Source organism: Nonomuraea sp. NPDC051941 (assembly GCF_044593615.1).
This window is the reverse complement of the sequence record NZ_JBIUCF010000003.1, coordinates 1-225,258: the sequence shown is the minus strand read 5'-3', so window position 1 is coordinate 225,258 and position 225,258 is coordinate 1. Positions and strand designations below refer to the sequence as shown.

At 71.5% G+C, this 225,258-nt stretch carries 220 protein-coding genes and 3 riboswitches (1 of these 223 only partly in view); of the genes, 90 read left to right on the top strand and 130 right to left on the bottom strand.

Translation table 11 applies throughout. The features are described 5' to 3' along the window. From ACIHFD_RS07560 to mraZ, 3 genes are all read right to left on the bottom strand, one after another. On the bottom strand, window positions 1-49 hold the start of the coding sequence (locus tag ACIHFD_RS07560; protein ID WP_397366035.1) for a hypothetical protein. The gene continues 578 nt to the left of window position 1, outside the view; 49 of the gene's 627 nt are visible here — the first part of the coding sequence; the start codon lies at window positions 47-49; its stop codon lies beyond the left edge, outside the window. After that, complete coding sequence (rsmH, locus tag ACIHFD_RS07555) at window positions 39-1,004, bottom strand: 16S rRNA (cytosine(1402)-N(4))-methyltransferase RsmH (RefSeq protein WP_363963677.1); 966 nt, start codon at window positions 1,002-1,004, stop codon at window positions 39-41. Before rsmH ends, ACIHFD_RS07560 begins: the two co-directional genes overlap by 11 nt. 219 nt (window positions 1,005-1,223) lie before the next feature. Next, entirely contained in the window at window positions 1,224-1,655 is a 432-nt protein-coding gene (mraZ, locus tag ACIHFD_RS07550; protein ID WP_090930667.1) for a division/cell wall cluster transcriptional repressor MraZ, read from the bottom strand. Window positions 1,656-2,063: 408 nt separating this feature from the next. On the opposite strand from mraZ, the gene ACIHFD_RS07545 reads away from it, so the two are divergent. The 3 genes from ACIHFD_RS07545 to ACIHFD_RS07535 are packed head-to-tail and all read left to right on the top strand — an operon-like array spanning window position 2,064 to window position 6,789. Continuing rightward, window positions 2,064-3,104 (top strand): AAA family ATPase, encoded by a 1,041-nt coding sequence (locus ACIHFD_RS07545; protein ID WP_397366034.1) that lies wholly within the window; start codon window positions 2,064-2,066, stop codon window positions 3,102-3,104. Beyond that, on the top strand, window positions 3,101-4,363 hold the full coding sequence (locus tag ACIHFD_RS07540) for a DUF58 domain-containing protein (protein ID WP_350729155.1): 1,263 nt from the start codon (window positions 3,101-3,103) through the stop codon (window positions 4,361-4,363). The genes ACIHFD_RS07545 and ACIHFD_RS07540 overlap by 4 nt, the downstream gene beginning before the upstream one ends. Continuing rightward, window positions 4,360-6,789: a transglutaminaseTgpA domain-containing protein gene (locus ACIHFD_RS07535; protein WP_397366033.1), complete on the top strand. Its 2,430-nt coding sequence runs from the start codon at window positions 4,360-4,362 to the stop codon at window positions 6,787-6,789. The genes ACIHFD_RS07540 and ACIHFD_RS07535 overlap by 4 nt, the downstream gene beginning before the upstream one ends. A gap of 232 nt (window positions 6,790-7,021) precedes the next feature. On the opposite strand, the gene ACIHFD_RS07530 is transcribed toward ACIHFD_RS07535, so the two are convergent. The 11 genes from ACIHFD_RS07530 to ACIHFD_RS07480 form a co-directional block, all read right to left on the bottom strand. Next, a complete protein-coding gene (locus ACIHFD_RS07530) occupies window positions 7,022-7,429 on the bottom strand; it encodes a DUF3040 domain-containing protein (protein ID WP_350729151.1) in 408 nt (135 codons plus the stop codon). A gap of 229 nt (window positions 7,430-7,658) precedes the next feature. Continuing rightward, complete coding sequence (gene dinB, locus ACIHFD_RS07525) at window positions 7,659-8,900, bottom strand: DNA polymerase IV (RefSeq protein WP_397366032.1); 1,242 nt, start codon at window positions 8,898-8,900, stop codon at window positions 7,659-7,661. 47 nt (window positions 8,901-8,947) lie between these two features. Beyond that, window positions 8,948-9,763: a methyltransferase domain-containing protein gene (locus ACIHFD_RS07520; RefSeq protein WP_397366030.1), complete on the bottom strand. Its 816-nt coding sequence runs from the start codon at window positions 9,761-9,763 to the stop codon at window positions 8,948-8,950. A gap of 136 nt (window positions 9,764-9,899) precedes the next feature. Continuing rightward, entirely contained in the window at window positions 9,900-10,238 is a 339-nt protein-coding gene (locus tag ACIHFD_RS07515; RefSeq protein ID WP_397366029.1) for an MmcQ/YjbR family DNA-binding protein, read from the bottom strand. A 271-nt stretch (window positions 10,239-10,509) separates the two neighbouring features. Continuing rightward, the gene (nusB, locus tag ACIHFD_RS07510) at window positions 10,510-10,920 is read right to left on the bottom strand and encodes a transcription antitermination factor NusB (protein ID WP_397366028.1); all 411 of its coding nucleotides are present in this window, start codon (window positions 10,918-10,920) and stop codon (window positions 10,510-10,512) included. Window position 10,921: 1 nt separating this feature from the next. Next, complete coding sequence (gene efp / locus ACIHFD_RS07505) at window positions 10,922-11,482, bottom strand: elongation factor P (RefSeq protein ID WP_350729143.1); 561 nt, start codon at window positions 11,480-11,482, stop codon at window positions 10,922-10,924. 26 nt (window positions 11,483-11,508) lie between these two features. After that, complete coding sequence (locus tag ACIHFD_RS07500; protein WP_397366027.1) at window positions 11,509-12,546, bottom strand: M24 family metallopeptidase; 1,038 nt, start codon at window positions 12,544-12,546, stop codon at window positions 11,509-11,511. Between the two features lie 70 nt (window positions 12,547-12,616). Beyond that, complete coding sequence (locus tag ACIHFD_RS07495) at window positions 12,617-14,332, bottom strand: protein kinase (protein ID WP_397366025.1); 1,716 nt, start codon at window positions 14,330-14,332, stop codon at window positions 12,617-12,619. Window positions 14,333-14,443: 111 nt separating this feature from the next. Further along, window positions 14,444-15,733 (bottom strand): dicarboxylate/amino acid:cation symporter, encoded by a 1,290-nt coding sequence (locus tag ACIHFD_RS07490; protein WP_355191708.1) that lies wholly within the window; start codon window positions 15,731-15,733, stop codon window positions 14,444-14,446. A 91-nt stretch (window positions 15,734-15,824) separates the two neighbouring features. Continuing rightward, a complete protein-coding gene (locus ACIHFD_RS07485) occupies window positions 15,825-15,887 on the bottom strand; it encodes a putative leader peptide (protein WP_350729229.1) in 63 nt (20 codons plus the stop codon). Between the two features lie 72 nt (window positions 15,888-15,959). Further along, window positions 15,960-17,000, bottom strand: a complete 1,041-nt coding sequence (locus tag ACIHFD_RS07480; protein WP_397366024.1) for an LLM class F420-dependent oxidoreductase — start codon at window positions 16,998-17,000, stop codon at window positions 15,960-15,962. A 94-nt stretch (window positions 17,001-17,094) separates the two neighbouring features. Between ACIHFD_RS07480 and ACIHFD_RS07475 the strand changes: the two genes are divergently transcribed. Then, window positions 17,095-17,982: an endonuclease/exonuclease/phosphatase family protein gene (locus ACIHFD_RS07475; RefSeq protein ID WP_397366023.1), complete on the top strand. Its 888-nt coding sequence runs from the start codon at window positions 17,095-17,097 to the stop codon at window positions 17,980-17,982. Here the strand turns inward: ACIHFD_RS07475 and ACIHFD_RS07470 are convergent. The 33 genes from ACIHFD_RS07470 to pyrR all read right to left on the bottom strand — a co-directional run bounded on the left by ACIHFD_RS07470 (window position 17,968) and on the right by pyrR (window position 52,930). Beyond that, the gene (locus ACIHFD_RS07470) at window positions 17,968-18,546 is read right to left on the bottom strand and encodes an NTP transferase domain-containing protein (protein WP_397366022.1); all 579 of its coding nucleotides are present in this window, start codon (window positions 18,544-18,546) and stop codon (window positions 17,968-17,970) included. The two genes, ACIHFD_RS07475 and ACIHFD_RS07470, sit on opposite strands and share 15 nt — an antisense overlap. After that, a complete protein-coding gene (locus ACIHFD_RS07465) occupies window positions 18,543-19,634 on the bottom strand; it encodes an XdhC family protein (protein ID WP_397366021.1) in 1,092 nt (363 codons plus the stop codon). The genes ACIHFD_RS07470 and ACIHFD_RS07465 overlap by 4 nt, the downstream gene beginning before the upstream one ends. Further along, window positions 19,627-20,703, bottom strand: coding sequence for a VWA domain-containing protein (locus ACIHFD_RS07460; RefSeq protein ID WP_397366020.1), 1,077 nt, complete (start codon window positions 20,701-20,703; stop codon window positions 19,627-19,629). The genes ACIHFD_RS07465 and ACIHFD_RS07460 overlap by 8 nt, the downstream gene beginning before the upstream one ends. After that, window positions 20,696-21,562: an AAA family ATPase gene (locus ACIHFD_RS07455; protein WP_397366019.1), complete on the bottom strand. Its 867-nt coding sequence runs from the start codon at window positions 21,560-21,562 to the stop codon at window positions 20,696-20,698. The genes ACIHFD_RS07460 and ACIHFD_RS07455 overlap by 8 nt, the downstream gene beginning before the upstream one ends. Window positions 21,563-21,657: 95 nt before the next feature. Then, window positions 21,658-22,110, bottom strand: coding sequence for a PH domain-containing protein (locus ACIHFD_RS07450; protein WP_397366018.1), 453 nt, complete (start codon window positions 22,108-22,110; stop codon window positions 21,658-21,660). Between the two features lie 19 nt (window positions 22,111-22,129). Next, window positions 22,130-22,597 carry a 6,7-dimethyl-8-ribityllumazine synthase gene (gene ribH, locus ACIHFD_RS07445; protein WP_192792225.1) on the bottom strand — a complete coding sequence of 156 codons (468 nt, stop codon included), beginning with the start codon at window positions 22,595-22,597 and terminating at the stop codon, window positions 22,130-22,132. A gap of 67 nt (window positions 22,598-22,664) precedes the next feature. Next, window positions 22,665-23,882, bottom strand: coding sequence for a bifunctional 3,4-dihydroxy-2-butanone-4-phosphate synthase/GTP cyclohydrolase II (locus tag ACIHFD_RS07440; protein ID WP_355191694.1), 1,218 nt, complete (start codon window positions 23,880-23,882; stop codon window positions 22,665-22,667). Beyond that, window positions 23,879-24,538 carry a nicotinamide mononucleotide transporter family protein gene (locus ACIHFD_RS07435; RefSeq protein ID WP_350729123.1) on the bottom strand — a complete coding sequence of 220 codons (660 nt, stop codon included), beginning with the start codon at window positions 24,536-24,538 and terminating at the stop codon, window positions 23,879-23,881. Before ACIHFD_RS07435 ends, ACIHFD_RS07440 begins: the two co-directional genes overlap by 4 nt. Further along, window positions 24,535-25,125, bottom strand: coding sequence for a riboflavin synthase (locus ACIHFD_RS07430; protein WP_397366016.1), 591 nt, complete (start codon window positions 25,123-25,125; stop codon window positions 24,535-24,537). Before ACIHFD_RS07430 ends, ACIHFD_RS07435 begins: the two co-directional genes overlap by 4 nt. Beyond that, window positions 25,125-26,333 carry a bifunctional diaminohydroxyphosphoribosylaminopyrimidine deaminase/5-amino-6-(5-phosphoribosylamino)uracil reductase RibD gene (gene ribD / locus ACIHFD_RS07425; protein WP_397366015.1) on the bottom strand — a complete coding sequence of 403 codons (1,209 nt, stop codon included), beginning with the start codon at window positions 26,331-26,333 and terminating at the stop codon, window positions 25,125-25,127. Before ribD ends, ACIHFD_RS07430 begins: the two co-directional genes overlap by 1 nt. A gap of 111 nt (window positions 26,334-26,444) precedes the next feature. Further along, window positions 26,445-26,575: riboswitch (FMN riboswitch) on the bottom strand. A 75-nt stretch (window positions 26,576-26,650) separates the two neighbouring features. Further along, window positions 26,651-27,460 carry an oxygenase MpaB family protein gene (locus ACIHFD_RS07420; protein WP_363963646.1) on the bottom strand — a complete coding sequence of 270 codons (810 nt, stop codon included), beginning with the start codon at window positions 27,458-27,460 and terminating at the stop codon, window positions 26,651-26,653. Window positions 27,461-27,490: 30 nt separating this feature from the next. After that, entirely contained in the window at window positions 27,491-28,153 is a 663-nt protein-coding gene (gene rpe, locus ACIHFD_RS07415; protein WP_355191686.1) for a ribulose-phosphate 3-epimerase, read from the bottom strand. Window positions 28,154-28,172: 19 nt separating this feature from the next. Further along, window positions 28,173-29,405 carry an RNA-guided endonuclease InsQ/TnpB family protein gene (locus tag ACIHFD_RS07410; RefSeq protein WP_397366014.1) on the bottom strand — a complete coding sequence of 411 codons (1,233 nt, stop codon included), beginning with the start codon at window positions 29,403-29,405 and terminating at the stop codon, window positions 28,173-28,175. A 200-nt stretch (window positions 29,406-29,605) separates the two neighbouring features. Continuing rightward, entirely contained in the window at window positions 29,606-31,084 is a 1,479-nt protein-coding gene (locus ACIHFD_RS07405; protein WP_397366013.1) for an RsmB/NOP family class I SAM-dependent RNA methyltransferase, read from the bottom strand. 42 nt (window positions 31,085-31,126) lie between these two features. Continuing rightward, entirely contained in the window at window positions 31,127-32,053 is a 927-nt protein-coding gene (gene fmt, locus ACIHFD_RS07400; protein ID WP_363963641.1) for a methionyl-tRNA formyltransferase, read from the bottom strand. A 4-nt stretch (window positions 32,054-32,057) separates the two neighbouring features. After that, on the bottom strand, window positions 32,058-32,606 hold the full coding sequence (def, locus tag ACIHFD_RS07395) for a peptide deformylase (RefSeq protein WP_350729109.1): 549 nt from the start codon (window positions 32,604-32,606) through the stop codon (window positions 32,058-32,060). Window positions 32,607-32,634: 28 nt separating this feature from the next. Continuing rightward, on the bottom strand, window positions 32,635-33,969 hold the full coding sequence (locus tag ACIHFD_RS07390) for a hypothetical protein (RefSeq protein WP_397366012.1): 1,335 nt from the start codon (window positions 33,967-33,969) through the stop codon (window positions 32,635-32,637). Window positions 33,970-34,006: 37 nt separating this feature from the next. Then, a complete protein-coding gene (locus tag ACIHFD_RS07385) occupies window positions 34,007-35,440 on the bottom strand; it encodes a hypothetical protein (protein ID WP_397366011.1) in 1,434 nt (477 codons plus the stop codon). 49 nt (window positions 35,441-35,489) lie between these two features. After that, window positions 35,490-37,613: a primosomal protein N' gene (locus ACIHFD_RS07380; protein WP_397366010.1), complete on the bottom strand. Its 2,124-nt coding sequence runs from the start codon at window positions 37,611-37,613 to the stop codon at window positions 35,490-35,492. Between the two features lie 256 nt (window positions 37,614-37,869). Beyond that, a complete protein-coding gene (metK, locus tag ACIHFD_RS07375) occupies window positions 37,870-39,057 on the bottom strand; it encodes a methionine adenosyltransferase (RefSeq protein WP_397366009.1) in 1,188 nt (395 codons plus the stop codon). A gap of 128 nt (window positions 39,058-39,185) precedes the next feature. Then, window positions 39,186-39,509, bottom strand: coding sequence for a hypothetical protein (locus ACIHFD_RS07370; protein WP_350729099.1), 324 nt, complete (start codon window positions 39,507-39,509; stop codon window positions 39,186-39,188). Between the two features lie 180 nt (window positions 39,510-39,689). Continuing rightward, the gene (gene coaBC / locus ACIHFD_RS07365) at window positions 39,690-40,997 is read right to left on the bottom strand and encodes a bifunctional phosphopantothenoylcysteine decarboxylase/phosphopantothenate--cysteine ligase CoaBC (RefSeq protein WP_397366008.1); all 1,308 of its coding nucleotides are present in this window, start codon (window positions 40,995-40,997) and stop codon (window positions 39,690-39,692) included. An 8-nt stretch (window positions 40,998-41,005) separates the two neighbouring features. After that, window positions 41,006-41,275, bottom strand: coding sequence for a DNA-directed RNA polymerase subunit omega (gene rpoZ / locus ACIHFD_RS07360; protein ID WP_043638590.1), 270 nt, complete (start codon window positions 41,273-41,275; stop codon window positions 41,006-41,008). A gap of 5 nt (window positions 41,276-41,280) precedes the next feature. Continuing rightward, window positions 41,281-41,874 (bottom strand): guanylate kinase, encoded by a 594-nt coding sequence (gene gmk / locus ACIHFD_RS07355; protein WP_185072975.1) that lies wholly within the window; start codon window positions 41,872-41,874, stop codon window positions 41,281-41,283. A gap of 116 nt (window positions 41,875-41,990) precedes the next feature. Next, a complete protein-coding gene (gene mihF / locus ACIHFD_RS07350; RefSeq protein ID WP_020541698.1) occupies window positions 41,991-42,314 on the bottom strand; it encodes an integration host factor, actinobacterial type in 324 nt (107 codons plus the stop codon). An 894-nt stretch (window positions 42,315-43,208) separates the two neighbouring features. Beyond that, window positions 43,209-43,904, bottom strand: coding sequence for an orotidine-5'-phosphate decarboxylase (gene pyrF / locus ACIHFD_RS07345; protein ID WP_397366291.1), 696 nt, complete (start codon window positions 43,902-43,904; stop codon window positions 43,209-43,211). Window positions 43,905-43,953: 49 nt separating this feature from the next. Further along, the gene (locus ACIHFD_RS07340; RefSeq protein WP_350729093.1) at window positions 43,954-44,931 is read right to left on the bottom strand and encodes a dihydroorotate dehydrogenase; all 978 of its coding nucleotides are present in this window, start codon (window positions 44,929-44,931) and stop codon (window positions 43,954-43,956) included. Further along, window positions 44,921-45,772 carry a dihydroorotate dehydrogenase electron transfer subunit gene (locus tag ACIHFD_RS07335; protein ID WP_350729091.1) on the bottom strand — a complete coding sequence of 284 codons (852 nt, stop codon included), beginning with the start codon at window positions 45,770-45,772 and terminating at the stop codon, window positions 44,921-44,923. The genes ACIHFD_RS07340 and ACIHFD_RS07335 overlap by 11 nt, the downstream gene beginning before the upstream one ends. A gap of 38 nt (window positions 45,773-45,810) precedes the next feature. After that, window positions 45,811-49,098, bottom strand: a complete 3,288-nt coding sequence (gene carB / locus ACIHFD_RS07330) for a carbamoyl-phosphate synthase large subunit (protein WP_397366007.1) — start codon at window positions 49,096-49,098, stop codon at window positions 45,811-45,813. After that, window positions 49,085-50,191 (bottom strand): glutamine-hydrolyzing carbamoyl-phosphate synthase small subunit, encoded by a 1,107-nt coding sequence (gene carA, locus ACIHFD_RS07325; RefSeq protein WP_397366006.1) that lies wholly within the window; start codon window positions 50,189-50,191, stop codon window positions 49,085-49,087. The genes carB and carA overlap by 14 nt, the downstream gene beginning before the upstream one ends. Next, window positions 50,188-51,474 (bottom strand): dihydroorotase, encoded by a 1,287-nt coding sequence (locus tag ACIHFD_RS07320; RefSeq protein ID WP_397366005.1) that lies wholly within the window; start codon window positions 51,472-51,474, stop codon window positions 50,188-50,190. The genes carA and ACIHFD_RS07320 overlap by 4 nt, the downstream gene beginning before the upstream one ends. Further along, complete coding sequence (locus ACIHFD_RS07315) at window positions 51,471-52,388, bottom strand: aspartate carbamoyltransferase catalytic subunit (RefSeq protein WP_350729083.1); 918 nt, start codon at window positions 52,386-52,388, stop codon at window positions 51,471-51,473. Before ACIHFD_RS07315 ends, ACIHFD_RS07320 begins: the two co-directional genes overlap by 4 nt. Continuing rightward, a complete protein-coding gene (gene pyrR / locus ACIHFD_RS07310) occupies window positions 52,385-52,930 on the bottom strand; it encodes a bifunctional pyr operon transcriptional regulator/uracil phosphoribosyltransferase PyrR (RefSeq protein WP_185072969.1) in 546 nt (181 codons plus the stop codon). The genes ACIHFD_RS07315 and pyrR overlap by 4 nt, the downstream gene beginning before the upstream one ends. A gap of 204 nt (window positions 52,931-53,134) precedes the next feature. Between pyrR and ACIHFD_RS07305 the strand changes: the two genes are divergently transcribed. The 5 genes from ACIHFD_RS07305 (at window position 53,135) to ACIHFD_RS07285 (ending at window position 58,410) form a co-directional block, all read left to right on the top strand. Further along, window positions 53,135-54,379: an arginine deiminase gene (locus ACIHFD_RS07305; RefSeq protein WP_397366004.1), complete on the top strand. Its 1,245-nt coding sequence runs from the start codon at window positions 53,135-53,137 to the stop codon at window positions 54,377-54,379. An 11-nt stretch (window positions 54,380-54,390) separates the two neighbouring features. Next, window positions 54,391-55,326: a carbamate kinase gene (arcC, locus tag ACIHFD_RS07300; RefSeq protein WP_397366003.1), complete on the top strand. Its 936-nt coding sequence runs from the start codon at window positions 54,391-54,393 to the stop codon at window positions 55,324-55,326. Window positions 55,327-55,336: 10 nt separating this feature from the next. Beyond that, window positions 55,337-56,758: an amino acid permease gene (locus ACIHFD_RS07295; RefSeq protein ID WP_397366002.1), complete on the top strand. Its 1,422-nt coding sequence runs from the start codon at window positions 55,337-55,339 to the stop codon at window positions 56,756-56,758. After that, window positions 56,759-57,616, top strand: coding sequence for a universal stress protein (locus tag ACIHFD_RS07290; RefSeq protein WP_397366001.1), 858 nt, complete (start codon window positions 56,759-56,761; stop codon window positions 57,614-57,616). 299 nt (window positions 57,617-57,915) lie between these two features. Then, window positions 57,916-58,410: a transcriptional regulator gene (locus ACIHFD_RS07285; protein WP_026214021.1), complete on the top strand. Its 495-nt coding sequence runs from the start codon at window positions 57,916-57,918 to the stop codon at window positions 58,408-58,410. Window positions 58,411-59,143: 733 nt separating this feature from the next. On the opposite strand, the gene ACIHFD_RS07280 is transcribed toward ACIHFD_RS07285, so the two are convergent. The 3 genes from ACIHFD_RS07280 to ACIHFD_RS07270 form a co-directional block, all read right to left on the bottom strand. Then, complete coding sequence (locus ACIHFD_RS07280) at window positions 59,144-59,530, bottom strand: SAV_6107 family HEPN domain-containing protein (RefSeq protein ID WP_350729075.1); 387 nt, start codon at window positions 59,528-59,530, stop codon at window positions 59,144-59,146. 473 nt (window positions 59,531-60,003) lie between these two features. Continuing rightward, window positions 60,004-60,195 (bottom strand): ferredoxin, encoded by a 192-nt coding sequence (locus tag ACIHFD_RS07275; protein ID WP_185072964.1) that lies wholly within the window; start codon window positions 60,193-60,195, stop codon window positions 60,004-60,006. Between the two features lie 6 nt (window positions 60,196-60,201). Beyond that, window positions 60,202-61,395: a cytochrome P450 gene (locus ACIHFD_RS07270; RefSeq protein ID WP_397366000.1), complete on the bottom strand. Its 1,194-nt coding sequence runs from the start codon at window positions 61,393-61,395 to the stop codon at window positions 60,202-60,204. Between the two features lie 96 nt (window positions 61,396-61,491). Here ACIHFD_RS07270 and ACIHFD_RS07265 point away from each other — a divergent pair, with 96 nt between their 5' ends. Beyond that, window positions 61,492-62,109, top strand: a complete 618-nt coding sequence (locus tag ACIHFD_RS07265; RefSeq protein ID WP_363963615.1) for a TetR family transcriptional regulator — start codon at window positions 61,492-61,494, stop codon at window positions 62,107-62,109. Window positions 62,110-62,159: 50 nt separating this feature from the next. Continuing rightward, window positions 62,160-62,678, top strand: coding sequence for a hypothetical protein (locus ACIHFD_RS07260; protein WP_350729069.1), 519 nt, complete (start codon window positions 62,160-62,162; stop codon window positions 62,676-62,678). Between the two features lie 55 nt (window positions 62,679-62,733). Here ACIHFD_RS07260 and ACIHFD_RS07255 read toward each other — a convergent pair whose 3' ends face one another. Together ACIHFD_RS07255 and ACIHFD_RS07250 are read right to left on the bottom strand one after the other, a co-directional pair. Continuing rightward, a complete protein-coding gene (locus tag ACIHFD_RS07255) occupies window positions 62,734-64,431 on the bottom strand; it encodes a hypothetical protein (protein WP_397365999.1) in 1,698 nt (565 codons plus the stop codon). Between the two features lie 123 nt (window positions 64,432-64,554). After that, window positions 64,555-65,283: a peptidoglycan-binding protein gene (locus ACIHFD_RS07250; RefSeq protein WP_397365998.1), complete on the bottom strand. Its 729-nt coding sequence runs from the start codon at window positions 65,281-65,283 to the stop codon at window positions 64,555-64,557. Window positions 65,284-65,482: 199 nt separating this feature from the next. Between ACIHFD_RS07250 and ACIHFD_RS07245 the strand changes: the two genes are divergently transcribed. Together ACIHFD_RS07245 and ACIHFD_RS07240 are read left to right on the top strand one after the other, a co-directional pair. Then, window positions 65,483-65,959, top strand: a complete 477-nt coding sequence (locus ACIHFD_RS07245; RefSeq protein WP_350729065.1) for a YbaK/EbsC family protein — start codon at window positions 65,483-65,485, stop codon at window positions 65,957-65,959. 10 nt (window positions 65,960-65,969) lie between these two features. Continuing rightward, window positions 65,970-66,530 (top strand): GNAT family N-acetyltransferase, encoded by a 561-nt coding sequence (locus ACIHFD_RS07240; protein ID WP_355191648.1) that lies wholly within the window; start codon window positions 65,970-65,972, stop codon window positions 66,528-66,530. 916 nt (window positions 66,531-67,446) lie between these two features. Here the strand turns inward: ACIHFD_RS07240 and metF are convergent. Then, window positions 67,447-68,367 (bottom strand): methylenetetrahydrofolate reductase [NAD(P)H], encoded by a 921-nt coding sequence (gene metF / locus ACIHFD_RS07235; RefSeq protein ID WP_363963605.1) that lies wholly within the window; start codon window positions 68,365-68,367, stop codon window positions 67,447-67,449. 169 nt (window positions 68,368-68,536) lie between these two features. Here metF and ACIHFD_RS07230 point away from each other — a divergent pair, with 169 nt between their 5' ends. Further along, on the top strand, window positions 68,537-69,604 hold the full coding sequence (locus ACIHFD_RS07230) for a polyprenyl synthetase family protein (protein WP_397365997.1): 1,068 nt from the start codon (window positions 68,537-68,539) through the stop codon (window positions 69,602-69,604). A gap of 185 nt (window positions 69,605-69,789) precedes the next feature. Here ACIHFD_RS07230 and thiE read toward each other — a convergent pair whose 3' ends face one another. The 3 genes from thiE to ACIHFD_RS07215 are packed head-to-tail and all read right to left on the bottom strand — an operon-like array spanning window position 69,790 to window position 71,980. Continuing rightward, window positions 69,790-70,428, bottom strand: a complete 639-nt coding sequence (gene thiE, locus ACIHFD_RS07225; protein WP_350729060.1) for a thiamine phosphate synthase — start codon at window positions 70,426-70,428, stop codon at window positions 69,790-69,792. After that, window positions 70,406-70,780 (bottom strand): Rv2175c family DNA-binding protein, encoded by a 375-nt coding sequence (locus ACIHFD_RS07220; protein ID WP_350729058.1) that lies wholly within the window; start codon window positions 70,778-70,780, stop codon window positions 70,406-70,408. The genes thiE and ACIHFD_RS07220 overlap by 23 nt, the downstream gene beginning before the upstream one ends. A gap of 30 nt (window positions 70,781-70,810) precedes the next feature. Continuing rightward, entirely contained in the window at window positions 70,811-71,980 is a 1,170-nt protein-coding gene (locus ACIHFD_RS07215; RefSeq protein WP_397365996.1) for an NAD(P)/FAD-dependent oxidoreductase, read from the bottom strand. A 53-nt stretch (window positions 71,981-72,033) separates the two neighbouring features. Beyond that, a riboswitch (TPP riboswitch) is annotated at window positions 72,034-72,151 on the top strand. Here ACIHFD_RS07215 and thiO point away from each other — a divergent pair. The 4 genes from thiO to pknB all read left to right on the top strand — a co-directional run bounded on the left by thiO (window position 72,141) and on the right by pknB (window position 76,301). Further along, window positions 72,141-73,256: a glycine oxidase ThiO gene (thiO, locus tag ACIHFD_RS07210; protein WP_397365995.1), complete on the top strand. Its 1,116-nt coding sequence runs from the start codon at window positions 72,141-72,143 to the stop codon at window positions 73,254-73,256. (Overlaps the previous riboswitch by 11 nt.) Beyond that, window positions 73,253-73,453 (top strand): sulfur carrier protein ThiS, encoded by a 201-nt coding sequence (gene thiS, locus ACIHFD_RS07205; protein ID WP_350729053.1) that lies wholly within the window; start codon window positions 73,253-73,255, stop codon window positions 73,451-73,453. The genes thiO and thiS overlap by 4 nt, the downstream gene beginning before the upstream one ends. Beyond that, the gene (locus ACIHFD_RS07200) at window positions 73,446-74,201 is read left to right on the top strand and encodes a thiazole synthase (protein WP_397365994.1); all 756 of its coding nucleotides are present in this window, start codon (window positions 73,446-73,448) and stop codon (window positions 74,199-74,201) included. The genes thiS and ACIHFD_RS07200 overlap by 8 nt, the downstream gene beginning before the upstream one ends. Before the next feature lie 195 nt (window positions 74,202-74,396). Continuing rightward, window positions 74,397-76,301: a Stk1 family PASTA domain-containing Ser/Thr kinase gene (gene pknB, locus ACIHFD_RS07195; protein WP_397365993.1), complete on the top strand. Its 1,905-nt coding sequence runs from the start codon at window positions 74,397-74,399 to the stop codon at window positions 76,299-76,301. Between the two features lie 131 nt (window positions 76,302-76,432). Here the strand turns inward: pknB and alc are convergent, their stop codons facing one another. From alc to ACIHFD_RS07180, 3 genes are read right to left on the bottom strand one after another with little or no spacing between them, the layout of a single operon-like run. Continuing rightward, on the bottom strand, window positions 76,433-77,383 hold the full coding sequence (gene alc / locus ACIHFD_RS07190; RefSeq protein WP_350729049.1) for an allantoicase: 951 nt from the start codon (window positions 77,381-77,383) through the stop codon (window positions 76,433-76,435). 2 nt (window positions 77,384-77,385) lie between these two features. Beyond that, the gene (gene allB / locus ACIHFD_RS07185; protein ID WP_397365991.1) at window positions 77,386-78,690 is read right to left on the bottom strand and encodes an allantoinase AllB; all 1,305 of its coding nucleotides are present in this window, start codon (window positions 78,688-78,690) and stop codon (window positions 77,386-77,388) included. Beyond that, complete coding sequence (locus tag ACIHFD_RS07180) at window positions 78,691-79,842, bottom strand: glycerate kinase (protein ID WP_397366290.1); 1,152 nt, start codon at window positions 79,840-79,842, stop codon at window positions 78,691-78,693. A gap of 293 nt (window positions 79,843-80,135) precedes the next feature. Between ACIHFD_RS07180 and ppk2 the strand changes: the two genes are divergently transcribed. Continuing rightward, window positions 80,136-81,020 (top strand): polyphosphate kinase 2, encoded by an 885-nt coding sequence (gene ppk2, locus ACIHFD_RS07175; protein WP_350729045.1) that lies wholly within the window; start codon window positions 80,136-80,138, stop codon window positions 81,018-81,020. A gap of 56 nt (window positions 81,021-81,076) precedes the next feature. On the opposite strand, the gene ACIHFD_RS07170 is transcribed toward ppk2, so the two are convergent. The 7 genes from ACIHFD_RS07170 to uraD are packed head-to-tail and all read right to left on the bottom strand — an operon-like array spanning window position 81,077 to window position 85,722. After that, window positions 81,077-81,289 carry an EF-hand domain-containing protein gene (locus ACIHFD_RS07170; protein ID WP_350729043.1) on the bottom strand — a complete coding sequence of 71 codons (213 nt, stop codon included), beginning with the start codon at window positions 81,287-81,289 and terminating at the stop codon, window positions 81,077-81,079. 48 nt (window positions 81,290-81,337) lie between these two features. After that, window positions 81,338-82,729 (bottom strand): 8-oxoguanine deaminase, encoded by a 1,392-nt coding sequence (locus ACIHFD_RS07165; protein WP_397365990.1) that lies wholly within the window; start codon window positions 82,727-82,729, stop codon window positions 81,338-81,340. Beyond that, a complete protein-coding gene (locus ACIHFD_RS07160; protein WP_350729040.1) occupies window positions 82,726-83,199 on the bottom strand; it encodes a (2Fe-2S)-binding protein in 474 nt (157 codons plus the stop codon). The genes ACIHFD_RS07165 and ACIHFD_RS07160 overlap by 4 nt, the downstream gene beginning before the upstream one ends. Continuing rightward, entirely contained in the window at window positions 83,199-84,059 is an 861-nt protein-coding gene (locus ACIHFD_RS07155) for a xanthine dehydrogenase family protein subunit M (RefSeq protein ID WP_350729038.1), read from the bottom strand. Before ACIHFD_RS07155 ends, ACIHFD_RS07160 begins: the two co-directional genes overlap by 1 nt. A 5-nt stretch (window positions 84,060-84,064) precedes the next feature. Further along, window positions 84,065-84,925 carry a factor-independent urate hydroxylase gene (gene pucL / locus ACIHFD_RS07150; RefSeq protein WP_397365989.1) on the bottom strand — a complete coding sequence of 287 codons (861 nt, stop codon included), beginning with the start codon at window positions 84,923-84,925 and terminating at the stop codon, window positions 84,065-84,067. Beyond that, window positions 84,926-85,225 (bottom strand): hydroxyisourate hydrolase, encoded by a 300-nt coding sequence (gene uraH / locus ACIHFD_RS07145; protein WP_185072939.1) that lies wholly within the window; start codon window positions 85,223-85,225, stop codon window positions 84,926-84,928. After that, window positions 85,222-85,722, bottom strand: coding sequence for a 2-oxo-4-hydroxy-4-carboxy-5-ureidoimidazoline decarboxylase (gene uraD / locus ACIHFD_RS07140; protein ID WP_355191621.1), 501 nt, complete (start codon window positions 85,720-85,722; stop codon window positions 85,222-85,224). The genes uraH and uraD overlap by 4 nt, the downstream gene beginning before the upstream one ends. 167 nt (window positions 85,723-85,889) lie before the next feature. On the opposite strand from uraD, the gene ACIHFD_RS07135 reads away from it, so the two are divergent. After that, a complete protein-coding gene (locus ACIHFD_RS07135; protein WP_397365987.1) occupies window positions 85,890-86,729 on the top strand; it encodes a deoxyribonuclease IV in 840 nt (279 codons plus the stop codon). 338 nt (window positions 86,730-87,067) lie between these two features. On the opposite strand, the gene ACIHFD_RS07130 is transcribed toward ACIHFD_RS07135, so the two are convergent. From ACIHFD_RS07130 to ACIHFD_RS07110, 5 genes are all read right to left on the bottom strand, one after another. Next, window positions 87,068-88,558, bottom strand: coding sequence for a cation acetate symporter (locus tag ACIHFD_RS07130; protein WP_397365986.1), 1,491 nt, complete (start codon window positions 88,556-88,558; stop codon window positions 87,068-87,070). 60 nt (window positions 88,559-88,618) lie between these two features. Continuing rightward, window positions 88,619-88,912, bottom strand: a complete 294-nt coding sequence (locus tag ACIHFD_RS07125; protein ID WP_397365985.1) for a hypothetical protein — start codon at window positions 88,910-88,912, stop codon at window positions 88,619-88,621. Continuing rightward, window positions 88,909-89,649, bottom strand: coding sequence for a LytR/AlgR family response regulator transcription factor (locus ACIHFD_RS07120; RefSeq protein ID WP_397365984.1), 741 nt, complete (start codon window positions 89,647-89,649; stop codon window positions 88,909-88,911). The genes ACIHFD_RS07125 and ACIHFD_RS07120 overlap by 4 nt, the downstream gene beginning before the upstream one ends. A 66-nt stretch (window positions 89,650-89,715) precedes the next feature. Then, a complete protein-coding gene (locus tag ACIHFD_RS07115; RefSeq protein ID WP_397365983.1) occupies window positions 89,716-90,873 on the bottom strand; it encodes a sensor histidine kinase in 1,158 nt (385 codons plus the stop codon). 54 nt (window positions 90,874-90,927) lie between these two features. Beyond that, complete coding sequence (locus ACIHFD_RS07110; RefSeq protein WP_397365982.1) at window positions 90,928-91,524, bottom strand: molybdopterin-dependent oxidoreductase; 597 nt, start codon at window positions 91,522-91,524, stop codon at window positions 90,928-90,930. 239 nt (window positions 91,525-91,763) lie between these two features. Here ACIHFD_RS07110 and aroF point away from each other — a divergent pair, with 239 nt between their 5' ends. Both aroF and ACIHFD_RS07100 read left to right on the top strand, forming a co-directional pair. Further along, window positions 91,764-92,795, top strand: a complete 1,032-nt coding sequence (aroF, locus tag ACIHFD_RS07105; RefSeq protein ID WP_397365981.1) for a 3-deoxy-7-phosphoheptulonate synthase — start codon at window positions 91,764-91,766, stop codon at window positions 92,793-92,795. 156 nt (window positions 92,796-92,951) lie between these two features. Then, on the top strand, window positions 92,952-93,239 hold the full coding sequence (locus ACIHFD_RS07100) for a YiaA/YiaB family inner membrane protein (protein WP_397365980.1): 288 nt from the start codon (window positions 92,952-92,954) through the stop codon (window positions 93,237-93,239). Window positions 93,240-93,244: 5 nt separating this feature from the next. Here ACIHFD_RS07100 and thiI read toward each other — a convergent pair whose 3' ends face one another. The 3 genes from thiI to macS all read right to left on the bottom strand — a co-directional run bounded on the left by thiI (window position 93,245) and on the right by macS (window position 96,304). Next, window positions 93,245-94,444: a tRNA uracil 4-sulfurtransferase ThiI gene (gene thiI, locus ACIHFD_RS07095; protein ID WP_397365978.1), complete on the bottom strand. Its 1,200-nt coding sequence runs from the start codon at window positions 94,442-94,444 to the stop codon at window positions 93,245-93,247. A gap of 63 nt (window positions 94,445-94,507) precedes the next feature. Beyond that, on the bottom strand, window positions 94,508-95,149 hold the full coding sequence (locus tag ACIHFD_RS07090; protein WP_319710515.1) for a response regulator transcription factor: 642 nt from the start codon (window positions 95,147-95,149) through the stop codon (window positions 94,508-94,510). A 9-nt stretch (window positions 95,150-95,158) separates the two neighbouring features. Continuing rightward, a complete protein-coding gene (gene macS, locus ACIHFD_RS07085; protein WP_397365977.1) occupies window positions 95,159-96,304 on the bottom strand; it encodes a MacS family sensor histidine kinase in 1,146 nt (381 codons plus the stop codon). Between the two features lie 111 nt (window positions 96,305-96,415). On the opposite strand from macS, the gene ACIHFD_RS07080 reads away from it, so the two are divergent. Together ACIHFD_RS07080 and ACIHFD_RS07075 are read left to right on the top strand one after the other, a co-directional pair. Continuing rightward, window positions 96,416-97,282, top strand: coding sequence for an MHYT domain-containing protein (locus ACIHFD_RS07080; protein WP_350729018.1), 867 nt, complete (start codon window positions 96,416-96,418; stop codon window positions 97,280-97,282). Window positions 97,283-97,488: 206 nt separating this feature from the next. Beyond that, window positions 97,489-98,163, top strand: a complete 675-nt coding sequence (locus tag ACIHFD_RS07075; RefSeq protein WP_397365976.1) for an MHYT domain-containing protein — start codon at window positions 97,489-97,491, stop codon at window positions 98,161-98,163. A 142-nt stretch (window positions 98,164-98,305) separates the two neighbouring features. Here ACIHFD_RS07075 and ACIHFD_RS07070 read toward each other — a convergent pair whose 3' ends face one another. Continuing rightward, on the bottom strand, window positions 98,306-99,331 hold the full coding sequence (locus tag ACIHFD_RS07070; RefSeq protein ID WP_397365975.1) for a 6-phosphofructokinase: 1,026 nt from the start codon (window positions 99,329-99,331) through the stop codon (window positions 98,306-98,308). A gap of 111 nt (window positions 99,332-99,442) precedes the next feature. Between ACIHFD_RS07070 and ACIHFD_RS07065 the strand changes: the two genes are divergently transcribed. Next, a complete protein-coding gene (locus ACIHFD_RS07065; protein ID WP_397365974.1) occupies window positions 99,443-100,900 on the top strand; it encodes an FGGY family carbohydrate kinase in 1,458 nt (485 codons plus the stop codon). A gap of 17 nt (window positions 100,901-100,917) precedes the next feature. Here the strand turns inward: ACIHFD_RS07065 and ACIHFD_RS07060 are convergent, their stop codons facing one another. Both ACIHFD_RS07060 and ACIHFD_RS07055 read right to left on the bottom strand, forming a co-directional pair. Further along, window positions 100,918-101,505, bottom strand: coding sequence for a DJ-1/PfpI family protein (locus ACIHFD_RS07060; protein ID WP_397365973.1), 588 nt, complete (start codon window positions 101,503-101,505; stop codon window positions 100,918-100,920). Window positions 101,506-101,548: 43 nt separating this feature from the next. Then, window positions 101,549-101,956 carry a hypothetical protein gene (locus ACIHFD_RS07055; RefSeq protein ID WP_397365971.1) on the bottom strand — a complete coding sequence of 136 codons (408 nt, stop codon included), beginning with the start codon at window positions 101,954-101,956 and terminating at the stop codon, window positions 101,549-101,551. A gap of 107 nt (window positions 101,957-102,063) precedes the next feature. Between ACIHFD_RS07055 and ACIHFD_RS07050 the strand changes: the two genes are divergently transcribed. Beyond that, a complete protein-coding gene (locus ACIHFD_RS07050; RefSeq protein ID WP_397365970.1) occupies window positions 102,064-102,789 on the top strand; it encodes a Clp protease N-terminal domain-containing protein in 726 nt (241 codons plus the stop codon). Between the two features lie 29 nt (window positions 102,790-102,818). Here ACIHFD_RS07050 and ACIHFD_RS07045 read toward each other — a convergent pair whose 3' ends face one another. Then, window positions 102,819-104,168: a N,N-dimethylformamidase beta subunit family domain-containing protein gene (locus ACIHFD_RS07045; RefSeq protein WP_397365969.1), complete on the bottom strand. Its 1,350-nt coding sequence runs from the start codon at window positions 104,166-104,168 to the stop codon at window positions 102,819-102,821. Window positions 104,169-104,220: 52 nt separating this feature from the next. Continuing rightward, entirely contained in the window at window positions 104,221-105,123 is a 903-nt protein-coding gene (locus ACIHFD_RS07040; RefSeq protein ID WP_397365968.1) for a lactonase family protein, read from the bottom strand. A gap of 94 nt (window positions 105,124-105,217) precedes the next feature. On the opposite strand from ACIHFD_RS07040, the gene ACIHFD_RS07035 reads away from it, so the two are divergent. After that, window positions 105,218-106,066, top strand: a complete 849-nt coding sequence (locus tag ACIHFD_RS07035) for a GNAT family N-acetyltransferase (protein ID WP_397365967.1) — start codon at window positions 105,218-105,220, stop codon at window positions 106,064-106,066. Here ACIHFD_RS07035 and ACIHFD_RS07030 read toward each other — a convergent pair. Continuing rightward, entirely contained in the window at window positions 106,035-108,218 is a 2,184-nt protein-coding gene (locus tag ACIHFD_RS07030; RefSeq protein WP_397365966.1) for an MMPL family transporter, read from the bottom strand. The two genes, ACIHFD_RS07035 and ACIHFD_RS07030, sit on opposite strands and share 32 nt — an antisense overlap. 97 nt (window positions 108,219-108,315) lie before the next feature. Here ACIHFD_RS07030 and ACIHFD_RS07025 point away from each other — a divergent pair, with 97 nt between their 5' ends. After that, complete coding sequence (locus tag ACIHFD_RS07025; RefSeq protein WP_350729002.1) at window positions 108,316-108,909, top strand: TetR/AcrR family transcriptional regulator; 594 nt, start codon at window positions 108,316-108,318, stop codon at window positions 108,907-108,909. 135 nt (window positions 108,910-109,044) lie between these two features. On the opposite strand, the gene ACIHFD_RS07020 is transcribed toward ACIHFD_RS07025, so the two are convergent. Then, window positions 109,045-110,067 carry an alkaline phosphatase PhoX gene (locus tag ACIHFD_RS07020; protein ID WP_397365965.1) on the bottom strand — a complete coding sequence of 341 codons (1,023 nt, stop codon included), beginning with the start codon at window positions 110,065-110,067 and terminating at the stop codon, window positions 109,045-109,047. A 259-nt stretch (window positions 110,068-110,326) separates the two neighbouring features. Next, the gene (locus tag ACIHFD_RS07015; RefSeq protein WP_350728998.1) at window positions 110,327-110,794 is read right to left on the bottom strand and encodes a DNA starvation/stationary phase protection protein; all 468 of its coding nucleotides are present in this window, start codon (window positions 110,792-110,794) and stop codon (window positions 110,327-110,329) included. A gap of 108 nt (window positions 110,795-110,902) precedes the next feature. Between ACIHFD_RS07015 and ACIHFD_RS07010 the strand changes: the two genes are divergently transcribed. The 5 genes from ACIHFD_RS07010 (at window position 110,903) to mmuM (ending at window position 116,393) form a co-directional block, all read left to right on the top strand. After that, window positions 110,903-111,856 (top strand): MerR family transcriptional regulator, encoded by a 954-nt coding sequence (locus tag ACIHFD_RS07010; protein ID WP_397365964.1) that lies wholly within the window; start codon window positions 110,903-110,905, stop codon window positions 111,854-111,856. Beyond that, window positions 111,853-114,237 (top strand): VIT domain-containing protein, encoded by a 2,385-nt coding sequence (locus tag ACIHFD_RS07005; RefSeq protein WP_397365963.1) that lies wholly within the window; start codon window positions 111,853-111,855, stop codon window positions 114,235-114,237. The genes ACIHFD_RS07010 and ACIHFD_RS07005 overlap by 4 nt, the downstream gene beginning before the upstream one ends. Window positions 114,238-114,310: 73 nt before the next feature. After that, the gene (locus ACIHFD_RS07000; RefSeq protein WP_397365962.1) at window positions 114,311-114,559 is read left to right on the top strand and encodes a Crp/Fnr family transcriptional regulator; all 249 of its coding nucleotides are present in this window, start codon (window positions 114,311-114,313) and stop codon (window positions 114,557-114,559) included. Between the two features lie 88 nt (window positions 114,560-114,647). After that, the gene (otsB, locus tag ACIHFD_RS06995) at window positions 114,648-115,487 is read left to right on the top strand and encodes a trehalose-phosphatase (protein ID WP_397365961.1); all 840 of its coding nucleotides are present in this window, start codon (window positions 114,648-114,650) and stop codon (window positions 115,485-115,487) included. A gap of 39 nt (window positions 115,488-115,526) precedes the next feature. After that, entirely contained in the window at window positions 115,527-116,393 is an 867-nt protein-coding gene (mmuM, locus tag ACIHFD_RS06990) for a homocysteine S-methyltransferase (protein ID WP_350728992.1), read from the top strand. An 80-nt stretch (window positions 116,394-116,473) separates the two neighbouring features. On the opposite strand, the gene ACIHFD_RS06985 is transcribed toward mmuM, so the two are convergent. Continuing rightward, on the bottom strand, window positions 116,474-116,899 hold the full coding sequence (locus ACIHFD_RS06985) for a DoxX family protein (protein ID WP_350728991.1): 426 nt from the start codon (window positions 116,897-116,899) through the stop codon (window positions 116,474-116,476). A gap of 82 nt (window positions 116,900-116,981) precedes the next feature. Between ACIHFD_RS06985 and ACIHFD_RS06980 the strand changes: the two genes are divergently transcribed. Continuing rightward, window positions 116,982-117,443 (top strand): MarR family transcriptional regulator, encoded by a 462-nt coding sequence (locus ACIHFD_RS06980; protein WP_350728989.1) that lies wholly within the window; start codon window positions 116,982-116,984, stop codon window positions 117,441-117,443. A 2-nt stretch (window positions 117,444-117,445) separates the two neighbouring features. Here the strand turns inward: ACIHFD_RS06980 and ACIHFD_RS06975 are convergent, their stop codons facing one another. After that, window positions 117,446-118,153, bottom strand: coding sequence for a lysophospholipid acyltransferase family protein (locus tag ACIHFD_RS06975; protein ID WP_363963527.1), 708 nt, complete (start codon window positions 118,151-118,153; stop codon window positions 117,446-117,448). 162 nt (window positions 118,154-118,315) lie between these two features. Between ACIHFD_RS06975 and ACIHFD_RS06970 the strand changes: the two genes are divergently transcribed. Together ACIHFD_RS06970 and ACIHFD_RS06965 are read left to right on the top strand one after the other, a co-directional pair. Beyond that, window positions 118,316-119,074, top strand: a complete 759-nt coding sequence (locus tag ACIHFD_RS06970; protein WP_350728987.1) for an alpha/beta fold hydrolase — start codon at window positions 118,316-118,318, stop codon at window positions 119,072-119,074. 46 nt (window positions 119,075-119,120) lie between these two features. Continuing rightward, window positions 119,121-119,579: a hypothetical protein gene (locus tag ACIHFD_RS06965; protein WP_350728985.1), complete on the top strand. Its 459-nt coding sequence runs from the start codon at window positions 119,121-119,123 to the stop codon at window positions 119,577-119,579. Between the two features lie 10 nt (window positions 119,580-119,589). Here ACIHFD_RS06965 and ACIHFD_RS06960 read toward each other — a convergent pair whose 3' ends face one another. The 7 genes from ACIHFD_RS06960 to ACIHFD_RS06930 form a co-directional block, all read right to left on the bottom strand. Then, window positions 119,590-120,735 carry a hypothetical protein gene (locus ACIHFD_RS06960; protein ID WP_397365959.1) on the bottom strand — a complete coding sequence of 382 codons (1,146 nt, stop codon included), beginning with the start codon at window positions 120,733-120,735 and terminating at the stop codon, window positions 119,590-119,592. Window positions 120,736-120,772: 37 nt separating this feature from the next. Next, entirely contained in the window at window positions 120,773-121,420 is a 648-nt protein-coding gene (locus ACIHFD_RS06955) for an endonuclease/exonuclease/phosphatase family protein (RefSeq protein WP_397365958.1), read from the bottom strand. A 44-nt stretch (window positions 121,421-121,464) separates the two neighbouring features. Then, the gene (locus ACIHFD_RS06950) at window positions 121,465-122,397 is read right to left on the bottom strand and encodes an ROK family glucokinase (RefSeq protein WP_397365957.1); all 933 of its coding nucleotides are present in this window, start codon (window positions 122,395-122,397) and stop codon (window positions 121,465-121,467) included. Between the two features lie 14 nt (window positions 122,398-122,411). After that, on the bottom strand, window positions 122,412-122,837 hold the full coding sequence (locus ACIHFD_RS06945) for a DUF5304 family protein (protein ID WP_397365956.1): 426 nt from the start codon (window positions 122,835-122,837) through the stop codon (window positions 122,412-122,414). A gap of 42 nt (window positions 122,838-122,879) precedes the next feature. Beyond that, complete coding sequence (locus ACIHFD_RS06940; protein WP_350728977.1) at window positions 122,880-124,040, bottom strand: ArsA family ATPase; 1,161 nt, start codon at window positions 124,038-124,040, stop codon at window positions 122,880-122,882. Window position 124,041: 1 nt separating this feature from the next. Then, window positions 124,042-124,476: an SRPBCC family protein gene (locus ACIHFD_RS06935; protein ID WP_350728975.1), complete on the bottom strand. Its 435-nt coding sequence runs from the start codon at window positions 124,474-124,476 to the stop codon at window positions 124,042-124,044. Between the two features lie 67 nt (window positions 124,477-124,543). Then, on the bottom strand, window positions 124,544-125,311 hold the full coding sequence (locus tag ACIHFD_RS06930) for a metallophosphoesterase (RefSeq protein WP_350728974.1): 768 nt from the start codon (window positions 125,309-125,311) through the stop codon (window positions 124,544-124,546). 103 nt (window positions 125,312-125,414) lie between these two features. Between ACIHFD_RS06930 and ACIHFD_RS06925 the strand changes: the two genes are divergently transcribed. Then, entirely contained in the window at window positions 125,415-127,163 is a 1,749-nt protein-coding gene (locus ACIHFD_RS06925; RefSeq protein WP_397365955.1) for an AMP-dependent synthetase/ligase, read from the top strand. Window positions 127,164-127,183: 20 nt separating this feature from the next. Here the strand turns inward: ACIHFD_RS06925 and ACIHFD_RS06920 are convergent, their stop codons facing one another. Further along, window positions 127,184-127,963 (bottom strand): DeoR/GlpR family DNA-binding transcription regulator, encoded by a 780-nt coding sequence (locus tag ACIHFD_RS06920; RefSeq protein WP_397365953.1) that lies wholly within the window; start codon window positions 127,961-127,963, stop codon window positions 127,184-127,186. Window positions 127,964-128,137: 174 nt separating this feature from the next. Between ACIHFD_RS06920 and ACIHFD_RS06915 the strand changes: the two genes are divergently transcribed. Genes ACIHFD_RS06915 through ACIHFD_RS06905 form a run of 3 tightly spaced genes read left to right on the top strand, consistent with a single transcriptional unit; the run spans window position 128,138 to window position 131,210 of the window. Next, window positions 128,138-129,424 carry an ABC transporter substrate-binding protein gene (locus ACIHFD_RS06915; protein WP_397365952.1) on the top strand — a complete coding sequence of 429 codons (1,287 nt, stop codon included), beginning with the start codon at window positions 128,138-128,140 and terminating at the stop codon, window positions 129,422-129,424. After that, window positions 129,424-130,296, top strand: a complete 873-nt coding sequence (locus tag ACIHFD_RS06910; RefSeq protein WP_350728967.1) for a sugar ABC transporter permease — start codon at window positions 129,424-129,426, stop codon at window positions 130,294-130,296. The genes ACIHFD_RS06915 and ACIHFD_RS06910 overlap by 1 nt, the downstream gene beginning before the upstream one ends. Beyond that, entirely contained in the window at window positions 130,293-131,210 is a 918-nt protein-coding gene (locus tag ACIHFD_RS06905; RefSeq protein WP_397365951.1) for a carbohydrate ABC transporter permease, read from the top strand. The genes ACIHFD_RS06910 and ACIHFD_RS06905 overlap by 4 nt, the downstream gene beginning before the upstream one ends. Window positions 131,211-131,216: 6 nt before the next feature. Here ACIHFD_RS06905 and ACIHFD_RS06900 read toward each other — a convergent pair whose 3' ends face one another. From ACIHFD_RS06900 to ACIHFD_RS06875, 6 genes are all read right to left on the bottom strand, one after another. Next, window positions 131,217-132,338 (bottom strand): glycosyltransferase family 4 protein, encoded by a 1,122-nt coding sequence (locus ACIHFD_RS06900; protein WP_397365950.1) that lies wholly within the window; start codon window positions 132,336-132,338, stop codon window positions 131,217-131,219. Window positions 132,339-132,370: 32 nt separating this feature from the next. Next, window positions 132,371-133,642 carry a M48 family metallopeptidase gene (locus ACIHFD_RS06895; protein WP_397365949.1) on the bottom strand — a complete coding sequence of 424 codons (1,272 nt, stop codon included), beginning with the start codon at window positions 133,640-133,642 and terminating at the stop codon, window positions 132,371-132,373. A 269-nt stretch (window positions 133,643-133,911) separates the two neighbouring features. Further along, window positions 133,912-134,718, bottom strand: a complete 807-nt coding sequence (locus ACIHFD_RS06890) for a hypothetical protein (protein ID WP_397365948.1) — start codon at window positions 134,716-134,718, stop codon at window positions 133,912-133,914. Between the two features lie 323 nt (window positions 134,719-135,041). Beyond that, on the bottom strand, window positions 135,042-135,557 hold the full coding sequence (locus ACIHFD_RS06885; RefSeq protein WP_397365947.1) for a C40 family peptidase: 516 nt from the start codon (window positions 135,555-135,557) through the stop codon (window positions 135,042-135,044). Between the two features lie 73 nt (window positions 135,558-135,630). After that, window positions 135,631-135,795, bottom strand: a riboswitch (cyclic di-AMP (ydaO/yuaA leader). Between the two features lie 394 nt (window positions 135,796-136,189). Then, window positions 136,190-137,164 (bottom strand): NlpC/P60 family protein, encoded by a 975-nt coding sequence (locus ACIHFD_RS06880; protein ID WP_350728958.1) that lies wholly within the window; start codon window positions 137,162-137,164, stop codon window positions 136,190-136,192. Window positions 137,165-137,295: 131 nt separating this feature from the next. After that, the gene (locus ACIHFD_RS06875; protein ID WP_397365945.1) at window positions 137,296-138,618 is read right to left on the bottom strand and encodes an NYN domain-containing protein; all 1,323 of its coding nucleotides are present in this window, start codon (window positions 138,616-138,618) and stop codon (window positions 137,296-137,298) included. 144 nt (window positions 138,619-138,762) lie between these two features. Between ACIHFD_RS06875 and ACIHFD_RS06870 the strand changes: the two genes are divergently transcribed. Beyond that, window positions 138,763-139,824: a phosphotransferase family protein gene (locus ACIHFD_RS06870; protein ID WP_397365944.1), complete on the top strand. Its 1,062-nt coding sequence runs from the start codon at window positions 138,763-138,765 to the stop codon at window positions 139,822-139,824. Here the strand turns inward: ACIHFD_RS06870 and ACIHFD_RS06865 are convergent, their stop codons facing one another. Together ACIHFD_RS06865 and ACIHFD_RS06860 are read right to left on the bottom strand one after the other, a co-directional pair. Further along, window positions 139,825-140,472 carry a response regulator gene (locus ACIHFD_RS06865; protein ID WP_397365943.1) on the bottom strand — a complete coding sequence of 216 codons (648 nt, stop codon included), beginning with the start codon at window positions 140,470-140,472 and terminating at the stop codon, window positions 139,825-139,827. Further along, window positions 140,469-141,680: a sensor histidine kinase gene (locus tag ACIHFD_RS06860; RefSeq protein ID WP_397365942.1), complete on the bottom strand. Its 1,212-nt coding sequence runs from the start codon at window positions 141,678-141,680 to the stop codon at window positions 140,469-140,471. Before ACIHFD_RS06860 ends, ACIHFD_RS06865 begins: the two co-directional genes overlap by 4 nt. 105 nt (window positions 141,681-141,785) lie before the next feature. Between ACIHFD_RS06860 and ACIHFD_RS06855 the strand changes: the two genes are divergently transcribed. From ACIHFD_RS06855 to ACIHFD_RS06845, 3 genes are read left to right on the top strand one after another with little or no spacing between them, the layout of a single operon-like run. After that, on the top strand, window positions 141,786-142,013 hold the full coding sequence (locus ACIHFD_RS06855; RefSeq protein WP_350728950.1) for a hypothetical protein: 228 nt from the start codon (window positions 141,786-141,788) through the stop codon (window positions 142,011-142,013). Further along, window positions 142,010-142,510: a PH domain-containing protein gene (locus ACIHFD_RS06850; RefSeq protein WP_350728948.1), complete on the top strand. Its 501-nt coding sequence runs from the start codon at window positions 142,010-142,012 to the stop codon at window positions 142,508-142,510. Before ACIHFD_RS06855 ends, ACIHFD_RS06850 begins: the two co-directional genes overlap by 4 nt. Then, window positions 142,507-144,189: a PH domain-containing protein gene (locus ACIHFD_RS06845; protein WP_397365941.1), complete on the top strand. Its 1,683-nt coding sequence runs from the start codon at window positions 142,507-142,509 to the stop codon at window positions 144,187-144,189. The genes ACIHFD_RS06850 and ACIHFD_RS06845 overlap by 4 nt, the downstream gene beginning before the upstream one ends. A gap of 210 nt (window positions 144,190-144,399) precedes the next feature. Here the strand turns inward: ACIHFD_RS06845 and ACIHFD_RS06840 are convergent, their stop codons facing one another. The 3 genes from ACIHFD_RS06840 to ACIHFD_RS06830 all read right to left on the bottom strand — a co-directional run bounded on the left by ACIHFD_RS06840 (window position 144,400) and on the right by ACIHFD_RS06830 (window position 149,029). Next, window positions 144,400-145,956 (bottom strand): hypothetical protein, encoded by a 1,557-nt coding sequence (locus ACIHFD_RS06840; RefSeq protein ID WP_397365940.1) that lies wholly within the window; start codon window positions 145,954-145,956, stop codon window positions 144,400-144,402. Between the two features lie 141 nt (window positions 145,957-146,097). Further along, on the bottom strand, window positions 146,098-147,534 hold the full coding sequence (locus ACIHFD_RS06835; RefSeq protein WP_397365938.1) for a serine/threonine-protein kinase: 1,437 nt from the start codon (window positions 147,532-147,534) through the stop codon (window positions 146,098-146,100). Continuing rightward, window positions 147,524-149,029, bottom strand: coding sequence for a serine/threonine-protein kinase (locus ACIHFD_RS06830; protein WP_397365937.1), 1,506 nt, complete (start codon window positions 149,027-149,029; stop codon window positions 147,524-147,526). The genes ACIHFD_RS06835 and ACIHFD_RS06830 overlap by 11 nt, the downstream gene beginning before the upstream one ends. A gap of 75 nt (window positions 149,030-149,104) precedes the next feature. Between ACIHFD_RS06830 and ACIHFD_RS06825 the strand changes: the two genes are divergently transcribed. Both ACIHFD_RS06825 and ACIHFD_RS06820 read left to right on the top strand, forming a co-directional pair. Continuing rightward, window positions 149,105-150,829, top strand: coding sequence for a DEDD exonuclease domain-containing protein (locus tag ACIHFD_RS06825; RefSeq protein WP_397365936.1), 1,725 nt, complete (start codon window positions 149,105-149,107; stop codon window positions 150,827-150,829). Window positions 150,830-150,846: 17 nt separating this feature from the next. Then, a complete protein-coding gene (locus tag ACIHFD_RS06820) occupies window positions 150,847-151,134 on the top strand; it encodes an Lrp/AsnC family transcriptional regulator (RefSeq protein WP_080041188.1) in 288 nt (95 codons plus the stop codon). A 468-nt stretch (window positions 151,135-151,602) separates the two neighbouring features. Here the strand turns inward: ACIHFD_RS06820 and ACIHFD_RS06815 are convergent, their stop codons facing one another. The 4 genes from ACIHFD_RS06815 to ACIHFD_RS06800 are packed head-to-tail and all read right to left on the bottom strand — an operon-like array spanning window position 151,603 to window position 155,844. After that, window positions 151,603-153,261: a cytochrome bc complex cytochrome b subunit gene (locus ACIHFD_RS06815; RefSeq protein ID WP_397365935.1), complete on the bottom strand. Its 1,659-nt coding sequence runs from the start codon at window positions 153,259-153,261 to the stop codon at window positions 151,603-151,605. Then, on the bottom strand, window positions 153,258-154,370 hold the full coding sequence (locus ACIHFD_RS06810) for a Rieske 2Fe-2S domain-containing protein (RefSeq protein ID WP_350728937.1): 1,113 nt from the start codon (window positions 154,368-154,370) through the stop codon (window positions 153,258-153,260). The genes ACIHFD_RS06815 and ACIHFD_RS06810 overlap by 4 nt, the downstream gene beginning before the upstream one ends. Further along, window positions 154,367-155,176, bottom strand: a complete 810-nt coding sequence (locus ACIHFD_RS06805) for a c-type cytochrome (RefSeq protein WP_397365934.1) — start codon at window positions 155,174-155,176, stop codon at window positions 154,367-154,369. Before ACIHFD_RS06805 ends, ACIHFD_RS06810 begins: the two co-directional genes overlap by 4 nt. Before the next feature lie 14 nt (window positions 155,177-155,190). Next, window positions 155,191-155,844, bottom strand: coding sequence for a heme-copper oxidase subunit III (locus ACIHFD_RS06800; protein ID WP_350728934.1), 654 nt, complete (start codon window positions 155,842-155,844; stop codon window positions 155,191-155,193). 210 nt (window positions 155,845-156,054) lie between these two features. Here ACIHFD_RS06800 and ACIHFD_RS06795 point away from each other — a divergent pair, with 210 nt between their 5' ends. Together ACIHFD_RS06795 and trpD are read left to right on the top strand one after the other, a co-directional pair. Next, window positions 156,055-156,453: a hypothetical protein gene (locus ACIHFD_RS06795; RefSeq protein ID WP_090930538.1), complete on the top strand. Its 399-nt coding sequence runs from the start codon at window positions 156,055-156,057 to the stop codon at window positions 156,451-156,453. 6 nt (window positions 156,454-156,459) lie between these two features. After that, a complete protein-coding gene (trpD, locus tag ACIHFD_RS06790; RefSeq protein ID WP_397365933.1) occupies window positions 156,460-157,506 on the top strand; it encodes an anthranilate phosphoribosyltransferase in 1,047 nt (348 codons plus the stop codon). A 588-nt stretch (window positions 157,507-158,094) separates the two neighbouring features. Here trpD and ACIHFD_RS06785 read toward each other — a convergent pair. The 4 genes from ACIHFD_RS06785 to ACIHFD_RS06770 all read right to left on the bottom strand — a co-directional run bounded on the left by ACIHFD_RS06785 (window position 158,095) and on the right by ACIHFD_RS06770 (window position 162,381). After that, the gene (locus tag ACIHFD_RS06785; RefSeq protein WP_397365932.1) at window positions 158,095-159,297 is read right to left on the bottom strand and encodes an Ig-like domain-containing protein; all 1,203 of its coding nucleotides are present in this window, start codon (window positions 159,295-159,297) and stop codon (window positions 158,095-158,097) included. A 200-nt stretch (window positions 159,298-159,497) separates the two neighbouring features. Beyond that, window positions 159,498-159,911 carry a cytochrome c oxidase subunit 4 gene (locus ACIHFD_RS06780; RefSeq protein ID WP_350728931.1) on the bottom strand — a complete coding sequence of 138 codons (414 nt, stop codon included), beginning with the start codon at window positions 159,909-159,911 and terminating at the stop codon, window positions 159,498-159,500. Further along, the gene (gene ctaD / locus ACIHFD_RS06775; protein WP_397365931.1) at window positions 159,911-161,575 is read right to left on the bottom strand and encodes a cytochrome c oxidase subunit I; all 1,665 of its coding nucleotides are present in this window, start codon (window positions 161,573-161,575) and stop codon (window positions 159,911-159,913) included. Before ctaD ends, ACIHFD_RS06780 begins: the two co-directional genes overlap by 1 nt. After that, window positions 161,572-162,381 (bottom strand): cytochrome c oxidase subunit II, encoded by an 810-nt coding sequence (locus ACIHFD_RS06770; RefSeq protein WP_397365930.1) that lies wholly within the window; start codon window positions 162,379-162,381, stop codon window positions 161,572-161,574. Before ACIHFD_RS06770 ends, ctaD begins: the two co-directional genes overlap by 4 nt. A gap of 163 nt (window positions 162,382-162,544) precedes the next feature. Here ACIHFD_RS06770 and ACIHFD_RS06765 point away from each other — a divergent pair, with 163 nt between their 5' ends. The 3 genes from ACIHFD_RS06765 (at window position 162,545) to ACIHFD_RS06755 (ending at window position 164,427) form a co-directional block, all read left to right on the top strand. Continuing rightward, window positions 162,545-163,687, top strand: coding sequence for a cysteine desulfurase family protein (locus tag ACIHFD_RS06765; protein WP_397365929.1), 1,143 nt, complete (start codon window positions 162,545-162,547; stop codon window positions 163,685-163,687). Beyond that, entirely contained in the window at window positions 163,684-163,929 is a 246-nt protein-coding gene (locus ACIHFD_RS06760; RefSeq protein ID WP_043638353.1) for a sulfurtransferase TusA family protein, read from the top strand. Before ACIHFD_RS06765 ends, ACIHFD_RS06760 begins: the two co-directional genes overlap by 4 nt. Window positions 163,930-163,992: 63 nt before the next feature. Then, window positions 163,993-164,427 (top strand): CBS domain-containing protein, encoded by a 435-nt coding sequence (locus tag ACIHFD_RS06755; RefSeq protein ID WP_350728925.1) that lies wholly within the window; start codon window positions 163,993-163,995, stop codon window positions 164,425-164,427. A gap of 55 nt (window positions 164,428-164,482) precedes the next feature. Here ACIHFD_RS06755 and ACIHFD_RS06750 read toward each other — a convergent pair whose 3' ends face one another. Both ACIHFD_RS06750 and erpA read right to left on the bottom strand, forming a co-directional pair. Continuing rightward, window positions 164,483-165,469 carry a carbohydrate kinase family protein gene (locus ACIHFD_RS06750; protein WP_350728923.1) on the bottom strand — a complete coding sequence of 329 codons (987 nt, stop codon included), beginning with the start codon at window positions 165,467-165,469 and terminating at the stop codon, window positions 164,483-164,485. Between the two features lie 98 nt (window positions 165,470-165,567). Beyond that, a complete protein-coding gene (gene erpA / locus ACIHFD_RS06745; protein ID WP_192792115.1) occupies window positions 165,568-165,921 on the bottom strand; it encodes an iron-sulfur cluster insertion protein ErpA in 354 nt (117 codons plus the stop codon). Window positions 165,922-166,086: 165 nt separating this feature from the next. Here erpA and nadA point away from each other — a divergent pair, with 165 nt between their 5' ends. Continuing rightward, window positions 166,087-167,238, top strand: coding sequence for a quinolinate synthase NadA (gene nadA, locus ACIHFD_RS06740; RefSeq protein ID WP_397365928.1), 1,152 nt, complete (start codon window positions 166,087-166,089; stop codon window positions 167,236-167,238). A 10-nt stretch (window positions 167,239-167,248) separates the two neighbouring features. On the opposite strand, the gene ACIHFD_RS06735 is transcribed toward nadA, so the two are convergent. Together ACIHFD_RS06735 and ACIHFD_RS06730 are read right to left on the bottom strand one after the other, a co-directional pair. Further along, a complete protein-coding gene (locus ACIHFD_RS06735; RefSeq protein WP_397365926.1) occupies window positions 167,249-168,094 on the bottom strand; it encodes an alpha/beta fold hydrolase in 846 nt (281 codons plus the stop codon). A gap of 26 nt (window positions 168,095-168,120) precedes the next feature. Continuing rightward, on the bottom strand, window positions 168,121-168,957 hold the full coding sequence (locus ACIHFD_RS06730) for an NAD(P)H-binding protein (protein WP_364251148.1): 837 nt from the start codon (window positions 168,955-168,957) through the stop codon (window positions 168,121-168,123). Window positions 168,958-169,037: 80 nt separating this feature from the next. On the opposite strand from ACIHFD_RS06730, the gene ACIHFD_RS06725 reads away from it, so the two are divergent. The 7 genes from ACIHFD_RS06725 to ACIHFD_RS06695 all read left to right on the top strand — a co-directional run bounded on the left by ACIHFD_RS06725 (window position 169,038) and on the right by ACIHFD_RS06695 (window position 177,974). Continuing rightward, window positions 169,038-169,640, top strand: coding sequence for a TetR/AcrR family transcriptional regulator (locus ACIHFD_RS06725; protein WP_397365925.1), 603 nt, complete (start codon window positions 169,038-169,040; stop codon window positions 169,638-169,640). A gap of 197 nt (window positions 169,641-169,837) precedes the next feature. Continuing rightward, window positions 169,838-171,457, top strand: coding sequence for an FAD-binding oxidoreductase (locus tag ACIHFD_RS06720; RefSeq protein ID WP_397365924.1), 1,620 nt, complete (start codon window positions 169,838-169,840; stop codon window positions 171,455-171,457). A gap of 120 nt (window positions 171,458-171,577) precedes the next feature. Beyond that, entirely contained in the window at window positions 171,578-172,270 is a 693-nt protein-coding gene (locus tag ACIHFD_RS06715) for an EthD domain-containing protein (RefSeq protein WP_397365923.1), read from the top strand. After that, entirely contained in the window at window positions 172,270-173,781 is a 1,512-nt protein-coding gene (locus tag ACIHFD_RS06710; protein ID WP_397365922.1) for a GMC family oxidoreductase, read from the top strand. Before ACIHFD_RS06715 ends, ACIHFD_RS06710 begins: the two co-directional genes overlap by 1 nt. A gap of 11 nt (window positions 173,782-173,792) precedes the next feature. Further along, window positions 173,793-175,373 carry a GMC family oxidoreductase gene (locus ACIHFD_RS06705; protein WP_397365921.1) on the top strand — a complete coding sequence of 527 codons (1,581 nt, stop codon included), beginning with the start codon at window positions 173,793-173,795 and terminating at the stop codon, window positions 175,371-175,373. A gap of 127 nt (window positions 175,374-175,500) precedes the next feature. Then, window positions 175,501-176,589: a transposase gene (locus tag ACIHFD_RS06700; RefSeq protein WP_355191511.1), complete on the top strand. Its 1,089-nt coding sequence runs from the start codon at window positions 175,501-175,503 to the stop codon at window positions 176,587-176,589. Continuing rightward, window positions 176,568-177,974 (top strand): ATP-binding protein, encoded by a 1,407-nt coding sequence (locus ACIHFD_RS06695; RefSeq protein ID WP_397365919.1) that lies wholly within the window; start codon window positions 176,568-176,570, stop codon window positions 177,972-177,974. The genes ACIHFD_RS06700 and ACIHFD_RS06695 overlap by 22 nt, the downstream gene beginning before the upstream one ends. Window positions 177,975-177,978: 4 nt before the next feature. On the opposite strand, the gene ACIHFD_RS06690 is transcribed toward ACIHFD_RS06695, so the two are convergent. After that, entirely contained in the window at window positions 177,979-179,607 is a 1,629-nt protein-coding gene (locus ACIHFD_RS06690) for an FAD-dependent oxidoreductase (RefSeq protein WP_397365918.1), read from the bottom strand. A gap of 152 nt (window positions 179,608-179,759) precedes the next feature. Here ACIHFD_RS06690 and ACIHFD_RS06685 point away from each other — a divergent pair, with 152 nt between their 5' ends. Genes ACIHFD_RS06685 through ACIHFD_RS06650 form a run of 8 tightly spaced genes read left to right on the top strand, consistent with a single transcriptional unit; the run spans window position 179,760 to window position 188,925 of the window. Beyond that, a complete protein-coding gene (locus ACIHFD_RS06685; protein WP_350728903.1) occupies window positions 179,760-180,584 on the top strand; it encodes a type 1 glutamine amidotransferase domain-containing protein in 825 nt (274 codons plus the stop codon). Between the two features lie 2 nt (window positions 180,585-180,586). Continuing rightward, entirely contained in the window at window positions 180,587-182,188 is a 1,602-nt protein-coding gene (locus tag ACIHFD_RS06680; RefSeq protein WP_363963441.1) for a thiamine pyrophosphate-binding protein, read from the top strand. Window positions 182,189-182,198: 10 nt separating this feature from the next. Continuing rightward, window positions 182,199-184,595 (top strand): AGE family epimerase/isomerase, encoded by a 2,397-nt coding sequence (locus ACIHFD_RS06675; RefSeq protein ID WP_397365917.1) that lies wholly within the window; start codon window positions 182,199-182,201, stop codon window positions 184,593-184,595. A gap of 7 nt (window positions 184,596-184,602) precedes the next feature. Beyond that, window positions 184,603-184,938, top strand: coding sequence for an STAS domain-containing protein (locus tag ACIHFD_RS06670; RefSeq protein WP_355191502.1), 336 nt, complete (start codon window positions 184,603-184,605; stop codon window positions 184,936-184,938). Then, window positions 184,935-186,950: a glycogen debranching protein gene (locus tag ACIHFD_RS06665; RefSeq protein ID WP_397365916.1), complete on the top strand. Its 2,016-nt coding sequence runs from the start codon at window positions 184,935-184,937 to the stop codon at window positions 186,948-186,950. The genes ACIHFD_RS06670 and ACIHFD_RS06665 overlap by 4 nt, the downstream gene beginning before the upstream one ends. Before the next feature lie 16 nt (window positions 186,951-186,966). Beyond that, entirely contained in the window at window positions 186,967-187,272 is a 306-nt protein-coding gene (locus ACIHFD_RS06660; protein WP_350728893.1) for an STAS domain-containing protein, read from the top strand. After that, complete coding sequence (locus tag ACIHFD_RS06655; RefSeq protein ID WP_397366289.1) at window positions 187,272-187,730, top strand: ATP-binding protein; 459 nt, start codon at window positions 187,272-187,274, stop codon at window positions 187,728-187,730. Before ACIHFD_RS06660 ends, ACIHFD_RS06655 begins: the two co-directional genes overlap by 1 nt. Then, window positions 187,696-188,925, top strand: a complete 1,230-nt coding sequence (locus tag ACIHFD_RS06650; RefSeq protein WP_364251113.1) for a SpoIIE family protein phosphatase — start codon at window positions 187,696-187,698, stop codon at window positions 188,923-188,925. The genes ACIHFD_RS06655 and ACIHFD_RS06650 overlap by 35 nt, the downstream gene beginning before the upstream one ends. Window positions 188,926-188,969: 44 nt before the next feature. On the opposite strand, the gene ACIHFD_RS06645 is transcribed toward ACIHFD_RS06650, so the two are convergent. Further along, the gene (locus tag ACIHFD_RS06645) at window positions 188,970-190,298 is read right to left on the bottom strand and encodes a hypothetical protein (RefSeq protein ID WP_397365915.1); all 1,329 of its coding nucleotides are present in this window, start codon (window positions 190,296-190,298) and stop codon (window positions 188,970-188,972) included. 149 nt (window positions 190,299-190,447) lie between these two features. Here ACIHFD_RS06645 and ACIHFD_RS06640 point away from each other — a divergent pair, with 149 nt between their 5' ends. The 3 genes from ACIHFD_RS06640 (at window position 190,448) to ACIHFD_RS06630 (ending at window position 195,515) form a co-directional block, all read left to right on the top strand. Continuing rightward, a complete protein-coding gene (locus tag ACIHFD_RS06640; RefSeq protein ID WP_350728889.1) occupies window positions 190,448-191,278 on the top strand; it encodes a helix-turn-helix transcriptional regulator in 831 nt (276 codons plus the stop codon). Window positions 191,279-191,430: 152 nt separating this feature from the next. Further along, the gene (locus ACIHFD_RS06635; protein WP_397365914.1) at window positions 191,431-194,445 is read left to right on the top strand and encodes a type I polyketide synthase; all 3,015 of its coding nucleotides are present in this window, start codon (window positions 191,431-191,433) and stop codon (window positions 194,443-194,445) included. Window positions 194,446-194,579: 134 nt separating this feature from the next. Beyond that, complete coding sequence (locus ACIHFD_RS06630; RefSeq protein ID WP_397365913.1) at window positions 194,580-195,515, top strand: hypothetical protein; 936 nt, start codon at window positions 194,580-194,582, stop codon at window positions 195,513-195,515. Here the strand turns inward: ACIHFD_RS06630 and ACIHFD_RS06625 are convergent. Next, on the bottom strand, window positions 195,476-196,765 hold the full coding sequence (locus ACIHFD_RS06625) for a sugar phosphate nucleotidyltransferase (protein ID WP_397365912.1): 1,290 nt from the start codon (window positions 196,763-196,765) through the stop codon (window positions 195,476-195,478). The two genes, ACIHFD_RS06630 and ACIHFD_RS06625, sit on opposite strands and share 40 nt — an antisense overlap. Before the next feature lie 202 nt (window positions 196,766-196,967). Between ACIHFD_RS06625 and ACIHFD_RS06620 the strand changes: the two genes are divergently transcribed. From ACIHFD_RS06620 to ACIHFD_RS06585, 8 genes are all read left to right on the top strand, one after another. Further along, entirely contained in the window at window positions 196,968-197,966 is a 999-nt protein-coding gene (locus ACIHFD_RS06620; protein WP_397365911.1) for an alcohol dehydrogenase catalytic domain-containing protein, read from the top strand. Between the two features lie 13 nt (window positions 197,967-197,979). Next, on the top strand, window positions 197,980-199,263 hold the full coding sequence (locus tag ACIHFD_RS06615) for a ferritin-like protein (RefSeq protein WP_397365910.1): 1,284 nt from the start codon (window positions 197,980-197,982) through the stop codon (window positions 199,261-199,263). A gap of 106 nt (window positions 199,264-199,369) precedes the next feature. Then, a complete protein-coding gene (locus ACIHFD_RS06610; protein WP_355191484.1) occupies window positions 199,370-200,029 on the top strand; it encodes a hypothetical protein in 660 nt (219 codons plus the stop codon). Continuing rightward, window positions 200,026-201,135, top strand: coding sequence for an NAD(P)-dependent alcohol dehydrogenase (locus tag ACIHFD_RS06605; RefSeq protein WP_350728880.1), 1,110 nt, complete (start codon window positions 200,026-200,028; stop codon window positions 201,133-201,135). Before ACIHFD_RS06610 ends, ACIHFD_RS06605 begins: the two co-directional genes overlap by 4 nt. Before the next feature lie 19 nt (window positions 201,136-201,154). Further along, window positions 201,155-202,150, top strand: a complete 996-nt coding sequence (locus tag ACIHFD_RS06600) for an alpha/beta fold hydrolase (protein ID WP_397365909.1) — start codon at window positions 201,155-201,157, stop codon at window positions 202,148-202,150. Between the two features lie 2 nt (window positions 202,151-202,152). Then, window positions 202,153-202,455: a hypothetical protein gene (locus ACIHFD_RS06595; protein ID WP_397365908.1), complete on the top strand. Its 303-nt coding sequence runs from the start codon at window positions 202,153-202,155 to the stop codon at window positions 202,453-202,455. After that, window positions 202,452-202,772, top strand: coding sequence for a Nif11 family protein (locus ACIHFD_RS06590; protein ID WP_397365906.1), 321 nt, complete (start codon window positions 202,452-202,454; stop codon window positions 202,770-202,772). Before ACIHFD_RS06595 ends, ACIHFD_RS06590 begins: the two co-directional genes overlap by 4 nt. Beyond that, on the top strand, window positions 202,769-203,659 hold the full coding sequence (locus ACIHFD_RS06585; RefSeq protein WP_350728872.1) for an alpha/beta hydrolase: 891 nt from the start codon (window positions 202,769-202,771) through the stop codon (window positions 203,657-203,659). Before ACIHFD_RS06590 ends, ACIHFD_RS06585 begins: the two co-directional genes overlap by 4 nt. A 144-nt stretch (window positions 203,660-203,803) precedes the next feature. On the opposite strand, the gene ACIHFD_RS06580 is transcribed toward ACIHFD_RS06585, so the two are convergent. From ACIHFD_RS06580 to ACIHFD_RS06555, 6 genes are read right to left on the bottom strand one after another with little or no spacing between them, the layout of a single operon-like run. Next, the gene (locus ACIHFD_RS06580; RefSeq protein WP_363963410.1) at window positions 203,804-204,406 is read right to left on the bottom strand and encodes an SIMPL domain-containing protein; all 603 of its coding nucleotides are present in this window, start codon (window positions 204,404-204,406) and stop codon (window positions 203,804-203,806) included. A 47-nt stretch (window positions 204,407-204,453) separates the two neighbouring features. Continuing rightward, window positions 204,454-205,869 (bottom strand): alpha/beta fold hydrolase, encoded by a 1,416-nt coding sequence (locus ACIHFD_RS06575; protein ID WP_397365904.1) that lies wholly within the window; start codon window positions 205,867-205,869, stop codon window positions 204,454-204,456. A 29-nt stretch (window positions 205,870-205,898) separates the two neighbouring features. Then, complete coding sequence (locus ACIHFD_RS06570) at window positions 205,899-206,459, bottom strand: hypothetical protein (protein ID WP_397365903.1); 561 nt, start codon at window positions 206,457-206,459, stop codon at window positions 205,899-205,901. Between the two features lie 8 nt (window positions 206,460-206,467). Continuing rightward, the gene (htpX, locus tag ACIHFD_RS06565) at window positions 206,468-207,367 is read right to left on the bottom strand and encodes a zinc metalloprotease HtpX (RefSeq protein ID WP_363963404.1); all 900 of its coding nucleotides are present in this window, start codon (window positions 207,365-207,367) and stop codon (window positions 206,468-206,470) included. A 3-nt stretch (window positions 207,368-207,370) separates the two neighbouring features. Continuing rightward, window positions 207,371-207,649 carry a hypothetical protein gene (locus ACIHFD_RS06560; protein WP_185072836.1) on the bottom strand — a complete coding sequence of 93 codons (279 nt, stop codon included), beginning with the start codon at window positions 207,647-207,649 and terminating at the stop codon, window positions 207,371-207,373. Beyond that, the gene (locus ACIHFD_RS06555) at window positions 207,646-208,464 is read right to left on the bottom strand and encodes a PspA/IM30 family protein (protein ID WP_350728863.1); all 819 of its coding nucleotides are present in this window, start codon (window positions 208,462-208,464) and stop codon (window positions 207,646-207,648) included. The genes ACIHFD_RS06560 and ACIHFD_RS06555 overlap by 4 nt, the downstream gene beginning before the upstream one ends. 125 nt (window positions 208,465-208,589) lie before the next feature. On the opposite strand from ACIHFD_RS06555, the gene ACIHFD_RS06550 reads away from it, so the two are divergent. After that, a complete protein-coding gene (locus ACIHFD_RS06550; RefSeq protein ID WP_397365902.1) occupies window positions 208,590-209,198 on the top strand; it encodes a DUF3043 domain-containing protein in 609 nt (202 codons plus the stop codon). Between the two features lie 28 nt (window positions 209,199-209,226). Here ACIHFD_RS06550 and ACIHFD_RS06545 read toward each other — a convergent pair whose 3' ends face one another. After that, entirely contained in the window at window positions 209,227-210,147 is a 921-nt protein-coding gene (locus ACIHFD_RS06545; RefSeq protein WP_397365901.1) for a hypothetical protein, read from the bottom strand. Between the two features lie 57 nt (window positions 210,148-210,204). Here ACIHFD_RS06545 and ACIHFD_RS06540 point away from each other — a divergent pair, with 57 nt between their 5' ends. Then, window positions 210,205-211,203 carry an aldo/keto reductase family protein gene (locus tag ACIHFD_RS06540; RefSeq protein WP_397365900.1) on the top strand — a complete coding sequence of 333 codons (999 nt, stop codon included), beginning with the start codon at window positions 210,205-210,207 and terminating at the stop codon, window positions 211,201-211,203. A gap of 69 nt (window positions 211,204-211,272) precedes the next feature. Here ACIHFD_RS06540 and ACIHFD_RS06535 read toward each other — a convergent pair whose 3' ends face one another. Next, on the bottom strand, window positions 211,273-211,479 hold the full coding sequence (locus ACIHFD_RS06535; protein WP_185072832.1) for a hypothetical protein: 207 nt from the start codon (window positions 211,477-211,479) through the stop codon (window positions 211,273-211,275). Between the two features lie 82 nt (window positions 211,480-211,561). Between ACIHFD_RS06535 and ACIHFD_RS06530 the strand changes: the two genes are divergently transcribed. Continuing rightward, complete coding sequence (locus ACIHFD_RS06530) at window positions 211,562-212,206, top strand: SCO2322 family protein (RefSeq protein ID WP_397365899.1); 645 nt, start codon at window positions 211,562-211,564, stop codon at window positions 212,204-212,206. A gap of 49 nt (window positions 212,207-212,255) precedes the next feature. Continuing rightward, a complete protein-coding gene (locus ACIHFD_RS06525; RefSeq protein ID WP_397365898.1) occupies window positions 212,256-213,311 on the top strand; it encodes a bifunctional adenosylcobinamide kinase/adenosylcobinamide-phosphate guanylyltransferase in 1,056 nt (351 codons plus the stop codon). Window positions 213,312-213,314: 3 nt separating this feature from the next. Here the strand turns inward: ACIHFD_RS06525 and ACIHFD_RS06520 are convergent, their stop codons facing one another. After that, window positions 213,315-214,115 (bottom strand): ABC transporter ATP-binding protein, encoded by an 801-nt coding sequence (locus ACIHFD_RS06520; protein ID WP_397365897.1) that lies wholly within the window; start codon window positions 214,113-214,115, stop codon window positions 213,315-213,317. 33 nt (window positions 214,116-214,148) lie between these two features. On the opposite strand from ACIHFD_RS06520, the gene ACIHFD_RS06515 reads away from it, so the two are divergent. Continuing rightward, entirely contained in the window at window positions 214,149-214,886 is a 738-nt protein-coding gene (locus ACIHFD_RS06515; RefSeq protein WP_350728851.1) for an adenosylcobinamide-GDP ribazoletransferase, read from the top strand. Window positions 214,887-214,898: 12 nt separating this feature from the next. On the opposite strand, the gene ACIHFD_RS06510 is transcribed toward ACIHFD_RS06515, so the two are convergent. Genes ACIHFD_RS06510 through ACIHFD_RS06500 form a run of 3 tightly spaced genes read right to left on the bottom strand, consistent with a single transcriptional unit; the run spans window position 214,899 to window position 217,098 of the window. Then, window positions 214,899-215,795, bottom strand: a complete 897-nt coding sequence (locus tag ACIHFD_RS06510; protein WP_397365896.1) for a CPBP family intramembrane glutamic endopeptidase — start codon at window positions 215,793-215,795, stop codon at window positions 214,899-214,901. Beyond that, window positions 215,792-216,754: a hypothetical protein gene (locus ACIHFD_RS06505; RefSeq protein ID WP_397365895.1), complete on the bottom strand. Its 963-nt coding sequence runs from the start codon at window positions 216,752-216,754 to the stop codon at window positions 215,792-215,794. Before ACIHFD_RS06505 ends, ACIHFD_RS06510 begins: the two co-directional genes overlap by 4 nt. Beyond that, window positions 216,751-217,098: a GntR family transcriptional regulator gene (locus tag ACIHFD_RS06500; RefSeq protein ID WP_397365894.1), complete on the bottom strand. Its 348-nt coding sequence runs from the start codon at window positions 217,096-217,098 to the stop codon at window positions 216,751-216,753. Before ACIHFD_RS06500 ends, ACIHFD_RS06505 begins: the two co-directional genes overlap by 4 nt. A 97-nt stretch (window positions 217,099-217,195) precedes the next feature. Here ACIHFD_RS06500 and ACIHFD_RS06495 point away from each other — a divergent pair, with 97 nt between their 5' ends. The 7 genes from ACIHFD_RS06495 to ACIHFD_RS06465 all read left to right on the top strand — a co-directional run bounded on the left by ACIHFD_RS06495 (window position 217,196) and on the right by ACIHFD_RS06465 (window position 225,105). Further along, window positions 217,196-218,665 carry a leucyl aminopeptidase gene (locus ACIHFD_RS06495; RefSeq protein WP_397365893.1) on the top strand — a complete coding sequence of 490 codons (1,470 nt, stop codon included), beginning with the start codon at window positions 217,196-217,198 and terminating at the stop codon, window positions 218,663-218,665. A gap of 51 nt (window positions 218,666-218,716) precedes the next feature. Beyond that, window positions 218,717-220,081 (top strand): dihydrolipoyl dehydrogenase, encoded by a 1,365-nt coding sequence (gene lpdA, locus ACIHFD_RS06490; RefSeq protein WP_350728843.1) that lies wholly within the window; start codon window positions 218,717-218,719, stop codon window positions 220,079-220,081. A 39-nt stretch (window positions 220,082-220,120) separates the two neighbouring features. Next, window positions 220,121-221,578 (top strand): 2-oxoglutarate dehydrogenase, E2 component, dihydrolipoamide succinyltransferase, encoded by a 1,458-nt coding sequence (gene sucB, locus ACIHFD_RS06485; RefSeq protein WP_397365892.1) that lies wholly within the window; start codon window positions 220,121-220,123, stop codon window positions 221,576-221,578. A 125-nt stretch (window positions 221,579-221,703) separates the two neighbouring features. Beyond that, a complete protein-coding gene (locus ACIHFD_RS06480; RefSeq protein ID WP_355206103.1) occupies window positions 221,704-222,597 on the top strand; it encodes a TIGR01777 family oxidoreductase in 894 nt (297 codons plus the stop codon). Between the two features lie 37 nt (window positions 222,598-222,634). After that, window positions 222,635-223,372: a Type 1 glutamine amidotransferase-like domain-containing protein gene (locus tag ACIHFD_RS06475; RefSeq protein WP_397365891.1), complete on the top strand. Its 738-nt coding sequence runs from the start codon at window positions 222,635-222,637 to the stop codon at window positions 223,370-223,372. A gap of 37 nt (window positions 223,373-223,409) precedes the next feature. Then, window positions 223,410-224,102, top strand: coding sequence for a lipoyl(octanoyl) transferase LipB (gene lipB / locus ACIHFD_RS06470; RefSeq protein ID WP_363963382.1), 693 nt, complete (start codon window positions 223,410-223,412; stop codon window positions 224,100-224,102). A 22-nt stretch (window positions 224,103-224,124) separates the two neighbouring features. Further along, window positions 224,125-225,105 (top strand): M48 family metallopeptidase, encoded by a 981-nt coding sequence (locus ACIHFD_RS06465; protein WP_397365890.1) that lies wholly within the window; start codon window positions 224,125-224,127, stop codon window positions 225,103-225,105. Window positions 225,106-225,258: the final 153 nt, after the last annotated feature.

Sequence of the window (225,258 nt, the reverse complement as noted above, 5' to 3'; positions counted from 1 at the left end):
TCGCGCGGCGGACGGGCGCTCCCCGGCCGGTCTCCTGCTCAGTCGTCAACACGGATCCTCTCTGCCGCCCGTAGCCGGGCCGAGGCCGCCCGCGGGTTGCGGGCGAGCTCTTCTTCGCTTGGGAGCTCGGCTCCCCTCGTCAGGAGGCGGAACCTCGGCTGGTGAGCCGGCAGGGGGACGGGCAGCCCGGGGGGGCTGGTGTCCCTGGTTCGCGCCGTGAGGGCCTGCTTGGTGAGCCGGTCCTCGAGCGAGTGGTACGAGAGCACGACGACTCGCCCACCCAGCGCCAGCGCGTCGAGTGCCGCGGGCAACGCCGCCTCCAGGGCGGACAGCTCCGCGTTCACCTCGATGCGCAGCGCTTGGAAAGTCCTCTTGGCGGGGTTTCCCCCGGTGCGCCGGGTCGCGGCGGGAATCGCCTCACGCACGATGTCCGCAAGCCGCTTAGTCGAGGTTATGGCCTCTTTGGCCCGTTCCTTGATGATCAGGCCCGCGACACGCGGAGCGAATCGTTCTTCTCCGTAATCGCGCAGGATGCGGATCAGCTCCGGGGCGGAGTAGGTGTTGACCACCAGCTCCGCCGTCAGCTCCTGGTCGGTGTCCATCCGCATGTCGAGCGGCGCGTCGTAGGAATAGGCGAACCCGCGCTCCGCCTCGTCGAGCTGCGGCGAGGAGACCCCCAGGTCGAACAGGGCTCCGTTGACCGTGGTGCGCCCCGCACGGGCGAGCACCTCGGCCAGGTCACCGGAGGAGGCGTGGACCAGGGTGATCCGGTCCGCGTACGGGCTCAGCCGGCGGGTCGAGAAGTCGATCGCGAAAGGGTCGCGGTCGATCCCGATCAGATGAAGTGAAGGATAGGCGGCAAGCAGGGCCTCCGAGTGGCCACCGAGGCCGAGGTTGGCGTCGACGACGACCGGCTCGCTGCCGGTCAGCGAAGGCCCGAGCAGCTCCAGAACGCGCTCGAGCATCACCGGAACGTGACCGCCCGTGCCAGCGTTGTCCTGCATCTCCAACCCCCCTCTCGCGCCCTTGCCCGCGGATGACGCGTATAGATCGATCGTCGGCCACCTCTGAGTCCCCACCCGGCGCCGCCCGGCCAGGTCCCCATCCGCACCCTCTTCGTGGACGCCTGTCATCTGACACCGGGGAAGGTGCATCAGCTGACCGGCAGTGGTTGCGGGTGGAGACCTCGCCGAACGACAACACCGACGGATCGACCGTGGTCACTACAAGATCCCTGGCAGCACCTCCTCCGACAGATCGGCGAACGCCTGCTCCTGCGCGCTGAGATAGGTGTCCCAGGCCTGCGCGTCCCAGATCTCCAGCCGGGTGTTGGCCCCGATGACGACGCAGTCACGCTCCAAACCCGCGTACTGACGCAGGCTCTGCGGGATCGTGATACGCCCTTGCTTGTCTGGCTTCTCGTCGGACGCACTGGCGAAGAAGACGCGGCTGTAGTCGCGCACCGCCTTGGCGGTGACCGGGGCGGTGCTGAGAGCCTCGGTAATGCGCTGGAACTCCTCCACGGGAAAGACGTAGAGGCATCGCTCCTGGCCTTTGGTGATCACAAGACCCTCCGCCAGCTCCTCACGGTACTTAGCCGGCAGGAACAGCCGTCCCTTGTCGTCCAGACGCGGTTGATGGGTGCCGAGGAACACCGGCCCCACCTCCCGTGCCTCGTGAAGCGCTCAGCGCTGGTGCACCGGGCCCTCCACTGCGCACCACCATACTCCACTTCTCCCCACCGTCAACTGATTCGAACCGTCTTCATCATCGGTTTCCGTTGCATTACCGCAGGTCAGAGCGATGGAGCGGGGTGGAGGGGGGTGACCGGGCGGTCAACCCTCATGGGCGTGTCGAGGGTTCAAAAGGCCGCGGAAATAGGGGCTCGGCTCGTTCGGGAAGCCCGCGGTGGAGGAAAGTGGAGCGCCCGGTGGGGTGTCGTGTCACGGGATTCGTACTGCTATGCGACAAGAACAGGAACATCACCGGTGTTCCCTGGAATATCCACAAATGTCGCCCGAGAACCCACAGCGTCGTAGGGTCGTACACACAATGGAAAAGGAATGGCATGGCTCCCGCAAAGGCACCCTACGGGACAGCCGTCGCACTTCTCTCATGGAGGCCCGGTGGCAGTAACCCATGATGTCCCTCCCCAGCTCGACGAGCTGGTCTCCACCGCGCATCGGATTCGGAACGCCATCGAATCGGTGATCGAGGGCAAGGGCGACGCCGTCCGCATCATGCTCACCGTCCTGCTCGCGGAGGGCCACCTCCTGATCGAGGACGTTCCAGGGGTCGGCAAGACCATGCTGGCCAAGGCGCTGGCGCGCTCCATCGACTGTCCGGTGCGCCGCGTGCAGTTCACTCCCGACCTGCTGCCCAGTGACATCACCGGGGTCAGCGCGTACAACCAGCAGACCCGGGAGTTCGAGTTCAAGCCCGGCCCGGTGTTCGCGAACATCGTGGTCGGCGACGAGATCAACCGCGCCTCTCCGAAGACGCAGTCCGCGCTGCTGGAGTGCATGGAAGAGCAGCAGGTGACGGTGGACGGCGAGACGTACCAGCTGGACACGCCGTTCATGGTGATCGCCACCCAGAACCCCATCGAGATGGAAGGCACCTATCCCCTTCCCGAGGCGCAGCGCGACCGTTTCACCGCGCGCATCGCGATGGGCTACCCCGAGCCGCACGCCGAGCTGGAGATGCTCGACGTGCACGGCCAGACCTCGCCGCTGGACAAGCTGGAGCCGGTGGCGACGACGGCCGAGGTGCGCGCCCTCATCGAGGCCGTACGCGGCGTCTACGTCTCGCAGGCGGTCAAGAAGTACGCCATCGACCTCGTCGTGGCCACCCGCCACTCCCCCGACCTGCGGCTGGGCGCATCGCCCCGGTCCACGCTGCAGCTCGTACGGGCCGCCAGGGCGCACGCCGCGCTGGCCGGTCGCGACTACGTCATCCCCGACGACCTGCAGGACCTGGCCATCCCCGTGCTGGCGCACCGGCTGCTGCCCAGCGTCGAGGCCCAGGGCCAGCGCCGCCTGCCCGAGCAGGTGGTGACCGATCTGATCAGGCGCGTACCGGTGCCGGAGGCCAGGGCGTCGTGAGGGCCGGACTGCGGGCGCTGACCTCCAGGGGCAGGTCGTTCCTCGCCTCCGGCATCGCGGCGCTGCTGATGGCCGTCATCCTGGGCGAGAACGACCTGTTCAGGATCGGCGTCCTGGTGACGGCGCTGCCGCTGCTGGCGGCCATGGTGGTGGCGCGCACGCGCTACCGGCTGAGCTGCGCCAGGCGCCTCGACCCGCCGCGGGCGGAGGTCGGTGGCGAGGCCACCGTGACCCTGCGGCTGGAGAACGTCACCAGGCTCCCGACCGGGCTGCTGCTCATCGAGGACACCGTTCCTTATGCGCTGGGCGTGCGGCCCCGGTTCGTGCTGGACCGGGTCGAGTCGCGGGGCGTGCGGGAGATCGACTACCGGGTGCGCTCGGACCTGCGCGGCCGTTACACGATCGGCCCGCTGTCGGTCCGCATCGCCGACCCGTTCGGGCTCGTCGAGCTGACCCGCTCGTTCACGATCAGCGACACGCTCGTGGTGACGCCGCACGTCGCGGCGCTCCCGCACGTGCGGCTGTCGGGTGAGTGGACGGGCGGCGGCGACAGCCGTACCAGGAGCGTGGCCGCGGCCGGCGACGACGACGTGGCGCCACGCGAATACCGGCAGGGCGACGACCTGCGCCGGGTGCACTGGCGCTCGACGGCCCGCCGCGGCGAGCTGATGGTGCGCCGCGAGGAGCAGCAGTGGCAGAGCCGCGGCGCGCTCCTGCTGGACACCCGCAGGTATGCGCACCGCGGCGAGGGCCCGCGCTCGTCGTTCGAGGTGGCGGTCTCGGCCGCGGCCTCGATCGGCGTGCACCTGGCCCGCGAGGGCCTCGGCCTGCGACTGGTGACCGACCAGGGCGCCGAGCACCTGACCGACACCGGACTGAGCTGGTCGCTGCTCGACACCCTCGCCGTCGTGCGCCACAGCCCGGCCCGCTCCCTGGAGATGGGCGTCTCGGCCCTGCGCCAGGGCGGGGGCGACGGGCTGATCGTGGCCGTGCTCGGCGACCTCGACCCGGAGGAGGCGAGAGAGCTGGCCAGGCTGAGGCACAGCGGCATCACCGCGGTGGCGGTGATGCTGGACGTGAGCACGTGGGACGGCGGGGACCGCGCGGCCGCCGAGAACCACCAGGCCGTGCAGACGGTCCTGGCCGGGTACGGCTGGCGCATCGTGCGCCTGCCCGCGGGCACCTCGATCGCCTCCGTCTGGCAGAACGCCGCCAACCGCGACAGATACGCGCTCAACCCGGCGGGAGGCGCGGCATGAGGCTGACCGTCGCCTCCGGCGTGGCCGCGTTCGCCGCGGCGTTCCTGCTCTACCCGCTCTTCCAGGGTGGCTCCTGGTTCTGGTCGTCGCTGGGCGCCGTGCTCGCCGTGATGGCCGCGGGCCTGCTGAGCAGCCGCCTGTCGCTGCCCGCGTGGGCGGCGCCGCTGGTCGCGCTGCTCGCGGTGTGGGTCTACCTGACCGCGGCGTTCGCCTCCGCCAAGGCGTGGGCGCTGGTGGTGCCGACCCGGGGGTCGGTGGTGGAACTGGGCAGGCTGCTGGGGGTCGGCTGGGCCGACATCCAGCGCTTCGCCGCTCCCGTGCCGGAGACCGAGGGCATCACGCTGCTGACCGCCGGCGGTGTGGCGCTGATCGCGATCGCCGTCGACCTGCTGGCCGCGCGGCTGCGCAAGGCGGCGCTGGCCGGGCTGCCGCTGCTGGCGCTGGCCACCGTGCCGGCGACGATCCTGCCCGACCCGATCAGCTGGCCGGCGTTCATCCTGGCCGCGCTCGGGTTCATCGGCCTGCTGATCGCCGACGGGCGCGAGCGGGTGGGCCACTGGGGCAGGGCGGTGCTGGTACGGCGGACGACCCGCGCCACGTCCTCCCGGCCCGAGGCCCGCACCTCGGCGGACACCAGCGGGCTGCGGCTGTCGGGCAAGCGCATCGGGTTCGCCGCGATCGTGCTGGCGGTGCTGGTGCCCGCCCTGCTGCCGGCCATGGAGCCGGTGTCGTTCTTCACGTTCGGCGTGGGCGGCAGCGGCTCGGGCCGGGGCAACTCGATCAGCATCCCCAGCCCCATCGCGAGCCTGAAGGGCCAGCTGGAGCTGCCGGAACGGCGCGTGGTCCTCACCTACGCCAACAACGACGACAAACCCCGCTATCTGCGGATCTACGCGCTCGACACGTTCGACGGCCAGCAGTTCGGCATGACGGAGCCCAAGGGGGCCCCGCAGAACAGGACGGACAACGGCCCCCTCCCGGCGCCGCCCGGTCTCGGCCCCGAGCCGAAGGTCAAGACCGTGACCACGGACATCCGGATCAGCGACGAGATCACGAAGCTGCAGTTCCTGCCCCTGCCGTACCCGCCGCGACAGATCCAGATCGACGGCGACTGGCGGGCGGACGTGGACACGCTCATGGTCTTCTCCACCCGCGACGAGGCCTCCGGCGTCGAGTACGAGGTGACCACGAGCGAGCCGGAGCCCACGCCGGACCTGCTGGACTCGCTCAGCGAGACCCGGCCCAGCGTCGATCCCCGCTTCCTGAGGCTGCCGGACAACCTCCCGCCCGAGATCGCCGAACTGGCGACCACGCTGACCGCGAACGCCAAGACGGACTACGAGGCGGCGGTGAAGCTACAGGAATTCTTCACCGGCGGCGACTTCACCTACACCCTGAGCACGCAGGGGCACGGCAACTCGGCGCTGCGGGACTTCCTGCTGCGCGACCGTGCGGGCTACTGCGAGCAGTTCGCCGCGTCGATGGCGGTGCTGGCCAGGCTGGTGGGCATCCCGTCGCGGGTGGCCATCGGCTACACGGGCGGCACGAAGGTCGGCGACCGGTGGCAGGTCGGCACGAACGACTCCCACTCCTGGCCCGAGCTGTATTTCGAGGGTGTGGGCTGGTTGCCGTTCGAGCCGACTCCCGCGGGCTCGGCCGGCCAGGGCAGCGCGCGGGTGCCCGAGTACAGCCAGCCCCGGCCGGAGGCGACCGGGGAGGCGTCGACGCCGACGCCGGGTTCGACGAGTTCGTCCGCTGACGAGCCGGTCGACCCGCAGGCCCGGCGCAACCCTCGCGAGCTGGACCGCGAGGGCGTGGTCGCCACCGGCGGGCTGCCGACGGACGACTCGATGCCGCTGATCGGCCAGATCGGCATCGGCGCGGCGGCGCTGCTGCTGGTGCTGCTGATCCCCGCGGGCCTGCGTCTGATCACCAGGAACCGGCGCGTGCGCACCCTGGGCTGGAAGGTCTCGGAGCCGTCCGACGATCTGACGGCCCGGATCGCGTCGAAGTCGGGGGGCGGCCATCCGTCGGTCGCCGCCGCGTGGGCGGAGCTGGACGACGTGCTGTACGACTACGGCATGGCCCGCCAGCTCAGCGAGACCCCGCGGGCGCTGGCACGGCGGCTGACCCAGCAGTACGAGTTCGACGCCGACTCGGCGGCGGCCATCACGGCCATCGCGTCCGCGGTGGAGCGGGTGCTGTTCGCCAGGGATCCGGGACAGATCGGGCCGCTGCGCAAGGACCTGCGTCAGGTGCGCCAGGCGCTGGCGGCCACGGTGTCACGCGGACGCCGGCTGCGGGCGGTGCTGCTGCCGCCGTCCACCCTGCGGCGGCTGCGGGGGCTGGGCGAACGCCTGCTCGACGGGTTCGACCTGCTGGAGAACATCAGGCTGCGGCGGACGTCCGCCCCGAAGGGCTCCTGACCGACCGACGCGACCGGCCGTCCCCCTCGTCGAGGGGGACGGCCGGTTTCGTTTTCGGCAGCGGGAACGCCGGCGCCTGGCCGGGCTCACCTTGGGGGCAGGGGACGGGCGGCCACCGGTTGCGCCGTCGCGCGCCTGGGCGGACGAGCGCACGACGGGACCCGGAAGGGCCGCCTCCCACCCACACGAGGGCCGCCCGGACGCGTGTCCGGGCGGCTCCGCAGGTCAGCGGTCAGCGCTCATCGTTGCGGCGGCGCCAGCGCTCTTCCATGCGCTCCATGAACGTCCCCCGGCGCGGCCGACGGGCTTGCTTGCCCGGAGGAGGGGCCGAGCCCGAGGCGGGCGCGGAGTCACCGAACCCGTTCATGCGTTTCCAACTGGACAGGCCCCACAGACACGCGGCGAGCATGACCACGAAACCGCCGACGCCGAGAGGGATCAGGGCACTGCCACTCATCACCACGCCGACCATCATGATGACGACGCCGAGAGCAAAGCCGATGGAGGCCTTGATCAGACGACGCTTGTAATGGCTGCGCGGGTCACTGATCCTTACGGTGTTGGCCCACTTCGGGTCCTCGGCGTAGAGGGCCTGCTCGATCTGGTCGAGCAAGCGCTGCTCGTGCTCAGAGAGCGGCACGGCGCCTCCCAAGGACAGCCCCAGGACGGGGAAGACGGCAACGGACGACACGGGGTGTCCGAACCTCGCGGTCGGTTATCCCCAGAATACGAGGCTGTAGACGTAGGCGAAAGCAAACGTCCAACGCAGACCAAACCGGAGGTGTCGTCATGGCTCCATTGTGGCCCATCTCGCCCCCCTTCCCCCAAAATCGCGACACCGATGCCCCATAAAAATCCGGACATCTGCGTCATGTCTCTACATCATCAAGCTTGCCACGTACGAGCGATGCTGGGAGCACCGCATCGGGACCGAATCGCCGGATCGCCTTGTCCATGGCCTGTTCGGCCTCGCGCCAGCCGGTCTCCCGCTCTCCGATGCCGAGTTGGTGGGTGGCCTCGCCTGCGGGGCGCAGGTTTTCCATCCTCACGCCGACCAGGCGCAGCCGCACGCGCTGGAGGCCGGCCGCCTCGAACAGCTCGCAGGCTGTGGCATAGATCACCTGGGCCACATCGGTCGCCTCGCGCAGTGTGCGCGAGCGGTTGATCGTCGTGAAATCAGCGCGGCGGAGCTTCACACTTACAGTCCTTCCCACGTGTCCGCCCTTACGCATCCTGGCGGCCACCCGCTCGGAAAGACGCAGCAACTCCCGCTTGATCACCTCGGGATCGTCCACGTCGGCCGCGAACGTCTCCTCGTTGCCGATGCTCTTGTCGGGCACGTGGGCGCTCACCGCCCGCTCGTCACGGCCCCAGGCCAGCGCCGCCAGGTGGCCGCCCACGGCCTGCCCGAGCTCGCGCTGGAGGGTGGCGGGCGGCACCCTGGCCAGGTCGCCTACCGTGCGGATGCCGAGGCGTACGAGAGACTGCTCGGTGCGCTCGCCGACGCCCCACAGCGCCGAGACCGGCAGCGGGTGGAGGAAGTCGACGACCTGGCCGGCGGGCACCACCAGCAGCCCGTCGGGCTTGCACTGCTTGCTGGCCAGCTTCGCCACGAACTTGCTGCTCGCCACGCCGACCGAGCACGTGATGCCGTAGCGGTCGAGGACCTGCTCCCTGATCATGGCGGCGATCACGGCGGGCGGGCCGAGCCGGCGCCTGGCGCCCCCGACGTCGAGGAACGCCTCGTCGGACGCGATGGGCTCGACCATCGGGGTGATCGTGTGGAAGATCTCCATGACGCCCTTGGAGACCTCGGAGTATTTGCCGTGGCTGGGCGGGATGATCGTGGCCTGCGGGCAGAGCCGGCGCGCCCTGCTCATCGGCATGGCGGAGTGCACGCCGTGGGCCCTGGCCTCGTACGTGGCGCTGAGCACGACGCCGCGCCCCGCGGGCGAGCCCACGATCACCGGGCGGCCGCGCAGCTCGGGACGCTCGAGCAGCTCGACGCTGGCGAAGAAGGCGTCCATGTCGACGTGCAGGATCGGGCAGCCGCTGTCGTCGGCCCCGGTGCGTGGAGCGGGGCCGATGCCGGTGATCTGCTTGCGAGACACGCCGCCGATTCTATCCGAACATGCGTTCTATACCCAGTGCCGGCGCTTCATGACCTGTGCGCGAGCACGTGCAGCTGAGTAGCGATGTCGCGCAGCACGGGGTGGGTGGCGGCGACCTGCTCGAGGGCGACGAGCGCCTCGGCGGCGCCGGGCTCGCCGTCGACGAGCCTGCTCGGGACCAGGTCGGCGAAGACGCGCACGCCGTGGACGGCGCCGACGGCGAACCCGGTCGCGGCCAGCAGCTCGGAGAGCGTCTCGGCGCCGAAGCGCCTCGGTGTGGGGTCGCGGTCGCCCCAGGTGCCCCGCGGGTCGTCGAGCACGGCCCGCGCCTCGTCGAACTGCCCCGCGAGCGCCCGGTGGATGGCGCTGCCGACGGGGTTGGCGGTCAGCACGCTCACCGCGCCACCCCTGCGCAGCACGCCCGCGACGGCGGTCAGCGCGCTGATCGGGTCTTCGACGTATTCGAGCACGCTGTGGCAGAGCACCAGGTCGGCGCTGTCGCGGCTGAGCAGCTCGCCCAGGTCGGCGGCGTCGCCCTGCAGGGACCGCACGCGCACGCCCTTCTCCTTGGCGCGGCGCTCGAGCGCGGCCAGCGAGTCGGGGCTCGGGTCCACGACGGTCACGGCGTGACCCAGCGCCGCCAGCGGCACGGCGAACCCGCCGGTGCCGCCCCCGGCATCGACGATGTCGAGCCCCTCCCGGCCGGTCGCCGCCGTCCGTTCGGCCAGCGCGGACCGCAACGCGTCCCAGACGACGGCGGTCCGCACCGCCGGGGTCCTCGTGACGCCTTCAGCACGCAACGTCGGCTCGCCTCCCTCTCCCCTCGCGACGGCCCGCGCTCGGGCCCTCGCGATCGCGCACATCGTGAACTGCGCTTCTTCGCGGTCGGGCCCCAGCCTACGCCGTGCGCCGGTCCCCCGCTCGCCGTCACCGGCACCGCCCGCTCCCGGGTCGCGCACGCCGCACGGGCGGTTCGCCGTCGATGCCGGGGTAGCGGGGTCAGGCGTCGAAGCCGGCGGCCGGCCGCTTGGGCGCCCGCAGCCGCCAGGCGTCGGTCAGCAGCTCGCCCATCTCCTCGGTGTCCACGGCCCCGAGCCGCACCAGCACGGCGGCGGACCCGTTGTAGTGCGGGGTCGTGAAGAACGCGGCCGGTCCGGCCGCGATCAGCCCCGCCTTCTCCTCCTCGGAGCCCACCGGCAGCACCAGCACGTCGCCCTCCTCACGCACCCGGGAGAACCACTTGCCGCGGACGTAGAAGGCGGGCGTGCCGTACATGGTCTTCTCGACGGTCCCGGGCAGCGCCAGGGCGAGCCGGCGTACGTCGTCCTCGGTCACCATGCCCACACGATACGCACCGCCGGACGAGCGGCAAGGGGCGCGTCGCGGCTGGTGACGCGCCACTTGTCCGCACGCCCCCTGGCCACACGTCAGGCTTGCGCGCATAGGCGCCCGGCCGTGTGACAACGCACGGCCCTCGTCTCGGCGAGCCGTGCGGGCAGGCGTCGTGTTGTGTCTTCGGACCCTAGTTTTTGGAAGGTACGCCTTGTTGCCATGAAAGGTACGCCTTGTTGCTTTGGAACGTACCCCGAACTCGGTCTTTTGACGGTGTCTAAAGGGTGAGGCTTGGCTTGAGCTGCTTGAAGCGGGCCAGCAGCCCGTTCACGAACTGCGGCGACTCGTCCGTGGACAGCTCACCCGCCAGGTGCACCCACTCGCTGATCACCACACCCTCGGGCACGCCGGGCATCCAGAGCAGCTCGTACGTGCCCCCGCGCAGCAGGTTGCGGTCGACGGCGGGCATCCGGTCGAGGGTCCAGCCCTCGGCGTAGGTAGTGATCAGCTCGTCGATGCGCGTGTGGTGTCTGGCGACGCCCTCGACGATGGTCGAGGTGTATTCGTTCACCGGGGGCTCCTGCCGCTCCACGCGTTCGGCGAGGATCTTCAGCGGATCCTCGCTGCGCAGCTCGGCCTCGAAGAGGATGTCAAGCGCCCGCCGGCGTGCTTTGCCGCGTGCCGACACCTCAGGCCCGGCCGAGGTAATCGCCGCTGCGGGTGTCGACCTTGACCTTCTCACCGGTGGTGATGAACAGCGGCACCTTGATCTCGGCGCCGGTCTCCAGCGTGGCGGGCTTGGTGCCGCCGGTGGAGCGGTCGCCCTGCAGGCCGGGCTCGGTTTCGGCGATGGTCAGCTCGACCGCGGCGGGCAGGTCGACGTAGAGGGCCGAGCCCTCGTTGAACGCGACCGTGGCCAGAGTGTTCTCCAGCATGTAGTTGGCGGCGGTGCCGACGGTGTTGTTGGGCACGTTGACCATGTCGTAGGTCTCGGTGTCCATGAACACGAAGTCGTCGCCGTCCTTGTACGAGTACTGCATCTCGCGCTTGTCGACGTTGGCCACGTCGACCTTCACGCCGGCGTTGAAGGTCTTGTCGACGACCTTGCCGGAGAGGACGTTCTTGAGCTTGGTGCGCACGAACGCGCCACCCTTGCCCGGCTTGACGTGCTGGAACTCGACCACGGCCCAGAGCTCACCGCCCTCGAGCTTCAGCACCATGCCGTTCTTGAGGTCGTTGGTCGTCGCCACTCGTTCTTCTCCCGCGTGCGGCCGCTCTAAAGGACGAGCAGCTCCTTGGTCGTCTTCGTGAAAAGTTCCGGCCCGCCCTCACGTGTCACCAGGGTGTCCTCGATGCGAACCCCGCCCCGGCCCGGGAGATAGACCCCGGGCTCGACGGTGATCGGAACTCGATCCTCTAGTCTACCGGTCCGCGAGGGGCCGAGGAACGGCTCCTCGTGGATCTCCAGGCCGACTCCGTGTCCCAGCCCGTGCCGGAAGCGGCTCCCGTACCCCGCGTCCTCGATGACGGTACGGGCCGCCGCGTCCACCTCCCTGGCCCCCGCGCCCGGCGCGAGCGCGTGCCTGCCGGCCCGCTGCGCCTCGGCGACCAGGTCGTAGATCTCGCGCTGCCAGTCCGTCGGCGGGCCCAGGCAGACCGTCCTGGTCATGTCGGCGTGGTAACCCTGGTAGCGGGCGCCGAAGTCGATGGTGACGAGGTCGCCGGCGCGCAGCTCCCTGCCGGAGGGGGCGTGGTGCGGGATCGCCCCGTTCTCGCCCGCGGCCACGATCGTGTCGAACGCGGGCTTGTCGGCGCCCAGCTCGGCCATGCGGTTGTCGAGGAGGCGGGCGAGGTCGCGCTCGGTGATCCCCGGGACGATTTTCCCTGAAATATCGGCAAATGCCTGGTCGGTGATCTCGCAGGCCGTACGGAGGAGCTCCAGCTCGCCGTCGTCCTTGACCGCCCGCAGCAGCTCCACCACCGGCTCCAGCGGCACCAGCCCCCCGCCCAGGCGCCGGTACGTGGCCACGCTCATCCACGCCGCCTCGATCCCCGCCCCCGGCTCCACCAGCGCGCTCTCCACGTCGTACGCCTCGACCGACGGCACGTCCAGCGTACGGGCCACCTCGATGTAGCGGTTGTCGGTGGCCAGCAGCGCGGTGCCGTCGGCCCTGACCAGGACGGCGGCGTTCGAGCTGACCAGCCCGGTGAGGTAGCGGACGTTCACGGGTGAGGTGACGAGCAGGGCGGCCACCTCACGGGCGGGCAGCAACCCGGCGAGGCGGGCCCGGCGTGCCACATAGTCGACGCTCATGGCGCCAATGTACGTGTTCCGCCCCTGGCGTCACTATCGCCCGCCACCCGGCCGAGCCCGCCCGGAGCTCCTAGTCGTCGGGCAGCCGCCAGTCGTCCATGACCTGCGCCGCCGGCCCGGACCCGCCCATGTCGCCCTTCTCCTGCGCCCGCCTCAGGTCGTGGTAGACGCCGGCGATCTGGTCGATCCCCGAGTCGATGCGGCCCTCCTCGAACTTCCTGGCCGCCTTCCTGATCTTGTCGCGGGCCTTGCCGGCGACCTTGGGGTCGATCGCGCCCATGGCCTGCTGGGCCGTCAACGCCTCGTCGAACTCCGACAACCACTTGCGCCAGCCGCCCGGCGGCATCGCCTCGCCCAGGGTGGCCTTGGGCTGGACCGTCTCGCGCAGCGAGGTCGGTCCCAGGGTGCTCACCAGGCCGGGCGTGGCGTCCGGCGTGGGCCCCTCGGTGGGGAGCGTGGTCGGCAGCGTGCTCGGCGGTGTGCTCGGCAGCGTGGTCGGTTCGGCGGTCGGGGTGGAGGCGGTCAGCGGCTCCTCCTTCCTCGCGCCCGCCCACATCACCATGACGACGGTCACCACCGCGATGACCACCACGGCGGCGCCGAGCTGGAGGATGAGCTTGCGGTTCGACGCCGGGGCGGGCTCGAGGTCGCCCGCCTGGTAGACGGCGGTGTCACCGGCCCTCGGAGGAGGCCCGCCGTGCCCGGGGACCTGGAAGACCTCGGTCGATCCGTCGCCCCCGAACGTCCCGGCCCCGGGCGCGCCGCCCGGCCCGCTGGACGGCACGCCGCCGTCCCGGAAGGAAACGCCCGTCACGGGCATGGCCGCCCCTGGCGGAGGCGACCCTGCCGGAGCCGCCCCAGGGTGGGGCGCCCCGGGGTGGGTCGCCCCAGGGTGAAGCGACCCGGGGGGAGCCTGCCCGGGCCCGGGCGGCATGGGTGGCGCCGCGGCGGGCGGTGCGGCGGGCGGTGCGGCGGGCGGTGCGGCCGGGTTGGCGCGCGGCCGCGCGATGGCGGCCAGCGCCCGCCGGATCGCCTCACCGCTGCCGGGCCGCTGCGCGGGATCCTCGGCGATCATGGCCAGCACGAGCCGATCCAGCTCCGCGGACACCTCGGCCCTCGACGCGCTCGGCGGAGCGGGCACACCCCGTCCGGAAGCGCCGCCGGAATCATCCCCCGCCTCGTCGCCGAAGGGCGGGCGGCCGCACAGGAGCTCGTAGCAGACGCACCCCAGCGCGTACAGGTCCCCGGCGGCCGCGGCCTCCTGCCCCGCCGCCCGCTCGGGCGCCACGTACCGCGGGTCCCCCGGCACCCGGTCGTCCATCCCGAACCCGACGACCTTCAGCACCCCGCTCCCGGCCATCCGGAAGCTGTGCGGGGCGACGTGCCCGTGCACGACCCCCGCCCGGTGCGCGGCGTCGAGCCCGGCCGCGGCCTGCCCGATGAGGTCGCACACCTCGACGATCGGCAGCGGACCGCGCGCGGCCAGCTCCTCGCCCAGGCTGGGGCCGGTGAGGAACTCCATCACCAGGAACGGCGCCCCGTCGTGGTCGCCGACGTCCAGCACCATGGCCACGTTCGGATGGATGACCCGGGCCACGGCCTGGGCGTGCTGCCTGAGCACCTCCCGGGTCGCGCCCCCCGCCACCCGGGCGCCGAGCACCTTCACGGCCACGACCCAGTCGGCCCGCGTGTCGTACCCTCGCCACACCTCACCCATCGGCCCGCTGCTGATGCGCTCGTCAAGCCGATACCGGTCAGCGACCAAGGACGGCGTCGCGTCGGACATATCCCCGCCAATTACTCGAAAATCAGGATTTCCGACCACCATAGGGCCCCGCAGACACTGCCGCCCCATCATCCCGCCCGGCGGGATGATGGGGCGGGCCGGGCGGCGAGGTCAGGCCGCCGCGGGCTGCGGCACGCGGCCCACCGGCGCGGCGACGTCCAGCGGCTGGGGCGGCGCGTTGAAGACGGCCTCGTCCAGACGGCCCTCCGAGCGCGCCACCAGGACGGGGACGACGAGCTGCCCCGCGACGTTGGTCGCGGTGCGGATCATGTCGAGGATCGGGTCGATGGCCAGCAGCAGGCCGACGCCCTCAAGGGGCAGCCCCAGCGTGCTGAGCGTGAGCGTCAGCATGACGGTCGCGCCGGTCAGGCCCGCCGTGGCGGCCGAGCCGACCACTGACACGAACGCGATCAGCAGGTAGTCGCCGAACCCGAGGGGCACGCCGAACACCTGGGCCACGAAGATCGCGGCCAGCGCCGGGTAGACCGAGGCGCACCCGTCCATCTTGGTGGTGGCGCCGAACGGCACGGCGAAGGAGGCGTAGTCGCGGTCCACGCCGTTGCGCTCGACGGTGACCCGCTGCGTCAGCGGCAGCGTGCCGACGGACGAGCGGGAGACGAAGGCCAGCTCGATCGCGGGCCACGCGTTGCGGAAGAACTGGACGGGGTTGACCTTGCCCCACACGGCCAGCACCGTCGGGTAGACGGCCAGCAGCACGATGAAGCAGCCGATGTACACCCCGGCGCTGAACTTGGCCAGCGGCGCCAGCAGGTCCCACCCGTACGTGGACACGGCCTTGCCGATCAGGCCCGCGGTGCCGAGGGGTGCCAGGCGGATGACCCACCACAGCGCCTTCTGCACCAGCTCCAGGACGGAGCGGGCGAGGTTCAGGAACGGTTCGGCCTTCTCGCCGGCCGCCAGGGCCGCCGCGCCGAGCACGACCCCCAGGAAGACGATCTGCAGGACCTTCACCTCGGTGAAGGCGGTGACGATGTTGGTGGGCAGGATGCCGGTGACGAAGTCGAGCCAGGTGCCCGCGCCCTCGGTGTCCACGGCCTTGGCGGCGGCGGTGTCGAGGGTGACACCCTGGCCGGGGTTGATGAGCAGGCCGAGGCCGATCGCGAGCGCCACGGAGACGAACGCGGTGACGAGGAACCACAGCAGCGTCTTGGAGGCGAGCCTGGCCGCGCCGTTGACGTTGCGCAGGTTGGCCACGCTGACCAGCACGGCGGTGAAGACCAGGGGCGGCACGGCGAGCTTGAGCAGCTGGACGAAGATCTGCCCGATCCGGGTCAGCGTCTCGGCCAGCCAGGCCACGTCCCAGATCTTGGCGACGAAGCCCAGCGCGATGCCGGCCGCGAGGCCGGCCAGCAGTTGCAGGGAGAAGGAGAATCTCTTCATGGGTGGGGGAAGCTCCCGGGGAAAGGGCATGCCGGCCCGCCGCGCGAGCGGGCATGCCAGGTGAGGAAGGGGTGATCGAGGCTGACGCGGTTCAGCGACAGAGCGATCCGTGCAACCGGCACAGATCGATGTGCAGCCGCTCGACGAGCCACACGAACACCAGGGAGAACCTCACGAGCTCCCACAACACCCGTTAAAACGGACGTATTCCACTAAAGGGTGTGACTCACCCCACAATGTCCTTGATCAGCTCAATCAGCCGCACCCGCTCCTCGTGCGTCCTGCCGAGCGGCGCCACGTTCAGCGTGGTCACCCCGGACTCCTTCATCGCCTGGACGCGGTCGCGCACGAACCCCTCGCTGCCGATCAGCGACATGCTCTCCAGCAGCTCGCCGGGCACCAGGGCGGCCGCCTCGTCCTTCTTGCCCTCGAGGTAGAGATCCTGGATCCGCTCGGCCTCCTTCTCGTAGCCGTAGCGCCGGGCCAGGTCGTTGTAGAAGTTGCGGCCCTTGGCGCCCATGCCGCCGATGTAGAGGGCCGCCATCGGCCGCCCGAACTCCAGCAGCCCGGCCACGTCGTCGCCGACCGCCAGGGACGCCTGCGCGATCACGTCCAGCTCGCCCAGCTCGGGGTCGCGCTTCTCCTTGCCGGCGGCCAGCGACCGGCCCCACACGTCGGCGGCCTTCTCGGGCACGTAGAAGATCGGCTCCCAGCCCTCGGCCAGCTCGGCGGCGAGCTCGACGTTCTTGGGCCCGATGGCGGCGATCACGATCGGGATGCGGGGCCGTACCGGGTGGTTGATGAGCTTCAGCGCCTTGCCCAGGCCCGTGCCCTGGTCGGGCGGGAGCGGCAGCGTGTAGTGCTTGCCCTCGTGCACCAGGCGCTCGCGCCGCCACACCTGGCGGCAGATCTCGATGACCTCCCTGGTACGCCCGAGCGGCGCCGTGTACGGCACCCCGTGGAAGCCCTCGATCACCTGCGGCCCCGACGCGCCGAGGCCGAGCGTGAAGCGCCCGTCGGAGACGTAGTCCAGGCCCGCGGCCGTCATGGCCAGCAGCGTCGGCGTGCGGGAGTAGATCGGCAGGATGCCGGAGGCGATCTCCAGGCGCTCGGTCCTGGCCGCGATGTACCCCATCTGGCTGACGGCGTCGAAGCTGTAGGCCTCGGCCACGAAGACGATGTCGAGCCCGGCCTTCTCGTAGTCCGCCAGCTCGGCCACCGTCTCCTTGAAGCCGCCCGAGTAGTTGAGTGCCATACCGATGCGCATGCCGGGCTCCCGATGAAACCGAATGATATTCCGTTGCGACGCGAACAGGCTATCGCGTCGGCGTGGCGGGCAGGGAGCCACTAGCCTGGATCAGGTGCTGAGTCGGCTGGTCGTCATCGTGTCCGCCGTGGTCGCCGTGGCCATGGCCGGACACCAGCTGATTCCTGCGCTCGGCGGGTTCACGCCGGTGATGGAGAGTCTGCTGCCCTGGCTGGGGGTGACCGTCCCGCTGCTGCTCCTGGCCGCCGCGCTGGCACGCTCCAGGGCGGCCGTGATCGCGGCGCTGGTGCCCGGGGTGGTGTGGGCGGCGATGTTCGGCTCCACGCTGCTGCGCACGCCGCCGGGCGGCCCGAGCGACCTGGCCGTCGGCACGGTCAACGTGGGCGTGACCAACAACGCCTCGGGCGAGGCCGTCCGCATGATCGCTAAGGACCTCGACCTGCTGGCCGCCCAGGAGCTGACCAGCGGCGGCCCCGCGGCCAAACAGCTCAACAAGATGTTCAAGTACCACTATCCGGTCAGCACGGTCGGCCTGTGGAGCCGCTACCCGATCAGCGAGACCAAGCCGCTCGACATCGGCCTGGGCTGGCCGCGGGCGCTGCGCGCGGTGGTCGCCACCCCCAAGGGCAAGGTGACCGTCTACGTCATGCACCTGGCCTCGGCCCGGCCCGGGGAGACCGCGTCGCGCGACGTCTCTCTCGCGCACGCGCGACAGCTCATCGACGACGACCCGAGCAAGCGCATCCTGCTGCTCGGCGACCTCAACACCGCCACCACCGACCGCGGCATGCGGGGGCTGACCCCGCCGCTGAGCGACGCGCAGATCGTGGCGGGCGACGGGTTCGGGTTCACCTGGCCGTCCGAGTTCCCGATCACCCGGCCCGACCACATCCTGTTCAAGGGCATGACGGCGACCAAGGCGGGCGTCGCCCCCGCGACCGGCAGCGACCACCGCGCCGCCATCGCCTCACTGCGACTCTAGGTGCGGCTCCAGCAGCCGCAGGTCCTGGGGCGTGTCGATGTCGGCCGGGTCCCCGTGCTCGTCGCACGGCACCTCGGTGACCAGCTCGGGGTGCGCCTTCATGAACGGCCGCGCCCCCACGTCCCCCACGGCCAGTTCCGCCACCTCGGCGAAGTGCTCGCGGGCGATCAGCACCGGGTTCCTGCGCCTCCCCTCGTAGGTGGCGACCGCCAGCCCGGCGCCCGAGGCGATCAGCGCCCGTACCGCGCCCGGGCCGATGAACGGCTGGTCGACCAGCGCGATCACCACGGACTCGGCCCCCTGCGGCAGCGCGGCGAGCCCGACCCGCAGGGACGAGCCCATGCCGGACGCCCAGTCCGGGTTGCGCACGGTCACCGCGCCGCGCACCTGCACGGTGGCCGCGCCGAGCACGACCACGACGGGGTGGCAGCCGCCCTCCTCCAGCAGCCGCACGCCGCGGTCGACCAGGCGCTCGCCCGCGTACTCGACCAGCGCCTTGGGCGTGCCCAGCCGGGCGCCCTCCCCCGCGGCCAGCAGCAGCCCGGCCACCTTCGCGCTCTTCATGCGCCCTCGTGGTGGATGCGGCCCTCGGTGCTGGACAGCGGGCGGCCCGAGCCGCCCCAGCGGAGCTGGATCAGCTCGGCGGCGATCGACACGGCCGTCTCCTCGGGGGTACGCGCGCCGAGGTCGAGCCCGATGGGCGAGCGCAGCCTGGCCAGCTCGGCGTCGGTGAGCCCGGATTCGCGCAGCCGGGCGAGCCGGTCCTCGTGGGTGCGGCGCGAGCCCATGGCGCCCACGTACCCGGCGTCGGTGCGCAGGGCCACCTCCAGCAGCGGCACGTCGAACTTGGGGTCGTGGGTGAGCACGCAGATCACCGTGCGCTGGTCCACCTGGACGGAGGACAGGTAGTCGTGGGGCCACTTGACCACGACCTCGTCGGCGTCGGGGAAGCGCTTGGCGGTGGCGAAGATCGGGCGCGCGTCGCAGACCGTGACGTGGTAGCCGAGGAACTTGCCCACCCTGGCCACCGCCGCCGCGAAGTCGATCGCCCCGAACACCAGCATGCGCGGCGGCGGCGCGAACGACTGCACGAACACCGCCAGGTCGTCCAGGCGCCGCTCACCCTCGCCGCCGTAGTGCCTGATGCCGGTCAGGCCCTGGGCGAGCATGCCGCGCGCGTCGTCGTCCACGGCCTCGTCGAGCCGGTCGAGCCCGAGCGTGCCGGACGAGCGGTCCGGCCAGACGACCCGGCGGGCGCCGATCTGGCCGGGGCCGGAGACGATGGTGGCGACGGCCACCGGCTCGTGCGCGTCCACGGACATCGCGATCTCCCCCAGCTCGGGGAAGGTCTCGATCGAGATCGGCTCGACGAGGATGTCGATGATGCCGCCGCAGGTGAGCCCGACCGCGAACGCGTCGTCGTCGCTCACGCCGTACCGCTGCAGGACGGCCTCGTCGACCTCGGCGGCCAGCTCGAACACCGCGCCCTCGACGCACCCGCCGGACACGCTGCCGACCACCTCGTCGCCGCGCACCGCCATGGCCGCGCCCGGCGGCCTGGGCGCGCTGCTGAACGTGCTCACCACCGTCGCCAGCCCGAACTTGAGCCCCGACCTCCACCACCTCATGATCTCCGGCAGCACGTCACGCATGGGCCAGCCTTTCGCTGAGTCGCTCGTAGGCGGCCAGGCTGTGCCCGGCCACCAGGTCGTCCACGTACGGCAGGGCGGCCCGCATACCGCCCGTGAGAGGCTGGTAGTCCTCATACCCCTTGTGCGGGTTGACCCAGATCACCCGGTGCGCCTGCCTGGCCAGCCTGGCCATCTGCGCCCCCAGCAGAGCGGGGTCGCCGCGCTCCCACCCGTCCGAGGCGATCACGGCGGTCGCCCCGCGCGCGCTGTAGCGGGACAGGTACTCCTTGAGCTCGTCGCCCAGCCGGGTCCCGCCGCTCCAGTCGGGGATGGTCTTGGAGACCTCGTTCAGGGCGGTGCCGGGGTCGCGGTGGCGCAGCTCGGCGGTGATCGGGGTGAGCCTGGTGCCGACCGAGTAGACCTTGGTGGCCCGGGGCTCGCTCCTGACCAGCGCGTGGGCGAAGCGCAGCAGGGTCTCGGCGTACGGAGCCATCGAGCCGCTGACGTCCACGAACAGGACGACGGTGCGCGGACGGGTGGTGTGCCTCTTGTGCCGGAGCCGGGCGATGTCGCCCTTCCTGAGCGCGTCGCGGATGGTGCGGCGCGGGTCGAGCACGCCCCGGTGGGCGCCCTCGAAGCGGCGCGAGCGCCGTCGTTCGCGGCCGCACCTCAGCATGGCCAGCATCCGGTGCACCTCGGCCCGCTCGGCCTCGGTCAGCCGGGCCACGTCGCGGTGCCGCAGCACCTCGGCCCGGCCCGCCGTCGCGGGCGCGGCCGTCCCCTCGTCGCCGCCGTCCGCCTCGCCGCGCGTCTCGGCCGCCAGGTGCCTGGTGACGCTGGTCGTGCTCGTACGGGCGACGCTCGCCCGTACGCCGCCGAAATACGCGGCGAAGCACCGGTCGTAGCGGGGCAGGTCGTCGGGTGTGGCGCAGAGCGTGAGCCGCCCGGCCCAGTAGACCTCGCCGGAGTCGGCCACGTCGAGGTGGTCGAGCGCCCTGAGCATGTTCTGGGTCCGCTCGTGGTCGGCGGCGACCCCGGCCGCACGCAGCGTCCTGGCGAACGCCGTCATCGTGGCGACCAGCTCATCCATGGGGCAGCAGCCCGTTGCCGAGCACGTTCGAGACGTCCTCCCGGTATTTCAGGGCCGCCCCCAGGGTGGCCGCGGCCAGGGCAGGATCGAACTCCTTGGCTCCCAGCGTCAGCAGCGCCTCGGTCCAGTCGAGCGTCTCGGCCACGCCCGGTGGCTTGACCAGGTCCGCCTGCCGCAGCCGCTCGGCCGCCCGCGCCACCTGCACGGCCAGCGTCTCGGTGCAGCCGGGCAGCCGGCGCAGCAGGATGGCGACCTCGCGGTCGAAGCTGGGGTGTTCGAGCCAGTGGTAGAGGCAGCGCCGCTTGAGCGCGTCGTGCACCTCGCGCGTCCTGTTGGAGGTGACCACGACCACCGGCGGCTTCGTGGCCTTGACGGTCCCGAGCTCGGGGATGGAGATCGTGAAGTCGGAGAGCACCTCGAGCAGGAACGCCTCGAACTCGTCGTCGGCCCGGTCGATCTCGTCCACGAGCAGCACGCTCGGCTGCGTCTCGATGGCCTTGAGCAGGGGCCGCGCGATCAGGAACCGCCTGTCGTAGATCTCCCCCTCCAGCCGGCCCACGTCGGTGACGCCCGCGGCCTCCGCGGCCTTCAGGTGGAGCAGCTGGCGCGCGAAGTCCCAGTCGTACAGCGCCTGGGCGGCGTCCAGCCCCTCGTAGCACTGGAGCCTGATGAGCGGCGCCTTGAGCAGCGTCGCCAGCGTCTTGGCGAGCTCGGTCTTGCCGACCCCCGCCTCTCCTTCGAGGAAGAGTGGCCGGCCCATCCTCAACGCCAGGAAGGCCGCCGTGGCCAGCCCTTCGTCGGCCAGGTAGGCGTGCCGGTCGAGGAGCTCGATGAGCTTGGCCGGCGACTCGATGTCCATTGCCCTGATTGTCCGCCGCAGCACTCCTTCAGGCTACGTCGACACCCGGTCCGGCGATATTCGCCCGCCGACCATGACACGGGGTCGTCGACCGGCTACTTCTCGCGAGCCTCGCCGCGCTCCCGGATCAGGGCCTCCAGCTCGGCCGTGGCCCGGACGGCGCGGGCCTTCTCCGAGCCCTGGATGCCCATGGCCCCGATGGTGCGCCCATCGGAGGTGTCGATCTTCGGCCAGGGGTCGCCCACCAGCAGCGTGACCTCCAGGATCTCCGGCCACGAGTAGCGGTGGGTGCGGGCGGCGTTGACGATGGTGACACCCTCGTCGTCCGCCTCCACCCGCACCCGCCCCAGCATGTGCAGCACGAACGCCACCGCGCATCCGAACGCCACGATCGCCAGCCGGTCGGGCAGCTTGAACGGCTCGGCGATGAAGACCGCCATGATCACCGACCCGAGCACGATCACGGCGGCGGAGCCGTACGCGACGATCCGCGGCCTGCTGGGACGCCAGGTGACGGGCAGGGGCGGTGGAGTGATCGGCTCGGGCACGAAGGAAACCTACCGCAGGCTAGTGGAGGTCCCGCAGGAGGAGGGCGGTCTCCAGCGCGGCGACGGCAGACTCGTACCCCTTGTCCTCCTTGCTGCCCGGCAGGCCCGACCGATCGAGGGCCTGGTCCAGGGTCTCGCACGTGAGGACGCCGTTGCCGACGGGCGTCTCCTCGTCCAGCGAGATCCGGGTCAGGCCCGCGGTCACCGAGTCGCAGACGTAGTCGAAATGGGCGGTCTCACCCTTGATGACCGCGCCCAGCGCCACCACCGCGTCGCAGCGGCGGGCCAGCGCCTGGGCGACCACCGGGATCTCCAGCGAGCCCGGCACCCGCACCACGGTCGCCGTGGCGCCGCTGTCGTCGCAGGCCTGAAGAGCCCGCGCCACCAGCTGATCGGTGATCTTGGCGTGCCAGCTGGCCGCCACCACCCCCACGCTCAGCCCCGAGGCGTCGGGAGCCGCGACGCCCGGCCTGCCTTCGCCGCTCATGCGGCCTCCTCCGTCGGCCGCATGAGCGGCACCCGGCTGTGTCTGATTGGTCGCTCGCTACGCTCGCTCACGATGCCTCCGAGATGTGATGGCCGAGGCGGTCGCGCTTGGCCGTGAGGTAACGCTCGTTGTGCGGGTTCATGGCCACGGGCAGGGGCTCGCGGCCGAGGACCTTGATGCCGTACCCGTCCATGCCCTTGAGCTTGGCCGGGTTGTTGGTGAGCAGCCGCACCGACCTGACACCGAGGTCGGCCAGGATCTGCCCCGCGTTGGAGAACTCCCGCGCGTCCACCGGCAGCCCCAGCTCCACGTTGGCGTCGACGGTGTCGCTGCCGTTGTCCTGCAGGTTGTACGCCTTGAGCTTGGCCAGCAGGCCGATGCCCCGGCCCTCGTGGCCGCGCAGGTAGACGACCACGCCGCGGCCCTCCTGGGCGATGGCCGACATCGCGTTGCCGAGCTGCACCCCGCAGTCGCAGCGCAGCGAGCCGAACACGTCGCCGGTCAGGCACTCGGAGTGGGCCCGGACCAGGATGTTCTCGCCGTCAGACAGGTCGCCGAAGACGAGCGCGACGTGCTCGCCGCCGTCGAGCGCGCTGGCGTAGCCGTAGACCCGCCACATTCCGTACGCGTTCGGCAGCCGCGTCTCGGCCACCCTCGTGACCATGCTCTCGGCCCGGCGGCGGTAGTCGACGAGATCCTCGATGGAGACCAGCGCCAGGTCGTGCTCGTCGGCGAAGCGGCGCAGCTCGGGCAGCCTGGCCATGGTGCCGTCGTCGTTGACCACCTCGGCCAGCGCGCCCGCGGCCGACAGGCCGGCGAGCCGGGCCAGGTCCACGGCCGCCTCGGTGTGGCCGCGCCTGGCCAGCACGCCGCCCTCGTGGTAGCGCAGCGGGAAGACGTGCCCGGGGCGCACCAGCTCGTTGGGCTCGGTCGCGGAGTCGGCGAGCGTGCGGATGGTCTGCGCCCGGTCGGCCGCGGAGATGCCCGTGGTGACACCGTCGCGGGCGTCCACGGTGATCGTGTACGCCGTGCGCATGCGCTCCTTGTTGTGCACCACCATGAGGGGCAGCCCGAGCCGGTCGAGCTCCTTGCCCTCCATGGCCACGCAGATCATCCCGCTGGTGTGCCTGATCGTGAACGTGCACAGATCCACCGTGGCCTTGGCCGCGGCGAAGATGAGGTCGCCCTCGTTCTCCCTGCTCTCGTCGTCGACCACGACGACGGGCCGGCCGTTGCGGATGTCGTCGATGGCCCGCTCGATGGGGTCCAGCTTGATGTCGCTCATCGCGCCACCGCCACGCCGACCTCGGCCGCCCGGTATTCACGCAGCCACTTCACGAACCCGATCACCACCAGAACGAAGAAGATCCCGTACACCCACCCGGAGACCACCAGCCCCGAGCTGAACGCCAGCGGCACGCCCACCAGGTCGACGGCCACCCACACGATCCAGAAGTCCACCAGCGCCCGGCCCTGCGCCCAGGTGGCCATCGCGCTGCCGACGAAGATGTAGGCGTCGGCGGCCACCAGGAAGGCGCCCTTCGGCAGCGGCACCTGCGCGCCCCACGACAGGCCGGTGACGAAGAACAGCAGGCCGACCAGGGCCGTGCCCAGCAGCATCCCGCCGATCAGCAGCGACCGCTCCCACCACGCGGCGGGGCGGACGCGCAGTTGCTTGCCGTCCTGCGTGCCTCTCCGCCACGCCCACCAGCCGTAGACCGCCAGGCCCGCGAACAGGGCCTGCTTGAGCGCGTTCCCGGTGATGTGCGCGTTGATCGAGGCGATGAACAACAGCACCGAACCGGCGAACTGCACCGGCCAGGTCCACATCGACTTGCGCATGGCGAGCAGGACCGTCGACAGGGCGGCGATGTTGCCGATCAGGTCCGTCCAGAGCACATGGGTGCCGAATACATCGAATCCGGCGTCGGCCCAGTTCACTGCCTGACCACCAGCCTTTCCACATACTTCGCGATCACGTCGACCTCGATGTTCACGGTGTCGCCCACCTGGCGCTCGCCCATGGTCGTGAGCTTGAGCGTGGTGGGGATGAGGCTCACACCGAAGCTGTCGTCGTCAACCGTGGTCACCGTCAGACTGATTCCGTCGATCGCGATCGAGCCCTTCTCCGCCACGTACGGGCTCAGCGCCTCGGGGAGCGAGAACCGCACGTCGTCCCAGCTCTCGCCGGGTTCCCTGGACAGCAGCACGGCGGTGCCGTCCACGTGGCCCTGCACGATGTGGCCGCCGAGGCGCTGGTCGGCGCGTACGGCCCGCTCCAGGTTCACGGGGGAGCCCTGCTTCAGCCCGCCGAGGGAGCTGCGGTCGAGCGACTCCCTCATCACGTCCACGGTGAACACGCCGTCCTCGACCTCGACGACGGTGAGGCACACGCCGTTGACCGCGATCGAGTCGCCGTGCTTGGCGTCGGAGGTGACGACCGGGCCGCGCACCGACAGCACGGCCCCGCCGCCCGCCTGGTCGATGGCCACCACTTCGCCCTTTTCCTCAATGATTCCGGTGAACATCACTGCTCCCTGCCTGGTTGGGTGGCAGGCCGGGCGATCAACCGCACATCCGGCCCTATGGGGGAAATTTCGTCAAAAGTCAGGCGGTGCATCTCGCCGATCGTCCCCACCCCGGCCGCGCCGAGCGCGGCCCGCCCGGAGCCGAGCAACGCGGGGGCCAGGTACGCGACCACGCGATCCACCAGGCCCCGCCGCAGGAACTCCCCGGCGAGCGTGGGGCCGCCCTCCAGGAACACGCTGACGACCTCGCGCGCGGCCAGCTCCTTGAGGAGGGCTTCGAGGTCGAGACCGCGGCCGTCGCGGGGAAGGCGGAGGAGGTCGGCCTTGAGCCCGGTGTCGGTGTCCTCTGCGATGGCGACGAGCGTGGGGGCGCTGTCGTCGAGCACCCGGGCGTCCTGCGGCGTCCTGCCCCGCGTGTCGACCACGACCCGCAACGGCCGCCTGCCCGCTTCCCCGCCTCCCGCCCCTCCGCCGGGACGCGTCTCCGATACGGGGGCCACCCGGCCGACGCGCGCCTCCGACCCGCGACCGACCGACGCGGGACCGGCCGAGGTGGGGTCGTTTGTGGGGCCGGGGCGGGCCGTGAGATGGGGGTCGTCGGCGAGGACGGTGCCGATCCCGGCGACGATCGCGCCCGCGGCGGCCCGCAGCCGGTGCACGTCCCCCCTGGCCTCCGGCGAGGTGATCCACTGGCTGGTCCCGTCCTCGGCCGCCGACCGCCCGTCGAGCGTGGCCGCGAACTTCCAGGTCACGTGCGAGCGCCCGAGCCGCGCGTACGTCAGCCACTCCTCGTTGACCCGCTCCGCCTCGGCGCCCAGCACCCCGGACGTCACCGAGATCCCGTGCGCCCGCAGCCGGGCAGCGCCGCCGGCCGCCTTGGGGTTGGGGTCCGGCACCGCGATCACCACCCGCGCGACCCCCGCCGCCAGCAGCGCCAGGCTGCACGGCCCCGTCCGGCCGGTGTGGTCGCAGGGCTCGAGGGTCACGTACGCGGTGCCGCCCCGCGCCCGCTCCCCCGCCTGCGCCAGCGCCACGACCTCGGCGTGCGGCCCGCCCGCGTACGCGTGGAAGCCCTCGCCCGCCACCCGGCCGCCGGCGTCGAGCACGACGCAGCCCACGACGGGGTTGGGGCTGGTGGTGCCGTGTCCGTGCCCGGCCAGTTCGACGGCGCGCGCCATGTGCGCGGCGTCCTGCGCGGGTATCTCCACCCCGGGGTACTCCTACTCGCCAGTAGCTCCAAGCCACGGCGGGCCCCGGGGGATTTCGGCCCTGATCCTGCTGTGCATCAGGGCAGGCGCCCGGCTGGGACACCGGACACCTCGCGCGCTTCCTCCCATCCGGACTTTAACCGTCGGTCCCGGAATTTCACCAGGTCAACCGGCCGATGGCATCGGCCGGGTCGCGGACTTTAACCGCCGGTTCGGAATTACACCGACCCCGGAGCACGCTAGCTCTCTTGGCTACCAGTGTGCCATGCCCGAATTGCCCTGCGCGACCGGCCCGGCATATTTGACCAAGCGCTAGGTCAAGCGGCCATGAGCCGGCGCGCCCGCCGGGCGGCGGGGCTGTAGAGGACGTCCCCCGGGACCAGGCCGATCCCGGTCTGCAGGGTGCGCAGGGTCGCCGTGGCCCACAGGTCGCCGACGGGAGTGGCGGGCAGCCCGTACAGCCGTCTCGCCCAGCGCGGCAGCGTGGCGAACGACAGCAGCGTCAGCGCGGGCAGCGCGGGCTTGAGCGGGGTCAGCATGCGCGGGAGCGGGGCGTTCAGCGACAGGCGCAGCGGGTGGGCCGCCTCGGGGACGAACCGCAGCCCCGGCCGCGCGGCGTCGATGTAGTCGCGCAACTCGGCCACCGACCCCGGAACGTCCTCCGCCTTCAGCCCCACCACCTCGGCCGCCCGCCGCCACTCCGCGACGAACGCGTCGGCCTCGGCGTCCGTCAGCCGCACCCCGGCCCGCCGGGCGACCGACAGGTAGGAGTCGACCTCGCCGACGTGGACCCAGCGCAGGGCGTCCGGCTCGTCCAGGTGGAAGGTGACGCCGGTGTCGGGGTCGTAGGCGGTCAGGTTCTTGTGGATCTTGCGGACGCGCCGCCCCGCCCGTTCGACCTCGGCATCGGTCCCGTACGTACGCACGCGTACGAACTCGGTGGTCCGCACGAACCGCGACCAGGCCTCATGGGGATCCATGAGCGCGGAGTTCTGCAGCACCCCGCGCATCGCCCGCGGATGCAGACCCTGCATCAGCAGCGCCCGGATGCCGCCCACCAGCAGGATCGGCTCGCCCATCACCCGCCACGTCACCGAGCGGGGCCCGAAGATCCCATGGTCGCCCATAAGTGAATGGTTACCCAGGCGATGGGTGATTTATGCGCTTTTGAGGGTGGCGGCGGCCCGGAGAGCGTCAACGGCGGCGCTCGGGTCGGAGGCGCCGTAGACGGCGCTGCCCGCCACGAACACGTCGGCGCCCGCGTCCGCGCACCGCTCGATCGTGCCCGCGTCGACTCCCCCGTCGACCTGCAGCCAGACCCGCCCGCCGTGCCGCTCGATCAGCTGCCGCGCCCGCCGGACCTTGGACAGCACCCCGTCAAGGAACTTCTGCCCGCCGAACCCCGGCTCCACGGTCATCAGCAGCAGCATGTCGACCTCGGCCAGCAGGTCTTCGTACGGCTCGACGGGCGTGGCCGGGTTGAGCGCGAGACCGGCCCTGGCGCCGAGCGAGCGGATCTCGCGCAGCGTCCTGATCGGCCCCTTGGCCGCCTCGGCGTGGATGGTCACGCTGCCCGCCCCGGCCTCCGCGTACTGCGGCGCCCAACGGTCGGGGTCGTCGATCATGAGATGGCAGTCGAGCGGCGTCGGGGTCGCCTTGCGCAACGCCTCGACCACGGGCAACCCGATGGTGAGGTTGGGCACGAAGTGGTAGTCCATGACGTCGACGTGCAGCCAGTCGGCATTGGGCACGGCGGCGGCCTCGTCGGCGAGCCTGGCGAAGTCGGCGGCGAGGATGCTGGGCGAGATCTGTACGGCCATGATTCGGCAAGTCTATTGACTACTCCCCGCGCCGAAGCACGGGGATTCCAGCGGTCGCCCGCTGTGGTTCCTGCTTCACCGGCGGTTGCACCCCGGAGGACCCGGCGTGTCTGACACCACCTTCACAGGCAGACACGGCAAGACCTGCCGCCAGGATGTTCTTGGCCGCGTTGATGTCCCGATCGTGCCGGGAGCGGCAGCCCGGGCACGTCCAGTGCCGGGTGGAAAGGCTCAGCTCCTCGAGCACATACCCGCAGCCCGAGCATGTCTTGGTCGAGGGGTACCAGCGGTCGACCGCGATCAGATGGCGGCCGCACCGGGCCGCTTTGTACTCCAGCATGCGGCGGAACTCACGCCAACCGCAATCGGAGATCGCCTTGGCCAGGCTCCGGTTGCGGATCATGTTCTTGACGGCAAGGTCCTCGATCACGATCACGTCGTTGTCGCGGACCAGCCGTGTGGAAGTCCGGTGCAGAAAATCGGCGCGGGCGTTGCGCACCTTGCGGTGGGCGCGGGCGATCTTGGTCTTGGCCTTGGCCCGGTTATTCGACCCACGCTGTTTGCGGGCCATCCTGCGCTGATAGCGAGCCAGGCTACGGGCCTTGCGTTCCAGGAAGCGCGGGTTTGCGATCCGGTCCCCATCACTGGTTACGACGAAGTCCTTCACACCCATGTCGACGCCCACCGCGTGCAGGGGTGGTGAGAACTGCTCGTCATCGCCTCTCGTACTGTCGTCGCTTCGGGTGTCGGCGGCGATGGAGACGTACCAGCGTCCGTCCGGGTCTCGAGAGACGGTCACCGTGGTCGGATTGATCGCGGCGGGGTCGATGTGCGGCCAGGACCACACGAACTCCAGCGGACCATCCATCTTGCCCAGGTGCAATCGCCCATCGCGCCAGCGGAACGCCGAGCGGGTGTAAGTGGCCGACTGCTTACCCGACCGGGACTTGAACCGTGGGTAGCGGGCACGTCCGGCGAAGAAGTTCACGAACGCCGCGTACTGATGCCTGAGCACCTGCTGCAACGGCACCGACGACACCTCGTAGAGGAAGCCGTGCTCAGCGTCGCGCTTGAGCTCGGTCAGATATCGATCGGTCTGGGCGTAGGAGGTCTTCCGGCCTTCGGTGTGGTAACGCGCCTGGCGCCAGGCCAAGACCTTGTTCCATACCAGGCGCACACAACCGAACGTGCGGGTCAGCACTGCGGCCTGTTCGGGGGTGGGATAAGCCCGCACCTTGTAGGCCGTACGCACGCTCGCATCTTATTTCGAATCAGGCCGATCCGTAGGCGAACGGAGAGGTCTGCATGCGCTTCACGCGGGAGATCGGTCCCGGCTTCGCTCACTTTGCTGGAGACACTCGCTCGAAGCAATGAGCCCCCTGCTCTGCCACAGGCAGGGGGCCACGTCGTGGCTCGGCCCGCATCCGGGCGGAGCCCCGCCCGGCGATCGGATCACGCCTGGGAACGCTTGCGGAGCAGGGCCAGGAACATGGCGTCGGTGCCGTGCCGGTGCGGCCAGAACTGGACGTGCGGGCCGTCGCCCAGGTCGTCGGCCTCGGGCAGGTAGGCGCGGGCGTCGAGCTGTTCGACGTCGTCCCGGCGCGCCACCACGTCCCCGACCACGACCCGGGTCTCGGCCAGGTGCGGGGAGCACGTGACGTACGCCACGACACCGCCGGGGCGTACGGCGTCCAGCGCGGTGCCGAGCAGCCGCCGCTGCAGCTTGCCCAGCTCGGCGATCCCGTGCGGATCCCGCCGCCAGCGCGCCTCCGGCCGCCGCCGCAGCGCTCCCAGACCGGTGCAGGGGGCGTCGAGCATCACTCGGTCGAACACCCCGGGCCGCCACGCGGGCTCGGTGCCGTCCGCCGTGAGCACGGTCGCGTCCCTGGTCGTCTGCCAGACCAGCCGCGCCCGGTGCTGCTGCAGGTCGGCCGCCACCAACCGGGCGCCCCCGGGGAAGGCCGTCGGGCCGGTGCCGGCGGACGGGGCGTGGGCGCGGTCCCTGGCCTCCTTGCTCAGCCCCGCGAGGTCCCCATGGGTGGCGATGGCGTCGAGCAGGCCCGCCTTGCCGCCGGGGCCCGCGCACATGTCGAGCCACAGCTCGTCGCCGGCCCCCTCCAGGGGGACGCGGGTCAGGGCGAGCGCCACCAGCTGGCTGGCCTCGTCCTGGACGGCGGCGCGGGTCTCGGCCACGGCCTCGATCTGGCCGGGATCGCCCTCGCGCAGGTAGGCCGCGTACGGCGAATAGCGGGCGGGGAGGGCGCCCACGGCCTCGAGCTCCTCCACCGAGCTGCGCCCCGGCCGCGCCACCAGCGTCACCAGGGGGCGGGCGTTGTCGGCGTCGAGCAGGTCGGGCATCTCGTCGGGCCCGCCGAGCGCGTCGCGGAAGGCGGAGACGATCCAGCGGGGGTGGCCGTAGGCGATCGCCAGATGGCCGACCGGGTCGTCGGCCGGGTCGGGCGCGACGATGGGCACCCACTCTTCGAGCGTCCTGGAGCCGATCTTGCGGAGCACCGCGTTGACGAACTTGGCCGCCCCGGCGCCGATGCGCAGGCGTACGAGATCGACGGTGGTGCCGACGGCCGCGTGCGGCGGGACGCGCATGCGCAACAGCTGGTGCGCGCCCAGCCGCAGCGCGTCGCGCACGTCCGGGTCGGGCACGCGGTCGCTGCACATCTCGATGACGGCGTCGTAGGTGCCGAGCCCGCGCAGCGTCCCGTAGGCGAGCTCGGTCGCCAGCGCCGCGTCGCGCCCCCTGATGCCACGATCGCGAAGGAGCCGTGGCAGCAGCAGGTTGGCGTACGCGTCGCGCTCGTCGACCGCGCGTACGACGTCGAAGGCCGCGTTGCGGGCGTGGTCGCGCGCCGGCCTCGGCGGCCTGCGCGTCCCGCCGCCCCTGCCTCCGGCGCCCTGGTCCCCCCTCGTCCTCATCCCCTCAGACTTCCCTCACGCCTCGTGCACCGGCCCGCCGGATCACTTGAAGATCTCTTTACTCTCCGGGCGAACCCCGCGGGCCCACTCCACGGCCCCCATGAGCCGCTTGCCCTGCGGCTGCACCTCACCCAGCTCCACCGCGTCGGTGGCCGTCCCGACCAGCACCCTCGCCTTGGAGGCGGCGATCTCGCCCTCGGGCAGCCGCTCGCCGGGCACCATCCGCACGGGCCCCAGCTTCACCCGCTGCCCCCGGAACTCGCTCCACGCCCCGGGCGCCGGGCTGCAGGCCCGGATCCGGCGGTCGACGTGCATGGCGGGCTTGGTCCAGTCGATCCGGGCGTCGACCACCGTGATCTTGGGGGCGATGGTCACGCCTTCGGCGGGCTGCGGCCGGGCCTCCAGGCTGCCGTCCTCGACGCCGTCGAGGGTGGCGGCCAGCAGCCCCGCCCCCGACACCGACAGCCGCTCCAGCAGCGACCCGCTGGTGTCGTCCGGGCGGATCTCCTCGGTCACCACGCCGTAGACGGGCCCGGCGTCCAGCTCCTTGACGATCTGGAACGTCGTGGCCCCGCCGATCTCGTCGCCGTGCAGGATCGAGTGCTGCACGGGGGCGGCCCCGCGCCAGGCGGGCAGGATCGAGAAGTGCAGGTTGATCCACCCTTGGCGGGGGATGTCCAGCGCCGACTGCGGCAGCAGGGCCCCGTACGCGACCACCGGGCAGCAGTCGGGCTCCAGCGCGCGCAGCCGGTCGAGGAACTCCGGGTCGCCGGCCTTGGCCGGGCGGAGCACTTCGATGCCCGCCTCCTCCGCGAGCTCGGCCACCGGCGAGGGGTGGACCTTGCGCCCGCGCCCGGACTGGGCGTCGGGGCGGGTGACGACCGCGACGACCTCGTGGCGCGGCGAGTCGATCAGGGCGCGCAGCGACGGCAGCGCCGTCTCCGGCGTGCCCGCGAAGACGAGACGCATGCTCTCAGAGCGCCCTTCCGCCGGTGGCGTGCGGCGAGACCTTGATCACAGGGGCGGACAGGCCGCTCCACTCGGCCTCGCGCACGGCCTTCATGGCCAGCTTGCGCTGCTTGGGGTCCATGCGGTCGATGAACAGGATGCCGTCGAGGTGGTCGGTCTCGTGCTGGAAGCAGCGGGCCATCAGGTCGGTGCCCTCCAGCGTGACGGGCTCGCCGTGCATGTTGAAGCCCTTGGCGACGGCGCGGATGGCGCGCGGCGTCGGGTAGGACAGGCCGGGGAAGGACAGGCAGCCCTCCTCGCCCTCCTCGTCCAGCTCCGAGGACAGGTCGAGGTCGGGGTTGATCACGTGGCCGAGCTGCTCGTCCACGTAGTAGGTGAACACCCGCAGCCCGACCCCGATCTGCGGGGCCGCCAGGCCGGCGCCCGGCGCGTCCATCATCGTGTCGGTGAGGTCTTTGACCAGCTTGCGGAGCTCCTTGTCGAAGTCGACGACCGGGGCCGCCGGGGTGCGCAGCACCGGGTCTCCGAACAGCCGGATCGACTGGATCGCCAAGGGGGTTACTCCGTTTCTCGTCTGTGGATCAACCCAGTTTAGTGCTCTCCAGGGAGCGCGCCTTCATCGCCGCCTTGCGCGCCGCCTTGACCACGGCCTGGTCGTCGTGGGCGGAGGCCAGCATGTCGAGCACGGCGATCGTGTCGGGGTGGTCCACCGCGGTCATCTCGCCGACCAGCTTGATCAGGTCCTCACCCGGCTCGGGCGTGTCGAGCCGGCCCGCGGCCGGGCCCGACAGGTGCATGAGGGCGGCCAGGGAGTCGACCGCGATCCAGGTGTGGTCCTCGGGGCTGAGCGTGGGCGCCTCGAGGTCGCGGATGTGCAGCCAGGAGGCGGCGTAGCGGCGCATCAGCGGATTTCCGAGCGCCTGCCTGACGGGCCCCTCGGCCTCCGGTCCCAGCTCCTCGAGGATGGCGCCGACCGCGCCGCGCTGCCCGGCGGTGCCGGACGCGGCGATCTCGATCAGGTCGCGGGCCGCGGACTCCGGCTCGCGGCGCTCCAGCCACCCGGCGACGGCGCTCTGCGTGGCCGAACCCTTGACCAGCTCCGCCACCAGCTCGGCCGCCGACAGGTCGGCGAACACCTCCACCTCGGCCGCCGTCGGCGCGTCGTGGCCCTCGCGCAGCAGGTCGCGGCGGATGGCCCAGACGCCGAGCGGGGTGAGCGCGGTGCGGCCGGCCGCGGTCTGCTCGACGAGCCCGCAGTACGTCAGCAGCGACAGCGCCTCCAGCAGCTCGGCGGGCAGCGCCGCGGCCAGCCGGCGCATCTCGACCGGGCCGGGCGCGCAGGCGACCTCGTGGGACTGGAGGATGCCCCTGGCGAGGTTGGCGGTCGCCACGCCGGAGCGCACGGAGTAGATCGTGGCGAGCATCTCGGCCAGGTGGCCGTCGACCACGGCGGAGCCCGTCAGGCCCTCGTCGGCGCGGTCGAGCACGTCCATGACCACGCCGTCCCAGAACTCCAGGATGGCCTCCACCGTGAGCTGCATCGACAGCGGCCCTCGCGAAACGCGGCCGCCGAGGATCTGCAGCAGCCCGGTGTTGACGGCGACGATCCAGATCAGGCGCAGCCGGGCGGCGGGCAGGCCGAGCTCCCGGGCGGCGGCCTCGGCGTCCGACTCGCTCAGGTGCCCCTGCGGGGTGACCTGGCGGCTGCCCGTCCACGTGGTGAGCCTGATGGCGTCGGCGACGATCGGCACCCCGGGCACCGCCGCGGCCAGCTCGGCGTCGGGCGCGAGCAGGACCGGCGGGAACGTCAGCGCTTCGTGCTCCACGGGAGTCTCCTCAGGAGGCCGTGGGGGCACGGCGGCCTGCTCATCGATCAGCTTGCGCAGCTCGGCGAGGTCGAAGACGTTGTTTGCCACCCACGAAACTTACTGCACAGGAGTCACATGGGCGTACTTAACGGATGGCGCGGGACCGGGCTTTGAAGGCCGCCTTGCGTGCCGCCTTCGCGACCGTGCCGTCGGGGATGGAGCGTCCCAGCAGCTCCAGGACCTCGACGACGTCGGGGTGGTCGACCCGCCACATCTCCTCGATCATATGGGCGGGCGGGCCCGAGGCGGCCATGTTCTCGGCGAAGATCTCGGGATCCTCCTCGGCCGCGGGCATCGCGAGCGCCAGCATGTCGACGCTGACCCAGAGCAGCTCCTCCTGGGTGAGCTGGGGCGCGGGCAGCCCTCTGGCGGCCAGCCAGTGGATGGCGTGCGGGCGCAGCTCCTGGTCGTCGAGGTGGTCGCGGACCTGGCTCTCGGCCTCGGCGCCCAGCCGGTCGACGATGGTGATCGCGATGCCGCGGGCCACGGCGGGCGCGCCGGAGGCGGCGGCCAGCAGCTCGGCGGCGGCCTCGCCGGAGGCCCGGCCGCTCAGCCAGCGGCTGATGTCCTGCTCGGCGAGCTCGGCGGGCACGCCGTCGAGCAGCCCTTCGATGAGCCCGAGCGCGTCGGCCTCGGCCAGGTCGGGGGCCTCGGGCGCGTCGAGGTCGAGCGACAGGTAGTGCTCGCGCAGCCCCCAGACGGCCAGCGGGGTGAGCTCCGCGGTGTCGTCCGTGACCTGGATCATGCCGCACCACGACAGCCGGTCGAGCGTGCCGGCCAGGTCGGCCTCGCCGTCCTCGGCGATCTCGTCGAGGTAGTCGCCGATCACGGTGACGGGCACCCGCACCTGAAGCCGGTAGAGCATGTCGAACAGGTCGTAATGGCCCTCGTGCCGCTCGACCAGGTCGGCGACGCGCGCCGCCCAGGTCTCCAGCGGGTCGCCGGTGTCGGGCAGCGGGTCCTCGGCCAGCAGGGGCACGCTCTCCAGCGCCGCGACGAGGTCCTCCCGCGCGGCCAGCCGGGCCGCGGGCAGCGGGGTGCATCCGGGACAGTCGCAGGGCGCCTCGCCCAGGTCGGGCACCTCGCCGGAGGGGATGGCGACCGCCTGCTCGAGCGACTCGGGGCCGATGGAGCTGAAGAGGCTCTTGGCCATGCCGAAGTTCGCGGGGTCGGCGAGGGCCTCGGGCATGCGCGGCGCGATGTCGTCGAGCCTGTGGCGCATGAGCACCGCCGTCTGCTCGGGGACCGCGCCCGCCTCGCTGAGGTAGTCGACGAAGGTGCGGGCGGCGGCGACGGTCTCCGGAGCGCTCTCCGGCGGGGCGATGACCTTGCGCGGGTAGATGGACAGCAGCAGCTCGTCGAAGGTCTCCGGGCTGAAATCGCCCAGTTCGTTGACGTTGAGATAGTCGCTGGCGTAGTCGCAGAGCAGGCGGACCTCGTCCGCGTCCACCTCGACTTCCCGCGCGTGCCCCCAAGCGCGCAGGTCGTCGATGGCCTGGTTCACCCATTCGATCGACACATGGGCACGCTAACGGCTGGCCTTCAGATGAGCGAATCGGGGAAATGGTCTAAATCAGGTCGAGGGGGTCGACACTCACCTTCACGACATCGGGCGTCTTACGCGCCGCACGCACCCCACTGGCCCCTTTGAGCGCGGCTGCCAGGGCCGCCCCACCGGACCTCCGTACCCGGATCATGGCGCGTTCCTGGCCGGCCTCGTCCACGGGGACGGGGCCGAGCACCTCGGCGTCGGGCGGCAGGCGTACCTCGTCGAGCATCTGCCTGACCGCGCTCGCCACGCCGGTGAGCGTGGCCATCCGCACCGCCGGCGGGAAACCCAGCTCGGCGCGCTCGCCCAGCTCGCGCTCGGCGTGGGTGACGGGGTCCCACCTCAGCAGGGCCTGAACGGCGGGCAGCGCGGCGTCGCCGAGCACCACCAGCTCGGCGGCTGGGCGGAGCAGGGCGGCGGCGTTCATCCACCTGCGCACCGCCTCCTCGCCCGCCCTCAGATCGGCCCTGCCCAGGAGCGCCCAGCCGTCGAGCAGCACGGCCGCCGCGTAGCCGCCCTCCGCCACGGGCTCCGCGCCCGGCGTGGCGACGACCAGCGCGCGGGTGGCGGGGACGGTGGCCAGGACGCCGTCGCGGCCCGACGTGCGCACCGGCACGGAGGGGAAGGCCCTGCCGAGCTCCTCCGCGGTGCGCCGGGCGCCGGTGACCACGGCGCGGAGCCTGGGGCTGCCGCAGGACGAGCAGCGCCAGTCGGCGTCCACCCGGCCGCACCAGCGGCAGTAGGGGGCCGCGTGGCCGCCTCGGAGGGCGAGCGGCCCGTGGCACAGGTGACCGGCCTCCGCCGGGGCCTCCGGCATCGGGAAGGCCGTGCCGGCGTGCGGGTCCGGCGGCACCGCCGTCCTCCGCGTGGGGGGCCGTGTGGGGGGCAGGGCGCAACGGGCGGGAGTACGGCAGTGCCGGCAGGCCAGGGCGGGCAGGTAGCCGCGCCTGGGCACCTGCACCAGCACGGGCCCGCTGTCCAGGCCGTGACGCAGGGCCCGCCAGGCGAGGCTGGGCAGCCTGGCCTGGCGGGCCGCCTGGTCCTTGGCCAGCTCGGCGTCCTCTCCCGCGGGGCGCACCCGGGGGCCCAGGCCCCTGATCATCGTGCGGGCGGCCACGATCGGCCTGGCCCAGCCGGAGGCGACGAGCTGGGTGGCCTCGGCCGTGCGCGCGTATCCGCCGATGAGCATCGCGGCGCCGGTCCTGTGGGCGCGCAGGCCGAGAACCTCGCGGGCGTGCGGATACGGCGCCAGGCGCTCGGCGTGAAGGTCGTCACCGTCGTCCCAGATGGCCACCAGGCCGAGATCGGCGACGGGGGCGAACATCGCGGCCCTGGTGCCGACGACGGCCCGCACCTGGCCTCTCAGCACCTTCAGCCACCGGCGGTAGCGCTCGGCCGGGCCGAGGTCGGCGGTGAGCGCCACGTGCCTGCCCGGCCCCAGCACCCGGGCGAACTCACCGTCGGCCAGCGCCACGTCCTTCCCGTCGGGCACCACGACGACCGCTCCCCTGCCACCGTCCAGCGTCGCCCGCACGGCCTCGGCCGTCGCCCCCGCCCATCCCCTGGCGCCCGGCAGGGCGGACCACACGGCGCGGGGCGCGCGCCCGTCGCGCAGCGCGCCGAGGAAGGAGGGGCCGGTCGGGTACGCGTTCCATGCGCTTTCGGTCTGGGACGGCTCCGCGGGCGGCAGGTCCTGCTTGGCGGGCTCTTCCGACTCGGCCTTGGCGTGGCGGGGCGGGACGGCCAGACGGAGCACGTCGGTCAGGGTGCCCGCGTACCGGTCGGCGACCGCCCTGGCCAGCCCGGCGATCTCGGGGGTGAGCACGCGTTCGGGGGACACCACGCGTTCGAGCGGCATGAGCCTGCCGTCGTGGTCGCTCTCGTCCGCCCGTTCCAGCAGGAACCCGTCGACCAGCTTGCCCGCGAACCGCACCCGCACCCGCACGCCCGGCCCGGCCGTCTCATGCATGGAGTCGGGCACCAGGTAGTCGAAGGGGCGGTCGAGGTGCGGCAGCGGGCTGTCCACCGCGACCCTCGCCACGGGGCGCTCAGGGGCGGGCGCGGGGGCCCCTTTGGTGTCCTTCGACGACGCTGGGGGCCGCACGGCGTCGAGCGGCAGAAGGGCGTCGTCGGAGTCGGTCACGCATAACGTCTACCAGACCGTTCGCCGTGACCGAGCGAGAGCGGAACGGTTGCCGGGGCCACTTGCCCCCAGCGGTTACGGGCACGCCGGAAGGCCGCGTCAACCCAGGTGGGCCGGTCGTCGAGCACGCCGCGCGTCCCCGGACCTCAAGGCCGCGAGGGCCGCCTTCCGGAGCCGCGCCGGCTCCGGGGCGCGCCTGACACGCCCAGAGGCGCCGCACACCAAGGCGGCGCCCCTTGAGCTCGGACGGCGTGGGTCAGAGACCGGCGGCGGTGCGCAGGGCCTCGGCGCGGTCCGTGGACTCCCAGGAGAAGCCCTCACGGCCGAAGTGGCCGTAGGCGGCGGTCTCCGAGTAGATCGGGCGCAGCAGGTCGAGGTCGCGGATGATGGCGGCCGGGCGCAGGTCGAAGACCTGGAGGACGGCGTCCTGGATCTTCTCGACCGGCAGCTTCTCGGTGCCGAAGCACTCCACGAACAGACCCACCGGCTGCGCCTTGCCGATCGCGTACGCGACCTGGACCTCGCACCGGTCGGCCAGGCCGGCGGCGACGACGTTCTTGGCCACCCAGCGCATGGCGTAGGCCGCCGAGCGGTCGACCTTGGACGGGTCCTTGCCGGAGAAGGCGCCGCCACCGTGGCGGGCCATGCCGCCGTAGGTGTCGATGATGATCTTGCGGCCGGTCAGGCCGGCGTCGCCCATCGGGCCGCCGATCTCGAAGCGGCCGGTCGGGTTGACCAGCAGGCGGTAGCCCTCGGTGTCGAGGTCGAGGCCGGCCAGCACGGGGTCGACCACGTGCTCCTTGATGTCCGGCGTCAGCATCTCCTTCAGGTCGATCTCCGCCGCGTGCTGCGTGGAGACCACCACCGTGTCGAGGCGGACGGGCGTGTCGCCGTCGTACTCGATCGTCACCTGTGTCTTGCCGTCGGGACGGAGGTAGGGCACCGTGCCGCTCTTGCGCACCTCCGACAACCGCTGCGCCAGCCGGTGGGCCAGGGTGATCGGCAGCGGCATGAGCTCGGGGGTGTCGCGGCAGGCATAGCCGAACATGAGGCCCTGGTCGCCCGCGCCCTGGCGGTCCAGCTCGTCCTCGGCCTGGTCGACCCGGCTCTCGTAGGCGTCGTTGACGCCCTGGGCGATGTCGGGGGACTGGGCGCCGATGGACACCGACACGCCGCACGAAGCGCCGTCGAAGCCCTTGTGGGAGGCGTCGTAGCCGATCTCGAGGATCTTCTCCCGGATGAGGGCCGGGATGTCGATGTAGGTCTCGGTGGTGACCTCGCCTGCGACATGGACCTGGCCGGTAGTGATCAGCGTCTCGACCGCGACCCGGCTCTTGGGGTCGTCCTTGAGCATGGCGTCGAGAATCGCGTCACTGATCTGGTCAGCGATCTTGTCCGGGTGGCCTTCGGTGACCGACTCGGAGGTGAACAGGCGACGTGACAACTCAGTGGCTCCTCATGCAGCGGCTGCTGACGGATTTAAGGCCCGGGACGCATAGGCATACCTGGGCCTCGCCGAAGTCTAGCCCCACCCGGCGCCAGGGCGCGAAACCGTCCGCGCTCCTGTTTCCGTCACAGCTCGGGCAGGGGGTCGGGCGGCAGGGTCTCCGGCGCGAAGATCTCCGCGTCGGCGGCCGCCACCACCGCGGCGTACTCCTCATCGAACTCGAACACCATGGAGTCCAGCTCGATGACCGGTCCGGGCAGGATGGGGCCGAGCCTGGTGTGTCGCGGGAACTCCGCGAACACCGCGACCGGCCGATCGCTCCTGAGCGTCCTGGTGGCCAGCACCGATATCGAGGAAGCGGTGACCACGATCAGGAAATTCCCCGTCCCGCCCGGTCCCGCCGACACCGCCGGAAAGACGTAGCGGATCTCCCCCTGGTCGCCGAGCAATGTTCTACAACGGTCTCTGACAGCAGAACCCACCGGCATTCCATCCCCCTTCGCCCCAAGTATCCGCAGGCGACAGGGGTGTAGCAATAGGTGATCGGGTAATCGCTCTTGCACGATTTGAACGGTCCAATACCGGGTACGAGCACCGGATACGCACATCCCGGCAGGGCCGGGGCCACGCTAGGGAAGGCGGGCCGCCACGAGGTCCCACACGACGTCGGCGAGGGCCTCCTTGGGCCCGAACGGCACCTCGACCGGGTCGCCGCCCGCCACCAGCACGGTGGCCGCGTTGTCGGGCGTGCCGAACGCCAGCCCCTCCCCCACCTGGTTGACGACCAGCAGGTCGCACCCCTTGCGGGCGAGTTTGGCCTGGCCGTTGGCGAGCACGTCGTGCGTCTCGGCGGCGAACCCGACGATCACCTCGGGGTACGCCCCACGCTCCCGGCGCGGCACGACATCACCCGGCTCAAGCCCGGCGACGACAGGATCCGGATCCGCGGCGGCCGGGAGGGGCTGGGCCGCGTCTGCGTGGCGCGTTTGCGCGGCGCGGGCCTCGCGGCGGAGGGTGCCGAGCTCGGCGAGGATGTCGGGATTCTTGGCCAGGAAGATCGGCTCCGGCTCGCCGTCCGTCTTCTTGATCTTCGCCTCGTGCCGCGTGGCGGGCCGGAAGTCGGCCACCGCGGCGGCCATGACCACCGCGTCGGCGTCGGCCGCGGCGGCGAGCACCGCATCGCGCAGCTCGGACGCCGACTCCACCCGTACGATCTTGGCCCCGGCGGGGTCGGGCAGCGTGACATTGGCCGCCACCAGCGTCACCTCGGCCCCCCGGGCGGCCGCCGTGCGCGCCAGCGCGTAGCCCTGCCGCCCCGAGGAGCGGTTGCCGAGGTAGCGGACCGGGTCGATCGCCTCCCGCGTGCCTCCGGCGGAGACGACGACCTTGCGCCCGGCCAGGTCGCGGGGCCGGCCGCGCAGCACCCGCAGGCAGACCTCGAAGATCTCCGCGGGGTCGGGCAGGCGCCCGGGGCCGGTGTCGGCGCCGGTGAGGCGCCCGACGGCGGGGTCGATCACGACGGCGCCCCGCTCGCGCAGCGTCTCGACGTTGGCGCGGGTGGCGGGGTGCTGCCACATCTCGGTGTGCATCGCGGGCGCGAACACGACCGGGCAGGTGGCCGTCAGCAGCGTGTTGGTGAGCAGGTCGCCGGCCAGCCCGTGGGCCGCCCTGGCGAGCACGTCGGCGGTCGCGGGCGCCACCACGACGAGATCGGCCTGCTTGCCGATCCGCACGTGGGGCACCTCGTGAACGTCGTCCCAGACCTCGGCGGACACGGGGTTGCCGGACAGGGCGGCCCAGGTGGGCGCGCCCACGAACTTCAGCGCCTCGCGGGTCGGCACGACCCGCACCTCGTGCCCCGACTCGGTGAACAGGCGCAGCAGCTCGCAAGCCTTGTACGCGGCGATGCCGCCGCTGACGCCCAGGACGACCTTCATCGAAGGAGTCAGACCGCGCCTTCGATGGGCTCGGCGTTGAGCAGGCCCTCGGAGACCTCGCGCAGCGCGATGGACAGCGGCTTCTCCTGCGCGTGCGTCTCGACCAGCGGGCCGACGTACTCCAGCAGGCCCTCGCCGAGCTGGGAGTAGTAAGCGTTGATCTGGCGGGCGCGCTTGGCGCCCATGATCACCAGGGAGTACTTGCTGTCGACGATGTCGAGCAGCGCGTCGATCGGCGGGTTGGTGATGCCCTCCGCGGCCGGGGTGGTGCCTGCCACGATTGTCAGACCTCTCGGTTGGTGGTTGTCGTGACCCCCTGAGGGTCAGTCATCAAGGCTATCAGCCGGCGGCACACGTCTTGGACACTTGTGTTCACGAGTGTCAAGTCGAACTCCTGCTCCGCGGCCATCTCGACCCGCCCTGCCTCCAGGCGGCGCGCGATGACGTCCTCGGGCTCGGTGCCACGGCCACGCAGCCGCTTCTCCAGCTCCTCCCAGGTGGGCGGGGCCAGGAACACCAGCAGGGCCTCGGGCATGCTCCTGCGCACCTGCCTGGCGCCTTCGAGGTCGATTTCGAGCAGGGTGGGGACCCCGTCGGCGAGCTTCTTCAGCACCGGCTCGCGCGGCGTGCCGTAGCGGTTTCCCGCGAACTCCGCCCACTCGAGCAGCTCCCCGGCCGTCACCAGCCGGTCGAACTCCTCGCCGTCGACGAAGTAGTAGTGGACCCCGTTCACCTCACCGGGACGGGGCCTCCTGGTGGTCACCGAGACCGACAGCCACACCGCGGGGTGTGCCCGCCGGAGCTCGGCGACGACCGTGGACTTTCCGACGCCCGACGGCCCTGAAAGGACCGTCAGCCGCCGTTCGCTCAAGGGCAAGAATCCGACCTCCGCGCCGGGCCCGAATGCCTCGTAGGCACTGACTTCGCCGGACCAGGACCTGTCGGTCACTTTCCTACCCCCCGTTGAACCTGCGCTTTCTTGTGGAACAGAGATTAGCTCTCGTTGCCACCGAACTCGCGCTCGAGGGAGGCCCTCTGGTTCGCGCCGAGACCCCGCACGCGGCGGGACTCGGCGATGGCAAGCCGCTCCATGAGCTGCTTGGCGCGGACCTTGCCGACGCCGGGGAGCGATTCCAACAGAGCCGACACCTTCATCTTGCCGATGACGTCGTCGGTCTGCCCATCCTTGAGCACCTCAGCCAGAGAAACCGCGCCATGCTTGAGCCGGTTCTTGACCTCGGCACGCTCTTTACGGGCCTTGGCAGCCTTCTCCAGGGCTGCGGCGCGCTGCTCAGGGGTCAGTGGAGGAAGAGCCACGCCGGGTCACCTCGAATTTCTGTCGATGTACTCGGACGGGAAGGGAAACTAGCTGGTCATCGCCCCCTAAGCAACGTCAAGCGCCGTTTCTCTCCTCACAAAATCCACTTCATCACTCTGCGTGATCGTAAAATCACATTGTGCTGATCAAATCGCCCTCACTTCCCGGTTCGCGCGTCGGCCCGCGACGGTGTCGCGAAACGCAACGATGATCGCATTCCAGCCATCCACCGATGTCCGAAACCCCGCCCAGACCAGGGCCGAAACCCATTCCGAAGATCGCGTGCGCAGGCCCCCGCGGATGCATTACGATCTTGCCAGGCACCCCGGCACGGCATGATCCACAATCCCCGCCGCCCACCCCACGGACGGCACCCCCGCGCCGAGGGACCCACCACCCCGATCCGAGCCCGCGGATCACCCACCCACCGCGCCACGCGATCACCCGCGTCGCGGACCCGACCGCGCCACGTTGAGCACCGTGACGGCGGGCCTGAAGGGCGATCGGCTCCCAGGCGGGGTTGAGAGGCCGGCGGGCGATCGACTACCGACCGGGGTTGGGGGCCAAGCTGAGAGGCCGGTCTGAGGGGCTGGTCGTCCGTCCACCCGGTCGGGGCGAGCGCTCCGATGGGCGGAACGGCAGGCGTCGGCTGACTGAGGGGGCTGGCTAGCCGAGGGTGCGGGCGCGATGGGCCGGCGATTCGCCACGGAGCCGGCCAAGAGTGCGCGTCGTCACGGCGACCGGCCCGTGAGCCTTCACGACCGGCCATGACAGACGGCCACGGGCGTCGGCGCGTGCGGCCCACCGTGCGGAGCCGTAAAAGATGGGCTTGAAGATCGACGTGCGGCCCACCGTAAAGATGGGCTTGAACGGCGCGCAGCCGCAGAAGTGGGTTAAGAGGCGCGGCGGAGAGAAGAGGCTATGGCGGCGGCGGCTGCGCCCGGGTCGGGGGAGGCGGTGATGGGGCGGCCGATGACGAGGAGGTCGGCGCCGTCGGCGAGGGCCTGTTCGGGCGTGGCGACCCGCGCCTGGTCCTGCGTGTCGGCCCCCGCAGGCCGCACCCCCGGCGTGATGAGCGTGATCCCCTCCCCCACCTCCGCCCGCACCGCGGACACCTCGTTGGGCGAGCACACCAGCCCCTTGGCGCCCGACTCCACCGACAGGGCGGCCAGGCGGCGCACGGCGTCGTCGGCGGGCCCCACGAGCCCGATGCGCGCCAGGTCGGCCTCCGACAGCGAGGTGAGGATCGTCACCGCGGCGATCTGGGTCTGCGGGTCGGCGGCCTCCACGGCGGCGCGGATCATGGCGGGGCCCCCGGCGGCGTGCACGGTGAGGATGGCCGGGCGCAGCCGGGAGACGGCGCGGGAGGCGCCGGCGACGGTGTTGGGGATGTCGTGGAGCTTGAGGTCGAGGAACACCTGCACGCCGCTGGCCCCCCGCACCGAGGCGATCACGTCGGGGCCGTAGCGGAGGTAGAGCTCCAGGCCCACCTTGACCGTGCTGACGTGCGGCGTCACCAGGGCCGCCCACTGGGCGGCGGTCTCCAGGTCCGGGGCGTCCAGGGCGACGGCGATGGGCGCGGGAGTCAGGAGCGGGGCGGGACTCAAGACGAACTCTCCTCGATACGGCAGCTGATGATCATGGTGTGCTCTCTTCGGAGTCGACGAGCAGGTGGCGGGGGGCGCTCCCCGGCGGGCGGTGGGCGAGGCCGACGGCGTCGGCCAGGCGCTGGAAACCGCGGGCCCTCAGAAGGTCCTCAAGCTCGCGTTCGATGCGCAGGCAGGCGTAGGGGTCATGGAACAGCGCCGTGCCCACTCCGACCACACAGGCGCCCGCCAGGACCAGCTGGAAGGCGTCCCTGCCGCTCATCACGCCGCCGATGCCGATGAGGGGCACCCCGGGCAGGGCGGCGTGGACCTGCCACACGCACCGTACGGCGAGCGGCAGGATCGCGGGCCCCGACAGCCCTCCGGTCACGGCGGCGAGCGAGGGCCGCAGCGCCTCGGTGTCGATGGCCATGCCCAGCGGGTTGTTGATCATGGACAGGGCGTCGGCCCCCGCGTCCACGCAGGCCCGCGCGACCGACACGATGTCGGCCACGTCGGGGGCCAGCTTGGCCACGACCGGCACGTCGTAGCGCATGATCGAGCGGACCGAGGCGATCACCTCGGCCGCGGCGCTGCCCTCGCGGGCGAAGACGCGGCCGCGGTCCTCCATGTTCGGGCAGGAGAGGTTGACCTCGAGAGCGGTGACCCCGGGCGCGTCGGCGAGCCTGCGGGCCAGCTCGGAGTATTCGGCGACGGTGCCGCCGCCGATCGAGACGATGGTCTTGATGCCCCGCTGCGCGAGCCAGGGCAGCTCGCGCTCCAGGAACGCGTCGATGCCCGGCCCCTGCAGGCCGACCGCGTTGAGCATGCCCGAGGGCGTCTCGGCCATGCGCGGCGTGGGCCGCCCGGCGCGCGGGGCCATGGTGATCGAGCGGGTGGTCAGCGCCCCGAGCCGGTGCAGGTCGAAGAACTGGGCCAGCTCCCGCCCGGACGCGGCGCATCCGGCGGCCGTGGTGATCGGGTTCGCGAGCTCCACATGCGCCAGAAATGTCCGCATATCAACTGACATGTCGTGCACCGCCTCCGGGGGCGCCGAGCGCGTCGAACGGGATCGTTCCCACGTCCTCGAAGCGCACCCGCTCCCCCCGGAACACCGGTCCTTCCGCGCATGCCCGCACCATCCTGGTCACCCCGTCATCCCCGATGACGGGCAGCACGCACGTCATGCACACCCCGATGCCGCAGGCCATCGACTCCTCGACGGCCACCTGCACCGGGATGTCGAACTCCATCGACACCGCCGTCACGGCCCGCAGCGTCTCCATCGGAGCGCAGGCGTAGACCGCGTCGGCCCGCGTGTCGGCGATCACCGACGGTAGCGCGTCGGTGACCTTGCCGCGAAGCCCGAGCGAGCCGTCCTCGGTGGTCAGCGTGGTGGTCTCGGCGATGCGGCGGGCCCGCATGGCACCGAACACCCGCTCGGCCCCGGCCCCGCCCAGCACGAAGTCGACCCGGCAGCCCCGCGCCAGCAGCGCGTCGGCCAGCGGGAACAGCAACGCGGAGCCGTACTCGGCGCCGACCAGCACGCAGTGCACCGGGTCGCGCGGCAGCGGAAAGGGCCGGCCGAGCGGCCCGACCAGGTCGAGCGTGTCGCGGGCGCGCCGCTCGGCCAGCCAGGCCGTGCCGGGGCCACGGGCGGTGAAGACCAGCTCGACCGTGCCGCCGTAGTCGGACTTGACGTCATGGATGGACAGCGCGCGGCGCGTCACCATCGACGTCTGGCCCCCGCCGACCGCGACGGAGACGAAGTGACCGGGGCGGTAGCGCTCGGCTATGCCGGGCGCCACCACCGTCAGCGCATGGTAGGCGTCGACCCGGCGCGTGGTCAGCACCGTGCCCGTCACCTGCACCGGAGTGCCGGCCAGTCGTCTTCACCTCCCGTGCGGGGTCAGCCCCGGAGTGCCTGTGCGTGCTCCTGGAGCGACCGTACGCCGACATCGCCGCGCACGATCGCCTGGATGCCCGCCGCCGCCGCGGCGAGCCCTGAGACCGTGGTGATGCACGGGATGCCGCGCAGCACCGCGGCGGTGCGGATCTCGTAGCCGTCGAGCCGCGGCCCCGACTGCCCGGGGCTGCCGAACGGCGTGTTGACGATCAGGTCGACCTCGCCGTCGAGAATGGCCTGCACGCTCGTGCGCTCACCTCCGGGACCGGGACCCTCGCTCTGCTTGCGCACGATCTTGGCATGGACGCCGTTGCGGCGCAGCACCTCGGCGGTCCCCTCGGTGGCCAGGATCTCGAATCCGAGATCCGCGAGCGCCTTCACAGGGAAGATCATGGCACGCTTGTCCCGGTTGGCCACCGACACGAACGCGCGTCCCTTGGTCGGCAGCTCGCCGTAGGCGCCCGCCTGGGACTTGGCGTACGCGATCCCGAAGAACTCGTCGATGCCCATGACCTCGCCCGTGGAGCGCATCTCGGGCCCCAGCACGATGTCCACGCCCCGGAAGCGGTTGAACGGCAGCACCGCCTCCTTGACCGCGATCGACGCGTCCAACGGCAGCGTCCCGCCGTCGCCGGTCGCGGGCAGCATGCCCTCCTCGCGCAGCGAGGCGATCGACGCGCCGAGCATCACCCGGGCCGCCGCCTTGGCCAGCGGCGCCGCCGTGGCCTTGGACACGAACGGCACGGTGCGGCTGGCCCGCGGGTTGGCCTCCAGGACGTAGAGGACGCCGGCCGACATCGCGTACTGGACGTTCAGCAGGCCGCGCACGCCCACCCCGGCGGCGATGGCCTCGGTGGCGGCGCGGATGCGCTTGATGTCGTGGCTGCCGAGCGTGATGGGCGGCAGCGCGCACGCCGAGTCGCCGGAGTGGATCCCGGCCTCCTCGATGTGCTCCATGACACCGCCGAGATAGAGCTCCGAGCCGTCGTAGAGGGCGTCGACGTCGATCTCGATGGCCTCGTCCAGGAACTTGTCCACCAGCACCGGGTGGCCGCCCTCCTGGGCCGCCATGTACGTCGTCAGCGTCTCGTCGTCGTACACGATGGCCATGCCGGCGCCGCCGAGCACGTAGGACGGCCGGACGAGCACGGGGTAGCCGATCTCCTCGGCGATCTCCCGGGCCTCGGCGACGGTGAGCGCGGTGCCGTGCTTGGGCGCGGGCAGCCCCGCCTCGGCCAGCACCCGCCCGAACGCGCCGCGCTCCTCGGCCAGGTGGATCGACTCCGGCGAGGTGCCGACCACGGGCACGCCCGCGTCCTTGAGCGCCTGCGCCAAGCCGAGGGGCGTCTGGCCGCCGAGCTGCACGATCACGCCCGCGACCGGGCCGGTCTGCTGCTCGGCGTGGACGACCTCCAGCACGTCCTCCAGGGTGAGCGGCTCGAAGTAGAGCCGGTCGGAGGTGTCGTAGTCGGTCGAGACGGTCTCCGGGTTGCAGTTGACCATGACGGTCTCGAACCCGGCCCTGGACAGCTCGAACGAGGCGTGCACGCACGCGTAGTCGAACTCGATGCCCTGCCCGATGCGGTTGGGCCCGGAGCCGAGGATGATGACCTTCTCGCGCTCGCCGTAGGGGACCTCGTTCTCCTCGTCGTAGGTGGAGTAGAGGTACGGCGTCCTCGCGGCGAACTCGGCGGCGCAGGTGTCGACGGTGTTGTAGACCGGGCGCAGCCCCAGCGCGTGGCGCAGGTCGCGGACCCGAGCCTCGTCGATGCCGCGGATCTCGCCGATCTGCGCGTCGCTGAACCCGTGCCGCTTGGCCCGCTCGAGCACCTCGGAGGTCAGCTCGGCGGCGGCGGCGACCTCCCCGGCCTCCTCGTGGAGCAGGAAGAGTTGGTCGACGAACCACGGGTCGACGCTGGTCGCCTCGAACACCTCCTCGGGCGTGGCGCCCGCCCTGATGGCCTGCTGCATCGTGCGCAGCCGCCCGTCGTGCGGGGTGCGGCAGCGCTCGAGCAGCTCGGCCTTGTCGCCGCTCTCGCCCGCCCAGGTGAAGGAGGACTCCTTCTTCTCCAGCGACCGCAGCGCCTTCTGCAGCGCCTCGGGGAAGGAGCGGCCGATGGCCATGGCCTCGCCCACGGACTTCATGTGCGTGGTGAGCGTCTGGTCGGCGCCCTTGAACTTCTCGAACGCGAACCTCGGCACCTTCACCACGATGTAGTCGAGCGTCGGCTCGAAGGAGGCCGGGGTCTCCTTGGTGATGTCGTTGGGGATCTCGTCGAGGGTGTAGCCGATGGCCAGCTTGGCCGCGATCTTCGCGATCGGGAACCCGGTGGCCTTGGAGGCCAGAGCGCTCGATCGGGACACGCGCGGGTTCATCTCGATGACGATCATGCGGCCGGTGCGCGGGTCGACCGCGAACTGGATGTTGCAGCCGCCGGTGTCGACGCCGACCTCGCGGATGACGGCGATGGCGACGTCGCGCATGTTCTGGTATTCGCGGTCGGTCAGGGTCAGCGCGGGCGCGACGGTGACGCTGTCGCCGGTGTGGACGCCCATCGGGTCGATGTTCTCGATGGAGCAGACGATGACGACGTTGTCGTGCTTGTCGCGCATGACCTCCAGCTCGTACTCCTTCCAGCCGAGGATCGACTCCTCCAGGAGCACCTCGGTGGTCGGAGAGGCGTCGAGCCCGGCGCCGCCGATGCGGCGCAGGTCGGTCTCGTCGTAGGCGAAGCCGGAGCCGGCCCCGCCCATGGTGAACGACGGCCTGACCACGACCGGGTAGCCCAGCTCGCCCGCGGCGGCCAGGCACTCCTCCATCGTGTGGCAGATGGCCGACCTGGCCGACTCGGCGTTGAGCCCGCGCTCGCGGGCCACCTTGGCGACGATCTCCTTGAACCGCTCGCGGTTCTCCCCCGCCTGGATCGCGTCGAAGTCGGCGCCGATCAGCTCGACGCCGTACTTCTCCAGCACGCCCGACTCGTGCAGCGCGACCGCGGTGTTGAGCGCGGTCTGCCCGCCCAGGGTCGGCAGCAGCGCGTCGGGCCGCTCCTTGGCGATGATCTTCTCGACGAACTCGGGGGTGATCGGCTCGACGTACGTGGCGTCGGCGAACTCGGGGTCCGTCATGATCGTCGCCGGGTTGCTGTTGACCAGGACGACGCGGAACCCCTCGGCCCGCAGCACGCGGCACGCCTGGGTGCCGGAGTAGTCGAACTCGCACGCCTGGCCGATCACGATCGGCCCCGAGCCGATCACCAGGACGGACCTGATGTCCTCACGCTTGGGCACGGCTCATGACCTCACAGAACTCGTCGAAAAGGTAGGCGGCGTCGTGGGGGCCCGCGGCGGCCTCCGGGTGGTACTGGACGCTGAAGGCCCGCCCGTCGAGCAGGCGCAGCCCCTCCACGCAGCGGTCGTTGAGGTTGACGTGGCTGACCTCGGCCTGACCGTACGGGGTCTCGAACGGCGCGTCGAGCGGTGCCCGCACGGCGAACCCGTGGTTGTGCGCCGAGATCTCGACCTTGCCGGTGCGCACGTCCTGGACGGGCTGGTTGACGCCCCGGTGCCCGTAACGCAGCTTGTAGGTGGAAAGGCCCAGGGCCCGCCCGAAGAGCTGGTTGCCGAAGCAGATCCCGAAGAACGGGACCCTGGCCTCCAGGATCCCCCGCAGCGCGCTCACGTCCGCCGTGGCGGGGTCGCCGGGCCCGTTGGAGAAGAAGACCCCGTCCGGCTCGACCGCCATGATCTGCTCGTACGTGGCCGTCGCGGGCAGCACGTGCACCTCGCAGCCGCGCTCGGCCATCCGGTGCGGCGTCATGCCCTTGATGCCGAGGTCGACGGCCGCGACCGTGAACCTCTTCTCGCCGATCGCCGGCACGACGTACGGCTCGGCGGTGGCCACCTCGGCGGCCAGGTCGGCGCCCTCCATGCGGGGCGACTGCCGCACGCGCTCGACCAGCTCCTCGACCGGCACGGTGGGCGCGGTGAAGATGCCGGCGCGCATGGCGCCGCGCTCGCGCAGGTGGCGGGTGAGCGCGCGGGTGCCGGAGATGGCGATCCCGACGACGCCCTGCTCCTTGAGGTAGTCGTCGAGCGAGCGGTTGGCCCGCCAGTTGGAGACGACCCTGGACGGCTCGCGCACGACGTAGCCGGCGACCCAGACGCGCCCGGACTCGGGGTCCTCGTCGTTGACGCCGGTGTTGCCGATGTGGGGCGCCGTCATGGCGACGATCTGCCGATGGTAGGACGGGTCCGTGAGGGTCTCCTGGTAGCCGGTCATGCCGGTGTTGAAGACCATCTCGCCGAACGTCTCGCCCTCGGCGCCGTACGGACGTCCCTGGAAGACGCGGCCGTCTTCCAGGACGAGCACCGATGTGTTCAAACCAGCTTCCCTTCGAGAACGGTCGCCCTGCCGCGCAGGAACGTGGCCACCACCCGGCCGGGCAGCGTCATCCCCTCGTACGGGGTGTTCCTGCTCTTCGACGCGAATGCGGACGGATCCACCTCGGTGCGCACGGACGGGTCGTACAGCGTGATGTTGGCCGGGGCGCCCACTTCCAGCGGCTGCCCCTGGCCGCCGAGCCGGCCGATGCGGGCCGGGACGGCGGACATGCGCTGGGCGACGCCCGCCCAGTCGAGCAGCCCGGTCTCGACCATGGCCTCCTGGACCACGCTGAGCGCCGTCTCCAGGCCCACCATGCCCATGGCCGCGGCCGACCACTCGGTCTCCTTGTCCTCGACCGGGTGGGGGGCGTGGTCGGTGGCGACGATGTCGATCGTGCCGTCGGCCAGCGCGGCCCGCAGCGCTTCGACGTCGGCGCGGGTGCGCAGCGGCGGGTTGACCTTGTAGATCGGGTTGTACGCGCCGACCGGGGACTCCTCGACCAGGTCGTCGGTGAGCAGGAGGTGGTGCGGGGTGACCTCGCAGGTGACGTTCCAGCCCTTGGACTTGGCCCAGCGGATGATCTCGACCGAGCCGGCCGTGGAGACGTGGCAGATGTGCAGCCTGGAGCCGACGTGGGCGGCCAGGAGGCAGTCGCGGGCGATGATCGCCTCTTCGGCGACCGCGGGCCAGCCGGTCAGGCCGAGCCTGCCGGAGATCACGCCCTCGTTCATCTGGGCCCCTGAGGTGAGCCTGGGCTCCTGGGCGTGCTGGGCGATGACGCCGTCGAACGCCTTGACGTACTCCAGGGCACGGCGCATCAGCACGGCGTCGTCCACGCACTTGCCGTCGTCGGAGAAGACCCGCACGCGGGCGGCCGAGTCGGCCATCGCGCCCAGCTCGGCGAGCTGCTTGCCCTCCAGGCCGACGGTGACGGCGCCGACGGGGTGGACGTCGCAGTGCGCGAACTCGCGCCCGAGCCGCCACACCTGCTCGACGACCCCCGCGGTGTCGGCGACCGGCGAGGTGTTGGCCATGGCGTGCACGGCGGTGTAACCGCCCCGGGCGGCCGACTGGGTGCCGGTCTGCACGGTCTCGGCGTCCTCGCGGCCGGGCTCGCGCAGGTGGGTGTGCAGGTCCACGAGGCCGGGCAGCGCGATCGCGCCGCCGCCGTCGACGGTCTCGGGCCCCTCCAGGCCCGGCCCGATCTCGGCGATCTCCCCGTCGGCGACGCGGATGTCGACGGGCTCCCCGCCGAGAATCCTGACATTCCTGATGATCATGCGCTCTCTCCCCCCAGCAGCAGGTACAGCACCGCCATGCGAATGGTCACACCGTTGGCGACCTGCTCGACGATCGTGGAGCGCGCCGAGTCGGCCACCTCCGCGGCGATCTCCATGCCCCGGTTCATCGGCCCGGGGTGCATCACGATGGCGTCCTCGGGCATCTTGGCGAACCGGTCCCGGTCCAGGCCGTACCGGCGTGAGTACTCCCGCTCGCTGGGGAAGTAGGCGGCGTTCATCCGCTCCTTCTGCACCCGCAGCATCATCACCACGTCCGACTTCGGCAGCACCGCGTCCAGGTCGTAGGAGACCTCGCACGGCCAGGAGCCGACGGAGACGGGCAGCAGTGTCGGCGGCGCCACCAGCGTGACGTCGGCGCCGAGCGTGTCGAGCAGCAGCACGTTGGAGCGGGCGACCCGGCTGTGCAGCACGTCGCCGACGATCGTGACCTTGCGCCCTTCGAGGCTGCCCAGACGGCGGCGCATCGAGAAGGCGTCGAGCAGCGCCTGCGTGGGGTGCTCGTGGGTGCCGTCGCCGGCGTTGACGACGCTGCCGCGCACCCAGTTGGCCAGGCGGTGCGGCGCGCCGGAGGCGCCGTGGCGGATGACGACCGCGTCGGCGCCCATGGCCTCGAGGGTGAGCGCGGTGTCCTTGAGCGACTCGCCCTTGGAGACGCTCGACCCCTTGGCCGAGAAGTTGATCACGTCGGCGGACAGCCGCTTGGCCGCCGCCTCGAACGAGATGCGCGTGCGGGTGGAGTCCTCGAAGAACAGGTTGACCACGGTGCGCCCGCGCAGCGTGGGCAGCTTCTTGATGGAACGTTCCGAGACCCTCGCCAGCTCCTCGGCGGTGTCGAGGATGAGGAGCGCGTCGTCCTTGGTGAGGTCGCCCGCGGAGATCAGGTGGCGGTTCACTTGGCGTCCCCCTTCATGAGGAGCACGGCGTCGCGGCCGTCGATCTCCTGCAGGTAGACCTTGACCTTCTCGCTCTTGGCCGTCGGGAGGTTCTTGCCGACGTAGTCGGCGCGGATGGGCAGCTCGCGGTGGCCGCGGTCGACCAGCGTGGCCAGCTGCACCGCGGTGGGCCGGCCGAGGTCGTTGAGCGCGTCGAGCGCGGCGCGCACGGTGCGGCCGGAGTAGAGGACGTCGTCCACGAGCACGACGACCCTGCCGTCGATGCCGTCCGGCGGCAGCTCGGTGCGGCCGAGCGGCCTGGCGGGCTTGAGCCGCAGGTCGTCGCGGTACATCGTGATGTCGATGGAGCCGACCGGGATCTTGACGCCTTCGAACTGCTCGATGCGGTCGCCGAGCCTGCGGGCCAGCGTGGCGCCGCGGGTCGGGATGCCGAGGAGCACGACGTCGTCGGCGCCCTTGGTGCGCTCGAGGATCTCGTGCGCTATGCGGGTAAGCGCCCGGTGGATGTCAGGGGCCTCGAGGACAGCCCTGGAATCGGACATGGCGAATCTCACCACCTTTCCCGCCTCACGGGACGGGTCTTAAAAGGGTGCTGGTCGGCACACACAGTACCAGGGGCTACCAGGAACAACGCGAGTGGGCTCCCGTGGCGTCACGAAGCTTCATCGGGGTACGGATGGCGTACCGGCTTCCTCGGGGAGACGCTGATACTGCCCGGGGAAGCCGCCAGGAGGGGATGCAGCGAGATGGCCTTTCACGTCGATTCCGAGGTCGGACGCCTGCGCCAGGTGCTCGTTCACGGGCCGGACCGGGCGCTCAGACGGCTGACCCCGTCCAACAAGGACGCGTTCCTCTTCGACGACGTGCTGTGGGTCCAGCGCGCGATGGAGGAGCACGAGGAGTTCCAGCGGGTGCTGACCGGCCGCGGCATCACGGTCCACCTGCTGGCCGACCTGCTCAGGGAGACCGTCGACATCCCCGAGGCGCGCAAGCACATCCTCGACGCCGTCGTCGACGAGCGCTGGCTCGGCCCCGGCGCCACCGATGACGTCCGCAACATCCTCGACGGGATGGACTCCGCGACGCTACAGGTCTACCTGACCGGCGGCATCACCAAGGGCGAGCTGCTCGAGAGGGGCTGCGGCCCCGGCTCCGTGACCTTCCACACCATGCACGACGACGACTTCATCCTGCCGCCGCTGCCCAACCACCTCTTCACCCGCGACACGTCCTGCTGGATCTACGACGGCGTGTCGATCAACGCGATGAAGAAGAAGGCCCGCATGCGCGAGACGGTCAACATGGAGGCCGTCTACATGTACCACCCGACGTTCGCCGACGGCTTCAACCGGCCCGGGCAGGGCGGCTTCCACTGCTGGATGCCGGGCCAGCCGGTCGCGCCGGCGACCATCGAGGGCGGCGACGTGCTGGTCCTCGGCAGGGGCGCGGTGCTGATCGGGATGAGCGAGCGCACCCAGCCGCAGGCGGTGGAGATGCTGGCGCAGCGGCTGTTCGCGGCCGGCTCCGCGCGGAGGATCGTGGCTCTCGACATGCCGAAGGCGCGGGCGTTCATGCACCTCGACACCGTGATGACGATGCTGGACGTGGGCGTGTTCACCCAGTACGCGGGTCTCGGGATGCTGCCCGCGTACACCATCGAGCCCGGCGAGACGCGCAAGGAGCTCAAGGTCACCGACCACCCGCCGCAGGACATGCACCGGGCCATCGCCCACGCCATCGACCTGCCCGCCATCACGGTCCTGACGCCCACGCAGGACCTCCACGCGGCCGAACGGGAGCAGTGGGACGACGGCTGCAACGGGCTGGCGCTGGAGCCCGGCGTGGTCGTCGCCTACGAGCGCAACACCACCACCAACGCCTACCTGCGCGACAACGGCATCGAGGTCATCACGATCAGGGGCAGCGAGCTCGGCCGGGGGCGCGGTGGCCCGCGCTGCATGAGCTGCCCGCTCGAACGCGACGGAGTCTGAGGAGGGGCCGGATGCGGGTCATCGTCGCTCTGGGCGGCAACGCGGTGCTCAGGCGCGGCCAGCCGCCGGACGCGGACGTCCAGCGGGCCAACGTCCGCGCGGCCGTCAAGACGCTCGCCCGGCTCGCCGACCGGCACGAGCTGGTCATCACCCACGGGAACGGCCCGCAGGTCGGCCTGCTGGCCCTGGAGAGCGCCGCGGACCCCAACCTGGCCAGGCCGTACCCGTTCGACACGCTCGGCGCGCAGACGCAGGGCATGATCGGCTACTGGATGCAGCAGGCCCTGCAGAACGCCCTGCCCGGCCGTCAGGTCCTGGCCATGGTCACGCAGACGCTGGTGACGGCCGTCGACCCCGCGTTCGAGCACCCGACCAAGTTCGTCGGCCAGGTCTACGAGCGCGAGGAGGCCGAGAAGCTGGCCGCCGAGTACGGGTGGACGGTCCGGCGGGACGGCGACCAATGGCGGCGCGTCGTGCCGTCGCCGACCCCGCGCCGCATCGTCGAGACCCGGCTGATCCACCAGATGATCCGCGAGGGCGTCATCGTGGTGTGCGCGGGCGGGGGCGGTATCCCGGTCGTCCGCGACGAGCGCGGCCGGCTCACCGGCGTGGAGGCGGTCATCGACAAGGACCTCACCGCCTCGATGCTGGCCGAGGCCCTGGAGTGCGACGCGTTCCTCATCCTCACCGACGTGCCGCGCGTCATGCGGGGCTTCGGCACGCCGCACCAGACGGAGATCGCCCACACCACGCCGCACGAGCTGCGCGCCCTGGAGTTCCCCGCGGGGTCGATGGGGCCGAAGGTGGAGGCGGTGTGCCGGTTCGTGGAGACGACCGGCGACATGGCCGCGATCGGAAAACTCGACGAGGCCGAGCGCATACTCGACGGCACAGCGGGAACGATCGTGACACCCAACGGCAGGTGGCCGCTGACGAGCACGCTGTAGGGGGTGTCCCGTGGCAGTGGCCCGACGGCTCTTCCGCACCAAGCCCACGGAGCGCATCATCGCGGAGGGCGGTCACGGCGAGGGGGGCGAGCTGCGGCGCACCATGTCGCTCTGGCAGCTGACGCTGTTCAGCGTGGGCGCCACGCTCGGCACCGGCATCTTCGTCATCCTGGGGCAGGCGGTGCCCAAGGCGGGGCCGGCGGTGGTGGTGTCGTTCGTGCTGGCGGCGATCACGGCGCTGTTCTCGGCGCTGTCGTACGCCGAGCTGGCCGGGACGATCCCGGTGTCCGGCTCGTCCTACTCCTACGCGTACGCGACGCTGGGCGAGCTCGTGGCGTGGATCTGCGGCTGGTGCCTCATGCTGGAGTACGCCGTGTCCGTGGCGGCGGTGGCCGTGGGCTGGGGCGAATACCTCAACTCGTTCCTGCGCTCCCTGTTCGGCTTCACGCTGCCCGCGGCGATCACCCGCTCCCCCGGCCAGGACGGCGGCGTGATCAACGTCACCGCGATCGTCATCGTCCTGCTCGCCACGTGGCTGCTGCTGTACGGAGCCTCGGAGAGCGCCACGGCGAACGCGATCTTCGTGATGATCAAGGTCGTGGTGCTGCTCTTCTTCTGCGTGGTGGCGTTCACCGCCTTCCAGGCCAAGAACTTCACGCCCTTCGCCCCCCTGGGGGTGGCCGGCATCACCGCGGCGGCCTCGCAGGTGTTCTTCTCCTACATCGGCTTCGACGCCGCCTCCACCGCGGGCGAGGAGGCCAAGAACCCCAAGCGCGACCTGCCCCTGGCGATCCTCCTGTCACTGGTCATCGTGACGGCCATCTATGTGCTCGTCGCGATGGCCGCCATCGGCGCGATGCCGTGGACGCAGTTCGACGCCAAGCACACCGAGGCGAGCCTGTCCTACATCGCCGACCTGGCCGTCGGCGCTACCTGGCCGGGCCTCATCGTCTCGTTCGGGGCGGTCATCGCCATCGCCAGCGTCGTGCTCACCGTCATCTTCGGCCAGACCCGCATCCTGTTCGCCATGTCTCGCGACGGGCTGATCCCGCGCGTCTTCCAGCGGGTCGACATGCGCCACCAGGTCCCCGTCGCGAACACCCTCATCGTCGCCGCGTTCATCTCCGTGCTGGCCGGCCTGGTGCCGCTCGGCCAGCTCGCCGAGGCGACCAGCATCGGCACCCTGTTCGCCTTCGCCATCGTGAACGTCGGCGTGCTCGTCCTGCGCTACCGCAGCCCCGAGCTGCCGCGCACCTTCCGCACGCCGCTGTTCCCCGCCACGCCGGTGCTCGGCGCCGTCTTCTGCCTCATCGTGATGGCGGGCCTGGCCGGGGTCACCTGGGTGGCGTTCGGGCTGTGGATGCTGGTGGGGCTGATCTGCTACTTCCTGTACGGCTACGGCCATTCGCGGCTGAATGCCGAGGTGGGCTGAATGAAGCTCGAGAACGTGCTGGCCGGCTGCATCCCGGAGCCCAGGGGCAGGGACGGGCTGGCGCTGGGCGCGCTGGTCAAGGAACAGGTGCGCGGGCAGCTGACGGTGGCCTACGTGCAGCCGCCCGCGTGGTCCGCGCCCGGACCGGCCAGGGCCGAGGAGAGCGCGTGGCGCGCGTACCTGATGGAGCAGGCGGACGCGACCCTCTGGCAGGCGCGCGAGCTGGCCGGCGACGACGCCGACTACGTGGTCCACACCCACAAGGGCAGCGGGCGCGGGCTGGTGGAGCTGGCGCGCAGGCGCGGCGCCGACGTCGTGGTGATCGGCTCGGCCTCCGGCGGCGGCAAGGGCCGCATCACCGTCGGCAGCACCGCCGACCAGCTCCTGCACTCGTCCTCCGTTCCCGTGCTGCTCGCCCCGCGCGGCTACGGCGAGAAGCCCCCCGCCGCCTTCGAACGCCTCACCGTCGCCTACCGGCGCAGCCCCGGCTGCGACGCGGCGGTCAAGGACGCGGCGGCGGTGGCCGCGTCGCTGGACGTGCCCCTGCGGCTGGTCACGCTGGTGATCAGCAACGGCAGGCGCGCCAGGATCGAGGAGGAGATGCTCGTCCGCCTGCGCGACGAGGCGGCCTCCAACCTGCGGGCGGCGGCCCACGGACGGCCACGCGTGGAGGTGGAGGTGCTGGAGGGCCGCAACGTCGCGCAGGCACTCGGCGCGACCTCGTGGCTCCCCGGCGAGATGATCATATGCGCTTCCAGCGCCACCGGGCCACTCAGGCGGGTCTTCCTCGGAGACACCTCGATCAAGATCGTACGGGCCGCGACCTGCCCTGTCATGATTCTCACGCGGCAGACCTAGGGCGGGGAAATTTCTCGTCAAACTCTGACGAAGTAGCGTTACCACTGGGACATGAGGGGCGATTGCGGCGATCCCTACCGGATCGGATTCGGCATCTTTTTTCCAATCAGCTTGACCTCAGGCGTCCGCCCCTTTACCGTCACTGTGCGTAACCACACCTCGCGGCGTTCTGGGGTAAACCTGGGGCCATGGCTACCGATGGTGCCGGGCTTGGCACCAGACCCCCCGGTGGCTAGGGCATACGCCGCAAGGGAGCACAATCTACTGAGAGCGATACATACAAGACCGGGGGCCACACAATGCCGTCTGAGTACGCAAAGTCGCTGGGTGCACGACTCCGCGCCATACGCACCCAGCAGGGCCTGTCCCTGCATGGAGTCGAGGAAAAGTCGCGCGGCAGGTGGAAAGCCGTAGTCGTGGGCTCGTACGAGCGCGGCGACCGTGCGGTGACCGTACAGAAGCTTGCCGAGCTTGCCGACTTCTACGGGGTGCCCGTATCCGAGCTGCTGCCGGGCGGAGCCGCGCCCAGCCCGCTCGGACCGACACCCAAGCTTGTGATCGACCTGGAGCGCCTGGCCACGCTGCCGAAGGAGAAGGCGGGGGCACTCGCCCGCTACGCCGCCACCATCCAGAGCCAGCGCGGTGACTACAACGGCAAGGTGCTGTCGATCCGCCAGGAGGACCTGCGCTCGCTTGCCGTGATCTACGACAAGTCGCCCAGTGAGCTGACCGAGGAGCTGATCAGCTGGGGCGTTCTCGACGCCGAGGCCCGCCGCGCCGTCGAGTCGTTCTGAGGCTGTCCCTCTCCCCTGAGGTCGCCCCCTCCCTCCGAGGCCGTCTCACCCCGCCCTGAGGCCGCCTCGCGCGCCTGAGGGCTCGCCACCGCCACGCGGCCGGCGAGCCACCCGGCATCGAGCACCCTCCCCTGGCCTGCCGCGCTTTCCGAGTCGTGCTTTCCGAGCGGCATGGAGCCTGGTTTCGCGCCACCGTGGACGCTTTCCGCCCCCGCACAGGGCGGCCGTCCCGGAAAGCGCTTACTGGCGTGTGGGGGTCCACGTTGGAGCACCACCGAGCGAGCGGGATCGGTGGTGTGCGCCGACGCACGTCCCGGTCAAGGGCGCACATCGGCGCTCAGCCGCACGGAAGCCCCGCTCCGGCACGACCGCCAGGGCGGGGCACCCACCGGGACAGGACGAGGTCAGCCGTCAAGGGACGCCTGCCGGGGCTGGGTCGGGCGGGCACGCCGTGCAGGCGCGCGTCTGCGGCTCAGCCGGAGCTCGTCGGTGGTCGGCCGCGTCACGGCGCGGCAAGAGCCGATGGGCCGCCAAGGGGACATCCACCGGGGCCGTATCGTCGGTGCCCGGCCGCGCGAAAGCCGCGTTCGAGCGCGGTGCGGCGACCTCGGAACCCGGCGCACCCGGACGCCGCGGTCAGCCCGGCGTATCCAGGGCTGGGATCGGCCCGGTGACGGGAACGTCCACCCGGACCATGAAGGTGAGATCAGCCCGGTGAAGGGACGTCGGAGGGTCAGCCTGCCAGCGGGACGTTGACCGGCAGTTGGGGCTGGGCCGGCATGCCGAGCAGGTCCTCCACCGTGGAGACGAACGTCTCCGCCTCGGCGAGGAGCTCGTCGGCGTCGGCCGCGCTGACCCGGCTGACCATGCCCGCCTCGGCGGCGGCGCGCTTGGCGGCGCTCACCGAGAAGTAGGCGGCCCACTCGGCCAGGCGCGGCTCGGCCTCGGGCAGCAGCTCCCAGGCGCTGCGCAGGCGGCGCCTGCGGCCTTCCATGGGACGGGGACGGGCGGCCAGGATCGCCGCCGCCGCCCGAAGAGCTGCCAGGTGGGCGGCCACGTATCGGGATGCCGGAGTGCGAGCGCCGGTCGCCTCCGCCAGGCAGGAACGAGAATCGGTCAAGTGTGCCCGAACCGCAGGCGACAGCCGGGGCCCGGGCGTTTCTCTAGGCCGTGGTGCCATCTTGCGCGCCTCCTTGGAGTCGTGGGCGGCCGCCGGCGTCTCCGCCGGTGGTGCCAACAATCGCAGACCCCACCGACATTTCCACCGGGCTGGCCGGACGTGGAGCTTCCCCACTCCCCGTCCGGCCAGGGCACGCCCACTCGTCTCCGCCGACGACGAGGACGTGCCCTTCGCCCATGGAGCCTGGCCGCGGGGGAACGCTTGGGGAAGCGAACGGCCCGCGACCAGGTCCTGGTGACGTTGAGCCGCGAGCCCCACCGTCACTACGTCGAACATAATTTCGATCACGTTCGGTGTCAACTGATTCCACGAACACAGGTTCGAGCAGCATGAGTCCAAGGGCGCGAAAAAGCCGTCGCCGCGGGGAGCTTGCGGCGACGGCCGGGTGGTTCAGGAGGACGAAAGGACGGTCGTCAGACGACCGAGATGGCGCCCGACGGGCAGAGGGTCACGGCGCGACGGACGCCGTCCTCCAGCTCCGCGGGAGGCACCTTCTGCAGGAGCACCACCGTGCCCTCGTCCTCGCTCTGGTCGAACACTTCCGGCACCGTCAGCGCGCACATGCCCGCCCCGATGCACACCGTCGTATCTGCCTTGATTTCCATGGTGACCTACCAAGTGACTGGGAGGCGGTGCACTCCATAGATGCTCATGTCCGAGCGCATCGGCACCTCCTCGGGTGTTACGGCCAAGCGTAGACCTGGGAAGCGGCGCAGCAGCGCAGGGTACCCGATGCGCATCTCGATGCGGGCGAGCTGCTGCCCCAGACACTGGTGGATACCGTGGCCGAAGGTCAGGTGCCCGCCCGCGGGCCTGGCGACGTCGAGCCGGTCGCCATCGGGGAAGCGGGACGAGTCGCGGTTGACGGTGGGCAGGTGGAGCGCCACGCACTCGCCCGCCTTGATGAGGTTGCCCTCGATCTCGACGTCCTCCAGCGCGGTGCGCATCGGGCCGAGGTGGATGATCGTGAGGTAGCGCAGCAGTTCCTCGACCCCGTTCTCCACCACCGACGGGTCGTCACGCATGGCGGCGAGCTGCGCGGGGTTGGTGAGCAGGGCGTACGTGCCGAGCCCCAGCATGTTGGCGGTCGTCTCGTGCCCGGCCACCAGCAGCAGCAGGGACACTCCGGCGAGCTCCTCGTCGTTCAGCTCCCCGCCCTCGATGAGCCCGCTGATCAGGTCGTCGGCCGGCTCCTTGCGCTTGCGCTGGACGAGCCCGTACATGAACGCCGTGATCCGGCCGAGCGCGGCCATCGCGTCCTCGGCCTTGGACTCCAGGTTGACCAGGAGCTTGGTGTCCTCCTGGAACTGCCCGCGGTCCTCGTACGGCACCCCGAGCAGCTCGCAGATCACCAGCGACGGGATCGGCAGCGCGAACTTCTCGACGAGGTCCACGGGCCCGCCGGCGGCGGCCATGTCGTCGAGGCAGGCGTTGGCGATCTCCTCGACCCTGGGTTCGAGCATCTTCATCCTGCGCACGGTGAACTGGCCGGTCAGCAGCCTGCGGAAGCGCGCGTGCTCGGGCTCGTCCATGCGCAGGAAGAACCCGGGCGGCGTCTTCGCGTCCTTCTGCATCCTCATCCGGAGCAGAGAACCCTCGATCGGCGGGTGCGCGAGCTCTGGGCGATTGCTGAAGCGCGGGTGCGCGAGCACCGCGCGGGCGGCGGAGTAGCCGGTCACCAGCCAGCCCCGGTGGCCGTCGGCGAAGGTCATACGGTGCATGTTCGCCCGTTCTCGCAGCTCAGTGGCTTCGTCGGGCGGATCGAACGGGCTCTGCCGGTCGGTGGGAAACGTCACGTCGGACATGTTTCGGCTCCTTTCCGAGCTTCACCTCCAGAAAACCTCATTCATTGCAAAATTTCAATGCATGAAAATCATATATGCATGCAGTATAGTTCCGTCATGGTGGATAACGGCGGCGTGGGACTGCGGGAGCGCAAGAAGCAGCGCACGCGCCGGGCACTGGTCGAGGCCGCGCTCCGGTTGTTCGACGAGAAGGGCTTCGACGAGACCACACTGGCGGAGATCGCCGCGGAGGCCGACGTGTCGACGCGCACGTTCTTCAGCTACTTCGCGAGCAAGGAGGACGTGGTCTTCTACGACTCCGCCCGCAAGATGGAGCTGGCCGCCGCGGCGATGGCCGACAGGGCTCCCGGCGAGTCGCCGGGCGACGTCCTCCTGCGGATCGTGGAGGAGAGCCTGACCTGGCTGACCACGTACGAGGAGCTCACGTTCGAGGACGCGGAGCTGCGGATCCGGCTCGTGCTCAAGGAGCCCACGCTGCGGGCGCGGGCGCTGGTGATGCTGCTCGAGAGCCAGACCACGCTGGCCCGGGCGCTGCGGGAGGCCTACCCCGAGCTGGACCCGGTGGAGGCGGCCGCCGCGGTGGGCGCGATGTTCGGGGCGGTGAAGCTGGCGATCGTCGCCGACCTCGGCCACGACCTGTCCGCGGAGCAGATGTCGAGCACGGCGCGCCGGGCGGCCGAGATCACGCTCGCCGGCCTGCGCTCCCTCGGATAGCTCCGGATGCCCGCTTTCTGAGAAGCTGTCCGGAGCGGAGAGGGGGGCGGATGGCGGGCAAGAGGTGGCTGATCGATTTCGTCCTGCCGGCGCTGGGGCCGGTCCTGGCGGCGGCGTACGCGGGGGTCAACCACGTGGCCATCGAGGCGGCCGTCAAGGCGCAGATCGCGGGCCCGGAGTGGGCGGGCGGCCGGCTCGCCGCCGACGGGATGACGGGGCTGGGCAGGGACTCCTGGCGGCTGGTCCTGGCCACCGCCGTGGTCGTGGGGGTCCTGGGAGTGGTGTACGCCGTCATCGGCGTGCTCCTGCGGCGGGGCGGCCGGGGCCGCACGCCCCTGCTCGTGCTGTCGGGCGTCCTGATCGTCCCGTACGCCCTCGCGGTCCTCGTCGCGCTGGTCAACCCCGCCAGGGCGCTGGCGGGGCTCTACGACACCCCTGACTTCGCCGGCGGCCTTCCCGGGTGGCAGTCGGCCACCGTACTCGTCCTGGTGGCGGCCGGGCTGGCACAGGCCGCGGGGGTGGCGATGGCCGCCGCGGAGGGCAGGCGGACCGCGAGCGCCCGAGCCTGAACGCAGGCGCCCGGACTTAAGAGCAGGCGGGCCACGGGCGCCCGGGCCTGAGGGCTCAGCGGCAGCCGTCGTTCGACCAGGTCGTCCAGCCCATCTGGGCGCCGCCGCGTCCCGTGGCGGCCCAGCCCGCCGGCGGAGCCGTCCCGTACGGGACCACGGCCGTGCACGCGCCCGCCGGGGGCCGGCCGTTGTAGAACTCGATCCGGGTCCACGACACCCGGTACGACAGCGGCACCCAGATGTTCCACCGCACCCGCCGGTCCACCGCCACGCGTCCGGGAGGCGGCGCGGGCATCCAGTCCACGCCGCCCGACGGTCGGGCGGGCGCCTGCCCCGCCGTGAACGCGATGTCGATCAGCGCCAGCACGCCCACCACCAGCAGCAGCCTGGCCCGGCGCGCGGTCAGGAAGGCCGCCCCGGTCAGGCAGGCCAGCAGGATCAGGGCGGGCACGGAGGCCTCGAGCAGGTTCAGCGCGTCGTTCTCACCCGTGAGAAAGATCACTTCGGGGAAGTCGAACGCGATGAACGCGTACCGCTCCAGCCGGTCCCCCGCGTACCAGGCGGCCACCCCGCCGGTCACCGCCATCAGCCCGGCGGCGGCCAGCGCGTGCCGCACCACGGCCAGGCGCCCACCCTTGACCAGGACGATCAGGCCGGCGAGCGTCCAGGCCACGGCGACGCAGGCCAGGTAGCGCCCGTAGACGTAGTTGCCGACGCGGTGCTCGTCCGGGAGGGCGGCCGAGGAGGCGTACGCGATGCCCAGGGTCGTCAGCAGCAGCGTGCCCGCCAGGACGCGGTGCGCGTACGGCGCGGACCGCCGTACCAGTGTGGCCGCCGCGCCCGCCAGGCCGACGCCCGCGAGTCCCCAGGTGCCGGCGACGAGGTACCAGAGCTGCCCGACCGCCCCCGACAGCGCCCACGCCTGGCCTTCGAGGCTCGTGAGCCTGGACACCAGCAGCCCCGACAGGTCGCGGGGCCCGCCCGGATACAGCGCGGCGCTCAGCGCCCCGTTGAGCGCCTTGCCCGCCACCGCGACCACGGCCGCACTCACCAGCGCCGCGACCGCCGGACCCACCGCCCTGCCGCGGCCCGGCTCCACCGCCCTTTTGCGGACCCACACCACCACGACGACCAGCACGCACACCGCCAGGACCACGGTCCCCCGCAGATGGGCCGCCATCGCGAACGCCGCCAGCGCGCCCGCCACCGCCCCGGCCCGCGCCGACCCGTACGCGACCAGGTCGTGCAGCGCGACCAGCCAGGCCAGGACGAGCACGGGCAGGATCGCGTCGGTCAGCGCCAGCCCGGAGAACACCACCAGCGCCGGCGACAGCGCCGCGACGAACGCCGTGATCAGCGCCGCCCGCCTGCCCAGGCCCATCCGCCGCAGCAGCAGGTACGCCAGCGGGTACGCGCTCGCCGCCGCCATCGACCCCACCCCGGCCACCAGCCGGTACGCCAGGACGGGGTCGGAGGTCAGCCAGAAGACCGGGACCAGCAGCAGCGGATAGCCGCCCTGGTAGAAGGTCGAGCCGGTGAGGTCGGCGCCCGGTCCGCCGGCCAGCCAGCGGGCGGCGAGGAGATATCCGGTCTCGTCCGGGTTCGCCACCGGTCCCGTGTGATACCGGTACAGCCACAGCCGTAACGCCACGTGGGCGACCCACCCGGCCGCCAGCAGCCACCACAGGCGGGCCCGTCCCGTATGCCGCGCCGTCGTGTGAACGGGCGCCGGCGTCATGAACGCAGTCGTCATGCTCTCCCCCCAAGAAAGTCAGGAGGGAGTCCAGCAAAAGCGGCATAACGGGCCCGTCACCGCTTCTGGTTATGCGGGCGTTATGCCGCCGGCGGCGCGGCGGGCGTGCTCAGAACGCGCGTCTCAGAGCCGCTTGAACCTGCCCCGGACGTGCACCGGAACGCCCTTGCCCAGCATCCCGGGCAGGACCTCGGCCACGTTCATCGGCATGCGCACGCACCCGTGCGAAGCCGGATACAGCGGCACCGACAGCGCGCCGTGGAAGGCGATGCCGCCGTTGAAGAAGATCGGGTTGTAGAGCTGCCCCAGATACGACTTGTGCCAGCCGCGAGCGCGCCACGTCGTCGCGTAGTCGCCCGTCGGCGTGGTGGCCGAGCCGCAGAACCGCTGCTGCTTGCCCTGCCACGCGGCGGTCTCGCAATAGGGGACGCCGCTGCCGGAGGACACGTGGGTGATCAGCTTCACCTCGCCGTCCACGTACAGGACCATGATCTGCTTGGTGAGGTTGACCTCGGCGCGGGTCGGCTTGCCGTTCTTGACCAGGACCTGCGGCGACCTGGGGGTCTCCAGGGCGTCCCACGTGCGCCTGGCGACGGTGCTGGTCGGCTTGATGCCGTTCACCTTCTGGAACGCCCACACGGCCGCCAGCGTCGCGCCCCCGTACCGGCCGTCGGCCCTGCCGGGGCGGTAGCCGAGCTGGGCCAGGCGCCTCTGCAGCCACTGGACGGACTTGCCCTTGGCGCCGAGCCTGAGCGTCTTGTGCGGCGCGGTGACCGTGGCGGGGGTGATGGCGGCGGGACCGGATCGGGCTCCCGCGGAGGTATGTGTGGAGGTCGGGGACGCCGTCCTCATGGACGCCGTCGAACGATGCAATCCATGCGCGCCGCAGCCCGAGAGTGCGACGGCGCCCGCCGTCAGGAGAGCAGCCACTCCGGGCAGCCGTCGAGCCCCCACCAGTACCACCTCGCATACCATGAGCAAACGATCAGTTGACCTTATACCACTCATCATGAATCGGTAATGAAGCGGTCAACCTGTTTAGAGTGTGTCCATGTCTGAGAAGTTGCCGTCCAACGCGGTCGTCGTTCAATCCGCCCTGCGCGAGCTGGGGGCGGACGGTGAGGTCATCGTCCTGCCCGAGAAGGCGCCCACGGCGGCGACCGCCGCGGCCCAGGTCGGGTGCGAGGTCGGGGCCATCGCCAACAGCCTGATCTTCGACGCGGACGGCGCGCCGCTGCTCGTGCTGACCAGCGGGGCGCACCGCGTGGACGTGGAGCTGATCGCCCGCACCGCGGGAGTCGGGAAGGTACGCCGGGCGACGCCGGAGTTCGTGAGGGCGGCGACCGGCCAGCCCATCGGCGGCGTGGCCCCGGTCGGGCATCCGGCGCCCGTGCGGACCCTGGTGGACAACTGGCTGAGCAAGCACGAGGTGGTGTGGGCGGCCGGGGGGCATCCGCTGACCGTGTTCCCGACGACGTTTGACGAGCTCGTGCGGATCACCGGGGGTACGGCGGTGGACGTCGAGTAGTGTGCGACGGGTGATCGAGTTTCGCGGGGCGGGGCCGGCCGAGTTCGTCGAGCGGCTGGACACGGTGATCGACGTCTACGCGGCTGCCATGAACCCGCCCGCGGACCAGATCAACGGCCGCAAAACCATCATGCGAAATCACGCGACTTATCCCCATTTTCAGTGTTATTTCGCAGAATTGCGCGATCCGTCCCTTTCCACCCCCCTCACCGTCGGCTTCGCCTACGGCTTCCGCGGCACCCCCGGGCAGTGGTGGCACGACGTGGTCTTCCGCGCCCTGACGGACCGGATCGGCCAGGAGGCCGCCAACGCCTGGCTCGGCTACGCGCTGGAGCTGGCCGAGATCCACGTCCACCCGGACTTCCAGAGCAAGGGCATCGGCCGCGCCATGATCCGCACCCTCTGCGCGGGCCGCCCCGAGCGCTCGGCCGTCCTGTCCACCCACGACCAGCCCACGGCCGCCCGCCACCTCTACGCCAGCATGGGCTTCACGGACCTGCTCACGAGGTTCATCTTCCCGGGCGGTTACGAGGACTACGCCATCATGGGCCGTCCCCTGCCCTTGACGTGAGGATCACGTCCCTGACGAACCCGTGACCATGGGGTTTGTCTGCCGACCACTTGGGGCAGCATCCATTACGCAAGGTAGTCACCCCTTTACTAACCGTCTACTACCCCCTGCCCGTCACCCGCCCGGTCCCCCTGCGGGCGGGTGACGGGCCCCTTTCCTCCCACCGCACTCACCACCCCGACGAACCCCACGGCAACCGACGACCGACGGTCTCGGCACGGCGGGCGACGACCCGGGTGGACCGGCACCACGAGGCGACGGCCCTTGGACCCAGCCGTGCGGGCGACGACCCGATGGTCCCGACGTAGCAGGCGACGACCCGGTAAAGCCACAGGGCAACGGTCCCGTGAACCCAGCACTACGAGGTGACGCCCTCTGGACCCAGCGCTGCGAGCGACGGGATCGGGCCCGGTCCCACGGCGCGGTGACGGAAGAACGGCCGGCGGAACGCGAAGCGACGCGCCCAACCTCAGCGCGCCTCCCCCACCCGGAGTCCGACCCCGCCCAGCGCGCCTCCCGCCCAGCGCTCCTCCCGCCCGGCGTGCGGTCCAGGTCCGCACGGCCCCTCCGGCGCCGGTGCGGCGAGAAGGGGGTCGGCGGAGCCCGGCGCAATGCGTGCGGCGGGAAGATGGGCGGCGCAATGCGTGCCGCAGGTGGGCGGTGGGGGCGGCGCAATGCGTGCGGCGCGTGGGCGGTGGGGTGGCGCAATCGGTGTGGTGGGTGGGAGGCGTTGGGGGCCTTCGTCGGGCGATCTTGCCCACCGCCCAGGGTCAACGCTTGTGAACCCCCGAAGAGGCCCACGTTGCGCCGTTGCGGCGGCCGGCCACGTGCGGGTCAGCGGGCGTCTTCCTGGAGGCCACCGGCCACGGGCGGCGGGTGGCGCCGCCCGTGCTCCGCCGTAAAGAACGAAAGGCTTTCAGGCGGAAAGGGGCACCGCGTCGAGGCGTTGGAAGACCTCGCGCGACGCGCTGGAGCGGTTGAAGGTGATGAAGTGGATGCCCGGCGCGCCCTCGTCGAGCAGCCGCCGGCACAGCTCGGCCCCGTGCTCGATGCCCAGCCGCCGCACCGCCGCAGGGTCGTCGGCGACCTCCTCGAAGCGGGCCGCCACCTCCGCCGGGAACGGCGCTCCCGACAGCTGCTCCGAGCGCGCGATCGTGCTCATCTGCGTCACCGGCATGATGCACGGGATGATCGGCGTGTCGCACCCCCTGGCCGCCACCCGGTCGCGCAGCCGCAGGTAGTCGTCCGCGCGGAAGAACATCTGCGTGATTGCGTAGTCGGCGCCCGCCTCGCACTTGCGCACGAAGAACTCGGTGTCGCTCTCGATGGACGGCGAGCGCGGGTGCTTGTACGGGAAGGCGGCGACGCCGACGCAGAAGTCGCCCGCCTGCCTGATCAGCCGCACCAGCTCCTCGGCGTAGAGGACGCCTTCGGGGTGCTGCAACCACTCGGCCGTCGGGTCGCCAGGGGGGTCGCCGCGGACGGCCAGGATGTTGCGCACCCCGGCGTCGGCGAAGCGCCCCACCAGGTGACGCAGCTCGCGGATCGAGTGGTTGACCGCCGTGAAGTGCGCCACGGGCGTGAGCGTCGTGTCGTGGGCGATCCGCTCGACGATGTCGACCGTGCGGTCACGCGTGGAACCACCCGCGCCATAGGTCACCGACACGAACGTCGGCCGCAGCGACTCCAGCTCCCTGATCGCCTTCCAGAGCTGGCGCTCTCCCTCGTCGGTCTTCGGCGGGAAGAACTCGAAGGAGAACGACCGGCCACCGGCGGCGAGCATGTCGCGGACAGTGGGAACACGATCGGGCAGGATGGAGGGTCGACCAAGCGCCATGTGCCAAGGTTACAGGGACCTCGCCGACTCAAGGTCACGGCCGTGTCACCCCTGCCGCCACAGCCATGTCACCGGCACGAGCGGCACATCGCCATCCACGCCACCCCAGATGCCCCTATTGGGACACCTGCACATCCGATCCCCCGCACGCGGCCACTAGTCTCAAGGCATGACCACTGACGCCGTTGGCATGAACACCCTCCGCACACAGGTGGAGCGTGCCCTCGGAGAGTTCGTCGAACGACAGCTGCCCGCCCCCGGTGACCCCGAGCTCGAGCCGCTGCGCACAGCCGCCGACGAGTTGCTGGCCGGCGGCAAACGGCTGCGTCCGGCGTTCTGCTACTGGGGCTGGCGCGGCGCGGGCGGCACGGACGTGCCCGCGATCTTCACCGCGGCGGCCTCGCTGGAGCTGCTGCAGGCCAGCGCGCTGGTGCACGACGACGTGATGGACAAGAGCGACCTGCGCAGGGGCATGCCGTCCGCGCACCGCCGGTTCCAGGCGCTGCACGAGAAGTCCGCCTGGTACGGGTCCGCGGAGCAGTTCGGCGAGGGCGCGGCGATCCTGCTGGGCAACCTGCTGCTGATCTGGTCGGGCGAGATGTGGCGCACCAGCGGCCTGCCGCCCGAGTCCCTGGCGGCGGCCCAGCCCGTGCACGACCACATGCGTACGGAGCTGATGTGCGGCCAGTACCTCGACCTGCTGGAGCAGGCGCACGGCGAGAACACGTTCGAGTCGGCGCTGCGGGTGGCGCTGTTCAAGAGCGGCAAATACTCGGTGGAGCAGCCGCTCAGGCTCGGGCTGGTGCTCGCCGGCGGCAAGCTCGCGCCCTGGATGGACGAGCTGTGCACGGGCTACGGCACGCGGGTCGGGATCGCGTTCCAGCTGCGTGACGACATCCTGGGGGTGTTCGGCGACCCGGCGCAGACGGGCAAGCCCGCCGGAGACGACCTGCGGGAGGGCAAGCGGACGATGCTCGTGGCCCGCACGCTGGCTGCCGCGTCCCCGGGTGCGGCGCAGACCGTCCGGCGGCTGCTGGGGGATCCCGGGCTGGACGAGCACGGGGTGGAGACGCTGCGGCAGATCATCGACGAGACGGGCGCGCTGCAGGAGTGCGAGGACCTGATCGGCGACTATCTGGGGGACGCGCTGTCCGCGCTGGACGAGGCGCCGATCACGGTGGAGGCGCGCGCGGCTCTGACGGAGCTGGCCATCGCCGCCACCTCCCGCAAGACCTGACCTGACCTGTCCTGGGCAGGGGATCGCCACCCTGGGCCCGGCCTCCGACTCGGAGGCGCCCGTGTGGTAGCGGGCGCCTCGTGGGTCACAGGGCCCCGTACGGCCGGGCGGCCTCCTGTGGTCAGGTGGCCGCCGCGGTCAGGGGCTCATGTCGGTCAGGGGCTTGTCGGTCGGGGGCTTGTCGGTCAGGCGGAGGACAGGCGCTTGGCGAACTCCGCCGCCGCCGCGCCCGGGTCCTCCGCGTCCGTGATCGCGCGTACGACCACCACGCGGCGCACGCCGTACGACATCACCTCGTCCAGGTTCGCGAGGTCGATGCCGCCGATCCCGAACCACGGCCGCGAGGTCTCCAGCGCCGCCGCGTGCCGGAGCAGCGGCGGGCCGGGGGCCGGGCGGCCGGGCTTGGTGGGCGTGGGCCAGATGGGGCCGCAGCAGAAGTAGTCGACGCCCGGCTCCGCTGCCGCGGCGGAAGCCTCGGCCGCGGAGTGGGTGGACCGTCCGATGACGATGTCGTCGCCGAGTATCTCTCGCGCGACCGTCACAGGAAGGTCGTCCTGCCCCAGGTGGAGCACGTCGGACCGGGCGGCGTAGGCGACGTCCGCCCGGTCGTTGACGGCCAGCAGTTTGCCGTGCCGGTCGCAGGCGTCGCGGAAGACTTCGAGGAGCGCGAGTTCTTCGCGGGCCTCCAGACCCTTCTCCCGCAGTTGGATGATGTCCACGCCGCCGGCCAGCACCGAGTCGAGGAACTCCGCCAGGTCGCCGCGGTCGCGGCGGCCGTCGGTGCAGAGATAGAGGCGGGCTTCAGAAACCGAGGGCTTGGGCACGCCGCTTGACCTCGGTATGACGGCCGGCCTTGATCGCCTCGATGGGCGATCCGGGCAGGGACTCGTCAGGGGTGAAGAGCCAGCGCAGCGACTCGACATCGTCGTAGCCGGCGTCCAGCAACACGGTCAGCGTGCCGGGCAGGCCCTTCATCACATCCTTTCCATCGAGGAACACAGCGGGCACCTGTGGCCCGCCGCCCCCCCGGCGTACGCCGAGCAGCTTGTGGTCCTTGAGGAGTTGCTTGGCCCGCCCGATCGGAAGGTCTAGGCGCGAGGCCACTTCGGGGAGCGTGAGCCACTCGTCTACGAGTTGGTCGGTCTCCCGGTCGATCTGTGCAACAGAAAGCGTCACGAAACCACAACTACCACATGCCGTGCTTGCTCAAACAACACAATCCCGTAGAGGGACTTCTGGATCTACCAGGCGTTCCGCGTCGAGACGGTGTCCCGCGTCGATGATTCTGCGCCCCTGTACGAGGTCTCGCGGCCGGTCCACGGCGAGCACCGCGGCGAGGGCGTCGTCGGCCGTGAGCCAGACGGCCGACCACTTGCCCTCCGGCTCGCCCCGGTAGATCAGGCGCTCGCCTGCCAAATGATGACCGGCGTATTGCACCATGTGCCCGAACTGTTCCGACCAGAAGTACGGAACGGGATCGTACGCGACGTCCTCACCCAGCAAGCTCGCGGCGGCCACCTCGGGGGCGTTGAGCGCGGTGTCCCAGTGCTCGACCCTGAGCCTGGTCTGCCAGCGGCGCGACCACCAGGCGGCGCAGTCGCCGACGGCGACCGTGTTCGGCAGGGAGGCACGCAGGTGCTCGTCCACGACGACGCCGTTGTGGAGGTCGATGTCGGCGCCGGTGAGCCATTCGACGGCCGGGCGCACGCCGATGCCCGTGACCACCACGTGGGCGTCCACGAACTCCCCGCCCACCAGCCGCACGCCGCCCTCGTCCACGGAGTCGACCATGGTGTCGAGCCGCAGGTCGATGCCGTCGTACCAGCGCTCGGTGCGGGCCCCGATCTCGGCGCCGACGGCCGTCGCGAGCGGCGCCGGGCCGGCCTCGATCACGGTCACCGCGCACCCGGCGCGGCGGGCGGCGGTGGCCACCTCCGCGCCGATCCAGCCGGCGCCGATGATCGAGACGCGGGCGCCGGGGACGAGCATGGCCCTGAGCTCGTGGGCGTCGTCGAGCGTGCGCAGCACGTGTTGCGGGCCGTCGCCGAGCAGCCTGATCGGCTCGGCGCCGGTGGCGATGACCAGTCCGTCGTAGCCGAGCTCGCCCTCGGTGGTCTCCACGACCCCCTCGCGCAGCGCCTTGGCGCTGACCCCCGGCTGGAACACCACGTCGAGCGAGGCCAGGTCGGTGTCGACATAGCTGGTGTCGGCGTCGCCGAACAGCACGGCCTTGGACAGGGGTGGACGGTCGTAGGGGCGATGCCGCTCCTCGCCGACCAGCGTGATCCGCCCGCCGAACCCGCGTGCGCGCAGCGCCTCCACGGTGCGCACTCCGGCCAGGCCCGCTCCCACCACCACGACTTCGTTCACGTTCATGACCCTAACGTGGGCCGGTGTCCGGGCGTCGCAGCGAGGCCGTAGGCTGGGGGCGTAAGACGCGCGGGAGTCCGGCCGTGACCGGGCTGAGAGGAAGGCTGCCATCGGGCCTTCGACCGCAAGACACCTGATCCGGATCATGCCGGCGAAGGGAGCGCGGATGGATGTGATCGTGGGCGGCGGGGTCGTCGGCCTCTCGCTGGCCTGGCGGCTGGCCCGCGAAGGGCGGCCCGTCACCCTGGTGGACCCGGCCCCCGCCTCGGGGGCCTCACACGCGGCGGCGGGGATGCTGGCGCCGGTCAGCGAGGTCACCTACACGGAGGTGCCGCTGCTGCGGCTCGGCGTGGCGTCGCTGCGCCGCTGGCCCGCCTTCGCCGCCGAGCTGGCCGCCGACGCGGGGCTGGCCGGCCCCGAGGCCCTGGACCTGCGCTCCGAGGGGACGCTCGACGTGGCGTTCGGGGCGGACGACCTGGCCGCGCTGGACGAGCTGGCCGCGTACCTGGAGAAGCTGGAGCTCCCCGTCCGGCGGCTGACCGGCCGCGAGTGCCGCCGCCTGGAGCCCATGCTGGCTCCCTCGGTGCGGGGCGGGCTGCTGGCCGTCGGCGATTCCTGGGTGGACCCGCGCCGCGTGACGGCGGCGCTGCTCGCCGCGCTCGACCGGCGGGGAGTCCAGCTCGTACGGGCGCGCGTCGGCGAGCTGCTGCGCGACGGCGGCCGGGTCACAGGGGTACGCCTGGAGCCGCCCGGCGGCGACGACCGGCGAGCCGAGCTGCGGGCGGAGCGGGTGATCCTGGCGGCCGGGGCGTGGAGCGCCGGGCTGGCCGAGGTGCCGGTCCGGCCGGTCAAGGGGCAGATCATGCGGTTGCGTTCGCCGCAGCCGCTGCTCACCCGGTGCGTCCGCGGCACCGTGCACGGCACGCCGGTCTACCTCGTCCCCCGGGGTGACGGCGAGCTGGTGGTCGGGGCCACGCAGGAGGAGATGGGCTTCGACACCAGGGTGACCGCGGGCGGGCTCTACGAGCTGCTGCGCGACGCCAGGGAGCTGGTGCCGGGCATCACCGAGCTGGAGGTCTCCGACGTGGTGGCCGGGCTGCGGCCGGGCACGCCGGACAACCTGCCGCTCATCGGCCCGAGCGGCACCCCGGGGCTGGCGCTGGCCACCGGCCACCACCGGGGCGGCGTGCTCCTGGCGCCGCTCACGGCGGACATCCTGCTGGGCGAGGAGGGCGAGCTCGCGGCAATGTGCTCGCCCGGGAGATTTCGGGATATTTCATGATTGTGATGATCAACGGGGCCTCGCACGAGGTGGCCGACGGCACGACCGTGGCGCAGGCCGTACGCACATTGACCACGGCCACCACCGGAGTGGCCGTGGCCGTCAACGACGAGGTGGTCACGCGGAGCTCGTGGGAGACGACGGCGCTCAGCGACCGTGACCGGGTGGAGGTTCTGACGGCGGTGCAAGGTGGATGATCTGATCATCGCCGGGGAGAGCTTCTCCTCCCGGCTCATCATGGGCACCGGCGGCGCGCCCTCGCTGGACGTGCTCGACCAGGCGCTGGCCGCGTCCGGCACCGAGCTGACCACGGTGGCGATCCGGCGGCTCGACCCGAACGCCCGCGGCTCGGTCCTGGACGTGCTGCGCAAGCGGGACATCAAGGTGCTCCCCAACACCGCGGGCTGCTTCACGGCGGGCGAGGCCGTGCTGACGGCGCGGCTGGCCAGGGAGGCCCTCGGCACGAACTGGGTCAAGGTCGAGGTCATCTCCGACGAGCGGACCCTGCTGCCCGACCCGATCGAGACGTTCGACGCGGCCGAACGGCTGGTGGCCGACGGGTTCGTGGTGCTGCCGTACATCGGGGACGACCCGGCGCTGGCGCGGCGGCTGGAGCAGGCGGGCTGCTCGGCCGTCATGCCGCTGGGCGGGCCGATCGGCTCGGGTCTCGGCATCCGCAACCCGCACAGCATCGAGCTGATCGTGGAGGCCGTTTCCGTGCCGGTGGTCCTCGACGCGGGCATCGGCACGGCCAGCGACGCCGCGCTGGCGATGGAGCTGGGCTGCGCCGCCGTGATGCTGGCCACGGCGGTCACCAGGGCCCAGCGGCCCGATCTCATGGCGGCCGCCATGAAGCAGGCCGTGGAGGCCGGACGGCTGGCGCGGCTGGCGGGCCGCATCCCGCGCAGGCGCTACGCCGAGGCCTCCTCACCGATGACTCCCTGACCGGAGTGCCGATGCCCCCTCCCCCGAGTGCCGACGGCTCCCCGGCCCGAGTGCCGGTGGCCCCCGGCCCGAGTGACGGTGGCTCGCTGACCCGAGGGACGCGTGGGGAGCTGGGACGTTCCAACGGGAACGTCTCAGCATCGGTTTCGGGCGGCGAGGCCCTCCCAGTGGCAAAACGCCCGTAAACTCAGCGGGGTGGATACGACGACTGCGGACCCCCTGGTCGGGCGGCTCCTCGATGGGCGCTACCGCATCGAGAGCCGGATCGCCCGGGGCGGTATGGCGACCGTCTACCTCGCGCTGGACGTCCGCCTGGACCGGACGGTGGCGCTGAAGGTCATGCACGGCTCACTGGCCGAGGACCCCGCGTTCGTGCGGAGGTTCATCGGCGAGGCCAAGTCGGTTGCCCGCCTCTCACACCCCAACGTGGTGCACGTCTTCGACCAGGGCACGGACAACGACGTCGTCTACCTGTCGATGGAGTACGTGCCCGGCAAGACGCTGCGCGACATCCTTCGTGAGCGCGGCAGGCTGCCCGCCCGCGAGGCGCTCGAGATCATGATCCCGGTGCTCGCCGCCCTCGGCGCGGCCCACCAGGCCGGGATGGTCCACCGCGACGTGAAGCCGGAAAACGTCCTGATGACCGACGACGGCCGGGTCAAGGTCGTCGACTTCGGCCTGGCCCGGGCCATCGAGGCCACCAACCAGACCCGCACCGGCGTGATGATCGGCACCATCGGCTACATGGCGCCCGAGCAGGTCACCACCGGCGCCGCCGACGTGCGCAGCGACGTCTACGCCGCGGGCATCATGCTGTTCGAGCTGGTCACCGGCCAGCAGCCGTACGACGGCGCGACGCCCATGTCGGTGGCCTACCGGCACGTCCACGACACCGTGCCCGCGCCGTCCTCGGTGTTCCCCGACGTGCCGGCGCTGATCGACACGCTGGTGACCCAGGCGACGGCCCGCGAGCCGGACCAGCGGCCCGCCGACGCGACCGCGATGCTCGTGGCCGCCGTCGACGCGCACCGGATGCTGCCGCGCCTGACCAACCCGCCGGCCTCCCACGCCCAGACGCAGGTGTTCAACGCCTCCGGCGCCGCCTCGATGCCCCAGCCCGCCCCCGCCCACACCTTGATCCAGCCGCGGGCGGAGGTGCCGCCGCAGGGGCAGCGGGCGGGGTTCAAGCCCAACTGGTTCCTGGTGCTGCTCGCCGGGGTGATGGTGGTCGCGGTCGGGCTGACCGGCTGGTACTTCGCGCAGCCCGAGATGGTCTCCGTCCCCGACCTGGTCGGCAAGAACCTGGCGCTGGCCAAGAGCAGCGCCGCCGCGGCCGGTTTCAAGGTCCAGGAGGCCGACGGCGTCAACAACGAGAAGATGGCCGCGGGCCTGGTCCTCAGCACCGACCCGGCGGCCGCCACCGAGGTGGAGAAGGGCACCACGATCACGCTGGTCCCCTCGCTCGGGCCCAAGCGCGTCGCCGTGCCCAACACCGAGGGCATGACCGGCGACCAGGCCCGGGCCAAGATCGCCGATGCCGGGCTGACCGTGGGCGTCGTCAAGCGGCTGGCCAACCAGGAGGTCGAGCGCGACAAGGTCATCCGCACCTCGCCGCAGGTCGGCGAGAAGGTGCGGGAGGGCGCCAAGGTCGACATCTACGTCAGCGCCGGCATGGTGATGCCCGACGTCAACAGCATGCCCAAGGACGAGGCCGCCCAATATCTCGGTGGTCTGGGCTTCCAGGTGCAGGTCAACGAGGTCGACGACGACGCCGAGCCGTGCACGGTCATCGCGCAGACGCCCAAGGCGAAGTCCGAGGTGGACAAGGGCACGCAGGTCATGGTCACGGTGGCCCGGTGCCAGACGGACTTCTGGGACTGGTTCAACGGCGACAGGGACGACGAGGCCCGCGACGACCAGCAGTTCGCCCTGGTGCCGGCGGTGATCGGCAAAGAGGTCAGGGACGCCAAGACGGAGTTAGAGGCGCTGGGGTTCAAGGTGCGGGTGCAGCGGTTGGGCAACCGCGGGGTGGTCCAGTTCCAGCGGCCGTTGCCCAACAGCGAGCGGCCGCAGGGGGCCACGGTCGTCCTCTGGCAGTGAGGTCCCTTCGGCGACACGCGGGCGATCACCGGAACGCCCGCGCCGCCGGCAGAGAGCCGTCGCACGGGTGAGGCGGCGCTGAGGCTTGGGCGGCCGCCACGACCTGGGTTGGCGAGGCGGACGCGGGTTGGTCAGGGCGTCGCGAGGTGGCCGTGGAGGCGGACGCGGGCCAGGCCGCCGTCCGGGTAGATGTCCACCCGTACATGCGTGACCGGGTCCGGGTGGGCCAGGCGGAAGCGGTGCGGGGTGTCGGGCTGCAGGCGGGTCCTCGGGAGGAGCTCCACCTCCCGGTCACCGTCCAGGCCCGTCAGCGAGACCGCGCCCGGCGCGTTGAACAGCAGGTTCGTGGTGTCGATCTCGGCCAGACCGATCACGCCGCGCCCGGCCAGCCGGATGACCAGCCAGTCGTTCCCGTCGCCGCGGCGGCGGGCGGTCTCCCAGCCCTCCGCCTGGTGGCGGGCCAGGCCGGGGGCGATGGCGTTGTTGGGGGCCGAGTAGAACTCGTTGGAGCAGGCGGTGACCAGCGCGCCGTTGGCGAGCGCGGCCAGGTCGAGGCCGAGCCCGTCGTACACGGACAGGTCGGGCCGGGCCTCCCCGTGCACCCGGAGGCGGGCGACGCCGCCGTCGGGGAAGATGCTCAGCCGCACGTGGGTGAACCGGCGCTCGTCGGTGACGGCGAAGTGGTGCTCGCTGTCACCGGTGAGCTCGGCCCGGGGCACGATCTCCGTCCACGCAGCGGCCTCGAGCTCGGCCGGGGAGGGGTGGCCCTCGACCGAGGCCGCCTCGACGCGGGCGTGGGGCGGGTAGTTGCCCTTGAACCAGGCCGTGTCGATCACCACGCCGCGGATCACGCCGGGGACGCCGAGCCGTACCAGGGCCCAGTCGTGGCCGGGCGAGCGGCGACGGCGGGTCTCCCACCCGTCGTAGACCTGCCCCTTGCTCCCGAACGTCTCCGCCTGGAAGCCGGGCCGCCCCGGCCGGATCAGGCTCTCCTTCTCCGCGAACGACTCGTCGCTCGCCGCCACGACCGAGCCGCCGAGCGTGCGCAGGGCGAGGTCCGGCAGGGTGCTGAAACCTGGCAAAACTACTGCTCTCCCAACAGGAATCGTCCGTGCGGCACGTCGTCCACGGGCCGCCCGCGCAGCCAGGTGGTCAGTACGGCGCCCTTGAGCACCTGGCCGTGGTACGGGGTGACCGGGTTCTTGTGGTGCAGGCGCGCGGCGTCCACGGGGTTGTCGGCGGCCGGGTCGAAGGCCACCAGATCGGCATCATTACCCGGCTTTATCCCGCCTTTTCCGGGAATGTCGGCCATCGCCGCCGGATTGGCCGACATCCAGCGCACCACGTCCCCCAGCCCGTGCCCCCTCCGCGACGCCTCCGTCCAGACCGCGGGCAGCCCGAGCTGGAGCGAGGCGATGCCGCCCCAGGCGGCGGCGAAGTCGGGCACCTTGAGGTCGGCGGGCGAGGGCGAGTGGTCGGACACGACGCAGCTCAGCACGCCCCTGGCCAGCCCGTCCCACAGCAGGTCGCGGTTGGCCTCAGAGCGGATGGGCGGGCAGCACTTGTACGCGGTCGCCCCCTCGGGCACCTGCTCGGCCGTCAGCGTCAGGTAGTGGGGGCACGTCTCCGCCGTGACCGCCACGCCCTCGGCCTGGGCCGACTCCAGCACCTCCAGGCAGGAGGCGCTGGAGACGTGCAGGATGTGCACCCGGGCGCCGGTCCGCGCCGCCAGCCCCACCACCCGCGCGACGGCGCTGCGCTCCGACTCCCCCGGCCGCGACTCCAGGAACTCCCGGTACGTCGGCCCGGCCGGCTCCCCGAGCAGCGCCGGGTCCTCGGCGTGCACCATCATCACCCCGCCGACCGCGGCGACCTCGGTCAGCGCCTCCCGCAGCTCGGAGTCGCCGAGCGGCGGGAACTCCTCCACCCCCGACGGGGACATGAAGCACTTGAACCCGTAGACCCCGCGCTCGCGCAGGGGCGCGAGGTCCTTGACGTTGCCCGGCACGGCCCCGCCCCAGAAGCCCACGTCCACGTGGCACTGCCCCTCGGCGGCCCGCAGCTTGGCCTCGAAGGCGGCCACGTTCACGGTGGGCGGAAGGGAGTTGAGCGGCATGTCGAGGATCGTGGTGACGCCTCCGGCGGCGGCCGCCCTGGTCGCCGAGCCGAACCCCTCCCAGTGCGTCCGCCCCGGTTCGTTGACGTGCACGTGGGTGTCGACCAGGCCGGGGAGCAGGACCAGGTCGCGCAGGTCGATGTCCTCGGCGGCGTCGAGCGGGGCGTCGTAGTCGTACAGGCCCGCGATCTTCTCGCCCCGCACGGCCACCGCCGCCGCCCGCTCCCCCTCGGGGGTGACGGTGCGGCGGGATCGGATCACCAGATCGATCATCTAGTCCCCCTGGAGATGGACGGCGGCCAGCCGCGCGGCCAGGCGTTCGAGCAGGGGCCCGGCCTCGGCCATGCAGCGCTCGGGGTCGGGTTCGAGGTCGGTGAGGGCGTAGGCGGCCTCGATGCCGGCGGCCCGCAGCTCGTCGTCGGTGAGCGTACGGCGCCCGCAGACGGCCACCACGGGGACACCCGCCTCGGCCGCGGCCCGCGCCACGCCGACGGGGGCCTTGCCGCGCAGAGACTGCTCATCGAGCGACCCCTCGCCGGTGATCACCAGCCGCGCGTCCTTGACCAGCTCGCCGAACCCGAGCAGGTCGAGCAGGTAGCCGATGCCGGGCCGGATCTCGGCGTGCAGGAACGCCAGCGCGGCGAACCCCACCCCGCCGGCCGCCCCCGCCCCCGGCGCGCCCGCCACGCCCATCGCGCGCGGCGTGTCGTCGTGCTCGACCGCGCCCATCAGCCCGTGAGTGGCGGTCGCGACGGCGGCCAGCCGGGTCAGACCGGCCTCCAGCGTCTTGACGTCGTCCGGGGTGGCGCCCTTCTGGGGCCCGTAGACGGCGGCGGCGCCGTGCGGGCCGAGGAGCGGGTTGTCCACGTCGCTGGCCACCACGAACTCCACGCCGGAGACGTCCGTGAACCCCGACAGATCGATCCGGGCGAGCTCCTTCAGCGCGGCCCCGCCCCGGGGGAGGTCGCCGCCGTCGGCGTCCAGCAGGCGCGCGCCGAGCGCCTGTGCCATGCCCGCTCCCCCGTCGGTGCAGGCGCTCCCGCCCAGCCCCAGGACCACGCGCTTGGCGCCCCGGCGCACGGCGTCCGCGATCAGCTCGCCCGTGCCGTGGCTGGTGGCGGTCAGCGGCTCGTGCCCGCCGGGGAGGCGGCGCAGCCCCGACGCCTCCGCCAGCTCCACCACCGCCGTCGCGTCGGCGTCCTGCCAGGCGTACGAGGCGGAGGTCCGCTCGCCGGTGGGCCCGGTGACCTCGATCGTGACCCGGCTGAACCCGCCGGCCACGGCCGCGTCCACGGTGCCGTCGCCCCCGTCGGCCACCGGCAGCTCCACCGTGGGCACGCCGAGCCCGGCCGAGACCCGGGCGGCCACCTCGGCCGCCGTCAGCGACCCCTTGAACTTGTCGGGGGCGACCAGAACCTGCTGAATCACTACGAACCCCTACAGGATGGTGAACAATGTCCTGACACGCCTTCCTGCCCGGTGCGAGCGGGCAGGAAGGCGTGACCCATCATCTTGACACTGGTGTGTTTCAAGGAACCACACCGGTACGCCGGCGGCCAGGACGACCGCACGGTGCTGGTGATGCCGTACGGCATTAACCCGATCGTCCCGAATTGTTCCCCTGATGGCTTGGCGGGTACGGGAAGCTGATGCGAGGCGGAAACGACGAGGCGGTGGGCGTGAAGCAGGTTGCCCTTCCGGACACGGAGCAGGTTCGCTTGCTGGATTCGACGCCGGGCCTGATCGTGGACGACAGTGACGATGACGATCCGGTACTGCTGCGGCCTGACGGCAGCCCGTTCGACACCTGGCGCGAGCACTATCCGTATCCCGAGCGAATGCAGCGGCAGGAGTACGACCGCGTCAAGCGGCTGCTGCAGATCGAGTTGCTCAAGCTGCAGTACTGGGTCAAGGCGAACGGGGAGCGGCTGGTCATCCTGTTCGAGGGCCGGGACGCGGCGGGCAAGGGCGGCACCATCAAGCGGTTCATGGAGCACCTCAACCCCCGCGGCGCCACGGTGGTCGCGTTGGAGAAGCCGTCGGAGCGCGAGCGCACCCAGTGGTACTTCCAGCGCTACATCGCCCACCTGCCCGCCGCCGGGGAGATCGTCCTGTTCGACCGCTCCTGGTACAACCGTGCCGGGGTCGAGCGCGTGATGGGCTTCTGCACCGAGGCTCAGTGCCGCGAGTTCATGCAGCAGGCGCCGCAGTTCGAGGGGGCCCTGGTACGCGACGGCATCCGTCTGATCAAGCTCTGGTTCTCGGTGACCCGCTCCGAGCAGCGCACCCGCTTCATCATCCGCCAGGTCGACCCCGTGAGGCAGTGGAAGTTGTCGCCGATGGACCTGGCCTCGCTCGACAGGTGGGACGACTACACCGTCGCCAAGGAGGAGATGTTCCTCCACACCGACATCGCCGAGGCTCCCTGGACGGTCATCAAGAGCAACGACAAGAAGCGCGGCCGGGTGGAGGCCATGCGTCACGTGCTGAGCCTGTTCCACTACGACAACAAGGACTACGAGGTGGTCGGCACCCCGGACCCGCTCATCGTCCGGTCGGCGGCCGACATCTTCGAGGAGGACCACACCGGCCTGCCCGCCTGACCGACGGGCGTCGCGGCCGGTTCTTCGACGCGGATGCGCCAGGTGACCCGGAAAGGTCAGGAGACCGTGCGGATGAACTCCTCCAGCGAGTAGCGGCCGTCCTGGTCGGAGTCGGCGGCCTGGCTCATCGCCCCCAGCGCCTCCGCCGGGAGACCCGGGAAGTGCTTCGTCAGCTCGGCCTCGCTGATGTAGCCGTCGCCGTCTGTGTCGATCGACGCGAAAGTGCTCTTGAGCTGCGCCAGCCGCTCGTCGGGGAGTTCCTCGGGCATGGGATCGCCTTCCTGCTCGTTCGGGACATTCCCACCCTAGTCTCCCGGTCAGTGGAGCTCCTTGGCGGCGGTCAGGCCACGTTCGTCCGCCAGCCGTATCAGCCGGCGGTGGGCCTCGGCGCCCGCGCGCCCGGCGGCGTCCTGGGGGACGGTCCGCAGCTCGCCGTCCTCGACCACGACCCGGCCGCCGACCAGCACCCGCGCCAGCGGCGGCGGGGGGCCGAAGACGAGCGCGCAGACCGGGTCGGCCACCGCCGAGGTGAAGGGGCCGTCGACGCGCCAGAGGGCGAGGTCGGCCAGCTTGCCGGGTTCGAGGGTGCCGAGTTCGTGCTCGCGGCCGAGGTTGCGGGCCCCGCCGAGCGTGGCGATCTCGAGGGCCTGGCGGGCGGTGAGCGCCTGGGGGCCGTACCTGGCGCGCTGGAACAGCAGGGCCTGCCGCAGCTCTCCCACGAGCGGCGTCAGCTCGGAGGACGCGCTGCCGTCCACGCCGAGACCCACGTTCGCGCCGCGGCGCAGCATCTCGGAGACGCGGGCGATGCCGGCGCCGAGCCGGCCGTTCGACGAGGGGCAGTGCGCCGAGCCCGTGCCGGTGGCGGCGAGCTTGCCGATGTCGTCGTCACTCAGGTGTACGGAGTGCGCGAACCACACGTCGGGCCCCAGCCAGCCCAGCTTCTCCATGTAGTCCACGGGGCGAAGGCCGAACTGGGCCAGGCAGTGCTCGTCCTCGTCCGAGGTCTCGGCGACGTGCGTGTGCAGGCGTACGCCCTTGGCCCTGGCCAGGGCGGCGGACTCGGTCATCAGCTCGGCGCTGGAGGAGAACGGCGAGCACGGCGCGACCGCGATCCGCAGCATCGAGGAGAACGACGGGTCGTGGTAGGCGTCCACGGCCTCCGACGTGGCGGCCAGGATCTCGTCCAGCTCCTCGACCACGACGTCCGGCGGCAGCCCGCCCTGCGACTCGCCCCGGTCCATCGAGCCGCGGGCGGGGTGGAAGCGGATGCCCACCTCGCGGGCGGCCTCGATCTCGGCCGCGAACAGGTCGCCCCTGCCCTTGGGGAAGATGTAGTGGTGGTCGCTGGAGGTGGTGCAGCCCGACAGCGCCAGCCAGCCGAGGCCCGCCGTGGCCGCCCCGTTGACCACTTCGGCGTCCATGGCGGCCCACACCCGGTAGAGCGCGACCAGCCACTCGAACAGCGTCGCGTCCTGGGCCAGGCCCTGCGAGGCCCACTGGTAGAGGTGGTGGTGGGTGTTGACCAGGCCGGGGGTGGCCAGGCAGCCGGTGCCGTCGATCCTGGCAGCGCCGGGCCCCGTGCCCGGAGTGGTGGGGGCGGGACCGGGGCCGAGCTCCGCGATCCGGTCCCCCTCGATCCTGATATATCCGGATTGGATCTCCGGGCCGGCGACCGGCGCGATGTGGACGTTCTCGATGAGCAGGCTCACTCGGCGGCCGCCTTCCGCGACGCCGCCAGCCGTACCGCTTCGATGATCTTCTCGTAGCCCGTGCACCGGCACAGGTTCCCGGCCAGCGCCTCCCTGATCTCCGCGTCGGAGGGCCGCTCCACCCGCGCGATCAGGTCGTGCGCCTGCACCAGCAGCCCCGGCGTGCAGAACCCGCACTGCACGGCCCCGCACTCCACGAACGCCTGCTGGACCGGGTCGAGCCGGTCCTCCTCGGCCAGCCCTTCGACGGTGCGCACCTGACGCCCCTCGGCCTGCCCGGCGGCGACCAGGCAGGAGCAGACCGGCAGGCCGTCGAGATAGACGGTGCAGGATCCGCATTCGCCCTGCTCGCAGGCGTTCTTGGAGCCGGGGAGCCCGACGCGCTCGCGCAGCACGTACAGGAGGCTCTCGCCTTCCCAGACGTCGTCGGCGATCTCTTCCCGGCCGTTGACGGTGAAGGTGACGCGCATCAGGCGGCCCTCTTTCCCAGATGGTCGTTCCAGGCCCAGGCCAGCGTGCGGCGGGCCATCACGCCGATGGCGTGCACCCGGTAGGCGGCCTTGCCCCGTACGTCGTCGATCGGCGCCGCGGCCGCCGCGCACAGCTCGCCGAATCGCCTGGTCAGCGCCGGATCGAGCGGCGCCGTCCAGTCTAGTTCGCGGGCCAGCAGTTCTTCCGCCTCCAGCGCGCGGCGCGGCGTGGGCGCCGCGGAGCCGATCCCCGTGCCGACCCGCCGCTCGTCCGGGTGCAGCGCGATCGCGAACGAGCACACCGCGATCACCATGGCGTTGCGCGTGCCGACCTTGGAGAAGTATTGAGGCCCGGTCGCCGGCCTGACGTGCACGGCCCTGATCAGCTCGTCCGGCTCCAGCGCGCTGCGCTTGACCCCCAGGTAGAAGTCGTCGGCCGGGATCATCCTGACGCCGCGCTCGCGCGACTCCGCCTCAACCACCGCGCCGGCCGCCAGCAGCGGCGGGTGGCTGTCGCCGGCGGGCGAGGCCGCGCCGAGGTTGCCGCCGACGGAGCCGCGGTTGCGGATCTGCGGCGAGCCGACCGTGCGCGCGGCCTGGGCGAGCCCCGGCAGCGGCCCGGCCAGCTCCTCGATGATCCGCGCGTACGGCACCGCGGCCCCGAGCCGGCACATGCCGCCCACCATGGCCCACTCCCGCAGCTCGGCCACCTGGTTGAGGTCGAGCAGCGCGGCGGGCCTGCGCACGTCCATGTTGATCTCCACCATCACGTCGGTGCCGCCCTGGATGGGCACCGCGTCGGGCCGGTCCGCCTTGGCGGCCAGCGCCTCCTCCCACGTCGTGGGTCGCAAGAAGTCCATATCTCCTACTCCCAGGCGAATCCGGCGCCGGGTGCGTCCTCCCGCAGCACGCTGCCCTCGATCAGGCCGTAAGGGCGGTCGGCGGCGTGGAAGACCTCGTTCTCGTTGGCCAGGCCGAACGGCGACAGGTCCACGGCGAAGTGGTGCCTGTTCGGCATCGCGAGCCGGATCTCGCAGATCTCGGGACAGGTGTTCAGGGCGCGCTCGCCCATGGCGTAAAGGGTCTGCTGGAGCGACAGGCTGTGGGTGTCGGCGAACGCGTCCAGCAGGCACTGCCGCACCTGCTCGTACGACTTGCCGTACGCGGGCGTCTCCCCCGCGTGCCGCCAGCGCGCGGCGACGGCGGTGGCCAGGACGCGGTCGGTGGTGGGCGGCAGCGTGGTGTACTCGTCCACGATGTAGCCGTGGAACTCCGAGCCGGTCGTGTTCATCAGCACCAGGTCCTTGAGCCCGGACACCACTGTGGAGCGGCCGTCCCGGTCGCAGTGGACCACGCACGTGCGCACCTCGCCGCCGTCGCGGACGAACGAGTGCGGCCCGCGGCGGGTCCACGCGTACTCGTCGATCTCGACCCTGGCGTGGTGGACGGTCGGCTGCGCCTGCACGAAGTGCCCGGCCAGCAGGAGGGCGAACTCCTCGATCTGGCCGACGCCGTGCTTCTTCGCCAGCGCGTACGCGGTGTTCTTCTGCGTGTCGGTGGGCAGGACGGCGGCGTTGTCGCCGGTCAGGTGGACGGCCTCCATGTCGCCGGAGAGGGAGGTGCTGACGTTGAGGTCCTTGACGTGGTGGACGGGGCCGTCTCTGACCACGCGGACGAGCCTGGTCTCCGCCTTGCCGTAGCGGTTGGGTCCGAGCCTGATGGACATCTAGCTCCCTCGGTAGGTGGAGTAGGCGTACGGGCTGAGCAGCAGGGGCACGTGGTAGTGCCGTTCGGGGTCGGCGACGGTGAAGGTGACGACGACCTCGGGATAGAACGTCTCCTCCAGGTAGGCCCCGGTGTCGAAGACGACCCGGTGGACGCCGGCTCCCGGGTTCCAGCCCTTGATGCGCCCGTCGTCGTCGGTGCGCCCCTCGGCCACCACCCGGCCCTCGTGCTCCAGGCGGACGTGGACGCCGCGCGCGGGCAGCCCGGTGACCGCGTTCAGCACGTGCGTCGAGAAGCTCATGTCCCCTCCTTCATGAGCTTGCGCAGCCGCAGCGCGGTGATCGCGGCCAGCTCGCCCCGCACGGCCGCCCGCTCGCTCTCCTCATCGTTGCCCAGCCGTTCGCGCAGCCTGGCCAGCATCTGGGCCCCGGTGAGCCCGGTGGCGCAGACCAGGTAGACGTGCCCGAACCGGTCCTCGTACGCCTTGTTGCCCGCGGCCAGCGCCTGGCGCGCCTCCTCCTCCACACCGGACTGCTCCTGGCGCGACCACGACGCCTCCCTGGCCTCGCCCGCCGCCCGCTCCCCGATCCTCGGGTGCGCCCCGAGCGCCTCCATCACGTCGTCCCATCCCAGGTCCCGGACGGCCGCCTCGGCGGTCGCGACGAGCTCGTCGACGTCGTCGTACGGCCGCAACGCCGCCACCTTCGCGGCGAAGGCGCGCGAGGCGCAGCAGGCCAGCAGCTCCTCCTCGGCGCCGGCCGGGGAGCCGGCGTTGAAGTCGCTCAGCGTGTCGGGCATGTCAGAAGTACACACACCCGCTTCGTGCCCGGTCCATCCGCGAGAACTCCGAACCTGCCGCCCCCGCGGCCGGGACTTTTCGTGTCATCATCCAACCGGCGTGCCGACGCGCCCGGTCCGCGCCGGCCCCCGGGATGTCGGGGCGTGCGCCTACACTGAGACCCATCATGACCCCAACATCCCTGATCGGCGGGCACGTACTCGTCGCGGGCGGCCTCGCGACGGGCGGCCTGGCATACATGGCCGAGATCGGCGCCGAGATGATCCAGGTCTTCGTGACCAACCCGCGCGCCTGGGCGCTCGCCGAAGGCAAGCCCGACGAGGACGCCAAGCTGGCCGAGTCGGGCGTCGAGGCGTTCGTCCACGTGCCCTATCTCGCCAACTTCGGCTCGCCCAGCCCGGAGACCCTGGCCAACTCCATCGCGCTGGTGCGCCACACGCTGCGGCGCGGCGCCGAGATCGGCGCCAAGGGAGTCGTGGTGCACACGGGCTCGGCGGTCACCCAGTCGCGCGACGACGCGCTGCGCCAGGTGCGCGAAAACCTGCTGCCGCTGCTGGAGGAGATCCCCGACGGCGGCCCCGACCTGCTGCTGGAGCCGATGGCGGGGCAGGGTGCCATGCTCTGCGCCACCGTCCAGGACATCGAGCCCTACCTGGCCGCGCTCGACTGGCATCCGCGCGTCGGCATCTGCCTCGACACCTGCCACGCCTTCGCCGCCGGCCACGACCTCGCGGCGCCGGGCGGGGTGAAGGAGACGTTCGACGCGCTGCACGAGATCGCCCCCGGGCGGCTCAAGCTGATCCACGCCAACGACTCCAAGGACGTGTGCGGCGCCAAGAAGGACCGGCACGAGAACATCGGGGCCGGCCACATCGGCGCGCAGCCGTTCGCCGACCTCATGCGCCACCCGGCCGTGGCGGGGGTGCCGATCTGCATCGAGACGCCGGGCAAGGCGCCCAAGCACGCCGAGGACATCGCCCTGCTGAAGAAGCTCCGCGACTCCTGACCCGGCCGGCTCGTCGTGAAAGGGGCGCCTGCTCGCGCGATCCGGCCGCCCCCGAAGGGCCGAATCGCGGGGCCGGCTGAGGGCCTCAGCAGGCGCCCCTTCACCTGACCGGCGTGGCGGGCCCCACCCCCGGATGGGGGCCCGGCAGCCGTGGTGACCTGGGCGGTCACCGGCGAAGCCGGCGCATCAGGCCTGTTGTGAGCCCCCCGGCTCGTCCCCCCCGATGCGCCGGAGTGGCTTTCGTTGCCGAAACACTACGGTCGCGATCTTGCGGGCGATACCCTGTTTTCGGACAGCTCGTTGAACGGTCCGTAGTCATCGATATACGGAGAGTGCTGTTACGATGAGCGGTCGCCGTGCTGCGACGAGCGGTAGTCCCGTGGGCCCGCGAGATGCTCGGGCAGGTGCATCCTGGCCATCATCCGCCCCACCCCGCGCGGCATCCGACCCGGTGTGACCAGGGAAATCATCACCATCGCGGCAAAGGCGACCGGCACCGCCACCGGCGCGGGGTTGGACGTGAGAACGCCCATCTTCACGCCCGCCTGCTCCTCGATCACCAGCACCGCCGTCACTCCCCCGCCGAGCGCGAACCCGGCCGCCACCCCGGCGTCCGTCAGCCGCCGCCACCAGATCCCGAGCACCAGCAGCGGGCAGAGCGTGGCCGCCGAGAGGCTGAAGCCGAGCAGGACGAGCGCCACCGACGCCTGCGGCCCGGTGAGCGCCGTCAGGGCGAGCGCGGCCAGCAGCACCAGGCACACGGCCGCGCGGAAGGCGCGGACCCCGGCCCTGGCCAGGCACGCCGACACCGCTCCCCCGACCGCCACCAGCACGCCCGCCGTGGTGGCCAGGAAGGCGGCGAAGGCCCCGGCGGCGAGCGCCCCGGTGAGCGCGTCCCCCACGGGCCCTGGGAGCAGCCTGGCGGGCAGCAGCAACACGATCTCGTCCGAGGACCCCTCGTGCACGTGCACGTGCCCCAGAAGCCCGTACAGCGGCGGCACGACGCAGAACACCGCCAGCATGACCTGCGTCGCCACGATCGACCGCCTGGCCTCGCGCCCGTCGCTGTTGGTGTAGACCCGGACGATCACGTGCGGCAGCCCCATCGTGCCCAGCGCGCAGGCCACCAGCACGGTCAGCACGCCGGGCAGCGACGGGTCGCCCACCCCCGCCAGCCCCGGCTCGGCCGCCCGGTACGCCCCCTCGAACCAGGTGACGGACCGCGCTCCCGCCGCCCACCAGCACACCGCCCCCACCCCGGCGAACACGACCAGCTTCAGCCAGAACTGCGCGGCCAGCACGCTCGTCACGCTCCCCAGCCCGCCCACGCAGGCCACGACCAGCGCCGCCGAGGCGATGGCCACCCACCCGAGCCACGGCGGGAGCCCGGTCAGCAGCCGCACCACCGCCCCGGCCGCGTGGAGCTGCGCGACCATGAACGCCAGCCCGATCACCAGGACGAGGAACGTGGCGGAGCGCCGCAGCCTGACCGATCTCAGCCGCCACTCGGCGAAGTCGGGTAGCGTGTACGTCCCCGAGCGCCGCAAGGGTGCGACGACCAGGGCGAGGATGACGACGAACCCGGCCGTGGCCCCCAGCGGGTACCACAGCATCGGCCCGCCCCTGGTGGCGATGAGCCCGGCCAGGCCCAGGCAGGCCGCGGCCGAGGTGACCTCGGAGGCGATGGCGGCGCCGTTCCACCAGGGCGGAACGGCCCTGGCCGCCACGGAGAAGTCGGAGACGCCGCTGGCGCGGCGCGGTCGCGCGGAGCCCACCATGACGCCCAGAACCAGCACGAAGGCGATCCCGGTCAGCACCGCGACGGTCATCTCTCCCGCCCCAGCCCGCTCATCTCTCCAGCCGCCCCGCCCGCCCCAGCCGCAGCCCGCTCACCTTTCCAGCCGCTCCGCGCGCCTCAGCTGCAGCACGGCCAGCACGACCCAGACCCCCTGCACGGCCAGCGAGAGCGCGAACCAGGCCCAGGGAGCGGGCACCCACACGGCGATCACCGGGACGCCCGCCAGCAGCGCGGCCACGGCGCCCACGGTCAGCAGCGCCTGCCGTAACTGCCGCCCCACGATCGCCGGCACGTCGGGCCCGCCGTCGTCCGAATCGAACCGGTCGCGGGAGCGCCCGAGCGCGGCCGGCCTGCGGGAGACGATCACCCGCCGCTCCGCCGTCACGAGATCACACCCCGGTGGTGGCGTACGAGCTGCTCGCGCACCTGCCGACTGTGCCGCCTGCTGACCTGCAGCGTCTCGGTGCCGACGGTGAGCGTCACCCGCCCGCCCTCGAAGCACAGCTCGCTGACGTGCCGTCCGGAGACCAGCGTGCTGCGGTGGATGCGGATGAACCCGGCGTCCGACCAGCGCCGCTCCAGCGCGGCCAGCGACATGCGCACGAGGTAGCTGCCGTCGGCGGTGTGCAGCCGCACGTAGTCGCCCTTGGCCTCGGCGAACCAGACCGCCTGCTGCGGCACGAACCGGGTGCGCCCGCCCAGCTCGACCGGGATCACCTCGTCCTGGCCGGGCTCGGGCGCGGGCAGGGAGGTGGCCTCCAGCCGGCGCACGGCCTCGGCCAAGCGCTCGGCCCTGACCGGCTTGAGCAGGTAGTCGACGGCCTCCAGCTCGAACGCCTGCACCGCGCACTCCTCGTGCGCCGTCACGAACACCAGCCGGGGCGGGCTGGGAAACCCGCCGACCAGCCGGGCCAGGTCGAGCCCGTCGAGCCCGGGCATGCGAATGTCGAGGAACACCCCGTCGAGCCGCTCGCCCCCGCCGATCATCTGCACCATGTCCTGCAGCGCCGTGACGCCGTCGGCGGCGGTCGCGACGTGTTCGATCCGTTCGTCCTGGCGCAGCAGATAGGCGAGCTCCTCCAGAGCGGGCACCTCGTCGTCGACGGCCAGGACTCTCATCATGTCCTCCACGCTGCCGTATGAAAGCAAAGGTCACAAGCGACACGCCAGCTCAGTGTAATGAAATGACTACAACGAGCTAAGCTGACTCTTGGGCACCCGCAGCCGCACCTTGGTGCCCGCGCCCAGCGCCGTCTCCACGACGAGCCCGTAGCCGTCGCCGTAGATCTGGCGCATCCGCAGGTCCACGTTGGCCAGCCCGATGCCGCTGCCCTCGCGGGCCGGGTCCTCGTCGAGCATCCGCCGCGCGCACTCCGGGTCCATGCCCGCGCCGTCGTCCTCGACCGTGATGTGCGCCTCCGGGCCCGCGTCGCGCACCACGACCCGCACCTCGCCGCTGCCGCCGCGGCCGCGCATGCCGTGCTTGATGGCGTTCTCGACGAGCGGCTGCAGGCACAGGAACGGCACGGGCACGGGCAGCACCTCGGGCGCCACCTGCATGCTGAAGCGCAGCTTGTCGCCGAACCTGGCACGTTCCAGAAGCAGATAGCGGTCGACGCAGGTCAGCTCGTCGGCCAGGGTCGTGAAGTCGTGCGCCCGGCGCAGCGCGTACCGGGAGAAGTCGGCGAAGTCGAGCAGGAGCTCGCGGGCGCGCTTGGGGTTCGTGCGGACGAACGAGGCGATCGTCGTGAGCGCGTTGTAGACGAAGTGCGGCGAGATCTGCGCCCGCAGCGCGCGCATCTCCGCCTCCAGCGCGCGCCGCCGTGAGGCGTCGAGGTCGGCGAGCTCCAGTTGGCCCGACACCCAGCGGGCGACCTCCGAGACCGTGCGCACGAGCGCGGCGCTCACCTCGTCGTCGAAGGCCGCCAGCGTGCCCACGACCGTGCCGTCCACGGTCAGCGGCACCACGACCGCGCCGTGCGGCTCGCCCGCGAACACCTGGCACCGCCCCGCGGCCAGGGTCGCCCGGGCGTAGGTGAGCACGTCGTCGGTGCACGGCCCCTCCCAGGCCAGCGCGGCCTCGGTCGAGGTGATCGCGACGGCCCGGGTGCCGAGCAGCGTGCGCAGGTGCCGTACGGCCTTGCGGGCGGAGTCCCGGTTGAGCCCGGCCCGCAGGGCGGGGGCGGCCATCGCGGCGATGTGCAGCGTGGTGAACGTCGCCTCGTCCGATCTACGGCCCTCCGGCAGCGCCGCAAGGCGCCACCGGGCGCGGGCGAGCCCGTAGCCGGCGACGAAGGCCAACGAGGCCAAGGAGGAGGACAGCGCCACGCACGCGGTGGTCAGCACGGGGAAAACCGTAGCCAATACAGAGCGTGTCCGGGGGAAAACCAGGAGTGAAGTCTAAGGGGGTCCCTCTCCGGGTTCTTCCTGGTAGGAGTAGCGCTGCTCGCGCCAGGGGTCGGCGACGTTGTGGTAGCCGCGCTCCTCCCAGAAGCCCCGTCGATCTTCGACGAGGTATTCGATGCCGCGTACCCACTTGACGCTCTTCCACGCGTACAGGTGGGGCACCACGATCCGCAGCGGGAAGCCGCGGTCGGGGCTGAGCGGCTTCTCGTCGAGCTCCATGGCGAACAGCGTGTCCGGGGCCGCGAAGTCGGCCATGCGCAGGTTGGCGCTGTAGCCGTACTCGGCCCAGATCATCACGTGGCGCACGCCGGGAGCGGGCGGGGCGGCCGCCATGATCGTGGCGGGGGTGACGCCGGTCCACTCGTTGGCCATGAGCGAGAACTTGGTGACGCAGTGGAAGTCCGCGATGCGGGTGGCCCGCGGCAGCCCTTCGAACTCGCTCCAGGAGAAAGGGTGCTCCGCCCCGGACGCGGTGGCGCCGAAGACCCGGAAGTCCCAGCTCTCCGGTTTGAACCGGGGCACCCTGCCGTAGTGGATCACGGGTCGGCCGCGCGGCACGTACTGGCCTGGAGGCAGGCGCGACTCCTCCACGATCACTCTCCTCACCTGACTCGCCGTGTGGGGCCATCCTGCCATCGGATCGATGATGCTTCGCGGCCGGGTTCGGTGCGCTATCCTTACGGCCTATGCGCAACGCGTTCCTGTTTTGGTATGGCGACGGACCCGAGTCCGTTCGCCATCTGACGCTGCGCTAGCAGACAGGCGAACGAAGGCCCCGGGTCCGACAGGACCCGGGGCCTTCTGTGTTTCCGGACAAAGGAGAAGCTCAGATGGTGATCGTGATGGGCCCCGAGGCCACCACGGATGATCTTTCGGCGATCGTGTCGGTCGTCCAGGCGGCCGGGGTCGAGGCTTTCGTCAGCAAGGGCGTGAAACGGACGATCGTCGGGCTGGTCGGCGACGTGACCCAGCTCGACCCGGTCACGTTGCGGGGCATGGGCGGGGTGCGCGACGTCATGCGCGTGTCCACCCCGTACAAGCTGGTCAGCAGGGAGAACCACCCGGAACGCTCCACGGTCCACGTGGGCGGCGTGCCGATCGGCCCCGACACCGTGACGTTGATCGCGGGGCCGTGCGCGGTGGAGACGCACCAGCAGACGCTGGACGCGGCCAGAATGGCACAGGCGGCCGGGGCGGTGCTGCTGCGCGGCGGGGCCTTCAAGCCGCGTACGTCGCCGTACGCCTTCCAGGGGCTGGGCGAGCAGGGCCTGCGCATCCTGGCCGACGTGCGCGAGGAGACCGGGCTGCCGATCGTGACCGAGGTCGTGAACGCCCAGGACGTCGAACTGGTGGCCTCCTACGCCGACATGCTGCAGGTCGGCACCCGCAACATGCAGAACTTCGCGCTGCTGCAGGCGGTCGGGGCGGCCGGCAGGCCGGTGATGCTCAAGCGCGGCATGACCGCCACGATCGAGGAGTGGCTCATGGCCGCCGAGTACATCGCCCAGCGCGGCAACCTGGACATCGTCCTGTGCGAGCGCGGCGTCAGGACGTTCGAGACGGCGACCCGCAACACGCTCGACGTCTCGGCCGTGCCGGTGGCGCAGCGCCTGTCGCACCTGCCGGTGATCATCGACCCGTCCCACTCGGGCGGGCGGCGCGACCTGGTGCTGCCGCTGACCCGCGCGGCCATCGCGGTGGGCGCGGACGGCGTGATCATCGACGTGCACCCGCAGCCGGAGCAGGCGCTCTGCGACGGCCCGCAGGCCCTGGTCGACTCCGACCTGGGCGAGCTGGCCCAGGTCATGAACGACTTCCCGGCGCTGCTCGGCAAGTCCGCCGCGGTCGCGGTCGCCGTCTGACCCGCTGATCCGATGCCGTATTCCGGCCTGCCACGAGCGATCCCGCGCGGATGTACGGCCGGCCGCCGCCACGAGCTGAGCGGCCGGCCGTACTCAGAAGTAACTTGAGTACGTGACCCCATGCGGCGGGCTGTCGCGCGGCGCGACGATGGCCGCATGACGAAGCCCATCCAACCCACGCAGACCACCGCGTACTACGTCCAAACGCTCCTGTCGTTCGCCGTCTCGCTGTCCTCCGTGGTGATCGCCCTGGTCTACCTGCCCGTCGAGGGGTGGGTAAGGGCGTTCCTCGGGCTCGGCCTGCTGTACGTCGTCACCTCGACGATCACGCTGTGCAAGGTCGTACGGGACCGGCAGGAGCAGTCGGAGGTCAGCCAGCGCGTCGACCAGGCGCGGCTGGACAAGCTGCTGACCGAGCACGACCCCTTCAAGGTCAACACCTGAGGGCGCTAGTCGAGGGTGTACTCCTGGATCGAGTCGGCGAGCTGCACGCACAGCTCCTCGGCGTCGAGCCGCTTCTCGATCTGCTTCAGGTCCTCGATCTTGGCCCGGGTCTCGGCCCGCTTGGGCGCCAGCAGCGAGCAGCAGTCCTCGTCGGGCAGCTCGGAGATCTCCAGCGTGCCGATGCGCCGCGCCTCGGCCATGATCTCGGTCTTGTCCCAGCCCACCAGCGGCCGCAGGATCGGCAGCTCCACCGCGTTGTCCTGGGCGGTGATGTTGGTCAGGGTCTGGGAGGAGACCTGGCCGAGCGCGTCGCCGGTGACCAGCGCGGCGGCGCGGATGCGGTGGGCGACCTCCTCGGCCGTCTTGAGCATGAGCCGCCGCTGCGCGATCACCGCCAGGCGGTCCTGGCCGGAGGTGCGGATCGACTGCTGCGCCTTGCCGAACGGCACCACCCACAGCCGCGACCCGCCCTGGAACCGGTCGAGCTTCTTGACCAGCGCGTACGCCTTGTAGATCGACTCGGAGGTGGTGAACGGGATGCCGGAGAAGTGCAGGAAGTCGACGTGCAGCCCGCGCCGCATCATCCGGTAGGCCGCCACCGGCGAGTCGATGCCGCCCGACATGAGCACCAGGGCCCGGCCGCTGCTGCCGACCGGCAGGCCGCCCTGGCCGGGGATGCCGCCGGTGAAGACGAACACCTCGTCCCTGTCGACCTCGATGAACACCGTCAGCTCGGGGTTCTTCAGGTCGACCGGCAGGCCGTACTCGTCGTTGATCGCGCCGCCCACGAGGCGGTCGAGCTCGTTGGAGTGCAGCGGGAAGCGCTTGTCGCGGCGTCGGGAGCGGACGGCGAAGCGGGCCCCCCGCTTGGCCTCCTCGGTCTCGCCGACCAGCTCGAGGCCGGCCTTCAGCACGGCGTCGGGGTCCTTGGCGACCCGCCAGGCCCGGTGGATCCAGACCAGCCCGGGAACGTCGGCGACCCGCTGGGCCACGGCCTGCGCCTGCTCGACCGTGGCGCCCTGGGGCAGGAAGATCGCGATCACGCCGTGCCGCTTGCGCACGTCGAGCTTGAGGTCGAGCGACCGGAGCGCGTCACGGATGTTGCTGATCAGGCGGCGTTCGAACAGCTCGCGGTTCTTGCCTTTCAGGACGATCTCGCCCAGCTTGAGCAGAACACATGGCTCGCCCAGGGCGGACATCGTCATGGTGGAACCTCCGGAAAGACGGGGAAGGGCACGCGTCGAAGGCAACGCCGCGCGCCATCGAGTTTAGTCCGCGTCCAGCCCGTGCTCGATCGCATATCGGACCAGTTCGACCCGGCTGTGGAGCTGGAGCTTGCGCAGCGCGTTCTGGACGTGGTTCTGCACCGTGCGGTGGGAGAGCACGAGCCGCTCGGCGATCTGCCGGTAGGACAGACCCTTGGCGACCAGCCTGAGCACCTCGGTCTCGCGTTCGGTCAGCCGCGGCCCCTCGGCGGGCGCCGGCTGCGCGGCCAGCCGCCGGTATTCGCCGAGCACGAGCCCGGCCAGGCCCGGGGTGAACACGGCGTCGCCGTCGGCGGTGCGGCGTACCGCGTCGAGGAACTCCTCCCGGCTGGCCGATTTCACCAGATATCCGGACGCGCCGGCCTTGACCGCCTCCAGCACGTCGTCCTGCTCGGCGCTGGCCGACAACACCAGCACCCTCGGCGGTGGCTCCACCGCGGCCAGCCTGGCGGCCACCTCCGCGCCCGACATATCCGGTAACCGCAGATCGAGCACCACGACGTCCGGCCGCGCCGCCCCGGCCGCCCGTACCGCCTGCCGCCCCTCCCCCACGGTGGCGACGACCTCATATCCGGCCTCGGCGAGATCCCTGGCGACGCCGTCACGCCACATCGGATGGTCGTCCACCACCATCACCCGCACCATGCCGCAACTCTAACCGCGCGCCCCGGCCCCGCCCTCCGGCCGCGGCGCCCCCGAGGCGGGCACACTGATCTCGACCTCCGTGCCCTCCCCCACGCTGCCGGCGAAGGCGACCGTGCCGCCGAGGTCTTCGATCCGGCCGCGGATGGACTGGGCGACTCCCAGGCGACCGGCCGCGGCGGCCTCGGCCAGGCGGCCCTCGGCGATGCCCGGACCCTCGTCCCGCACCGTCACCGTGATCGCGCCGTCCGACGACTCGGCGAAGATCCAGGCGCGGGCGCCGGGCCCGCAGTGGTCCCGTACGTTGTCCAGCGCCGCCCGGACGGCGGCGGCCGCCTCCGCGGCCACCGGCGCGGGCAGGATCATCGGCGTGGCGGGCGTCGAGACCGTCACCTGGGGCGAGGCGTGCGCCAGGAGGAGGGCACGCAGGTCGGCGGACCCCACGGGGACGGGGGCGGAGGCCGGGGCGACGAGCCGGCGCAGCACGGCCTCCTGCTCGCCGGCGAGCCGTCCCAGCTCCGCCGCCTCACCGCCGATCTGCCGGCCGCGCCGCTGGACCAGGGCCAGCACCTGCAGGACCGAGTCGTGGATGTCACGGGCCAGCCGGTCGCGCTCGCGCTGGGCGGCCTCCATCTCGATGGCCCGCTGCATGCGCTCCTCGGCCTGCCTGGCCAGCCGGGCCACGTGGCCGACCACGACGCCCGCCAGGAAGAGCAGGACCGCGCCATTGATCAGGATGGGCGCCTGGCCGGTGCGGACGCGCAGCCACAGGTCGCCCGCCGCGACGACGGCCGCCGCCACCGCGCCCAGCCGCCTGCCCCCGTGCACGGCCCAGGCCAGCACGGGAGCGGCTATCCACGTCGCAGGCACGGGCATGGTGCCCTCCGCGCCCTGACCGGCGCCCTCGACGTACGGAGAGACCAGCAGGCAGGCCACGGCGACCAGCAGGTCGATCGTCAGCAGCGGCCACCGGCGCACCGACCCGGCCGAATAGGCGAACGTCGCCCCCGCCGTCCACAGCGCCATCACCCCGATCACCAGCCAGCCGAGCACGGGCTGCTCGTAGCCGCGGTGCTGGGCCATCAGCACGGCCGCGTACACCAGCGACGCCACCCGGTAGACCGCGATCGCTCGCCAGAACGGGCCTTCGATAGCCATGAGTCCTTCTCATGTTCCGACAGAGAGGTTGACAGATAGTGGTGATATCCATGCGAATGGGACAACCCGGATGGCACAATCCGGGAACCCCTAATTACCAAGGACCGATAGATGACCTCCGCTGTGAATCATTTCACCTACGGCCTGCTGACCCCTCTGCTCGCCTACGTGATGTCCTGCATCGGATCCATGCTCGGACTACGGCTCACCGCCCAGGCGCACGCCTCCCGCGGCGGTTCCCGGGTGCGCTGGCTGCTGGGCGCGGCCATCTCGATCGGCGGCACCGGCATTTGGGTCATGCACTTCATCGCCATGATGGGCTTCGAGGTGGAGGGCACCCAGATCAAGTACGACGTGTGGCTCACCGTCGCCTCCGCGATCGTGGCCATCGTCGTGGTGGGCACCGGCCTGCTGCTGGTCTCGTACGGTGGCGGCCGGGTCCTGGCGCTCCTCGGCGGGGGCCTGCTCACCGGCCTGGGCGTGGCCTCCATGCACTACCTGGGCATGTACGCGATGAACATGTCCGCCCACGTCTCCTATGACCGCCTCACCGTGGCCGCCTCCGTGGCCATCGCGGTCGTGGCCGCGACGGTGGCGCTGTGGTTCACGCTGCGCGTCAAGAAGCCCATCTGGATCACCCTCGCCGCCCTGGTCATGGGCGTGGCGGTCTCGGGCATGCACTACACCGGCATCTACGCGATGCACGTCACGGTCGACGCCGAACCCGGCGTGGTCGCGGGTGCCGACGCGCTCGACTTCCTCGTGCCCCTCATGACCGTGATCAGCCTGATCACGCTGACCATGCTCCTCATGGTGATCCTCTCGCCCTCGGAGGAGGAGCTGCACGAGGACGCCGAGCTGGTCGCCAAGCTGGAGCTGCGCCGGCGTACCACCCAGCAGGAGCAGCTCACCTACCCCGCGCCGCCGATGCCGATGCCGGTGCAGCGCCGCCAGGCCATGCAGGGCCGCAGAAGATAGTTGCGCGGTCGGCGACTCCCTGTTCATACTCCCTTATCGGTGCGTAGGGGTTTGGGGTGGGGGTCGTGTCGCCGATCGATCATTTTTCCTTTGGGCTGTCAACGCCCGTGCTCGCGTACGTCATGTCCAGCGTGGGCTCCATGCTGGGCCTGCTGCTGACCTCGAGAGCCCGCCTCGCCGGCGGGCGCGAGCGTCATTTATGGCTGGTGGGGGCCGCTTTCGCGATCGGCGGCACGGGCATCTGGACGATGCACTTCCTGGCCATGCTCGGCTTCTCCGTGACCGGCTCGGTGATCCGCTACGACGTGCCGCTCACCGCCCTGTCCGCGCTCATCGCGGTCGTCGTCGTGGGGATGGGCCTGTTCCTGGTCTCCTACGGCGGCGAGCGGCCGGCCTACCTGCTCGGCGGCGGCGTCCTGACCGGCCTCGGCGTGGCCGGCATGCACTACCTCGGCATGTCCGCGATGAACATGTCGGCCCTCGTCTCCTTCGACCCGGTGATCGTCTCCGTGTCCGTCCTGATCGCGGTGGCGGCGGCGACGGTGGCGCTCTGGTTCACGGTGCGGGTCAGCGGCGCCCTCAAGATCGGCGGTGCGGCGCTGGTCATGGGGGTGGCGGTCTCGGGCATGCACTACACGGGGATGTACTCGATGTCGGTGGCCGTGCACTCCGACATGGTGCCCGTGCCCGGCGTCAAGGCCGTCGACCTGCTGCTGCCGCTGATCGTCGGCATCAGTGTGATCACCGTCGGGCTGCTGCTCGCCGTCATCCTCTCCCCCTCGGAGAAGGAGCTGCGCAGCGAGGCGGAATACCGGGATCGGCTGCGCGGGAACGACGAGGGCGCGCCGGAAGTGGATCTCTTCGGCACGCCCCGCGGTTGAGCTATCTCCCAGGTACGGCTTGCGACGCGTGGTGGGCCGCCAACTCGCCGCGGCGCAAGCCGTACCCTGAGGCGGGGTTGTCGTCGGTGATCGCCCCCGCTGGTTCAGAAGGTACGGCCGCGCGCTTGCAAGCGGCTTTCACTCAGCCGAAGAACACCTCCGCCTCGGAGTAGCGCGAGGCGGGCACGGTCTTCAGCTCGGCCGTGGCCTCGTCGAGCCCGACGCGGACGATCTCGGTGCCGCGCAGGGCGACCATCTTGCCGTAGTCGCCCTCGTGGGCGGCGTCGATGGCCTGCAGCCCGAACCTGGTGGCCAGCACCCGGTCGTAGGCCGTCGGGGTGCCGCCGCGCTGGATGTGGCCGAGCACCGTGGTGCGGGCCTCCTTGCCGGTGCGCTTCTCGATCTCCTTGGCCAGCATCTCGCCGATGCCGCCCAGCCGTACGTGCCCGAACGCGTCGAGCTCGCCCGTCTGCAGCTCCATCTGGCCCTCGATCGGGTGGGCGCCCTCGGCGACCACGATGATCGGCGAATAGCGGGTGCGGAAGCGGGACTCGACGTATTCGCAGACCCGGTCGATGTCGAACGGCCGCTCGGGGATGAGGATGACGTTCGCGCCGCCCGCCATGCCGGCGTGCAGCGCGATCCAGCCCGCGTGGCGGCCCATGACCTCGCAGATGAGCGCCCGGTGGTGGGACTCGGCGGTGGTGTGGAGGCGGTCGATGGCCTCGGTCGCGATGTTGACTGCGGTGTCGAAGCCGAAGGTGTAGTCGGTGCCCGACAGGTCGTTGTCGATGGTCTTGGGCACGCCCACCACGTTGACGTGGCGATCGTACAGCTGCTTGGCGACGCCCAGCGTGTCTTCGCCGCCGATGGCGATCAAGGCGTCGACGCCGGTGGTGGCGAGGTTCTCCTTGATCCGGTCGACCCCGCCCTCAATTTTGATGGGGTTCGTGCGGGAAGAACCCAGTATCGTTCCGCCGCGCGGCAGGATGCCCCGCACGGCCTGGATGTCGAGCGGCATCGTGTCGCCTTCAAGCGGGCCGCGCCAGCCGTCACGGAATCCGACGAACTCGTGACCGTAGACGCCCACCCCCTTACGCACCACGGCCCTGATCACGGCGTTGAGGCCGGGGCAGTCGCCGCCCCCGGTCAGCACTCCAATACGCATGGCGGGTTCCTCCCGATGGGGGTCACCTTGATGTCAGACTCGCATTCTGCCCGTCGTCGCGGGCAGTGGTCTAGACCAAACGCCAGTCTGCCCAGATTGCGGGGGTATTTCGTGAGTGTGTTGGCCATTGACGCCGGGACGACAGGCGTGACCGCTCTCGTAGTCACTGAAAACGGACAAATCGAGTCCAAGGGCTACGAGGAGTTCGCACAGCACTTTCCTTCCCCCGGATGGGTGGAGCACAATCCCGAAGAAATCTGGCAAGCCACGCTCTCCGCGTGCGGCACCGCGCTGAGCGGGGCCACCGGCTCCCCGTCCTGCGTCGGGATCACCACCCAGCGCGAGACCGCCGTGCTCTGGGACCGGCACACGCTGGCCGCGCCGTGCCGGGCCATCGTGTGGCAGGACCGGCGCACGGCCGCGATCTGCGATCGGCTGCGCGAGGCGGGCCACGAGCCGCGCGTGTCGGAGCTGACCGGGCTGCGGCTCGACCCGTACTTCACCGCGACGAAGCTGACCTGGCTCGCCGAGCACGACGAGACCACGTGGGCGGGCGTCCGGTCGGGGAACATCGCCATCGGCACGGTGGACTCCTACCTCATCGCCAGGCTCACGGCGGGCGCGCGGCACGTGACCGACCCGTCCAACGCCTCACGCACCCTCCTGTACGGCCTCGCCTCCGGCGACTGGGAGCCGGAGCTGTGCGAGCTGTTCGGGGTGCCCATGGAGGCGCTGCCCGACATCGTGCCCAACTACGGGCCGCTGGGGCTCACGGAGCCGTCCGCCTTCCTCGGGCTGGAGCTGCCGATCAGCGGGGTGGCCGGCGACCAGCAGGCGGCGCTGTTCGGGCAGACGTGCTTCGACGTGGGGGACGTCAAGTGCACCTACGGCACGGGTTCGTTCGTGCTGGCCAACCTCGGTGGGGAGATCGTCCGCTCCGACAAGGGGCTGCTGACCACGGTGGCCTGGCAGACGCCGTCGGGCGAGCGCACGTTCGCGCTGGAGGGGTCGATCTTCGTGACCGGGGCCGCCGTGCAGTGGCTGCGCGACGGGCTGGGGCTGATCGGCACGGCGCCGGAGTCCGAGGCCGTGGCGCGCACGGTGCCCGACAGCGGGGGCGTGGTGTTCGTACCGGCCCTGACGGGGCTCGGGGCGCCGCACTGGGACCCCGGCGCGCGCGGGCTGATCACCGGCATCACACGGGGCACGACGCGGGCGCACCTCGTCAGGGCCACGCTGGAGGCGATCGCGTTCGAGGTGCGGGACGTGGTGGAGGTGATGACCGGGGGCGCCGTACCGGTGCTCAAGGCCGACGGCGGGGCCGCCTCGAACGACCTGCTCATGCAGCTCCAAGCCGACCAGCTCGGGGCGGCGGTGGAGCGCCCGGCGATCCAGGAGACCACGGCCCTCGGCGCCGCCTTCCTGGCCGGGCTGGGAGCGGGCGTGTGGGCCTCGCGGGCCGAGCTGCGCCATACGTGGCAGCTCGAACGCCGCTTCGAGCCCGGCCCGCGGGACGACGCCGCCTACGAACGCTGGCGGGCCGCCGTCGAGCTGGCCTCCCGGCGATAGGACGCGCCCGCGGTGCGTCACCGCCCTCGTGCGTGGAAGACGCGTGCCGTCCGCGCGTACCCGATGGAGGCGGCGACGCGGTCGGCGGTCGCGGTGCCCAGCTCTCGTTCGGTGATCCACAGGCCCAGGTCCAGCCCGGCGCTCAGCGCTCCGGCGGTGATGCGGTCGCCGGCGTCGACGACGCGTTCCTCGACGACGTCCACGCCGTAGGACCGCAGTTCCTCGTACGCGTCGTGGTTGGTGGTCGCCTGCCGATCGGCCAGCAGCCCGGCGGCGGCGAGCAGCAGCCCACCGGTGCACACCGAGGCCATCCAGCGGGTCGAGGGCGCCACCTCCGCGAGCCTGGACGGGAGCACGCCGAGCTGCGCCTCGGCCCAGGCGCCCGCCGGGGCCCGGTTCAGCCATCCGCCGCCCGGAACGATCACCCCGTCGGCCCGCCCCAGGACGGTGGGCACCTCGACCCTGACGGAGCGCATGCTGGTCACGGTGCCGGGCCGCTCGGCGGCGACCAGCTCGACGGCGAGCCCGGCTATGGACAACACCTCGAACGGCCCGAACACGTCCAGTTCGTCGAAGCCGTCGAAGACCACGATCTCGATTCGCACGCAGCCAGGATCTCGCCGCAACGCCGGGCGCGTCATCTCCTTTTCACGCCACGGAGCGAGTGTCGCGTCCTGCCTCGTCCCGCACCCGCGCATCCTCCCGGGCGACCCCCAGGAACGGGCTGAACACGTCCACCTTGTCGCGGATGGAGGGGTCGAGCGACAGCAGCAGGTACGCCACCGCCCACCCGGCGCCGATCACCTTCGCCCAGCCGAGGATCGGCGCGTCCAGGCTGTCCAGCATGTCGAGGGCGTCCAGTTCCGACGACCATCGGTCCCAGGTCAGTTTCCGGTTCTCCTCCCAGGCGTGCACTCGCCGCCGCACCGCCGGGATCGGGCCGCCGGTCCGCAGCCAGGTCCGTAACCACCAGGGGCTGATAATCCGGCGCCATCCGCTGAAGCAAGCGAGCCGCCGGGCGGGTGTCTCCGCCGCGGTGCCGTCACTGTCCATCACAGGTTCAAGATGGCCTCATCGGGTGCGTCCCACGACGCCTCATGCTGGCACGTTCCGAGCGTCAACCCAAAGTTGACGGGAGTAGGTCGTCAACCTATGGTTGACGCATGGAGAGCATCGTTCGTCTCGACGACCTCATCAACACGATCAAGGGCCGCCATCCGGACGGCGACCCGCTGGAAGAGCTGGCCGATGCCGTGTCGCTGGGTGAGCACATCGGCGAGGTGGCCGACCATCTGATCGGGCACTTCGTGGACCAGGCCAGGCGGTCCGGGGCGTCCTGGACCGACATCGGGCGCAGCATGGGAGTCAGCAAGCAGGCCGTGCAGAAGCGGTTCGTGCCCAAGGACGGCGGCTCCCTGGCCGGGGAGCTGCGGGCCTACGCCCGCTACACCGATCGGGCCCGCCGGGTCGTCGTGCGGGCGCAGAAGGAGGCCCAGGACGCGGGGCACGGCCACATCGAGGTGGGGCACCTGGTGCTGGGGCTGCTGAGCGAGCCGGACGGGCTGGCGGCCAAGGCCATGGTGACGCTCGGGGCCTCGCCGGAGGCGGTCGGGGAGGCCGCCAGAACGGCGCTCGGGCCGGGCGGGGAGCCCACGATCGAGGCCGTGCCGTTCGCGGCGCAGAGCAAGAAGGCGCTGGAGCTGACGTTGCGCGAGGCGCTGCGGCTGGGCCACCCCTTCGTCGGGACCGAGCACCTGCTGCTGGGCGTGCTGTCGCTGGACGACGAGCCGGTGGCCCGGGCACTGGCCGAGCTGGGCGTGACCAAGGAGCCCGCCGAGCGTGAGATCGTCCGGACGCTCGGCGAGATCCTGCGGGACACCATGTCCTGATCGAGCCCTGGTGTCCCGGGAGGGGCGCGTCAGGGGGCGCCTGCCGGGCCCTGGGCGAAGCGGGTCAGGAGGTTGGTGGTCGCGCGGCGGGTGAAGGCCGCGGCGCGGTCGGAGACGCCGTGGCCGCACCGCTCCCCCCGCATCGCGCACACCCAGCGCATCGTCCCCGACGCGAACACCCCCGCCCCGCTCGGCGCCACGTAGTAGGTGCTGTCGGAGTGGGTCGCCCGCCCGCCGCCGCAGGAGTACGGCGACTCCGCCAGCACCTGGACGTTCCCCGGCGACCCGCGCGACACCTTGTCGGACTCGACGCCGACCATCCCCGGGAAGCGCCTCCCCTTGGTCCCGGCGAAGATCCAGTGGTGCGGCCGCGTCACCCGGTAGGCGCCTTCCGCCGGGAAGCAGTCGTACATCTGCCCCACCAGCGTGCTCTCCGGCTTGGAGTCCCGCCACAGCCGGCAGAGCCGCTCCTTGTCGCAGGCGAGCGTCCGGTCGTGCGTCGCGATCCGCCAGTAGACGGCGTTCGCGCCGAGGAAGGCCAGGTTCGTGCCGGCGTCCCTGGCCGTGGTGACGACTGTGCGCATGCCGGGCGACCAGTACTCGTCGTGCCCCAGCGACACCACCGCGCGGGCGCCGTCGAGCACGCCGGGCTTGAGGTCCAGGTTCGTCAGGTACGCCAGCGGCACGTGGCTCTGCTCGGCCACGGCCAGCGCCTCCTTCTCGAAGTCCAGGAAGAGCCGGGCCCCGTCGTCGTCGTACGGGCGGTCGAAGGTCACGGCGCGGGAGCGGTCGGCGTACCCGCGCGGGCCCGTGTAGAGGCTGTGGCCGCCCCACCGGTTGTACGCCTGCCAGGTGGTGACCGCGTTCACCATCACCACCCGGCCGGCGGTGGAGGCCGAGCGCACGGTGATCGGGACGTACCGCTGGGCGCCGGTCGAGGCGTCGAGCCTGATCAGGTACGCGCCCTCGGGCCAGCCCGCGGTGTCCACGGTGAGCGAGGGCCGCCAGTGGGCCGCGCTCACCGTGCCGCCCACGAGCCGCATCGGCGCCTGCCGAACGCCCTGGACTGCGGGCGACTCCCACACCTTGACCGGGTTCGCGCCCATGCGGAAGGCGCGCGCCGAGAAGCGCGGAGCGGTCGTCGAGACCCGCAGCCCGAAGCGCTCGCCCGGCAGGACGCTCACCCGGTCGGCGTAGCCCTCGATCTCGTGCTCCGCGCCGAGCCGCGTGATGCGCCACGACTCCTGCACCTCCGCGACGGACGGAGGCGTCCCGGCCGGGTCCGGGCGCTGGACCCGGTCCGGGGCGGGAGCTGGGGGCGAGCCGCCGCACCCGGCGACGACGACCAGCGACGACAGCATGACGAGGATCTTTCGCACCCGTCCATGGTCATGACCGAACGACCCGATGAGCCGTGACTTGGCGAACTCCTTACATGATCAGCACACAGGCCGGGCTTTCGACCTCGTACGCCTCCTCCGCGGGCTCGGGCACGCCGTCCTCGAGCCGGAAGACGGTGACGGCGTCCGAGTGCTGGCCGGCCACGTACATGGTGGTCCCGTCGATGGCGAAGTGCCTGGGCCAGTCGCCGCCCGCCGACACCTCCGCCACGTACGACAGGTCGGCGGCGCGCAGCACCGTGACGGTGTCGGGCCCGCGGTTGGCGACGTACACGAGGTCGCCGGCGAGCTGGAGGTGGGACGGGGCGTTCTTGCCCTGCGCGCGCGAGGCGGGGACGACCGTGTGGCGCCCGTCCTCGATGAGGGTGACGGTGCCGGCCAGCTCGCCCGCCACGTAGAGGCGCGATCCGGAGAAGGCGAAGTGGCGCGGGCCCGTGCCGGGCTCGAGCTTGATCGGCTCCAGCGCGGTGCCGTCGTAGCGGTAGCGGCGGATCTCGTCGGTGCCGAGGTCGGAGACGTGCAGGATCCCGTCGTGGAAGACGGCCTCGTGGGCGTGCGGGCCCTCCTGGCGCTCCGGGTCCGGGCCCGAGCCCTGGTGGCGCAGCACGATCGGCTCGCCCTCGAACGCGCCGCGATCGTCGAGGCGGTAGACGACGGCGACGCCGTCGCCGTAGTTGGCCGCCGCGAGCACGCTGCCGGTCGGGTCCACGGCGACGTGGCAGGGCAGGGAGCCTTCGCTCGGCCGCTCGTCCAGCACGTCGAGGGTCTCGCCCACCTGGAACGCGGTGAGCCAGCCGCGTTCGAGCTCGCCCGCCGCGTACAGCACCGGCAGGGTGGGATGGGCGGCCAGGAACGACGGCGAGGCCACTCTGGTGAGCCCGCCGCCGACCGTGACGATGCCGGGGCCGTATCCGCCTATGTAGACGCGCTTCACAACAGGGATCCTCTCATGGTTGACTGTAGCAATGAGTTCGTTGACAGAGGCAAGGGTCTCTGAGGTCAGGGCCTTCAACCGGTTCTATACGAAAGTGATCGGCGTGCTGCAGGCGGGCATGCTCGACTCGCCGTACTCGCTGACCGAGGTGAGGGTGCTGTTCGAGCTGGCGCACGCCGCGCCGATGGAGACCGGGGCACTGCGCTCCCTGCTCGACCTGGACGCGGGCTACCTCAGCCGCATCCTGGCGCGCTTCGAGACCGACGGGCTGATCTCGCGCGAGCGCTCCTCGTCGGACGCCCGCAAGCAGCTCGTACGGCTCACCTCCGCGGGCACCCAGACGTTCGCGGACCTCGACAGGCGCTCGGCCGAGGAGATCGAGCGGCTGCTGTCCGAGCTGCCGGACGAGAGCCAGGGGCGGCTGGTGGCCGGCATGGCCACGATCAGGGAGCTGCTGGGCGACGGGGGCGCCGGGCAACCGTACGTGATCAGGCCCCCGCGCACCGGCGACCTGGGCTGGGTCGTCTACCGGCACGGCGACCTCTACAGCCGCGAGTACGGCTGGGGCACGGAGTTCGAGCAGCTCGTCGCCAGGATCGTCGGCGATCTGGACTTCTCCCGGGACGCCGGGTGGATCGCCGAGGTGGGCGGGGAGCGGGCCGGCTGCGTGTTCTGCGTGCGGCAGGACGAGACGACGGCCAAGCTGCGGATGCTGCTGGTGGAGCCGTCCGCCAGAGGGCTGGGGCTCGGGCGGCGGCTCGTGGAGGAGTGCCTGCGGCACGCGCGGGCCGAGGGGTACAAGCGGATCACGCTGTGGACCCGCGACTGCCTGGTGAGCGCGCGGCGGATCTACGAGGGGACCGGGTTCGCGCTGGACTCGGAGGAGAGGGGCGTGGAGAACGGGGTCGAGGTCACCGAGCAGATGTGGTCACGCGACCTCTAGGCCACCAGTTGAGCGGGCCTGCCAGGCGCATCAGGCTCGGCACCAGCACCGCCCTGATCACGGTGGCGTCGACCAGCACGGCCACCGCCATGCCGACGCCCAGCATCTGCACGAACATCACCTGCGCCGTGGCGTAGGCGGCGAACGTGAGCGCCAGGATCCCGCCGGCGGCCGTGATCAGCGGCGCGCCCCGCTGCAGGCCGGTGGCCACGGCCTCCTCGGTGTCGCCGGTCCGGTCGTACTCCTCCTTGATGCGGGAGAGCAGGAAGACCTCGTAGTCCATCGACAGGCCGTACGCGACGCAGAGCATCAGGATCGGGATGCTGGGGTCGAGCGTGCCCGTCGGGGTGAAGCCGAGGAGGCCGGCGAGGTTGCCGTCCTGGAAGACCCAGACGATGGCGCCGAACATGACGCCCATGCTGAGGAGGTTCAGCAGGGACGCCTTGAGCGGGATGATCAGGCTCCTGGTCATCCCGAAGAGGACCAGGAACGTGACGCCGAGCATGAGGGCCAGCACCAGGGGGAGCCGGTCGACGATGGAGGCGCGGTAGTCGGCCAGCTCGGCCGGGTAGCCGCCGACCAGGACCTCGAAGGGCGGCTCGACGGCGCGTACGGACTGGACCAGCCGCACCGGGTCGTCGGCCAGCGCCTCGGCGGACGGGACCACGGACAGCCAGGTGTCTCGCACCGACCCGCGCCGGAACCTCTCGGGGTCGCCGTCGCCCACCCGGTCGCCGTCCGCGAACGAGCCGGCGGCGGAGTCGACCTGGGCGACCCCGGGGAGCCGGGACAACTCCACCGCATACTGCGAAATATCGCCTGACGTCTGATTTTTGGCGATTATCTGGATGGCGTCGGTCTCCTCCGCCGGGAAAGACTGCCGGATGATCTCCTGCGTCTGCCGGGACGACGCCTCCAGGGGCAGGATGCGGTCGTCGGCCACGCCGAACCGCAGCCCCAGGAACGGCGAGGCGAGCAGCAGCAGCACCGCCGTGGCCAGCCCGCCGAACACCAGCGGCCGCCGCATCACCCGGACGGCCAGCGCGTGCCAGAACCCCGCGTCCCGCTCCGGCCCGACCCGCTTGGGGAGCACGCCGGCCCCGATCGAGGCCAGCACGGCCGGCAGCACGATCACCGCCGCGAAGAGGCCGCCGGCGACGACGGCGATGCCCGCGTACGCGAAGGATCTCAGGAAGTCGAACGGCAGCGCGAACAGCACGGCCAGGGACGAGGCCACGGTGAGCCCGCTGAACAGCACCGTCCGCCCCGCGTGCTCCACGGCCCCGGCCACTGCGCTCGCCCGGTCAGCGCCGCGCCGCGTCTCCTCGCGGAAGCGCTGGATGACGAACAGGCAGTAGTCGATGCCGAGCCCGAGCCCCATCGCGAGGGTCAGGTTCAGGGCGAACGTGGAGATCCCGGTGAAGGCCAGGGGCACCCGCAGCAGCGCCAGCCCGATCACCATCGCGAACACCCCGGCCAGGATCGGCGCCAGGGCCGCCATGGCGCGCCGCTGGTAGAGCCAGAGCAGCGCGAACGCCAGCGGGAAGATGACCAGCTCGGCCCGTACGAAGTCCTGTCTGGACAGCGGCACGGCCTCCCTGAAGACCTCCTCCCCTCCCCCGGCCCGCACCTGGAGCAGGCCGGTGCCCTCGGTGATCTCGGGCACGAGCCCGGGCAGCACCCGCCCGCGCACGTGGTCGGCGTCCCCGGGGATGCGCACCACGATCAACGCGTGCCTGCCGTCCTCGCTGCGCATGGTGGCGGGCCTGCCGCGGGTCCAGTACGAGGCGGACTCGGCGACCCCCTCCCGCCCGCCGATCCGCGCGGTCAGCGCCCTGCCCTCGGCCTCGACCGCGGGGTCGTTCACGGTGCCGGCCTTCGCGGTCACCAGGAAGATCATGTCGGGGCTGCCGGTCCCGAACCGCCGTACCAGCTCGGCCTGCGCCCGGTCCGACTCCGACCCCGGCGCCTCGAACCTGGCCAGCGACAACCGCGGCACCGCCCCGGCCGCCAGCGCCGCGGCGACGGCGAGCACGACCAGGGCCAGGGCGAGCACGGCCCGGCGGCGCCGGACGATGAGGAAGCCCAGCCTGCGCAGCGGCGGCCCGGCCGTCTTCGTGTGGACCGGCCGTGGCCGCGTGTTCAGCGCCATGTAAGGTGCCCCCGCCTCAAAACTCGGTAAACTACTCGTGTTTGCTCTCCCAACCAGAAATACAAGTGAATGCTCGCATTTGTCAACGAGGAGACCCATGCCTGAACGCACGGTCCGCCGGCAGGCGCGCGGCCTGAAGCGCATGGCGGAGATCCTCGACGCCGCCGAGTCGGTGATCGCCGAGGTCGGATACCCGGACATGACGACGAACCACGTCGCCACGCGGGCGGGGATGTCGCCCGGGTCGCTCTACCAGTTCTTCCGCAACAAGGAGGAGATCCTCGACGGGCTCGTGGCCCGCTACACCGACGACCGGCAGGAGTTCTGGGCCGCCCGGCTGGCCGCCGTCACCCCGGAGGTGCCGCTGGAGGCGCTGGTGGGGCAGGTCGTGGACGAGAGCGTCAGGTTCAAGAGCGCGTCACCGGCGTACTGGTCGCTCCTGTACGGGTCGGCGACGGGCGACCAGCTGGCCTCGGCCTCGCGGCGGCTGCACGACGACATCGCCCGGCAGGTCGCGGCCATGCTCCGCCGCCGCTCCCCCGGCCTGGCGGAGGAGCGCGCCGCGCTCATGGGGACGATGGCGGTGGCCATGGTGAAGGCGGTGATGCCGCTGGTCACCACCGCGACGCCGGAGCGCGGCGCGGAGCTGGTGGCGGAGCTGAAGCTGGCTCTGGTGCGCTATCTGGGCTGAGCGCGGATTGAAGCTCGCCCTGGTCCGCCATCTGGGCTGAGCGCAGACTGAGGCTCGCCCTGGTCCGCCATCTGGGCTGAGCGCAGACTGAGGCTCGCCCTGGTCCGCCATCTGAGCTGAGCGCGGGCCGCGCGCTCAGCCGCGGAAGGGGCCCGACACCTCGAAGGTGTGGCCCTCGGTGCGGCCGCGCCGGGCCGAGAAGTAGAGCCGATCGCCCTCCGGCGAGAACGCCAGCCCGGTCAGCTCCGCCCCGGCGTGCCCCTCCAGCCTGAGGAACGGCGTGACCGCGCGGTCGGGGGCGATGACGTCGATCTCCGTCGTCTCCCTGGCCACGTACAGGTCGCCGGAGGGGGCGGCGGTGATGGCGCGCACGCCCTCGCACAGCCGCTCGAGCGCGGAGGTCTGCGCGTCGTAGGCCCACAGGCCCGTGTCTCCCTTGGTCGTGAAGTAGCACACCCCGCCCGCGTAGTGGCAGCCGTCGCCGCCGTCGAAGTGGCGGGCGCCCTCGACCTGGTGGCGGGCCTCCGTGCGCAGCGCCGCCGGCGAGGGCACCACCTGCCAGTGGCCCGAGGAGCACAGCACCTCCAGCGTGCCCTCCGTCAGGTCGCCCCAGTCGCTCGGCCGGAACCGGTAGAAGCAGCCGTCGGGCTCGTCCTCGGTCATGTAGACGACGCGCCGCTCGGGGTCGCAGGCGGCGGCCTCGTGCTTGAAGCGGCCCATGGCCAGGCGGGGGCGGGCGGCGCGGGCGCCGTACGGGTCGCACTCGAAGACGCGGCCGCGGTGGCCCAGCTCGCACGACAGCCAGGTGTGCCACGGCGTGGCGCCACCCGCGCAGTTGAGGTCGGTGCCCGACAGGATGCGGTAGGCGTCGCCGACGGTGCCGTCGGCGCGGAAGCGCAGCGCGGACGCGCCGCCGAGCAGGGGCAGCTCGGAGTTGGACACGTAGATCCAGCCGGCGCCGTCGGGGAAGCACGCGCCGCCGTCGGGGGCCGCGTGCCAGGTCAGCCCGGCGACCTTGTGGCCCGAGCGGGCCACCACCCTGCCGGTGAAGCCTGAGGGCAGCGCGAGGCCGTCGGCGCCCGGCAGGCCGAGCGGTCCGTACGGGCTGATGCCGCCCCGCAAGAGCGGGCCCGTGCGGAGGAGAGTCTTGTGGGACATCGTGGGGCCTCCCTCTAGGTGCCACGCTAGTCGACCGCACCGACATGAATGGCAGGGACTCGCGACATCAAACTCTGCGCAAACCCCGAACTCCCACTGCGCGATCATCCGGCCAACTCGCGTCGGCGGGCCGCCGGCCAGGGGTCGCGGCCCCGCTGGCAAGCATGTCGGCGGCCCCACCGGCGGCCCCGTCGGCGGGCATGTCGGCGGGCATGCCAAAGCCCGGGCTCCCGTGCGGGCTCCCGGGCTTTCTGGCAGGTCAGGCCTGGGCCTGGAACATCCAGTGCTGCTTGTCGATGTCCTGCGCCACCGCGATGAGCAGATCCTGGGTGACCGGGTCGGGCTCGTCGGTGGCCCGGACGCGCTCGTGCATGCGCTTGCTGACACCGTCCAGCAGGTCGGTGATCGTCGCCACGACCTTGCCGTCCTCGATCCAGCCGGACTCCGGCTGCTGGAGCTTCGTGGACCTGGCGACCGTGGTGGAACGTCCGTCCGGGTTGATCCCGACGGCGACGGCGCGTTCGGCGATGGTGTCCATGTGGGACCTGGCGAGGTCGGTGAGCTCGTCGAGCTGGAGGTGGATCGGGCGGAAGTGAGGGCCGATGAGGTTCCAGTGCGACTGCTTGGCGACCAGCGAGAGGTCGATGAGATCGACCAGGGCGCCCTGCAGGGCCCGCGCGACGGTGTCCTTGGCCTCTCCCGAGAGTGGGCCGGTGATCATGGCCATGTCCTGTTCCTCCCCATCGATAGGAGTTTTCCCTATTTATAACGACATGGCGGCGGCCATTCTTCCGCAACGTTGACAGTGTAACAATGACAGTGTCATTGTGAAGGTATGAGCGACACCTCCGCCTCCACCGAGCCCATCGGTTGGACCATCGGCGAGCTGGCCGAGCGCGCGGCGCTGGCGCTGCGCGCGAGCTCGGACGGCGCATCCGCCGGCAACGGCCGGGTCCGCGATGTGCCTGGCGAGCGGCTGATCAGGTGGTATACGACGATCGGGCTGGTGGACCCGCCGCTGACCAGGCGCGGCCGCATCGCCCAGTACGGGCGGCGGCACCTGCTGCAACTCGTGGCCGTGAAACGGCTGCAGGCCGCCGGGCACTCGATCGCCCAGATCCAGGCGGCCCTGGCGGGCGCCACGGACCGCATGCTGGAAACCGCCGCGGGTGCGGGCACTCCCCCCATGACCGGTGCCGTGCGCGACCGGGTGGGCCCTGGCTCGAGCGAGGCACCCGACGGCGCGCACCCGGCAGCCGGCGCCCGCCCGGGCAGTGGCGCGGCCAAGCGCACGGCGCCTGAGCGCGGCCCGACCGGGCAGGAAGCGGCCGAGCGCGGAGCGACGGATGCCGGTGGCGATGTGCGGGCCGGTGGCGATGTACGGGCCCGGGGTGATGAGGTGCCGGGCACGGCCGAAGCCGGGCATGATCGGCATGGCGGCGATCGGCATGGCGGCGATCGGGAGTCGGTGCGGGGGCGGTTCTGGGCTGAGCGGCCGGGAAAGGGCAGCGTGCGGGCTTCAGGGGCGGCACATCAGCTGACCGGGCCGGCCGACGGGCACCGCAGCAGCCCAAGCGCGCCCGGCGCGCCAAGCGGGGCGCATTCGACCGCGCCGGGCGGCATGCCCGAAAACCGGCCGGGTGGGGCGGTTGTCGTGGGGGTCAGGTTGGGGGACGGGGTGCGGCTGGTGCTGGACGCCGGCCGGGTCCCGTCGGAGGAGGACGTCCAGGCGGTGCTGGCGGCGGCAGGACCGTTGCTCGCGGTGCTCGAAGAAAGGGAGCTCAGATGAAGATCACTTCGCTGGAGCCCGCACGGTGCCTGCCGGTGCCGGACGCCGGGTTCGGCGCGCTGCGGACCGAGCGCGGCAACCTGCCGCTCGAGAGCGTTGACGTGAACGCCGGCATCTCCGGCCTCATCGCCGGGGTCGAGGTGACGCAGGGGTTCAGGAATCCGTTCGACGTCACCCTGGAGGCCACGTATGTCTTCCCGCTGCCCGACCGGGCGGCCGTCACCGGGTTCCGGATGGAGGCCGACGACCGGGTGATCGAGGGTGTGCTGAAGGAGCGCGCCCAGGCCAGGGCCGACTACGACCAGGCGTTGCGCGAGGGCAGGCGGGCGGCGATCGCCGAGGAGGACCGGCCCGACGTGTTCACGATCCGGGTGGGCAACATCCTGCCCGGCGAGCGCGTCTCGGTCCGGCTGACCATGAGCCAGCCCCTGCCGTACGAGGACGGGGCGGCCACGTTCCGGTTCCCGCTGGTCGTGGCCCCGCGCTACATCCCGGGCAACCCCGTCGACGGCCCGTCCGCGGGCGACGGCGTCGCGCCCGACACCGACGCGGTGCCGGACGCGTCCAGGATCAGCCCGCCGGTCCTGCTGCCCGGCTTCCCCGACCCGGTCCGCCTGTCGCTGAGCGCGACCGTGGACGCGGCCGGGCTGGAGCTGCGCGAGCTGGCCTCCAGCCTGCACGTGGTGGAGGAGGAGGGCCACACGGTACGCCTGCGCCCCGGCGAGCGCCTCGACCGCGACTTCATCCTGCGGCTGTCGTTCGACGCGTCCACGTCCCTGCAGCTCGACAGCCGCTCCGATCAAGGAGGGACCTTCGCGCTCACGGTCGTGCCGCCGCCGCTCCAGTCCACGCGCCCGCCGCGCGACCTGGTGCTGGTGCTCGACCGTTCCGGCAGCATGGGCGGCTGGAAGATGGTCGCCGCGAGGAGGGCCGCCGCCCGCATCGTCGACACGCTGACGGCCCAGGACAGGTTCGCGGTGCTGACGTTCGACTCGGTGGTGGAGGAGGCGTTCGAGGGCCTGGTGGAGGCCTCCGACCGCAACCGCTACGGCGCCGTCGAGCACCTCGCGCGGGTGGACGCCCGCGGCGGCACCGAGCTGCTGGAGCCGCTGCGCCGGGCCGTCGCCCTGCTGGGCGGCCGCGACGAGCGCGAACGGGTCGTGGTCCTGGTCACCGACGGCCAGGTGGGCAACGAGGACCAGATCCTGGAGCAGGCGGGCGGCGCCCTGTCGGCGATGCGCGTGCACACGGTCGGCATCGACCGCGCCGTGAACGCCGGCTTCCTCGGCCGCCTGGCCGGGCTCGGCGCGGGCCGGTGCGAGCTGGTCGAGTCGGAGGACCGGCTGGACGCGGCCATGGAGCAGATCCACCGCAGGATCGGCGCTCCCCTGGTGACCGACCTCTCCCTCAAGGGGCTCGAGCTCGAACCGGACACCATCACCCATCTCGGGTCGATCTTCCCGGGCGTGCCGCTGCGCGTGTACGGGCGCCACCGCGAAGGCTCCTCGCTGACCGTGCGCGGCCTGGCGGCCGGAGGGCCGTGGGAGGAGCAGGTCACGGGCGTGACGGTGGACAATCCGGCCATCCAGGCCGTGTGGGCCCGCGCGCACCTGCGGGAACTGGAGGACCGCTACGCCATGGGCGAGCACGACCTGGAGCCGCGGATCGTGCGGACGTCGCTGGAGTACGGCGTGCTGTGCCGCTTCACCGCGTACGTGGCGGTCGACACCAGGCAGGTCGCCGACGGAGGGCCGGAGCATCGCGTCATCCAGCCGGTCGAGCCGCCGAGCGGGTGGGAGCTGCCGCAGAACCCGCCGATGATGGGCTTCATGGCGCAGGCGGCGGTGATGGCCGCCCCGCCGGCCGCACCGCCGGCCGCCCCGCCGGCCGCACCGCGGATGCGGATGCCGGACCCCGGTCTCGGTTCCGCCGACGCGTCACCGGACTTCCTGACCGGTGGGCCGGCGGGGGGCGGAGGAGGGTTCGCCGGGCCTCCGAGGCCGGCCCCCTTCGCACCGGGCGGGCCCCGTGGTGGCCCCCGTGCTGGCAGGGCGCCGAAGTCCGCGCCGCGTCCCGGTCACCCGCTGGACTCGGTCCGGCCGCAGCTGGTGGCCGAGCTCGACCGGCTGAAGGCGCTGCCCATGGCCGACCTGCTCTACCTGGCGGACCTGGGCTCGCGGCTGGCGGCGCTGGCGGCGTACCTCGGGGGCAACGCGGAGCTGGAGACGCTGGCCCGCGAGCTGGAGGCCGCCGAGCAGCCGGGCGCCGACGCCCAGGCCCTGCACGACCGGGCGGTGGAGGTCCTCACCACCCTCGTGGGGGGCTCCGGCCCGGGCGGGTCCGGCGGCCCTCGCCGCGGACCCTTCTGGAAGCGCTCGTAGGCCTGCTCCGGGGGCCTGGCCGGGCCTCCGGAGAACGGGGTCACAGGAGCGGGGTCCACTCATCGACGCGGCGGTGCGCGACGTCCCCTCCCGCGTGGCCACCTGGCTGGTACGGCGCTGCGCCGCCGGCCGGGTGCCGCTCCACGCGGGCCAGGCGGGCCTGGGGGCCGAGATCGGCGCGACCAGGGTGAGCGTCAATCGGGCCCTGCGCGGGTTCGAGCGGCGGGGGATGATCGAGATCCGGGCCGGCGAGGTGGTCGTGCTGGATCCGCGCGCCCTCTCCCGCCTGGCGGCCCTCCCGGCCCCGGACCAGGCGTCGTGATCATGAACGGCGGGTGGCGGGCAAGGGCCGGGAAATTCACGGGAAGGCGTCTGTCCGACCCGGTCGCGCTGTTCTATCGTCACTGAGCATGGCGACCTCTCGCGCCCCGCTCCGCTTCGCCGAAGCAGTGTCCGCCACCGTCTCGGAGAGCGCCGGATCCGGCTTCTTCTTCGACTACGACGGCACCATCGCGCCGATCATGCGCGACCCCGGCGCGGTGTTCCCCGTGGCCGGTGCGCTGGAGCGGCTGCAGGTGCTGGCCAGGCTCGTGAGCAAGGTCGCGATCGTGTCCTCCCGCCCGGCCGCGTACCTGCGGGACCGCTTCTCCGGCGCTCCCCAGCTGCGCCTGTTCGGCCTGTACGGCATGCAGACCGTCGAGAACGGCCGCGTGCGCACGGACGCCGAGGCCGAGCCGTGGGCCCCGGTCATGCGGCGGGTGGCCGAGGAGGCCGCCCGCGACCTGCCGCGCGAGATCCTGATCGAGGACAAGGCGCTGATCGTGGCGCTGCACTACCGCTCGGCCCCGGCGCTGCGCGGCGCGGTCGAGCGGTGGTCGTCCCGCAAGGCGGCCGAGCTGGGGCTGCGGGAGCAGTACGGGCGCATGGTCGTCGAGCTCAGGCCGCCCGTCGAACGCGACAAGGGCACGGTCGTCGCCCGCGAGATCGAGACGCTGACCCGCGCCTGGTACTTCGGCGACGACCTGTCCGACGGCCGGGCCTTCGACGCGTTGCGCGGCAGGGAGGAGCGGGACCCGGCCTTCATGGGCGTCCGGGTCGCGGTGGCGAACACCGAGACGGGCGACGAGCTGGCCCGCGTGGCGGACTTCACGGTGGAGTCCCCCGAGGACACGCCCGCCCTGCTCGACCACGTGATCAGCGCCTTCCCCGGCCGCCCTCCGGTGGTGGGCGCGGGCTCACGCCACCGGTAGGCGGCCACGGGCCCGCCCACGTGCTCGTACCCTGGTGGAGTGACTGCACTTGTCCTGGACGGCGGCCTGTCCACCCAGCTCGAACGGCTCGGCGCCGACCTCGGCGACGAGCTCTGGTCCGCGCGGCTGCTGCTGGAGCGGCCCGAGGTGATCCGGCGCGCCCACGCCGACTACTTCGCGGCGGGCGCCGACGTGGCCACGACCGCCAGCTATCAGGCCACGATCGCCGGATTCGTCCGGCGCGGCCTGGACGTGGCGGCGGCCGAGCGGCTGATCAGGCTGTCGGTCGAGCTGGCCGCGCAGGCACGCGACGAGGCCGGGCACGGGCTGGTGGCGGCCTCGGTCGGCCCGTACGGCGCCTTCCTGGCCAACGGCGCCGAATACACCGGCGACTACGACCTCGACGAGGACGGCCTGTTCGACTGGCACCTGCCGCGCTGGGAGATCCTCGCCTCGGCCGGAGCCGACCTGCTGGCCTGCGAGACGATCCCGTCCTATCCCGAGGCCCGGGTGCTGGCCAGGCTGCTGGCCCGCACGCCCGAGGTGAAGGCGTGGGTGAGCTTCTCGTGCCGTGACGGCGAGCGGCTCAACGACGGCACGCCGATCACCGAAGCGGCCGCGCTGTTCGGCGGAAACCCGCAGGTGGTGGCCGTCGGGGCCAACTGCACCGCGCCGCGCCACATCCCCGGGCTGATCTCGTGCCTGGCGGGCGGGCTGCCCGTGGTGGTCTACCCCAATTCGGGCGAGACGTGGGACGCCGGGCACCGCCGGTGGCTGGGGCTGGCCGACCCGGTGGAGTTCGGGCAGGCGGCCAAGGAGTGGCAGCTGGCGGGCGCGTCGCTGATCGGCGGGTGCTGCCGTACGACGCCCGAGCACATCGCGCAGATCCGCGCCCACCTCTCCTGAGACCCTGAGACGCGGCCCTCTCCTGAGACGCGGCGGGACCCCGCGCGGGCGCGGGGTCCCGGTTCCCGGAGGAGAAGCCGTCAGGCGAGCGCCGACTCGGGGCGGCGGCGGGCCAGGACGTTGTCCAGGGCCAGCGCGCCCCCGCCCGTGAAGCCGACGGCCAGGCTGGCCGCGGCCAGCGCCAGGACGAACTCGTAGCCGCCCTCGCCGGCGCTGAACCCGCTCGCGCCGTGCACGAACACGATGGCGCCCACCATGTCGAGGGCCAGCAACGTGCCGGCGATCGGCAGCGCGGCGCCCAGGATCAGCGCGAGCCCGCCGGCCACCTCCAGCACGGCGACGGCGGGAGCGGCCACGGAGGCCAGCGGGATGCCCGCGGACTCGAAGAACTTGGTCGTGCCCGCGATCCCCATGGTCGCGAACTTCTGGTAGCCGTGGACGAGGAAGATCACGCCGATGGCGATCCTCGCGAGCAGCAGGACGACGGGGCGCGCCTGGCCGATCATGCGATCTCCTTAAGAGTGGTTCAGATTTGAACAACGACCCTAGCATTGATTGTTCAAATCTGAACGACAGTAGACTGAACCGGTGACGGACCCCCGATGGCTTGACGCGACGGAGATGGCGGCGTGGCGCGCCTTCCTGTCCACCGCCCACCTGCTCGAACGGCGGATCGAGGAGCAGCTCAAGGCCGCGGCCGGGCTGACGCATCCGCAGTACGAAATTCTGACGCGGCTGTCGGACACGCCGGGCCATCAGATGCGCATGACCGAGCTGGCCAAGGGAGTCGTGGTGTCGAAGAGCGCGCTGACGTACCAGATCACCCAGCTCGAGAAGGCGGGCCTGGTGGAGCGCGCCACCTGCCCCGGCGACGAGCGCGGGGTGCTGGCGGTGCTCACGGACGCGGGCGTGCGCTGCCTGGAACGGGTGGCTCCGGGTCACCTGGAGGTCGTGCGCGCGTACCTGATCGACCGGATCAGCCGCGAGGAGCTGCACACCATGACCACGGCCATGCAGAAGACCGAGACGGTCTTACGCGCCTCCGGGTGAGCTCACCCCTTGGCGGCGGCGGCGCGCGCGGCGCGCTCCAGCTCGACCTTGGCGCTCGCGGCGTACTTGTCGACGTATTCCTGCCCGGACAGCTCCATCAGGGCGTACATGATCTCGTCGGTCACGGCGCGCAGCACCAGCCGGTCGTCCTCCATCCCGTAGTAGCGGGAGAAGTCGAGCGGCTTGCCGAACTTGACGCCCGGCCGGATCCCGAACTTGGGCAGCGGCCGCCCCGGCGGCATCATCTCGTACGTGTTGATCACGGCCCACGGGATGACCGGCGCCCGTGACTCCAGGGCGAGCCTGGCCACGCCGGTCTTGCCCTTGTAGAGGCGGCCGTCGGGCGAGCGGGTGCCCTCGGGGTAGATGCCGAGGATGTGGCCCTCACGCAGGATGCGCAGGCCGGTGCGGAGCGCCGCCTCGCTCGCCTTGCCGCCGGAGCGGTCGATCGGCACGGTGCCGACGCCGCTGAAGAACAGCCGGGTGAAGAAGCCCTTGACGCCGCGCCCGGTGAAGTAGTCGGCCTTGCCGAGCGAGATGACCTTGCGGCGGATCTGCAGCGGGCCGAAGAAGTGGTCGGCGAACGACAGGTGGTTGCCGGCCAGGATCGCGGGCCCCTGTTTGGGCACGTTTTCCGAGCCCTCCGTCCACGGCCTGAAGACGGCGAGGAGGAACGGACCCAAGATGGCCTTGACCACCCAGTAGAACACTCCGGCACCTCTTCTCCAGCGCGTTACGTGTGAGCAGAGTCATCTTCCCACCTTGAACACGATGCTCCTACACCAGCTCTCGCACAAACACCCCGGAACGTGCGACGATCGGGCCGTTCCCGGAGGAACCTGCCCGGAATGAAACTGCATGGAGGAGCTGTTATGCCGCTCATGCCAGGCGCGGAGCCCTACCACCATCGAGCAGGCCAGGTCGGTGTGCTGCTCTGCCATGGGTTCACCGGCTCGCCACAGTCGCTGCGCCCCTGGGGGGAGTTCCTGGCCGGGCACGGGGTGAGCGTCTCGCTGCCCCGCCAGCCCGGGCACGGCACCACGTGGCAGGAGATGAACAGGACGCGCTGGGAGGACTGGTACGCCGAGGTCGAGAAGGCGTTCGCGGACCTCCAGGGGCGCTGCCCGGACGTGTTCGTGGCGGGGCTGTCGCTGGGCGGCTGCCTGGCGCTGCGGCTCGCCGAGGTGCACGGCCCGGCGATCGCCGGCGTGATCGCGGTCAACCCCTCGATCACGAACGACGTGCCGCTGCTCAAGCTCGCTCCGCTGCTCAAGTGGTTCGTGCCGTCGGTGCCCGGCGTCGCCAACGACGTCAAGAAACCCGGCGTGACCGAGCTGGCCTACGACCGCACCCCGGTGAAGGCGGCGGCGTCGCTGCCCTCGCTGTGGTCGCTGGTGCAGGCCGACCTGGCTAAAGTGACGCAACCACTGCTGGTCTTCCACAGCACGGAGGACCATGTGGTCAAGCCGACGAGTGTGGCGATCATCCGTGCGAAGGTCCCACAGGCCACGATCGAGGAGCTAAGCGATAGCTACCATGTTGCGACGCTTGACAACGATGCCGACAGGATCTTTGCCGGGAGCCTCGACTTCATCCGGACACATGCCTCGGTACCCTTGCAGAGGGACTGATCGCACCCAGGGGGAAGTCGCGATCGCTGTGGAGAGGCCCATCTAGGTGACGCCCCAGAGTGACGAGGACGAGGTCTGGCGGCAGATCGTCGCGTCCTTCAACGACACCGCCGAGCGCGACTCGGCCGACCAGCCATGGCCGGACAGCGAGAACGTCCCCGCCGAGCCCACCCGCCGAGTGGTGAAACCCTCGGAGGAGCCCGAGCTCGACGAGGAGCCGTACAAGGACCCGGCGGACGACGAGGAGGAGGCGGACGAGGGCCACTTCGAGCCGCCCCCGCCGCCCCCGCTGCCCAAGCTCGACCTGCCCACCAAGCTGGCGTGGGTGGCGCTGTTCGGCGGGCCCGCCTATCTCCTGGTGGCCGCGATGGCGAGCTGGCACATGGAGGGCTGGGCGCTGTTCACGGCCGTGGCGGCGTTCATCGGCGGGTTCGTGGCGCTGGTGGTGCGCATGGGCGACGGCCCGCCCAACGACTCCGGCTGGGATGACGGCGCCGTGCTGTAGGGGCCCGCCGCTAGGACTTCGCGGTGGTGGTCTTGGGCGCGAACGACTCGACCACGTCGGTGTAGCGGTCGCGGGTGTCGACCGCGTGCCCGACCGCCCACACCGTGCCCTTGCCGGGCAGGTAGGCCACCGCCTGGAGGCGTACGCTGCTGCGGCCCCGCATGGCCCCGCCGCGGATGGTCGCGCACTCGCCCTTCTCGCAGCGCAGCATGAACGGCTCGGCGGCCCGCGCCGGGTCGTAGCCGGTGATCCAGTAGCGGCCCTTGCCGTCGCCGGTCACGCCGTAGAGACGAGCGTCGGCGACGGGCGTCGGCTGCTCGCTCCAGCGCTTGCCGTTCCAGGTGAGCACGAGCGGCGAGACCTCGCCGGGCCCGCGGTAGACGCCGCCGACGGCCACCGCCCGCTTGGCGCTGTCGACCTGCAGGTCACGCAGGTAGCCGCCGGGGATCGAGGGCACCGGCATGGACTCCCACGAGCCGCCCGAGTAGTGCATGATCAGCGGCTCGGAGCCGGTGTCACCGACGGCGAACCCGCCGGCCACCGCGTAGAGCGCGCCCTTCTCCGTGGTCTGCTGCACGGTCCAGGAGTTGCCCTGGCCGGTGAGGATGAGGCCCTGCTGGTCGCGGCTGCCGACCGCCACCACCCGCCCCGGCTTGGCGTCCACGCCGCCCAGCCAGTCTCCCGCCCGCAAGAGCGGGGTGGGGCGGCCGTCGTCGCCGGGGCTGCCCTGCGGCCTGATCCGGTCGAACCCGCTGACGTCGCCGTGGGCCAGGTACGGCAGCCCGTCGTGCCCGTCGCCGACCGCCCACACGTCGGACGGCCCGGCGACGGCCAGCCCGCGCAGGTTTCCCGCGGCGGTGGCGTCGCGGATGGAGACCTCGGACCAGCCGCTGCCGTTCCAGTGGCGGACGGTGCCGCGGTTCTTCCAGACGTCCCAGATCTCCTGCTGGCCGACCGCCCACACGTCGTTGGAGGAGACGGCCAGCACGTCGGACAGTGAACCGTCGGCCTGCAGGCGCGCGCTTGTCGACTGCTGCCACGCCTCCATGGTGGCGGGGCGGCGGGGTTCGGCATGCGCGGCGGGCGTGACCTGCGTCAAGGCCACGGACGTCGCCAAGATGAAGGAGAGCGCACGCCGCTGATGGCGACGGGTCATGAGCAAATGCTACGGGCTGGGGGGCCGGTCTTGCCCGTTAGTGCCCAACTCGCAACTCTGCGACAACAGGCAGATGGTCGCTGGCCCCGGCCAGATCGGCGATCGGGGCGTCCACTCCCCCGCACGACACGACACGCGCCTCGCGCGCCGCGAACACGCCGTCGATGCGCACGGAGGGCCGCGCCGCGGTGAACGTCAGGCCGTCGCCCTTGGGCGCCACGGCGTGGCAGTCGGCCAGCCGTCCGGCCAGGTAGCGCCAGGCGGGCTGGTGCGCCTGCTCGTTGATGTCGCCGCCGAGCACGATCGTCGCGCCGAACCGGGTGGCCGCGCGCTCCATCAGCGCCACGGCCTCGGCGGCGTGGTGCATCCTGGCCGGGCCGTTGAGGTCGAGATGGAGCGAGCCGACGGCCAGGCGGACCCCCTCGATCTCCACCACGGCGAGCGCGAGCGCGCGCCGTTCCAGGCCGAGGAAGCCCCGCAGCGCGCGGCTCTCGGCGTGCAGCACGGCGACGCGCGGCCCGGCGAGCACGGCCACGCCGCCCACCCGGCCGGGGGTGGCCACGCGCAGGCCCGCCGCGGCGGCCAGGGCCTCGCGCCTGGCCCGCCAGCGGACGACCTTGGGCGCCTCCTGCAGGCACAGCACGTCGGCGCGCATGGCGGCGATGACCCTGGTCAACGCGGGCACGCTGTCGCGCAGCCCGCGTACGTTGTACGTGCCGACCCTGATCGTCAGCGCTGCCTGGCCAGGTCGGCCGCGCCCACCACCCCCGCGGAGGCGCCCAGCTCGGCCAGCCGGATCTCGGCGAGCGGCCGGTGCCCGCGGCCGGTGAGCTTCTCGGCGAAGGCCTGGCGGGCCCGGTCGATGAACAGGTCGGCGGCCCGCGAGACGCCGCCGCCCACGATGAAGCAGCCGGGGTCGAGAACGGAGGCCAGGTCGGCCATGCCCTGGCCCAGCCACTCGGCCAGGCTGGCGAACGCGGCCAGCGAGGCCTCGTCGCCCAGCCGGGCCGCCTCGGTGATCTCCTCGCCCTCGATCTTGCCGCCGGCCAGGCCGAGGAGGATCTTCGCCTGCTCCGGGTGGACCTCGGCGATCTCCCTGGCGTCCTTGACGAGGGCCTGGCCGCTGGCGTACTGCTCCCAGCAGCCGACGTTGCCGCAGCCGCACTGGCGCCCGCCCGGGAGCACCTGCATGTGGCCGAACTCGGCGCCCATGCCCCAGCGGCCGCGGTAGAGGGCGCCGTCGACGACCAGGCCGCCGCCGATGCCGGTGCCCAGCGTGATGCAGACCACGAAGGACTGGCCGCGCCCGGCGCCGAACCTGCTCTCGCCCCACGCCATGGCGTTGGCGTCGTTCTCGACCACGACCGGCAGGCCGACGAGGCCGCTGATCTTCTTCTGCAGCGGCTCCTCGCGCCAGGCGAGGTTGGGGGCGAAGCGCACAATCGAGCGGGTCTCGTCGACGAACCCCGCCGCGCCGACCCCGACGGCCTCGATCTGCCTGCCCGCGCTCAGCTCGCGAACGACATCGGCCACCGTCTCGGCCACCAGGTCGGGGCGGTCGGCGGCGGTGGGCCTGAGTGTGTGTTCGACGATCACGCCCTTGTCGTCGACCACACCGGCGGCCACCTTGGTCCCGCCGATATCGACACCGATCGTGAGCATTGGCCCCTTTTCTCCTATCCCAGATCTATGTGTTCCACGTTGCCGCCACCCTCCGGCCGGGTGGCGCGGCGGTCCGGCGTGTCCTCGCGCGGCCCGCGGGGGGCGGGCCTGCTCAGCGAGTCAAGCGCGCCGCGGAACGCGGCGAACAGCTCCCCGCCCGCGGCCATCAGGTGCCCCGTCACGTCGGCGCCCGACTCGCGCTGGGCCGCGATGGCCCTGCACCACGGGCAGGCCCGGCAGATGTACTCGTCGTGGGGCTCGGACACCGCCTCTTCCCACACGTCGCGCTCCCTGCGGGCACCCCCGCCGGTGAACGAGTTGAACACGCTCTTGCCGACCTGGCGGGTGGCCCGCCCCTGGATCGACTCGAACAGCTTGCGTGCCTCGTCGGCGACGGTCCCGATCGGGTCTCTGTCGTTGCCGGTGTTGCTCTCGGTCATCTCGCCCTCCCTACGTATGGGTCGCTCATCCTCCTCAACTCATCAGGACGCGGATTCGCTCCCCGGGCTGAAACCTACCCGCAGCACGCCGTCGCGGAGCGCGGCCCCGGTGATCTTCCTGCGGGCCAGGGCCGCGGGCAGCGCCAGGATCCTGCGGTAGGGCCCGGCCGTCACGATCAGCTCGTCGCCCTTGCGGGCCAGGTCGACGTCGCCGCGGTCGGCGCCGGGCAGGGCCAGGACCAGCTCGTCGGCGTCCATCCGCAGCGGCGGATCGACGGCGTGGGCGGCGAACGGGTCGGACTCGGCGTACATCGCCTCGCCGACCTCGGCCAGCGCGTCCTTGCCGACGGGCTCGGCGGGCAGGTAGGGGATGACGTGGATGGGCAGCGGCGCGAACGACTGCTCCGCCTCGGCCAACAGCCTGGACTGCGCCGCCGCCCACTGGGCGCGCCACTCGTCGGCGCCGTCGGAGGGGAAGACGCGGTTGGCGATGACGGCGTCGACGCGGTAGCCGTACAGGTTGAGCGAGGTGAGGGTACGCCTGGCCTCGGCGAGCACCACGGACTCGGGTGTGAGCACGAGCCGCACGGAGGCGTGGTCGCCGGTGAGCAGCTCGCGCACCTCCATGAGGCCGCGGTGCAGGCGCTCGCCCGCGCTCATGACCTCCTCGCCGGGCGCGCTGACGTGGGCGACGCTGCGCACGAACGGCGAGACGAGCCTGACGAGCCTGCGGCCGACGGGCATGAGCTTGCTGACGTGCCAGTCGAGCGCCTCGGGCAGGGCCAGCAGCCGCAGTGTCTCGGCGGTGGGCGCGCAGTCGACGACGATCACGTCCCAGCGGCCCTCGCGGGCGTGCTCGCGCAGCTCCAGGAGGGCGATGACCTCCTCGGCGCCGGGCAGCACGGTGATCTCCTCGGAGGTGATCTCGTCGAGGCCCAGCTCGCTCAGCACGCCCCTGGCGTACTGCTGCAGCTCGCCCCAGTGGCGCTCCAGCGACTTCTGCGTGTCCACCTGGTGGAGGTGCAGGCCCGGCGCGATCTCGCCGGGCTCGACGTCGAGCGCGTCGGCCAGCGAGTGGGCGGTGTCGGTCGAGACGATCAGCGTCTTGAGCCCGCGCCTGGCGGCGAGCGTGGCCGTCGCGGCGGCGGCCGTGGTCTTGCCGACGCCGCCCTTTCCGGTGAAGAGCAGGACCCTCGGGCTCAACTCAGCTGCCTTCGACGCGCTTCTTGAGGCCCTTGAGCGCGGTGTCCACGATCACCTTCTCGGCCTTGCGCCTGATCATGCCGATCATGGGCACGCTCAGATCGACGGTGAGCTCGTACGTCACGTCCGTGCCCCTGCCCGTGTCGGCGAGCAGGTAACTCCCCCGCAGCTCGGAGACCATCTTGCCCGGCTCGACCACCTGCCAGCTCACGTGGTCGTCCTGCCAGGTGTAGCCGAGGGTGTAGGTGTCACTGATCATCCCGGCGTCGAGGACGAAGCGCACCGTCTCCGGCCTGCCCTGTCCGTCGGTGGTGAGGACCTCGGCGCTCTTGACCTGCCCGGCCCAGTCGGGGTACGAGGGGAAGTCGGCGATGACCGCCATGACCTCGGGCCGGCCTGCGCTGATGGTGGTGCTCGAAGTGGTGCGATCAGCCATGCGACCACCGTAATGCAGAATCCCCTCGTTGCGGTGGATCGCCCGGCGCGGCCCACCGCAGGCCGGGTCACCATTCGAGGACGAAAGGCACACCCCTTCCTCTGAAGTGGCCCACGTTCACGCATTCGGTGCGGCCGATGCGCGTGCGCGCGTAGAGCGGGTTGTGCACGTGGCCGAAGAGCGCGTAGCGCGGCTGGGTCCGCTCGATGGCCGCCAGGGTGGCCTCGCTGCCGCGCTCGAACCGCCTGGCCACCACGTCGTAGAGGAGCTCGGGCACGGCCGGCGGGATGTGGCAGCACAGGACGTCCACCTCCCCGACCGCCTCGACCTTGGCCGCGTACTCCTCGTCGCTGATCTCGTACGGCGTGCGGTAGGGGGTCTGCAGCCCGCCGCCCACGAACCCGAACCGCAGGCCGCCGATCTCCGCCACCTGCCCGTCGAGCACCTGGAGGCCGGGCCTGAGGTAGTCGCCCCACAGGCGCGGCAGGTCGACGTTGCCGTAGGTGAGGTAGGCCGGGGTGGGCATGGCGGCGAAGAGGGTCTCGTACTGGGAGCGCACGTGGCGTTCGATGTGCTCGCGCGGGTCGCCGTCCAGCGTCGCCCACAGGCGCGCGGACATGGCCCTGGCCTCGTCGAACCGCTTGGCCGTGCGCAGCGCGATGAACTCGGCGGCCCGCTCGGCGCCGAACAGGGTGGGGAAGATGCCCTGCGCGTGGTCGTCGTAGTCGACGAAAAGGATCAGGTCGCCCAGGCAGACCAGCGCGTCCGCGCCGTCGCCCGCCCTGGCCAGCGCGTCGACCCTGCCATGGACATCGCTGACGACATGGACCCTCATGGGCAAATCCTACTGAGGGTGGCTGCTAGCGTGAGCTGTGACACTACCCGCCCGTAACTTGACGCGGTAACGTCCAGGCGGTCCCCGAAGAGGAGTTGATCCGTTGCGCGAGTACAGCGTTCCCGTCCTGGTCGATGTGCCTGCCTCCGCAGGCCTGTCCGACACCGTGTTCAAGCGGGCCGAGCAGGAGCCGGGCGCCGTGATCATGCGCCGCAAGACGGACTCCGGCTGGCCCGTGGTCACCGCCTCCGAGTTCCGCGACCAGGTGGTCGAGGTGGCCAAGGGGCTGATCGCGGCGGGGATCTCGCACGGCGACCGGGTCGCGCTGATGTCGCGCACCCGTTACGAGTGGACGCTGGTCGACTACGCCATCTGGACGGTCGGGGCGGTCACCGTGCCGATCTACGAGACGTCCTCGGTCGAGCAGGTCAGGTGGATCCTGACCGACAGCGAGGCGAAGGCGGTGTTCGTCGAGCTGGACGAGCACGAGGAGACCGTCAGGGAGGCCGCGCCCGAGCTGAAGCAGGTCTGGCGGGTCGACGGCGCCCTGGAGGTGGGTGACGTCTCCGACGCGGAGGTGGCTCGGCGGCGCGAGCAGGTGGGCATCGCCGACCTCGCCACGGTCGTCTACACCTCGGGCACCACCGGACGGCCCAAGGGCTGCCGCATCACCCACGACAACCTGCTCTTCACCGCCCGCAACGTGCTGCGCGGGCCGCTGGAGCCGCTGTTCGCCACCAAGGACCCGGCGGCCCTGCTGTTCCTGCCGCTGGCGCACATCCTCGCCAGGATCATCCAGGTGGTGCTGATCGAGGCGGGCGCGGTCATCGCGCACACCCCCAACATGAAGAACGTCGCCCCCGACCTGCAGGACTTCAAGCCCACGTTCCTGCTGGGCGTGCCCCGCGTGTTCGAGAAGGTCTACAACGGCGCCGAGCAGAAGGCCATCTCGGGCGGCAAGGGCAAGATCTTCGCCAGCGCCGTGGACGTGGCGATGGCCTCGAGCCGCGCCTCCGCCGCCGGCGCGCCGCTCGGGCTCCGGCTGAAGCACCTGCTGTTCGACCGGCTGGTGTACACCAAGCTCCGCGCGGCCACGGGCGGCCGCCTGTCGGCCGCCGTCTCCGGCGGCGGCGCGCTGGGCGAGCGGCTCGGCCACTTCTTCAAGGGCGTCGGCATCGAGGTCTTCGAGGGCTACGGCCTGACGGAGACCACGGGGCCGTGCACGGTCAACATGCCGTACGGCAACAAGATCGGCACGGTCGGCAAGCCGCTGCCCGGCGTGAGCCTGCGCATCGGCGACGACGGGGAGATCCTGGCCAAGGGCCGGAACGTCTTCCCGGGCTACTGGAAGAACGACGAGGCCACGGCCGAGGTGATCGACGCCGAGGGCTGGTTCCACACGGGCGACATCGGCGAGCTGGACGCCGACGGCTACCTGCGGATCACGGGCCGCAAGAAGGAGATCCTGGTGACGGCGGCGGGCAAGAACGTCGCCCCGGGGCCGCTGGAGGACGCGCTGCGCGCCCACCCGCTGGTCTCCCAGGCCATGATCGTCGGCGACGGCCGGCCCTTCGTCGCCGCCCTGATCACCCTCGACCCCGAGGCGCTGCCCGACGGGGCCTCCGCCACCGAGCTGCGCACGGACCCGGCGGTGCTGGCGCAGGTCCAGGAGGCGGTCGACCGGGCCAACCTGCTGGTGTCGAAGGCCGAGCAGATCAAGAAGTTCACGATCCTGGACCGGGACATCACCGAGGACAGCGGGCACCTGACGCCCACGCTCAAGGTCAAGCGCAACCTCGTCATGCGCGACTTCACCAAGGAGATCGACGGGCTCTACGACGGGAAGCACTGACGGCTCAGGCGCCGTCGTGGTCACGCGGGGCCGAGCGCCTCGGCGATGAGGAGCTCGCCCACGTGCCCGGCCAGCTCCTCCCTGGCCGGCTGCGGCAGGCCTGAGTCGCTGACGAGCACGTCCGCCTCGCGCAGCTCGGCGATGGTGCTGATGCCGACCGTGCCCCACTTGGTGTGGTCGGCGGGCACGACGAGCCGGCCGGCCGCCTCCACGAGGGCGCGGTCGGTCTCCGCCTCCATCATGTTCGGGGTGGTGAAGCCGGCCCTGACGGTCATGCCGTGCACGCCGAGGAACAGCAGGTCCACGTTGAGCCGATGGATCGCGGCCACCGCCACCGGGCCGACCAACGCGTCCGACGGGGTGCGCACGCCACCGGTGAGCACGACCGTCTGGTCGCCCCTGCCGGTGTGGCGGAAGACCTCGGCGACGCGCACCGAGTTCGTCACGACGGTCAGGGCCGGGACGGCGGCCAGGCGGCGGGCGAGGGTCCAGGTGGTGGTGCCGGCCGAGAGCGCCACGGTGGCGCCGGGCCGTACGAGGGCGGCGGCGCGGCGGGCGATGGCCCGCTTCTCCCCCTCCTGGCGCACCGATTTGGCCGCGAAGCCCGGCTCGTCCGTGGAGCCGACGCTGGTGGCGCCGCCGTGCACCTTGGCCAGCAGGCCGCGCCCGGCCAGCAGCTCCAGGTCGCGGCGGATGGTGATGTCGGAGACGCCGAACGCGCGCACCAGCTCGACCACGCGGACGCCGCCGTTCTGCTTGACGAGCTCCAGAATCGCCTGCTGACGCTGCTGGGCGAGCATCGCATCACCAGATCCCGACAGGTTCCGACACCGGTTCGATCGCATCATGACACGGCGCGGACGCTGGGCAAGGTCATAGAAATGTGCGTTGACAGTTGGAAATGTTGGGTTTTCGCTGAATGAAGGTGAGTGAAGTCGGGGGGATTTGAAGGGTCCGGCTAGGAGGAACCCATCATGGACCAACGTCTGCCGATCTCCCGTCGCCATCTCCTGCTCGGTGCCGCCGCGCTCGGCGTGCCGGCCGCCCTCGTCGGCTGCGGCTCCGACGACACCCCGGCCCCCGCCGGCGGCAAGACCGCCGGCAACCTGGGGACGGTCACGATCGGCTCCAACGCCTCCGACGAGATCCCGAAGAAGTCCCTGGACACCCAGGTCAAGGCCTTCACGCAGGCCACGGTCAAGATCAACACGGTGGACCACAACACGTTCCAGGAGAACATCAACCGCTACCTGCGCGGCACGCCCGACGACGTGTTCACCTGGTTCGCGGGCTACCGGATGCAGTTCTTCGCCGCGCAGGGGCTGGCGATCGACGTCTCGGACGTGTGGCGGGAGATCGGCGGCGACTACACGCAGGCGTTCAAGGACCAGTCGACCGGGACCGACGGCAAGCAGTACTTCGTGCCGGCCACGTACTACCCCTGGGCGGTCTTCTACCGCAAGAGCGTCTGGCAGGAGAAGGGATACCAGCCGCCGGCCACGCTGGACGAGTTCACCGCGCTGGCCAGGAAGATGAAGGCCGACGGGCTCATCCCGATCGCGTTCGCCGACAAGGACGGCTGGCCGGCGATGGGCACGTTCGACATTCTCAACATGCGGATCAACGGCTACGACTTCCACGTCTCGCTCATGGCGGGCAAGGAGTCGTGGACCGACCCGAAGGTCAAGCAGGTCTTCGACACCTGGCGGGGCCTGATGGAGTACCACCAGCCGGCCGCGCTCGGCCGCACCTGGCAGGAGGCCGGGCAGTCGCTGGCGCAGAAGAAGACCGGGATGTACCTCCTGGGGATGTTCGTCGCCCAGCAGTTCCCCGAGGCCGACCGCGCGGACCTCGACTTCTTCACCTTCCCCGAGATCAACCCGGCGTACGGGACCGACTCGATCGACGCCCCCATCGACGGCTACATGATCTCCGCCAAGGCCAAGAACGTGGACGGCGCCAAGGCGCTGCTCAAGCAACTCGCCCAGGCCTCCTCGCAGAACATCGCCACGAAGCTGGACCCGGGCACGCTGGCCGCCAGCTCCAAGGCCGACACCTCCGGCTACAGCGCCCTGCAGAAGCGCGGCGCCGAGCTGGTGTCGAAGGCCACCCACATCGCGCAGTTCCTCGACCGCGACACGCGGCCGGACTTCGCCTCCACCGTGATGATCCCGTCGCTGCAGTCGTTCGTGAGCAAGCCCGGCGAGATCGACTCCCTGCTGGCGAGCATCGAGAAGCAGAAGGCCAACATCTTCCGCTGATGGCAGTCAAAACCCGCCGCTACTCCGCCCGCGACGTGACCATCCTGGTCATCGGGCTGGGGATGGCCATCGTCGTCAACGTGGGCCTCATCTGGGGGCCCACGCTGGCCTCCGTCGGGCTCTCCGCCACCGACTGGAACGGCATCGGGCCGATCGAGTGGGTGGGCGGGCAGAACTACCACGACCTGGCGGCCGAATATCCGCCGTTCTGGTCGGCCGTCCGCAACAACCTGCTGTGGCTGGGCTTCCTCGGGCTGGTCGCGACGCCGTTCGGGCTGTTCTGCGCGGTGCTGCTGGACCGGCGGCTGCGGCTGTCGCGCGTCTACCAGAGCGCGCTCTACATGCCGGTCGTGCTGTCGCTGGCCGTCGTGGGCTTCATCGCGCAGCTCGTCTACTCCTCCGACTACGGCGTGCTGAACGCGGTGACCGGGCTGACCGTGGACTGGCTGGGCGACAGCTCGATCAACATCTGGGTCGTCATGGTCGCGGCCGGATGGCGGCACGTCGGCTACGTCATGGTCATCTACCTGGCCGGGCTGAAGGCGGTCGATCCGGCGCTGAAGGAGGCGGCGGCCATCGACGGGGCCGACGAGCGGCAGGCGTTCTTCCGCGTGGTGTTCCCGACCCTGCGGCCGGTCAACGTGATCGTGCTGGTCATCACGGTGATCGAGGCGCTGCGGGCCTTCGACATCGTCTACGCCATCAACAAGGGCAGGAACGGGCTGGAGCTGCTGTCCGTGCTCGTCACCGAGAACATCGTGGGCGAGGCCAGCAGGATCGGGTTCGGCTCGGCGATCGCGGTGATCCTGCTGGTGATCTCGCTGGGGTTCATCGTCACCTACCTGTCGCAGATGTTCAGGGAGGAACGATGACGCTCACGGCCCCGCCCGCCGCTCCCCCGGCCCAGGAGCGGCGCGCGCCGTCCCGGCGTCCGGTGCGGCCGCTGCGGATCCTGCTCCACGCCTTCCTGACGCTGGTGGCCCTCGGGTGGCTGCTGCCGCTCGCGCTGGCCGTCTACGCGTCGCTGCGCCCGTACGAGGAGACCGCCCGCCTGGGCTACTTCTCGCTGCCCGAGCACCTCACGCTCGGCTACTACGGACAGGCGTGGTCCCAGGCCGAGCTGCCCCGCTACTACCTCAACACGTTGATCATCGTCGTGCCCGGCGTGCTGATCACGTTGTTCATGGCGTCGTTCACGGCCTTCGCCATCGCGCGGCTGCGCATTCCCGGGCGCAAGGCGCTGCTGATCGTGTTCACCGCCGGGAACCTGCTGCCACCGCAGGTCCTCATCACCCCGCTCTACACCCTCTACACCCTCGTCCCGCTGCCCGCGTGGCTGTCGGACTCGCAGTCGCTCTACGACTCCTACCTGGGGCTGGTCCTGGTCCACGTGGCGTTCCAGTTCGGGTTCTGCGTGTTCGTCATGGCGAACTTCATGCGCACGATCCCCGAGGAGATCACCGAGGCGGCGCTGGTGGACGGGGCCTCGGTGTGGAAGCGGTACTGGCGGCTGACGCTGCCGCTGTGCCGTCCGGTGCTGGCGGCGCTGTCCACGCTGCAGTTCACCTGGATGTACAACGACTTCCTGTGGGCGCTGGTGCTGATGTCGTCGGGCGACAAGCTGCCGGTCACCTCCGCGCTGAACAACCTGCGCGGCCAGTTCTTCACCGACTACAACCTGCTGGCCGCCGGGTCGGTGCTGGTGGCGCTGCCCACGCTGATCGTCTTCCAGCTCCTGCACAAGCAGTTCGTCGCCGGTCTGACGCTGGGGGCCACCAAGGGTTAGAGGGGGCTAGAGGAGGGTGCGGAAGCGGGCGGCCACGTGCTCCCACGCCCAGTCGCGGACGATCCAGTCACGGCCGCCCGCGCCCATCTTGCGGGCCTTGTCGGGGTCGGTCAGCAACTCGACGATCGCCTGGGCCACCTCGGCCGGGTCCTCGCCGTCCACGACCAGCCCCGTCTCGCCGGGCCGCACGGCGTCGGGCGCGCCGCCGGACGCGCCCGCCACCACCGGCAGCCCGGTGGCGGACGCCTCCAGGAACACGATCCCGAGCCCTTCCACGTCCACCCCCTTCCACCGGGTACGGCACGGCATCGCGAACACGTCGGCGGCGGCGTAGTAACCGGGCAGGCTCGCGGCCGGCACCGTGCCGGTGAACCTGATCGACTCCCGCCCCGCCGCCAGGCGTTCCAGCGTCCCGCGGTGGGGGCCGCCGCCGACCAGCAGCAGCACCGCCTCCGGCACCGAGCGCAGCACCCGGGGCCAGGCCCTGATGAGCTGGTCCTGGCCCTTCCTCGGCACCAGCCGCGACACGCACACGACCACCGGCCTGCCGTCCAGGCCCAGCTCCGCCTTGGGCGCGTCGGGGCGGAACTGGCCGACGTCCACGCCGGGCGCCAGCCGTACGAGCTTGCCCGGCGGGACTGCGGCGACCAGGCGGCCGCGCGTGTACTCGCCCAGGTACGTCACCACGTCGGCGTGCTCGCCAATCCTGCGCAGCACGGCGCGGAAGCCCGGCGCGCTCGCCCACGACGCCTCGTGGCCGTGGGTGAGCATCACCACGCGCCGCGCCCCCGCCCGGCGCAGGCGGGGGGCGAGCAGCCCGAGCGGCGCCGCCGCCCCGAACACCACGGTCTGCGCGCCGTGCTCGGCCACCAGCCTCGCCGCCCTGCGGGCGACGGCCGGCGTCGGGAGCATGAGCCGCGTCGGATGGCGCACGATCGGGAACGGCTGGAGCTCGTCGAACTCCTCGCAGCCCGGCCAGGCGGGCGCATAGACGACCACGCCCGGCGTGCGCAGCGCGAGGCCGTGCACGAACGACTGGATGCCGCCCGGCCTGGGCGGGAAGTCGTTCGTGACGACGAGCACCTTGGGCCCCGCACCCGGCGTCGCGCCGGCCGCCGCGCTTGTCACCGCACGGGTCACCGCACGTGTCACCGCACGTGTCACTGCACGGGGACGCCGTTCAGCTTGGCCCATGCACGGGCCATCGCGATGCGCTCGGGGCTGGAAGGATGGGACGCATAGAGCACATATTCCACCGCATCCGGCGACAAGTCGGAAATATTGGTGACTGCCAGGCGTTTCTGCATCGCTATGAACGTGGCCGGATCGTGCGTGAGGTCCAGCGCATGAAGGTCGGCCCTGGCCTCGATGTGGCGGCTGATCAGGTTCTCGGCGGGGCTCATGAGCAGCGAGCCGAAGGTCATCAGGCCTATGACCGCGCCGACCGCGCGCGGATCGCCCAGGCCTGTGACGCCGGTGCGGCGGCGTACCAGGTCGAACACCCAGAACAGCAGGATCGCGCCCAGCGCGGCGCCCAGGGCGCCGATGAACGTGCCGTAGAGCACGTCGTCTGTCTTGGCGTGGCCCAGCTCGTGCGCCACTACCAGCTCGACCTCGGCCTTCGGAGCCTTGAGCAGCGTGTCGTAGACGACGATGCGGCGCGTGGCGCCGAACCCGGACACGTAGGCGTTCAGCGCCGTCGTCCTGCGGGAGGCGTCGGCGACCAGCACGTCCTCGACCGGCACGCCGTCCCGCTTGGCCATGTCCAGGAGCTCGGTGCGGAGCTGGCCCTGCTGCATGGTCGTGAAGTCGTTGAACAGCGGCTCGAACACCACCGGGTAGACGAACGACGCCAGCACCGTCAGCGCGAACGCGCCCACGGCGGCCGGGATCCACCACCGCCTGAACTTGCGGGCCAGCGCCACGAGCACCAGCAGCATCAGGCTGAGCATGAACGCGTCGACGCCGATGTTCTTCAGCCGGTCGCTCGCCCAGGACCCCCAGGTCTGGATGGACAGGCCATAACCGCGCAGCAGGGTCTCGCCCCAGATGGCGATCGGCAGCTTGACCAGCTGGGTGAAGAGGGTGATGACCACGACGCCCAGCACCACGCGGACCCACCAGGAGCCTTTGAGCCACGCCACCAGCTTCACGCCGAGCGGGGTGGCGACGAGCAGTCCGGCGATGATCAGTGTGAGGGCCAGCGAGAGGTACGCGGGCAGGGTGCTGGCCGCGTCGAACGCCTCGGACCTGGCGATCTGCGCGGCGGTGAAGTCGCGGGCCGGGTCGGGTGGTCCGGAGGTCAGGAGGTGCCAGGGGGTGCTGAAGGCGGCCACGGCCGCGATCACCAGGCCGAGCAGCACGGCCGCCACCGCCGCCTGCCGCCTCAGCCGGCGCTCGCCGTCGGGCTCCGGCGGCCCTCCCCCGTTCACGGACACACCTTCACCATGCCCCCGCCTTCCGCCGCCGCTCTCCCCCTTCACGAACACACCACCGCCGGACACCGGACCCGCGCTCTCCCCTTTCACGGACGCGCCACCCCCGGACACCGGGCTGACGCCCTCCCCCTTTACTGGCGCGCTCTCACCGTGACCGCGCGCCTCGCCACTCAGAGCCGCGGCGCCTCCGGCCTCCTCACCCTCCTTCGACGCCTCTTGCGACGCGTCGTCCACGTTCCGCCGTTCGCTCATCTGCCTCCCCCTCACGCGAGCTGGTCTCGCACGTAGTCGCGCCACCGTGCCGTCAGCGTGGCCGCGGAGAGGCCGAGCGCGGCGAGTGCTCGGTCTACGCCGCCCGCGCGGGCGTCACGGTAGAGCCTCACCAGCGTCCTCTCACCGAACCGGTCAGCCAGGAAGCGACACGCCAGCCAAGCCTCCTGGTACGCCCGGGCGAGCCGGACGGGGTCCCGCCCGTCAGCCGCGAAAGCCGCAGGTCCGGGCAATTCCCTCGGCAGCCTCCCGGCCCGCACCTCGGCGGCGAGCTCGGCGGCCGCGGTCCTCACGGGGAGGCCGGAGTCGCGGTAGCCGACGTAGTCGGCGAACCCCTCATAGAGCCATGGGGGCAGGCGGTCGGTGCCGGCGACGACGTGGGTGAGCTCGTGGGTGAGTACGACGTCCTTGCCGGTGGAGTTCAGCCTGGCGAAGAACTCGGGGACGATGATCACACGCCCGCGATCGGCCACCGCCGCCAGCCCGTCGACCCGCCCCACCCCGGCCAGCCCGGCCGCCTCGGCGGCGGACGAGGGAACGACTACGAGCGGTCGTACTGACCTTCCGAGCACGGCCGACACCCGCTGCCCCGCCCGATCAGCCCTCCGTGCGATGTCGCCGAGCTCGGCGGGTGCGGTGTGCCGGCCGACGACCACGGACCGCGCCCCACGGGCCACGACCTCGCCGTCACCCCACAGGCCGCGGACTTCGGCGGGAAGGATGGGGGAATCGGGGGTGGGGGCGCTGGCGGGGGCGGCGGCGAGAAGCAGGACGGAGACGATCGCAGCCCGCCGACTCACCTGCCCTGACACGATGCCCGATCGTAGCCGCCCGCCGGCCCATGACCGGCCACTCCGCACCCCGAACCGCGCGCCCGTGAGAGCCGTCCACCCGCACCGCATGCGGTGGCTGCGCGCCAGAGGACCGCACACCGCGCGCCACCGGACGGGGAGCCTGGCCCGCGAGCCGTGTCGCCGAGGGGCCGTGGGTTGGGCGGCTGTGGGCCTGTGCGGCCACGTGCGCGAGGCCGGGATGTGCGGCGGGTGGTGCCGCCCGTGCTCCGCCGTAAAAAATGAAAGTAACAATGGGAGAGCCCCGCCCGGAGGAGCCGGGCGGGGCTTCTTCACATGCCGGGACGAACAGCGCCGACGAACGACGCCCGCCGCCATTCACTCAGCTTGTCGATGCGTACCCGTTCGCCTGTCCGAGGCGAGTGGACCATCTTGCCCTTGCCGACGTACATGCCCACGTGGCCGAGCCCCCTGAAGAACATCAGGTCGCCGGGACGGAGGTTCCGCCACGAGACCTTGTTCTTGGTGCGGGCGAACTGGCTGGCCGCCACGCGTGGGAGCTTCACCCCGGCCTTCTTCCAGGCGTACTGGACGAGGCCGGAGCAGTCGAACGAACCAGGGCCTGTGCCTCCGTACCGGTACGGGTCACCGACCTGGTTCTTGGCCACGGCGACGGCCTTGCTGGCCTTCGCCTTCTGACGGGCGACCTTGGCCGCCCTCAGCGCCGCGGCCGAGGTCGTCTTCGAGGTTCCGGCGGTTGCGGCCGCCTTGGTCGTCGAAGCCGAATCGGTCGTGGCCGCCTGAGCCGTTGGGGCATGGAGGATCGCACCTCCGGCCGTCACGGTCATCGTGAGCGCTACGCCACTCAGGGCAATGCGGGACAGACGGGGGTTATGCAGGGAGGTAGACAGGATTTCTCCTTGACTCTTCCACGAATGCCTACCGGGTTAGCTGACGGATTCGGGCCTGGAAGTCGCCCTACGGCGCGATGTGCGCGCCGATTCACCCCCTGATCCCTGGGGAACTGGGATCGCTGGGTCCCCGGCTCCGTGCCTCCTGGCTGCACGGATTCGGCAGGCCAACCGTCCCGACCAATGTGTTGATATGGGGACATTTGGGCGGTTGACCAGCGGATCTTTATCTGTCTCACACCGGGAGGGACCGGTGCGGGTTCGCGGGGGACATGGCTTGTTCACCGCGACGTCGCCAGAAGCTACGCCGAAGGGTCAAGGATCGGCAAAGCGGAACATCGCTTGTAAAGATCAGATAGTGGAGTCAGTAAGGAGGGAAATCCCTGCTGGAACACCAGGTTCCGTTACCAAAATGTGACGCTGCTCACATTTGTTTTCGCGCCCGTTTGTCAGGCCCCAAATGTCGCGTTTGTCACACTTGTTGCGACTCGTCAGGCGCGCTGGATCGTTCCCATCGCCCATCAGCCGAACCTCGTTCGGCTGATGCGATCAACGATCCGGCGTCGTAGCTACGGGCGGATGGCGCCCACGAGGCGGCCGCCGTACGCCGAGAGTTTGACGACCTTGACCACGTCGCCCGTCTGCGGCGCGTGAACGATTTTCCCGTCGCCGGCGTAGATACTGACGTGACCCAGGCTCGAGCTGAAGATGAGGTCCCCCGGCTGGAGGGCGCTCAGTGAGACCTTGCGGCTCGCACCCCAGGCCCACTGCTGCCAGGTCGTGCGCGGCAGCGACACGCCCGCGGCGCGCCACGACGCCTGGGTCAGGCCGGAGCAGTCCCAGCCGCCCGGACCCGTCCCGCCGAACACGTACGGCTTGCCCACCTGGGCGAAGGCGAAGCGCAGAACGGCGGCGGCGTTGCCCGAGGCCGGGCCCGTGTACTGGATGCCGACGCTGTTCGGGTTGCCGGGGTTGTAGGCGCCCAGCTTCTTCAGGAGCTTCTTCTGCTCGGAGATCAGCTTCATGATCTCCGAGCGCTCCTTCTCGACCCCGTCCCGTTCCCGGTCGGCCGCCTCCAGCGCCTCTTCCGCCTTGTCGCGTTCGACCTTCAGCCCGCGGTTCTCCCGGTCGAACGCGGCCAGCTTCTCCGCCCGCTCCCGCGAGAGCTGCCCGGCCAGCGCCAGGCTCATCAGGAAGTCGTCGGGGCGGTCCGCGCTCACCAGGCCGGGCAGGGAGGTCACGTCGGTGCCGAGCTTGTAGCTGTCGACGGCCATGCCGATCACCTGGGCGCGCAGGTCCGCGACCGTCGCCAGCTTGGTCTTGTAGCGGTCGTTCAGCTTGGTGTAGGCGCCCTTGGCGGCCTTGTACCGCTCGGTGGCCGTGTTGAAGCGATCGACGACCTTGTCGGCCTTGTCGTTGAGCTTGTCGAGCTTGGCCTTGGCCTGTCCGAGGGTGGGCCGGGGATCAGCGACGGCGGCTCCCATGGGGGACAGGACCAGCCCGAACGCGAGACCCGCGGCCACCGGCACCCTGCCAAACCTCACTGTGTCGCCTCCCAGGGATGATATCTGGGGCGAATAGTACAGAAGTGGCGGGTGAGGTCACACGTTATCCGCCCAATTCGTAATATCCCTGGCACAGCGCGGCAAATCCGCACGTAAGGGGTGCAGGTAATCTAGGCCCGGCCCAGCCTGCGCAGCAGCAAGCCAGACGGAACGGGTCTGGCTCCCATCCGCCTGACGGACTCGGCCACCTCGCGGTCCGACGACACCACGGCCATGGCCCGGCCGGGCGGCTCGGCGCGTACGAGCTGGCGGATCAGATCGTCGGCGATCTCCCCCGGCTGGCTGAACAGCACTCGCACCCCGCGCGGCGCCACGACCTGCACCGGGGAGTTGAGCTCGGCCCCGTCGAACACGACGGTGACCTCGACCCTGGTCTGCGCCACCAGCCCGCCGAGCCCGGTCATGAGCCGGGTGCGCTGGTCGGCGAGGGTGAGCGTGCCGTAGCCGGTCTTGGTCACGTTGTAGCCGTCGATGATCAGGTGGACCTGCGGCAGGGCTAGGAGCTGGTCGAGGAGCTGCGGGTCGTCGTCGGCCAGCGCCCGCGCGGGCACCCCCCGGACGCCGGGCCGCTCGCCGGTGACCGCGGCGACCGAGTCGGCGGGCCGGCTGATCATCGTGGGCAGGGCGAGCTCCCTGCGCAGCCCGGCCGAGGCGTCCTGCAGCGCGTCGAGCAGCACCCGGATGCGGGCGTCCTCGATGCTCCTGCCCTCGCGGGCGGCCCGGCGCGAGGCCTCCAGCTGTTTCTCCACATCGGCCAGCCGCTCGCGCAGCCGCCGCAGCTCGGACTCGCCCGCGGTGCCCGCGGCCGTGGCGGCCGACCTGGCGTCCTCCGCCGCGTGCTCCATCTCGTCGGCCCGCTGCACCGCGCCCTTGGCCCGCTCGCGGGCGTCGTGGAGCTTGCGCCTCAAATCAGAATTTTCCGCGCGGGCCGCCCTGATCTGCTCGCGCAGCCGATCGGCCTCCTCCTTGGCGGCGGTCTTCTGCGCGGCGAGCTGCTCGCGGAGCCGGTTGACGGCCTCCTCGCGCTCCGATCCCTCGGCCGCCACGGCCGACTGCACCAGGTCCGTACGGGCGACCTCGATCATCTCCGCCCAGCCGGGCGGGCGGGTGAGGTAGGCGGCCGCGGCCACGAGCACGGGGTCGGCGGCCGGTGGGACATTCCCCTCGGCCAGGGACGCCACCAATTCGGGCCAGCCAGCCTCCACCGATTCGGCCACCAGCTCGCGGAACTTCTTGTCGTTCTCGAGCTGCGCCGCGATGGGCGCGCTGCCGAGTTTGGCGCGTTTTCGGGGGTCGAACTTGGCGATCCCGCGAAGGGGCGGCGGTATGGAGGCAGCGGGCATCGTCCCGAGGACCTGGGACGCCAGATCGACGACATTGAGCCGCACCTGCTCGGGAAGCGGGCGAGACAGGCCTTCACCCGCTGAACTCATCCCACTTGTCCCTTCGTGACATGCCCTTTCAGACAAGGGTACGGCTGCCGCGTACCTGACCGTAACGGCCACCTCTCTCTAGACAAGCGCTTGGTTGGGGATATACGACTGAGCCGGGACGGGTGTTCACCCAGGAGGCCGACCATGGCAGAAGAGATCCGCACCTCCACCCGTGACCTGGTGGAACTGCGCGACAGCCTGGCCCGCTGGCTGCGCGGGAGGGTCGGCGCGAGCGCCTCGGTGTCCGAGGTGTCCAGGCCCGCCGAGAACGGCATGTCCAGCGAGACCCTGTTCTTCACCGCGACCTGGGACGAAGGGCGAACGCGCTGCGTAGCCAGGCTCGCACCTGCGGTAGAAGCCGTTCCCGTGTTCCCCTCGTACGATCTTCGGGCGCAGTTCGAGATCATGCGCCTGGCCAGGCAGAAAGCTGGGATCCCAGCGCCCAGGGCCCTCTGGTTCGAGCCGGACCCGGAACACCTGGGCACGCCGTTCCTCGTCATGGAGCGCGAGGACGGCGACGTGCCGCCGGACGTGATGCCGTACACGTTCGGGAGCTGGCTGCTCGACGCGGCGCCCGCGGACCAGCGCAGGCTGCAGGACGCCGGCGTGGCGGTCCTGGCGGCGCTGCACCGGGCGGAGTTCACGCCCGCGGAGCTGGCCCCGTTCGGGGCCGCCGGGTTGCGCGCGCACGTCGAGGCGCAGCGGGGCTACTACGAGTGGGCCCACGGCGAGCGGCCGATCCCGGTGCTGGACCGGGCCTTCCGGTGGCTCGAGTCGCACTGGCCGCAGGAGCCCGGGCCGGACGTGCTGTGCTGGGGCGACGCCAGGATCGGGAACATGATGTTCAGGGACTTCACCCCGGTCGCGGTGCTCGACTGGGAGATGGCCGCGGTGGGGCCGCCCGAGCTGGACCTGTCCTGGATGATCTTCCTCCACCGCTTCTTCCAGGACATCACGGTCTCTGCAGGCTTTCCTGGCATGCCCGACTTCATGCGCAGCGAAGACGTTTGCAGGAAATATCGGGAAATAACGGGGTACGAGCCTCGCGACATGGACTTCTACGAGATGTACGCGGCGCTCCGGCACGGCATCGTCATGGCCAGGGTGTGGCAGCGCCGGATCCACTTCGGCGAGCAGCCCAGGCCCGACGACCCCGACGACCTGGTGCTGCACCGGGCCACGATCGAGGAGCTCCTGACCCGCTGACTACGTGCCGGCGTCGTAGACCAGCAGCGCGACCTGGACCCGGTTGTTGAGGTCGAGCTTGGACAGGATGCGCGAGACGTGCGCCTTGACCGTGGGCACGCTCATGTAGAGCTCCCGCGCGATCTCGGCGTTGGACCTGCCCTGCCCCACGGCCAGCGCCACCTCCCGCTCCCGCTCGCTGAGCCGGCCGAGCAGCTTCCTCGCCCGTGAGGTACGGTCTCCCGCCGCGCCGTCGGACACGTGCGTGATGAGCTGCCGCGTCACCGCGGGCGACAGGATCGGCTCGCCCGCGGCCACCTTCCTGATGGCCTGCACCAGGTCGCCCGGCGCGATGTCCTTCAGCAGGAACCCCGCAGCCCCCGCCCGCAGCGCCCGCAGCACCTGCGCGTCGGCGTGGAACGTGGTCAGCACCACCACCTCGGGCGGCGCGGACGTGCCGCGCAGCGCCTCGGTGGCGGTGAGCCCGTCGACGCCGGGCATGCGGATGTCCATCAGCACCACGTCGGGCCGGTGCTCGGCCACCAGCGGCGGCACCTCGGACCCGTCGCCGGCCTCGGCCACAATCATGATGTCCTCGGCGCCGCCCAGGATCATCGACAGCCCCGCCCGCACCATCGCGTCGTCGTCGACGATCAGCAGCCTGATCATGCGTCCTCCCGAGTCGTCTCCACCGGCCAGGGTAGCCACGCGCGCACCACGAACTCGCCGTCCTGTGTCGCGCCGTGCTCCAGCCGCCCGCCCGCCAGTTCGGCGCGTTCGGTCAGCCCGATGAGCCCGGCCCCGGCGCCCGGGATGTACGGGATGTGACGTACCCCCACGGGATTGCGCACCTCCGCCGACAGCCCCTCGCCCCGCGTGCCCGAGACGGCGACCGCCACGGGCGCCCCGCCCGCGTGCTTGCGCGCGTTGGTGAGCGCCTCCTGGACAATGCGGTAGACGTTGCGGCCGAGCCCTTCCGGCGCGTCGCCGCCGGCGCGCAGGTCGAGCCGGACGTCCATGCCCGCGTGGCGGCACTCCTCGACCAGCGTGGGCAGGTCGGCGAGCGTGGGCTGCGGCCGGTCGGGCACCGGGTCGTCGTCGCCGCCCGGCCCCGCGTGGCGCAGCACGCCGATGACCTCGCGCAGGTCCTGCAGTGCCAGGTGGGCGTTGGTCCTGATCGCCCCGGCCGCCCTGGCGATCTCCTCGGCGGGCGCGTCCGGCCGGAACTCCAGCGCGCCGGCGTGCAGGCTGAGCATGGAGATGCGGTGCGCGAGCACGTCGTGCATCTCCCGGGCGATGCGCTCGCGTTCGAGCCGCTTGGCCTCCTCCGCGGCGCTGTCGGCCCGCTGCCTGAGCGACCAGACGAGCTGCCGCCGGGCCCTGACCACGACGCCCCACGCGAACACGGTCAGCATCAGCGCCAGGGACAAGGCCACCATCTCGCCGCGCTCCGCGTCGGTGTGGTACCGCAGCAGGATGAAGGGCACGAGCGTGACGAGGGAGAACAGCATGACCGGGCCGGAGACCTTGAACGGCCGGTGCACCGCCACGGTGAACAGCCCGACGACCGAGGCCCCGCCGGCGAGCTCCAGATAGGACGAGAGCAGGGTGGCCACCAGCGCGAACCCCACCGGCCAGCGCCGCCGCAGCCACACCGCCACGCACGACAGCGCGCCCACCACCTGCTCCAGCAGCTGCAGCGGCTCCGGCTCGTCCTGGAGCTCCGGCAGGGTCATGACCGTGATGCCGCACGCGAGCAGGAACATGACGATGTCGACGATCCAGTCGCGGGTAGAGCGGCGCACCCGGCCGCCCTCCCTGCCGTCGCCGAGCAGCACCGACGGCAGCGCCCACCGGTATTCGTGCGTCACGTTCATCGACATTAGGCCCTGCCGAGGGTACGACGACAGCGACCAAAGTAGCTGCCGCGCGAGACCTACGGCCGACGCGGCCCCCGTGACCCGTGGACGACGCTGGGGACCATGAAAATGGTGCTGACGCTGCTCGGCTGGCTGCTGCTCCTGCAGGGAGTGGGTGGCCTGCTGAACACCCTGTTCGGTTGGTGGCGGTGGGCGCACGACCTGCTGGTGGTCAACCGGCTGCCGTTCCTGGAGGGCTACGAGGTGTTCGCGGCCATCGTGATCGGCGTGCTCGGGTTCGTGCTGCTGGCCGTGGTCGACTCGGGCAAGAACGCGGAGAGCGGCAGATGAACGCGGGCACGCCGGCCGGGCTGCGGCCGCCGCGCAACCAGGCCGATCCGCGGGCGGTCGCCTGGTGGACCGTTCAGGGGCTGATCCTGTTGGTGCCGGTGGCCGCCGCCGCGGTGGCGGCGTACTGGATCCTCACCTCGCGGCCGGTCTGGCTGGGGGCGTGCGTGGCGCTCTTCGCGGCGGGCTGCGTGGCGCTGGCGGTCCTGGCGCCGCGGGCCACCTACCGGGTGGAGCGTTGGGAGGTCACCGACCAGGCGGTCTACACCCGTAAAGGGTGGCTGACCCACACCTGGCGGGTGGCGCCGATGTCGCGGATCCAGCGGGTCGACACCGCGCGGGGGCCGGTGCAGCGATTGTTCGGGCTGGCGGACGTCACGGTGACCACGGCCTCCTCCGCGGGGGCCATCAAGATCGAGGCGCTGGACCACGCGGTGGCGGCCGAGCTGGCCGAGCGCCTCACCGCCCTCACCCAGGCCACGCCGGGGGACGCCACGTGAACGACGACCCCTTTCTTGGGGAGGGCTGGCGGCGGCTGGCGGGGCGGAGCCTCCTGGCCTCGGCGGTCAAGTCGCTGGCGATCGTCGCCGGCGTGGTGGCCGGTCTCCTGCGCTTCCTGACGAGCCGGGACTGGCCGATCGGCGGGATCGCGGCGGTCTGCGCGGCGGCCGCGATGCTGGTCGTCTCCGCCGTGGTGGCGTATGACGTGGCCAGGCTCCGTACGACGCGCTGGCGGCTCACCCGGGAACGCCTCGAACTGCGCTCGGGCATCACTCTCCGCCGGCACCGCTCGATCCCGCTGGACCGGGTCCGCAGCGTGAACCTGCGGGCCGACCCGGTGGCGCGGGTGTTCGGCCTGACCGTGGTCAAGGTGGGCACGGGCGAGCACGCGGCCGAGGGGACCGAGCTCGTGCTCGACCCGCTGGCCAGGCACGAGGCGGAGTCGCTGCGCCGTACCCTGCTGCGCCAGGACGAGCGGCCCGCGCCCGGCGACGGGCCGCTGGCGGAGCTGCGCTGGTCGTGGATCCGGTACGCGCCGCTGTCGCTGTGGTCGTTCACGGGGGCCGCGCTGGTGCTCGGGGCGCTCTACAAGGCGCTGAACTCGTTCGGGGCCAAGAGGCTCGTCACAGAGGCGGCCGACGGGCTGTGGGACTGGGTGACGGCGCGGCCGCTGGTGGCGGTCCCGCTGATCCTCGCGGTGAACCTGGCCGTCGGCGTCCTGGGCGCCGTCCTGCTGTTCGCCGAGTCGTGGGGACGTTACCGGCTGGAACGCGAGCCCGGCCGCCTCCGCCTCCACCGCGGCCTGCTGACCACCCGGTCCCTGACCCTGGAGGAGCGCAGGCTGCGCGGCGTGGAGATCAGCGAGCCGCTGCTGCTGAGGCTGGGCGGCGGGGCCCGCGTCAAGACCATCGCCACGGGGCTCGGCAAGGCGGACGAGCACGAGACCGAGGACGCCGCCGCCCTCACCCCTCCCCTCCCCCGCGCCCTGGCCTGGTCCCTCGCCACCAAGATCGCCAACATCCCCGCCGCACCACCGGCTCCCGCCACACCCCGGACGGATGTGCTCGGGCATGCCACGCCCGTGGACGCGCCCTGGCCGACGGCGGGCGTCACCGGCCACGGCACGGCCCCGGGCCGGCACCGGGCGACCGAGCGTGACGCGGGCGAAGCCGCCGGGCCGGACGCCGGCGCGGGCGGGCTGGGGATGGGTGCGCTGGTGCCGCATCGGGCGGCGGCCGGGCGGCGGCGGATCGTGCGGGCGCTGGTGACGGTGGCCGTGCTGGCCGCGGCCGCCGGCCTGGCGTCCTGGCTGCTGCCGTGGCAGTGGTCGCGGGCCGCCGTCTGGGCGATCCCCGCGCTGGCGCTGCCGTTCGGGATGTGGCTGGCCGTGGAGAGCGCCAGAAACCTCGGCCACGCGCTCGGCCGCCGCCACCTCGTCGCGAGGCAGGGCGCGGTGGTACGCAGGACGATCGCGCTCGACCGCAGAGGCGTCTCCGGCTGGACGATCACCGAGTCGTACTTCCAGCGCCGCAGCGGCCTGCTGACCGTCTCCGCCGCCACCGCCGCGGGCAAGGGCCACTACGACGTGGTGGACGTGGACCGCGGCGACGGCCTGGAGCTGGCGGCGCGGGCGGTTCCGGGCCTGCTCGAACCGTTCCTGGTCAGGGAAAAGAAGTGAGCCGCGTGATCCCCCTCGGTTTGCCCATGCCCCTGTACTGGACAAACGTGATCGCGCGGCTCAGGTCCTGCAAGACATAAAGGTATTTGTCGCGCTTGCAAGCGGGTTGCAGCTCCATTAACCGTTGACAGGATGATCCGTCAGGGGGATGTTTCCCGCGCGCGGCCGTCACCGAGGAGGGGCGCCACGCCCCTCCTCGACCGGGTCTGCTCAGCTGCCCGCGGGCTGCTTCGCCAGTTGGGCCATGAACGCCTCGGCCACGGTGACCACGCCGTCCATCGCCTCCTTCTGCGGCATGAACACGACCTTGGGCGAGGTGGCCGGCTCCTTCTCGGGCCGCTGGTGGCCGGAGAAGTCGATCCTGACGACCACCGGGCCCTTGCGCATCAGCACCGTGCCGGTGGACGCGGAGACCTCGCGGCTGTGCCGGTTCTGGATGAACTGCTGGTACGCCTGATCGCCCATCCCCTTGAGATCGGTGAGCTTGCCCCAGGAGATGCCGCCGATGGACGACTCCTCGAACTGCTTGTCGCCGCCCCGCTCGCTGGCGTAGTAGCTCACGGCCGCGCCCTCGTCGGCGGCGCCCGCCCGGTTGGTGAACCGGCGCACGGTGATCAGGACGCTGCGGATCTTCCTGATCCCCTCGCCCGCCCCGGGCACGTCCAGGTTGAGCCAGCGGCACTCGGTCTGGGCGTCGGAGCCGGCCTCGGTGCCGCGCGCCCTGGTGGTGGGCTCGGGCACGAGCCGCGTGGCCACCTCGGTCACGGCCCCGCACTCTCCGGGGAAGGCCGCCAGGACGGTCGGCGAGGGCTCGGGGCTCGCACTCGCGCTCGCACTCGGCGAGGCGGGGGCCTGCGACGGCTCCGGCTCGGCCAGCACGTTCGGGTGCTGCGCCTGCCAGGCCGCCATGCCCTTGGCGAAGAAGCCGGCCAGCCGGCTCACCTCGCGGATCGCGTTGTCCTCGGTGATCGACTGCGTGGTCTCGCTGGTCAGGATCTCCGCATCCTTGCGCTGCTGGCCCGCCTGGTACTTGATCTCGATCGTCATGTCGCCGACCCGGGCGTTGGCCTGGCCGTAGGAGTACCACAGCAGCTTGCCGCTGCGACGCCAGGTGTACTGGGCGTGCGCGGCGTCACCGACGCCCTGGATCTCCTTGATCGGGGAGACGTACTCCTTCTCGTCGGGCTTGAGCGAGGGCTTGGCGGTCGCGGCGTACCTGTCGCCGCCGTAGTCGACCTCGTACGAGTTCTGCGCCATGGACCTGCCGGTCTTGGCGCCGTCGGCCTTGTGCTGTTCGATCCGGACGTCGATCTCCCTGCTGCGCCAGAACTCGCCGAACGAGATGCGCCGGTTCTCCCATTTGCAGGTGAAGGAGACCGTGTAATCGCCTTCCCTGGAGTCCTTGGTGACGGTCGCGCCGGGCACGAGCCGGTCGGCCTCCTCCGCGGACAGCATGGCGCACACGTCCAGGCCGACGGGCGCCGAGGAGGCGGCCCGCGACGGCCGCTCGCTCTGCGCCGCGGGCGGCTGGGAGGGGCGCGAGACCTTGCTGACCACGAAGTACGCGCCCACCCCGCCCATCGCGACCAGCACCACGATGGCGGCGGCCAGCGTGGGCAGCAGCCAGGCGGGCCGCCGGGGCGGCGGTGGCGGTGGCATCGGAGGCAGGGTCGGTGGCTGGTTGGGCGGCTGGGTGGGCGGCTCGAAGCGCCTGCCCGGCACCTGGTACGGGGTGGTGGACGGCTCCCACTCGCTGCCGGGGTTCACTGGGACTCCTGGGGTTGCCCTGACTTGCGGGGAAACATGCTAGTCATCCCCCTTGCAAGGTACTTGCAGCACTCCCGCCCATTCTGGCAGCGGCCCCTCCCCGACGGCGCCCACTTCGAACGGCACGGTGCTCCGACGGGCTCACTTCGACAGGGCGGCCGAGACCAGACGGGCGACGGCGAGGGCGGGCTCCTTGTCCGCCGGGGCGCTGACCGGAACGTTCTCGCGGTGCCAGACCACCTCGCCGAGCACGTTGCTCGTGCGGAAGAGCACCGTGCTGTCGGACGAGCCCGTCGCGTCGCTGTTGATGTAGGCCTTGAAGCTGTTCTGGATGATCGCCGACTCCCCGACCCCCGGGACGTCGGAGACCGAGCCGCGGACCTCGCGCATCACGGTGCCCTCCGCGCCGGTGCGGCCGGTCTTCTCGCTGGCGAAGCGGCGCTGCGCCACCTGGGGGCCGCCGAGATCGCCGTCGGGCCGCTCCGCCCAGGCGCGGACGACGATACGGCGGCGGCCGTCCTCCCCGCCGTCACGCAGGATCCACTGGCACTCGCCCGGCCGGGTGGCCTCGCGCGACGGCTTGGCCTTCATGATCTGGGCCGCCTGCTCGTCGGTGAGCAGCTTGCAGGGATCGGGCGCCTTGGCGAACCTCCCGGTCTCAGCCTTGCCCAGTGCGCCCGCGGCGTACCAGCCGCCTGCTCCCAGTATCACGGCGGCGGCCAGCACGACGGGCACCAGCCACCGGCGGCGCCGGGGCACGGGGGCGGGTCCGGCCAGGGCGTTCAGCGCCTGGCGGACCTGGGCCGCCGTGGGGCGGGCCGCCGGGTTCTTGGCGAGCATGGCCATGAGCAGGCCGCCGAAGTCGCGGCCCGCCCGGACCGGCAACGGCGGCTCGTGCAGCAGCACCGCCGCCGTCACCGCCGCGGGCAGCGCCCGCTCGAACGGCGCGCGCCCCTCCACCGCGGTGTAGAGGCTGGCGCCGAGCGACCACAGGTCGGACGCCGGGCTGGAGGGCTCCTCGTTGAGCCGCTCGGGCGCCATGTAGCCGGGCGAGCCCGCGCCGCCGAACCTGCCGCCCTGACCGCCCATCGGCGTCGCGATGCCGAAGTCGGTGAGCATGGCGGAGCCGTCGAAGTCGAGCAGGATGTTCGCGGGCTTGACGTCCTGGTGGAGCATCCCGTGGGCGTGGGCGACCTCCAGCGCCGACAGCACGCGCAGCCCGACCGCGGCCACGAACCCGGGCGGCAGCGGCCCCTGATCCTTGATCACCTTGTCCAGCGAGCGGCCGGTGACCAGGTCCATGATGATCCACGGCTGGCCGCCCTCCAGGACGACGTCGTGCACCAGCACGATCGCCGGGTCGCGCAGCCGTCCGGCCGACCTGGCCTCGTGGATCGCCATGTCGGCGAACTCGGCCCGCTCCCGCGGGGTGAGCCCCTCCGGCACGCGTACCTGCTTGGCCGCGACCTGACGGTCGAGGATCTCGTCGATGGCCCGCCACACCGTGCCCGCGCCGCCCTGTCCGAGCCGCTCGATGAGACGGTAGCGGCCGGCCAGCAGATAGAGGTCATCCGGCATTGCGCAACGCCTGCTCGCTCGTCTGCGCCGCTTTCAGCGCCCGCTGCTTGATCTCCTCGTCGGTGGGTTTGTCCCCGAGGGTGGTGAACTGCACGGTGACCACCAGGTTGGCCAGGCGGTAGTAGATCTGGGAGGTGTGCACGCGGCCCGTGGGGCCCTTCAGCTCGAAGCCGAACGCCTCCTCGCCGACACCGGCGATCTCGCGGACCGAGGTGCGCGTGGCCCGCTGCGAGGTCTTCGCGCCGATCTCGTCCCAGGTCCAGTCGACCGTGCCGGTCCTCGTCCACCAGGTCTTCTGGCCCTTGAAGAGCGCGCCGGCCGTGGCCGGGGTCATCGACCACGGGTCGACGGTGTCGGAGTCCTTCTGCACCTGCAGGCCCACACCCGTGTTGGCGAGCGTCCAGCCGCACTTGGGGCCGTCGCCGTCGGCGCTCGCCTGCGCCTTGGGCGGGCTCTGCGTACGCAGCAGCGCGCCCACCTCCTCCTGGCTGATCAGCTTGCACACGTCCATGGGCACGGTGAACGCGTCCGGCACCGCGCCCGCCCGGTCCCTGAGGACGAGGAAGGCGGTCGCGCCGCCCGCGCCGAGCACGAGCGCCGTCGCCGCGGCGATCCAGATCGCGGCCCTGCCGGGCCGCTTGACCCTGGTCGGCGCGGTCACGTCCTGGTTGACGGGCAGATGCGGGGCATGCCCGCCGGCGGCCACCTGCCGGAGCGCGGACACGATCACCCGAGGATCGGGGCGGGCGGCCGGCTGGTGCGCCATCATGGCCGCCAGCAGCGGCCCCAGCGGCCCCGGAGCGGCCGGTACGGGCTCCGTCAGCGTGGCCCGCACCCGCTGGGCCGCCGACCCCCCGTAGGCCGGCGCGCCCGTCAGCGCGACGTAGAGCGTGGCGCCGAGCGACCACACGTCGCTGGCGGGCCCGCCCGGCTCGCCGGCCAGCCGCTCGGGCGCGATGAACCCGGGCGAGCCGATCATCAGCCCCTGCTCGGTGAGCGTGGCCTGGCCCTCCTGCCGGGCGATGCCGAAGTCGGTGAGGACCACCCGCCCGCTCTCGGTCAGGAACACGTTGCCCGGCTTGACGTCGCGGTGCTGCATCCCCAGCGCGTGTGCCGCGATCAACGCCTCCAGCACGTCGGCGCCGACCCGCGCGGCATGATCGGCCGGCATGGGTCCGAACTCGCGGACCGTCTCACCCAGCGTGCGGCCCCGCAGCAGCTCCATGACCAGCCAGGGCCGCTCCTGCTCGACGACCACGTCGTGCAGCGCCACGATGCCGGGATGGCGCAGCCGCGCCGTGGCCTGCGCCTCGCGCACGGCCCGCATCACCGAGTCGGAGCGCTCCTTGGGCGACATGCCCTCGGCCAGCGTGAGCTCCTTGACCGCCACCTCGCGGTCGAGCATCTCGTCCCTGGCCAGCCACACCTTCCCCATGCCGCCCGCGCCGAGCGGGCGCAACAGGGCATAGCGGCCGGCAAGTCTTCCCGAGGACATACAGGGAAGGGTAACTAAGGATCAAGAGCGGTGGTTATTCGTTCCTGTCGGTCTCCCTCTCTATGGTCTTGGAACGTGGACGTGGTTCAAGGCACTCTCGACGAGCTCGGCACTCCGCTGAGCGAGGTCACTTTCGTCGTTTTCGACCTCGAGACGACCGGCGGCGCCCCGTCCGAGGACGCCATCACCGAGATCGGCGCGGTCAAGGTGCGGGCGGGCGAGGTGCTGGGCGAGTTCTCGACGCTGGTCGACCCAGGAGGGCCGATCCCGCCGTTCATCTCGGTGCTGACCGGCATCACCGACGCGATGGTCGTGGCCGCGCCGCGGATCGAGGCGGTGCTGCCGAGCTTCCTGGAGTTCATCCGCGGGGCCACGCTGGTGGCCCACAACGCCGGCTTCGACACCCGCTTCGTCAAGGCCGCCTGCGCCGCCCACGGCTATCCTCCGCCGGCCAATCCGGTCGTCGACACCGTCGACCTGGCCCGCCGCGTGCTGACCCGCGACGAGGTGCCCAACGCCAAGCTGGCGACGCTGGCGAGGTTCTTCCGCAGCTCCACCGAGCCGTGCCACCGTGCCCTGCAGGACGCCAGGGCCACCGTCGAGGTGCTGCACGGGCTGATCGAGCGGGCCGGCTCGTTCCAGGTGCACACGCTCGAGGAGCTCAAGTCGTTCGTCCGCGCCCCCACGCCGGAGCAGCAGCGCAAGCGCCACCTGGCCGATTCGGTGCCGCACGCCCCCGGGGTCTACTTCTTCGAGGACGAGCGCGGCGAGGTCCTCTACATCGGCAAGAGCACCAACCTGCGCAACCGCGTACGCTCCTACTTCACCGCGGGCGAGACCCGCCCGCGCATCCGCGAGATGATCGGCATCGCCGAGCGGGTGCGCCACGTCGTCTGCGCGACCGCCCTGGAGGCGGAGGTCAGGGAGCTGCGCCTGATCGGCGGCGCCAAGCCGCGCTACAACCGCCGTTCCCGCTTTCCCGAGAAGGTGGTCTGGCTCAAGCTCACCACCGAGGCGTTCCCGCGGCTGTCGATCGTCCGCGAGCTCAAGGACGACGGGGCCACCTACCTCGGCCCGTTCGGCAGTGCCCGGCTGGCCGACGAGGCCCGCATCGCCCTGCACGAGGCGGTCCCCCTGCGCCAGTGCACCCAGCCCGTCACGCTGCGCACCCGGCGGGCGGCCTGCGTGCTTCACGAGATGGGCCGCTGCGGCGCGCCCTGCGAGGGCAAGGAGAGCCAGGAGGAATACGCGCTCCACGCGGAGAGCGCGCGCCGGGCCATGACGCTCGACGCCTCGCTCGTCTTCAGCGCCGTGTCGGCGCGCATGGAGCGGCTGTCGGTGGAGCAGCGCTACGAGGAGGCGTCGGTCGATCGCGACCGGCTGGCGGCCTTCGTCCGTACGGCGGCCCGCATGCAGCGCCTGAGCGCCATCACGCGCATCCCGCAGCTGGTGGCCGCCAGCCCGGCGTTCGGCGGCGGATGGGACATCCACGTCATCCGGTACGGGCGGCTGGCGGCGGCCGGGGTCATGCCGAAGGGCGCCCATCCGACCCCTTTCGTCGCCTCCCTCACGGCCACCGCCGAGGCGGTCATCCCGGGCGCCGGCCCGATCCACGCGGCCAGCGCCGAGGAGACCGAGTGCATCCTGCGCTGGCTGGAGTCGCCCGGGGTGCGGCTGGTGGAGGTGGAGGGCGAGTGGAGCCTGCCCGCCTGGGGCGCCGCCCGGCACAAGGCCCGCATCGACCTCGCGTACCGCCATCTTGATCAGCTCCGCAATCGGGAGGGGCGACCTTTGAGGTGAAACGATAGAGTTGATGCATGGTCACGGCTATCGTCCACATCAATGCAGAGGTAGACCGGATCCCGGAGGTCGCCCAGACGATCGCCGAGATCCAGGGGGTCAGCGAGGTCTACTCCATCACCGGCGAATACGACCTGCTGGCGATGGTGCGGGTGGCGGCGTACGAGGAGATCGCCGAGGTGGTCCCCGGGCGGATCAACAAGGTGGCCGGGGTGCTGCACACGGAGACGCACATCGCCTTCCGGGCCTACTCCAAGCACGACCTGGACGCCGCCTTCTCCATCGGCTTCCCCGAAGCCGACTGACCCACACGGGCCGACCCTCACACGGGCTGCCACACGCGGCTCGACCCCCACCGGCTGCCCCACGCGGGCTGACCTCATCGGTCGCGGCGGCCTGCCCGTCGATGCGCCGCCTCGAGACCTCTCGGGCTGAGCGCCCGCGACCAGCGCGACTTCCGGCGCCCGACCGCGCCGTCTTCCGGCGAGCCCGCCCCTCGGCCGTGTCTTCGGCCGGGGTCCCCCACCGCGTGCGAGCGCCTGTGACGACGCTCCCAGCCCCCGCCGGGCACGCCCGCGCATCCCAGGCACGGCACGCTCGCCGGACACCGTGGTCCCGCGGCGCGCTCCCCAGGCACGACACCCTCGCCGGGCGCCCAGGCCGCCTCTTCCCCGGCAACGCCCTCTTCCCCAGCAACGAGAACGGGATGAGACGGCGACGGGCCCGGACGAACGTGTCGTCCGGGCCCGTGCCGTATGTGGCGAGAGGTGATGTCAGTGCGTGAGGCTGCGGTCTTCCTCGCCACCGGAGCCGATGGCGGCGTGCTCTTCCTCGTGCCCGTGCCCGTGTCCCTCGTCCAGCGGGATCTTCTCCCCGCCGTACGCCTTCGACATGCGAGCGCGCAGCTTGCCGAGCGGACCGCGCATGCCCTTCGGCGGGATGCCCGCGGTGTCCTCGGCCACCGGCAGCATCGCCACCGGCTCCTTGCCCCGCACGTGGGCCTCAATGTCGTCCGCCGGCGGCGTGTGGACCTCGATGAACTCACCGTGCGGCAGCCGCTTGATGACGCCCGACTCCACGCCGTGCGAGACGACCGCGGCGTCGGAACGCTGCAGGCCGAGGCAGATGCGGTAGGTGATGATGTACGCCAGCGCCGGCGCGACGAAGACCAGCACCCGGCCGGCGTACGTCGTCACGTTGAGGCTGATGTGGAAGTTCGCCGAGATCTCGTCGTTGGCGCCCAGCAGCCAGAGCACGCCGTAGAACGTGATGGCCGACATGCCGATCGAGGTGCGGTGCGGGTTGTTGCGCGGCCGGTCCGCGACGTGGTGCTCGCGGTGGTCGCCCGTCACCCAGCGTTCGAGGAACGGGTAGAGCGCCAGGCCCGTCATGACGATGCCCATCGGCACCAGCGCCGGGATGATCACGCTCAGCGGCAGGGTGCCGGCATGGGAGGTGCCGAAGAGGTTGATCTCCCACGGCACCATGATGCGCAGCGCGCCTTCCAGGAAGCCCATGTAGAAGTCGGGCTGCGAACCCGCTGACACGTCGGCGGGCGTGTAGGGGCCGAACAGCCAGATCGGGTTGATCTGGGTGAACGTCGCCAGACCCGCCACCGTGGCCAGCGTGAACAGGAAGTACGCCCCCGCCTTCGCCATGAAGGCCGGGTAGAACGGCGCGCCGACCACGTTGTGGTTGTTGCGGCCCTTGCCCGGCATCTGCGTGTGCTTCTGCACCCACATGAGCACCATGTGAGCCGAGATGAGCGCCAGCAGGATGCCCGGGATGAGCAGGATGTGCAGCGAGTAGAACCGGGCGACGACATCCTCACCCGGATATTCCCCGCCGAACAGGAAGAACGTGATGTACGTGCCGACCAGCGGCAGCGAGATCGCCACACCCTCGGTGATCCGCAGACCGGCGCCGGAGAGCAGGTCGTCGGGGAGCGAGTAGCCGGTCAGACCCTCGGCGAGCGCCAGCGTCAGCAGCAGCACGCCGATGATCCAGTTGAGCTCGCGCGGCTTGCGGTAGGCGCCCGTGAAGAACACCCGCAGCATGTGGACCATCATGCCGGCCACGAACATCAGGGCCGCCCAGTGGTGCATCTGCCGGATGAGCAGACCACCCCGGACGTCGAAGCTGATCTCCAGCGACGACGCGTAGGCCTCCGACATCATGACGCCCTTGAGTGGCGCGTACGAGCCGTCGTAGGCGACCTCCATCATGCTGGGCTTGAACCAGAACGTCAGGAACGTACCGGTCAGCAGCAGGATGACGAACGAGTAGAGCGCGATCTCACCCAGCAGGAACGACCAGTGGTCCGGGAAGATCTTGCGCAGGTTGCGCTTGAGGAAATTGGCCCCGCCCAGGCGGTCGTCGAGGAATGTCGACGGCCCGGCGACGGCCTTGGGCACGGCGGTCAGATCGCTCATGCCTGGCCTCCCTTCTCCCTGGCCGCGCGCTCGGCGTCACCGCGTTCCCAGTAGCTCGGGCCGACCGGCACCTGGAAGTCGCCCTGGGCGATCAGGTAGCCCTCGGCGTCGACCGTGATCGGCAGCTGCGGCAGCGGCCTGGCGGCCGGACCGAAGATGACCTTCGCGCCGTCGGCCGCGTCGAACGTCGACTGGTGGCAGGGGCAGAGGATGTGGTGGGTGTTCTGCTCGTACAGGGCCGCGGGGCAGCCCACGTGCGTGCAGATCTTGGAGTACGCCACGATCCCGTCGTGCGTCCAGTTCTGCCGGACGCCGCTCTTGAGCTCCTCCGGGCGGAACTTGATCAGGATCAGCGTGGCCTTGGCGAGGGCGTTGAGGTCGTGCTGGTAGCCCTCGGGGACCACCGACAGGATGCCGCCGGGCGAGTTGAAGTCGGCGGCCCGGATGGGCTGGCCGGTGCCCTCGACGACGAGCCTGAGCGGCTTGCCCTCCTTGGTCTTCTCGCCCCAGACCGTGTGGCGCAGCAGCTTGTTGAACTTCGCGCCCGGCATCTTGCTGTTGTCGAGGTCGCGCAGCAGCACCACCGGCACGAGGCCGAGGGGCGCGGCGGCCAGCAGCAGCGTGCGGCGCATCAGCTTGCGCTTGACGAAGCCGCTCTCGTTGGCGCCCTGGACGAACGTGTCGGCGACCACCTCGCGGTCGTCCTCGGCGGAGGCCATCGGGTGGCGCTCCTGGACCAGGGAGTACTTCGGCATGATCATGCGTACCCAGATCACGATGCCGATCGCCAGTCCCAGGATCGCCACGGTCAGCGAGGTGCCCAGCGCGAAGTTGGACACTCCGGTCGCCTCGGGGCTGCCGACCTGGAAGACCACGTAGGAGATGATGAACGCGATCGCGGCCAGGAACGTGATCGTGAAGCAGAGCGCCACGATCTTCTCGGCCTTGCGGGCCTTGCTCTCGTCCGGCAGCGTGACGCCGGGGACGTCCTTCTCGACGTCCGGGGCCTCCGCGGTGCCGAGCATCGAGGTGCCCGGCGCGGGGGTGCCGATGACGCGCTTGGGTACGCGCTCATCGGGCTGCTCGATCTCGTGCTCGTTGTCTGTCATGACTTCTGTCGCTTCTTCGCGGTGATCCAGATGGCGGCGAGTGCGAGGACACTGAGGCCTGCGATCCACGCTACGAGACCTTCGGTCACCGGGCCAATGCGCCCGAGGCCGAAACCTCCCGGGTCCTTCTGCGCGCGGACCTGCGTGATGTAGGCGATCATGCTGCGCTTCTCTTCGGGCGTGATGGTCGAGTCGTTGAAGACCGGCATCGCCTGCGGGCCGGTGACCATCGCCTCGTAGATCTGGGTGGGGGTCGCCGAGTTGAGGTTGGGGGCGTACTTGCCCTGCGTCAGGGCTCCACCGGCACCGACCCAGTTGTGACACTGGATGCAGTTGGCGCGGAACAGCTCGCCGCCCTTGCCGGCGTCGCCGAGCTTGGCGTCGACCTGCTCCTGGCCCGGGACCTGCGGGCCGCCGCCGAGCGACTGCACGTAGGCGCCGATCTGCCTGATCTTCGTCTCGTCGACCCAGGGCGCCATCGGCTTGCGCGGCGCCTGCGGACCCGGGTTGGCGGCGGGCATGCGGCCGGTGCCCATCTGGAAGTCGACCGCCGCGGCGCCGACGCCGACGAGCGTGGGCGCCGTCTTGGTGCCCTCCGCGTTCATGCCGTGGCAGCTGGAGCAGTGCTTGACGAACAAGCTCCTGCCCTCGGACACGTCATCGACCTTGCCTGCCGCCAGTGCCGCGTCGGCAGGCTTACCCGCCTGGACAAAGGCGGCGTATACCATCCCGACCAGCGCCAACGCCAAAATCAGGACGGCATATCTCGCGAGGGGATGCCGCCGCCAAGCGGTGATCCTAGTCACAGAGATCCCGTTCCTTAACGAATGATGTAGATGGTCGCGAAAAGACCAATCCAGACGACGTCTACGAAGTGCCAGTAGTAGGACACGACGATCGCGCTGGTGGCCTGCTCATGCGTGAAGCGCTTCGCGGCGTACGTGCGTCCCAGCATGAACAGGAACGCGAATAGGCCACCGGTCACGTGCAGGCCGTGGAAGCCCGTCGTCAGGTAGAACACCGAGGTGTAAGGGTTGGCGGACAAGGTCGCGCCCTCTGATGCCAGCTCGCCGTACTCGTACAGCTGCCCGGCCACGAAGACCGCGCCCATGAGGAAGCTGACGATGTACCAGAAGCGGAGCTTGCCGACCTGCCCCTTCTCCGCGGCCCACACGCCCAGCTGGCACGTCACACTCGACAGAACCAGGATGATCGTGTTGGCCGTCGCGAACGGGATGTTCAGGTGAGCGCCCTCGGCGGCCTCCAGGCCGACCTTGTGGAAGGCGGGGCCCCAATCGAAGCCGTTGCCCACGCTCACCGACCGGATGGTGAAGTACATCGCGAACAGCGCCGCGAAGAACATGAGCTCAGAGGACAGCCAGACGATCGTCCCGACACTGACCAGATTGGGTCTGCGGTACGACTGTGCTGTCGTCGTCGAAGTTATTGCGGATGCTGTCGCCACGGGCAGCATTATTGCGGCTTCGGTGGTCGGTCCCGCGCACGACCCCCCGGTTAGCAGGTACAAACCGGGAGGCAACCTGGGAGAATCGCCTCAAAACCCCCTGTCAGGCATGGTGGCCTGGGAATGCACACCGGCGCACCGGTACGATCCGAGGTGACCATACTGCTACAAGGGATAGCGAGCGCGACAGTGACCTCCACTGGGAGCACCGACGACACGATGAGGGTCCTCGTCTACAGCGACGACGCCGCCACCAGGGCCGAGGTGATCCAGGCCATCGGCAGGCGCCCCGCCGCCGACGTACCCCTCGTGGAGATCGTGGAATGCGCCACCGAGCCCAAGGTCCACCAGTGGCTGGGCTCGGGCGAGATCGACGTGGCCGTCCTCGACGGCGAGACGCAGCCCGCGGGCGGCATGGGCGTCTCCCGCCAGGCCAAGGACGAGGTCTACGACTGCCCGCCCATCTGCCTGATCATCGCCAGGCGCGACGACCGCTGGCTGGCCGACTGGTCCAAGGCCGACGCCGTGGTGCCGCAGCCGCTGGAGCCCATGGTCCTGGCCGACACCGTGGCCGACCTCATGCGCCGCCGCTCCTCGACCCGACTCAACGCTAAGTAGGTGCCCATGGACTCCCGGACGACCTGGCCCACCCTGCTGTCCGCTCTCCTGTCCGGAGAGCACCTCACCTCCGACGAGTCGGCCTGGGCGATGCGGGAGATCATGTCCGGCGCCGCGACGCCGTCCCAGATCGCCGGCTTCGTGGTGGCGTTGCGCGCCAAGGGCGAGACGGTGGCCGAGGTCGTGGGCCTGGCCCGCACCATGCTGGATCTGGCCACGCCGCTGAGCGTGGAGGGGCCCGTGGTCGACGTGGTCGGCACGGGAGGCGACCGCGCCCACACGGTCAACGTCTCGACGATGGCCGCCATCGTGGCCGCCGCCGCGGGCGCCCGGGTCGTCAAGCACGGCAACCGCGCCGCCTCGTCCTCGTGCGGCGCCGCCGACGTCCTGGAGCACCTGGGCATCCGGCTCGACCTCACGCCGGAGCAGACGGCGCGGGTGGCCGAGCAGGCGGGCATCGCCTTCTGCTTCGCCCCGGTCTACCACCCCGCGCTGCGCTTCGCCGGGCCGACGCGCAAGGAGATCGGCGTACCCACGATCTTCAACTTCCTCGGCCCGCTCACCAACCCGGCCCGCCCGGCCGCCCAGGCCATCGGCGTCTTCGACGCCAAGATGCTGCCCGTGCTGGCGGGCGTCTTCGCCGAGCGCGGCGTCAGCGCGCTGGTGTTCCGCGGCGACGACGGGCTCGACGAGCTGACCATCGCGGACACCTCGACGGTCTGGGTGGTCAAGGAGGGCACGGCCACGCAGACGACCTTCGACCCGTCCGTGCTCGGCATCCCGCGCGCCGACGTGGGCGCGCTGCGGGGCGGGGACGTGGCCTTCAACGCCCAGGCCGTGCACGACCTGCTGCAGGGGAAGACGGGGCCGGTGCGCGACGCCGTCCTGCTCAACGCCGCCGCGGCCCTGGTGGCCCTCAACGGGCCGGGCGACGACCTCGACGCCGCCATGACCGGCGGCTACGCCCGCGCGGTCCAGGCCGTCGACTCCGGCGCGGCCGCCGCCACCCTCGACCGCTGGATCGAGGTCAGCGCCACCGTCAACGGCGCCTGACCGCCCATTTCGAGGCGCGCCCCGGCCGAGGGGCGCGCCTCCCTCTGGAAGTACGCCCTCCGTCCGCTCGCCGCTGAGGCGCGCACGCCGCCGCAGCGCCGGGGTCCGTACGACGGCGCGGGGAGCGGATCGGAGCAGCGGCCGGCCAGTAGCTTCACCCTCGCCAGGCTCTCCCCCGCGGGCGGCCGCCCCCGTCCCGTCCCTCAGCGCCACGCAGACGGCCTGACCCTTCCCGCCCCCCGGGACGCATCACTTGGACGACGTCGCGGCGCTGAGGCGCGCACAGCGGCGCGGAGAGCGGGCCGGAACGGCGAACGCCCCTCCCCCGTGCGCGTCAGCCCAGGTCACGCAGGGCGCCGGACCCCGGTCCTTGCGAGCGCGCTGAGGCACCGCCGATCCGGGGCAGCCCTGAGCCGGAGCGCCGCTGAGCCCAGGGCGTGGCGAACCCGGGCTGTGGCGAACCCGGGCGCGTTCAGCCTCGTGTGTGGCGATCCGGAGCGTGGCCGGCCCCGAGTGTGGCGGGTCGGGGCGGGTGTCGGCGGGTCGGAAGGCGGTGGTCTAGGCCGTGGTCGGCGGCGCGAATCGGTATCAGAACGTGATGGTCGGCCCGTCCTTAAGCACGCTCCACTTGAGCCACTCCTTCCAGTTCTCCTGCCAATGCCCCCACCCGTTCGTGGGCTCCAGCTTCCGCGGCGACCCCGTGATGATGATCGGATCCCCGATCAGCGTGTTCTTGACGAACCAGATCGCGTTCTCCGGGCTGATGTTCACGCAGCCGTGGCTGACGTTCGAGTTCCCCTGCGACCCCACCGACCAGGGCGCGCTGTGCACGTACTCGCCGCTGTTGGAGATGCGGACGGTGTGGTAGACCATCAGCGAGTAGTAGCCCGACTGGCCGGGCCCGATCCCGGGCGAGGTCATGAGCGTGGAGTCCTCGCGCGACATCGCCAGGTGGATGCCGCCGGTGGTGTAGTACTTCCACTGCCCGCCCTGCCCCGCGCTCATCGGCATCTCGCGGATCTTCTTGCCGTCGCGCCGGACGTGCAGCACGTGCTCGTCGGTGCTGCCCTTGGTGATCTGCGAGCGGCCGATCTTGAAGTCGAGCCGTACGTCGCGCTTGCCGTACAGGCCGGGGCCCCCGCGCACGCCGGCCAGCTTCGCCTCCAGCCGCACCTTCGTGTGCGCGGGCCAGTACTCCAGCGGCCGGAAGTCCACGTGGCTGTCGTCGAACCAGTGCCAGGCGCCCTCCACGGGCCTGGAGCTGCGGACCGTGAGGTTGCGCTCGACGGACACCCGGTCGGCGACCGGCTTGTCGAAGGCGATCATGATGGGCATGCCGACGCCGACCGTCAGCCCGGTGTCGTCCTTGTTCGGGGTGATGGTCTGGATGTCGAACGTCTTGTTGCCCTTGATCGTGGAGAACGTGCTGGTGGTCTGGGTCTGCTTGCCCGCGGCGTCCGCGGAGACGGCGGTGATCGTGTAGCTCGCCCCGGGGCGGGCGGTGACGGTGCTGCGCCAGTTGGTGCCGTCGGCGCTCAGGACGCCCTTGAGCGCCCCGGACTTGCCGCCGTCCACCCGTACGCTCTTGAGCGTGCCTCCACGGGCCGAGACGACCACGGGCTGGTCTGTGGCCACGTTCGCGGCCTTGTCCTGCGGAGAGAACGTCACAGCGGGCCCCTGGGCCCCGCCGGCCATGGCGACCCCCTCAGGCTTCGGGGCCGAGGCCCCCGAGCACGCCGCCAGCAGCGCCAGCGCCAGCAGGCCGGCCGATCCATTCGCTACGCGCCCCACGTATGACTCCCTCGTCCGACAACGAACCCCTTGACCTGCTCACCACCCGGTTGTGCCCGAAAAGGCCCTTAGTGGCGGTCCGCATAGCAGACGCCTCATTACTACCCTCAGTGATCGAATAACCACATCGGATCACCGTTAAAGAACACAAAAAAACGGGCGTCCCCCCTCAAGGGAGACGCCCGCTCAGGCAGCCCGGGTCAGTGCGAGAAGTTGCCCCGGTAGTACTGGAAGACGAAGCCGATCATGGCCATGATGACCAGGAAGATCCCGATCAGGAACATCCAGAAGCCGATCACGAACCCGGCGAAGGCGAAGGCCGCCGCCAGGCACAGGAACAGCGGCCACCAGCTGCTCGGGCTGAAGAACCCGATCTCGCCCGCGCCGTCGCTGATCTCGGCCTGCTTGTCGTCCTCCGGCTGGGCGCCGATGCGCCGCGCGGTGAACATCAGGTAGTAGCCGACCATGAACGCGAACCCGACCGAGATCGCCATGGCCGTGGTGCCCACCGGCTCACCGTGGCCCGTCGCCGCCTTGGTCCAGAACCAGTAGGCGACATCGACACCGGCGAAGAACAGGCCGCACGCGAGGAACAGCCAACCCTGGACCTTCATCAGGCCTCGACCTCCGATGCCGTCGGCTTGGCGGACACGTGCGGGTAGTGCAGGTCGAACGCGGGACGCTCGGACCGGATGCGCGGCAGCGAGGTGAAGTTGTGCCGCGGCGGCGGGCAGGAGGTCGCCCATTCGAGCGAGCCGCCGTAGCCCCACGGGTCGTCGACGGTGACCTTCGGCGCGCTGCGCCAGGTCTTCCAGACGTTGTAGAAGAACGGCAGCGTCGAGGCGCCCAGGATGAACGCGCCCACCGACGAGATCATGTTGAGGTCGGTGAAGCCGTCGGCCGGGCTGTAGTCGGCGTAACGACGCGGGAAGCCGAGCATGCCCAGCCAGTGCTGGATGAGGAACGTCGTGTGGAAGCCGATGAACAGCAGCCAGAAGTGCAGCTTGCCCAGCTTGTCGTCGAGCATCTTGCCGGTGAACTTGGGCCACCAGAAGTAGAAGCCCGCGAACATGGCGAACACGACGGTGCCGAAGACCACGTAGTGGAAGTGGGCGACGACGAAGTAGGTGTCGCTGATGTGGAAGTCGAGCGGCGGCGAGGCCAGGATGACGCCCGTCAGGCCGCCCAGGAGGAACGTGACGAGGAAGCCGACCGAGAACAGCATCGGCGACTCGAAGGACAGATGCCCTCGCCACATCGTTCCGACCCAGTTGAAGAACTTCACACCTGTCGGCACCGCGATGAGGAACGTCATGAACGAGAAGAACGGCAGCAACACCTGCCCGGTCGGGAACATGTGGTGCGCCCAGACCGTGATGGACAGACCGGCGATCGAGATCGTCGCGACCACGAGGCTGATGTAACCGAAGACCGGCTTGCGGCTGAAGACCGGCAGGATCTCGCTCACGATGCCGAAGAACGGCAGCGCGATGATGTACACCTCAGGGTGTCCGAAGAACCAGAACAGGTGCTGCCAGAGCAGCGCGCCTCCGTTGTCGGGGGCGAAGACGTGCGTGCCGAGCTTGCGGTCCGACTCCAGCACGAGCAGCGCGGCGGCCAGCACCGGGAAGGCCATCAGCACGAGCATGCTGGTCAGCAGGACGTTCCAGACGAAGATCGGCATGCGGAACATGGTCATGCCGGGCGCGCGCATGCAGATGATCGTGGTGATGAAGTTCACCGAGCCGAGGATCGTGCCGAGGCCGGACAGGGCCAGGCCCATGATCCACAGGTCGCTGCCGATGCCGGGCGAGTTGATCGCGTTGGACAGCGGCGTGTAGGCGAACCAGCCGAACGAGGCCGCGCCGCCCGGCGTGAAGAAGCCGGACACGGCGATGAGGCTGCCGAACAGGTAGAGCCAGTAGCTGACCATGTTGAGGCGCGGGAACGCCACGTCGGGGGCGCCGATCTGCAGCGGCATCAGCTCGTTGGCGAAGCCGGCGAACAGCGGCGTCGCGAACATCAGCAGCATGATCGTGCCGTGCATGGTGAACAGCTGGTTGAACTGCTCGTTGCTGGTGAACTGCATGCCCGGCTGCGCCAGCTCGGCCCGCATGATCAGCGCCATGACGCCGCCGATCAGGAAGAAGGCGAAGGACGTGATCAGATAGAGGTGCCCGATGATCTTGTGATCAGTGGAGGACAGCCACTTGGCGATCACCTGGCCCTTGGTGACGGGCCTGGCCGGCGCGCGAAGGGGTTCGTGGATGGCGGTCACTGGGCACTCCCAGCCTGGTTCGTAGCGATGTACTGGTTCCACTCGTTCGAATCGACGAGCTTCACGTTGAACAGCATGCGGCTGTGGTCGACACCGCAGAGCTCGGCGCACCGGCCCGCGAAGACCCCCGTACGGCCCAGAGTGGTGATCTCGAACTTGCGGCCCGGGTTGCCTTCCTTGATGCCGGGGATGACGTCCCGCTTGAACAGGAACTCCGGCACCCAGAACGAGTGGATGACGTCGTCGGTCGACAGGTCGAACTCGACCTTCGCCTTCGTCGGCAGGACCAGCTGGGGTCCCTGGTGATAGTCACTCACCGGCGTGCCGGCGACGGGGGCCAGGGTCTTGCCGTTGACCGTCGTGGTGAAGCGCCAGCTCCACTGGAAGGCCTCGACCTTGACCTTCACGGTCGCGTCGCCGTCCACCTTGGCCAGCACCTGGCTGTCACGCGCAGTGAAGAAGAAGAACACCGACACCATGACGAGCGGGATCAAGGTGTAGAGCATCTCGATCGGCAGGTTGTAGCGCACCTGCGGCGGCAGATCGGCCGAGGACTTGCGCTTGCGGTGGAAGATGGCCGCCCACACGATCAGAAAGATGACGACCGCACCCGTGGCGAGTGCGGCGATCCAGGCCCCGTTCCACAGGCTCTGGACCACGCCCGCCTGCTCGGTGACATGGTCGGGAAGAAGACCACGAGACCAGTCGGCCTTCGGAACGTCATTAGCACACGCCGTAGCAGTGGCCAGCAGCAACGCCAAAGCGGCGGCACGCGGCACCCTGCGCCGGGCCAACGAACGCCGCATCGTACGGCGAGTCGGACTCACGGATCGCCTACCCCACAGATGAAGCCCAAGAGTCTTTCTCTTGGGCGCTCTTATTTCCAGATGCACAGCTGATTGCAGACACATTAGCGTGCAGGTGCTTCGCCCTACCGCGCGACCCCTCGATGGCGCCGCAAGTGGGACGATGAGTCTCGTGGCGTATTTCGACGCGGCTTCGAGCGAGCCGCTCCACCCTCAGGCACGCGAGGCGCTGCTGGCGGCGATCGACGTCGGCTGGGCCGACCCCGCGAGACTGTACGGCCAGGCCCGCCGCGCACACCTGCTGCTGGAGCAGGCCCGCACGGAGGTGGCCGAGGCGCTCGGCGCGCGCCCGGACGAGGTGTCGTTCACATCGTCGGGCACGCAGGCCGTGCATCTCGGCGTGCTCGGCACCCTACACGGCAGACGCAGGGCCGGGCGCCACCTGATCACCAGCGCGGTCGAGCACTCCAGCGTGCTGCACGCCGGTGGCGTGCACGAACGCGACGGCGGCACGACCGAGACGGTGGGCGTGGACCTGACGGGGCGGGTGGATCTCGACCGGTTCACCGAGGCCGTCGCCCGGCCCGGCACCGCGCTGGCCTGCCTGCAGACGGCCAACCACGAGGTCGGCACGGTGCAGCCGGTGGCGGAGGCGGCCGCGGCGTGCCGGTCCCACGGGGTTCCGCTGCTGGTGGACGCGGCGCAGACGGCCGGCAGGATGCCGATCCCGCCCGGCTGGTCGGTGCTGACGGCCAGCGCACACAAGTGGGGCGGCCCCGCGGGCGTGGGCGTGCTGGTGGTGCGCAAGGGCACGCGGTTCCGCTCGTTCCTGCCCGAGGACGAGCGGGAGCGGCGGCGGGTGCCGGGGTTCGAGAACGTGCCCGGCATCGTCGCGGCGGCGGCCGCGCTGCGCGCGATGGCCGCGGACGCGGCGCAGGAGCAGGCGCGGCTGTCGGAGCTCGTGGCCAGGATCAGGGAGACGGTGCCGAAGATCGTCCCGGACGTCGAGGTGATCGGCGACCCGGTCGACCGGGCGCCGCACATCGTGACCTTTTCGTGTCTGTACGTCGACGGCGAGGCCTTGCTGACCGAGCTGGACAAGGCTGGTTTCGCTGTTTCGTCAGGAAGCTCGTGCACCGCTAGTACGCTTCGTCCATCGCACGTTCTTGAAGCGATGGGCGTGCTGACGCATGGCAATGTCCGGGTGTCGCTGCCCAGGGGCGCCTCCGCGGCGGAGGTCGACAGATTCCTCGCCGTGCTGCCCGATCTGGTGCGCCGCATCCGGCAGGACGCAGGAGTCGCATGACCGAGGTTACCCAGCCGGCTTTGACGATCGACGCGCTCGGGAAGAAGTGCCCGATCCCGATCATCATGCTGGCGGAGCAGATCAACTACGTCCCGCTCAACGCGGTGGTGGCCGTGCTGGCCGACGATCCGGCGGCCTACACGGACGTGCCGGCCTGGTGCAGGCTCAAGTCACACCGGCACGTCGGCTCGTACGAGCTGCCCGAGGGCGGCTGGGCGATCCACGTCCGGCGCAACTACTGACATTCCCCCCGAAAGTGGGGTAGAGGCTTCCCGTACGAAGTCACCGACTTTCGGGGGAAAGCCATGACCAGAGGACATCCGCACGAGACCGCCCGTGACGTGATGCATCCGGGGGCCGAGTGCATCGGCGCGCACGAGACGCTCGACCGGGCGGCCCAGCTGATGCGCAACATGAACGTGGGGGCACTGCCCGTGTGCGGCCCCGACGAGCGGGTGAAGGGGATCATCACCGACCGCGACATCGTCGTCAAGTGCATCGCCTCGGGGCACGACCCGTCGAGGACGACGGCGGGCGAGCTGGCCGGGGGCCTGGTCTTCGTCACCCCGGAGACGTCCGTGGACGAGACGCTCACGCTGATGGAGCAGCACCAGATCAAGCGGCTCCCCGTGCTGTCGGACAACCGCATCGTCGGCATGATCACCGAGGCGGACCTGGCCAAGCACCTGCCGGACGACAAGCTCGCCGAGTTCCTGCACCACGTCTACGCGAGGAGCTGAGCCGTGCGGGCCGCCCCGGGGCCGCTCACAGCGGGCCGGGGCGGCCGAGCGGCGCCTACGGGTGGTAGCAGCGCACGTGATCGGCGATGTCCGCCGTGGCCTCCTTGCCGTACGCGGCGCCGAACCGCTCGAGGAAGACCTGCTGCCCGAGCTCGTACTCCTGGCCGCCGACGCGCTCGAGCACGTGGGTGGCGGTCAGGTTGCCGACCTGGCCGCAGCGCTCCAGCGGCAGCCCCCAGGCCAGCCCCGACAGGAACCCGGCGCGGAAGGCGTCGCCGACGCCGGTGGGGTCGGCCTTGCCCAGCTCGGGGGCGGGGGCGACGTGGATGGACGGCTCGCCCCTGCGGTCGATGACGGCGCCCTTGGGGCCGAGCGTGGTGATCCGGACGCCGACCCGGTGCAGGATCTCCTCGTCGGACCAGCCGGTCTTCTGCTCGATGAGCCCCTTCTCGTAGTCGTTGGAGAAGAGGTAGGCGGCGCCGTCGACGAGCTGGCGGATCTGCTCGTCGGCCATGCGCGCGAGCTGCTGGGAGATGTCGGCGGCGAAGGGGATGCCGCGCTGGCGGCACTCGTCGGTGTGGCGCAGCATCGCGTCGGGGTCGTTGGGGCTGATCAGCACCAGGTCGAGGCCGTCCAGACGGTCGGCGACGGGCTTCAGCTCGATCAGCCGGGCCTCTGCCATGGCCCCGGTGTAGAACGAGGCGATCTGGTTGTGGTGCTGGTCGGTCGTGCACAGGAAGCGCGCGGTGTGCTGGGTCTCCGAGATGTGCACGGAGTCGCAGTCGACGCCGTGGCGCTCCAGCCACGAGCGGTAGTCGGCGAAGTCGTTGCCGACGGCTCCCACGAGAACCGGCTTGAGGCCGAGGCAGGCCATGCCGAACGCGATGTTCGCGGCGCAGCCGCCACGACGGATCTGAAGGTCATCGACCAGGAACGAGAGTGACACCCGATCGAGCTGCTCGGCGATGAGCTGTTCGCCGAAGCTTCCTGGGAAGGTCATCAGGTGGTCTGTCGCGATTGAGCCGGTAACGGCGATGCGCACGGGATTCTTCTTCCTCGTTGTCAGCAGGCCTATGAGCCCCACGAGAATACGCGAAGGTCCCGCACGCACAAAGGCGAGCGGGACCCGGCGGCCACCGACTAGTTGAAGGAGTCACCACAGGCGCAGGAGCCCGTGGCGTTGGGGTTGTCGATGGTGAACCCCGACTTCTCGATCGTGTCGACGAAGTCGATCGAGGCCCCCATCAGGTAAGGAGCGCTCATGCGGTCGGTGACCACGCTGACTCCCCCGAAGTCCGACACCACGTCACCGTCCATCGACCGGTCGTCGAAGAAGAGCTGGTAGCGCAGGCCGGAGCAACCACCCGGCTGCACGGCGACCCGCAGCTGCAGACCTTCCTCACCCTGCTGCTCAAGCAGGCTCTTGACCTTGGCGGCGGCCGCGTCAGTCAGGATCAGGCCCTGCGCCGTGGTCTCGCTGCTCTCAACCGTCATCTGCTGACTCCCTAACCCGGCTGTCTGTTTCCGACGTCCTACTAATGACGCTACCAACACCTGGCCCATGCCACACATTCCCGGGGGCGCCGCCCCCCGGAATAAGTAGGTATCCCCCATATGTCATGATGAGTATCGTCACTTCGACGATAAGGGGGTTTGGCCATGGCCACCCAGACTGGGCTGCCGCTCTACGTCCTCGGCCAGGGCACCGATCCGCACAGCGAGAAGGGGGTCGAGTGCCCGGGCGAGCTGCCGCCCGCCTCGGACCCCGACCTGGTGGAACGGGCCCGCAAGGCGAAGGAGGCGCTCGGCGACCGGCTGTTCGTGCTCGGGCACCACTACCAGCGCGACGAGGTCATCCAGTTCGCCGACGTCACGGGCGACTCGTTCAAGCTCGCCCGGCTCGCGGCGGCCAGGCCGGAGGCGGAGTTCATCGTCTTCTGCGGCGTGCACTTCATGGCCGAGTCGGCCGACATCCTGACCGGCGACCACCAGAGGGTCGTGCTGCCGGACCTGGCGGCCGGCTGCTCGATGGCGGACATGGCCACGTTCGACCAGGTCGAGGAGTGCTGGGAGGCCCTGGAGGACGCCGGCCTGGCCGATCAGGTGATCCCGGTCACGTACATGAACTCCAGCGCCGACATCAAGGCCTTCTGCGGCAGGAACGGCGGCGCGGTCTGCACCTCCTCCAACGCCCGCCGCGCCCTGGACTGGGCGTTCTCGCGCGGCGAGAAGGTCCTGTTCCTGCCCGACCAGCACCTGGGCCGCAACACGGCGGTGCTGGAGATGGGCATGTCCCTGGAGGACTGCGTCGTCTGGAACCCGCACCGCCCCAACGGCGGCCTCACCCAGGAGCAGCTGGAGCGGGCCAGGATGATCCTCTGGCGCGGCCACTGCTCGGTGCACGGCCGCTTCACGGCGGAGTCGGTCGACGACGTGCGCGCGCGCATCCCCGGCGTGAACGTCCTGGTGCACCCGGAGTGCCGGCACGAGGTCGTGCTCAAGGCGGACCACGTGGGCTCGACCGAGCACATCATCCAGACCCTGGAGGCGGCCCCCTCGGGCTCCAGCTGGGCGATCGGCACCGAGCTGAACCTGGTCAAGCGGCTGGCGCAGATGTTCCCCGACAAGAGCATCTCGTTCCTGGACAAGACGGTCTGCTACTGCTCGACCATGAACCGGATCGACCTGCCGCACCTGGTGTGGGCCCTGGAGTCCCTGGTGCTCGGGGAGGTCGTCAACCAGATCACGGTGGACGAGGACACCGCCCACTGGGCCCGGGCGGCCCTGGACCGCATGCTCGCCCTCCCCTAACCCAACCCCTCTAATCCGCGCCGGCCACGAACGCGCCCACCGCGGCCCGGAAACCCTCCGGATCCTCGACCCAGGGCAGGTGACCGGCGCCCGGCAGGGTCACCCGTGAGGCGTCCGGCAGCGCCCGCTCCAGCGAGTCCACCGCCCGGCGGGGCCGGATGTCCTCGGCCCCGTCGACGATCAGCACCGGCACCGCCAGCGCCGCACAGGCATCCCGCAACGCGGGTGTGCCCCAGTCACGCCTGCCCTCGGCGTTCAGGACGGCGTTGCACTCGAAGTTGACGCCGAGCCAGGGGGTCGCCATACGTTCGGCGTGCTCCATGGCCCGGCCGCGGTCGGCGAAGTCCGCCGTCCACTGCAGCACCGCGAACTCACGGTCCTCGGCGGCCGTGCGTTCGCGGCTCTCCAGCGCCGCCCAGCGCTCCACGTCCCCGCTCACCGCGCCGCGCAGGCGGAGCCGGTACTCCTCGCGCCAGGTGTCGCTCGGGTCGATGCCCGTGCCGGAGACGTAGACCAGGCCGCGTACGCGCTCGGGGTGGTCCAGGGCGTACCGCAGGGCCAGCTGGGCGCCCCACGAGTGGCCGAGCAGCACCATCGACTCCAGGCCGAAGTGGCGGCGGACGGCGTCGAGGTCCGCCACCGTCCGGCCCGTCGAGTACGGCCCGACCCGCTGCGAGCGGCCGCAGCCGCGCTGGTCCCACCGGTGGACGGCCGCGACGCCGGACAGCAGCCCGGCCACGTCCTCGAAGGTGTCCCACAGGCCCGGCCCGCCATGACAGAAGACGACGGGACGGCCTTCGCCGCTCCGCACCGCCCAGAGCCGCACGCCGTCGTCGGTCAGCACCGTCTCGTCCACGCGACCATGATCCCTCGCGGCGAGGCTCAGCGGAAGGCGGCGGCGTTGCGCCGGGCCCAGGCGGCGAACGGCTGAGGGGCCCGGCCCAGCACGCGCTCGACGTCCGGGCTGATCCGCCGCTCGGCCTCGGTCGGCTCGCCGAGGATGTCCAGCGTGGTGTCCGCGACCGGCGGGGGCATGAACGCCAGCATCTGCGCGCGGGCCTCCTCGCGGGTCTGCTCGACGAACGCGACCGGCTCGCCGATCGCCTGGCCGATGGCCTCGGCGTTCTGCCGCGGGGTCACCGCCTCCGGCCCGGTGAGCTCGTAGGTCCGGCCGTCGTGGCCCGGCTCCCGCAGCACGGCGGCGGCCACCGCGGCGATGTCGTCGGGGTCGATGATCGGCAGCCCGACGTCGCCGAACGGCGCCGCGACCGTGCGGTCCGCGCGGATCGACCCGGCCCAGGCGTACCTGTTGGAGGCGAATCCGCCCGGCCGCAGGATCGTCCACCGCGCTCCCGAGTCGACGACCGCGCGTTCCACCTCCGCCCCGAAGCGGCCGTGGGACGCGCTGTCCGGGCGGGTCACCACGCCCTGCGAGGAGAGCAGGACGATCCTGCCCGGCCCGCTCACCGCGGCGACGATCTCCTTGGGCTCGACGGCGAACAGGTCGCCGCCCGTGAGGAGGAACACCGCGTCCGCGCCCTCCAGCGCCGCGCTCATGCTGCCGGGGTCGGCCAGGTCGGCGGCGACCGCCCGCACGCCCTGCGGCACGTCGGCATCGGTGATGCGGCGGGACACGGCGGTGACCTGCTCCCCTGCCTCGGCCAGCAGCCGGACCAGCGTCCGCCCGACGTTCCCCGTGGCTCCCGTGACAACGATCATGATCTCTCCCAGTTGTTAGTTAGTCGGCTGACTCACTTGAGGGAGACCATAGCACGGCTCCGCCGCATATAGTTAGTCAGGTGACTGACTCAACGGGTTCGCGGGCGAGGACCGCGGCCGCCAAGCGCCAGCGGCTGATGGCCGCCGCCGCCCAGGTCGTGCACCGGCAGGGGGCGGAGCGCACCACCATCGCCGACATCGCCCACGCCGCCGACGTCCCCGTGGGCAACGTGTACTACTACTTCAAGACCAAGGACGACCTGGTCGCCGCCGCCCTCGCCGAGCACGCGCGGCAGCTGGAGCTCCTCACCGACCGCCTGGACGGGCTCGACGACCCGAGGGAGCGGCTGAAGGCCCTCGTGGAAGGGTGGGTCAGCCAGCGCGACCTCGCGGCCCGCTACGGCTGCCCGACCGGGACACTCGCCGCGGAGCTGGACAAACGCCCCGAGGGCGGCCTGGACGCGGAGGCCGGCCGCGTCATCCGGCTGTTGCTGGACTGGGTCGAGCGCCAGTTCCGCGAGCTCGGCCAGCCCGACCCCTGGGACCTCTCCCTGACGCTGGTGGGCGCCTACCAGGGCATGTCCCTGCTGGCCAACGCCCTGCGCGACCCCGACGTCATGACCCGCCAATGCGCTCGCCTGCTCGACTGGCTCGACTACCTGCCCGAGGCCCCCGCCGCCTGAAGGCCTCGACCCCGCCGGGCACGTACTTCGTGACGTCCGCCGCCCTCTTCGTGAGGTGGGCGGCCGGAGGTAACGGACTCCGATCCTTTTTCGCGGCATCCGCAGGAGGCCGGGACACCATGAGGATGTCCTGACGATCACCCTCCGCGGAACCGCACGGAGGGCTCCCACGTGGAGAATCTCCAGAAGGAGCGATCATGGAACGTCCGTCGAGGCGGGGATTACTGGGTGGCGCCGCGCTGGTGGCGGGTGCCGTGACGTTGCCCGCGTCCCCCGCCGGAGCCGCCGTGTCATCCGGCGGACCGGTCACGGGTCCGGTCACCGTGTACCCCGGCGACCCCCGCTACCAGGAGCTGACCGTGGGCTACAACCAGCGCTGGGTCGGCGCGCCCGACTATGTGCGCGTGGTCAGCTCGACCGCCCAGGTCGTCGCCGCGGTGCAGGAGGCGGTCGACGCGGGCAAGCGGATCTCGGTGGTGTCCGGCGGCCACTGCCTGGCCCCGTTCGTGTTCAACTCCGACGTGGACGTCGTCATCGACCTGTCCGGGCTGGACGAGGTGTACTTCGACCAGCAGCGGGGCGCGTTCGCGGTCGAGGGCGGCGCCCGGCTGTCGGGCGTCTACGACACGTTGTTCAAGAAGTGGGGCGTGACCATCCCCGGCGGGATGTGCCCCACGGTCGGCATCGGCGGCCACGCCACCGGCGGCGGGTACGGCTTCCTGTCCCGCCAGCTCGGGGCCGTGATCGACCACCTGGCGGCGGTCGAGGTCGTGGTCGTGGACCGCTCGGGCACCGCCCGGGCCGTGACGGCCTCGCGCGATCCGGGCGACCCCAACCGCGACCTGTGGTGGGCGTGCGCCGGCGGCGGGGGCGGCAACTTCGGCATCGTCACCCGCTTCTGGTTCCGGACGCCGGGCACGAGCGGCTCCAACCCGAGCCGCCTGCTCGTCAACCCGCCCAAGGACGTGCTGCTCAGCGCCGTCGGCATCCCGTGGAGCATGCTGGACCGCACGAAGTTCGCCACCCTGGTCACGAACTGGGGCGCCTGGTACGAGGGACACGCCGCGCCCGACTCCCCCGCCAGGATCCTGTCCGGCGTCGCGTCGCTGGCGCACCGCTCGAGCGGAAACGTCTTCCTGCTGACCCAGGTCGACGCCACCGCCCCCGACGCGGCGCGGATCCTCGGCGACTACCTGGGGGCCCTGACCGCCGGACTCGGCGTCGACGCCGTGGTGGCGGCCCAGCCGGCGCAGCGGCTCCCGTGGTTGCGCGCGGTCAAGTTGATCGCCGCCAGCATCCCCTCGTTCATCAACCCGACGCTGCGCGGCTCCTCCAAGTCGGCCTACCTGCGGCGCTCGTACACGGCCGAGCAGGCGGGCGCGATGTACGACGCGCTCACCCGTACGGACTTCGCCAACCCGGCGGCCGCGGTGACCCTGGCCGGGTTCAGCGGCGGCGCGATCAACGCCGTCCCCGCCACGCGGACCGCTCTGGCGCACCGCGACGCCGCGTTCTGGACGCTGTTCGAGACCCAGTGGCAGGACCCGGCCGCCGACGCCGCCAACATCGGCTGGCTGCGCGACCTGTACGGCTCGGTGTGGGCGGCCACCGGCGGCTACCCGGTGCCCGGCGACCAGGCCGACGGGTGCTACATCAACAACCCCGACCCCGACATCACCGACCCCGCGTTCAACCGCTCGGGCGTGCCGTGGCAGACGCTGTACTACAAGGGCAACTACGCCAGGCTCCAGCAGGTCAAGGCGGCCTACGACCCCCGCAACGTCTTCCGGCACGCGCAGTCGGTCTCGCTGCCGTAGCGGCACCTGGCCAAGTGCCGCACCGTACTTGACTTTGTCAGCGCGGCGCCGCCGGGCCCGCTTCCCGGCGCGGATGCGCGCTCCTAGCGTCGGACACACCGAGTGACGAAGGAGAACACCGTGATCCATCAACTCATCTTCGCCGCGCCCAAGCCCGGGATGACGGAGGAGGAGTTCCAGCAGTACTGGCTGAACGTGCACGCCGTCCGGTACGCGAGCAAGATCCCGCAGATCAGGAAATACCTGATCGGCACCCGGATCCCGCTCCGGCCCGACGAGGGCGAGCCGCTGTGGAGCGGCGTCGCGGAGATCTGGCTGCGCGACGAGCGGGAGCAGCTCGAGTCGCTGCAGACGCCCGAGTTCCTGGAAGGCGCGCGGGCCGACGAGCCGCGCTGGGCGGCGTTCTGGCGCACGCTCGTGCTCGACACCGACGCGCACGAGCCGGTGCCGGGGCCCGAGCTCGCCCCGCCGTCGGGCGTGAAGCTGATCGTGCTGGTCAAGCGGAAGGAAGGGCTGTCGCTGGCCGACTTCAGGAGCGCCGACCTCGGCCCGCACGCCGAACTGGTCGCTCAGGTGCCGGGGCTGCGCCGATACCTCCAGTGCCACGTCAGAGACGGCGCGTACGCCATCGGCGAGGCGGTGCTCGACGCCGCCCACCTCCTGTGGTTCGACGACAGGGACGCCATGGAGGCCGCGCTCGCCTCGCCCGAGTACGCCAAGGTCGTGGCCGACATGGAGACGCTGGTCGAGCCGAGGTACGTGCACCGGATGGCCGTCACCGAGCACTGGGTCATCGGGCCGGAGAGCCGCTGATGTCCGCCGGTGACCAGAAGAGGGAATACGACTACATCGTCGTGGGCGCCGGCGCGGCCGGGGCGGTCGTCGCCGCCAGGCTCGTCGAGCGGACCGAGGCACGCGTGCTCCTGCTGGAGTCCGGCGGCGACGCCGGCCTGGCGGCCATCCGCCAGACGGGCATCCCCGGCATGGCCTCGCTGTGGCAGGACCCCGCCGTCACCTGGCCGTACGTCACGGTCCCGCAGGCCGGGCTGGGCTGGCGGACGATCCCGCTGCCCCAGGGCAAGGTGTTGGGCGGCGGCAGCTCGGTCAACGCCATGCTGTACGTCCGGGGCAACCGCCGCGACTACGACGGCTGGGCCGCCCAGGGCAACGAGGGCTGGTCGTACGACGAGGTGCTGCCCTGCTTCAAACGGGCCGAGGACTACGAGGAGGGCGCCGGGCCGTACCACGGGGCGGACGGGCCGATGAAGGTGGCCCGCCTGTCGTCGATGTCGGAGGTGTCGCGCGCCTTCCTCCAGGCCGCCTCCGAGCTGGGCTTCCCCGGCGGGGAGGACTGGGACTACAACGGCGCCGCGCAGGAGGGCGCCTTCGCCTACCAGTCCACCAGGACGAAGGACAACCAGCGATCGAGCACGGCGTCCGCCTACCTCGACCCGCTGCGCGGCCATCCCCGCCTCACCGTCGAGACCGGCGCGACGGCGACCCGCGTGCTGCTGGACGGCACGACGGCCACGGGCGTGGAGTACCTGCGCGACGGCGCGCTCCACCGCGCCGGGGCGAGCGCCGAGGTGATCGTCTCCTGCGGCGCGCTCGCCACGCCCAAGCTGCTGATGCTCTCCGGGATCGGCCCGGCCGAGGCCCTGCGCGAGCACGGCCTCGCGGTCGCCGCCGACCTGCCCGGCGTGGGCGCCAACCTGCACGACCACCTCATCCTCGGCGTGGCCTACGCCGCGCGGTCGATCCTGCCGCTGCCCGAGCTGCTGGCGGAGGTAGGGCTGTTCCCACCGGACGACCCCGATCTCCAGATGCTGTTCGGCCCCGTGCAGTTCGTGGCCGACGAGTACCGCGTCGACGGGCCCGCCTTCACCTTCGCCCCCGTGCTCGCGCGGCCGCGCAGCAGGGGCAGGCTCGCCCTGCGGTCGGCGGACCCCGCCGACGCACCCCTGGTCGACCCCCATTACCTCGAGGACCCGGCCGACCTGGCGGCGCTCGTGCGCGGGATCGAGCTGTCCAGGGAGCTGGCGCACAGCAGCTCGATGTGCTCGTTGCACGACCGCGAGAGCGCGCCCGGCCACGGCGCCGACCTGCCCGCCTACGTCCGCGCCACCGCGACCACCGTGTGGCATCCGGTGGGCACCTGCCGCATGGGCCGCGACCCGCTGGACGTGGTCGACGCGGCGCTGCGCGTGCACGGCGTCGAGCGGCTGCGCGTCGCCGACGCCTCGATCATGCCGTCCATCCCCGCGGGCAACACCGCCGCCGCCACCGTCATGATCGGGGAGCGCGCGGCCGACCTGCTCACATGAAGGAGCCGACCGTGCCAGACAGCTACAGGTACATCGTCATCGGCGCCGGCGCGGCCGGATCGGTGGTGGCCGCCCGGCTCAGCGAGGATCCCGACGCCTCCGTTCTCCTCCTCGAGGCGGGCGACGCACAGGTCACCGACGCGGTAACGACGCCGTGGCGGTGGAACGAGGTGCTGCTGACCGACCTGGACTGGGCGTACATGAGCGAGCCCCAGCCCGGTCTGGACGGCAACCGCGTCTACTCGGCCGCCGGCCGGGGCCTGGGCGGCACCTCGAACATCTACCACATGATGCACACCAGGGGCCGCCCCCAGGACTACGACGACTGGGCCTACCACGGGTGTCCCGGCTGGTCCTTCGACGACGTGCTGCCGTGGCTGCAGCGCCTGGAGGACCAGCGCGACGGGCGCAACCCGCTGGCCGGCAAGGACGGCCCGATGACCGTGGCCGACGCGGGCGAGACGGGTAACCCGGTGTCGGAGACGTTCATCGAGGCCTGCGTCGAGCTCGGCCATCCGCGCCTGGACGACTTCAACGCGGGCCTGTTCGGCGCGGGCTGGCACCACGTGAACATCAAGGACGGCCGGCGCAGGGGCGCCCGCGAGTCGTACCTGGATCCCGCGCTCGACCGGCCCAACCTCACGGTGCTGACCGCGGCCCTCGCGGCCCGGCTGCTGTTCGAGGGGACGCGCTGCGTCGGCGTGGAGTACCTGCGCGAGGGCCGCACGCACACGGCGCGGGCCGAGGCCGAGGTGGTGCTGTGCGCGGGCGCCATCCAGTCGCCCAAGCTGCTGCTGCTGTCGGGCCTGGGCCCGGCCGGCGACCTGGCCGAGCTCGGCATCCCGGTCGTGGCCGACCTGCCCGGGGTCGGGGCCAACTTCCACGACCACCCGCTGGTCATCGGGCCGATCGGCTACCTGGCCGAGCCGGGCGACGACCCGCGCGGCAACGTGACCGAGGTCGCGCTCTTCTGCGGGTCGCAGGACGGGCTGCCCGTCCCCGACCTGGAGGTCGCGCTGGTGCACCGCGCGCCGTTCGGCGAGAAGTTCTTCGCCAACGTCATCCGCCGCGTGCAGACCGGCCAGCCGGTCGCGCCGGTGCGGGAGCTGGTGGACCCGCACGTGATCCTCAGCCTGACCGGCCTGGTGTCGCCGGTCTCACGGGGATGGGTACGGCTGGCCGGCACCGACCCGACCGCCTACCCGCGGATCAACGCCAACTACTTCGGCGACCCGGTCGACCTGGAGCGCACGGTCACCGCCGTGGAGGTCGCCCGGGACATCTACCGCACCAAGGCGTTCACCGGCCGGTGGGGGCTGGCCGAGGTCGCCCCCGGGCCCGGCGTGACCACCCGCGAGGAGCTGCGCGCCTGGGTGAAGGCCAACACCGGGTCGTACTACCACTTCGCCGGCTCCTGCCGGATGGGCACCGACGCCTCGGCCGTGGTCGATCCCCGGCTGCGGGTGCGCGGCGTGGAGGGGCTGCGCGTGGCCGACGCCTCCGTCATGCCCTCGCTGGTCAACGCGCATCCGCACACCACGGTCGTGATGATCGGCGAGCGCGCGGCCGACCTCGTCCGTACCTCTGGGTAGAAGTCCAACAGGTAGAAGTCCCATAAGTAGCAGCGAGAGTGCCAGCACAACCTCGTCCTGTCAGCCGGCCCGGAACATTTCAATAATTCGAGGAAAGGGGGATGTTCGATTTATAGGGGTTGGTCGCATGGCCATCTACTCGGATTTGCATTCGCGAGAGTTTTGGCTCTCTCCTTTCTGTGAGGACCTGTTCACGTCCTTCCTCCGCTCCGATCAGCGCCGATGGGGCGAGGTCTACGTCCACGGCCTGGTCTCCGTCCCGGGCCGCAAGTCGATCCGCCGGATCTCCAACCACGTCGTGGGGCGACCCGTCGACCAGTGCCTCCAGCAGTTCATCAACCAGAGCCCCTGGGACTGGGCGCCCGTACGGCAGCGCCTGGCCCAGCTGCTCGTCGAGGCGATCCGCCCGAAGGCGTGGGTGCTGGAGGAGGTCGTCTTCCCGAAGAACGGGTCCAAGTCGGTGGGCGTGGCGCGGCAGTTCGCCAACTCCGCGGGCCGCCTCCTCAACTGCCAGATCGGCCTGGCGGTCGTGATGGTGGGAGAGGACGGCGGCTGCCCGGTCAACTGGCGGCTGCTGCTGCCCCGCTCGTGGGACGAGGACGACGGCCTGCGCAGCCGGGCCCGCGTACCGGCCCACGAGCACAGCCGGCCGCACTGGCGGCACCTGCTGCAGGCCGTCGACGAGATGGTGGTCGACTGGGGACTTCCTCCGGCGCCCATCGTGGTGGACGGCAGGTCGATGCCCGGCGTGGAGCTCCTCCTCGCCGGGCTCGCCGAGCGCGGGCTGCCCTACCTCGTCCGCGTCTCCCCCGGCACGCTGCCGGCCGGCGGGTCCGGCCTGCCCGCCCGCCCGGTGCTGGAGCCGTTACGGCCCCGGCTGCAGGTGGTGCAGGGGCAGGCGGGCACGCGGCCCCTGTACCAACAGCAGGGGCAGGGCCACCGCTGGTACCCGCGCTCGGGGGCGCGGGCGATGTGGCTGACCGACCTGGGCCGCAACCGGGTGTCCGACCTGGCGGGACTGGTCGGGCTGCGCAACAGGGCGGCGTCCGTGCTCGCCTCGGTCGCCGCCGAGTCCGGCCTGCAGCACTTCGAGGGCCGCTCCTTCCAGGGCTGGCACCACCACGTCACGCTGGTGTCGGTGGCCCACGCGTACCGGCTGCTGGGCGGCCTGGACGGACGGGAATCGGAGGAACTGTGCCTGCGCCCGCATGGCTGACCGCCCGGCTCTCCGCGATCGAGCTGTTCGCCGGGCTGTCGGACGAGCAGCTCGACTGGCTCGCGTGCGCCGGGACCGTCAGGGAGCTCGGCGACGGGCAGGCGCTGTTCGTCGAGGGCGCGCCGGCCGACGGCTTCTACATCCTGCTGGACGGCGAGATCGTGGTCTCGAAGCTGGTCGGCGGGCGGGAGCAGGTGCTCACCCGGCACCTCGGCGATGCGCTGGAGCACCAGTTCATCGGCGAGCTCCCGCTGCTCACCAGCGACGAGTACCTGGCCACCGCGCTGGCCGTGGGGCCGGCGCGGGTCGTGGCCTACGGCAAGGACGCCTTCTTCGACATGCTGGAGCGCTGCCCGCAGGTCTGCCGGGTACTGCTGCCGGTGCTGGCCGGGCGCATCAACGCCATGGAGCGCCAGGCCGGGCGCAGCCGCATGCTGGAAGGGCTGGGCATGCTGGCGGCCGGCCTGGCCCACGAGCTGAACAACCCGGCGGCGGCCGCGCTGCGGGCCGCGCGGGAGCTGCGCGACCTCGCGCCCCGGCTGGCCGCCACCGCGGTCGAGTGGGGGCGCACGGGCGAGGAGAGCGAGGTGCGGCTCGTCGCGCGGTTCCAGGACCGGGTGGGCTCCGGGGCCGCGCTGGACCCGCTGGCCGAGGCGGAGGCGGCCGACGACGTCGCCGACTGGCTCCGCGAACAGGGCCTCGGCCCCGACCGGGCCGTCGAACTGGCCGACGACCTCGCCGAACACGGTGTGGACCGCGCCGCGCTCGACGAGCTGGCCGCCGGGCTGCGGCCGGACGCGCTCGCCACGGCGCTGGCGTACCTGGTGCCGGTGCTGCGCATCCGGACGCTCGCCGGCGACGCGGCCGAGGCCGCCGAGCGGGTGGTGGAGCTGGTACGGCGCACCTCGGCGTACACGAACCTGGACCGCGCGCCCCAGCGGGACGCCGACCTGCGCGAGGGCCTGGAGGCCACGCTCGCCCTCATGGCGCCCAAGCTGCGCAACATCCGCGTACGCCGGGAGTACGGCGGCGTCCCCGACCTCCAGGCCTTCCCCAGCGAGCTCAACCAGGTCTGGACCAACCTCATCGACAACGCCGTGGACGCCATGGGCGGCGAGGGCGAGCTGACGATCAGCACCAGGCGGGAGGGCGACCACGCCGTGGTGGAGTTCCGCGACACGGGCCACGGCATCCCCGCCGAGGCGCTGCCGAACGTGTTCCAGCCCTTCTTCACCACCAAGGACCTGGGCAAGGGGACCGGTCTCGGGCTCCACGTCAGCATGGACATCGTGGCGCAGCGGCACGGCGGCACGATGGAGGTCGACTCGCGGCCGGGCGACACGCGGTTCGTGGTGCGGCTGCCGCTGGCCCGGGTCCCCGAGTAGGGGGTCAGCTCTCCGAGTGGTAGCGGTGGATCATCGACACCGCCATGGCGCCCTCGCCGACACCCGAGGCCAGCCGCTTGACGGAGTTGGCGCGCACGTCGCCGGCCGCGAACACGCCCGGCACGCTCGTCTCCAGCAGCAGCGGCTGCCTCGGCAGGTCCCAGCTGGCCAGCCCCGCCACCGGACCGAGGTCGGGGCCGGTCAGCAGGAAGCCGTGGGCGTCCCTGCGCACGAGGTCGTCCAGCCACTCGGTGCGCGGCCGGGCGCCGATGAACACGAAGACGTGCTCGGCCTCCCGCGTGGTCAGCTCGCCGCTGCGGGTGTCGCACAGCGTGATGCGCTCCAGCCGCTCCACGCCGCCGGTGGCGACCACGCGGGTGTTCGTCATGACCGTGATGTTGCCCGTCGCGGCGATCTCGTCCACCAGGTACGCGGACATGCCGCTGGCCAGGCTGTCCGCGCGCACCACCATGGTGACGTGGCAGGCGTGCCGGGAGAAGTGCAGCGCCGCCTGGCCGGCGGAGTTGGCGCCGCCCACGATCCACACCTGCCGCCCCACGCACGACTCGGTCTCCGTCAGGGCCGCGCCGTAGTAGATGCCGGCCCCCTCGAAGCGGGCCGCGTCCTCGGCGTCGAGACCGCGGTACGACAGGCCCGGCGACAGCAGCACGGTGGCCGCGGTGATCTCCTTGCCGTCGGACAGGTTCAGCACGCAGGCCCGGCCGGCCCGGCTCAGCCGCCTGGCCTCGACCGGGGCCAGCACGTCCACGCCGAACCTGCGGGCCTGCGCCATCGCGCGGTTGGTCAGATCGACGCCGGAGATGCCGGACGGGAAGCCGAGGTAGTTCTCGATCCGGCTGGAGGTGCCGGCCTGGCCGCCCGGTACGTACGCCTCGATGAGCAGCGTCGCCATCCCCTCGGACGAGGCGTAGACCGACGCGGCCAGCCCGGTCGGGCCGCCTCCGACGATCGCCACGTCGTAGTGCGGATGGCTGAGCTCCGTCGCCAGGCCCAGGGCCGCCACCACCTCGCCGTGCCCGGGGCGGGCCATCCGGCGCCCGTCGGGCAGCACGACCTCGGGGACCTCCGGGGCGCCCGGCTCCGCCTCCTCGAACCTGAACGGCAGACGGTAGCGGGTCAGCAGGTCGCGCAGCCGGTGCGTGGCGGGCGCGAACCGGTGGCCGACCAGGCGGATCCCCTGGTACGGGGGCTCGTGGGCGGACTCCCAGTCCGACAGCAGGTCGTCGAGCACGGGGTAGAGCCGCTCCTCCGGCGGCTCCCACGGCTTGACGAGATAGTGGTCCAGCCGCACCTCGTTGATCGCCGAGATGGCGACGCTCGTGTCGGCGTAGGCCGTCAGCAGGACGCGGCGGGCTGCGGGGAAGCGCCGGCCGGCCTCCACCAGGAACTCGATCCCGGTCATCTCGGGCATGCGCTGGTCGGAGAGGATCAGCGCGACCTCCTCACGGCGCTCGCGCAGCCGGTCGAGGATCCGCATGGCCTCCACCGGCGACCTCGACGCCACCACCCGGTAGCGCTCCTGGTAGGCGCGGGACAGATCGCGCCGCACCGCGCGGAGCACGTGATCGTCGTCGTCCACGGCCAGCAGAACCGGCCGCCGCTGCTCGGGCATCACGAGCCTCCAGAATCGGCTACGGCCATTGTTCCGTCATTTTCCGCGCGGCCGCCCCCGGCACCTGACGAAGTGCCGGCGACTTTCACGGACTTGACGGAATAGGCGGGCCGGGCTTGTCCCGGAAAACCACATATTGTTTGAATCCACGCATGACGCGCACCATTCTTATTGTTCTCTCCGAGTACGGATATTGGGGAGAGGAACTCGTCGGCCCGCTGGCCGCCTTCGACCGGCAGGGCTACCGGAGCGTGTTCGCCACCCCCACCGGCAAGCGCGCGCGGGCACTGCCGCCCAGTCTCGACCCCGGGTACGTGGATCCGCCGCTGGGCCGCTCCGTGACCACGCCGGAGGTGGCCGTGGCCGCCAGGCAGCTCGACGAGTCGGACCGGCTGGACTCCCCGGTCAGCCTCGCCGAGTGGATCCCCGAACGCCCCTACAACAGCGAGGACGGATACCTCCGCAAGGTCGAGGCCTACTACCGGGAGCTCGGCCGGCTGGACCGGGACGTCGACAAGTACGACGCCCTGGTCCTCGTGGGCGGCAGCGGCCCGATCGTGGACCTGGCCAACAACGGCCGGGTGCACGACCTGATCCTCTCCTTCGTCCGGGCGGACAAGCCGGTGCTCGCCGAGTGCTACGGCGTCGCCTGCCTGGCCTTCGCCCGCGACTGGGAGGACCGCGCGAGCATCCTGCGCGGCAAGCACGTGACGGGCCACTGCAAGGAGTACGACTACAAGGACGGCACGGGCTTCCTGGGAGTGGACTTCAACATGGGGCCGCCGCCGTACCCGCTGGAGTACATCCTGCGCGACGCCACCGCGCCCGACGGCCGCTACCACGGCAACGTGGGCAAGGAGACGTCGGTGATCGTGGACCACCCGTTCGTGACGGGCCGCTCGACCCCCGACTCGTACCTGTCCGGCGAGAAGCTGGTCGAGGTGCTCGAGTCCGGCCTGCGCCGGTACGGCTGGTGACCATGGCGACCCGTCCCGCCAAAGAGGCGATCTTCGAGCAGTTCGCGGCCGACGGCATCTCGGTGATGTTCGGCAACCCGGGGACCGTGGAGCAGGGGTTCCTGGACGTGCTGGAGGAGACGCCGGGCTTCCAGTACGTGCTGGCGCTGCAGGAGTCGGCGGCGCTCGGCATCGCCGACGGCTACGCCCGCGCCACCGGCGGGCCCGCGCTGGTCCAGCTGCACAGCGGGGTCGGCCTCGGCAACGGGGTCGGCCTGCTCTACCAGGCCAAGCGCGGCCACTCGCCGCTGGTGGTGATCGCCGGCGAGGCAGGGGTGCGCTACGAGGCCCTGGACGGCCAGATGGCGGTGGACCTGGTGGCGATGGCCCGGCCGGTGACCAAGTACGCGACCAGGGTGACCCACCCGGGCTCGGTGCTGAGGGTGCTGCGGCGCGCGGTCAAGATCGCGATGACGCCGCCGCGCGGGCCCGTCTTCGTGGCACTGCCGATGGACGTGCTCGACGAGGACACCGACGAGCCCGCCGTGGCCAGCACGATCCCCAGCCGGGCGACGGTGCCCGTGCCTGAGGAGCTGGAGCGGGCCGCGGCGGTGCTGCGCGCCGCCCGGCGGCCCGTGGTGCTGGCCGGGGACGGGGTCTCGGTGTCCGGCGCGCAGGAGGAGCTGGCCAGGGTGGCGGAGGCGCTCGGCGCCCCGGTGTGGACGGTGAACTCCTCGGAGCTGACCATCGACACCACCCACCCGCTGCACCGGGGCGACCTCGGGCACATGTTCGGCGAGCACAGCGCCGCCGCGCTGGCCGGGGCCGACGCCGCGCTCGTCGTCGGGACGTACCTCTTCCCCGAGGTGTTCCCGCTGCTGACCAGCCCCTTCCCGGAGGCGGCGAAGATCGTCCACATCGACCTGGACGACTACGAGATCGCCAAGAACCTGCCGGCCGACGTCGCGCTCGTCGCCGATCCCAAGCCGACCCTGGCGGCGCTGGCCCGCCTGCTCGGCCCCGCCCGCCCCGAGTCCCCCCTCGAGTCGGCCCGCGAGCCGGCGGAGGTGTACGGCGAGACCATGATGGACCTGTTCGCCGGCGAGCTGGCCGCCCGGGCCGGCGACAGGCTGGTGGTCTTCGACGAGGCGCTGACCTCCGCCCCCGCGCTGCTCAGGCGGCTCCCGCCGCGCCGGCCCGGCACCTACTTCCAGACCAGGGGCGGCTCGCTCGGCGTCGGCATCCCCGGCGCGATCGGGATCAAGCTGGCCCGCCCCGAGGACGAGGTGGTGGCCTTCACCGGCGACGGCGGCAGCATGTACACCATCCAGGCCCTCTGGACCGCCGTCCGGTACGGCGTGGCCGCCCGCTTCGTGATCTGCGACAACCGCCGTTACCAGCTGCTCGACGACAACCTCGAACAGTACTGGCGCGAGCGCGGCATCGCCGCGCACCCCCACCCCCAGGGCTTCGACCTGTCCCATCCCCAGATCGACTTCGTGAAGCTGGCCGCGAGCCTGGGTGTCCCCGGCGTCAAGGTGAGCAAGCCCGCCCAGGTGGAGGCTGCGGTCCAGCGGATGCTGGCGACGCCGGGGCCGTTCCTCGTCGATCTGATTACCACCTGAGAGGTACACCGTGCGTGAGAAGCGATTGGCCGGGCGCACCGTCGCGATCCTCATGGAGAGCGACTACGTCGAACAGGAGCTCCACTACTACCAGCGGCGTTTCACCGAGGAGGGGGCGCGGGTCGAGTTCCTCACGCGGTTGTGGGGACAGGACTCGCTGACCTTCCACGGCCACGAGTTCAAGGAGCCGTTCACGGTGAGCGGCGACCTGGAGAGCGCCGACCTGAGCCGGATCGACGTGCTGATCGTGCCGTCCGGCATGGTCTCGGACCGGCTGCGCTACACCGAGGACGTCCACGAGCTCGCCCCAGCCGTACGGCTGCTGAAGGAGGCCTTCGACGACCACCGGATCGTCAAGGGCATCATCTGCCACGGCCTCTGGCTGGCGGCGCCCATCGCCGAGGCGGTCAAGGGCCGCCGCGTGACGTGTCACAACAACCTGGTCGGCGACGTGCGCAACATGGGCGCCGTCTACACCGACCAGGACGTCGTGGTGGACCGCGACCTGGTGACCGGCCGGACGGCCGAGCACTGCGCCGCCTTCGCCCGCATGATCATCGACCTGGTGGCCGCCGACCGCGGCTCCGAGACGGTCTACCGGCCCGACTTCACCTTCTCCGACCTGGTGGCCGGCTACGTCACCGGCTTCGAGCACGGCGAGATCAGCCTGCGCACCAACGACGGGCGGCCGGTGCGGGTGCGGCTGACCGGCACCACCTCCGCCGAGTTCGTGCGCAACCTCTCGGAGCCGTACCTCGACGCCTCGGCGCACCTGGAGCAGCTGCTCACGCCGGGCACCTACGTGTTCGTCAAGGGGATCTTCTACCACGAGAACGGCGCCTACACGGTCGAGGCCAAGACGCTGATCTTCCTGGGCAGGCAGCCGGGCCAGTACGCCTTCGAGCAGCCCGACTGGTGGGTCAAGCAGATCCGCGAGCTGGGCAGGTTCTACCGCAAGGCGCAGTTCGGGGCCGACGGCCCGATCGACTACTCCGCCTACCGGACCATGCTGCGGCTGGGCGGCGAGAAGGCCGGTCAGGACGTGCAGGAGACCGACACGATCTCCCGGATGATCTACGGGATGTCCTCGGCCTACATGCTCACGGGTGAGGAGGACTTCCTGGAGGTGGCCGAGCAGGGCACCGCCTACCTGCGCGAGCACATGCGCTTCGTGGACCGCGACGAGGACGTCGTGTACTGGTACCACGGCATCGACGTGCGCGACGGGGTCGAGCGCAAGCTGTTCACCTCCGAGTTCGGCGACGACTACGACGCGATCCCGATGTACGAGCAGATCTACGCCCTGGCCGGCCCCACCCAGCTCTACCGGCTCACCGGGGACCCGCGTATCGCCTCCGACATCGACGGCACGCTGCGGCTGTTCAAGAAGTTCTTCCACGACCCCGAGCGGGGCGGCTACTACTCGCACATCGACCCGATCCTGCTCAGCCCGCACCACGAGTCGCTGGGCCCGAACCGGTCGAGGAAGAACTGGAACTCCGTCGGCGACCACGCCCCCGCCTACCTCATCAACCTGTTCCTGGCCACCGGCGACGAGCGGCACGCCGACATGCTCGAGGAGACGTTCGACCTCATCGCCAAGCACATGCCCAGGAAGGACAGCCCGTACGTCCAGGAGCGCTTCCACGCCGACTGGACGCCGGACACCACCTGGCACTGGCAGCAGGACCGGGCGGTCGTCGGGCACAACCTCAAGATCGCCTGGAACCTCATGCGGATGATGTCGATCCGGCCCAAGGACGGCTACCGGACGCTGGCGACCGAGATCGGCGAGAAGATGCCGGGCTTCGGCAGCGACCCGCAGCGCGGCGGCTGGTACGACGTGGTCGAGCGCAGGCTCGCCCCCGGCCAGCACGTCCACCGGTTCGTCTGGCACGACAGGAAGGCCTGGTGGCAGCAGGAGCAGGCGATCCTCGCCTACCAGATCCTGGCGGGGCTGGTGGGCGAGGAGGAGTTCACGCGCAGGGCGCGGGAGTCGGCCGCCTTCTACAGCGCCTTCTTCCTCGACCACGACGAGGGCGGGATCTACTTCAACGTGCTCGCCGACGGCCACCCGTACCTGCTCGGCAACGAGCGGTTCAAGGGCAGCCACTCGATGAGCATGTGCCACGCGGCCGAGCTGTGCTTCCTGGCGACCGTCTACCAGCGGCTGCTGATCGACAAGGAGCCGTTGACGCTGTGGTTCCGGCCGCGGCCCGACGGGTTCACCGACCGCGTCCTGCGGGTGGCGCCCGACGCGCTGCCGCCCGGCCGGGTCCGGCTGGAGTGGGTGGAGGTGGACGGCTCGCCGTACCAGCTCTTCGACGCCGCGGCGATGACGGTGAAGCTGCCCGACTCCGCCTCGCCGATGACGGTGCGCGCCCATCTCGCGCCCGTGGAGGAGTGACATGGCCATGCGACTGCGGAAAGAGCTGCGCGGCGGGGTGACCGTCATCAGCCTGGACGGCCAGCTGGACAGCGAGACCTCGCCCCAGGTCCAGCAGGACCTGCGGGCGCTCCTCCCCGAGGACGGGCTGGTGGTCCTGGACCTGTCCCGGACCCTGTACATGTCGAGCGCGGGGCTGCGGGTGCTCCTGCTGGTCTACCGGCAGGCCCAGCACGGCACGGTACGCCTCGCGCTGACGGGCCTGTCCCCCGACGTGCGCGCGATCATGGAGGCGACCGGCTTCCTCGGATTCTTCACCGTGGTCGAGTCGGTGGAGCAGGGCGTGGAGGCGTTGACTGTATGACCATCCTGGAGCCGATCGACGCTTACCCCACGCAGCGGATCGCCGGATATCCCGTGCGCGCTGGGCGGTCGCTGCCGTTCGGCGCCACGCGGGTGCCCGGGGGCGTCAACTTCTCGGTCTACTCCAACCACGCCACCTCGGTGACGCTGGTGCTCTATCGGGAGGGCGAGCCCGAGCCGATGGCCGAGCTGCCCTTCCCGGAGACGTTCCGGGTGGGCAGCGTCTACGCGATGACCGTGTTCGGCCTCGACGTCGAGCGCCTGGAGTACGGCTATCGCGTGGACGGCCCCCGCCGGCCGTGGGAGGGCCACCGCTTCGACCCGGACCTCGTGCTCAGCGACCCGTACGCCAGGATGCTGACCGGTCACGGCCCCCACCGGCACAGGTCGCGGGTGACGCTCGACGACTTCGACTGGGAGGACGACCGCCCGCCGCACCTGCCGCACGAGGACCTGGTGATCTATGAGCTGCACGTGCGCGGTTTCACCAGGCACGGCTCCTCCGGGGTCGCGGCGCCCGGCACGTACGCGGGGCTCGTGGAGAAGATCCCGTACCTGCTGGAGCTGGGGGTCAACTGCGTCGAGCTGATGCCGGTGTTCGAGTTCGACGAGACCGACAACGTGTTCACCGGCGTCAACTACTGGGGGTACAGCCCCATCGGGTTCTTCGCCCCCAAGGCGTCCTACGCGGCCACCGGCCGGGACCACATGCAGGTCGACGAGTTCAAGCACATGGTCAAGGAGCTGCACCGGGCGGGCATCGAGGTGCTGCTCGACGTGGTGTTCAACCACACCGCGGAGGGCGACGAGCGCGGCCCGGCGATCTGCTTCAAGGGACTGGACAACGCCACCTACTACATGCTCACCCCCGACGGGCACTACTACAACTTCAGCGGCACGGGCAACACGCTCAACTGCAACCATCCGGTGGTGCGCGGGTTCGTGCTGGACTGCCTGCGCTACTGGGCCGCCGAGTGCCATGTGGACGGCTTCAGGTTCGACCTGGCGGCGATCCTCGGGCGGGGGTCCGACGGCGAGCTGCTGCACAACCCGCCGCTGCTGGAGTCGCTGGCGTACGACCCGATCCTGCGCGACCGCAAGCTGATCGCGGAGGCGTGGGACGCCGCCGGGCTCTACCAGGTGGGCAGCTTCCCCCACTACAGCCGCTGGTCGGAGTGGAACGGCCGCTACCGCGACACGGTGCGCAGGTACGTCAAGGGCGATATCGGCGTCACCGGGGAGCTGGCCACCCGCATGGTCGGCTCGCCCGACATGTACAGCCGGAGGGGCGCCGCGGCCACGGTCAACTTCGTCACCTCACACGACGGGTTCACGCTGCGGGACCTGGTCTCGTACGACCACAAGCACAACGAGGGCAACGGCGAGGGTAACAGGGACGGCGACGACGCCAACAACTCCTGGAACTGCGGGCACGAGGGTGTGACCGGCGACCCGGCGGTGCTGGCGCTCCGCGCCCGGCAGCAGCGCAACGCGCTGCTGCTCCTGCTGGCCAGCCGGGGCGTGCCGATGCTGCTGGCCGGCGACGAGCTCGGCCGCACGCAGCTCGGCAACAACAACGCCTACTGCCACGACGGGCCGGTCACGTGGCTCGACTGGGGGCTGCGGGAGGAGAACGCCGACCTGTTCCGCTTCACGCGGCACGCCATCGCCTTCCGGCGGGCGCACCCGGTGCTGAGGGGCGGCTCTCCCGGATCGGTCCACTGGCACGGCGTGAGCGCCTGGTCACCGGACTGGTCGGCGCACTCGCGGGTGCTGGCCGCGCTGTTCGACGGGGGCGGGAACGACTGCGTCTACGTCGCCGCCAACTCCCACTGGGAGTCGCACACGCTCGAACTGCCGCCCGCGCCGCGCGGGCAGACCTGGCACCTGTTCGCCGACACCGCCGCCGCCCCGCCGATGGACGCCTTCGAGCCGGGCTCGGAACCGCCGCTGGCCAACCAGTCACAGTTGTCCATCGGCCCCAGAAGCGTCGCGATCTTGGTCACGCATTAGCGAAAGGAACCATGTCATGTCCTTCAGGATGAAGATGAGCGTGGAGGGCGACACCGCCACGATCCGGCTGGCCGGCGAGCTCGACGGCAGCTCCGCCCCCGAGCTCAACGAACTGGTGTCGCAGGCCGTGGGGCGGCAGGTGGGCAAGCTGGTGCTGCTCCTCGACGAGCTGACGTACATGTCGTCGGCGGGGGTGCGCTGCCTGGTGTTCGCGCACCAGAAGCTGCCGCGCGGCTCGGAGATCACCTTGGTGGGGACCAATCCGGAGGTGGCGGAGACGATCCGGCTCACCGGCTTCGACCGCAGCATCGTGATGCAGTGATGCTCGCCTGCCGGCTCAAGATCGATGTCCAGCACGTGTCCCTGCCGGGTGTGGTGGCCGATTTCATCGAGGCGCTGGCAGACGGGGCGGGGCTGACCTCCCGCCAGGCGTACTGGCTGAGACTGGCGACGGACGAGATCACCACGAACATCGCCCACCACGGCTACCGGGGCGGGGCGGGCGTCGTGGAGCTGTCCGGGGAGATCGAGGACGACCGGCTGCAGGTGAGCATCGAGGACGACGCTCCGCCGTTCGATCCCGCCGGATACGATCCCGCGCCTCGGCTGGCGCTGCCGCCCGCGCTGCGCGAGGAAGGCGGCTACGGGCTGCTCCTCGCCATGGGCAAGGTGGACGAGTTCCGCTACGAGTACGTCGGCGGACGCAACCGCAACACCCTGATCATGCGACTGCTTGGAGGCGCGAATGCCGACGGCTCTGGTGGTTGCCGAACCGGCTAACCCCACGTCCACCGCGGTGCTCGAACTCGACGGGGCACTGCGCGAAGAGGGCTTCGACGTCCAGCTCGCCGTCCCGGACGACCTGGTCCTGCGCCACCCGCACCCCGATCTGCTGCTGATCTCGGCGGCGCTGGGGCTGCAGCGGATGGCGCTGGTCAGCCAGCGGTTCCTGGTCGACGGGCGGATGCCCACGATCGTGGCCTTCCCCGACGACGACATCGCCGCGCTGGAGGAGTGTGTGCGCGGCGGGTTCGACTACGTGACCCGCCCGTTCCTGCCCGGCCTGCTGCGCAGCAGGGCGAACTCCTGCTGGGAGCGCTATCAGCTCAGCACCACGGTGGAGGAGATGGCGGCGCTGGCCAGCCTGCGGGAGTACGAGCGCGAGCTGCGCATCGCCCGCGACATCCAGGCCGGGTTCCTGCCGGAGTCACTGCCGAGGCTGGACGGATGGGAGATCGCCGCCAGCTTCCGGCCGGCCCGGCAGGTGGCCGGCGACTTCTACGACGTGTTCACCCTCGTCAACGGGCGCAGGCTGGCACTGGTGGTGGCCGACGTGTGCGACAAGGGCGTGGGGGCGGCGCTGTTCATGGCGCTGATCAGAACGCTGCTCCGGCACACGGCCGAGCACACCGGGTTCGTCCAGGACGTCAGCGACGACGCCGCCGTGGCGCTGGACGGCTCGCCGGGAGAGTCCGCGCTGCCCCTGCTGTCGCTGGGGGCGGGGCCGCTGATCCAGGCGGTGGTCGGGACCAACCGGTATATGGCCCGCAATCACATCAAGCAGGCGTATTTCGCGACGATGTTCTTCGGGGTGCTGGACCCGTACTCCGGGGACCTGGTCTACATCAACGGCGGGCACAATCCGCCCGTCGTGGTGCGGGCCGACGGCCGCCAGACGATGCTGCCGCCGACGGGGCCCGCGGTCGGGATCCTGGCCGACAGCTCCTACACCCTGGGTCACGTGCAGCTGGGGCCCGGCGACGCGCTGTTCGCCTACACCGACGGGGTGGTCGAGGCCAGGAACTCCGCCCACGGCCTGTTCGGCACCCCCCGGCTCCAGGAGGTGCTGGGCGGGGCCGGGGGGCACGCCTCCGGTCTGCTCGCGGCGGTCGACACCTCGGTGCGCACGTTCGTGGGGGCCGCCGAGCAGTCCGACGACATCACCACTCTGGCGCTGAGCAGGAACCCCTCCTGAGGGGACAGGCCCGGACCACGGCCGCGGCACGTGGTCCGGGCCTCTCACGCGGCGACCATCGACATGGCGACGGCGACGTCCCAGCCGGAGGCGGGCTCCCCGCCGTGGAAGCCCTCCGCCAGCAGCGTCGCCTCATCCGCCCGCCCGGCCAGCAGCAGCGCGTCGATCAGGTACGCCGTCAGATGCGCCGCCAGCCAGGGCGGCCCCGCCGCCGCTCCCCCGGCGGTGAGCGCGAGCGCGCGCCGCAGGTGGAAGACCGCCTCCTCGGGCCGGGTCCGCAGGCGGGCCATGGCCTGCGCCGCATGCACGAACAGGGCGGTCTCCCTGTCGGTACGCGTGATCGTGCCGACGTCGTCGGCGGAGCGGCCGTTCAGCGCCATGATCCAGGCCCGGTAGGCGAGCAGCAGCGGCCGCTGCGCCGGCCCGGCGGCCACCGCCGCGCGCAGCAGGAACTCGGCGGCGGCCTCCGGCCGGCCCTGCCCGCAGGCCAGGTTGACCGCTCGGGCGAGCGCCAGATGCGGCGTGCTCTCCACCATTCCCTCGGGCAGCGAGTCCAGGAACGACATGCTGTCGCGCCCCCTGCCGCGCAGCAGCAGCAGGTGCGCCAGCGGCACCGAGACGGTGTGCCCCTCGCCGCACCACGCCGCCGCCTTGCACAGCTCGAAGGCCCGGTCGAAGGCCAGCGCCGCCCACGCGTCCCAGGTGGCCTTCACCAGGTGCGGGGTGGCCGCGGACGGGTCCATCGGCGGCAGCCACTCGGTGGCGCACTGGAACTCCCACCCGGCGGCGCCCCGGGTCAGGCGTTCGGTGAGCCGGCGCCCGACCAGGAAGTCGTGCAGCAGGCGGGGGTTGCCGCCGGTCGCCGAATGCAGGGCGCCGGCGGTGGCCTGCCGTACGTGGCCACCGGCCAGCTCGGCCAGCAGGGCGGCCACCTCCTCGACCGCGAGCGGCGGCACGTCGACCGTGTACGCACCCGGCTCGAAGCGCAGGCAGTCCACCGGATCGGGGCGCCGCGCCGCAGGCCCGGACAGCGTCGTGACCAGCACCCTGGCCCCCGGGCTCCCGCCCGCGGCCGTGCGCAGCGCCATCAGGCTCTCGTCCTCGCTCACCTGCGCGTCGTCCATGACGAGCAGCAGCGGACGGCCCCCGGCGGCCGCCTCGACGCGGGCGGCGACCTCACCGGGACCGTCCGCGGCACGCAGCCGGACGATGTCGTAACGCGCCGCCTCGGACGATTCGAGCACGCGCTCCACCAGCCGGCTGCGGCCCGAGCCCGGCTCTCCGGCCAGGACAATCGGGCCTGCTCCGGCGGCCCCAAGGGCTGACCGAATCGCGGCGAGCTGCTCGCTCCGGTCGATGAAATGCCACTTCATCTGGTTAATCCCCTCAATTGAATGGATTAAATTCATGCTTTGGGAACAATGCCGTAACGTCAATGCCGAAATGACGCAATCGGGGTAGAGGTGACAAATATTCCGTGAGGCTTCTAGACTCAGCCTTGCGATCCTGATCTGCTGACGCGGTGGAGGCACTCACGGGGGGTTCGGTGTCAGGCGACGGCTGGAGCCGGCAGGAGCTCGCGCGATTCCTGCGCAGCAGGCGCGCGCGGGTCACGCCGGGGCAGGTGGGCTTCCCCGAAGGGGGGCGCAGGACGAAGGGGCTGCGGCGGGAGGAGGTGGCGGTGCTCGCCGGCCTCAGCCCGACCTGGTACACGTACCTTGAGCAGGGGCGTGACATCAGGCCCTCCATCCAGGTGCTCGACAGCCTGGCCCGGGTGCTCGACCTCAGCGAGGACGAGCGCCGCTACATGCACACGCTGGTGCACGGCCAGGTCACCAACCCGCAGCCGCTCGAGGGGCAGACGTGGTCGGGCGACGTCATGGGCCCGCTGGTGAGCCTCATGAGCGCCAGCGCCTATCCGGTCTACGCCACCGACATCCACTGCGACCTGACCGCCTGGAACGACGCCGCCGCCGAGTGGTACGACGACTGGGGCAGCTACACGCCCGAGCACCGCAACATGCTGCGCTGGCTGCTGGTCTCGCCCACGGCGAAGGAGCGGCTGCCCGACTGGGAGCGCGTCACCTGCGACGTCATCGCCCGGTGGCGCTCCGAGCTGGCCAGATGGCCGCACGACGAGCGGCTGACCGCGAAGATCGCCGAGTTCTCCCAGCTGAGCCCGCTGTTCGCCGGCCTGTGGCGCAAGCACGAGGTGCAGGAGCACCGCAGCCTCACGCGCCGGTTCCGGCATCCGCGGCTGGGCCTGCAGACCCTGCGCATGGCGCTGATGATCACCCCGGACGAGCCGCTGGTCGGGCTCGTGATCCATTTTCCGATGCACGCGGGCGAATAACGCGGTTTTCACCGCCCCGGTATTTCGTCATCTGTTAATTGACACCCACGTGGGCGAGCCGGACCTTAGGTGATGTCGTTCGGCCAACCAACAAGGGCGCCCGGGCATCGTCGAATTCACGATGACCCGGGCGAGAACGGGAACGGGGCCCCATGTACAACAACAGCGGGCGAGATCCCATCGCCATCGTCGGCGCCGCCTGCCGGCTGCCCGGTGCGCAGAGCCCGGCCGACCTCTGGCAGATCGTCAGCGGGGGCCGGGACATGATCGGCGTGATCCCTCCCGAAAGATTCGACATCGAAACCACCTCCGGCCGCCGCCGGCCCGATGTGCTGCGGGGCGCGGGCGGCTACCTGGACGACATCACCGGGTTCGACGCGCGCTTCTTCGGCGTCACGCCGTTCGAGGCCCTGCGGATGGACCCGCAGCAGCGGTTGCTGATGGAGGTCACCTGGGAGGCGCTCGACGACGCGGGCATCCCGGCCGAGAGCCTGGCCGGGAGCGACACCGGCGTCTACACGAGCCTGCTGTCCTCGGGGTACTGGGACCTGCTGCGCCGCTCGGGGATGTACGACATGCACGCCGCGCTCGGGGCGGCCGTCAGCGGCATCTTCCCCGGCCGCGTCTCCACCCAGCTCGACCTGCGCGGTCCCAGCATGGGCGTGGAGGCGGCCTGCGCGACGTCGCTGCTCGCGGTGCACATGGCCTGCCGGGCGCTGTGGTCGGGCGAGATCGACCTGGCCATCGTCGGCGGCGCGAACCTGCAGATCGTGCCGGACCTGTATTTCGCGCTCGCGGACGCCGGCGTGCTGTCCAGCTCGGGCCGGTGCAAGTTCGGCGACGTGTCGGGGGACGGGTACGTGCGCAGCGAGGGCGTGGTGGCCCTGATACTCAAGCCGCTCTCGCGGGCCCTCGCGGACGGGGAGCACCCGTACGCGACGATCCTGGGCAGCGCCGCCACCCACGACGGCCGCACCGGCGGCTCACTCGTCTCCCCCGGGCTGGAGGGGCACGAGACGATGCTGCGCAAGGCCTATCTCGACGCCGGGGTCTCCCCAGGCGAGGTCGACTACGTCGAGGCCCACGGGCCCGGCACCCCCGCCGGCGATCCGACCGAGCTGGCCGCGCTGGACCTGGTCATGCGGGAGGGCCGGGACCCTGAGCGGCGCTGCCTGGTCGGCTCGCTCAAGTCCAACATCGGCCACACCGAGTTCACCTCGGGGATGGCCGGGCTGCTCAAGACGGCCCTCGCGCTGCGGCACCGGACCATACCCGCGACGCTGCACGTGGTGGAGCCGCACGCCGTCCTGCGGCAGCCGACCGCGGCCGTCGAGCTCGCGCTGCTCACCCAGGACTGGCCGGACCGGGGGACGCCGGGCCTGGCGGGCGTCAACTCCTTCGGCATGTCGGGGACCAACGTCCACCTCGTGCTCTCCGAGGCGCCGCAGGCGGCACGTCCCCGGCTCGGCCAGGGCCGGCCCAGCTACGTCCTGCCCCTGTCGGCGCGGGACCCGAGGGCGCTCGACGAGCTCGCGGGCGCGTACGCCGAGCTGCTCGACACGGTGACAGAGGGGACGGGGGCCGAGGACGCGGGACCCGGCCTCCACGACGTGTGCTTCAGCGCGGGTGCCCGGCGCTCGCACCACGAGTACCGGCTGGCCGCGGTCGGCGACGACGCGCGCTCGCTGGCCGCGTCCCTGCGGGAGTTCCGCGCGAACGGGCGGGGTGACGGGCAGTCGGTGCACGCCGGCGAGCGCCGCGCGGCCCGGCGGCCGAAGGTGGTGTTCGTCTTCCCCGGCCAGGGCGGCCAGTGGGCGGGCATGGGCAGGCAACTGCTGGCCGCCGAGCCGGCCTTCGCCCTGCGCCTGCACGAGTGCGCGCGGGCGGTGGCCGCCGAGCTCGGCTGGTCCCCCGTGGACGTGCTGCTGCGCGGGGAGCGGCTGTCGCGCGTGGACGAGGTGCAGCCGACCCTCTGGGCGATGCAGGTGGCGCTGGCCGCCGTGTGGCGCGAGTGGGGCGTCGAGCCCGACCTGCTCATCGGCCACAGCATGGGCGAGATCGCCGCGGCGGTCACCGCGGGCGCGCTGAGCGTGGCCGACGGCGCGGCCGTGGTCGCCAGGAGGAGCCGGCTGCTGCGCGAGCTGCGCACGCCCGGCGCCATGTGGGCCGTGGCGCTCGGTGCGGAGGCGGCCCAGGAGGCGATCGGTGAGCACTCCGGCCAGGTGAGCGTGGGGGTGGTCAACAGCCGTCACTCCACGGTCCTGTCCGGCGACCCCGCGAGGCTGGAGCGGATCGTCGCGCCGCTGCGCCGCGACGGCGTCTTCTGCCGTCAGGTGGACGTGGACTACGCCTCGCACGCGCCGCAGGTGGAGCCGGTGCGCGAGGCGCTGCTGGAGGCGCTGTCGAGCGTCAAGCCCGGCCCCTGCGCCGTGCCCATCCACTCCAGCGCCCGGGACCGGGTCGTCGACGGCACGGAACTGGACGCCGGTTACTGGTTCGAGAACCTGCGGCTGCCCGTGCGCTTCGCCGCCGCCTGCCAGGCCGCGCTCGCCGACGCCCGGCCCACCGTGTTCATCGAGATGAGCCCGCATCCGGTGCTGCAGACGGCGCTGGAGGAGGAGGTCGAGGCGGCGGGCGCGACCGCGAGCGTGGTGCCCTGTCTGCGGAGGGACGTGCCGGACGCGGCGGCCCTCAGCGCGGCGCTCGGCCAGGCGTACGTGCTGGGCTGCCGTCCCCGCTGGGACCGCGTCCACCCCGAGGGCGAGTACGTCCGGCTGCCCGGCTACCCCTGGCAGCGGCGGCGGTTCTGGCCCGGCTCGGCCACCTCCCCCATTCCTCCCGAGCCCGCCCGCGAACCGGCCCGCGAACCGGCCCGAGAGCCGGCCCGAGAGCCGGCGCGGCCCGGACGCCCGGATCTGGCGACTCTGTCGGAGACGGAGTTGACCGCCGTGGTGACCGACCTGGCGTCCCAGGTTCTCGCGGTGCCCGGACACGAGATCGGGATGGACGTGCCGCTCACCCTGCTGGGGCTGGACTCCGTGCTGGCGACCAGGTTCCGCGAGCGGGTGCGGCGCGAGCTGGGCGTGGACGTGCCGGTCCGCAGCCTGCTCGGCCCGGGCACGCTGCTCGACCTCACCACCGAATTACGCTCGGCGGCCACCGTGTGAGGCGCGGCCGCCGCTGTCGAGACGGGGCTCCGGGTCGTCCGGAGCCTCGTCTCCGCTCTTTTGAAGGTGGCATTCCGACTGCTAGCACTAACTAATTCTTGGGCATTCCAGTCAAGAGCCGGAAGGATACGGGCATGGTGACAGCCGTGTTGGGAACGCTGGCCGGCGCCGCGCTCGTGGCGGCGGTGTGGCTGAGCGTCGTGCTGACCGTGTTCACCCCCCGGGGCAGGCCGAGCCGGCTGGTCCGCGGCGTCCTGCGGGCCTTCGCCGGTCCCATGCTCGCGATGGCCGGCCGGGTCCCGCCCGTCCTGCGGGAGCCGCTGCTCGACCTGTGCGGGCCGCTGGCCGTCGTCACGGTGGCCGCGATCTGGCTCGGCGTGTCCTCGGCGGGGTTCGCGCTGCTGGAGGGCACGCCGCTGCGCGAGGCCGAGTGGGCGTCCAGGCTGCTGATGGTGGCGGCCATCACGACGTACCTGGGGCATTTCCTGGCCGCCTACTCCCGGCGGGAACGGCTGGTGGCCAGGCTGGCCGGCAGCGTGTGCAACCCGCGCGACGCCGACACCATGCTCGCGTCCTACCTCAAGACCGGCTCGCGCGACCACCTCGACACCATGTTCGCCGAGTGGACGGTGTGGATGGCCGAGGTGGAGCACTCCCACCTCGCCCATCCGGCGCTCACGTTCCGCCGCCCCGCGGGCGACCTCGACTGGCTCAAGGCCGCGGTCATCGTCCTGGACGTGGCCGCGCTCATCGAGGCGCTCGCGCCGAGCTGGGCTCCGGCGCACACGAAGGCACTGCTCGCGACGGGGACGCGCTGCATGCACCGGCTGACCCACGGGCTGTGCATCACGCTGCCGCCCATCCCGGTCAGCCTGCAGGGGCGGGAGGAGCGCAACTTCTCCGACACGCTGCTGCTGGCCCACGAGGCGGGGCTGCCGGCCGAGCGCGACCCGATGGAGGCGTGGACCGTCTTCCAGGACCTGCGCACCGGGTACGCGCCGCACGCCTACGCCATCGAGACCCGGCTCCGCTACGACCGGGTCGAGGAGCCGGACGACGTCGGCGACTGACGCCCGCCGGAGTGCCCGGCCCCGGTCACGGTCTGCCCCGGATAGGCGATGACGCCGCTGAGACCGGCGCCCTCGGCGACGCGTACCTCGTGGCCGAGCGCGGTGAAGCCGTCAATGACGGCCGGGCGCTCCAGCGACGAGTCCACCCTCGCCATCACGCCCACGTACGCGTCGCTGAGCCGCGCGCCCGGCCCGATGATCGCGCCGTCCAGGCAGGCCACCCGTTCCAGGCGGCACCACGGGTGCAGGTCCGCCTCGTCGCCGACGTACGAGTCGCGCAGCACCACGCCGGGGCCGATCTCGACGTCCCGGCCGATCCACGCGCCGGGACCCACGTGGACGAGCCCGGCGGCCAGCTTCTCCGCCAGCGTCAGCCCGCTGACCTCGTCGCGGCGCGCCAGCGAGGAGGGGTGGATCACGGGCCCGTCCGGCAGCCGCAGGCTCGGGTAGCCGCCGGCCAGGGCCTCGGCCATGGTGAGCAGATAGTCGCGGGGGTTGCCCAGGTCGCCCACCTTGGCCAGGGGCGAGCACATGACCCGGTGGGCGCGCGACACCAGCCACGGCAGCAGGTCACCGCCCCAGTCGAGCCCCCGCCCGGCCAGCGCCGCCAGCTCGTCGGTGGCGCCCAGAGCGCGCAGCCTGGCGCAGTCCACCAGGTAGAGCCCGGCGTTGATGGGCACCCTGTCCAGGTCGGCGGTCACCGCCGCGATGGTCTCCAGGGGCGGCTTCTCGATGAACCGCTGGATCCGGCCGGCGCCGTCCGCGAGCACCAGCCCGTACGTGCCCGCCACCTCCGCCGCCGTCCGAAGGACCAGGCCGACGGTCACCACCGCCCCGCTCGCCAGGTGGTCGCGCACCAGCGCCGCCAGGTCGAACTCGAACAGCGAGTCGGTCGGCAGCACCAGGGCGTGGCCGAGCAGGCCGTGCTCCTCGATCACGCTGAGCGTCGCCTGCCCGGAGCCGGTGTTGAACCGGTCCGTACGCGGCCGCGAATAGCGCACCGAGACCCCGAGCCGCTCGCCGTACCCCAGCGCCTCCTTGACCTGATAACGATTCTCCCGGCCGTTGGCCGCCACGTGGAAACTCGTTATTCCCTGGTCGCGGAGGCCCGCGACGAGCCATTCGATGACCGGCCGCCCGAGAAAAGGGACGGCGGCCTTGCTCCTTATGTGACCGGAACCTTCGAGGGTGAGCGGGCGGGCGCGGAGGCCGCGGCCGCCGGCCAGTGCGATGGCGGCAATAGAAGGCATGGCAACCTCCAAGGACAACGGGCGGTGACTTATTCGTACCATTCGCTCCGGGAATATGGCCCGTTTCGGCCGCCGAACGCCGGGATTTCGTCAGGTCCGCGTCTGACAAAAGCACCGTGGTTTCCGTTAAGTCAGGGTGCCGCCGACGCGGGCCGGATATTTATCGTGGGCCTCCCTGACGTGTCTCGCCGAGGAGGAGACCGTGCGCGCAGCCGTCATCACGCAACTCAACTCCCCATGGGAGTTCCAGGACCTCGCCGATCCCGAGCCCGGGCCCGGCCAGGTCGTCGTACGCATCCAGGCGTGCGGCATGTGCTTCAGCGACGTACTGGTACACCGCGGCCACTGGCCGGTGCAGCTGCCGATCGTGCCGGGGCACGAGCCGGTGGGCGAGGTGGTGGCGCTCGGCCCCGGCGCCACCACCCTGCGGGTGGGCGACCGGGTCGGCGTCTCGTGGATGCAGCGCGGCGAGGGGCGCTGCGTCCAGTGCCAGAGCTGGCATCCGGTGGCCTGCTCGCACACCACGACCTGGATGGACATGGGCGGCGGCTACGCCGACCTGATGGTGGCCTGGGAGTCGGGGTGCACGCTGCTGCCCGACGGCCTGGACTACACCGACGCGGCGGTGGCCTTCTGCGCCGGCTTCACCTCGATGAGCGGCCTGCGCAACGCCGACCCCCGGCCGGGCGAGCGCGTCTGCGTGCTGGGCGTCGGCGGGCTCGGGCACATGGCGGTGCAGCTGGCCACCGCCATCGGCCTGGAGACGGTCGTGCTCACCACCTCGCCCGACAAGGCGGAGTACGCCAAGGAACTGGGCGCCGCGGAGGGCGTCGTGGTCGGCGACGACCCCGGCAAGGCGCTGGCCGACGCCGGCGGCGCCGACATCATCCTGGCCACCACCACCTCGGCGGACCTGGTCGCCCGCGTGCTGTCCGGCCTGCGCTACGGCGGGCGGCTGGTCACGATGGGCGTCACCGGCCCGCTGAAGATCGACGACATGATGACGCTGCTGTTCAAGCAGTGCTCCATCAAGGGCAGCACCCACAACAACCGCTCCGACCTGGTCGAGGTGCTCACGCTGATGGCCGCGGGCAAGGTCAGGCCGCGCGTGGAGACCTACCCGTTCGCCGAGGTCAACGAGGTGCTCAAGCGGGTGGAGGCAGGCCAGGTGCGCTACCGCGCCGTACTCACCCCCAACTGAGGAGGATCCCCGCATGTCCGAGCCCCCGATCGTCATAGCGAACCGGGAGCACCTGTGGTGGCTGCTCAACGAGGCCTCACAGCTGGAACACATGATCCTGAGCCAGTATCTCTTCGCCGAGGCCAGCCTCAAGAACGGGACGGAGGACGGCCTGACGGCCGAGCAGGCGGACGCGGTCGCCCGCTGGCGCAGGGTCCTGCACTCCATCGCGGTCGAGGAGATGCTCCACCTGGCGCTGGTGTCCAACCTGCTGGCCGCCATCGGCGCGGCGCCGACCTTCACCCGCCCGAACTTCCCGCAGCGCTCGGGATACTTCCCGTCGGGCATCCAGCTCGATCTGCTGCCCTTCGGCGAGCAGGCGTTGCGCCACTTCCTGTACCTGGAGCGCCCCGAGGGCATGCAGGTGCAGGACGCCGAGGAGTTCGAGCCGGTGCCGCCCAGCCGCGTCCGGCTCGACCCCGCCGACCTCATGCCCAGGGGCCAGGAGTACGCGACGATCGGCCACCTGTACCGCGGGATCGAGGAGGGGCTGCGGGCGCTCTGCGCGGAGCTCGGGGAGCGCGCCGTGTTCGTCGGGTCCCCGCGTGCCCAGGCCACGCCGGAGCTGTTCCGCTGGCCCCAGCTCGTCGCGGTCACGGACCTGAAGTCCGCGTTCACCGCGATCGATCTCATCATCGAGCAGGGCGAGGGCGCGCGTGGCGACTGGCAGCAGGCCCACTACGGGCGCTTCCTCGCGGTGTGGCGGGAGTACGAGGAGCTGCGCGCGCTCGATCCGGGCTTCGACCCGGCGCGACCGGCGCTCGCCGCCTACCTCAAGCAGCCCTACGACATCGTGGAGCCCCAGCCGCTCATCACCGACCCCGGCACCCGCCGGACGGCCGAGCTGGCGGCGGTGGCCTATGAGCTGGTGCTGCACCTGCTGACCAGGTTCTTCACGCACACCGACGAGAGCGAGGAGCAGCTGGGCCTGCTCGTCGGCACGTCGATCAGCATGATGGCCGAGGTGCTGCGGCCGCTGTCCACCGCCATGACCACCATGCCCGTCGGCCCCGAGCACCCCGGCCGCACGGCGGGCTTCGCGTTCGAGATGTACTACGCCATGAGCAACTTCGTGCCCTGGCGCGAACCCTCCTGGGCGCTGCTGCACGAGCGCATGAGAGTGCTCGTGGAGCGCTGCAGGGCCGCCGAGAAGGCCGGCGGACCGGCGTCAGCGGCCGCCGCGGCGGCCGGCGTCCGGGCGGCCGAGCTGGCCGAGCGGGTGCGCGCGCACGTGCCGCCGGCACTGCTCCCGTCGTAGGACTTCACGAATTACCTCGCGCCGCCCGGCCGACTTGCCAATGTACGACCCGGCTCTTTGACGTCGGCCGGGCCGCCGGAAAAAGAATTGACTCATGCGAGGTGTGATGGAAACCAGCGCCGAATTCACGGTCGCCGAACTCTCCGGCCGATGGCGCAGCCCGGTCGCCGCCGAAGTATTCCCGGGAATATTCGGGGTGGACGACTTCTGGCTGCACAGTCCTTTCTGGGCCATTCATTTCAATGCCTACAAGGACCCCGGCTGCGACAGCCGGCTCTTCGAGCTCATCATCACGGGCATGTTCGAGCTCCTCGGCCCCAGCGAACAAACGCCCGGCGCGCGCGACGCCGATTTCTCCCGGACCAAGGTCTGCCTGCGCCTGTTCGACACCGGGCTCGTCGCCGGCGCCGACGAGGTGAAGGCGGGCGACGGCAACTGGCAGCCCGGCGAGTGGCAGGACGTCTCCCACGGCGGCTGCTCGATCCTGGACCTGCCGGGCGTGGACGAGTGCCCGCGGGAGTACGACCTGCTCGGCCTGGCCCGCTCGCACGGCCGGGACGAGGATCGGCTCTACTTCGGCCAGCGCCACCACGACGAGCTCGGCTCGATCTGGACCCGCCGGGCCCCGGGCCTGCTCGACTACTACGTGGTCCGCGTGGTCGGAGCTCCGCCCCAGGTCGGGGATGGCGCGGAGTGGGGGCCGGCGGAGTGGACCCACGTCACGAGCTCGTACACCCTCACCCCCGACGATCGGAGACACTCGTGACCACCACCCAAGCCGCAGTCGTCGAATCGCCGGGAGCGGCGTTCACCCTCCGGGACGTCGAGCTGGACGCCCCGCGCCAGGGAGAGATCCTCGTCCGGATGAAGGCCGCCGGCATCTGCCACACCGACCTCACGGTGGCGGCGGGGCACATCCCGTTCCCGCTGCCTGGCGTGCTCGGGCACGAGGGGGCCGGCGTCGTGGAGGAGACGGGCCCGGGCGTGACCAAGGTCAAGCCGGGCGACCACGTCGTCCTCACCTTCACCTCGTGCGGGAGCTGCGCCTCCTGCCGGATCGGCCACCCCGCCTACTGCACCACGTGGATCCCGCAGAACCTCATCGGCGGCAAGCGGCCCGACGGCAGCTCGCCGATCAGCAGGGACGGCGTCGCGCTCGGCGGCCGGTTCTTCGGCCAGTCGTCGTTCGCCCGCCACTCCATCGCCGACGAGCGCAGCGTCGTCAAGGTCGACCCGGACCTGCCGTTCGAGCTGCTGGCCCCGCTGGCCTGCAGCGTCCAGACCGGCACCGGCGCGGTCTGGAACACGCTGCGCCCGGAGGCCGGCACGTCCATCGCGGTGATCGGCACGGGCGCGGTGGGCCTGGCCGCCATCATGGGCGCGGCGCTCACCCCGGTCAGCCAGATCATCGCCGTGGGCCGGCAGGCGGCGCAGCTCGAGCTGGCCGCCAAGATCGGCGCCACCCACACCGTCGACTCGACCGGCCTCGACCTGGCCGACGAGCTGCGGAAGATCACCGGCGGCGCCGGCGTCGACTACGTGGTCGAGGCGGTGGGCAACCCCGACGTGCTGCGCGCCGGCATCGAGGCGCTCGCACCGCGCGGCGCGGTGGCCGTCGTGGGCGCTCCGCCGTACGGGGTGGAGGTCTCGGTCGACGTGCACCGGCTGCTGCCGGGGCGGCGGATCCTGGGCGTCTGCGAGGGCGACAGCGACCCCGACCGGCTCATCCCGCTGCTGGCGCGGCTGATCCGCGGCGGCCGGCTGCCCGTGCAGCCGCTCATCAAGGAGTACGACTTCGCCGACATCCAGGCCGCGGCGGACGACTTCAGGTCCGGCAAGAACATCAAGACGATTCTGCGGTTCGACGCGTGAACGACGTTTGGAGCCAGGAATGAACACCTTCGAGCTCGGCGACTTCCCGCTCACCTCAGGTGACACGCTGCCCGGCGCCCGGCTGGCGTACCAGACCTTCGGTGAGCTCAACCAGGCCAAGGACAACGTGGTCGTGTTCCCGACCTTCCTCGGCGCCCCCGCCGAGGTGCTCAACGGCTGGATCGGCGAGAACCGCGCGCTCGATCCCCGCACCCACTTCATCGTGCTGCCCGGCCACTTCGGCCTCCCGCCGTCCTCCGCGCCGAGCAACACCCCGTCGCGGCCCTTCCCGGCCGTCAGCATCGCCGACGACGTCATCGCCCAGCAGCGGCTGCTGGAGGAGGTCTTCGGCGTCCGCGAGATCCGGCTGGCGCTCGGCTGGTCGATCGGCGCGATCCAGGTGTACGAGTGGGCGCTGCGCTTCGGCGACCTCGTACGGAGCATCGCCCCCATCGCCGGGGCGCCCACCCCGCCGCCGTGGACCAAGCTCTGGCTGAAGACGGTGGTGGAGGAGCCCATCACCTCGGACCCCAACTACGCCGGGGGCGCCTACACGGACGCGGCGAGCGTCAGCGGCGGCCTGGCCCGGGTCGGGCACGGCTCGGCGCTGACCGCCCCGCCCCGCACGTTCTACTACGCCGGCGCCGACGTCTGGCGCACCCTGGGCTTCGACAGCGTGGACGCGTTCGTCGAGGGCTTCTGGGAGGGCTTCTGGCTCCCGCAGGACCCCAACGACGTGGTCACCCAGGCCCGCAAAGCCCGCGCCGCCTGGCCGGGTGCCGAGGGCGAGTCCCTGCGGGAGGTCCTGGGCCGGATCAAGGCCAAGACCACGATCGCCGGCTTCACCGGCGACGCGCTGTTCCCGCCGGACGAGCTCAGGCAGTACGCCGAGTGGATCCCCGGAGCGACGTTCCGCCAGATCGACAGCATCTACGGCCATCTGGCCACGTTCGGGCTGGCCGAGCCCGACGTGAAGGCCATCGACGACGTCATCAGACACGCCCTGGAGAGCTAGCCGTGGCCGAGGCGGAGTTCGTCAGGTTCCTGGAGGCGGCCCGGTCGGATCCCGGTCTGCTGGCCCGCTACTCCCCCATGGACCTTCCCCGGGTCCTGTTCCACGCCCGCAACGACGGGTTCGCCTTCACCGAGGACGACGCCGAGCGGGTCATCGGCCGGCTGGAGGCGGACCTCGTCATCCACAAGGACGGGGAGCCGTTCGACGGGAGCAGCACCCTGTGGCGGCACATGTGGGGCGAGCGTTACCTCGACTACCTGGTCGACCACGTGGTCGCCCGCTACTCCCGCGAGGAGCTGGCATGAGCGAAGCCAACGTCATCGGGTTCCTGCGCGGTCTGGCCGAGCGGCCGGACCTGGTCGACCGGCTCAAGGACAAGTCCAAGGACGAGGTCATCGCGGCCGCCGCCGCGGCCGGGCAGCCGTTCACCGCGCAGGAGTTCAACTCGTTGATCTGGGAGCTGGAGGGGCGGCTGGCGCACGAGCGCGGCGAGGAGTTCAACGAGCGGTTCCCGCTCTGGGGCCTGCTGTGGGGCCGGTACTACCTGGAGTTCCTCGTCTTCGACCTCGTCCCCAGCCTCGACGAGACCGGCCTGCTGGTCGGATTGGAGCACAAGCCATGATGCGAAACGCCCTCTACATCGGGCGCGAATGGAACGTCGAGCACAACCTGCGGGCGCCGGTGACCGGCGCCGAGCTCAGGTACACCGTGCTCGGCGAGGGCGAGCCCGTGCTGTGCATCCACGGCACCAGCATCGCCGACAGCCTCATCACCCCCATGCGGTTCTACCCCCCGCTGCTGCAGGACTACCAGCTCATCAGCTACTACCGGGCCGGCTACAACGGCAGCACGCTGGACAAGCCCGAGCTGAGCATCGAGGGCGGCGCGCAGCACGTCGCCGAACTGCTCGACCACCTGGGCATCGAGAAGGCGCACATCATGGCCTTCTCGTTCGGCGGCGTGATCGCCTTCCAGTTCCTGCTGTCGTACCCGGAGCGGGCGCACAGCGCGATCCTGCTGGAGCCGTACCTGCCGCGTGAGGCGCCGGACGCGATCCAGGCCAACATCGACGCCTACATGAACGCGATGAAGCTGTACGAGACGGGCGACAAGCTCGGCGCGGCGCAGCTCTACATGGAGGCGGTGTGCGGGCCGAGCTTCCTGCCCGCGGTGGAGATGACCGGGCCGCTCGACGTGTGGGACCGCGTCGAGGCGTGCGTCGACACGACCTTCACCGTCGACTTCCCGGCGATCTCGCAGTGGGGCTTCAAGCCGTCGGAGGCCGACCGGCTGGTCACGCGGAAGCCGGACATGCCGGTGCTGGCGGTGATGGGCCTCGACAGCGAGTCGGCGATGCCCGGGTTCCGCGACGCGCAGCGCTTCCTCATGAACTGGCTGCCGCAGGCGGAGCGGTGCGGTATCCCCAACGCCACGCACGGGCTGCAGAGCATGAACCCGGTGGCCGTCGGCGAGGCCGCCCACACCTTCCTCAAGCGCAACCCCATGTGAGACCCGTGGGGGGGGGGGGCCCGGGGGGCCCCCCCCCCCCCCCCCCCCCCCCCCCCCCCCCCCCCCCCCCCCCCCCCCCCCCCCCCCCCCCCCCCCACGTCTCATCCACGGCGCCGACCTCAGCGCCGACCTCAGGCACCCCGGTCACGCGAAGTCGTAGCCGAGCCGGACGGTCACCGTGAGGGACTGGCGGCCGGGACTGATGGAGGCGCTGGTCTCGGCCACCGCGGCGGCCATGGTGATGGGCTGGGGGCCGCCGCCCCTGACGTCTTCGCTCACCGAGACCACCCGGCCCAGCGGGCGCCCGGCCAGCTCGGCGTAGTGGGCGGCCTTGGCGGCGGCGTCGCGGAAGGCCCGGGTACGCGCCTCCCTCAGGACGCCCGACGGGTCCGACACCTCGAACGCCAGGCCGTTCAGCCGGGCCTCCTCCCCCACCCCGGCGACCGTGTCGATGACGTGGTCGGCCCTGGACAGGTCGCGGACGATCACCTCCACCCCCTGGACCGCCCGGTAGGCGGCCACCTTCGGGTAGACCTCGTACTCCGGCCCCAGCGACAGCTCCACCGTGCGCACGTCCTGGGCGGCGATGCCCTCCCGGGCCAGGGCCTCGGCCAGCCGGGCGGCGGCGGCCCGGACGGCGGTGAAGGAATCCGCGGCGGAGGCCCGGCGGACCTCGACGCCCGCGTGCAGCCGGAGGATGTCGGGTGCGGCCAGGACGGCGCCCTCGCCGACGACGGTGATGTCCACGCCTACTCCCTCGAACGGGTCCCGCATCGATCCTAGAACGCTCGGCGTCATCCCGCCCGGCCGATGCCCGGCGCGCCCAGGACGGCCTCCGCGACCGCCCCGGGATTCTCGAGCTGGATCTGGTGCCCGCATTCCGGCAGGCGTACGAGTGTGGCGGACAGGGCCCCGGCCAGCCGCGCGTGGCCCAGGTCCCGCCCACCGGCGCTGATCACGGAGACCGGCACGCCGGGGAACTGCGTCTCCTCCCGCACCCGCAGCAGGTCGGCGACCATGTCGCGGCGGGCCAGCCACTCCCCCGCCGCCGCGGCGAGCACCTTGCCCGTGCGGTAGACGCCGTACGGGTCGGGCACGCCGACGAGCAGCCGGTGGGCGGCGGGCCCGGCGAGGCGGGCCACGGCGGTCGCGCCCCACGTGCCGCCCAGGGCGGGCAGCCACTGGCCGGCGGTCCTGGCCGGCGCGGACGGCTTGCGCTCCGTGACCGGGGCCGGATCCACCAGGACGAGCTTGGCCACGCGCAGCGGGTGCAGCCTGGCGAACGCCTCCGCGTGCCAGCAGGCCATGCCGTGGGCGACGACGGTCACCTGCTCGGGATGGGACGGGGCCAGCGCGGCCAGGCGGGCCACCTCGGTGTACAGGGTGGGCGGGGCGGTCGCGTGCGGGCTGAGGCCGAGGCCGCAGCGGTCGAAGCGGATGACGTGACGGGTCCCGGCCAGCAGCCCGGCCACCGCGCCCCAGTGGAACCAGGCGCCCCCGAGCTCGGCCGTGATCAGCACGACGGGCCCGGCTCCCTGCTCGACCACGTGCGGCCCGGCGTATCCGCCGTCGTGATCGACCGCCTCGGCCGTGATCGGCGGGACGGGCGGGTCGTCGGTGATGAGCAGGTGGACGGCCACGTACACCAGCCAGACCGCGAACAGCGTGAGCTGCGCCCGGTGGGCGAGCCCCGCCCCGTGCCGGTCGGCGAGCGCGGCGGTGGTGAGCAGCGTGGCCGCCAGCCCCAGCCACGTGAACAGCCACGACACCCACGACCGCCAGCGCGCGCTGAGCAGCACCATCGCGGCCAGCAGGGCGGCCGTGCCCAGCGCCCCGGCCAGTTGATGCACGTGGTGCGCGGACGACACGACCCGCCGCCCGCAGTACGGGTCGCTCAGCGTGGCGCAGTCCAGCGGGAACAGCCCGGCCGCGAACGTGAACACCCCGAACGCCGCCAGCGCCAGCCAGGCCTGCCACTCGCGGGCCACCCTCGGCACGAGCGCCACCCCGGCCGCGCAGGCCAGCCCCGCCAGCGCGTCGCTGGTGCGGAACAGCCGCGTCCACGGCTGGTCGCGGGCGGCCAGCTCGCTGACGTACCCGTCGGTCCTGTCGACCTCCGGCGTGGTGAACTGGCCAGTGATCCACGCACTGCCCAGCACGGCCGCCACGATGAACGCGGAAGCCGCGAGGACGTACAACCTTCGCTCCACGTGATCATTAGATCACCCAGGGTGTCCGGTCAGAGGCCGGGCGCGCCCCAGACCGGGAACCATCGGCCGAGATCCTTCTCCAGCGGCAGCTCGCCCTCGAGAGCGCCCCTGACCTGCAGTTCGAGCGCGTTGTCCCGCCTCTGGGCGGCGAGCGGGGCGAACGGGTAGAAGGTCCCGCGCTTGTAGAGGTACACGACGGCCAGCCGGCGGCCGTCGTCTTCGGACCGGAACGACACCAGCGAGCACAGCAGCGACGGCCCGAACCCGGCCGACTCCAGCGACGAGTTGACGGCGTGCAGCTCGGTGACCAGGTCACCGAGGGCGTCGGGCTCGCGGCGCACCAGGAGCCAGGTGTAGCCGTAGGAGTCGCGCGACTCCTCCACGCGCTCGCCGAGCAGCTCCTTGACGTCGCGTTCCAGCGTGGCGAACGCCCCGCCCTCCGCGGCCCTGAAGGCCACCGAGCCGAGGCCCGTGGGCACCAGCCCGGTCGCGGCCTGCAACGTCACGGCCGCCGACGGCAGCGCGAACAGCGCGTCGAGGTTGGGCTTGACCGGCTTCGACCGGCCGAGCAGGGCGTCCAGCCAGCCCATGCCGAGGCTCAGCCCCTTCCGAGCTGCCGGGAGATGTCCGACAGCTGTGCCAGCCGCCGTTCGAGCGGCGGGTGGGTGGAGAACAGGTTCGCCAGCGTCTGGCCAGGGGCCGCCGCCGGGGCGAAGTAGAAGGCGTTGAACGGCGCCGCCTCGCGCAGGTCCTGGGTCGGGATCCTGGCCATGTCGCCGGTGATCTTGACCAGCGCGCTCGCCAGGGCCGAAGGGCGCTGGGTGAGCAGGGCCCCGGCGCGGTCGGCCGCCAGCTCGCGGTAGCGCGACAGGGCGCGGGTGAGCAGGAAGCTGATCGCGTACACGATGACGGAGACGAGCAGGATGATCAGCCCGACGGGCACCCCGCCCTGGTTGCCGTTGCGGCGGCCGCCCAGCCCCGCGTAGAGGGCGAACCTGGTCATGAGCCCCGCCACGATGCCCAGGAACGAGGCGATCGTCATGACGGCGACGTCGCGGTGGGCGACGTGCGACAACTCGTGCGAGAGAACCCCTTCGAGCTCCTGGGGCTCCAGGCGGCGCAGAATGCCGGTCGTCACGCAGACGACAGCCTTCTTCTGGTTGCGGCCGGTGGCGAACGCGTTGGGGACGTCGGAATCCGCGATCGCCACCCGCGGCTTGGGCATGTCCGCGAGCGCGCACAGCCGGTCGATCATGCCGTGCAGCTCAGGGGCCTCCTGAGGCGAGACCTCCCGCCCGTGCATCGCGAACAGCGCGATGCGGTCGGACAGGAAGTACTGCACGAACAGCAGGCCCCCGGCTATCACCAGCACGCTCAGCGCCCGTACGCCCAGGGCGATCAGGACGCCGATGAACACGACATAGAGCAGCCCGAGCAGGAACATCGTCACGACCATGCGGGTGGTCAGCCCGCGGTCGGACGCGAACCGCGTACCCACGGCTCAGCCCGGGATGAGGCCCTGGTCGCCCAGCATCTCCCGGACCTCCTCGATCGAGGCGTCCGCGGGGGGAAGGATCAGCTCTGACGGCTCAAGGCTGTCGTCGGGAAGCGCCTTGCCCACCTGGCGCACCTTGTCGAGCAACGCGTGCAGCTTCGTACGGAAGATCGGCTCGTCGCCGACCTCGATGGCCGCCTCGAGCTCGGTGTCGAGCTCGTTGAGCACCGCGATGTCGTCGGCGGAGATCTGTACCTGGCCTTCGCCCATGATCCTGACAATCATGCCGGCTCCCCAGGCTGACGAAGCTGCTGGGTCCCGCCGTGCTGCTGCGGCTGCGCCTGAGGCTGGGGCTGCTGCTGCGGCTGGCCCTGCTCGATGGCGCTCTTGGGCGCGGGGCCCTGGCCCAGCTCGGCCTTCATCCTGGCCAGCTCCAGCTCGACGTCCATGCCGCCGCCCATGCGGTCGAGCTCGGCCTGGATGTCGTCGCCGCGGGAGCCGGTGTAGTCGTCGAGCGCGCCGCTGGCCAGCAGCTCGTCGATCGCGCCGGCGCGGGCCTGCATCTGCGCCGTCTTGTCCTCGGCGCGCTGGATCGCCAGGCCGACGTCGCCCATCTCCTCGGAGATGCCGGAGAAGGCCTCGTTGATCCGAGTCTGCGCCTCGGCGGCGGTGTAGGTGGCCTTGATCGTCTCCTTCTTCGTACGGAAGGCGTCGACCTTGGCCTGCAGCCGCTGGGAAGCCGTGGTGAGCTTCTCCTCCTCGGCCTGCAGGTTGTCGTGCTGCAGCTTCAGGTCGGCCATCTGCGTCTGCAGATTGGAGCGACGCTGCAGCGCCTCGCGGGCGAGGTCCTCGCGCCCGACGGACAGCGCCTTGCGGCCCTGCTCCTCAAGGCGCTGGGCCTGCTTCTCGAGGCCGGTTACCTGGAGCTCGACCCGCTTACGCGACGTGGCGACGTCGGCCACACCCCGGCGCACCTTCTGCAGCAGCTCGAGCTGCCGCTGATAGGAGTAGTCAAGGGTCTCGCGCGGATCCTCCATCTTGTCCAAGGCCTTGTTGGCCTTGGACTTGAAGATCATCGAAAGTCTCTTCATCACGCTCATGCGCGTCGGCCGTCCCCTTCTAGGTCGTGCTGGTGTTCACCCAATGCAGCGCAGCCGCCTTGGGATTACCCTACGCATAACGCACGAGGGCGTCACTAAGTTGCAGTCCAGGTAGGGTTGACGTCGTGTTGCGACGCCGTTCCCAAACCTCCGTGGACGACACCCCCGTCCCCGATGACGATCCTAAGCCCCAGGGTAAAGGTCGTCCCACTCCCAAGCGCCGTGATCAGGAGAGCAAACGGCGCCAGCCGGTCCATGCACCGAAAGACCGTAAAGAGGCCTATCGGCAGATGCGGACCAAGCAGGCCGCCGAGCGCGACAGGGCCCGCCAGGGCATGCTCGCAGGTGACGAGCGGTATTTTCCTGCTCGTGACAAGGGCGCAGCGCGCAAGTTCGCGCGTGAGTGGGTCGATTCCCGGCGGCTGCCGAGCCAGTATTTCCTGCCGTTCTCGCTACTGATCCTGCTGGCGACGTGGATCCCGTGGCCCATGTCGATCCGCACCGCGGTGCTGGGATACACGGTCACCATCGGCTGGCCGATCATGATGATCGGCGTGCTGTTCACCTCTGTCTACGTGGCGTGGAAGGTGAAGCGCCTGGTGGCGGAGAAGCTGCCCCAGGAGAGCACCCGGGGCGTGGGCTTCTACGCGGCCATGCGGGCGCTGCAGATCCGCAAGCTGCGCTTCCCGCCGCCCACGGTGCTGCCGGGCGGCAAGCCGGTGCTCAAGAAGTAGCCGTCCCCGGCCTCCGGGGACGGCTCGCTCACAGAGCGTCGGACCAGCGGAGCAGGCCGCCCTTGACCGTGGCCCGAGCCCCGAACATGGGGCGGCCCTTCTCCAGCGCGTCCGCCATGTCGCGCAGCATCGCGTGGTACGAGGGCCAGATCGGTTCCGGCCCCACCATCGACGCCACCACGTGGCCGCTGTCCGCGTCGACCTCGATCAGGGTGCCGACGCGGATCAGCCGGCCGATCGGGTCGCCCCTGCCGACCCGCGCGGCGCAGGTCTCCCGCCACTGGTCGCGGATCTCGCGCACGCCGAGCACCCGCTCCTCGCCGAAGCTGAAGCGGGCCGCGGGCGGGCCGGACATGCCGTTGTGGCGCAGCAGCGAGGCCCTCAGGTCGTCGGGGAACTCCAGGCCCGTCTGGGCCTCGGCGAGCGCGACGGTGCCGGCCCTGCCGGGGACGCCCAGCGAGGCGTACGTCCGGGGCGCGTGCTCCCGCAACCACCGCTCGATGCGCCGCCACTGCCGGTTCACCGCCGCCCGCACGCGGGGGCTGATCGGGCGTACCGTCGCCTGACCGCTCACCATGCACGCGGCCGGGATGCCCGGGGGCGGCGCCGGGGCCGTGGCGGCCGGCGTGGGCTCGACAGGCGTGGGTGTGGGCGCCGGGCTCTTTCCGTCGGCGCCCGTCGTCACGCCCATGACCGACTGCTGAATCTGGTGGACGGCCGACCGCACCTCGGACGCCGCCTGCGGCCCCGTGGGGATGAGGGCGGCGCCCAGTGCCAGCGCCACCACCCCCGCGATGGCGACCCACGCCAGGCCCATCCGCGTGTGTGCGACCGCCTGCGGGGCCGGGGGCGCGGGCGGCTCGACGGGCATCCGGGCGCGGCGGCGCAGCCGTACCCCGATCGCGGTCAGGATGGCCGCCGTCAGCGCCAGCCGTACGAGCTTCAGCACGTCGCGCACCCTATCCCGAAACCAATCACCCCATGGACCGGGATTAAGGTCGGATCTATGGAATTCCGACACCTCGGTCGTAGTGGTCTCAAAGTCAGCGAGATCAGCTACGGAAACTGGCTCACCCACGGCTCCCAGGTCGAGGAGGACGCCGCCAAGCAGTGCGTGCAGGCGGCGCTCGACGAGGGCATCACCACGTTCGACACCGCGGACGTCTACGCGGCGACGAAGGCCGAGGAGGTGCTCGGCCGCGCGCTGAAGGGCGTGCGAAGGGAGTCGCTGGAGATCTTCACCAAGGTCTACTGGCCGACCGGCCCCGGCCAGAACGACCGCGGCCTGTCACGCAAGCACATCACCGAGTCCATCAACGGCTCGCTGCGCCGCCTGCAGACCGACTACGTCGACCTGTACCAGGCGCACCGCTTCGACCACGAGACGCCGCTGGAGGAGACGCTCAAGACGTTCGACGACCTCGTACGCCAGGGCAAGGTCCTCTACCTCGGCGTCAGCGAGTGGAGCGCCGACCAGATCGCCCAGGCGCTGAAGATCGCCGACGAGATGGGCTTCGACCGGATCGTCTCGAACCAGCCCCAGTACTCGATGCTGTGGCGGATCATCGAGGGCGAGATCGTGCCGCTGAGCGAGAAGGAGGGCATCGGGCAGATCGTCTGGTCGCCCATCGGCCAGGGCGTGCTCACGGGCAAGTACCTGCCCGGGCAGCAGCCGCCGGAGGGCTCCCGGGCCACCGACGGCAGCGGCAGCGCCATGATCGCCCGGTTCATGAACGACGACGTGCTGACCCGCGTCCAGGAGCTCAAGCCGATCGCCGCCGACCTCGGGCTGAGCATGGCGCAGCTGGCCGTCGCGTGGGTGCTGCAGAACCCGAACGTCTCCAGCGCCATCGTCGGGGCCAGCCGCCCCGAGCAGGTGCGTGACAACGTCAAGGCCGCGGGCGTGAAGCTGGACGCCGACGTGCTCAAGAGGATCGACGACGTGCTGGACCCGGTCGTGGAGCGCGACCCGGCCAAGACGCAGAGCCCGCGCACCCGCCCGTAACCCGTCCCCACCCGAGAATTAGCCCCTTGAGCCACAATGGCGCTCAAGGGGCTTTTCATTTACCGCAGATCACTCCTGGCGCAATGACAAACCCGTGTACTCCACGCGGTCCTCTTCGAGCAAGGCCACCTGCTCAACTCCCGATTCGAGCAGGTCACGCCAGTTCTCGCCAAGCCAGGACTCCGCGTCCGCCTGGCTCGGAAAAACTTCTCGCGGCAAAGGGCGATCCGTTACCTCACCACCATTTGCATTTTCATAACGCCACCGCCATGTCATGCCATACGCTCCTTTTCCGCGGGTTCGCCGGCGCACCCTCCGCAGGCACTGGAACCCTACTCCCGAGCTTGGAGGTCAATCGATGCTGCGCGCGTATCGTGTTGCGGCCGGGGTCGCCCTCGGGGCGGCCGCCTTCCTCTCGCTCCCCTCCTCCGCTCTCGCCGACCCCGGGGTCCCGCGGACGTGGAGCGCGTGGCAGAGCGACGGGACGGCCTGGCTGGCCGTGACGGCCGACGCCGCCCCGCCGGACGGCTCCGTCATCGGATGGCGCTTCTCCGTGGCCCCGGACGGGGCGAGGGGCGAGTCCCCCGGCGGGGACCTGCCGTCGTTCCAGGCGGTGTGCGGCCGGGACGCGGCCGGGTCCGGGCACAAGCGCGTGGTGGTCGCGGTGGACTTCGGCGACGGGGAGGCCGACGCCTACCCCGGCGAGCGGGCTCCCGGGCAGAGCGCGCCGAAGTGCGTCGCGGGCGCCGAGGACGCCACCGCCGCCCAGCTCCTCGCCTCCACCGCCAAGGTCCGGGTGAACGCCCAGGGGGCCGTCGTGGCGGTCGCGGACTATCCGTTCAGGGAGAGGGGCGGCACCGAGCTGGCGGCCGCCGCCGCGTCCGCCGCGCCGTCCGGGAGCGGCCTGCCGATCACGCTGGTCGCGGCCGGCGCGGGCGCCATCGCCCTGCTGGCGGGCGGCGCCGTGGCGGCCACCCGCCGCCGCTCCAGGACCCGCGTCTGACCTGGAGCGTTCCATCCACCGGCCGCCCCAGGACGCTACGCTCGGCGCGGTGAAAATCCTTGTCTCCGGTACGGCGGGCGGCGCGGGATGGCCGGAGCCCGGCTGCCGGTGCGCCTCGTGCGCCGGGCTCCCGTCCGGCCACCGACGCCCGTTCGAGCTGGTCGTGGACGGCGTGGCCCGCTTCCCCTTCGACGATCCGCCGAGCGGCTACCGGGCCCGCGCGGGAGGGCTGGGGCTGGCCGGCCCCGACGGCTCCCGGCTGCTCTGCCTCCCACGGGGCCTCCCACGGGGCCTCCCACTGGGCCGGCCGGTGCCGGTGGACGGGCCCGCCAGTTACGACGTGGTGCTGATCGACCTGCTCGACCGGCCCGAACGGCTAGGGGAGCTGCGGCGGGCGGGGCTGGCGGACGACCGGACCGCGGTGGTGGCCGTCGGGCTGGACCACCGGATCCGCTCGGAGGAGGAGCTGGCCAGGCGCCTGCGGCTGTGGGGCGCGTCGGCCGTTCCCGACGGGACGGTGCTGGAGACCGGCCGGGCGCTCCCCGGGACGGCCATCGGGAGGCAACCCGGCGACGGTGGCGCGACGGCGCCGTGGCGGACGTTGCTGCTGGGCGGGTCGCGGTCTGGGAAGTCGGCCGAGGCCGAGCTGAGGCTGGCGGCCGAGCCGTACGTCACCTATGTGGCCACCGGCCCGAGCGGCGCGGGGGACGGCGAGTGGGCGGCCCGCGTGCGGGCGCACCGGGAGCGGCGGCCCGCGCACTGGGCCACCGTCGAGACCGCCGACCTTGTCTCGGCCATCGGGCAGGCCACCGCGCCGCTGCTGATCGACGGGCTCGGGACGTGGCTGACGGCGGTGTTCGACGAACACGGGGCCTGGGAGGGCGACCGCGCGCCCGTCCGCGAACGCTGCGACGAGCTCGTGGCGGCCTGGCGGCAGACGCCCGTGCGCCTCGTGGCGGTCTCCGACGAGGTGGGGATGGGTGTGGTGCCCGCCACGCCGAGCGGGCGGGCCTTCCGGGACGCGCTCGGCCGTCTCAACGAACGCCTCGCCGCCGAGTCCGAGTACGTGGCGCTGGTGGTGGCGGGGCGCCTGCTGGAGCTGTGACCGCTACGGGCGGACGGCGCGGGCGTACCAGCGGCCGTCGAGCCGGTCCACGTGGAGGGGGCGGCCGAAGCACTCCGAGAGGTTGTCCGGGGTGAGCACCTCCTCCACCGGCCCCGCGGCCAGCACCCTGGCGTCGCGCATGAGCATCGCGTGGGAGGTCGTCGCCGGCACCTCCTCCAGGTGGTGCGTCACCGTCACGGTGGTCAGGACGGGCCGGGTCGTGGCCAGGTCCTCGACGGCGGTGATGAGGTCCTCCCTGGCCGGCAGGTCGAGCCCCGCGAACGGCTCGTCGAGCAGCAGCACCGCCGGCTCCGCCATGAGCGCCCTGGCCACCCTGATCCTGGCCCGCTCCCCCTGCGAGCACACGCGGAACGGCCGGTCCGCCAGGTCCTTGCACCCCAGGTCGGCCAGCAGCCGGTGGGCCCGGTCGCGCTCGCCTTCGCCGTACTTGTCCCACAGAGGAACGCTCGTCCCCGTGTGCCCGGTGAGCACCACGGTGTGCGCGGTCGCGCCCTCCTCCTCCATCAGCTCCTCGTCGATCAGCCGCTGGCTGGCCGCGACCAGGCCGATGTGGCGGCGCAGCTCCCGCACGTCCACCCGGCCGAGCTTGTGGCCGAGCACCTTGACCGCGCCCTCGCTGGGATGCCGGACGGCGCCCGCCAGGGAGAGCAGCGTCGTCTTGCCCGCGCCGTTGGGGCCGAGGATCACCCAGTGATCGCCGTAGTCCACCTGCCAATCGACGCCGTCCAGCAGCGCCTTGCCGACAACTCGGACACCTACGCCTTCGAGTTCAACCACGTGCATCCCGCCACACTAGTGGGCCTACGATCGTCCGATATGCGCCTTCCGCATGGCCTGTCATTGGCGATCGGCACTCTCAGCGTCTTCCCGGTGCGGGTCGAGCGGGTAGACCGGGAGGTCGCGGGGCGGGCGATGACGCTGGCCCCGGTGGTCGGGCTCGCGCTCGGGCTGGTCGCGGGGCTGCCGTTGTTCCTGCCCGGGCCGCCGCTGCTGGGGGCGGCGCTGGCGGTCGGGCTGCTGGCCGTCCTGAGCCGGGGGCTGCACCTGGACGGGCTCGCCGACCTGGCGGACGGGCTGGGCAGCGGCAAGCCGGCCGCTCAGGCGCTCGACATCATGAAAAAGTCGGACATCGGGCCGTTCGGCGTGATGACGCTGGTGCTGACGCTGCTCGTCCAGGTCGCCGCGGCGGCCGGAGCCGGGTACGCGGCGCTGGTGACGGCCTGCGTGGCCGGGCGGCTGGCGCTGACCTGGGCCTGCCGGGCAGGTGTCCCCGCCGCCCGGCCCGACGGGCTCGGCGCGATGGTCGCGGGCACGGTACGCCGCCCCGCCTCTTTGCTCGTCACCCTGGCCGCCCTCCTCGGCACCGCCGCCGTCTGCCTGGGCCTCGCCAGGGAGCCCGTGTTGCCGCTCGGCCTGGTCGCCGGGCTCGGCGCCGCCCTGCTGCTGCTCGGGCACGCGCGGCGGCGCCTCGGCGGGATCACCGGTGACGTGCTGGGGGCGCTGGTCGAGACGGCCACGGCCACCACGTTGGCGGTCTGCGCGATCCTCGGCTGAGCGCCCCCGGGATCAGGAGGGTGAGGCGACCGGCTGCGGCACGCGTACCGGATAGAAGCGGAGCAGGGCCGCGCCGACGATCGCCATGAGGGCCCAGCCCACCAGGCCGGTCAGGCCGGCCAGCACCTCGTTGGGCGGCGCGGCGGCGTCGCCGAGCAGCAGGACGGACTGGGCGACGGCGTTCAGCGAGCCGTGGGCCACGACGGCCGGCCACACGCTGCCCGTGCGCAGCCGCAGCCACCCGATCAGCACCCCGAACAGGACGCAGAACCCCACGAAGAACAGCGCCGCCCAGGAGCTGAGCCGCGCGTAGTTGTAGCCCAGGAGGGTGAGGGGGGCGTGCCAGAGGCCCCAGATGACGCCGGTGTAGACCAGCCCGAGGAGCATGCCGTTGGTGGAGACGAGCCGGGGCAGCAGCCAGCCCCGCCAGCCCCACTCCTCCCCGAGCGCGGGGATCGCGTTCAGCACGGGCCCGGCGACCACGGCGATCCCGATCTGCAGCACGACCGCCGTGGTGAGGCTCTCGGGCACGCCCACGCCCTGGGCCCGCAGCGCCGCCCTGAACAGGCTGAACTGGTCGAGATCCAGCGAGAACAGCCCGACGGCGGCGCTGAGGAGCGCCGCCAGGAGCAGCAGCAGCGGCACCCCGAGCCAGGCGGTCAGGATGAGGACGCCGGTGCGCCCCTTGCGCTCGCCCAGCGTGAGCCCGGTCTGCCTGGCCCACTCGCGGAACGGCGTGCGCGTGACCGCCCAGACGCCGAGCACCGCCACCGACGGGGTGAACATCATGAGCGTGGCCAGCGGCCGCAGCAGCGGCGAGCCGATCCCACCGCCGAACCAGAGGGGCAGCGCCGCCGCCCACGACAGCCCGAAGGCCAGGACGATGAAGATGAGGAGAGGTCGTTTCATTGTTCCACTCGCTCCGCGATGAGGGCGTTGATGAGGGATGCGCCGCGTTCGGCGTCGTCGATGCTGATCGCGAGCCGGCCGCCGGAACGGTAGCGGATGACCAGGCACTCGCCGCCACGCAGCATGATGGTCGAACTGCCGGGCAGCCCGCGGATGCCCCAGCCCCCGACCGCGGCCGGATGGCGCGTCTCCGACCAGGCCGACTCGATCCGCGACAGAGGGATCCTGCGCGCCGGCCAGCCGAGCGGCCCGAACCGGACGGCCACCCGGCCGTCACCGACCTGCACGGACACGGACGAGGTCAGCACTCCGGCCGCCAGCACGAGGACGAGCCCGGGCAGGACCGACGTCGCCTGCCCGCCGGGCACCAGACCGGTGACGTAGAGCAGGCCCAGCACCAGGGCGGCGGCCAGGGCGGCGACCGGGAGCAGCGCCAGCCACCGGTTGGCGGCGTGGCCGACCCACACGGTGCGCCGGCCGGGCCTGAGCCGCAGGAGGGGCGGGATCCGGTGGGCGGAATCCTGGTCGGCCGCGCCCCTGCGCAGATAACCCACGAGGACGGCGACGCCGGTCCCGGCCGCGATGACCGCGAGGACCTGCCAGCCGGGCAGCCGGGCAGCGACCCAGTCGGGCGCGTCGAGGTTGGCGAGCACGGTGGTGACGTTGACGCCGAGCGCGAGCGCGCCCAGGCCGAACAGCCCGCCCCACCACACCGTCCGGCTCGGCCTGCGGGCCGTGGCCCGCTCGGCCGCGGCCAGCGCGACCAGCCAGAGCACCGCCCAGAGCAGGAACGTGACCACGATGTACGTGGTCAAGGACATCGAGCGGGAGGCCAGGCCGCCCAGGCCCCAGCGCGTGGCCAGGGGGTCGGGCAGCCGGTCGCACAGCGCCAGCGGCAGCCCGATCTGCGCGGCGAGGATGAACAGCCCCCATATGACGGCGGTGATTCGGGGATTCACGGCAGGTCCTCCAGCATGGCGATGAGGTCGTCGCGGCCGTAGCCGTACTTGCGGGCCTCGTCCAGCAGCTCGCGCGCCCGCTGCGCGAGCAGGGCGCGACCGTCGGCGCGCCCCGCGACGCTGACCCCCCGGCCCCGCCTGAACTCCAGCAGCCCCTCGTCCCGCAGGTCGCGCAGCGCGCGCAGCACGGTGTTGGGGTTGATGCCGAGCACCTGGGCCAGGTCGCGGGCCGGCGGCAGGCGGTCGCCGGGCCGGTAGGAGCCTTCTCCGATGGCGCGGCGGATGGCGCCGGCCACCTGCTCGTGCAGGGGCCGGGCGTCGTTGAGATCGAGCGTCAGCAGCATGATGCTAATGACACTAGCACCATTCCACATGACTCGCGATTGGTAGGATGAACCCCTGTTTGTGAGTACGCAGAAGACCTGGATAGCATCGGTTTACGTGACCACTGTGCGGCTGAACTCAGCAGATCCAGTCTCCATCGCCACCGACGCCTTGATCGTCGGCTTCAGGTCAGGACAGGACGGCCCGCGCGCCGCCACGGGCGCCGAGTCGCTCGAGGCCGCCTTCGGCGGCAAGCTCGCCGACTCCCTCCGCGCCGTCGCCTTCACCGGCAAGGCCGGCGAGGTGGCCAAGCTTCCCACGTTCGGCGCCATCGCCGCCCCGCTGCTGGTCGCGGTGGGTCTGGGCGACTCGCCCGACGCCGAAGGCCTGCGCCGCGCCGCCGGCGCCGCCGTACGGTCGCTCGCCGGCACCTCCAGGGCCGCGCTCGCCCTGCCCACCGGCACGCCCGAGGAGACCGAGGCCGTCGCGCTCGGCGGCCTGCTCGGCGCGTACGCGTTCGCCCGTTACCGCACGAACGGCGAGCAGAAGGCCCCGGTCGCCGAGCTCACCGTGGTCTCGGGCCAGCCCGACGGCGTCGCCGAGCGCGCGGGCGTGCTGGCCGACTCGGTCGCCCTGGTCCGCGACCTGGTCAACACGCCTCCGTCCGACCTGTGGCCGGCCAAGTTCGCCGAGATCGCCGAGCAGGAGGGCAACAAGGCCGGGCTGAGCGTCGAGGTGCTCGACGACAAGCAGCTCAAGGACGGCGGCTACGGCGGCCTCATCGGCGTCGGCCAGGGCTCGGCCAACCCGCCGCGCCTGGTCCGCCTCTCCTACACCCACCCCGAGGCCGGCAAGCGGCTGGCGTTCGTGGGCAAGGGCATCACGTTCGACTCCGGCGGCCTGTCGCTCAAGCCGTCGGCCTCGATGGACTGGATGAAGTCCGACATGGGCGGCGCGGGCGCGGTGCTCGGCGCCATGATCGGCATCGCCCGGCTCGGCCTGCCGGTCAACGCCGTCGGCTACCTCTGCCTGGCCGAGAACCTGCCGAGCGGCACCGCCCAGCGCCCCTCCGACGTCATCCACAGCTACAGCGGCAAGACCGTCGAGGTGCTCGACACCGACGCCGAGGGCCGCCTGGTGCTCATGGACGGCATCGCCAGGGCCGCGCAGGACGAGCCCGACCTGATCGTCGACGTGGCCACGCTCACCGGCGCGCAGATCGTCGCGCTCGGGTGGCGCACGGCCGGCGTCATGGCCAACGACGACGCCGCCAGGGAGCTGGTCGTCGAGGCCGCGAAGGCGGCGGGCGAGGGCGCGTGGGGCATGCCGCTCCCGGAGGAGCTGCGCAAGGGCCTCGACTCGCCGATCGCCGACATCGCCAACCTCCAGCCGGAGCGATGGGGCAGCATGCTGGCGGCGGGCATCTTCCTGAAGGAATTCGTGCCCGACGGCGTGCGCTGGGCCCACATCGACATGGCCGGCCCCGCCTTCAACAAGGGCGAGCCGTACGGTTACACCCCGAAGGGCGGCACGGGTGCCATCACCCGTACCCTCATCGGACTCGCAGAGCGGCACGCGAGCATCTGAAACAAATGAAAAGATGACGGCATCACGAACACCCCGACAAGGAGCCTTCCTGTGGCCTATGACATCGTCGTCCTAGGTGGCGGCAGCGGCGGTTACGCCTGCGCGCTTCGGGCGGCTGAGCTGGGCAAGTCGGTCGCGCTGATCGAAAAGGACAAGATCGGCGGCACCTGCCTCCACAGGGGATGCATCCCCACGAAGGCCCTGCTGCACTCCGCCGAGGTCGCCGACGAGACCCGCGAGAGCGAGTCCTACGGCGTCAAGGCGCGCTTCGACGGCATCGACGTGCAGGGCGTGCACGCGTTCAAGGACAAGATCGTGACGCGGGCCTGGAAGGGCGTGCAGGGCCTGCTGAAGTCCGCGGGCGTGACGATCGTCGAGGGCGAGGGCCGCCTGGTCGGCCCCAACCGGATCCAGGTGGGCTCGGAGGTCGTCGAGGGCCGCAACCTCGTCCTGGCCACCGGCTCGGCGCCCAAGTCGCTGCCGGGCCTGGAGATCGACGGCGAGCGCGTCATCACCAGCGAGCACACCCTGAAGATGGGCCGCGTGCCCACGTCCGTCATCGTGCTGGGCGGCGGCGTGATCGGCGTCGAGCTGGCGAGCGTCTACCGCTCGTTCGGGGCCGAGGTCACGATCGTCGAGGCGCTGCCGCACCTGCTGCCGACCGAGGAGGAGTCCAGCTCCAAGCTGCTGGAGCGGGCCTTCCGCCGCCGCGGCATCAAGTACGAGCTGGGCGTCTTCTTCGACACCGCCAAGACCACCGAGACGGGCGTGGTCGTCACGCTGGCCAACGGCAAGACCCTCGACGCCGAGCTGCTGCTCGTCGCGGTCGGCCGCGGCGCGGTGTCGGCGGGCATGGGCTTCGAGGAGCAGGGCATCGCCATCGAGCGCGGCGCGGTCGTGGTCGACGAGCACTGCCAGACCTCCGTGCCCGGCGTCTACGCCATCGGCGACCTCATCCCGACCCTGCAGCTCGCCCACGCCGGGTTCGCGGAGGGGATCATGGTGGCCGAGCACATCGCCGGCCTCAACCCGCCGCCCATCGACTACGCGGGCGTGCCGCGCATCACCTACTCCGACCCCGAGGTGGCCTCGGTGGGGATCACGTCGGCGCAGGCGGCCGAGCGCGGCATCGAGATCGTCGAGCAGGTCTACGACCTCGCGGGAAACCCCAAGAGCCAGATCCTCGGCACCTCGGGCGCCGTGAAGGTCATCGCCCAGAAGGACGGCCCGGTCGTCGGTGTCCACATGGTGGGCCGGCGCATCGGCGAGCTCGTCACGGAGGGGCAGCTGATCTACAACTGGGAGGCGCTGCCCGCAGAGGTCGCCCAGCTCATCCACGCACACCCGACCCAGTCCGAGGCCATGGGTGAGGCGATGCTGGCCCTGGCCGGCAAGCCGCTGCACGTACACAACTAGTCCAAGCCCTCGAGATCAGAACGCGAGAGAAGAATAACGATGCCGGTCTCCGTACAAATGCCCCAGCTCGGCGAGAGCGTGACCGAGGGCACCGTAACCCGTTGGCTGAAGAAGGAGGGCGAGCGCGTCGAGGCCGACGAGCCGCTCCTCGAAGTGTCGACCGACAAGGTCGACACCGAGATCCCGTCGCCGGCCGCGGGTGTCCTCACGAAGATCGTCGTGGCTGAGGACGAGACGGTCGAGGTCGGGGCCGAGCTCGCCGTCATCGACGAGAAGGGCCAGGCGGCCGCCGCCGCCCCGGCGCCCGAGGCGGCGGCGGCCCCCGCGCCGGCTCCGCAGCCCGAGCCCGAGCCCGCCCCGGCTCCGCCGGTCTCGTCGATCCCGCAGCCGGCTCCCCCGCAGCCCGCTCCGGCCCCGGCTCCGGCGCCCGCCCCGGTCGCGGCCCCCGCTCCCGTCGCGCAGGCCGCTCCCCCGGTCGCGGAGCCCGCGCCGCTGCCGTCGGGTGAGAGCCCGTACGTGACGCCGCTGGTGCGCAAGCTGGCCAACGAGCACGGTGTCAACCTCGACGCGATCAACGGCACCGGCGTCGGCGGCCGCATCCGCAAGCAGGACGTGCTCGAGGCCGCCAAGGCCCAGCGCGAGAAGGCCGCCGCGGCCCAGGCCGCCCCCGCCGCGGCTCCGGCTCCGGCCGCCGCCCAGCCGGCGCCCGCCGCCGCTCCCGCCGCGCAGGCGCCGATCACCACGGGTCCCGAGCCCGTGGAGGTCGACACGACGCTGCGGGGTCGCACGGAGAAGATGACGCGGCTGCGCCAGACGATGTCGAAGCGGCTGGTCGAGTCGCTGCAGACGGCCGCGCAGCTCACCACGGTGGTCGAGGTCGACGTCACCAAGATCGCGCGGCTGCGCGACCAGGCGAAGGCCGACTTCCTGCGCCGCGAGGGCGTGAAGCTGTCGTTCATGCCGTTCTTCGAGCTGGCCGCCATCGAGGCGCTCAAGCAGCACCCGAAGCTCAACGCGACGATCAACAACGAGACCATGGAGGTCACGTACTTCGACGTCGAGCACCTGGGCATCGCGGTCGACACCGAGCGCGGCCTGATCGCGGCGGTCATCAAGAACGCCGGCGACCTCAACCTCGCCGGGCTGGCCCGCAAGACGGCCGACCTGGCCGAGCGCACGCGCGCCAACAAGGTGACGCCGGACGAGATCACCGGCGGCACCTTCACGCTGACCAACACCGGCAGCCGTGGGGCCCTGTTCGACACGCCGATCCTCAACCAGCCGCAGGTCGGCATGCTGGGCACCGGCGCCGTCGTCAAGCGGCCCGTCGTGATCGACACGCCTGAGGGCGAGGTCATCGCGGTCCGGTCGATGGTCTACCTGGCGCTGACGTACGACCACCGTCTGGTGGACGGCGCGGACGCGGCCCGCTTCCTCACCACGGTCAAGCGCCGTCTCGAGGAGGGCCGTTTCGAGGCCCAGCTCGGCCTCGCCTGATCCTGGGCCTGATCCTGGCGTTTGCGGCCGGGCGGCTCCCCTTGCGGGGCCGCCCGGCCGTTTGCCTGCCCTGGGCCTGGCGCGGCTGGCGCGTCCGTGACGTGGGGCGGGCGTACTGTGGGGCTATGGCGATCATCGTGACGGGGGCGTCGGGGTTGCTCGGGTCGGCGCTGGTGCCGGCGTTGCGGGCCGAGGGGTGGGAGGTCGTCCGGCTCGTACGGCGCCGCCCGCGCGAAGCCGACGAGGCCTTCTGGGACCCGGCCGAGCAGGAGATCGACCAGGCCGCGCTCGAAGGGGCGCAGGCGGTCGTGCACCTGGCGGGCGCGTCCGTGGGCGACCGGCGGTGGACCCCGGCGTACAAGCGGGAGCTCGTCGCCAGCCGGGTCCAGGGCACGAGGGTGCTCGTGGACGCGATCGGCGCGCTGTCCGGCAAGCCCGAGGTGCTCCTGTCTGCCTCCGGGGTCGACTTCTACGGCGACACCGGCGACCGGGTGATCGACGAGAGCCAGGGGAAGGGCAGCGGCTTCCTGGCGGATCTGTGCGGGCGCTGGGAGGGCGAGGCCAGGCGGGCGGGCGAGGCCGGGGTCAGGACCGCGCAGATGCGGACCGGGCTGGTGCTCAGCGAGAAGGGCGGGGCACTCGGGCGGATGCTGCCGATCTTCAGGATCGGGCTGGGGGCGCCGCTCGGGTCGGGGAAGCAGTACTGGTCGTGGATCGCCGTGGACGACTGGGTCGGGGCCGCAGTGCATGTCTTGAAAAATCGTGACATTACAGGACCAGTCAATTTCACCTCGCCCTCGCCCGTGACCAACGCCGAATTCACCCGCACCCTCGGAAAAGCCCTGCGCAAGGGCACGGTGCCGATCCCGGTGCCGGGCTTCGCGCTGTCCGCGGGGCTCGGCGAGTTCGCCCGCGAGGCGCTGCTGCCCGGCCACCGCGTCGAGCCGAGGAAGCTGCTCGACAGCGGCTATGTGTTCGCCCATACCCGCCTCGACGAGGCGCTGAGCGCCGTACTGTAGTGAACCGTCCGTCTTCAACAGGTGGGAGAATCTTGACATGAGCCGGTCAGGACAGTCACACATCCTCGCCATCGGGGGCGGATCCTTCCGCCCGAGCAGGCGCTACAGCTTCCTCGAGGCCAGCGCGCTGCTGCGGTACGGCCTCGACCTGACCGGGCAGGACCGGCCGAAGCTGGGCCTGGTCGCCACCGCGGTGGGCGACTCGGACGACTGGATCCTGAAGATGTACGGCGCCTTCGCCGGGTGGGACGTCGAGTTGAGCCATCTCACCGTGTTCCCGATGCCCAATGTCGAGGATCCCCGGGCGTGGCTGCTCGAACAGGACATGATCTACGTGAGCGGCGGCAGTGTGGCCAACCTGATGGCCCTGTGGCGGTTGCACGGCCTTGACGAGGCGTTCGAGGAGGCGTGGCGGGCCGGGGTGGTGCTTTCCGGCCAGAGCGCGGGCGCGCTGTGCTGGCATGTCGGCGGCAACACCGACTCCTTCGGACCTGACCTGCGCGTGTGGGCCGAGGGGATGGCGCTGCTGCCCTATTCGTGCGGCGTCCACTACGACTCCGACCCGCAGCGCCGACCGCTGCTGCAGGAGTCGGTGGCCAGCGGCGAGCTGCCGTCCGGATACGCCGCCGACGAGGGCGTGGGGCTCCACTACGTGGGCACCGAGTTCATCCAGGCGGTGACCGTCGAGCCGGGCGGCTACGCGTACCGGGTGGAGAGCGACGGGGCCAGCGGGGTCAAGGAGTTCAGGATCGAGCCTCGACTCCTTACCCCCTGATTACCCTTCGCGGGTGCGGGACCGGCACAATAGGCTCATGCGCCCCATCGACGGGGACGATCCCCACGCACTCGCCATCGTCCGCCTCGGCGTCGACGTCCCCTACGAGCAGGCCTGGTCGCTGCAGCGCTGGGTGCACGGCAAGCGGGTCGCCGGAGAGCTGAGCGACACCGTCCTGTTCCTCGAGCACGCGCCCGTCTACACCGCGGGCAAGCGCACCGCCCCCGACGAGCGTCCGGCCGACGGCACCCCGGTCGTCGACGTCGACCGGGGCGGCCGGCTGACCTGGCACGGGCCCGGGCAGCTGGTGGCCTACCCGATCGTCGGCGTCACCGACGTCAACGCGTACGCCTGCCGCCTCGCGGAGGCCATGATCCAGATCTGCGCCGACTTCGGCGTCACGGCGAGACAGGTGCAGGGGCGCGGGGGTGTCTGGGCGGTCGGCGATCCCAGCCTGGGCCTGCCCGACCGCCAGCTCGGCGCGGTCGGGCTGCGCGTGGCCCGCGGCGTCACCATGCACGGCTTCTCCCTCAACTGCGCCAACGACCCCCGCTGGTTCAACCGCATCGCGCCGTGCGGCATCCCCGACGTCGGCGTCTCCTCGCTGTCGGCGGAGACCGGCCGCCGCATCGTGGTGGAGGAGGTCATGCCGATCGCGGAGAAGCGGCTGGCGGAGGCCCTCGGCATGGAGTCGTACGATCTCCACGAAGAGGACCTTCTCCGCAGATGACCCACGGCCTACGATCAGCCGTGTGAAGCGCGTCCTCGCTCTCTTACTCGCCCTTCTGGTCCACCTGCTGACGCTCGGCTTCGTCGCGCTGGGCGCGTGGGTGATCCTGGGGTACCCCGGCTCCCTGCTCGCGTGGCTGTTCGGCGGCGCGAGCCTGGCCATCGCGTGGGCGCTGCGGCCACGCCTGGGCGGCCTGCCCGCCGACGCCGAGGTGCTCGACCGCTCGTCGGCGCCCGAGCTGTACGGCGCCGCGGAACGCGTGGCCGACCTGGTCGGCGTCCGGCGGCCGCGCAAGGTCGCCGTCCTGGACCTGGACCCGGAGACGCGCTACGACCGCGTGGGCCTGCTGCGTACCCCCGTCCTGATGATCGGGCTGCCGCTGTGGCTGGCGCTGCCTCCCAAGCAGCGGGTCGCCCTGCTGGCCACGGCGTACGCGCGGGTGCCGACCGGCGACGAGCTCGTCGTGAGCGGGGCTCTGCTCACCCTGGAGGCGTGGCGGGACGCGCTGCTGGGGGCCGAGCCGCTGCGGATCAGGGAGGAGGCGCAGACCAAGATCGCGGCTTCCTCGCTGGGCGCGGTGGACCAGCCGGGGACCACGTACGAGGTGGCGGGGATGTTCGGCCGCATGCTCGGGCGAGTGCTCGGCGGGCCCGTGCTCCTGGTCCGGTACGCGCTGACCCGGCTGGCCCGCGCCGGCGAGAGCCGTACCCTGGCCCGGCAGCGGCGGCTGGCCCGGCGGGCCGCCTCCGAACAGGACCTCGCCGAGCTCGACGGGCTGGCCGGCGGCGGCTACCTGGCGCCGATGCAGGCGGCGGCGCTGCGCGGCGAGAGCGTGGCGGCCATCAGGCAGGGCGCGCTGGCCCGCTCCCGGCTCACCGACGACGGGGTGCTCACCACTCCCCCGCACTCGGAGCTGCTCGGCACGCGTGAGTCCGAACGCGTCGACGACGAACTGCTCGCCCACTACACGCGCGCGATCCGCGGCTTCGGCCTCATCTCCTGACCGTTCCTATGGACTGAGCGTGAGTGGCACGTGCTCAGCCGAACGCTCCGGACGGTGATGAGCGTTCTGGTCGCCCGCGTACGCGCCGCGTCCGGGCGGCACGGATCGTGTCCGTGGTCCGGGGATGCGGGGGCGGGGTCCCTCACGCCCGCG

Excerpts from the sequence above, each read along its gene's own strand:
- ribH (WP_192792225.1), bottom strand. The coding sequence starts at position 22,597 with ATGAGCGGCGAAGGCAGGCCGGGCGTCGCGGCTCCCGACGCCTCGGGG.
- ACIHFD_RS06850 (WP_350728948.1), top strand. The coding sequence starts at position 142,010 with ATGAACGCGGGCACGCCGGCCGGGCTGCGGCCGCCGCGCAACCAGGCC.
- ACIHFD_RS07070 (WP_397365975.1), bottom strand. The coding sequence starts at position 99,331 with ATGCGTATTGGAGTGCTGACCGGGGGCGGCGACTGCCCCGGCCTCAAC.
- thiS (WP_350729053.1), top strand. The coding sequence starts at position 73,253 with ATGATTGTGATGATCAACGGGGCCTCGCACGAGGTGGCCGACGGCACG.
- ACIHFD_RS07010 (WP_397365964.1), top strand. The coding sequence starts at position 110,903 with ATGAGCGACACCTCCGCCTCCACCGAGCCCATCGGTTGGACCATCGGC.
- ACIHFD_RS07420 (WP_363963646.1), bottom strand. The coding sequence starts at position 27,460 with ATGGGCGACCATGGGATCTTCGGGCCCCGCTCGGTGACGTGGCGGGTG.
- ACIHFD_RS06540 (WP_397365900.1), top strand. The coding sequence starts at position 210,205 with ATGGAATTCCGACACCTCGGTCGTAGTGGTCTCAAAGTCAGCGAGATC.
- ACIHFD_RS07080 (WP_350729018.1), top strand. The coding sequence starts at position 96,416 with ATGACCTCCGCTGTGAATCATTTCACCTACGGCCTGCTGACCCCTCTG.
- metF (WP_363963605.1), bottom strand. The coding sequence starts at position 68,367 with ATGGCGCTTGGTCGACCCTCCATCCTGCCCGATCGTGTTCCCACTGTC.
- ACIHFD_RS06515 (WP_350728851.1), top strand. The coding sequence starts at position 214,149 with ATGCGCCTTCCGCATGGCCTGTCATTGGCGATCGGCACTCTCAGCGTC.
- ACIHFD_RS06765 (WP_397365929.1), top strand. The coding sequence starts at position 162,545 with ATGAGTCTCGTGGCGTATTTCGACGCGGCTTCGAGCGAGCCGCTCCAC.
- rpe (WP_355191686.1), bottom strand. The coding sequence starts at position 28,153 with ATGGCCGTACAGATCTCGCCCAGCATCCTCGCCGCCGACTTCGCCAGG.
- ACIHFD_RS07100 (WP_397365980.1), top strand. The coding sequence starts at position 92,952 with ATGACGAAGCCCATCCAACCCACGCAGACCACCGCGTACTACGTCCAA.
- ACIHFD_RS07290 (WP_397366001.1), top strand. The coding sequence starts at position 56,759 with ATGAAGCTCGAGAACGTGCTGGCCGGCTGCATCCCGGAGCCCAGGGGC.
- ACIHFD_RS07015 (WP_350728998.1), bottom strand. The coding sequence starts at position 110,794 with ATGGCCATGATCACCGGCCCACTCTCGGGAGAGGCCAAGGACACCGTC.
- ACIHFD_RS07520 (WP_397366030.1), bottom strand. The coding sequence starts at position 9,763 with ATGTGCGCGATCGCGAGGGCCCGAGCGCGGGCCGTCGCGAGGGGAGAG.
- ACIHFD_RS06700 (WP_355191511.1), top strand. The coding sequence starts at position 175,501 with ATGGCCATCTACTCGGATTTGCATTCGCGAGAGTTTTGGCTCTCTCCT.
- ACIHFD_RS07005 (WP_397365963.1), top strand. The coding sequence starts at position 111,853 with ATGAAGATCACTTCGCTGGAGCCCGCACGGTGCCTGCCGGTGCCGGAC.
- ACIHFD_RS07460 (WP_397366020.1), bottom strand. The coding sequence starts at position 20,703 with ATGGATGAGCTGGTCGCCACGATGACGGCGTTCGCCAGGACGCTGCGT.
- ACIHFD_RS07535 (WP_397366033.1), top strand. The coding sequence starts at position 4,360 with ATGAGGCTGACCGTCGCCTCCGGCGTGGCCGCGTTCGCCGCGGCGTTC.
- ACIHFD_RS07430 (WP_397366016.1), bottom strand. The coding sequence starts at position 25,125 with ATGTTCACCGGAATCATTGAGGAAAAGGGCGAAGTGGTGGCCATCGAC.
- ACIHFD_RS06555 (WP_350728863.1), bottom strand. The coding sequence starts at position 208,464 with ATGAGCGTGATGAAGAGACTTTCGATGATCTTCAAGTCCAAGGCCAAC.
- ACIHFD_RS07305 (WP_397366004.1), top strand. The coding sequence starts at position 53,135 with ATGGCCTTTCACGTCGATTCCGAGGTCGGACGCCTGCGCCAGGTGCTC.
- ACIHFD_RS06685 (WP_350728903.1), top strand. The coding sequence starts at position 179,760 with ATGACGCGCACCATTCTTATTGTTCTCTCCGAGTACGGATATTGGGGA.
- ACIHFD_RS06855 (WP_350728950.1), top strand. The coding sequence starts at position 141,786 with ATGAAAATGGTGCTGACGCTGCTCGGCTGGCTGCTGCTCCTGCAGGGA.
- ACIHFD_RS06520 (WP_397365897.1), bottom strand. The coding sequence starts at position 214,115 with ATGCACGTGGTTGAACTCGAAGGCGTAGGTGTCCGAGTTGTCGGCAAG.
- ACIHFD_RS06815 (WP_397365935.1), bottom strand. The coding sequence starts at position 153,261 with ATGAGCGATCTGACCGCCGTGCCCAAGGCCGTCGCCGGGCCGTCGACA.
- ACIHFD_RS07135 (WP_397365987.1), top strand. The coding sequence starts at position 85,890 with ATGACCCCAACATCCCTGATCGGCGGGCACGTACTCGTCGCGGGCGGC.
- ACIHFD_RS07130 (WP_397365986.1), bottom strand. The coding sequence starts at position 88,558 with ATGACCGTCGCGGTGCTGACCGGGATCGCCTTCGTGCTGGTTCTGGGC.
- ACIHFD_RS06600 (WP_397365909.1), top strand. The coding sequence starts at position 201,155 with ATGAACACCTTCGAGCTCGGCGACTTCCCGCTCACCTCAGGTGACACG.
- ACIHFD_RS06905 (WP_397365951.1), top strand. The coding sequence starts at position 130,293 with ATGACGCTCACGGCCCCGCCCGCCGCTCCCCCGGCCCAGGAGCGGCGC.
- sucB (WP_397365892.1), top strand. The coding sequence starts at position 220,121 with ATGCCGGTCTCCGTACAAATGCCCCAGCTCGGCGAGAGCGTGACCGAG.
- ACIHFD_RS06560 (WP_185072836.1), bottom strand. The coding sequence starts at position 207,649 with ATGATTGTCAGGATCATGGGCGAAGGCCAGGTACAGATCTCCGCCGAC.
- ACIHFD_RS06915 (WP_397365952.1), top strand. The coding sequence starts at position 128,138 with ATGGACCAACGTCTGCCGATCTCCCGTCGCCATCTCCTGCTCGGTGCC.
- ACIHFD_RS07440 (WP_355191694.1), bottom strand. The coding sequence starts at position 23,882 with ATGAGCGACATCAAGCTGGACCCCATCGAGCGGGCCATCGACGACATC.
- ACIHFD_RS06730 (WP_364251148.1), bottom strand. The coding sequence starts at position 168,957 with ATGATCGTTGTCACGGGAGCCACGGGGAACGTCGGGCGGACGCTGGTC.
- ACIHFD_RS07265 (WP_363963615.1), top strand. The coding sequence starts at position 61,492 with ATGGTGGATAACGGCGGCGTGGGACTGCGGGAGCGCAAGAAGCAGCGC.
- uraD (WP_355191621.1), bottom strand. The coding sequence starts at position 85,722 with ATGCCCGACACGCTGAGCGACTTCAACGCCGGCTCCCCGGCCGGCGCC.
- ACIHFD_RS06935 (WP_350728975.1), bottom strand. The coding sequence starts at position 124,476 with ATGGCTGATCGCACCACTTCGAGCACCACCATCAGCGCAGGCCGGCCC.
- trpD (WP_397365933.1), top strand. The coding sequence starts at position 156,460 with ATGGACTCCCGGACGACCTGGCCCACCCTGCTGTCCGCTCTCCTGTCC.
- macS (WP_397365977.1), bottom strand. The coding sequence starts at position 96,304 with ATGGCTATCGAAGGCCCGTTCTGGCGAGCGATCGCGGTCTACCGGGTG.
- ACIHFD_RS06710 (WP_397365922.1), top strand. The coding sequence starts at position 172,270 with ATGTCCGCCGGTGACCAGAAGAGGGAATACGACTACATCGTCGTGGGC.
- ACIHFD_RS06655 (WP_397366289.1), top strand. The coding sequence starts at position 187,272 with ATGCTCGCCTGCCGGCTCAAGATCGATGTCCAGCACGTGTCCCTGCCG.
- arcC (WP_397366003.1), top strand. The coding sequence starts at position 54,391 with ATGCGGGTCATCGTCGCTCTGGGCGGCAACGCGGTGCTCAGGCGCGGC.
- ACIHFD_RS06860 (WP_397365942.1), bottom strand. The coding sequence starts at position 141,680 with ATGAACGTGACGCACGAATACCGGTGGGCGCTGCCGTCGGTGCTGCTC.
- ACIHFD_RS06830 (WP_397365937.1), bottom strand. The coding sequence starts at position 149,029 with ATGTCCTCGGGAAGACTTGCCGGCCGCTATGCCCTGTTGCGCCCGCTC.
- ACIHFD_RS06755 (WP_350728925.1), top strand. The coding sequence starts at position 163,993 with ATGACCAGAGGACATCCGCACGAGACCGCCCGTGACGTGATGCATCCG.
- ACIHFD_RS07405 (WP_397366013.1), bottom strand. The coding sequence starts at position 31,084 with ATGAGGACGAGGGGGGACCAGGGCGCCGGAGGCAGGGGCGGCGGGACG.
- erpA (WP_192792115.1), bottom strand. The coding sequence starts at position 165,921 with ATGACGGTTGAGAGCAGCGAGACCACGGCGCAGGGCCTGATCCTGACT.
- ACIHFD_RS06960 (WP_397365959.1), bottom strand. The coding sequence starts at position 120,735 with ATGACCCGTCGCCATCAGCGGCGTGCGCTCTCCTTCATCTTGGCGACG.
- ACIHFD_RS06585 (WP_350728872.1), top strand. The coding sequence starts at position 202,769 with ATGATGCGAAACGCCCTCTACATCGGGCGCGAATGGAACGTCGAGCAC.
- thiI (WP_397365978.1), bottom strand. The coding sequence starts at position 94,444 with ATGACGATGTCCGCCCTGGGCGAGCCATGTGTTCTGCTCAAGCTGGGC.
- ACIHFD_RS07250 (WP_397365998.1), bottom strand. The coding sequence starts at position 65,283 with ATGAGGACGGCGTCCCCGACCTCCACACATACCTCCGCGGGAGCCCGA.
- ACIHFD_RS07455 (WP_397366019.1), bottom strand. The coding sequence starts at position 21,562 with ATGGACATCGAGTCGCCGGCCAAGCTCATCGAGCTCCTCGACCGGCAC.
- ACIHFD_RS07030 (WP_397365966.1), bottom strand. The coding sequence starts at position 108,218 with ATGGCGCTGAACACGCGGCCACGGCCGGTCCACACGAAGACGGCCGGG.
- ACIHFD_RS06535 (WP_185072832.1), bottom strand. The coding sequence starts at position 211,479 with ATGACATGGCGGTGGCGTTATGAAAATGCAAATGGTGGTGAGGTAACG.
- ACIHFD_RS06950 (WP_397365957.1), bottom strand. The coding sequence starts at position 122,397 with ATGCTCACGATCGGTGTCGATATCGGCGGGACCAAGGTGGCCGCCGGT.
- ACIHFD_RS07340 (WP_350729093.1), bottom strand. The coding sequence starts at position 44,931 with ATGTCAGTTGATATGCGGACATTTCTGGCGCATGTGGAGCTCGCGAAC.
- ACIHFD_RS06590 (WP_397365906.1), top strand. The coding sequence starts at position 202,452 with ATGAGCGAAGCCAACGTCATCGGGTTCCTGCGCGGTCTGGCCGAGCGG.
- ACIHFD_RS07120 (WP_397365984.1), bottom strand. The coding sequence starts at position 89,649 with ATGATGAGAGTCCTGGCCGTCGACGACGAGGTGCCCGCTCTGGAGGAG.
- ACIHFD_RS07515 (WP_397366029.1), bottom strand. The coding sequence starts at position 10,238 with ATGGTGACCGAGGACGACGTACGCCGGCTCGCCCTGGCGCTGCCCGGG.
- fmt (WP_363963641.1), bottom strand. The coding sequence starts at position 32,053 with ATGCGTCTCGTCTTCGCGGGCACGCCGGAGACGGCGCTGCCGTCGCTG.
- ACIHFD_RS06480 (WP_355206103.1), top strand. The coding sequence starts at position 221,704 with ATGGCGATCATCGTGACGGGGGCGTCGGGGTTGCTCGGGTCGGCGCTG.
- ACIHFD_RS07025 (WP_350729002.1), top strand. The coding sequence starts at position 108,316 with ATGCCTGAACGCACGGTCCGCCGGCAGGCGCGCGGCCTGAAGCGCATG.
- ACIHFD_RS06690 (WP_397365918.1), bottom strand. The coding sequence starts at position 179,607 with ATGCCCGAGCAGCGGCGGCCGGTTCTGCTGGCCGTGGACGACGACGAT.
- ACIHFD_RS06680 (WP_363963441.1), top strand. The coding sequence starts at position 180,587 with ATGGCGACCCGTCCCGCCAAAGAGGCGATCTTCGAGCAGTTCGCGGCC.
- ACIHFD_RS06770 (WP_397365930.1), bottom strand. The coding sequence starts at position 162,381 with ATGCGGCGTTCGTTGGCCCGGCGCAGGGTGCCGCGTGCCGCCGCTTTG.
- ACIHFD_RS07260 (WP_350729069.1), top strand. The coding sequence starts at position 62,160 with ATGGCGGGCAAGAGGTGGCTGATCGATTTCGTCCTGCCGGCGCTGGGG.
- ACIHFD_RS06835 (WP_397365938.1), bottom strand. The coding sequence starts at position 147,534 with ATGCCGGATGACCTCTATCTGCTGGCCGGCCGCTACCGTCTCATCGAG.
- ACIHFD_RS07170 (WP_350729043.1), bottom strand. The coding sequence starts at position 81,289 with ATGCCCGAGGAACTCCCCGACGAGCGGCTGGCGCAGCTCAAGAGCACT.
- ACIHFD_RS06665 (WP_397365916.1), top strand. The coding sequence starts at position 184,935 with ATGACCATCCTGGAGCCGATCGACGCTTACCCCACGCAGCGGATCGCC.
- ACIHFD_RS07285 (WP_026214021.1), top strand. The coding sequence starts at position 57,916 with ATGCCGTCTGAGTACGCAAAGTCGCTGGGTGCACGACTCCGCGCCATA.
- otsB (WP_397365961.1), top strand. The coding sequence starts at position 114,648 with ATGGCGACCTCTCGCGCCCCGCTCCGCTTCGCCGAAGCAGTGTCCGCC.
- rsmH (WP_363963677.1), bottom strand. The coding sequence starts at position 1,004 with ATGCAGGACAACGCTGGCACGGGCGGTCACGTTCCGGTGATGCTCGAG.
- ACIHFD_RS06650 (WP_364251113.1), top strand. The coding sequence starts at position 187,696 with ATGCCGACGGCTCTGGTGGTTGCCGAACCGGCTAACCCCACGTCCACC.
- ACIHFD_RS06660 (WP_350728893.1), top strand. The coding sequence starts at position 186,967 with ATGTCCTTCAGGATGAAGATGAGCGTGGAGGGCGACACCGCCACGATC.
- ACIHFD_RS06910 (WP_350728967.1), top strand. The coding sequence starts at position 129,424 with ATGGCAGTCAAAACCCGCCGCTACTCCGCCCGCGACGTGACCATCCTG.
- ACIHFD_RS06615 (WP_397365910.1), top strand. The coding sequence starts at position 197,980 with ATGTCCGAGCCCCCGATCGTCATAGCGAACCGGGAGCACCTGTGGTGG.
- ACIHFD_RS07255 (WP_397365999.1), bottom strand. The coding sequence starts at position 64,431 with ATGACGACTGCGTTCATGACGCCGGCGCCCGTTCACACGACGGCGCGG.
- ACIHFD_RS06820 (WP_080041188.1), top strand. The coding sequence starts at position 150,847 with ATGGTCACGGCTATCGTCCACATCAATGCAGAGGTAGACCGGATCCCG.
- ACIHFD_RS07270 (WP_397366000.1), bottom strand. The coding sequence starts at position 61,395 with ATGTCCGACGTGACGTTTCCCACCGACCGGCAGAGCCCGTTCGATCCG.
- ACIHFD_RS06475 (WP_397365891.1), top strand. The coding sequence starts at position 222,635 with ATGAGCCGGTCAGGACAGTCACACATCCTCGCCATCGGGGGCGGATCC.
- ACIHFD_RS06510 (WP_397365896.1), bottom strand. The coding sequence starts at position 215,795 with ATGAAACGACCTCTCCTCATCTTCATCGTCCTGGCCTTCGGGCTGTCG.
- ACIHFD_RS06885 (WP_397365947.1), bottom strand. The coding sequence starts at position 135,557 with ATGACCGTGACGGCCGGAGGTGCGATCCTCCATGCCCCAACGGCTCAG.
- ACIHFD_RS07275 (WP_185072964.1), bottom strand. The coding sequence starts at position 60,195 with ATGGAAATCAAGGCAGATACGACGGTGTGCATCGGGGCGGGCATGTGC.
- ACIHFD_RS06865 (WP_397365943.1), bottom strand. The coding sequence starts at position 140,472 with ATGATCAGGCTGCTGATCGTCGACGACGACGCGATGGTGCGGGCGGGG.
- ACIHFD_RS07470 (WP_397366022.1), bottom strand. The coding sequence starts at position 18,546 with ATGAAGAGCGCGAAGGTGGCCGGGCTGCTGCTGGCCGCGGGGGAGGGC.
- pucL (WP_397365989.1), bottom strand. The coding sequence starts at position 84,925 with ATGTCCATCAGGCTCGGACCCAACCGCTACGGCAAGGCGGAGACCAGG.
- ACIHFD_RS06800 (WP_350728934.1), bottom strand. The coding sequence starts at position 155,844 with ATGCTGCCCGTGGCGACAGCATCCGCAATAACTTCGACGACGACAGCA.
- ACIHFD_RS06610 (WP_355191484.1), top strand. The coding sequence starts at position 199,370 with ATGGAAACCAGCGCCGAATTCACGGTCGCCGAACTCTCCGGCCGATGG.
- ACIHFD_RS07480 (WP_397366024.1), bottom strand. The coding sequence starts at position 17,000 with ATGCGCATCGGTATGGCACTCAACTACTCGGGCGGCTTCAAGGAGACG.
- allB (WP_397365991.1), bottom strand. The coding sequence starts at position 78,690 with ATGATCGATCTGGTGATCCGATCCCGCCGCACCGTCACCCCCGAGGGG.
- ACIHFD_RS06810 (WP_350728937.1), bottom strand. The coding sequence starts at position 154,370 with ATGACAGACAACGAGCACGAGATCGAGCAGCCCGATGAGCGCGTACCC.
- ACIHFD_RS06970 (WP_350728987.1), top strand. The coding sequence starts at position 118,316 with ATGCCGCTCATGCCAGGCGCGGAGCCCTACCACCATCGAGCAGGCCAG.
- ACIHFD_RS06645 (WP_397365915.1), bottom strand. The coding sequence starts at position 190,298 with ATGAAGTGGCATTTCATCGACCGGAGCGAGCAGCTCGCCGCGATTCGG.
- ACIHFD_RS07245 (WP_350729065.1), top strand. The coding sequence starts at position 65,483 with ATGTCTGAGAAGTTGCCGTCCAACGCGGTCGTCGTTCAATCCGCCCTG.
- ACIHFD_RS06670 (WP_355191502.1), top strand. The coding sequence starts at position 184,603 with ATGCGACTGCGGAAAGAGCTGCGCGGCGGGGTGACCGTCATCAGCCTG.
- ACIHFD_RS06875 (WP_397365945.1), bottom strand. The coding sequence starts at position 138,618 with ATGAGTTCAGCGGGTGAAGGCCTGTCTCGCCCGCTTCCCGAGCAGGTG.
- ACIHFD_RS06795 (WP_090930538.1), top strand. The coding sequence starts at position 156,055 with ATGAGGGTCCTCGTCTACAGCGACGACGCCGCCACCAGGGCCGAGGTG.
- coaBC (WP_397366008.1), bottom strand. The coding sequence starts at position 40,997 with ATGAAGGTCGTCCTGGGCGTCAGCGGCGGCATCGCCGCGTACAAGGCT.
- ACIHFD_RS07160 (WP_350729040.1), bottom strand. The coding sequence starts at position 83,199 with ATGCGCGTCACCTTCACCGTCAACGGCCGGGAAGAGATCGCCGACGAC.
- ACIHFD_RS06985 (WP_350728991.1), bottom strand. The coding sequence starts at position 116,899 with ATGATCGGCCAGGCGCGCCCCGTCGTCCTGCTGCTCGCGAGGATCGCC.
- ACIHFD_RS06760 (WP_043638353.1), top strand. The coding sequence starts at position 163,684 with ATGACCGAGGTTACCCAGCCGGCTTTGACGATCGACGCGCTCGGGAAG.
- ACIHFD_RS06530 (WP_397365899.1), top strand. The coding sequence starts at position 211,562 with ATGCTGCGCGCGTATCGTGTTGCGGCCGGGGTCGCCCTCGGGGCGGCC.
- ACIHFD_RS07155 (WP_350729038.1), bottom strand. The coding sequence starts at position 84,059 with ATGGACTTCTTGCGACCCACGACGTGGGAGGAGGCGCTGGCCGCCAAG.
- ACIHFD_RS07215 (WP_397365996.1), bottom strand. The coding sequence starts at position 71,980 with ATGAACGTGAACGAAGTCGTGGTGGTGGGAGCGGGCCTGGCCGGAGTG.
- ACIHFD_RS07495 (WP_397366025.1), bottom strand. The coding sequence starts at position 14,332 with ATGTCCGACGCGACGCCGTCCTTGGTCGCTGACCGGTATCGGCTTGAC.
- pyrR (WP_185072969.1), bottom strand. The coding sequence starts at position 52,930 with ATGTCCGATTCCAGGGCTGTCCTCGAGGCCCCTGACATCCACCGGGCG.
- ACIHFD_RS06780 (WP_350728931.1), bottom strand. The coding sequence starts at position 159,911 with ATGAAGGTCCAGGGTTGGCTGTTCCTCGCGTGCGGCCTGTTCTTCGCC.
- ACIHFD_RS06635 (WP_397365914.1), top strand. The coding sequence starts at position 191,431 with ATGTACAACAACAGCGGGCGAGATCCCATCGCCATCGTCGGCGCCGCC.
- ACIHFD_RS06570 (WP_397365903.1), bottom strand. The coding sequence starts at position 206,459 with ATGGGCTGGCTGGACGCCCTGCTCGGCCGGTCGAAGCCGGTCAAGCCC.
- ACIHFD_RS07320 (WP_397366005.1), bottom strand. The coding sequence starts at position 51,474 with ATGATCATCAGGAATGTCAGGATTCTCGGCGGGGAGCCCGTCGACATC.
- ACIHFD_RS06920 (WP_397365953.1), bottom strand. The coding sequence starts at position 127,963 with ATGCTCGCCCAGCAGCGTCAGCAGGCGATTCTGGAGCTCGTCAAGCAG.
- lipB (WP_363963382.1), top strand. The coding sequence starts at position 223,410 with ATGCGCCCCATCGACGGGGACGATCCCCACGCACTCGCCATCGTCCGC.
- ACIHFD_RS07230 (WP_397365997.1), top strand. The coding sequence starts at position 68,537 with ATGACCACTGACGCCGTTGGCATGAACACCCTCCGCACACAGGTGGAG.
- ACIHFD_RS07545 (WP_397366034.1), top strand. The coding sequence starts at position 2,064 with ATGGCATGGCTCCCGCAAAGGCACCCTACGGGACAGCCGTCGCACTTC.
- ACIHFD_RS06945 (WP_397365956.1), bottom strand. The coding sequence starts at position 122,837 with ATGACCGAGAGCAACACCGGCAACGACAGAGACCCGATCGGGACCGTC.
- uraH (WP_185072939.1), bottom strand. The coding sequence starts at position 85,225 with ATGAGCTTCTCGACGCACGTGCTGAACGCGGTCACCGGGCTGCCCGCG.
- ACIHFD_RS07500 (WP_397366027.1), bottom strand. The coding sequence starts at position 12,546 with ATGAGCGTCGACTATGTGGCACGCCGGGCCCGCCTCGCCGGGTTGCTG.
- ACIHFD_RS07465 (WP_397366021.1), bottom strand. The coding sequence starts at position 19,634 with ATGCGTGACGTGCTGCCGGAGATCATGAGGTGGTGGAGGTCGGGGCTC.
- aroF (WP_397365981.1), top strand. The coding sequence starts at position 91,764 with ATGGTGATCGTGATGGGCCCCGAGGCCACCACGGATGATCTTTCGGCG.
- ACIHFD_RS07490 (WP_355191708.1), bottom strand. The coding sequence starts at position 15,733 with ATGAAGAGATTCTCCTTCTCCCTGCAACTGCTGGCCGGCCTCGCGGCC.
- ACIHFD_RS06500 (WP_397365894.1), bottom strand. The coding sequence starts at position 217,098 with ATGCTGCTGACGCTCGATCTCAACGACGCCCGGCCCCTGCACGAGCAG.
- ACIHFD_RS07090 (WP_319710515.1), bottom strand. The coding sequence starts at position 95,149 with ATGGTGCGGGTGATGGTGGTGGACGACCATCCGATGTGGCGTGACGGC.
- ACIHFD_RS06930 (WP_350728974.1), bottom strand. The coding sequence starts at position 125,311 with ATGAGGGTCCATGTCGTCAGCGATGTCCATGGCAGGGTCGACGCGCTG.
- ACIHFD_RS06630 (WP_397365913.1), top strand. The coding sequence starts at position 194,580 with ATGGTGACAGCCGTGTTGGGAACGCTGGCCGGCGCCGCGCTCGTGGCG.
- ACIHFD_RS06870 (WP_397365944.1), top strand. The coding sequence starts at position 138,763 with ATGGCAGAAGAGATCCGCACCTCCACCCGTGACCTGGTGGAACTGCGC.
- ACIHFD_RS06625 (WP_397365912.1), bottom strand. The coding sequence starts at position 196,765 with ATGCCTTCTATTGCCGCCATCGCACTGGCCGGCGGCCGCGGCCTCCGC.
- ACIHFD_RS06720 (WP_397365924.1), top strand. The coding sequence starts at position 169,838 with ATGGAACGTCCGTCGAGGCGGGGATTACTGGGTGGCGCCGCGCTGGTG.
- nadA (WP_397365928.1), top strand. The coding sequence starts at position 166,087 with ATGGCCACCCAGACTGGGCTGCCGCTCTACGTCCTCGGCCAGGGCACC.
- ACIHFD_RS07020 (WP_397365965.1), bottom strand. The coding sequence starts at position 110,067 with ATGTCCCACAAGACTCTCCTCCGCACGGGCCCGCTCTTGCGGGGCGGC.
- ACIHFD_RS07050 (WP_397365970.1), top strand. The coding sequence starts at position 102,064 with ATGGAGAGCATCGTTCGTCTCGACGACCTCATCAACACGATCAAGGGC.
- thiO (WP_397365995.1), top strand. The coding sequence starts at position 72,141 with ATGGATGTGATCGTGGGCGGCGGGGTCGTCGGCCTCTCGCTGGCCTGG.